The following is a 179,380-nucleotide window of genomic DNA, read 5'->3' as shown; positions in this document are numbered from 1 at the left end:
ATCATTGGCGCTTCCTTTCGGAAGCTGTGAATCACGACATCGCGCCCAAGCCAACAACTTTATGGGTCCGAGCCCTAGCTCACGAATGCGCACATGTAGAGGCGCTCAAGGCAATCGACACAGCATTTCCAAACAGGGTTCTACAACATGTAATCGCCGACTACATCGAGGTGATACATAAGCAACTCAATGAGTTTTGCTGGGACGAGTATGCAGCCTCTCGCCTCAGTGCGCATTTTGGTAGCAAGCAAGCCGCTATATACGAGGGGACGTTCGTCTCGGCTCTCAAAGAGACCCGCGAACGAGCGAACGACCATATCCGGCGCTACCGCCTCCACAACGACCACGAGGCAGTCCTGACGGACGTGGCGCGTGAATATTTTGAACTCCTCAGATTTGCATCGTATCTGCTTGGCCATTTGCACGGTTTGGGCCTTGGCGTAACGGAAGACGACGCGCCAGTCGCTCATGCAGCGCTTCAGGACCATTGGTTCGCGCCGCATTTCATCCGGCTCGAACAGATTTTTGTGACTCTCTGGGAAAATTTCGGGAAGTGGGGAAGTCCGGACGACTTCGACGTTATCGCGGATTTAGGGATGGAAATTTTAGCTGAAGGGGGCGTGCATTTGACGCCACTTCCCGAGGGGGGTGTCTATGTGCATGTCCCTTTCAGCCCCAACACATTACCCATGACTTAGCTTTTGCTACATTGCTGGCAGCTTGTTTTACTGTATCGTCCCACGCATGCGTCTTTCCAGTTCCCCATTTCCCTTTGATGCAAAGCACCTTCGGCTCGGGATCAACGATAAATTTTAGCATGTTGGCGCAGCTCCGGGCTCCGCTGGTGCGGGCGCTGGTTAACTCGCGCTCGAACTCCGGAAGGCCGCCCAACACTGTCAGCATAAGCCGCCCGTGCGGCATGGTGGCATCTGCCCATGCATCGGCGAGCGAGCGGAACCGGCTCCTGCTTTCTTGATACGGCGCGTCGAGCGCCTTGCCGTTCCTTGCAGCAATCCAAAACCAAATGTCCAAAAGGTCTTCGCAACCTCACGCGAGCGGCGCCAGCACCAGCGCCAGATTCTCCACCGCCACCACTCGCGCCCTGGCGCCGGGCGCGAGGCTCTCGACCGGCGAATCCTCGGCGAGCCGCGCCTGCCATTCGACGCCGGACCAGAACACGACGCCGCGGGTTTTCGTCACCTCATGCGTCGTCGTCACTTCGCGGCCGATCAGATCGCTGCTCTTATCTTCTTCGATGTCGGCGTTTTGAAACCGCTGCAGCGGCTTCCTGCCGACGATGGCGATCAAGAGGCTCACGCCGGCGACGATCGCCGCGGTCTCGACGAGCGACGGCCGCCAGCCGGTCGCATAGAGAACCGCGCTGGTCAGTAGCGCCCCCACCGCCACGAACATCACCGGCGACAGGCCGATCACGACGATGTCGAGTCCGAGCAGGATCAGGCCGGCGATCAGGCTCGCATTGGCGGGATCGTAGAGAAAGGCGGTCTCCATCTTTATTCCGCTTCCCGCCAGGGCTGCGCGCGGCGCTGCTGCGCCTCGTTTGACGCCGGGCTGGCGTTGACGGCCTTGAGCACCGCCATCGCCTTGGCGATCCAGCCGGCGGGGTCGGCGCCGTCGCCCATCAGCACTAAGGAATTGCCGGCCTTGGCGAGGCGGCCATATTGCTCGATGGCGCTTTTGGCGACTTCGAGCTGCACCGCCTGATCGCCGCCGACCTGGGTGATTTGCGTGCGCACCAGTTCGATCGCCTTCGCCTGGCCTTCGGCGCGCAAAATCGCCGCCTGTTTCTCGCCGTCGGCGCGGTTGATCTCGGACTGTTTCACGCCTTCCGATTCGAGCACCGTCGCCCGCTTGTCGCGCTCGGCCTTCATCTGCCGCTCCATCGACTGGCGCAGCGATTCGGGCATGGCGATGTCCTTGATCTCATAGCGCGTGACATGCGCGCCCCAGAGCTGGGCGGCGTCGGAGACGGCGCGCACCACCCGCTCATTGATCTCGCTTCGGTTTTCGAAGGTCTTGTCGAGCTCCATCGAGCCGATGGCCGAACGCATCGAGGTCTGCGCCAGATTAACGATGGCGCGGCGGATGTCCTGCGCGCCATAGGCGGCGTCCTTGGCGTTGACGATCTTGTAATAGAGAACGCCGTCGATGGTGACGGTGGCGTTGTCCTTGGTGATCGCGTCCTGCTCCGGCACGTCGATCACCTGTTCGCGCAGATCGAAGGTGTAGGCCACCCGCTCGACGATCGGCCAGACGAAATTGACGCCCGCGGTCAGCGATCGGTTGTAGCGGCCCAGACGCTCGATGACGAGCACGGTCTGCTGGCGCACGAAGCGCACCATCGTCGACAGCGCCAGCAGCGCGACATAGGCGAACCAGAACAGCGGATTTTGGAAGAGGCCAATCGGCAGGCCGAGGTTGAAGGATCGGTCGATGATTAAAAGGCCGATTGCGGCGGCGCCGACGACAAAAAGTGCGAAACCCATGGAATGAACCCTCCGCGACAGGCGCGTTGAGAGAATGTTATCGAGCGACTGGGACACGGGCGCTCCTATTCATGGCGCATGGGGCGGAGGCCTTTCCGTGAAGGCGAGCCCTGGGCGCCAATCGACGTCTAGCGCGCCAGACACGCCGAAGGCGTGCGCCGGCGCATGTCTCGCGCGATGCTCAGCGCTGTCTCCACCAGCTTTCGAGCGTCGGACCGAACATCGGCGACGCATAGCGCGGCAATCGCGCCGGGCGCGCAATGTCGGTCGAATGCGCGAGCCATTGGTCGGACGCGTGAAACAGCGGCACGACGTAGAAGCCGGACAGCAGCACGCGGTCGTAAGCGCGAACGGCGGTGACGAAATCGTCGTGGCTTGTCGCGGCCAGCAGGGCGGCGATGAGCGCGTCGATCGCCGGCGCGGCGGCGCCGGCCAAATTGAAAGAGGCTTCCTGGTTTGCGCTTGAAGACCCCCAGCGCATGCGCTGCTCATTGCCCGGCGACGCCGAGGCGACCCACTGGCCGAGCATCATGTCGAAATCGAACTTCTGCCGTCGGCGCTGATATTGCACCTCGTCGACGAGACGCACGCGGGCGTCGACGCCGATGCGCTGCAGCGAGCCGGCATAGTTGAGCGCAAGCCGCTCCTGATTGCGGTCTTTGACCATGATCTCGAAGGCGACAGGCTCGCCGTCCTTGCGCAAAACGCCGTTTTCGATGCGGTAGCCGGCGCTCTCGAGCAGATCGAGCGCGCGCTTGGCCATCTCGCGGTCGCGGCCTGACCCGTCGTTGACGGGCGGTCGCCAGCGGCCTTCCAGAATGTCTTCGCGCACGGCGTCCGGAAACGGCGCCAGCAAGGCGCGCTCCCCGGGGGACGCCGGGCGGCCAGAGGAAGACAATTCGGATTCGTCGAAGAAGCTTTTCGTGCGGGTGTAGAGGCCGGCGTAGAGATTCGTGTTGACCCATTCGAAGTCTAACATCATGCCGAGCGCTTCGCGCAGGCGGATGTCCTTGAACAGGGGACGGCGCGTATTGAAGACGAACCCCTCCATGCCTTTCGGGTTTTCGTTTTTCAGCGTCTCCTTCACCACGCGTCCATCGGTGAGCGCCGGGAAGTCGTAGCCGCTCGCCCAGCGCGTCGTGCTGGTTTCGTCGCGATAGTCGAGCAGGCCCGCCTTGAAGGCCTCGAAGAGCGAATTGCCGTCGCGGAAATATTGAATGTCGATCTCGTCGAAATTGTAGAATCCGCGCTGGCTTGGCAGGTCGGCGCCCCAATAGTCCTTGTTGCGGCGCAGCAGAAGGCGCGCGCCGACTTGCGCGTCTGCGATCACATAGGGACCGGAGCCGACGGGCTTGGCGAGCGTCGCTTCGGAGAAGCGCTCGACGTCGGTCGCGTGTTTGGGCAGCACCGGCATGATCGCGAGAATGAGCGGCAGCTCCCGGTCGCCGACGCCTGAGAGGTCGTAATGGATGGTATGCGCGTCCGGCGCGTCGATCGATTTGACCAGGCCGTAGGCGATGCGCTGCTGCGGCCGGCCCTTCGTCTTTAAGAGATCGAACGAGAACAGCACGTCTTCCGCGGTGATCGGCTTGCCGTCGGAAAAGCGCGCGCGCGGGTCGAGATGGAAGGTCACCTGCGAACGCGCCCGATCGACGTCGATCGACTGCGCGATCAGGCCGTAGAGCGTGAAGGGTTCGTCCTGCGAACGAGCCATCAGGCCCTGAAAAACATTGCCGACAAGCCCCTGCGCCGCGGTTCCCGACTTAAGATTGAACGGGTTGAGGCTGTCGAAGGTGCCGGCGAGGCCGACGCGAAGTTTGCCGCCCTTCTTCGCGCCCGGCTCGGCGTAAGGGAAGTGATGGAAATCGCTCGGCAAAGCCGGCGCGCCATGCATGGCGATCCCGTGCGTCGGGCAGGGCGCTTCGGCCGCCCGCAAGGCTGGGGCGGCGCCCGAAGCGGGCGCGGCGATAAGGAGCGACAGGGCGAAGCTGAGCGCGCGGCGCCCCCGCATTCGCTGTTCGCCGCCGCCGCTGGCGGGGCGTCTGGCAGGAATCGGGTGAATCTTCATCGGCGGACCATAATCCAACGTCCTGTCGCAAGAAGCGAGTCGCGCTTAAGTTTTCGGCCATTTTTTTGCGATAGTTGTGGGCAAAAAGCGCCTTCTCCAAGCATTGAGCACTCCGTCCGGCTGGAATTTACTGCCGCGACCATGTAAGAGCGATGCCGTCGCCTCGTCGGCGTCTCGCGATCGCGCTGGAACACGGGCTGGTCAAGTTCCATGGCGCTGTGGCGCGAAGGCGGCTCCCGTTATGACGCGATCTCGAAACTATCCGGAGCCGGAGAGCGCCGGCCAGCAGGACAATCGAAAGGAACTTCCGATGTCGACCCATATCTCGCGTTCTTGCGCGATCGCCCTTGCGGGAGCGTTGCTGTTCGGCGGCGGCGGCGCATTGGCGCAGCAGGCGCCCGCGGCCGGCGCAGCGCAGCAGCAACAGCAACAGCAGCCTCAGGGGCCGATCGCCGCCGAACTCGTCGCTGTCCAGCCGGACTGGACCAAGGTGTGCGGCGCTGATCCGCAGACCAAAAAGGAAATGTGCTACACGACGCGCGACTTCGGCGTGTCGGCGAAGGAGGGCGAGGCGCCCCAGCCGCTGCTCGCGCTCGCGATTTACGATCCCAAGGGCGACGATCAGAAGATCATCCGCCTGCTGTTGCCGCCAGGCCTCATGCTGAAACCCGGTTTCCGCTTTTCGATCGATAAGGGAGCGCCGGAAAGCGGCGCGTTCGAAATCTGCTTCCCGAATGGCTGCTTCGCTGAGGCGAAAGTCAAGAAGGCGGTCGTCGACGGCATGAAGAAGGCCGAAAAGATGACGGTGGTCGTTAAGAATCAGGCGAACGGCGAGGTCACCTTCTATCTGCCGCTCGCCAATTTCGGCAAAGCCTTCGACGGCCCCGCCGTCGACCCCAAGGTCCTCGAAGAGCAGCAAAAGAAGCTGCAGGAGGAACTGCAGAAAAAGGCCGAGGAGGAGCGCAAGAAGCTCGAGGCCCAGAAGGGCGCCGCCACGTCGCCCGCGCCGAAGCCCGCGCCGGCCGCCACGAAGAAATAAGTTTGTAACGAGCCCGAAGACGAACGCCCGCGCGGGACGCTCCCGCGCGGGTTTTTTTGCGGCCGTGGCCCCGGGCGCGAATAACGCGTGGCGCGGGCGTCGCCCTTCCGTCCCCTCGTTTTCAGGAGATTCGCCCGAGCCCCCAGTGAGTCGCCGCACAACTGCAGCGACACTTTGACGCGCGGCGATTAGCCGGTCTATATAGGCCGTCGGGCCATATCGATCGCAACCACCGGCGAGGTCAAAGCACGCATGTCTATCGCCATCGCTATGGTCTTGGTCGTCGCGGGTTCGATCCTGTTTCACGTGTTGAGTCCCTGGCGGGCGACGCCGATCGCGTCGAACTGGGGCTTCATCGACGATACGATGGGGCTGACCTTCCTGGTGACGGGGGCAGGATTCGTCGCCGTCATCTTGTTTATGGCCTATTGCCTCTATCGCTTTCGCCATGTGCCGGGCCGGCGCGCCGCCTATGAGCCGGAGAATCAGAAGCTCGAAGCCTGGCTTGGAATCGTCACGACGATCGCCGTCATCATTCTCCTCGCGCCCGGCCTGTTCGTCTGGGGTCAGTTCATCACCGTGCCTAAGGACGCGATGGTGATCGAAGCGGTGGGAGTCCAGTGGAACTGGAGCTTCCGCCTGCCGGGCGCTGACGCCCAGCTCGGCTCGAGCGACGTGCGCTACATCGACTCAACCAATTCCATGGGTCTGAGCCCGGCCGATCCGAAGGGACAGGATGATCTGCTGATCACGAGCGGGGATCTGCACCTGCCGCTCGGCAAGCCGGTCAAGGTCCTGCTGCGATCGGTCGACGTCCTACATGACTTCTATGTCCCCGAGATCAGGGCGAAGATGGACCTCGTGCCGGGCATCGTCACATATTTTTGGTTCACGCCGACCAAGATCGGCGAATATGAGATCCTCTGCGCCGCCTATTGCGGCACGGGGCATCCGCAGATGCGCGGCAAGATGGTCATTGAGTCGGAGGCCGACTTCGAGACTTGGCGCACGGCGCAGCAGACGTTCGAGCAGTCGCGCAAGAGCGACGCAGGCCGAGACAAGCGGGCCTCTGCTCAATGACGCTCACCGATGCGAGTTGCGCCGCTTTGACATTCATCGCCGCTGACCGAGCGCCGCTGCGACGGGGCTCGATCGTTCGCCGGAAGCGCGATAGTGGCGAAGGGAGGATCGTTCCATGACCGACGCCAGCGTACCCCAGAACGTCGCGCCGCCGCCGGCGGAGGTGGCCGACGTCGAACTCTATCACGCTCACAGCTGGATCACGAAATATGTGTTCAGCCAGGACGCCAAGGTCATCGCCATTCAATACGCCGGCACGGCCATCACCGTCGGCATTTTGGCTCTGGTGCTGTCATGGGTGATTCGCCTGCAGCTCGCCTTTCCAGGGGCGATCCCGTTCATTGACGCCAGTGTCTATTACCAGTCCGTGACCATGCATGGCATGATCATGGTCGTCTATATGCTCACCGCCATCTTTCTCGGCGGCTTCGGCAACTATCTCATTCCACTGATGGTGGGCGCGAGGGACATGGTGTTCCCTTACGTCAACATGCTCAGCTTCTGGGTCTATCTGATCGCGACCCTGGTTCTCGTCTCGAGCTATTTCTTCCCTGGCGGGCCGACCGGCGCCGGCTGGACCCTGTATCCGCCGCAATCGATCCTGACGGGCACGCCGGGCCACGAATACGGCATCATCCTGATGCTCGTTTCGTTGATCCTCTTCATCGTCGGCTTCACGATGGGCGGACTGAATTACGTGGTGACGGTGCTGCAGGCGCGCACCCGAGGCATGACGCTGATGCGCATGCCGCTGACGGTTTGGGGGATCTTCGCCGCCGCCGTGATGGCGCTTCTCGCCTTCCCCGGCCTCTTCGTCGCCTGCCTCATGCTGCTCCTCGACCGCACGCTCGGCACGAGCTTCTTCATGCCGTCGCTCGTCGAACTCGGCGAGCGCAAGGACTATGTCGGCGGCAGCCCGATCCTGTTCCAGCACCTGTTCTGGTTCTTTGGTCATCCGGAAGTCTATATCGTCGCGCTGCCGGCCTTCGGCGTCGTTTCCGATCTGATCAGCGTGCATGCACGCAAGAACATCTTCGGATACAGGATGATGGTCTGGGCCATCATCGCCATTGGCGTGCTCGGCATGGTGGTCTGGGGCCACCATATGTATATCAGCGGCATGGACCCGTGGTTCGGGTTCTTCTTCGCGGTGACGACGCTCGCGATCGCGGTGCCGACGGCGCTGAAGGTCTATAATTGGGTGCTGACCCTCTGGCACGCCGACATCCATTTCACGACGCCGATGCTGTTCGCGCTGGGGTTCCTCGTCACCTTCGTCAACGGCGGCATTACCGGCCTCTATCTCGGCAATGTCATCGTCGACGTGCCACTGTCCGCGACGCTGTTCGTCGTCGCCCATTTCCACATGGTGATGGGCATCGCGCCGGTGCTCGTCATTTTCGGCGCGATCTATCACTGGTATCCGAAGATCACCGGCCGCATGATGGACGAGCGGCTCGGCAAGATTCACTTCTGGATCACCTTCCTTGGCGCCTATGCGATCTTCTTTCCGATGCACTATCTCGGCGTGCTCGGGATGCCGCGGCGCTTCTACGAGATGGGCGAAACCGCCTTCGTTCCCGCGTCAGCCGCCACGCTCAACATTGTGATCACGGTCATCGCCTTGGCGGTCGGTTTCGCGCAATCGATCTTCTTCTACAATCTGTTCAAGAGCCTGAAGCATGGCGCGCCGGCCGGCGGCAATCCGTGGCGCGCCGCTTCGCTCGAATGGCAGACGCCCGAAACGCCGCCGGGACACGGCAATTGGGGTAAGCAGCTCCCGGTGGTTTATCGCTGGCCATACGCCTACAGCGTGCCCGGCGCGCCGGAGGATTATCTGCCGCAGAACGCGCCGCCGGTGAGAGGAGAGCGTTCGCCATGAGCGTCATGGGGCTCTTCTTCGTCTTTATCGCCACTGTTGCGGTCATGTGGTTGGTGCGCCAGGGGGTGCTGGAGTCGCCCTGGCTCGAGGAAGGCGAGGTTGCGCATTATCGTCGCGCCGGCGGCGCCGAGCCGCCGACAGCCGGGAGAGTGGGGCTCGCGGTCTTTCTCGCCGTCGCCGGCTGTCTATTCTCTCTGCTCGCCGCCGCCTTTTTCATGCGCGGCGACGCGCCCGACTGGCAGATGCCGCCGATCCCCGGCGTGCTCTGGGTCAACACGTTTCTGCTCGCCGCCAGCAGCGTCGCCCTGCAAGTCGCGGTCTTCGCCGCCCGGCGCGCCAACGCCGAGCGGGTCAAGACGGCGCTGCTTGTCGGAGCCGTAACCGCTGCTCTTTTCCTGATCGGCCAGATCTGGGCGTGGCGCGAACTTCTCGAGCTGCGGTTCTTCGCCTCGAGCAACGCCGCGAACGCCTTCTTCTATCTGCTGACGGGCGTGCATGCGCTGCATCTCATTGGCGGTCTGGTGGCGCTTGCGCGAACCACCGACAAGGTGCGCGGCGCCGAGCGAATCACCAAGGCGCTGACCACGAGCGTCGAACTCTGCGCCATCTATTGGCATTTTCTGCAGTTCGTCTGGTTGCTGATGTTCGCCATGCTGATCGGTTGGGCCGATGGTTTCGGCGCCATCTGCCGGCGTCTGCTTTCGTAAAGGGAATGCGCTATGACGGCGGAGCCTGTCACGACTGAACATGTAACGACTGAGCCCACGCTGCGGAGCAGCCTGCACGGCATGGTCGCTGACTGGTCCTCGGATCAGCGCTCTTTCAAGGGCGCGTCCTGGGGCAAGGCGATGATGTGGATCTTCCTCGTCAGCGACACCTTCGTCTTCAGCTGCTTTCTGATTTCCTACATGACGGTGCGCATGTCCACGACGGTGGAATGGCCGCACCCGAGCGAAATCTTCGCTCTCGAGATCGGCGGCAAGAAAATCCCGCTCATCCTCATCGCCATCATGACCTTCGATCTCATCACGAGTTCGGGCACCATGGCGATGGCCGTCAACTTCGCCTATGCGCGCGAGCGCAGGAAGGCCGCGATTTTAATGCTGGTGACGGCGTTCTTTGGCGCAGCCTTCGTCGGCATGCAGGCCTTCGAATGGACCAAGCTCATTCACGAAGGCGTGCGGCCATGGGGCAATCCCTTCGGCGCGGCGCAGTTCGGCTCGAGCTTCTTCATGATTACCGGCTTTCACGGCTTCCACGTGTCGATCGGCGTGATTTTCCTGCTCATCGTGGCGCGCGCCGTCTGGCGCGGCGATTATGACGTCGGACGGCGCGGCTTTTTCACGAGTCGCAAGGGCAGATACGAGATCGTCGAGATCATGGGCCTATATTGGCACTTCGTGGATCTCGTATGGGTCTTCATCTTCGCATTCTTCTATCTGTGGTGACGTCTCCGACGGGGGAACTGATGACGGCGACGACGGAAAATACGACGCACAGCCATGCGCCTGTCGCGCAAGCGGCGCAGCCCGCGGCGCAGGCGCATGGCCAGCAGCATCCAATCAAGCTCTATCTTCTGGTGTGGGGGCTGCTCTTCTTTCTGAGCGCCTGCTCCTATCTCGTCGATTATTTCGACTTTCAGGGCTATTTGCGATGGTTCCTGATCGTCCTGTTTATGCTGCTGAAGGCGGGGCTCATCGTCGCCGTCTTCATGCACATGGCGTGGGAGCGGCTGGCGCTGGTCGTCGCCATTCTGGCGCCGCCGATGGCGGTGCTGGTTCTGATGGCGATGATGGCGTGGGAAGGCGACTATACCAATTATCTGCGCGTGATCTTTTTCGGCGCGTGACGCGGGCTCGCCCGCTCCGCCTGAATGAATCGTGCTGATCTCGGGCCGTCGGAGAATCGCGAATGCGAAGGGACGATCAGCGCGCCGCCAATAAGGCGATCCTCATCGTCCTCTCGGCGCTCTGCCTCGTCATGATCATTTTTCTCGGCGCCTGGACGCTGGTCGCTCATCTGCAGTAGCGCCGCCTCGGCTATTCCTCGAGCGCCCCCTCCTCATTGACCGCATGCGCCAGGCCGGCCGTCGTCACCAGCCCCGCGACGCTGACGGCGACCATGAGGGCGACGACGCCCGTGAGTCCCCAGCCGGCCTGCAGTTGCGGCACCACGAATGTGCCGAAAGTCGCGCCGACCTTGGCGCTCGCCGCCGCGAAGCCGCTGGCTGAGGCGCGAATCGCCGTCGGGAACAGCGTCGGCGCGAGGGTGAACGTCGTGGCGTTGGGTCCGGCGTTCATCGCGAAATTGAACAGCATGAAGCCGCCGATGACGAAGGCGAGATGCGCATTCGCGCCATTGTCCGACATCGCGGCGAAGAGCAACAGCAGCATGCCGAGCCCCATGCCGCTAAATCCCGCGACCTGCATGGTGATCCGCCCAAAGCGCGGAACCGCCCAGAGGCTCGCCACAAAGCCGATGATCAGAAAAGCGTCGACGATGGCGCTGCCTTCCGCGTCGGCGAAGTCGGCCGCGAGCGAGCCCGCGTCGGCCGCGCCGAGATGCATGGCGCCGAGAATGACGGGCGTGAACAGACCGACGCCATAGGTCGCGACGTCCATCAGCATCCACGGCAAGGAGACGAGCATCGTGCGGGCGCGATAGGCTTCGCGGAACAGCGCCGAATAGCCGACGTCCTGCGCCTTGGGCGCGGAAGCCCGCTTCGACGCCGCCACGGCGACCGCTTCCGCGCGAAGGCTCACAGGCGTCTCGCCGAACTCGACCAATAATGTCCTGAGCAGCGCCGTCGCTTCGCTGATCCGCCCCTTCGCCACCAGCCAGCGCACGCTTTCCGGCGCCCATAGGCGCGCGGATAAGAAAAGCAACGCAATCATGCCGCTGGCGCCGAACAGCAGCCGCCAGTCTTCTGTTGACGGCCGTAGCTTCAATAAAGCGAGGCCGGCGAGAGCCGCCGCCGCCATGCCGACCGACTGCAGGGCGATCGTCGCAACTGTCATTCTGTTGCGCGTCGCGCGCGGCATGAGCTCCGACACATAGGCGCCGCTCGTCGGAAAATCGATGCCGACGCCAACGCCAAGCAGGAACTGCGACAGCAGGATGACGTGGGCGTTCGGCGCCGCCGCGCCGATAAAGCACGCGAACGCGATGATCGCCATGTCGGCGATGAAGACGCGCTTGCGGCCGAATCTGTCCGCGCCGATGCCGCCGAGCGCCGATCCAGCGACCGCGCCGAGCACCAGCGCCGATCCAATCAGGCCGACGAAAAGCGGACTGATCGGAAAGTCCCGCTTGAGCAGCGGCAGCGCGACGCCGAGGGCGGACACCGAGAAGCCGTCCAAAAACGCGCCGCCGCTCGCTGCGAGCCAATAGGCGTAATGACGCCATGTCATCGGCGCTTCGTCGAGCGCGGAAAAGACCGAGGCGGCGTTCAATGGCGAGGCCGTCACCCGGCCTTGCTCCTTTCCTCTTCGTTCTTTGCTTGTTGATAAAGCTTGCGGATTTCGTCGATCTCGACGGAGGGCTTCGGCAGCTTCAGATTAAGATCGTCGAGCGTATCGGCGATGATGCTGGAAACCGCGAGATTGCGAAACCATTTGTGATTTGCCGGGATGACGAACCAGGGCGCATGTTCGGTCGAGCAGCGCGACAAGGCCGCCTCGAAGGCCTTGATGTAGTCGTCCCATTTTTTGCGCTCGGAATAGTCGCTGGCGCTGATCTTCCATTGATTCGCCGGATCGTCGAGCCGCGCCTTGAAACGCTTGAGCTGTTCGTCCTTCGAGATATAGAGGAAGAATTTCAGAATCGTCGTCTTGTTTTCTACCGTGAGCAGCTTTTCCCATTCATTGATGAAATCATAGCGCGGCTTCCAGACCTCCTTGGGCGCGAGCTTATGCACGCGCACGACAAGCACGTCTTCGTAATGCGAGCGATTGAAGATCGAAACGTAGCCGCGCCGCGGCGCATGCGGATGGACGCGCCACAGGAAGTCGTGCTCCTGTTCTTCGGGAGTCGGCTGCTTGAATCCCGTCACCAGCACGCCCTGCGGGTCCATGGCGCTGATGACATGCCAGCAGGTGCCGTCCTTGCCGGCGCTGTCGATGCCCTGCAAGACGATCAGCAGAGAATGCGTGCGGTCGGCGTAGAGTTTGCGCTGCAGCTCGGTTATGCGCGTGAGATTGCGCTGCAATTCCTGCGCCGTTTGGGCGTCATTCGCATAGTCGCCATGAAAACCCGGATCGATTGATCCGAGATCGACGTCCGAGCCGGGCTCGACGCGGAACTTCTTGACGAATTTCATGTGCTCCGCCTCCTTCGTCTCGTCGCTCTCGTTCAACCGGTGAGAGCGACGTGGCTCGCCGTCAGGTTCTTGTCGCGCCGTCCGGCCAGACGCCAGTAGATCATCTTCACAATCTCAGTCACGACGACCCAGAGCAGGCAGTAAAGCCACACGCCGACGATCGCCGCGCCGGGAACGGCGTCGACGCCGACTCCGTAAAGGCAGAGCAACACGGCGACGACCTGCGTCGCCGCGATCGCCCAGAAGAGTCTGGCGCTGGGATAAGGCGGCGCACAAATCGTTTTTTTGGTGCGCACGCTGAACAGCAGCAGATGGCCGCCGACGGCGAGCTGCAGAAACAGCAGGGTCTGGAGCTGGCCGGGATCGATCGGGATCATCGCCTGCAGCGAATCGTCGAGCGTCCAGCGCATGCCGATCAGCAAAAACCCGAAAGTCTCGGCGACCGCGATCAGTCCCATCAGCGAAGCGAAAATGAAGATGCGGTGCATGTCCCATCGCACCGGCTGCGGCGCGACGGGGACATTGTCGTAGGCGATCGTCATGATCGGGATGTCGTCGAGGAGCGCGAGCGCGACGATCATGATGGCTGTAAGCGGCTGAAAATCGAAAAACACGATCGACGCGACGACGACGATCATGATGTCGAGCGTCATGGCGATCCGATAGTAAATGTAGCTTTCGATGCGCTGGAAAATCTGACGCGACACGCGGATCGCATTGACGATGGTCGAAAGTCCGGGCGCCGTGAGGATCAATGCGGCGGCGCTTCGCGCCGCATCGGTCGCGCCGCTGACGGCGATGCCGCAATCCGCTTGTTTAAGGGCCGGCGCGTCGTTTACGCCGTCGCCGGTCATCGCGACGATATGGCCGACCGACTGAAGCGCCTTGACGATCTCATATTTGTGTTCCGGGAACACTCTGCCGAATCCGTCGGCCCGCTCCACCGCGTCGACGACGCTGCGCGGCAGAGCGCCGGCCTTGACGTCGCCTTTGAAGACATCGCTCGCGACGAGAAGATGCGAACCCATGCCGAGCTGGGCGGCGATCTCATCGCCGATGGCGACGTCATCGCCGGTCACCATCTTGACTTCCAGGCCGAGCTCGCGCGCCTCCGCGATTGTCGCCTTGGCGTCGGCGCGCGGCGGGTCCATCAGCGAGATCAATCCGACCAGTTGCCACCGCGCGCCATCTTCCGACATGGCGACGCCCAGCGCGCGCTGGCCTTTGACGGCGAGCGCGGCCACCTCGTTCTGATAGCGCTGCAGAGTCTGCGAATCGGGCCGCACGAGCGCGGATATCGCCTGCGGCGCCCCCTTGGCGTAATGGCGAACGCCGCCAGAGGCGTCGGCGACCGTCGAGATGGTGCGTTTGCTGACGGGATCGAACGGCGTGAACGCCTTCTGCTTGAAGGCGTCGAGCGCATCATGCGCCGGCAGCGCCGCCATCACGGCGAGATCGATCGCGTCTTCGCTGCTTTTTTGGGTCGCCAGCGCAGCGTAGAGCAACACGTCGTCACTCTTGAAAGCGCCATAGGAAATGGCGCTTTGCACCGTGAGCTTGTTCATCGTCAGCGTGCCGGTTTTGTCGCTGCACAGCACGTCGACTCCGGCAAGCTCCTCGATCGCATTCAGGCGCGAAACAATGGCCTTCTGCAAAGAGAGCGCATAGGCGCCGATCGCCATCGTCACGGACATGACCGCCGGCAGCGCGACCGGAATCGATGCGATCAGCAGCACCAGCACATATTGGGCGATGGAGCCGACGCGATCCCAGCTCCAGTCGTCCGGCGCGATGACTTCCCGATAGAGCTGCGCGCCGACGAGGATCAGCGCCAGAAAAAATGCGAGCACGAGAAGAAAATCGCCGACCTCCGTCACCGCGCGCTGCGAATGCGAAACGGCGCCGGCGGCGCCGACGAGCTTCGCGGTGCGGCCGAAGAAAGTGCGCTCGCCCGTCGCCGTGACCAGGCCAGTCATGGCGCCTTGTTTAGCAATTGCGCCCGCATAGGCGTCGTCGCCGATTTTCTTGGAGACGGGCAGCGATTCGCCGGTGAGCGCCGCCTGATCGCAGCTCAAATAATCGCCTTCAATGAGCAGGAGATCCGCCGGGATGATCTGGCCCGCGGCGACGCTGACGATATCGCCCGGAGTCAGTTCGACGGCGGGGATCGTCGTCCAGGCGCCATCGCGCATCACGCGCGCGCGGGGCGCGAGGTTTTTCTTTAGCGCCGCGAGCGCGTTCGCCGCCTTATTGTCCTGCCAGAAGCCGACCACGGCGTTATAGAGAAGAAGACCTGCGACGACGCCGAAATCCGGCCAATCCCGCCGCACGGCGGAGATGACGGCGGCGGCTTCAATCAGGAACGGCAGCGGCCCCCAGAAATAGTTGAGCAGACGGCGCCACTTGCTTTCCGTCTTGTCCTCTAGCGCGTTTGGGCCGTATTCCGCGAGCCGCCGCGCCGCTTCGGCGGCGGTGAGGCCGCTCTCTGTCGTCTTCAGCGTCTCAAGGCGCTGCGAGATTCTGACCTGCGCCGGATCGAGGGAAAGCGCTGGCGAAGATTGGCCCGCCGGCGTTTTCGCGCTGACGTCCGGCATGCTCGCTCTCCCCATCAGATCATCAAAATATCCGAACCGAATCTTACGGCGTGATCCGAGTCTCGCCAAGAGACTCGCTCAAAAAGGCGAGCGCGAGTCGAAATTAACCGTGCACAGTCTATTCGGCGGCTGTGCAGGCGGCGCCGTCGTTCGACGCGCCTATGGCGTTGTCCTTCACGATCTTGTCGGCGCGCGCCTTCGCATCTGCGAGATCCTTGTCATAGACGTCGGTCAGATATTCATTCGTCGTCGTCTTGACGATCGAGTGATTCGGCGATTGCAGCGGGCCGGACACATTAATCGAGGCGACCGTCGACAGGCCGGGGCGCAAGGGCTGTTTCTCGAGTTCGTCCGCCCGCAGGGCGATCCGCACCGGAATGCGCTGAACGATTCGAATGAAGTTGCCGGTCGCGTTATCGGGGGGAAGAGCCGCAAAGACGGCGCCGGAGCCCGGAACGAGCCCCGCCACTTCTCCGTGGTAGATGTGTTCCGATCCGTAGAGATCGACCTTGATCGTCGCCGGCTGCCCGGGACGAACCCTGGCCATCCTGTTTTCCCAGAGATTCGCTTCGACCCAGAGATGGTCGAGCGGCACGATATTGAGGATGGCGTCCCCGGGGCGCACCCGCTTGCCGACCTGAACGCTGCGCTTGGCGACATAGCCGGTCGCCGGCGCCCGGATGTTCTGGCGCACGAACTCGACGTAAGCGTCGTTGTATCGCGCCTTGGCGGCCTCGATGTCGGGATGATTCAGCCGCGTCACGCCGACGACGCGCGCCTCGACCGACTGATATTCCGCCTGCGCTTCTCGCAGATCGGCTTCCAGCGCGGCGAGCTGGTCCTCGGTATTCTGCAGCACCTGTCGCGACGCGGCGCCGCTCAGCGTCGCCTCGCGGTATCTTGCGAGATCGTGGCGCGTCCTGTCGCGAAGCGCGGCGCGGGAAATGACCTTCTGGCAGACCTGGCGGCGCTGCGCGTAAAGCGCGCCGACGGCGCGAACCGCGCGGCCGAGTTCGGCTTCCGCCTGTGCGAGCGCCGCTCTTGCGCGTTGGCCGTCGAGGCGAACGAGCACGTCGCCTTTCTTGACGAGCTGCGTTTCTTCCGCGAGCACGGCGGCCACGACTCCCGTCGCGTCCGCCTGAACCGGGATGATGTTGCCGGTGATGAAGGCGTTGTCCGTCGTCACCCAGTCGCGGTCGTAAAAATACCATCGCGAGAAAGCGATCAGCGCGCCGGCAAGAACTGCGGCAACGACGATTTTGAGCAGAAACTCTCTGCGGGAGCGGATGCTTTTTCGGGATAGCGCCATCGATGGGGTTCGCGTTCTTCTGATAGAGGCGTGGCGCGTTCAGCCGCCGCCAAGCGACTGGATCGTCTCGACGGCCGGCGTCAAGGGGTCGGTTTCGGGCGCCGGCTTCGGCGCGGCCAGCGGCGGACCATCTGCATAGCCGCCGCCCAGCGCCTGATACAAGTCGACGGCGGCGATCAGCCTGTCGCCTTCAAGCGCGCGCTGCGCGAAGCCAGACTCGAGAAGATCAACACGCTCGGCGACGGTTTCGCGGCGATCCTTCATGCCGTCGCGCAGCCGCGATTGCGCGAGGTCATATTGCACGCGCGCCACGCGCAGGTACCGGCTTTGCGCCTCATATTCGGCGCGCGCGCGCTTGAGATTGGCGATGGCGTCGGCGACCTGCTGCGCCGCCTGCAGCAGCGTCTCATTATATGAGTCGACCGCCTGATCATAATCGGCGCGCTGAAACTCCAGATTTCCGCTCAGGCGGCCGCCCTGAAAAATGGGCAGGCGAACTCCGGGCGAGACCGCGTAGCCGATCGCCGATGGCGTGAAGAGATAGCCCGCGAGCTTGCTGATCTTCGTCGAGGTCACCGAGCCTTCGAAGCCGCCGGTGATCGCAAGATCGATCGAGGGAAGAAACATTGTTTTGGCGACGTGAACCCGGGCCGCCGCCGCCTCGGCGCGGCGCAGCGCGGCGGCCAGATCGGGGCGGTGCGCGAGCAGTTCAAGGGGCAGGCTTCGTGGCAGCGGCGGCGACGCCGGCGCTGGCGCGCTTCGGCCGGCGTAAAGGTCGCGCGCGGCGTCGGGTCCTTCGCCCATGAGCCGAGCGAGCGCATCCTTCTGCAGCGTCACCAGCGCCTGCGCGGCCGCTTCGCGCCGGACGGCGTTTTCGAATTCGGCGCGAGCGATCTGCACCCCGTCTAAGGAGTCGAGTCCGGTGCGATAGCGGGTTTCAGCAAGCGCAACCAAATCGCGGCGCAGACGCGTCAAAGCTCTGGCGACCTCGAGCTGGCGCGCCGCGGCGTAGCCGCGCAGATAGGCGCGCGCGACCGAGGCGGTCAGCAGCAGGCGCGCCTGCTGCAATTCGGCCTCCTGCGCCGCCGACTCGCCGATCGCCGAGTCGAGCAGAGCCCGGTTTTTCTGCCAGAAATCCAGCTCCCAGGTCAGCGCAAGCGGATTGATGAAGGCCATGGTCTTCTGCAATCCGCCCTGCGCCGGATTATAGGAGGCCACGACGCCATGCAGCGGGTTGCGCGACTGCCGCATGCCGAAGGTCGCCTGGACCTCCGGCAGGAGCCTCGCGCCGGCGACCTGCACGATGGCGTCCGCGCCGCGCAGAGTATCTTCCGCTTTCTTGAGGCTTTGATTGTCGCGCAAGGCCTTGTCGATGACGCCGTCAAGCTCCGCGCTGCGGAAAGCGCGCCACCATTCCTCGCGGGGCCAAGCCGTTTCGCCAGCGGCGGCTTTCAAGCCGGATCTGGCCAGCGTGCGCTCCATGGCCGGCGCGCCCAGAAATTGGGCGCGCTCCACCGGCATCGTGGGCGCGCAGCCGGCGAGAAAAAGCGCGATAGGGGTTCCGCAGAATAGCCATCGACGTGGCGTCCCGCGCCGAATCGCTCCGATGCGCCAAGCGACGATCCCGCGGCCAGGGCGCAGGCGGCAAGGCGCACGACGGGGTGCGGGCTCTCTAAGCAACAGACACTCCTACCCTGCGCCGACGATCTTATGAACGCGGCGGCGAGTTCGCAGGAGTCATCAGCCTTTCGGCGGTTATCGGGGGAACCCCATCCCCATCCGTTAAAACTTAGTTTACGACAGAGCTACCGGTCAATAAGTCCAGAGGGCGACCTCGCGCGCTATCCCCAGACCTCCGGCGCCGGCGGCAGGAGAGTCGATCCCTCGTAGCACAGCCCGGGGACGCGGTCGCGGGCCAGAAGCAGAGGCCCGTCGAGGTCGACGAAGGAGGCGATCTGCCCCACGAGGACGGCTGGCGCCATGGCGAGAGACGTCCCCACCATGCAGCCCGCCATGATGGAAAAGCCCATCTCCTGCGCCGCGCGCGCCAGCGCCAGCGCTTCGGTCAGGCCGCCAGTCTTGTCGAGCTTGATGTTGATCGCGTCGTAGCGCCCCTTGAGCGGCGCGAGCGAGGCGCGGTCATGCACGCTCTCGTCGGCGCAGATCGGCACGGGGCGCGGCATGGTCGCGAGAATGTCGTCCCGACCCGCCGGCAGAGGCTGCTCAACGAGCGAGACGCCGTAATCGGCGCAGGCGGCGAGCTGGCGGGGAAGGGTTTCCGCCGTCCATGATTCGTTGGCGTCGACGATAAGGGTTGAGTTGGGGGCGCCCGCGCGCACCGCGGCGAGGCGCGCTTCGTCGCCTTCGCCGGCGAGTTTAATTTTCAAGAGCGGGCGGTCGGCCGCCCTTTCCGCCGCAGCGCGCATCTGATCGGGCGCGCCGAGCGAGATCGTGAAGGCCGTCACGAGCGGCGAGAGCGCCTCGAAACCTGCCGCGACATGGGCTGGAACGCCCGAAAGCTTGGCCTCGAGGTCCCAGAGCGCGCAATCGAGCGCATTGCGCGCCGCCCCCGCCGGCAGCAGGCGCTGCAAGTCGGCGCGATTGGCGCCGGCTTCGAGGGCGTCGCGCGCGCTTCCAATTGTGGAGACGACGCTTTCGGCGTTTTCGCCATAGCGGGCATAGGGCACGCATTCGCCTCGGCCGACGGCGCCGCCCTGAACCAAGGTCGCGGTCACGACTACGGCTTCGGTCTTGGCGCCGCGCGAAATCACGAAGCTGCCGGCGATCGGGTAACTCTGTATGGCGACAGATAGTTTTCGCTTCAAATCTCTCTCCGTCGCCCGCGTCGCGCGGGCGCGACGGCGCGGCGATGTGCGCCGATGCGCTTGCTGACGTCAATTCACGAAGTTATGACGTTTTTGCAAGAGGCGGCTTTGCAAGTGGCGGCGCGCCGGCCCGCGTCAGCGGCGCGCCACAATTGTCGGATAGGATGACGCGATCAATGAGCCGATTACTGACTCCAGCGCGAAGCGAAGCCCGATGACCGTCGCGGCGATGCAGCGTCCGCCCAAAGTTGCGCGCCAGTCCTCTGCGGCGGGCGTGCGCCTGGCGCTTTCGGGCGACTGGACGCTCTTCGCCTCTCATCGCTTGGAGGAGGAGGGGCGTCGAATTGTCGAGGAGGCGCGCCTCGATCGCATGGTCACGATCGATCTTTCACAAGTCTCGCAACTCGACACGGCCGGCGCCTGGCTGATCAATCGCGCGCGGCATGATCTCGCGGGCCGCGACGTCGCTGTCACGCTCAAAGATGTGCGCCCTGAATATGCGACCCTGCTCGAAGAAGCGCATTACCGCGCCTTCGTTGCGCCCTCGCGGCCGCGGTTCAACGTCATCTTTGTTCTGCTTGCGGACTTCGGCGAATCGATCGTGGATGCGCTTCGCGAATTTTACCGCGGCGTCGGCTTTCTCGGCGAATTCGTCTCCTCGATGATCTATGTGGCCGCCAATCCGCGGCGGTTCAGGCTCACTTCGCTCGTCGCGCAAATCGAATTGGTCGGCTTTCGCAGCGTCCCGATCATCGTGCTGATCAACGTGCTGGTCGGCGGCATCGTCGCGCAACAGGGCATCTTTCAGTTGCTCAAGTTCGGCGCGTCCAGCTACACGGTCAGCCTGATCGGCATTCTTGTTTTGCGCGAACTCGGCGTGCTGCTCACCTCAATCATGATCGCCGGCCGCTCGGGCTCGGCGATCACCGCCGAACTCGGCTCGATGAAAATGCGGGAGGAGATCGACGCGCTGCTGGTGATGGGTCTTTCGCCCATCGAGGTGCTGATCGCGCCGCGCGTGCTTGGTCTGGTGATCTCCCTGCCGATCCTGGCCTTCCTCGCCGACATAGCGGCGCTCTTTGGCGGCATGGTCGTGTCCTGGTGGTATGGAGGGATCAGCCCCGCGGCGTTCGCGTCATTGCTCAAAGAGGCGATTGCGCTGCATACGTTTCTTGTCGGCATCATCAAGGCGCCCTTCATGGCGCTGGTGATCGGCCTCATCGCGTCGATGGACGGGCTCGCGACGCAGGGCTCCGCCGAATCGCTCGGCCGGCAGGTCACCTCCTCGGTGGTGAAATCGATCTTTATGGTCATTGTGATGGATGGGTTGTTCGCCGTGTTTTTTGCGGCGATCGACTATTGAGCGCGCGATGACCAGTTCCTTGACCCATGCCAACGACGTCGCTCGACAGCGCCTCAACCGCGATGTCATCATCAGCGTGCGCGACCTCGTCGTCGGCTTTGGCGACAAAACCATCATGAAAGGGCTCAGCCTCGACGTTTACCGCGGCGAGGTGCTCGGCTTCGTCGGAGGATCTGGGCAGGGAAAATCGGTGCTGACCCGCGCAATTCTCGGACTCGTGCCGACGCGAGGCGGCGCCATTCGGGTTTTTGGGCAGGATCGCGACGCGCTCGCGCCGCTTGAGCGGCGTGCGCTGGAACAGCGTTGGGGCGTGCTGTTTCAGAACGGCGCGCTGTTTTCGGGCCTCACGGTGAAGCAGAACATTCAGATGCCGATGCGCGAAATGCGCGACATCTCTCAGCGACTGATGGACGAGCTGGCGATGCTGAAGCTCGAGCTTGTTGGCCTTAGTCCCGACGCCGCGGACAAATTTCCGTCAGAATTGTCGGGCGGCATGGTGAAGCGCGCGGCCCTGGCGCGCGCCTTGGCGCTTGATCCCGAGCTTGTGTTCCTGGACGAGCCGACATCGGGACTTGATCCGATCAGCGCCGCCGAATTTGACGCGCTGATCGGCACGCTGCAGCAGACCCTCGGGCTGACCGTGTTCATGGTGACGCACGATCTCGACAGCCTGTATTCTATCTGCGACAGGGTGGCCGCGCTCGCTGAAGGTCGGGTCATCGCCGCAGGGCCGCTGGAAACCTTGCTCGCATCCGACCACCCGTGGCTGAAAGCCTATTTCCACGGCGTGCGCGGCGGCAGACTGACTGCGGCGCGCGTTGAGCAGAAGGACGAACAATGGAAACCCGCGCCAACTACGCCCTAATCGGCGCTTTCACGCTGGCGGTCGCCTTCGCCGCCTTTCTCTTCGTCTACTGGTTTTCCGGACCGAGCCAGCTTGGCCGGCAGGATACATTCCAGATTGTCTTCACCGCGGTTTCGGGACTGACCCGTGGCTCCTCGGTGCTGTTCAACGGCGTGAAAGTCGGCGAGGTCACGCATCTTGGCATTTCCGAACAAGATCCGAGCAAGGTCGACGTGCTCGTCAGGATCGACAGCAGAACGCCGGTCAAGACGGACACGCGCGCGCGTCTCGAGACTCGGGGCTTTACGGGCGTTTCCGACGTCCTGCTCGTCGGCGGCACGCCCGGCGCTCCGGCTCTGACGGCGCAAGTCGGCCAGAAGTATCCCCAAATTCAGGCTGAGCGCTCCGAAATCCAAAATTTGCTGGTCAACGTTCAGAGCCTATCGACGAAGGCCGCCGAACTCCTCACGAAACTCGACAAGCTGATTGACGATAACGGGCCGGCCATCACCGCGACGCTCAAAAACGCTGAAATCGTCAGCAAGACTCTCGCCGACAACTCCGCTTCGATCACAAGCTTCATCCGCGACGCATCCGATGTCGCGCAGTCGCTAAAGCCGGCTGCAGCGCGGCTCGACAAGGTCCTCGCGGCCGGCGAAAAGACGATCAAGGCGATTGATCCCAAGCAGATCAAGGCGATCGCCGGCAATATCGCCGGGGCTTCGGAACGCATCAACCGTTTCGCCGCGACGGGGCTGCGCGAATATGAACAGCTTGCGGTGGATGGGCGCAAGGCCGTCGACTCGTTCGATCGCACGCTGCGTTCGGTCGAGAAAAACCCGTCACAATTCATCTTCGGGCCGTCCCAGTCCGTGCCGGAGTATCAAGGCCGCTAATTCAATCCAAGGCGTGGCTTTAAGCCAATGCGCGTATCGGTTAGAAGAACGACGAGCCCGGTTGGGCGTGCGGCGAAATGGGGCGACGGGTCGGCATGAAACGGAAGGCGTCCGCTGCGACGCAACGGAAGGGCGCGCAGGCGATGGCGATCGCATCGCTTTCGTTTCTCGTGACCGCCTGCGCCCAAGCGCCCCGCGAGACGTTCGATCTGACGACCGAGACGGGCGTTTTGCGAAGCGTCGCCTTGCGCGGCGGCCCCGCGGTCTTCGTGCCTGAACCCGTGGCGGTCGCTCCGACCTCCTCAGATCGCATCGTGGTTCGCGCCGGCGATGACAGCGTGGCCGTTCTTCCCGGCGTGCAGTGGTCGGATCCGATGCCGCGTCTTTTTCAGCGCCGCTTGATCGAAGCGCTGCAGCAGTGCGGTCTTTCAGCCTCTTCCAACTTTGGCGGGCAAACACAACTGCAAACGGACGTGCGACGCTTCGAGATCGACATCGCCCGCAATCTCGCCGTCATTGAAGTTTCCGTCCAGCTCGTCGACTCGGGCAGCGGCCGGGCGAAGGCGGCGCGAATCTTTGTCGAAGAGACGCCAGCCTCGGAACACATCGGCTCGCCAGCCGCGCGGACCCTCAGCGACGCTGCGGCGCGTATCGCGCTGCGCATCGGCCAATGGACGCGCGCTCGGCTATAGCGACGCCGGCAGGGCGCAATCGTTCAGTCCGGGATCGAGCCTTCCCACAACATGATGTTCAGGCACGCGAGAAACGCGCCGCTTTGCGACGCAGCTCTAGACGCGCTCGACCAGTCTTCCGCCTCGCCTCGCGTCAAGACGCCAGCGGACACGCAGTTCTCCGTCACGCGCGCGAGGTCGAAAATGATTTCCGCCGCGTCGAGGCTTCTGAGGACGAGAGCATGCGCCCGGCAGCCGATGTTTTCGACGCCGCACTTTTGCAGCAGAACGCCGATCTCTCGGCCGATGTAGGGATTGGCGAAAGACTTCTCCCATAGTCCCGCCATCTTCGCCCCGGTTTTGAGCTTCCCGTTGTAGACGAAATATGTTCCCCAATCGGGCTCGGCGACGACGATTCTGCCGCCCTTGCGCGTCACCCGGACCATCTCGCGCAGCGCCTCGAGGGGGGCGCTGATGTGCTGCAAGGAGCGATCGATTCGAACGCCGTCGAACTGGCGATCGCCGAAGGGCAGGCGGCGGGAGTCGCCGCCGACGAAAAGCGCGTTGGGAAGCCCCCGCGCCCGCTCGCGCGCCAGGCCGAGAAAGCCATGCGCCGAATCGATTCCAATGACGTCGGCGCGCGGGAAGCGCCGCGCGAGTCCGATAACGTCGAAGCCGACGCCGCAGGCCACGTCCAATATCTTGCTGTTTCCAGATACTTGCAGCGCATCCCAGGTCTCTCGTTTGTAGCGCTTGAAAAAAGGCGTTTCGTTCATGAAATCGAGACAGCCGGTCAGCTCGGACCGCAGCGCGCCATCGGCGTTCCGGAAGCTTAAAGCGATGTCTGTCATATGCGCGCCTCTTTCGGCCTTTGTCGGTGAATCCATCGAATGTGGCCTACGGTCGCGCGCGCTGGGAGGGGCTAGCGCCGCAAACGGACGGGTGCTAACTGAACGGCGACAATTTGGGCAGCGCTGGCGGCGCAACCGCACGACGCGCGGAAGAACAATGGCTCGCGGCTTCCCGCTTCAAGCACAGTCGGGAGCGCCGCGAAAGTCGAGCATGCATGAGGAAGAGACAGGCGTCATGGCGAAGATGAGCTTTGAGGATGCTGCGACCCGCTATGGCGCGGAACCGGGGGGCGGCGCGCCGACAAAGGTCAAGATCACCTTCGTCGATTCCCAGGGTCAAGCCAGATCCGTCGAGGGCGAGGTCGGCTCGACTGTGATGGAAACAGCCCGACGCAACGATATTCCCGAGATCACCGCGGAATGCGGAGGCGCCTGCGCCTGCGCCACCTGTCACGTCTATGTCGATGAAAAATGGGCCGAAAAGACCGGCAAGGCGTCGCAGATGGAGGAGGATATGCTCGACTTCGCCTTTGACGTGAAGCCGAATTCGCGGCTGTGCTGCCAGATCACGGTAAGGCCGGAACTGGACGGGCTGGTCTTAACGACCCCCGCCCAGCAGGGCTGACGCGCAATTTTTCCAGACTACGCCCGAGCGGGTTTGAATCTTTCGACAAATGCGATAGACGACCGGCAGGGCGAAATTTGGAGCCGGCCGCCGCAAGACGCGCGCGCAGCGCCGGCCGGCGCCGCACACGCGGCGCGAACGGCGTCTTCGACCTTCCGCGTTTGAGGATTTAGTCGGGAATTGACGATGAACCAGCTTAAAGAAGCCGCGATCGAAACCGATGTGGTCATTGTCGGCGCCGGCCCGGCGGGTCTTTTTTCGGTGTTCGAACTTGGCCTGTTGGACATCAAGGCTCATGTCATCGACATTCTTCCGCGCGCCGGCGGCCAGTGCTCGGAACTCTATCCCGAAAAGCCGATCTATGACATTCCCGGCCTGCCGGTCTGCACCGGCCAGGAGTTGACAGACAATCTCCTGAAGCAGATCGAGCCGTTTCATCCGACCTTTCACTTCAACGAAATGGTCGAGACGCTCGTGTCGCTGGGAACGGCCGAAAAGCCGGAATTTCGCCTCAGCACCGACGCCGGAAAAATTTTCCACGCCAAGGTCGTCTTCATCGCCGCCGGCGGGGGATCGTTCCAACCCAAGAAGCCGCCGATCCCGAAGATCGAGTCCTATGAGGGGAAGTCGGTGTTTTACGCCGTGCGCCGCATGGAGGACTTCCGCGACAAGAACGTCGTCATCGTCGGCGGCGGCGACTCGGCGCTCGATTGGACGCTCAATCTGCAGCCGGTGGCGAAAAGCATCACGCTCGTTCATCGTCGCGACCAGTTCCGCGCCGCGCCGCATTCCGTCTCGGCGATGCAGGAGCTCGTCGCGGCGGGCAAGATCGACTTCAGGCTCGGCCAGATCACCGCGGTCGAAGGCGAGGATGGCGAACTGGCGAGTGCGGTCCTCAAGGGCAATGACGGCGTCGAAGAGAAGCTCGCCTGCGAGCGCCTGATGCCGTTCTTCGGCCTCACAATGAAGCTTGGCCCCGTCGCCGATTGGGGGCTTCAGCTCAATGAAAACCTCATTCCCGTCGACACCGAGAAATTCGAAACGAGCCATCCCGGCATTTTTGCCGTCGGCGACATCAACTCTTATCCCGGCAAATTGAAGCTCATCCTTTCGGGCTTCCACGAGGTCGCGCTCGCCGCGCAGAAGGCCCATCGTTACGTCTATCCCGAAAAGAAGCTTCTGTTCCAATACACGACGTCCTCGACCAATCTGCAAAAGAAGCTCGGGGTCTCCTGACGTCGGCTGACGCCGAGACGTCCGCCGCCTTCGTCGACGTGTCCATCATCGACGTCGCGAGGATCGCCGACGACGAATGGCCGAAGCTCGCTGCGCTTCTCGACGAAGCCGAAACAGCGCGGGTGGCGCGTTTCGCTTTCGAATCCGATCGCCGCGCCTATGTCGCCGCGCATGCGCTGTTGCGCGCAAGACTTTCCGAGCGCGCGAAATGGGTTGCGCCCGCCGCATGGCGATTTGGCGTGACGCCGCACGGCAAGCCCTTCCTGCTGTCGCCGCGCAGCGGCCTTGACGTCAGCCTGTCGCATACCCGGGGCATGGCCGCCGTGGCGATCGCGTCGGGACGCGACGTCGGCGTCGACGTCGAATCATTTCTCAAGCCGCGAGACGCGTTGAAGGTGGCCGAGCGCTTCTTTGCGCCCGAAGAGGCGGCGATCGTGCGCGCCCAATCCGATCCGGCTTCGCAGAGCGAAGTTTTCTTTGCGATCTGGACTCTCAAGGAAGCTGTCTTGAAAGCGGACGGGCGCGGCCTGGCGGGCGGGCTCGACAGCTTTGTCGTGAGCCTGTCGCCGCTCGCCGTTAGCAGCGGTCCCGACGAGAGCTACGGCGTTGCGCAATGGCGGCGCGCGGGTTTCTTCGTCGCTGCGGCGGCGCGCGGCGGCGATGTCACTTTCCGAATCGAGGAAGCGCGCGCGAGCGCGCTGATGCGGACGGGTCAAATCGTTTGAAGCCTGAGCCCGGCGCGCTAGTTCTGTCGCGGGCGCTTGTCGCGCAGGCATTGGAGGAGAGTCATGACCACCTTGCTCTTTATCGTCATTTGCTATGGCGCCGCTTTGCTTGCGTTGGCCATTTATCTTCAGCCGGATCGTTTCGTGGTGCGGCGCGAGGCGGTCATCAATGCGCCGCCGCGCAAGGTCTTCGCGGCGATCAACAATCTGCGCAATTGGGAATCTTGGTCGCCCTGGGCGAAACTCGATCCAAGCGCTGAAACGCGTTACGAGGGACCCCCCGCCGGCCCCGGCGCCGCCTTCGAATGGGCCGGCGACAAGAATGTCGGCGCAGGGCGCATGACCATCGTCGACAGTCGGCCGAGCGAGCGCGTGGATCTCAGACTCGATATGCGTAAGCCCTTTGCCGCGGCCAATGACGTGACCTTTTTTCTCGCTCCTGACGGCGAACTGACGAAAGGTCGCTGGCTCGCGCGCACGCTGGGTTTGGGCGGCGATTCCGCGGCGCATAAGACTCATGTCGTTTGGAGCATGTCCGGCAAAGCCAGTCTGGCGAGCAAGGCGATGAACATCTTCGTCAGCCGCGACAAGATGATCGGCGATCAGTTCGAGAAAGGCCTCGAAAATCTCGACGCGCATCTCAGCACATAGCGACAGACCTCTGACCCCGCGCGGCTCTTGCGTCGCGCGCTGCGAAACGCCATCTGGATGGCGGCCGCAACGCGCTCGCCGATTCTGCGGCGCGACTCGCCGTGATGGATGCAGGTGATTGACTCGCATGACCGAAATGTTCGAGGCCGCCTTGGCGGCGCTGCGCCAGATCGTGACGCCGCCGTTCCGCGCGGTCCTCGTCAAGAGTCTGGGCATGACGTTCCTGTTGCTGGCGCTCGCCTGGGTGGGGCTCGATAAGCTCGCCATGTCCTTCGTGATGGTCGAGCATCCTTGGCTGCAGACCGCGCTGACCTATGCGACGGGCGCCGGATTGTTCTTCCTGATGGCGTTTCTCATCGCCCCGGTCTCCGTGCTGGTGTCGGGATTATTCCTCGACGATCTCGCCGATCACGTCGAAGCGGATCTCTATCCGCCGGGACAACATGGTCGCGCCATTCCGGCGACCCAGGCGATTTTCATGGGCCTGCGCTTCGCTGGGATTTCGGCGATCGTCAATTTTTTCGCGCTGCTGCTGCTGTTCGTGCCGGGAATAAACGCCGCGGCCTTTCTGCTCGCCAACGCCTATCTTTTCGGGCGCGAATATTTTCTCTTCGCCGCGACGCGCTTTCGTTCGCTGCAAGAGTCGGAAGAGTTGCGCCGTCGCCATGCGCTATGGCTTTTCGTCGCCGGACTGTTCATCGCCGTCTTCGTGGCGACGCCGGGGCTGAACGTGCTGACGCCGCTCTTTGCCGTCGCCTTCATGACCCGCATCCATCGGATGCTGACGCCACGCCCGCGCGGGGAAACGACGCAGTCTGCCCGTCGGCGCTAGCTCAGAAAGCGACGTCGTCAGTGCGAGGCGGATTCGCCCAGCCGCTGCGTCTGATACTGCCCGACTTTGCGGAAGCGATAGAGATAGGTCGGCACGATCGACTCGATCGATTGCGGATCGGCGATCCCGAGCCCTTGCAGCGTGCGCGCTTCCGCCTTCGCCGCGTCGCTGACGACATTGTCGTGCTTGAGCAATTCGACCTGATCTCGGGTCATGCGCAAAAGCTTCGGGAAAAGGCCCAGCGACAGCTTGGTCAGCATCTGCGTCACGCTGGCCATAAGCTTGCCGGTTCCGAAGGAGAGTTTCAGGATTCGGCGTTGGCGCTGCGTCACCTTCAGAACATAATCGACGATCTCCGCGAAGCTTTTGACCTCCGGACCGCCGAGTTCATAAGCGACGCCGGGCTTGGCGCGGCCGGCGAGCGCGATCGCCACCGCGTCGGCGACATCGCCGACATAGACCGGTTGGAATTTCGTCTGTGCGCCGACGATCGGCACCACGGGAAAGTAGCGCGCCATGGTGGCGAAGCGGTTGAAGAAATCATCTTCCGGCCCGAAAATCACTGAAGGGCGCAGGATGACCGTGGAAGGAACTTCCGTAAGCATGGTGGCTTCGCCTTCCGCCTTGCTTCGGCCATAGGCCGAACGCGACTGCAGATCGGCGCCAATCGCGGAAATATGCACGACATTGTCGATGCCGGCGGCTTTCGCCGCCTCGGCGATCACGCGCGCCCCGCCCGCCTGAACGGTCGAGAATTTCTGCGCCCCGGTTTCAGCAAGGATGCCGACAAGATTAACCACCGCCGAGGCGCCGCGCAGGGCCGCCGCAATCGACTCCGGACTGCGCACATTGGCCTGTACCGCCATCACCTGGCCGACGCGGCCGAGCGGCTGAAGAAAGAAGGCAAGGTCGGGCCGCCGGCAGGCGACGCGCACGCGCCAGCCGTCGCGCGCCAGCGCCCGGACGACGTAACGGCCGACAAAGCCGGAACCGCCGAACACCGTCACCACCCGTCCTTCGCCAATGGTCTGGTTATTGTCGCCGATCATCGCGATTTGCTCCGCTTGCGCCGCGCCGGCTCCCGCCGGAAAAATGGTCGCTAAGGCTCTAGCGAAATTTGACGACGAAGGAAATGCGCGAGGCGGGCGCCGCCGCAACCTGGGCGGCCATGCGGTTTTGCGTGAAGCGCGCATTGACACGAGGCGTCCGCTGCCCCTATGAGACGCGCTCTAAGCCCAGGTGGCGGAATTGGTAGACGCGCTGGTTTCAGGTACCAGTGGTGAAAGCCGTGGAGGTTCGAGTCCTCTCCTGGGCACCAGTAGCACTTTTCATGGCGCCGCATAGAAGCTCATAAGTAACTTTAAATCAGACGTTTAGAATAGATTTTTGGCGTATGGCGTGTCATCGCGGAACATTGTTTCTCACTGGTTTGGGGGTATTTTAGGGTATTCGCGGCTCTTTTCGGTGCGAGCGATACCCCCATGCCCCTGACGCATTTTCAGCTCACGAACGCCAAGCCTGCGGCAAAGCCCTACAAACTTTCGGACGGCGGCGGGCTGCACATCATCGTCAAGCCGAGCGGGTCGAAGCTTTGGCGACTCAAATATCGGTTCTTGGGAAAAGAGCGACTGCTCTCTTTCGGAGAGTTTCCGCTCTTCTCTCTCGCCGAGGCTCGGACGAAGCGGGACGAGGCGAAGAAGCTCTTGGCCTCGGGCGTCGATCCGAACGTTAAAAAGAAGCTCGATCAATTGGCCGCCGAGACGGCCGCACGAAACACCTTCGGGCTCGTGGCGGAGGAGTTTATCAATACCTACGACGCGCGGGGAGCGGCGGAAACTACAAAGTCCAAGCAGCGTTGGCTTCTACTCGACATCGCCGCCCCTCTCGCCCACCGGCCAATCGCGGAAATCACGCCGGCCGAAATCCTCGACCTGCTGAAGCGCATCGAACGAAGCGGTCGCCGCGAAACCGCCCGCCGTCTCCGGTCGCGTTTGAGCGCCGTTTTTCGATATGCCATCGTGACGCTTCGCGCTTCCGCCGATCCTACCGTCGCACTGACTGGCGCAATCACGCCGCCCAAGGTCACGCATCGCGCCGCGATAACCGACGAAAGGCAGCTCGGCGGACTATTGCGCGCAATTGACGAATTCGAAGGTTGGCCAACCGTCAAGGCCGCGCTACTTTTTACGGCGCTCACTTGTGCGCGCCCTGGCGAAGTTCGCGGCGCGCGGCGATCCGAGATCGACTTTGCGAAAGCGCTCTGGCGAATTCCCGCCGAGCGCACCAAAATGCGACGGCCGCACGATGTCCCCCTTTCGCGTCAGGCAATCGACGTGCTTCGGGACATTTGGACCTTCTCGGATCATGGAGAGTTGGTTTTCCCCTCGATCATCTCAAGCAAGAAGCTCCTTTCGGAAAACGCTTTGAACGGCGCTTTGCGGCGTCTCGGCTTTGGCCCGGACGAGATGACCGCCCACGGCTTCCGCGCAACGGCGAGCACGATCTTGAACGAGCGCGGCGCGCGGCCCGATGTGATCGAAGCGATGCTCGGGCACCAGAACGAGAACGCCGTGCGTCGCGCCTACAACCGCGCGAGCTATTGGCCTGAGCGGGTCGAACTGATGCAGCGCTGGGCGGACATGCTCGACGAGTTTCGGGCGTTGCCGACGGCGTGACGATCACGCCGCCTCCTTGAATTGTTCCCAAGCTTCTGGGAGCCAGCCGACCTTGGGAGCGGGGTCTGTGACACCGGTTTGCGTCGCTATCTCAAATGACGTTGGCCAAAGATCGTCGCTGGACGCGAGCCGCATCTTGGCGGCCGCGATCGCGTGCTCCGACTGATCGATTCCGACCCAGTTGCGTTTGAGAGCCTGCGCGGCGACGAGCGTGGTGCCGGAGCCGGCGAAACAATCGAGGACGAGATCGCCTTCATTCGACGAGGCTTCGACGATCATTTTCAGCATGTCGAGATTCTTCTCGGTCGGGTAGCTCGGGTATTGCGGGTCCTTGAACTCCCAAACGTCCTGCACCTTTCGCCCTCGGCCGCCGTCGGCATAAAGGCGCTTGCGCGGCACGCCATTCTTCGACCATTCGACGAGGCCTTGCCTATCCAACTCTTCGAGCACTTCCGGCGCGCTGCGCCAGTGGCGGCCGGCCGGCGGCAATATTCCCCGCCAGGGTTCGCCGGTCTTGCCCTTGGTTTCGCCCGGCGCGTGAAGCGGGATCGTCGTGTAGCGGCGACCCTGAGCGTCGACCTTGTTGAAGCGGGTTTCGATGTCGGCGGCCTCTAACGGCGCGCGCGGATCGTTCCAGATCGGCCGATCGGTTCTTGAGTAGAAATAGATCACGTCCTTGATATTGCCGAAGGCCTTACGGTCGAAGTTTTTTGGATTGCATTTGATGCGTGTGATGTCGTTGCGGAAATTCTCGCGGCCGAACACGTCATCCATGACAACCTTCACATAGTGGCCGATCTTGCCATCGATATGGAGGTAGATCGAGGCGTCGTCGGCCATCAGGTCGCGGAGTAAGACGAGGCGCTCGTAAAGGAAGTTGAGAAAGTCGGCGTCGATCAATGTGTCGCTATAGGCGACGGCGTCGCTCTTGCTGGCGCTGATCGTCGAGACCCGAGCCGCTCCGATGCGGAAATGGGTATTAGTCGCAAAGGGCGGATCGATATAGACGAGCTTCACTTTGCCGGCGACGGCGGGATCATCGCGGAGCGCCCGGAGCACGTTGAGATTGTCGCCGGCGATGAGCTTGTTGGGGCCACTCTCTCCGCCGGCGTGGGTGAGCTTCGCTTTCGGCCCACTGCGAATGTCGTCGACTGACTTTAGGCTACGATAATAGTCCAGCAACATAAGCGATTAGAGCTGATACAAAAACTCGCGCAGCACGAGGCTACTCAAAATGTTTTCATCAGCGAGCGGCCCATTGAGCGACTCATACATGCCACTGCGTCCCCGGATGTAGAGCACGCCATCGAGGATTGCGACCTTCACGGCGTCGACGCCTTCCGCATGGAGCGTCGAGAGCGCGTCTTGGAACTGCGCATTTTGGTGGCCGCCGAAGTCCGTCAGAAACTTCGCCTCGCCGATCACATAGCGGCCATTGAAACGTGCGACGAAATCCAGTCCCTTATGGTGGCGGTAGTTAAGATGTTCGCGGGCGAAGCGCAGCATCTCGGCATCACCGGCGTCGAGAATGGCGTTATCGGATGTGGCGACAAACTCCTCCATGCGCACCGGCGCGACGCCCAGCGCCTTCGAGCGTAGCCAGCGCCGGAACAGAGGGCCAATCTGGCGGTTGGTTTCCTTCGGCTCCGAGCAGCGCTCATAGATTTTGCCGAGGCCCATTTCATAGAGGCGGCCAGCAAGCCTTGCGACCGTCGCCGGGTTGCGGGCGATCGCTCCCCGATCGCGCTTCAAATAGGCGACATAGGAATCCTTGATCGGAAAGAGATCGAAGGCGAAGAGCGTTTCGAGCAGCCCCACATTGTCGCGCGCGTCGAAAGCGGCTTCCACTCGTTGCCAGCTGTCGGCGTCGACGTTGCGAATGCCGTCGGGGATCGTCGGGTAAACGTGAAAGAGATCGTCGAGGTAACTTCGCTGATTAGCGTATTCGATGCTCAGTCCGAGCCAATGGTTCATATAGCTTCAGGATACCATCCCCAGCCGGCATACTCCGCCCCGCTCCCCCGCATGGGGACAACGGCGAGAGGTGCGGCGAGCCGTTGCTATACTGGCGGCAATGCCCGACGAAGGCCGACAACAGCAGCCCGACACAGCGCGCCCGAGTGCGACACGCTATTCTCTGACGCTGGACGAGACCGCCCGGCTTTTCGCCGAAGCGGGGCTTCCCCGCAACATTCGCTCGTTGCAGCGCTATTGCGTCGCTGGCCGGCTAGATTGCATCAAGGAAGAGACCGTCACCGGCCTCACCTTCTTTGTCGATCCGGATTCCGTCGGCCGCGCGATCACCCAGCTTGCCCAGCTGCATGGCATCACCGACGAAGTGCGACATAGCGCGGTCGAGCCCGACATGTCGCACAGGGTCGCTCCCGTCATTGAGCCAAGCCCGCACATCGACCAGCCGCGCGCGAGCGCGGCCGAGCGCGACACTGGCGCGCCGGAAAATCTGGAACTACAGACGCCGCCGCAGTCCGACATGTCGCGCTATGTCGCACAGGTCGAGAGCGAGAACGCGATGCTGAAGGAGCATGTCGCGTTTTTGAGAGATCAGGCGCAGGTGAAGGACACGCAGATCGCCGCGCTGTTGGAGCGCGACAAGGAGACAAACTATCTTGTGCGCGGCTTGCAGCAGATGCTCGCGCCGCTTCTAGGGAGGGGATCAGAGCAGGCACCGCCCATGCCGGTTACGCATCATGAAGCGAGCGATGCGCGAATGGGGGAGGAGGGGAGAGGCATTGGCCAAGGGTAGCGGCAACGACTGCCGATCGAGCGCGTTCTATCCCCACAAGCGCCGCATGACGCCGCTTCTGCGCGCCAGCGAGGTATAATGCGTATGTATGGAGCATGTCGCCGGCCGGCTGAATGAGATCGCCCGCAATATCGAAATCGTTGGGGCTGATCCCGTCACACGTCACGGCTTCACCCAAGTCCCCAACTTCATCCTCACCAAGAAGGAGTTGACCGTCGGCGCAAAGCTCGCCTACGCGATGCTGCTCAAATACGCCTGGGCCGACGATGCCTGCTTTCCGGGGCAATTGAAGCTCGCCGACGACATGGGCGCGGGCGAGAGGAGCGTGCGCACCTATTTGAAGGAGCTGGAGACGGCCGGCCTTTTGGAGATTACGCAGAGGGGACTTGGAAAGACCAATCTCTACCGCCTGTTTCTGACCGTGGAAAAGTCAGCCCGCCGCCGAGCCTGACCGGCAAAATTTGCCGGTCTAGAACGGCAATGATTGCCGCTCAGGAGCGGCGGAATCTGCCGGTCTCTCTATATAAGAATACGCATTTGAGAATACTCATATTCAAAAATACTCAGACGGGAATGCGTCTTTGAAAAAGGGGAAAACGGAATCCAAAATCACGACGATGAAAATCACCGATCGCAATAAAGGACATCGACAGGGGACGGCTTGACAGAGCCCAATTTTCATTGTCGCACAATATTCTTTTTCCGTCGTGTTTTACGACTCAACCCCGCCATAGACCCCGCCTTTAGGGTAAGGCGGGGCAACGAGTCGAAAAGACAAGAAAGCACGGGCCGCGCGCGTCGGGCTACCCGCCCGACCCCGTGTCTTTTTCGGGCGTCGCGTGGGCGCGCGCCCGACTTCGGCAATGAGCGAAAAGCGTGGGGCGCTTTTCGCTCCGCCTTTGCCCTTGTCTCTTATGGGGAAGAGCCTGCGGGAAAAGACCCGGGGTCGGGCGGGTATCCCGGACAGGATCGACATCGAGCATCATGCGGTAACATGGCGTGACGGAAAGCAGCGCCGACGCGCGCGGCCCTGCATCGAGATCGACTCAAGGCGCGAGGGGAAAGACGCGCATCGTCCTCTCGCTTCCCCACCGAGCCAGCATCCGGACCGACCCACCGATCATGGCGCTTGGCCGGCGCTTCCCTCAAGGCGACCCCTTGCGGGGCGGCCTCCGGCCGGCCTTGACCGAACCGCCGCCAAGCGCCCACGCTGAAAGCGTGTCGGCTCCAGGGGGAATGTCGCCTTCGATGTCTCTCCAGGGGGAACTCAAAGTTTTGTGACTCGCGGCAGCGACGCCTTTGAAACTCCATTGGCGTTGTCGCTTTTCCAATTCGTAGAGACAGACTTACCATCTTCAAACCAACAAAGTCCCTCCGAGCGTCGCCAAGCCGCATTGTCGTTGTCTCCGTCCGGCCAAGCGTTTCGCTCTCCTACAAAGAGCCAAAGACATTCCAAGTCATTGGCTGTTAGGAAGTCTCCAAGCAAATTGGCGTCAATAAATGCAAATGATCCGCCTTTTGGTAGCTTACCTCCGAAAAAGGCAACCTGCCCATTTGAACCCTTGTAGATTGAAGCGTCACTCTTGTCGGCAGTCAGCCCCAGCACTCTGGTCAGCCACGGTGACGGAATCAGTGCACAGGCCCCTTCTGGTAATGATGCGTCGAGATGAGACTCCCAACGATATTCGCACACCGGAAAAGATATTGGCATCCCTTTAGGGGTCTTCCAAGAATCTCGGCACCATTGGTTTTGGGGCCAAGTATCCCTCCAAGGGGATTCGCGTAAGAATGGACCATCGGTTAGCTCGAGCGGGTCCCATTCCATGACGTCCAGCCTTTTCTTCGCGCCTAGGAAATCGACCAGCGCCTGGCGGTCAGATTTTGCGACAATAACGCACATGAGAAACCGAAACTCCTGTTGACGTAGCCCGTGCAAACCCCGCTTTTCCGCGTATTCGTCCGTAACCGCGCGATGCTCATACAGGGTGAGCCACGAACTTCCGCTCTCGTCACGCATATTGGTGAGATTTGGAATTGCTGTTCCCGGATCAGACAGAAATGGCCAAGCAGCTAGCCTCTCTTCGTCCACGAAATCTAAGACAAGGTCCGATGCGAGTACCCACGCAGGCGGCTTTCCTTGGGAGCTGTTTACCGTTTCCGAAACAGGAATGACTGTCGGATCGATGTCCCTTTCGAAGCCCAAATCTAGCGGTGTCTCGTACCTCTTCGAGTTATCCCCGTACCGCCCACCAATCCAATAATTATCAGCGAGGCGGCATAACAGTTCATCAAGAGCGATCCATTGATATTTCTTTCCGATTCGCTCCACCAAGGGGCGTTCTCGTGAATGGTGGCGATATCGAGATGAGTCGTTGGGGAAGAGCTGGCTAGTCCAACCCAGTTCGTACGCTCTTTTTGCGACCCACCGTCGGGCCCGAGTGACATCGATGCTTGCAGGGTCATCCGAGCTTTTTTTCTTTGCGCCAGTGCCCAGTTGAGGCGCGGCTTCGCGTCGGAAACGCCGCTTCTCTGCTGTAGAAAGTAATTTCAATAGGTCTTCTTCTGCTAACTCAATGCCTTCAGCCCATTTTTTGATATCAACCTTACTTCCCTCGTTTTCGCTGCCTAGCAGCTCAAGACCGAAGCCTGCGAAGCTTGATTTGCGAAGGCGAAGGAACGCATCAACTCTCGCAGAGTCAATGTCGATAACTTCGGCTTCAAAACGCGCGAATATTTCTTGGCTCGAAAAGGGTTGCGGCCGACTGAGTCGGACTGCTGCGAAATGGTTCACTCTAGGCGCGATCTCATAACTGGCGAAATCGCCCATGAAACTATCGCACGACCTCAAAATTTCATCGCCACCAGCTTTTTCCGCAATCCTTTTCACAGCCGCTTCTGAGACAGTTAGCCGTGGCACTGGAGATCGATATGGTGGACGACAACGTGCGATAGCGATTCCCGCAGGTAGGACGGCTTTGGCGGCACATAGTTCCACTATGCCACGTGCATAGTCACGAAGTAGGATCGAAGGTGGTGGGTTCCCTTCGGCAAAAACCGCATCAAACGTATCCTTCGCATAGTCCACCAATCGATGGTGCGACGAGTCGATACAGCAGGCTCCATATGCCGCAGCGAAAAGCCGCTCGACGACATATGGATCATCGACATTCTTGAAAAGTCCAACGAGCTCGGGGAATAAGTCGCTGCGAGCGAGAAAGAGTGAGACCAGCGCCTTTGTGGCTTTATCTCGTACATATCTGTTCGACGATGTGAAGAACCAGCACAGCGCGATCCCGCAGAGATGTTGAATCGTCCTCTCCACATTCGGCGCTTGCCCAAATAGGCACCAATCGATCAATCGGCCAACAGGTCCATCCCCCTCAGTTGAGGCGTCATTCAGTCTTGTCGTCCACATGCGATCACGCTGTGGTAACGCGCGCATGGATAGGTTCTTGTGTAGGAAGTCCGCATTCCACGGGTGACTGACCGAAGCTGTAAGCTCAATGAGCAGCGAAAATTGATCGGCGTGTGTGTTAGAAAGCAAGTTGAAAAGTTCGAGTGTGCGAGCAGTAAATGCGGTCTTTTCGCGCCACTGTACGCTTTCGGCGAAGGCGTCGACAATTTGCCAATTGCGCCACCATTGACTGACACCACCGGGCAACACGTCGACCAACTCGACCTTATAGCGTTCTGGTATTTGAATAGACAAAGCTTCGACAAGACCCTGCCACTCCCATTCCAGGGTTTTGCCGTTGTGAATGAAAGCTAGCGTCCCATTTTTCTGCAAAGCGTCGTCGATTTTAGAGATGCTAACTAGTAATGCCTCTGCCATGAGATGGTCTTGGAACCGCTGAAAACTGAACCGGACGACATCCTCGGCAATAACCAACGGGTCGTGTATTGGAGCGTTTGAATCTGGGTCCTTGCGAAGTAGGCCATTCCGATGCAGGACATCGAACCAGGTATGATCATCCGGAGGCGGGGAAAACTTCGAAAAGTGGCGAGTGGCAATGTCAATCGCTTTGGCAAGGGCAATCGAATCTTTCCGGTCAGTCGCCATCTGCGTCGCGATTTCTCGCAAGGCACCGATCGTTGCCGGTACAAGGTCGTCACTACCGTCCCGCCCTACGCCAAGGTTGCGGGCGACGCTCTTGATGTAGAATGCCATAATCGCCTTCGTGCCGCTTAAGCCGCGCGGGAACTCAGATTTTCTGTCACGCTGCAAGGCCAGGCATGTGCTACGAAGAAATAGCGGGTTTACAAACTCTGGAGCGAGCCAGGGGGTGGCGGGTCGCGGAATGCCGCGCCTATCCATATAAACGCTCGCCGCTCGACTCTGCTCCGCCGCACCTTCGAAGCCGCGCACCTCGAATCGTAGTAGACTTCCAAGAAGCCCCGGAGGTACGACGTATGGAACATATTCTGACCGGCATGTTATGATGCAGACCAAATTTGGAAATTTTTTAATTCGCTGCAAAAATTCTGCGATCTCCGATTTCCAGAGCCGGGCACCAGCTCCCTCGTTGATCGCATCGACGAGGATCAAACCACGTTTGTGAATGGCCTCGGCTGCTGTGTCCATTGCTTGAAGAAATATGTCCGGATCAATATCGCCGATCCCTAGGCGTTTCATTATTTGGTCCCAGAGAGGCTGGTTGCCAAGCTGTTGGCCAAGCAACATTACGACCGGACGCCCTTCTTGCGCCGCCTGTTCAGCCATTCGCCCGAGCAGATGACTTTTTCCAGTTCCCGCTCGCCCTTCGACCAACGCCAAACGACATTGCTCCGCTAACAAGTAACGACTATTGAGGAGACTCTCGAATGCTCTTACAGCTTCGTTTAGTTTATGCAGATCGCGCGAAATAAATTCGATATTGTGCTTGGCTTGCTCACTGTCTTTTCCAGATAGCTTCGATCGGGCGTCCCAAATCCAACTCTGTAGGTCACCGATCATGATCGAAACATCTGCCGCGAATCTTTTCCACCGTGCGAGATCCCATTCTTGCCAACAAGGGAAATCGAACTCGGGTGCGATCGATAGCAAGGCCGCAGTTGAAGCCCGAAGTTTGTCGATTGCAGATTCGGGAATTTTCAGTTCGTCTCCCCCGAAGCGGCGATCTATGCGTGGAGCTTGCTTCACCGCCAATAAATGGTCTTGTAATTTCCGAATTGCGACATCATTGCGAGTGGCGAACTGAAATAGGCTCTCGATTCCAACGTCTACGTGATCCTCGGAATGGTATCGCTCATCAAGGGACGCAATCGCGAGGCGTACATGATTACTGAACCAGCTCGCGGAGAACTCAACTGCCGCGAACCAATATCGACGCAATCCGTCCGCAGAATTTGCCGTTAGCTTGTCTCGTAGATCGAATGCTGTCCAAGGGATAAACTCAACATTGCGACCCGTCGCGGTGAGCCATTTTCCTACCCATGCCTTATTATGATTGCTCCAGTGCTCCCAGCCCGTTTGACCTTTCCCTTTCAAACCGCGACGATCTGTTAAGTCACAGGGAATCGCGATGATGTATTTTGTAATTGTTGGATGGGTTGCGAGCGCTTGCTCCACTGAATTGTCAACTTGGCTCCAATCGATGTCGCCGGCCCTTGTAAAGAATTTGGCCTGATACCCATATTTCGTTCCATCAGGTAACATCCAGTACGCTTCTACACCGCCGTCTCCGCCCGATCCTTCTACTCTTCGAAAAACGGACCCAGCAGGAGTAGGCTCGCGCCGGGCAAGCTGGCATACTAGCTCTTCGAATGCCTGCCTTTGACCGCCTGATTGGCTCCGGATTTGGGTAAAATCGATCATAATTACGATTAATCAGCCTTCCTCGAATCAATTACTGATCCAGAGCGTTTGGGCATTATACGTTGCTCATCTCGTCGAGTGTAGTCGCAACGGATTGCATTGTGCAGCTACTGTTGTTTGAACAGTTCGAGGCATTGAACGTCCGCTTTTCGTCGCGAGACAACACAGCAGTTAATTCGGGCGCTATAATCTTCTCAGGCCACCATCCTATTGGATCGTGGCCGGAAACGAGCCGACAGTGAGCGGGGGGCTCGGCAGTCGCGTCATAACGCACAATTGACTTGCGACGCCACGTAGCCCCGGCGCGCCTTCCGGGAAGAAGGCGATGCCCGCATCACTTCCCTACTGCGATGCGCACGGCACGCCGGCTCTCTTCCGGCTATGGATAGGCATACATATTCACTCATATTGGGCGCTCGCGCATCTGGCGAGCTTGTCGCGCTCGACGAAGACGAGCGCCGCCGACATCTCTATCTCGTCGGCCAGACCGGCACCGGCAAGAGCACGCTGTTGCTCAATTTATTGCGCCAAGATTTTCAGCGCGGCGCAGGCGTCGCTTTGCTCGACCCGCACGGCGATCTGGCGCTGGCAGCGCTCGACCATATCCCGCGCTGGCGCACAAATGATCTCGTCTATATCGACCCCGCCGACAGTGAGCGGCCGATCGGCTTCAATCCCCTGTCGCGGGTGCCGCTCGACCTTGCGCCGATCGTCGCCGACGGGATCGTCTCCGCCTTCCGGCATGTATGGCCGGAGAGCTGGGGGCCGCGTCTCGATTACATTCTCACCAACGCCGTGCGCGCCTTGCTCGACGTTCCCGGCGCGACGCTGCTGATGCTTCCCCGCATGTTGATCGATACGCCCTATCGCGTGCAGCTGGTGCATCGTCATGTCTCCGATCCAGTCGTGCGGCACTATTGGCAGAATGAATACGCCGGCTACACGGAGAGTTTTCGCCGCGAGGCGATTGCGCCCATCCAAAACAAGATCGGCAAAGCGCTGATGACGCCCTCATTGCGCAACATGTTGGCGCAGCCCAGAAGCACGATCACCCCGCGCCGGCTGATGGACGAGGGGGCAATCGTCATCTGCAATCTATCGAAAGGCGCGCTCGGGGAGAGCACCGCGCATCTTCTTGGCGCATTGTTGGTCACGGCGCTCGCGCAGGCCGCGCTCTCTCGCGCCGTCACGCCGGCAAGCGAGCGGCGCGTGTTCCATCTTTATGCTGACGAGTTTCAATCCTTCGCCACCGAAAGCTTTTCGCTCATTTTGAGCGAGGCGAGAAAATATGCGCTGACCCTCATCTTGGCGCATCAATATCTCGACCAGCTTCCCCTTCCTCTACGCGCAGCGATCTTCGGCAACACCGGCTCGATCATCGCTTGCCGCACAGGCGTGTCCGACGCGCCGATTCTCGCCGAGCAGATCGGGCTCGGCGGCGACGATGCGCTCCTCGACCTTCGCAACTTTTCCGCCTGGGCACGGCTCTTGCGGGAGGGACAGCCGTCGTCCCCTATCCCATTCCGTCTCTTTCCTGCACCCCGGCCGCTGCGGCCGTCCGTGCATCGGCTCATTTTGACGAGCCGAGCCCGCTTCGGGCGGGACCGGCAAGAGGTGGAGGAAAAGATAAGAGAGTTTCTCGCTACATGACGAACTGTTGCTCAAAATCGGCCGGCGCGAAGAAGCATGGTTTCTTCCGATAGCTGCGGTAACAGCTCCTGACCGTTAAGCATCTGGTCGAGAATTTCCTCCAGTCGCTGGTCGTAAGAGGCTTGACCGATCGGTGCGCCTCCAGCGGCGATTATGAAATTATAGGGAGTGACGTAACGACAGCGTAGCTTTGCGCGTCCTCTAGTGTCTTGTAAGCGCCCTTCAATGACGGCTCCGCCATCGTCATATTGAGCGCGTGTAATAAGATGCTTGCCATCAACGATGGCGTATTCCTCCGAATAAAAACTGAAGACGTCATTACCGGCTTTGACCTCAGCTATTCGTTCCGCGGTGTGTTCGTACAAGCCTATTGGCGATAGCGCATCGACCTCGACGTATACGAAACAATGTTTGTACGGGCCGGGGTTTACAGCTGCGACCCTGACTATTTTTAGTTCGTCGCCATCCATAAGATAGTGGTCACCGTCAACCGCGAACTTAGTGATTTGCAGATTCCTACCTCCTCGCCACCACCATATCGGTGTGCTGCTCCCATACACGAGAGGGGGAGCGAGCAATATTCCCAAACGTTCCCGAATGGCACCGGGTTCGTCGAACCACTCGATACCGCGAACGCCAGGAAACGCTTGCGCGAATCGTTCCCAGAAGCATACAGTACTGTGAACGATGTTTGGGGACGATTGTTCGCTTTCCCTTTTCCTCTGTTCCGCGACAAGATGCGCCGCGCCTGCATCAAAAATCATCTCCGCCAAGAAAAGCTGATCTTTCGACGACAAAGGCCTCACCTCTCCGCGAGCCCCACGACGTATTGAAAGATTCCGGTACAGTGTCACAAATTCATCGCCATCACGACGCTTTTGATAAAGCTGATGGAATAGGAAATCTAATCCAACCTGGACATCGTATTCAGCGCCTGGATCAGCTTCGGCGTTCTCATCGAGTTGCTGCGCCATTGCGCCGTGCCGCATAATGTCTTTCGGGGCAGGCTCATTGCTATCATAACTCGATAAACTTTCTTTGCCGCTCGCACTCACTCCAAGATAAGCGTTCCGCTTCTTCTGAGCGAAGCGGAGGCATTCCACGACTAGCCTTTCCCCGATGCGTCTCGTACCTGCATCCGGCAAGCCGCGCCGTTCTGTGCCCGCAATCAGATCGCGAAACTGATTGTTAGCATAAAAGCCTTGGGCACCGTCTTTGTGGATGTCTGCGGTCACTTCTAGGATAGTGGGCGTGTTCACGCTACAGATCGAACTGTCGAAATCCGTGCGTTGGAGCTTCGCCACTAATCGCGCCTCTAATTCCTTTTTCGATTGAACAAGCCTGTCTAGCCATGCGACGCGTTCACGCGCGCTGGAGAGTCCGGGAGGCACCACCACGATGACATCTATATCGCTACTTGAGTTGAACTGAGCCCCGTTGCGATAGATGAGGCTACCGAAGACATAGATGCCAGACGCTCCTAATTCCTTGTTTACTTTCTTAGCCCAACTCGCAAGCTGCGTCAGAAGGTCGGCGGTCAGTGTCGTTGGCATTTGATTGTTGACTCGTTGATATTTGCCGCGAGCTTGGAGCGGCATTTCCTGACGTATGAGCGATTCTTCGAATGTATCTGCTCTTCTTACTTTTGTCTCGGCGGGTCGCTGGCTCGCACGGCTACTTGCAACGGCACCGTGCAAAAAATGTAGCCTGCCGATGCGCGGTCTACCCGGCCATAGCCCGACATGGCGCGGTTGACCCCGACAGACAGAGCCCGACGTCGTTGCGCCGCGTGAGCCGGCGTAGGCCCGTAGCAGTTGCTATGATGAAACCATGGGCAGTGGCGAAACAGCGACGAATACAACCCGCCGCCCGCGATATCGCCGAGCGGAAGATTCGCCGGCCTTTCGAGTGACTGAAGGCGACATCGCCATCATCCGCAACATCGCGCGACATAGGTTCCTGCGCTCGACGCACATCGCGGCGCTTGCGGGGCGGTCGCTCGATCGCACGAACGATAGGCTGTGTCACCTCTATCATGCGGGATACGTCGACCGGCCTCGCGCCCAGCTCGACTTCTATCCGACCAAAGGCTCCGCGCCAATGGTCTATGCGCTCGCCGATCGGGGAGCGAGGCTCCTGCGCGAGCGTGGAATAATCAACCTGTCACGCATCGACTGGGGCCGAAAGAACCTGCAAGCCGGGAGGCCGTTCATCGAGCACCAATTGGAGATCGCCGACTTCGAAGTCGCTGTGCAACTTTCGGCCGAGCGCTCCGGCTGTCACTACGTTAGCGCCGAGGAAATAGCGTCTCGCGTGCCGGGAACGTTTGCAGCAGATCTTGGCGGTAATCTGCTCGCGCTTCGGGTCACGGTTTCGCACCAGGGGGGGCGCCAGGAGATCGGACTTATCCCCGACATCGCCTTCGCCATCGACTTGAGGAAGGGCGCGCCGCGAAACTTCCTCACCGAGATTGACCGAGGCACAATGCCGATCACGCGAGTAGATTTTTCCCAGACCAGCATCGAGCGCAAACTTCGCTCTTATCTTTCGGCCTATGTCTCCCGCATCTTCGAGCGGAAGTTCGGCTGGAAGCATTTCCGCGTGCTGTTCGTCGCCAGCGACGACAATCGCGTCCGCTCGATGATCGAGGCGCTGCGATCCATCCAGCCGCCGGGGGCGGCGGGTTCTTCTCTCTTCCTCTTCGCCTCGCGCGAAGCGCTTCACAGCGCCGATCCGCTGACCGCAGCATGGCGCGGCGTCGATGGTTCGCTGCGGCGGCTGCTGCTCTAACAAGAGCTAAAAAGGCTATTGGGTCGGGCGCAGGTGCGCTGCCAACCTCTCAAGAAATCAGATTGTTGTCATCGCCAAGTGAGGGAAACGGTTTCCCCCACAATTTCCCCCTCTCTTTCCCCAAGCCATCCCAAGAGTGCCTCGCCGGCCGCCGGCTCGAATGGAGGAAAACACCTATCGGGTCTGGCTGAATTGTCCGACGACGGACTTCCATAAGAATCTGAAATCACGAAGAAAGCTTTTTCGAAGACATTAATCGGGTCATTGATTCGGAATATATGAGCTGATTAATGAGCCGATATAGGTCGGCCGACCTTCTCCTGGCTTTCTTCTCTCACCAAAGCGCGGGGGCGAGACCATGCGAAATGCATGGGTGCTCGTGGCGCGAATTCGAGGCGATGCGCCGTCAGCAAGCGACGCAATGCGCTGACGTTGCGCCTATTTCGTCGCATCCAAAAATCGTTTCGCCGGTCGCTTCAGAAACGGTCGCCGAAGCGACAAAATTCGCGCACCCTTGACGGCTCTTTCTTGCGGCGTACCCTGAAAGTCAGTCTCCGGAAACTTCCTCAATTTTGCGATCCGCGCGGGCGGGCGGCGGGGCTGTGCGTCCCTCGCCGCCTGCCTACGCAGGACATCGCAACCTTGCCGGAAGGAGTTTCCAATGGCGGAGAAAGAAGCACCCAAGCAGCCGACGCATCGCGCCTATTCAGTCATTCGCCGCGAAGGCCAGGACGACTTTTGGCTAAACGTCGGACTCGTCTTTCCGCACAAAGACGGCGGCGGCTTCAACATCATGTTGCAAGCCTTCCCGCTCGACGGAAAGATTGTGTGCCGCGAGATCACCGACGACGACAAGGACGACGCGCCGGCGCAGCGACGACAATCGAACGGCGGACGCTCGTCGCATGACGCGCGTCGGCGATAAGAGTCACGTCGACACGATGCAATGAAAGAGCCGCTTGCAAGCGGCTCTTTTTCATTCAAAGTGATCTAGCGAGAGCGAAAAACCGCGCGGGCGGTTCGCGTTTCGGACTCGAACCTGGGTAGTCTCCGAGTCCCGGGGGATCGGTGGGGGTATCGCCTGGGTTTGGACAAATTGTCACATGCATTTTTATAAATATTTTCAGATGGTTAAAAAATAACATCGAGTCCTCTCCTGGCACCAAGCACTCATCTCAAACACGTCTGAAGACGTCTCGTTAGCCGTTTTCAGTCTTCGAAGGCGTCGCCGTGGTCCCCTCGCGCCGGGACTCGGAAGCCCGGCGGCGGTTATAGGGCCCATCCGATATTTCATCGGGCGAGGGCGCTGCGGAAGCCGCACGCACTCGTCGCGTCCAGCAAGCTCATCTTAGCTTCGAATGGTCGAGCGGCTCGAGCGAATTCGGTTTCAAGCTCGGCGAGCTGACGATCTCCGTAATGTAAAAATCGTCGACGTCGTGGCCCGATGATAGACCGTTCCTCCCACGGCGCTGCATCATACAGCCGGTCAAGAAAATCCGGGCGGCTGTCGCTGTTGGCGGCAGAATGCGAATTTTTTCGGCGTTCGCTGCCGCCTCTCAAGCAAAGCGCGCCACGCGAATGGTTCCTCGGGGCCGTTTTGCTTGCCAGCGTGTGTAACCGCAAACGCTCGCAAAAGCCTGTCGTTCAGCGCGACTAGGCGACTCGCGCCATACAGCTTGGCTGTAGGTGGCGCCTTCATTGCATCCGTTTGGCGCGAGGGCGTCGCTTGCGACGTCACCCGGTCCACAGAAGGGCCCCCCAGCATCGCCGCTGTCCTGAACGTCTGCTTCGCAGGCGTTCAGGCAGCGGCTTTTTTCGTTTCTGGGGCGCGCGCAGGCGAGATGCAGATGAGGTTCGCGATGAAGAGAGCACAGTCCCAGCGATCGATGCGCCGACAGCCGCCATGGCGCGGCGCGAGATTGATAGTCGTGGCGGCCGCGCTCGTCGCGACCGACGCGAACGCCGCGCCCCGCAAGAACGCGTCGTCCGAGGCGACTGCGATACAACTTCAAGCGCCGCCGCCGTCCCTCGCGCCGGTCGCGCCGCCTCCGCCGCCGCCGGCGCCCATGGGGGTCTTCGGCGCCGATATGCCGGCTGCCGGAAAACTCGTTTTCTCCATTACGCCGGTGTTCGCCAATCTGTCGGGCATCAAGATGGGAACGCGCACGGTCTCCAACGAATATATCGTCACGACGGTGCCGTTCTTTCTCAATCCCAAGCAGACATTGCGCATCATTCCGCAAAATATTGCGGTTGCGACCCAGATTGTCGGGCTCAGCTACGGCGTCACAAAAGATTTCGCGGTGGTTCTCACGGCCGGCATGATCGAGAAAAATCTCAACGCCCTTACCTGGAAAGGGACGGCCGGAATCCTGCCGCTTGGCAGAAGTTTGCCGGGAACGACGAGCCTTGCCGACGTCACGTTGTCGGGCGTCTATCGCATCTATCAGGACGACGTCCACCGCATCCAGCTCTCTCTCGGCATCTCCTTGCCAGCCGGCAGCTACACCGCCACGTTCAAGGACTTTCTTCTGCCCGACGGTTCCCGCCGCAACATCCGCGCGTTCTATGGGATGCAGCCCGGCACGGGCACATTCGATTTGCTACCTGGCATTGTCTATGCGGGCTATCTGGGACCGTGGTCGTGGGGGCTCGGCTATCGCGGGCGCTTCCCTCTGGCCGCAAATTCACTGGGCTATTCCTGGGACTACCTGCTCGAATATCGCCTGCGCTTCCCGCTCGGTCCCAATCCTTCCGGGGGCTACCGATGGGGCGATCTGCATGAATTCAACGCCTGGGGCGGCTACACTTGGACGCCCGGACTCACCACTACCTTCCGCGTGAGCGGTTCGACGCAGGGCCCGATTCGCGGCTTCGATCCGGAAATCCGCGGCCCGGCCGTGCCGGCAAATCCGGCCTTTTACGGCGGGCAGCGGGTCGAACTCTTCGGCGGCGCGACGATCAGCGGCAAATTTATCGGCTATGACAATGTGACGGTCGCGGTCGAGGCAGGTTTGCCCGTCTATCAGAATCTCAACGGTCCGCAGATCATGAAGAACTGGCAGGCGGGCATGTCGTTGCGCTTCAAGATATAACGTGCGTTGGTCTCGGCCCGGCGGGCGGATCGCGGAGCTTTACAGCGATGCGCCGCCGCTGGCGCGACCCATACATGCGCTCACTGGACGCCGTGAATTGAAGATCGTCATTGTCGACGAAAGCCCCATTCGCTCGTTGATCCTCGAGGAGGGACTGCGTGACGCCGGCTTCACACAGGTCGAGCGCATCAGCGAAATGCACAATCTGCTGAAGCACATCTACGCCAGCGACCCTGACGTGATCCTGATCGATCTCGAGAATCCTTCGCGCGATACGCTTGAACAAATGTTTCAGGTCAGTCGCGCCGTGCGTCGGCCGATCGCCATGTTTGTCGATCAGAGCGATACGGCGTCGATTCAAGCCTCGGTCGACGCTGGCGTCTCGGCCTATATCGTCGACGGGTTGAAAAAGGAGCGCATCAAATCGATCCTCGATCTGTGCGTGTCGCGGTTCAACGCCTTCTCGAAGCTTCAGGATGATCTCGATCAGGCCAAATCCGATCTCGAGGAGCGCAAGACGATCGAACGCGCCAAAGGCATATTGATGAAGGCGAAGAAGCTGTCCGAAGAAGACGCCTACAAATTGATGCGCGGCGCCGCCATGCGCGAAAACAAAAAGATTATCGAAATTGCACGCTCGGTCATCACTGCGGCGGAGATGTTTAAATGAGCGGCGAAGCGCATGTGAAAATCGGCTTCATTCCGCTCGTCGACGCCGCCGCGCTGTTGATTGCCGCGCATAAGGGCTTCGCCAAGGCGGAAGGTCTCGACATCGAACTGATCCGCGAAGTGTCCTGGGCGAACATTAGAGACAAGCTCGCCATCGGCCGTTTCGATGCGGCGCATCTTCTGGCGCCAATGGCGGTCGCTTCCACGCTCGGACTGGGCCATGTGCGAGTCCCGCTTGTCGCGCCGATGAATCTCGCGATGAACGGCAATGCGATCGCGGTGTCCACGGCGCTTTATGCCGAACTCGCCGCGGAAGGCGAGGTCGCGCATCCGGCGCAAACCGCGCGCGCGCTCGTCAAGCTCGTCGCGCGGCGACGGGCCGAGGGACGTGAGCCTCTGACCTTCGGCATGACCTTTCCTTTTTCCATGCACAATTATCAGCTGCGCTACTGGATGGCGGAAGGCGGCGTCGATCCGGATGAAGACCTGCGGTTGATCGTTCTCCCGCCCCCTTACATGGTCGAAAATCTGGCGCGCGGTCAGCTCGACGGCTTTTGTGTCGGCGCGCCCTGGAGTTCTGTCGCGGTCGACGCCGGCGTTGGCGTCATTCTGCATTTCGGCTGCGAGATTTTCGCGAGCGCGCCCGAGAAAGTCCTCGCTCTGCGCGAAAGCTTCGCCGACGATGACCAGAATCTCGTCGCTGCGCTGATCCGCGCGCTCGATAGGGGGGCCTCCTTCGTCGACGAGCCGCAAAACCTAGGCGAGGTTTCGCAAATTCTCTCGCGACCGGAATATGTCGGCGTCGACGCCGAGATCATCCGCCGCGTTCTCACGGGCCATTTGCGCGTCAAGGCGCGCGACGAACGAAGCGACGCCAATTACCTTATCATCGGAAGAGACGGCGCCATGCGGCCGGATCCACGGCAAGCTGAATGGATCTATGCGCAGATGCTCCGCTGGGGGCAGACGCGCCATTCGCCAGAGATGGCCGATCGCGCGAAGAGCGTCCTGCGTCCGGATCTTTTTGACGCCGCGATCGAATGCGCGCACATTCAGCGCGAAATCGGGGCCTTTGCGGGACCCTCTTTCGGCGGCCGAAGCTACGCGGACTATCTCGCCGGCTTCGATATCGGACAGCGCCTGTGAGCGCTGAATCGCTGCTCAAAAGCGCCAGCCGTTAGGCGCCTCGCGCCTAAGCATTCGGCGCCATACAACGCAGCCTGCTGCCGTTGGTCAGCGCCAAACGCCCGCATTCCTCGGGAAAAACCACGCCGGCGCCTCTGGCCCGAAATGTGCAATCACCTCATCGGTCAACGACGACCGCCGGTCCGCCGGAACGAGCCCAAAGCTGGGCTCCGTCACAGAAGCGATTTCGCAATTTGCGTCGCGCTTCGGTCGTCTTGCCCGTTCTCATCACCCGTAAGGCAAAGCGACCTGTGACCGGACCGTTCGGCCGTTCAGCAGAGTCGACACATGACTGGATTGCAGGATTGCAGAAGTCGCGAGAAGCTTGTCGTCGTCGGCGCCGGCATGGCCGCCACGCGTTTCGTCGAGGAGCTGACGAACCGGGCGCTGGGTCGATACGACATTCTCGTGATCGGAGACGAACCGCGGCTTGCCTATAATCGCGTGCTGCTGTCTTCAGTGCTGGCCGGGGAATTGTCGGTCGACGACATCGAACTCAAGCCCCGGCAATGGTGGCGCGCCGCCGGCGTTGAGGTTCTGAGCGGCTGCAAGGTCATAAAGATCAACGCCGCGTCGCGGCGACTCCTTCTCGATAATGGAGAGAGTGTCGACTATTCGAAAGTCGCGCTCGCCACGGGTTCGCGCGCGGCAAGGCTGCCGATCGAGGGCGCCGATCTTCCGGGCGTTCACGTGTTTCGCGACGTAAGGGATGTCGAGGCGCTGTCCCGGCTGGGAAAGGAGATGCGCGCGCTTGTGATTGGCGGCGGCCTTCTCGGACTGGAGGCGGCCTATGGCCTAGCGCGACGCGGCGTCGACGTGACACTCGCCCATGTCATGGATCGGCTGATGGAGCGCCAACTCGATGCGGCCGGCGCCGACATCCTGCGTCTACTCGTTGAAGAAAAAGGCGTGCGCGTGCTTCTGAACGCCAATGCGACGCGCATCAGCGGTTCGGGCCGAGTCGAGAATGTAGAGTTCGCCGACGGACAAACGATTCCAGCCGACGCCGTGATTTTCGCCGTCGGCATTCAGCCCAACGCCGAACTCGCGCGACAGGCCGGTCTTGACGTCGGGCGAGGCGTGAAGGTCGACGATGGCCTCAAGACGAGCGAACCCGGCGTTTTCGCCATCGGCGAATGCGCCGAACATCGCGGCGTCTGTTATGGCCTCGTCGAGCCTGCCTATGAGCAGGGCCGCGTTCTCGCCATGCGACTCGCCGGACAAGACGCGTCCTATGGCGGCAGCGTCGTCTCCACCAATCTGAAAGTCTCCGGCGTGCGTGTTTTTTCGGCCGGCGATTATCTCGGCGAAGGCGATGCGCGCCGCATCGTCTGCAAGGACCCGCGCATGGGCCTCTATCGCAAGCTTGTCGAGCGCGACGACAGGCTGGTGGGCGCGATCCTGGTGGGAGATACGAACGGAGCCGCGAATGTTCTCGATCTCATCCGCTCCGGCGCGGACATTTCATCTATGCGCGACGAATTGATGTTCGGCGCGCCGATGCAAGAGGCGGCCTGAAATGTCCGTCGATTTCACGCTCGATCAGAAGCGCTATCTCGAAGGTTTTGCAGCCGGCTTCTCCGCGCGCGGCGGACAAAAGGCGATGCCCGCGCAAGCGCAGCCGATGGGACCGGACGCCGCGCATATCTCGGCGCAGGATCGCGTCATCGCCGCAGGCGGCAAGCTTAACGATCAGGAAAAATGGAAGCGCGAAGAGCATCCATTCGACGCCTGGCCGCGGCTTGCCGCTCAGGCGAAGGAGAATGCGCCGCCAAAGCCCGCCGACAATTTTCGCTGGCGCTACTATGGACTCTTCTATGTCGCGCCGGCGCAGGATTCCTATATGTGCCGGCTGCGCATTCCTAATGGCGCGCTCACGCATTGGCAGTTCGCCGGGCTTGCGGATCTCGCGGAAAATTATGGCGGCGGCTATCTGCATGTGACGACGCGCGCCAATATCCAGATCCGCGAGATCGCGCCGAAAAACGCAACCAATATTTTGGAGGCGATTCAGGATCTCGGACTGTGGAGCAAGGGCTCCGGCGCCGACAATATCCGCAACATCACCGGCACGCCGACCGCCGGCGTCGATCCGCAGGAACTCATCGATACGCGTCCCTATGCGCGCGCGATGCACCATCACATCCTCAACGACCGCTCGCTGTATGGTCTGCCGCGCAAATTCAACATCGCCTTTGACGGCGCGGGATTGATCGGTGCGCTGGAAGACACCAATGACATCGGCTTTCAGGCCGTTGTCGTGAACGACGAGCATGGAGTCGCGCCGGGCGTCTATTTCCGTCTCGCGCTTGGCGGCATTACCGGTCACAAGGATTTTGCCCGCGATACGGGCGTGATCGTTTCGCCGGACGAGGCGGTGGAGGTCGCCGACAAGGTTCTGCGGGTCTTCATTGAACAAGGCGATCGCACCAACCGAGCGAAGGCGCGGCTCAAATATGTGCTCGACGCGTGGGGCTTCGACAAATTCCTCGCCGCCGTCGAAGAAAAGCTGGGCCGCAAGCTGCTTCGCGTAGACGCCGCTGCGATCGACTCCCGCCCGCGTCAGGATCGCGCCGCGCATATCGGCGTGCATCTGCAAAAGCAGCCGGGCTTCAATTGGATCGGCGTAATGCTGCCGGTCGGTCGTTTCACCCCCGAGCAGGCGCGCGGTCTCGCCGAGATCGCGCGCCAATTCGGCGACGGCGGGCTGCGTCTCACGGTCTGGCAGAATGTGCTGATCACCGGCGTCGCCGACGAGCACGTCGCGGAATCTGTCGCGATGATCGAGGCGCTGGGTCTTTCGACGCAAGCCTCGCCGATTCGCGCCGGACTCGTCGCCTGCACAGGCAATTTCGGCTGCCGCTTCGCCGCCGCCGACACCAAGCGGCATGCCGAAGAAATCGCCGCCTATTGCGAGACGGCGGCGCCCATCGACACGCCGATCAACATTCACTTGACCGGCTGCCATCATTCATGCGCGCAGCATTACATCGGAGACATCGGACTGATCGGCGCGCGCGTGCCGGTGAATGACGAGGGCGACACGGTCGAGGGCTATCACATTTTCGTCGGCGGCGGCTTTGCGGAAGACGCACGCATTGCCTCCGAATTTTATCAAAATGTGAAAGCGGAAGAAGCGCCGGCAATGGTGGCGAGAATTCTGCGCGCCTATCGAAAGAACCGGGCGAACGCGGACGAAACCTTCGTCGGCTTCGCGCACCGTCACAACATCGAGACGCTTCGCCGTCTCGCCAATGAGGAGAGCGTGGCGTGACCCATATGTCCTCTCCGCCTTTTCTCATTCCGCCGAACGCGCCTTTCACGCCCGAGCAGCGCGCCTGGCTCAGCGGCTTCTTTGCCGGCTTTGCCGCGCCCGATGACAGCTCGATCACGCCGCTCTCGCCAGAGGCCAACGCCGCCGTCATGGCTGGCGCCGATAGCGACGATGGCGAGGCGCCGTGGCATGACCAGACGCTGGCGCTCGAATCGCGCATGCAGCTTGCGCAAGGCCGTCCGTTGCGTCGTCGCCTGATGGCGGCCATGGCGCAACAAGACTGCGGCCAGTGCGGCTATAATTGCGAGACCTATGCGGACGCGCTCGCGGCGCGCAAGGAGGCTCGCCTCAATCTCTGCGCACCCGGCGGCAAGGACACGGCGCGCATGCTGAAGGCGCTTGCGGCGGAGCTGGATCAGCCTTCGCCGGCGCCCACCATTGTTGCGCAAGTTGGACCCACTGTCGCTTCGGCGCCCGGCTGCTCGCGCGACAATCCGGCGCTTGCGACGTTTACTTCGCGCCGTCGGCTGAACATGGAAGGCTCGGAGAAGGAGACCTGGCACGTCGATTTCGATCTCGGCGCCAGCGAACTCAGCTACAAGGTCGGCGACAGTTTCGGCGTGTTTCCGAAAAATGATCTTGGCCTCGTCGATCAGATCATCGCCATGCTCGGCGCCTCGCATGTGACGCCCGTGCGTAACTCAACTCTGCGCGAAGCATTGCTAAGCGAGGTTTCGCTATCTCCGGCGCCTGATGCGCTTTTCGAGTTGATCTCCTTCATTACCGGCGGCGGACAGCGTGAAAAAGCGCGTTTGCTGGCGCAGGGCAAAGATCCTGACGGCGACGCGGCAACGCTCGACGTGCTCTCCGTGCTTCAGAAATTTCCAGGCGCCCGGCCACATCCGGAAGCCTTTGTCGAAGCGCTGGATCCGCTGCAGCCGCGCCTTTACTCCATCTCCTCGTCCCCCAAGGCGACGCCGGGACGCCTCTCGCTGACGGTCGACGCGGTTCGATATGTCGTCGGCAAGCGCAAGCGTCTTGGCGTCGCCTCGACCTTTCTGGCCGAGCGCATCGCGCCAGGCGACAGCCTTCCGGTCTATGTGCAGTCGGCGCATGGCTTCGCCCTGCCGGATGATCCCGCGACGCCGATCATCATGATCGGGCCTGGCACCGGCGTCGCGCCATTTCGCGCCTTTCTGCAGGAGCGCGCGGCGACCCGCGCGCCCGGCAGGAACTGGCTCTTCTTTGGACACCAGCGTTCGGCCTGCGATTTCTTCTACGCCGACGAATTCGAAACGATGAAGGCGACAAATCTGCTCACGCGTCTGTCGCTCGCCTGGTCACGTGATGGCGCGGAAAAATTCTATGTGCAGGACCGCATGCGCCAGTCCGGCCGTGAATTATGGGCGTGGCTTGCGGAAGGCGCGCATTTTTACGTCTGCGGCGATGCGCAGCGCATGGCCAAGGATGTCGAACGCGCGCTTGTCGACGTCGTCGCCGAATTCGGCGCCCGCAACGCCGATGAAGCGGTCGCCTTCGTCGCGCAGCTCAAGAAGAGCGGGCGCTATCAACAGGACGTCTATTGAGGCCGCTCATGCTCGATGAAGTCCTGGCGCCTGCGCCGCAAGAAAATCTGCAAGAGCGCGCGCCATCGATTCAGGCGGCCGCGACGCGTTCTACATGTCCTTACTGCGGCGTCGGCTGCGGCGTGCTCGCGTCCGCAAATGGCGCCGACGTGATTGGCGATCCGACCCATCCTGCAAATTTCGGCCGGCTCTGTTCTAAGGGCTCAGCTCTCGGCGAAACGCTTGGGTTGGAGGGGCGCCTTCTCTATCCGATGCGCCGTCAGTCTGACGGCGCCTTCGCGCGCGCGAGTTGGGATACGGCGCTGGACCAAGCCGCGGACGGATTTCGCCGCATCGTCGACCAGCACGGTCCCGACGCCGTCGCGGTCTATCTCTCCGGTCAGCTGCTGACCGAGGACTATTACGTCGCCAACAAGCTGATGAAGGGCTTTATCGGCTCGGCCAACGTCGACACGAATTCGCGCCTGTGCATGGCCTCCACGGTCGCGGGCCACAAGCGCGCCTTCGGCGCCGACGCCGTGCCGGGCTGTTACGAGGATCTGGACGAAGCCGATCTCATCGTGCTCGTCGGCTCCAACGCCGCCTGGTGTCATCCCATTCTGTTCCAGCGCATCATGCGCAACAAGGAGGAGCGCGGCGCCAAGCTCGTCGTCATCGACACGCGCCGCACGCCGACGGCTGAAAGCGCCGACCTGTTTCTGCAGATCAGGCCAGGCGCGGATCAGGCGCTGTTTTGCGGCCTGCTTGTCTATCTCGCGAAGCTCGGCGCCTTCGACACGGATTACATCGGCCGTCATACGGCTGGCCTGGAGCGCTCACTGAAGGCCGCGCGGAGTCTCGCGCCGTCGATCGAAGCGACTGCCGCGTCGACCGGACTGCGCGAGGTCGACATTGCGTCCTTCTTCGGATGGTTCGCGCAAACGCCCCGCACGGTCACGGCATTCTCGCAGGGCGTCAATCAATCGGCGCAGGGAACGGACAAAGTCAACGCGATCATCAATTGCCATCTCGCGACGGGCCGCGTCGGCAAGTCCGGCGCGTCGCCCTTTTCGCTCACGGGTCAGCCCAACGCCATGGGTGGGCGCGAAGTCGGCGGGCTCGCCAACAGCCTCGCCGCCCATATGGGCTTCGAGCCCGCATACATCGACCGCGTTCGCCGCTTCTGGAATGCGCCGCGCATGGCGACGCGCGAGGGGCTGAAGGCGGTGCAGATGTTCGACGCCATCGCGCGCGGCGACATCAAGGCGCTGTGGGTCGTCGGCACCAATCCGGCGGCGTCGCTTCCAAACGCCAATGCCGCGCGCGCCGCTCTTAGCAAGCTCGAACTCTTCATCGTCTCCGATAATGTGACGTCGAACGATACGATCAATAGCGGCGCGCATTTGCTCCTGCCGGCGCAGGCGTGGGGCGAAAAGAGCGGCGCGGTGACGAATTCGGAGCGCCGAATCTCTCGTCAGCGCGCCTTTATGCCTGCCCCGGGAGAAACGCGCGCCGACTGGGCGATCTTCGCGGATGTCGCGCGACGCATGGGCTTTGCAGGCTTTGATTATCGCTCATCTGCAGATGTTTTCCGCGAACACGCCGCGCTTTCGGCATTCGAGAATGACGGAGCGCGGGCTTTCGATATTGGCGGTCTCGCGCGGCTGAGCGACGCTGAATATGACGCGCTCGAGCCGACGCAGTGGCCAATCCGCGATGGCGACGGCAAGGGCCGCGCGCGCCTCTTCGCCGACGGCGCGTTCTTCTCGCAAGGCGGTCGAGCCACATTCATCGCGCCGGCGACGCCGACGTTGGCGACCACATTGACGAAGGACTTTCCGCTCCGGCTCAACACCGGCCGCATCCGCGATCAATGGCACACGATGACGCGCACGGGCGCGAGCCCTCGCCTTGCGCGGCATCTTCCTGAACCCTTCGTGGAGATCAATCCGTCGGACGCTGAGCGCTGTGCCGTAGAAGACGGCGGCTTCGCTCGCATCGCGACGCCCTATGGAAGCTGCGTCTTGCGTGCGGTGGCGACGGATCGCCAGCCTGCGGGGCATGTTTTCGCGCCGATCCACTGGACCGATGAAACCGCCGAGGATGCGCGCATCGGCGCGCTCGTCGCGCCCTTCGTTGACCCCTTCTCGGGTCAGCCGGAATCCAAGGCGACGCCCGCCATCGTCACGCCTTTGCGCTTTGCGCGTCAGGGCTTCCTCCTCTCGCGCGGCTCGATCACGCTGCCCGACGGCGTATGGTGGGCGCGGGTCGCCGTCGGCAATGGCTACGGCTACCGCGTCGCCGGCGACCTGTCAGATGACGGCTGGACAGACGTCATCCGCGCCGCGGCGACGAGTGAAGACGTCATTCAATTGATCGATGAAACGAAGAGCCTTCTCTCGGGCGCAGCCTTCGTCGGGGAGCGCGCAGCGCTCATCTGGGCGCTGGCGCCTGTTTCGCCATCTTGGGATTTGGCGCTCGAACTCTTCGCCCGCGATCGTCTCGATCAGTCAGCGCGGCTTTCGCTGTTGTCCGGTCGCTCGGGCCGACAGCTGACGGATGACGGTCCGCTCGTCTGTTCATGCTTTAGCGTCGGCCAAAAGAAAATCGAAGCCGCGATCCAGCAAGGCTGCCGCTCAGCGCTCGACGTCGGCAAGGCCACCCGCGCAGGCACCAATTGCGGCTCCTGCCGACCGGAAATTCAACGTCTCATCAAGGTTTCTCTCGCCGCCGAGTCTGCGATGGATTCGGCGCGAGAGGACCAAACAAGCATGAAAGAAGGAGCATCTGATGAAACTGTCGGATTTTAAAAAGGCCGGTCATTGGCCGACGCTGCTTGCGGCCTTCCTCTACTTTGATATCAGCTTCATGGCTTGGGTCTCACTCGGCCCGCTGATGATCTACATCGCCAAAGACATGCCGATTTCCGTCGAGGACAAACTCTCGCTTGTCGCGATTCCGGTTCTCGGCGGCGCATTCTTCCGCGTTCCGCTCGGCCTCCTCGCCGACGCGATCGGCCCGAAGATGACGGGCATCCTCGCGCAGGCGATCGTGATGTTCGCCGTATCTCTGGTGTGCGTCTTTGGCCTGAACAGTTCGATCGCCATCGCGCTTTTCGGCTTGTCCCTCGGCGTCGCCGGCGCGTCCTTCGCCGTCGCCTTGCCGCAGGCCGGCCGCTGGTATCCGCCGCAATATCAGGGTCTGGTGATGGGCATCGCCGGCGCCGGCAATATGGGGGTCGTGCTCGACACGCTTTTTGCGCCCTCGATCGCCGAGGCCTACGGTTGGCAGGCCGTTTATGGCGTATTGCTCGCGCTGATGGTTTTGGTGCTGCTCATTTATTCGCTGGCCGCTAAGGACGCGCCCGGCGGCAAAACGACGATTGCGCTTGGCGACTACGGCAGAATGCTCGCGGACTCCGACAGCCGCTGGTTCATGTTTTTCTACTTCATCACCTTCGGCGGCTTCGTTGGCCTTGCTTCGGCGCTTCCGCTCTATTTCACGACGCAGTATCACGCCACGGGAGTCGCCGCGGGCCTCATGGTGGCGCTGATCGTCGCCTTCGGTTCTGGTTTCAGGCCCGTCGGCGGCTATATCGCGGACCGCATCGGCGGGGTGAAGACGTTGTGCTTCCTCTTCGTTCTCGTTTCCGCCTGCTATTTCGCCGTCGCCTTTCTGCCGGCGGGACCGGCCCCGGCGAAAGGCGTTGCGGGATGGGGTCTGATGCAGCTGCCGCCCGTCGCCTTTGCAGCGGTGGCGCTGTTCTCTGTCGGCGTGCTATCGCTCGGCATGGGCAATGGCGCGGTGTTTCAATTGCTGCCGCAGCGGTTCCGCCGGGAGATCGGCGCGATGACGGGCCTCGTCGGCGCCGCGGGTGGGTTTGGCGGATTTTTCCTCGCCAAGACGCTCGCTTACTCCAAAGGAGCGACGGGCGGCTTCACCGCCGGGTTCGTCTTCTTCGGTTTCCTTGCGCTGCTCGGTCTCGTCGGTTTGATCTTCGTTAAGACGCGCTGGCGGACGACCTGGGGCGCCGTTTCCGGCGCGCGAATCTGAGCTGAGGAACAGCCGTGTCGGTCCGCGTCGTTCATGATCTTCGAATCGAAGCGGGCTTTGCGACGCAAAAAGGCCGACGGCCCGACAATCAGGACTATGTCGCATTTTGCCTGGGTTCAGGCGGCGCCGGCGCCTTACAAGGCGTCGTCGCCGCCGTCGCCGATGGCGTTGGCGGCCACAAGGGCGGACGCGCGGCGGCTGAAACCGCCGTGCGCGCCTTCATCGACGGCTACTATGCGCAGCCGGAGACTTTGGGCGTCAGTCGCGCCGCCGCCCGCTCGCTCGAAGCGGCCAACAGTTGGATCGCCGCGCAGTCGAGAGTCGACCCCGCTTTGCAAGGCATGGCGACGACGTTCAGCGCGCTGATCCTGTCGCGCCGAACGGCCTTTATTCTCCATGTTGGCGATACGCGCGTCTACCGACTCGCTGGCGCCGGCCTCGAAAGACTGACGAAAGATCACACCTTAGGTCGCGGTGATTTCGCGCATGCGCTGCTTCGCGCGGTCGGCTTCGACGATGCGCTTTTATTCGACCAAGGAATGCATAGTCTCAATGTGCATGATCGATTTCTGCTGTGTTCGGACGGCGTTCATGGCGTGTTGCCAGACGCGAAGCTTCGTGCGCTGCTCGCCGAAAGGGGCGGGCCGCAGGAAACGTCGGAAAGGATTGTTCAGACGGCGCTCGAGGCGGGCAGCCATGACAATGTCACTGCGCTTGTCGTTGACGTCGTCGATGTTCCGCCCGCCGACGAGCGCGCCCTGTCGCGCGCCTTCGCAGCCTTGCGGATTGGCGAGCTGCCGGCGATCGGGGATCTTGTCGACGATTTTCGAATTGACGACCTTCTTTCCGAAGGGCGCTACAGTCGGCTGATGCGGGCGACGGATACGCAGAACGGAAAAGCGGTCGTTTTGAAATTTCCGCATCCGCGCGTCGCCAATGACGCAGCCTACCGGCTCGCCTTCGTCAATGAAGCCTGGGTTGCGGCGCGGGTGAGAAGTCCGTTCATCGGCGAAGTCGTCGAACTGTACCCGGGCAGACAAAGCCGGCTGTATTCGGTGATGCCATATTACGATGGCGAGACGTTGGAGCGGCGGCTGCGGCGCGAACCGCGCATCGACCTTGCTGAGGGCGCCTCGATCGCCACGCGCCTGTCGCGCGCCATCGCGACCCTGCACCGCTGCGGCGTCATCCATCGCGACATCAAACCGGATAACATTATATTGCTCAAGGATGGCGGGCTGCGTCTCGTCGATCTCGGCGTCTGTCGCGCGCCGAATCTTGAGAATTTGCCGGAAGCGCATGCGCCGGGCACGCCGAGCTATATGGCTCCGGAGCTTTTCGACGGCGCCGCCGGCGATGAAGCGTCCGATCTTTATGCGCTCGGAGCGACGGTCTATCGCATGTTCAGCCGTTGCTATCCTTACGGCGAAATCGAGCCCTTCAGCCGACCTCGCTTCACCAAGCCGCCGCCGCTTGCCCACAAGAGACCCGACCTTCCGGCCTGGCTCGACGCCGCCATCGTCAAAGCGATCGCCGTCGAGCGCGCCGATCGTTTCGGCGACGTGTTGGAGTTTGCCTTCGAGCTTGAAAACGGCTCGGCGCGCGCGCAGCCGTTGACGCTGCGCAAAAAATCCCTCTACGAACGCAACCCTGTCATATTCTGGCAAACGCTCTGTTTGCTGCTGGCGCTCTTGTTGGCGATCTCGCTTTTTTATCGCTAGATCACGCTGCATTTGGGCGGAATCGCCCAAATGCAGCGTGATTGATTCCCAAAGTTTAGAGCGCGCTCTACGCGAAAAACCGGTTCCCACTTTTTCGCGAGCCGCGCTCTAGACGAGCGGGTAGCTCAGTCCAACGCTACCGCGAATTCGCTTGAGCCGGGCGATTTCCGGCGTTCACGGCTTGTGCGTCGGCGCACAGCGCCAGCGCGCGTCTCTCCTTAACTTCTGATTAACGCAGAAGGGAGAACGTCATGGGACCGATCATCACGACAGGAATTTTCGGAGTCGTCGCCATCACATTGGCCGCCGAAGCGCTCAACATCGCCATGGCCCTTGGCGAATTCAGTCACGTCGCCATCTATAATGCGGGGCTCTTCTGACGCTTCGCGGTCGCGCGCAGTCGGCTCTGGCCGACGCGCAGAACACAATCGTCATCGATCGCGGCCGAGCGTCGGGAAGAAACCTTTACCAACATGCCTCGCGGCGACGTCGCCCAGAAGATCGCGCCACATGCGATAGGGATCATTGAAAACGCCTTCTCCGAGATCCCTATCGGCGAGAGCCGCAGCCAAACACGCCATGGCCTGAGGCAGATCATGCGCATTCTCGAGATAGAGAAGCCGCGTTCCGACCGACTCTTCGCCCATCAACGACATGGCGGCTGCGATTTCGACATTGTCGCGGCGCCCAAAGGCCACGCCGCAAACGCAGACGAGACAGCTCTCCCAAACTGCAGGGTCGGTCTCGTCGATGAAGCCGTGCAAGCCTCTGACGATGGATGCGTAGACCGCCTCTCCCACCGCGGTGATAATCTTTTCAAGTTCGACCTGAACCTTTTCGAGAGCTTCCGGGAGCTCCGCAGGCGTCGCCATCTGACCTGCGGCCCAGTTGACTGAGAGCTGAAGCAGCTGACCGAGAACGATTTGCGCGGGAGACACAAGTTCGGCGGGCAGCTCACGCGACAAACGCGAGACAGCCTCCTCCAGCGCCCTATTCAGGCGGACAGCCGCGAGCCGTGCGGACTCGAGGTCCTTCCCACGCACCAGGCGTGCCCAGGTTCCCTGGACGCCGATGACCGCATGCATCAGCGACTTGACGTGAGTTAGCCACGGCGTTGGCGGATAGGATTTTACGACTGCGCCATGCTCGATACGCCAGATTTCGCCGGTCCCGATCAATGTGATCGCCGAGACCGGCGTCGATGCGAACACCTCGTCGCGATTTGCGCCGTAAAGCATTCGGAAGGTGGCGTTGATCTCGCTGAACGGATCGCTCTGCATAGATTTCAGTCTCCCAATATCCGACATCCATCAACAAGTCAGCGCGCATCGTATCGCGCGCCGCAATCTCAACGTCCAACCATTTACCTGGTAACATAGCGCCAAGGGCGATCAAAGATTACCAAGGAAACGCCCATTAGCGCGCCGATTGCGACGTCGTCATTTCCAGAACGGGCGGGTATGCTCGAGATCTCTCCAAAGCGCCTTGGCGCCGATCCAGCCCAACTCGGCGCGCGCCTGACTCGCCCCGATCATCCAGCCGATGGCGCGCTGTACCGATGGAGCGTCGGCGCCGGGGACATCCGTTCCCGTGAACATGGCTTTCATTGTCGCGGCGTCGTTGAGGTCGCCAAACACGGTCTGCAGCTTCTTAAGATGCTTCAAGAAAGGATCGATTCGTTTCGCCGGATATAAGGAGCAAAAGAACTCGACCGCATAGCGCAGCTTTTTGAGCTCTTTGCGCAGCTCGTGGCGCTGTTCAACGGTCAGCGTCGCAAGTCCCTGAGCATGCTTAGCGGTCTTCTTCCAACGCTTGTTGAGAGACTGGCGCGCTAAGGCCGCAATCGGCGCCGCCAGCCGCTCGGTCTGGCCGAAATCCTGCGCGACAAGCCAGCCACGCGTCTCCACGAACCGCGCAAGATCAATGAGGAACGCCTGCACGCGCGCGCCGGCAAGAAGCTTGCGCAGCTGCTCGCGCCGTTCTCGCGCCTGCCGCAAGACCACATCGGCGAGGGCCGAAAGTCCAGGCTCGTCGGGATGAGTTTCGGCTTCTCGCCGCGCCATGTCGTTCGCCACCACATCGAGATCCCTCAGACTCCCGACCTCCCGGCCAAGCCAACGCGCCTCGCCGTCGAGCCGTTTCATCACCGCGTTTCCCAACACTGAAGCATAGACCGAGAATGCGCTGCGCAACCGCCGCAGGCCGATCCTCAGCTGATGCGGTCCTTCGTCGTCGTCCAGCTGGCGTACGACGAGCACATTCGTGGCGATCTGATCGAGGCATTCGCGCAAGACGTCACGCGCCGCTTGCTCGGCGGTTTGCGCCGGATCGAGCAAAATATCTTGAGCATTGCGCGGTGCGAGCGGCTGATCGATCCGCCCCTCTTCGGCTAACAAATAGCCGCGGGCGGCCTTGGATAGTCGGGAGAACCGCAACCCGCCATCAGGAACCAGAATTTGTGCAATGTCGAACAGTCCGCTTGCGTTGCCTGCGAGGAGTTCGATTTCCAATTCGGAGAGTTCAGCGGAGCGTTCGCCGGCCCGAACTTCGCCAATGTCGAGCGCGAGCTCCGCGCGCGTCCCGTCCGAAAGCGTCAGCTCGCTCGTCCTGCGCGTGATCACCGTCTCGCAAACGGGCTGAAGCGGGGCGCCGTTGACGCGGTCAACGATCTCCTCCCGAATCGATGAGTCAGAAATTGCATCGAGACACAGGCGTCCGCCAGGCGCCGGGTTCTCTACCTCGCCGACCTGCGAAAGGCCGCCATGCAATGTCGCCCTGGTTTTTACGCCCTGAATCCACCGCCGCCCATCGCGCCTGAGCCTCAGCGCAATTCCCGCTTTGTTCAGTGCGTGCTCGGGCGTATCGAGATAAATGCTTCTGAGCGTTCTCGTCACAGGAGCGCCGTGGGTCAGCTTCGACGCCTTCACACGCGCCCAAATCTCACTCGACATCTTCTTGTCCAGCAAGAGTTTTAGCTCGATCTCGCTCATGTGACGAATTTATATCACTTTTGTAGCGGCGCGTAGCGCTCCACAGGCGCTACCGCGGCGGGTCGGTCCGGAGCGACTATGGCTGTGTTTGGTCGGACCCTTTTTTCTGCTTCTTTTTCTTCAGCACGATCGTCAGCTTATCGCCTCTTTTTGACACCTCTACAGATTTCAACAGGCTCTCTCCAAGAGAGATGCCGCCGCCGACAGCCTCAATCCACTGCTGCAAAATTTCCACTTCGGTTTTGTGGCTATCTGTCATGTCGTCCTCTTGAACCCGTGACTTTGCATGGAATTGATGGTCTGAGCCAAGTGTGCATCGGCCACGATCGATTACAGACCCAAGTTATTCGCCTGACGAAGCAGAATGGCAACGTCATAAATGGCGAGAACCGCAGCTTGGTCCTCTTGTCTTCGGGTGACCGCTATAAAAGCGCCTACCGTCAAATCTCGTATTGTCGCCTTCGGGGCGATCGCCATGTACGTGGGCGAGCAGCTTCTCGCCACAAAATCCTTCGGAGGCGCGGCGAATAAACCGCGCCGCGATTGAACGGCGTTCAGTGCTAGATGAGCAGGAACCGCCCTCCAAGGCCGAGAGGACCTTGTCCGTGATCGCGCGCCTATTCGTCACGCTCTCCTCAGCATGCCAAAGAGCCCCGCCGACTCGGCGCCGGCGGGGTGAAATTTTCCGGGTTTTGAAAGCCGCATCGCTATCGCCTGTCGGTTACGCTCTCGTGACGGGCGAGTTCTACCGCTCGTCAGTGGGTGCGCCGCGGCGGCCGGGTCGCTGCTGTGCGAGTCGCGTGCCGCCTCAGCGGCGCGTGCGAGTTCGTCCACCCCTGTTGGGCTAGTTTGGCGCCTGCCAATTCGCGATCCGATCGCGACCTGCGGCTTTGGCGGCGTGCAACGCCTGGTCGGCGCGCTCAATCGATTGCTCGACCGGAACGGATGGGTCGAGGAGCGCAAGCCCGAAGGAAGCCGTTACCGTGAGCGGCAAATAGCCTTCGACGAAGAATTCCCTGTCCGATAAGCCTTTTCGTAACTGCTCTGCGACTGCGCGACCCTGTTCCAGGTCCGCATCCGCGGCGCAGTAGAGGAACTTCTCGCCTCCAAAGCGAAAAAACTCATCATGGGGCCGCAAGTGGGACATCACGAATTCTGCGTATTGCACGAGAAATTCATCGCCGAGCGTGTGGCCGTATGTGTCGTTCACCTCCCTGAAGTGATCCAGATCCATCATCGCGAGACATGTGGGTCTCGGCGCGAGGGCCTGCCGCTCGCTCAACGCCGTCAACATCGCGATATGGTTCCCCGCGCCCGTCAACGGATCGCGATTACGAAGCTCATCCTCGAGTTCGTGCTTGATGGTCACCAATTGGGCGCGAACCTGCTTGAGGGCCGACAGGAATAATTCATAGTCGTCGAGAGGAATGGACCGGTGCTCCGACGCGGTTCGCAGCATGATTGCGGCGTGCCGGTGCATAAGCTCATGCGCGACCAAAATCTGGGAAAAACTTGGGTGCGAACCCAGACGATTGGCGCCGGCGCCATGCAGCCATTGTCCGAGCGGCCACCTGTGGTTCGCATCTTCCTGGAGGTCCCGCTCGTCGGGAGCCTGATCGCAAATGATCGTTCTGTTGAAATTCTCGTACCAGAGTTCGTGCTGAAAAAGCGACTGCCGGAGCTCATTCAGAGTCGTCCGCTTTTGCTCGCGGCTCAATTTGGAAAAGGGCATGAGGCACCGAAGTTTTCAGCGTTGCTTGCGCCACGCGTTCCGCGGCAGAATATTCCAATTCAGTGTCACATTCTTGAGAAGGGACCTCGTTGTCGCTTTCGCAGCTTTGCAAGCGAGCGGGGAATCCGCGCGGGCCTTGGCCATCAGCGTCCAAACAAGCCGCGCATCGCAGCCAATAATCCCTTCGACCGCTCCTGAGCCGGCGGCGCCTGCGCGAGGCTTTCGGCTTCGAGCCGCGCGGCGTCGAGTTCGACGCCGGCGCGCGCGACGAGCGCGGCGAGAGTCGGCGCTTCGTGCGGCGGCGTCCAGCCGCCGGCGCGCCGTACGTCAAGATAGGCGTTGAGCATGTCGGCGGCGTCCCTCGCGCCAGCTTCCGCAAAATGCGCGCACGCCCGCTCGATCGCGGCGGCGTCGACGATAAGTCGTGCCGCCTTCGCCGCTTCGCGCCGGACGCCGTCGTCGATTGCCAGAGCGACGCGCGCCTCGCACAACGCGGCGACGTCCGGTTCCTTCAAGAGCGCGCGCATGAGCCGCGCTTCTTGCGTGGCGTCAACGCCAGCCGGCGCCATGCCTTGGGCGCCGCACGCGTCGAGATAGCGAGCAAGCAGAGAAGGCGCGCCGCGCGCTGGCGCGGTTTCGGCGGAAAGGCGCGCGGACTGCGCAAATTCGCCGCCCTCCGCAATCACTGCGGCAAGCGCGGGATCGGCGCAGAAGGCGCCATAGCCGCCGAGTTGCTGCAGACGCGCGCGGGCCGGCCCCGTCTCGCCGATGACGAGCGCGGCGAAGCTCGCTTGCGCCAAGGGCTCGAGCGCATCCCACAGGCCCGGCGGCTCGAAACGCGCAGCGACTTCCGCGCGCGCCAGAGCGCCGTTCAGCGAAGCGACAAACTTGTCGCGCCGGCCTTTCAGACCGGCGGCGCGTTCGGCCACGGCGCGGGCGGCTGCGCCGGTCGCGGCGCGCGCGGCGTCGCCGGCGCGGCGCATGAGCTCATCGAGAAGGCCGTCGTCATCCGTCGCGCGGCGCGGCGCGAGTCCGTCGCCTTCAACGCGAAAAAGCCGCGCGAAGGCGGGCCCGCCGGGATCAATCGGGGCGATGCCGAGATCGCCGGGCCCCGCGGCCGGGCAAACGATGCCGACGTCGTCGCCGAGGGCCGCGCCGTAAAATTCGATTTCCGCGGTTTCGCCCATGCCGGGGGCGGCTTTCTCGCGGCTGCGACGCAAGGCGATTCCATCGACCTCCGCCTCTTCGGGATCGACAAGCAGCGCCAGAAGATTGCCGACGACGACCGACTCCGCCGTTTCCGCCGCGTCCGGATGTTCATGCGGATCGCCCGTCGCCTGCCGCAGGTCGTCGAAGGTGAGCGGATCCACGGCGGGTTCTCCCGCCGACCGCTGCTCGAGCGTCCAGCCTTTCAGCCGCCGGCGCTGGTTCATCGCCAGCGCGACGCTGCATCGGCCGAGCAGTGTGGCGCTCTCTTCGATCGAATCGGGAATTCGCAGGCGAAGGATAATGCGCGGCGCGCCGGATTCGCGCAGCCAATGCTCCATGATGGCGAAGGGCGCCTCGCGCGCGTCGGCGGCCGCCGACGATTCGAACGGCGCCGCCTCCAGGACGAGTCGGCTTTGATAGGCCGGGAAGATGCGGCGCGTCGGCGCGAGGCGGATGACGACGGCGTTGTCGGCGCGTTCGACGACGCGGCGCTGGCCGATCGCCCATACCAATCGCGCGCCGGCCGCCGCGGTCTGCTCGCGCGACAGCCGTTCGACGTCGCCCCGCGCCGGAAACGCCGCCAGCCGAAAGGCGACGGGGTCGGCGCCGCCGGCGTCCGGCAGCAAGGTCAGGAGCAGACGCCAGTCGCCGCCCTGCGGCAGCTCGCGCTCCGCGGAGAGGGCCAGGATGAGTTCGGCCCCGTCGGCGGCGGTCAGTCGGACGAATCGATGCTCAGGCGGCACATCAACGATAATGATGCGGGCGCGCCAGCGCGCGGCGCCGATGACGTCGACGAGCGTGGGCGCGCTCGTAAAGCGCTCGTCGCGCGCCGAGACGACCGTGAGTTCCGGCCGGACCGCCGCGCGTTCGGCGCCTTCGAACCAGCCGATGGCCAGCCGGCGCCGCCCATCCCAGTAATAGTCGAACTGCTCTCTCCACATTGACGGCCGCGCCCGAGCGTGAGGCATGGCGCCGTGGCCATGCGAAGCTGAAGTCTGGGGAAGCATATCCGCGCGCGCAGCAATCGCGCAATTCAGCGCCATCGCGCGTGCGCCCGCGCGGACATTCTTGTGCAGCGCCACGACGTTGTTCCGCCACAGAGTCCGCGTAACGGCTTGAGCGACAACCGTTGCCTTCGCAATAGGGCTCGCCCTGGCGGGCGTGAGGGCGCGAAGCGGATTTGCGAAGTGCGCAGGGCGGATCTGACGCCTCCATTATCAAAATCAAATGCAAATGATCAAATTAAGTGCCTGATAAAGCCTATGAATGTGATGAAGCTGGAGTCTTGCGTTTAAACGCAGCGTGACCGGTCACAGGACAAGTCCCTCTCACTCGGACTCGATACATCGGTAGCCGACGCCGGGTTCGGTCACGATGATTTTGGGCGTCGCGGCGTTTTCCTCTATCTTCGCTCGTAGCTGGCCGACGAAGACGCGTAAATATTGACTGTCGTTCTGATGCGCAGGCCCCCAAACGGTCTTGAGGATTTCCCGGTGCGTCAACGGTCGGCCCGAATGTCGCGCGAGAAAAGCCAGAAGATCGAATTCCTTCGGCGTCAGTTTCACCGGCGCGCCGTTTTTCGTCACCATGCGCTTATGCAAATTCACGACAAGCCCGTCGAGCGCAACGCGTTCCGACTCCAAAGCCGTATCCTGTGAATGACGTAAGGCCGTGCGGATGCGCGCCAGCAGCTCTCCCATTGCGAATGGCTTCTCGACATAATCATCCGCGCCGAGGTCGAGCGCGGCGATTTTTTCGGATTCCCGGTCGCGCGCCGAGAGAACGATCACCGGCGTTCGCGTAAGGATTCGCAGCTTTCGCAGCACTTCCTTGCCGTCCATGTCGGGAAGGCCAAGATCGAGAATGATGAGGTCGGGCGAATGTTCGCCTACAGCCGCCAGCGCCTCGCGGCCTGTCGCCGCTTCACGCACCTCGTAGCCGCTCGCCGTCAGCGAAGGCCGCAAGACGCGCTGTATTTGAGGTTCATCGTCGACGACGAGGACGCGCGCGCCGCTCATGCCGCCACGCCCCGCTTCGATTCGCCCGCGGCCGGAAAACGCATGATGAGTCTCGTGCCTCGACGGCGGGCAGCAGGGCTTTGCGCGACGATGGTTCCGCCCATGGCCCTGACCAGACCGCGGCAGATCGAGAGGCCCAGCCCAGTTCCGGCCTTGCGGCCGTCAACACGCCCGCTACGAAAAAATTTCTCGAAAATGCGCTCGAGGTCGGCTGCTTTCACGCCAGGCCCTTCGTCGGTCACGGTGATGACGACGTCGCCGCCTTCGCGCCGGGCGTGAATGATCGCGCCGGCAGGTCCGCCGTATTTATGCGCATTGTCGATCAGATTGAAGAGAACCTGTCCGAGCAGATTGGCGTCGCCGCGAATAGGCGGAAGGTCGGGCGCGATGCTGATCGAAGTATCCTTGCCTGGAAAAGCTTTCTTGGCTCTATCGAGGACGCCGCGGATCACCTCCGCCACATCGACGAGATCGCTGCGCGGCGCCAGCGCGCCCGACTCGATGCGCGACATGTCGAGCATATTGGCGATGAAGCGCGACAGGCGCCCGGCCTCTTCTTCAATCGACAGCAGAAGGTCTTTGCGATCCTCCAGCGGAAGCTTCTCGCCAAGTTCGCGCAGGCTCGTCACCGCGCCGGTGATCGAGGTCAGCGGCGTGCGCAGATCATGCGACAGGGCGGAGAGCAGAATCGTCCGCAATTTTTCATTTTCCTCGAGAGCCGCCGCCTTGACAGATTCGCCGACGAGCATCGAACGGTCGATCGCGATCGCCGTCTGTTCTATCAGTGAAGAAATCGTGCTTTCCGCGGCGGCGGAAAGCGGCTCCTCGGGCGTCTTGGGCTCGATCCCGCAAACGGCGACGACGCCGCGCGCCGTCGCGAGAGGCCGGAATTGAAAACGCACATTCGGCAGCGTATCCGTCCGCCATCCGGCGGGCTCGGCTTTTTCCAGCGCCCAACGGGCGGCGGCAAGTTCGCCGGCGTCCATCCGATCGACCGGCGGCCAGGCCGCCGACACTTTCAAACCGCCCTCTTCGGGGATCAGCATGATGACGCTGGACGCTTCGCCGGCTTTCTGAATCTGCAGAGTGGAGGCCCAGAGAATGTCGTCGGGCGTCGCTATCGTGGAGAGTTTGCGAGAGAATTCGAACAGCGACTGCACGGCTTGAGACCGCTGCCGCATGTTTTGCGCGTAAGTGTGCATCTTGCTCGCGAGCATTCCCGTTATGACGGCGACCACCAACGCGACGACGAGCGTTAGAAATTCCTGCGGTTGCGAAATGGTGAGTTCATAGCGCGGACTGAAAAAGAAAAAGTCGCAGGCGAAAAAGGACAGAACCGCGGCAATGATCGCGGACCACATCCCGAGCCACACGGCGCAAAGCACGACGGGAAGCAGGAAGATGACCGACGGATTGACGAGGCCGAGCCAGCGCTCGAGGCCGTAACCGACGAGGACCGTCATCATGACGGAGACCGCAGCGCCGCCGAAGCCGAGCCATGTCTGCGACAAGGTCGGCAATTTCCGAGCCTGTCGTTTTTGCGGCGGGCTGTCCTCCTGCACGACGACGTGAACCGCGATATCGGTCGACCGCCGAAGAATTTCGTCGGTCAGCGAGCGCCGCAGCAGTCGAGAAAAAGGCCGTGCGCGCGATCGGCCCAAGACGATCTGCGTGATATTCTCGCGTCGCGCGAAACGCAGCGCTTCGCCTGCAAGATCGTCGCCTGGCGTGCGGGCGATTTCCGCCCCGAGCCGTTCCGCGAGCCTGAGCGCCTGGTCGACGCTTCGCACGACCTCAGCAGATTCTTCTTCCTGGCCGGCGCGCTCGACGTAAAGCGCAATCCATGTGGCGTTGAGGGCCGTGGCGAGGCGTGCGCCGGCGCGAACCACCGCCTCGGAGTTTGCATCACGGCCGACGCAGACGAGCAAGCGTTCCGCCGTCGCCCAGGGTCCCTCAATCGCGCCTTGCCGAAGGAAGTCGACCATCTGATCGTCGACGCGTTCCGCGGTTCGACGCAGGGCGAGTTCGCGCAGCGCCGTGAGGTTGCGCGGCGTGAAGAAATTCTGCGTCGCGCGTCTCGCGGTCTCGGGAACATAGACCTTGCCATCCTTTAGTCGCTGCAGCAGTTCTTCCGGCGTGATGTCGACAAGGATGACGTCGGCGGCGTTCTGCAGGACGCGATCCGGCACGGTCTCGCGCACCGCGACGCCGGTGACGCGCGATACGACGTCGGCGAGGCTTTCAAGATGCTGGACATTGAGCGTCGTCCAGACGTCGATGCCGGCGTCAAGCAGCTCCTCGACATCCTGCCAGCGTTTGGGATGGCGGCTGTCGGGCGCGTTGGTGTGCGCGAGTTCGTCGACGACGACGAGCTGAGGCTTTCGCGCCAGCGCCGCGTCGATGTCGAATTCCTCGATGATCCGACCGCGGTATTCGCATTTGCGGCGTGGAAGCGTCTCAAGACCGTTGAGGAGCGCTTGCGTCTCAGAGCGTCCGTGAGTTTCCGCGACGCCTACGACAACATCGACGCCCTCGGCCTTGACCGTCTGCGCGCGCGCCAGCATCGCGTAGGTCTTGCCGACGCCGGGCGCAGCGCCGAGGAACACGCGAAGTTTCCCTTTGCTCTCCTTGTCGCTCAGGGCAAGGAGAGCATCGGGGTCGGGTCGGCGGTCGAAGTCTCCGTCATCGCGGGCCAAAGACGTCTACCTTCTGGGGCATCACCTCTATTGTAAGCGATCAAGAGCCAAATTCAGCAAGAGCACATTTACGCGCGGCTCGCCGATCGCGCCAAGAATGCGCCCTTCGACATTCGCTTCGACAACGGCGCGCACCTGCGACTCGCTGAGACTGCGGGCCTTGGCGACGGCTCCCGCCTGCGCCAGCGCGAACTGCGGCGAAATATGCGGATCAAGGCCGGAGGCGGATGTCGTCGCGGCATCAGCGGCGACGACGTCAATCCGGCCGGCGGCGAACTCCGCCTCGATCGTCGCATTGACGCGGTCGACAAGCTTCTTCGACGTCGGCCCGAGATTGGAGCCCATCGAGTTCGCTGCGTTGTAGGGCGCGTCGACCGTCTTGGAAGGATCAGCTGGGTCGGAGCCTGTCGTTGCCGAAGGCCGGCCGTGAAAATAGCGATCGGAGGCAAAGTTCTGTCCGATCAGCGCCGAGCCGATCACTGTTCCGTCGCGTTCGATCACGCTTCCATTCGCCTGCGTCGGCAGGGCGAGTTGTGCGACCCCGGTGATCGCGAGCGGATAGACGATTCCGGTCAGCGCGGTGAAAAGAACGATCATGACGATCGCCGCACGAATTTGGGAGAGCATCTGAGAGCTCCTTACGCGAGATGAATGGCCGAGACGGCGAGGTCGATGAGCTTGATGCCGATGAACGGCGCGACGAGCCCGCCGAGCCCGTAGATCAGCAGATTTCGCCGCAACAAGGCGGCGGCGCCCACGGGCCGGTACGGGACGCCCTTCAGCGCGAGCGGGATGAGCGCGATAATGATGAGCGCGTTGAAGATCACCGCCGAGAGAATGGCCGACTGCGGCGAGGCGAGCTTCATGATGTTGATCGCCTCCAGTTCGGGATAGGCGACGACAAACAGCGCGGGGATGATCGCGAAATATTTGGCGACGTCATTGGCGATCGAGAAGGTGGTCAGCGAACCGCGCGTCATCAGCAGCTGTTTGCCGATCGCGACGATCTCGATGAGCTTTGTCGGATCGCTGTCGAGGTCGACCATATTGCCGGCTTCGCGCGCCGCCTGCGTGCCCGTCTGCATGGCGACGCCAACGTCCGCCTGAGCCAGCGCCGGCGCGTCATTGGTGCCGTCGCCGCACATAGCGATCAGGCGGCCGCCCTGCTGCTCCTTACGAATATAGGCGAGTTTGTCCTCGGGCTTGGCTTGCGCGATGAAGTCGTCGACTCCCGCTTCTCCGGCGATCGCCGCGGCGGTAATGGGATTGTCGCCGGTGACCATCACGGTTTTGACGCCCATCGCGCGCAAGGCGGCGAAGCGCGATTTTATGTCGGGCTTGATGATGTCTTTGAGATGAATGACGCCCAGCAGCATGCCGTTTTCCGACACGGCGAGGGGCGTGCCGCCCGAACGCGAGATGCGCTCGACCGCGCCTTCGAAATCAACGGGAACGGACTTAGCATGCGCCGCGACCGCGTCGACGGCGCCCTTGCGCAGCGTCCGGCCGGGAAGATCAACGCCGGAAATGCGCGTGTGCGCCGAAAAGGGGACGATCTGCGCGTCCGGGCCGAGGTCGGGCGTCGAAGAACCAAGCGCGCTTTTCGCCAGAGCGACGATCGACCTCCCCTCCGGCGTTTCATCGGCGAGCGAGGCCAGCAAAGCGGCTTCGACAAAGGCGTGCTCCGAAACGCCTTCGATCGAAACGAACTCGTCCGCCATGCGATTGCCGAAGGTGATGGTGCCGGTCTTGTCGAGGAGCAGCGTGTCCACGTCGCCCGCCGCCTCCACAGCGCGACCCGAGGTGGCGATGACATTGAAGCGGATCAGCCGATCCATGCCGGCGATGCCAATCGCCGATAAGAGTCCGCCGATCGTCGTCGGGATCAGACAGACGAGCAGCGCGATCAGCACGGTGACCGAAATCGCCGCGCCGGAGTAGATCGCGAGCGGCCAAAGCGTCACGCAGACGATGAGAAAAATGATGGTCAGTCCGGACAGGAGAATCGACAGCGCCAGCTCATTCGGCGTTTTCTGCCGCTGCGCGCCCTCGACGAGCGCGATCATCCGATCGATAAAGGTCGAACCGGGCGCCGCGGTGATCTTGACCTTGATCCAGTCGGAGAGAACCGTCGTGCCGCCGGTCACGGCGGAACGATCGCCGCCCGCCTCGCGGATGACCGGCGCGGACTCGCCTGTGATCGCCGACTCGTTGACCGAGGCGACGCCTTCGATCACTTCGCCGTCGCCGGGGATGAGTTCGCCCGCCTCGACCAGCACCAGGTCGCCGAGTTTGAGATCGAGCGCCGAAACGCCTTCATAGACGTCCTTCATGCCGCTCTTGTTCTGCGGATCAATCAACCGCTTAGCGTTTGAGTCGCTGCGCGTCCTGCGCAAGGCGTCCGCCTGCGCCTTTCCGCGTCCCTCCGCCACCGCTTCGGCGAAATTGGCGAAGAGCACGGTGAACCACAGCCAGGCGGCGATCTGCCCCGAGAAAAAGGCGGCGCCGTTCTGCGCAAGGAGATCGCGCACATAGAACGCCGTGACCACCGCCGACACGATTTCCGTGACGAAGATCACCGGATTGCGGGCGAGGCGTCTCGGATCGAGCTTCCTGAAGGCGTCGACGGCGGCGCGCTTCGTGATCGCGGCGTCGAATAAGCCGGGCGCGGCGACTTTATGCGACATCTGACATGCTCCTTAGAAGGTTTTTCCGGCAAGCAGCGCGAAGTGTTCGACGATCGGGCCGAGCGCGAGCGCGGGAAAATATTGCAGCAGATACAGGACGACGATGACGCCGAGCAGTAGGCCGATGAAGAGTGGTCCATGCGTTGGGAAGGTTCCCACCGAAGAGGCGCCCTTCTTTTTCGCCGCGAACGCGCCGGCGATCGCCAACACGGGAATGACGAAGGCGAAGCGTCCCAGCAGCATCGCGACGCCGAGCGTCGTGTTGTACCAAGGCGTATTGCCCGTCAGGCCTGCGAAAGCCGATCCGTTGTTATCCGTCGCTGAAGCGAATGCGTAAAGGATTTCGGAAAGCCCGTGCGGGCCGGCATTGTTCAGACTGGCGAGGCCAGTCTGAAGCATGACTGAAACGCCGGTGAAGACAAGCACGCTGAGCGGATAGATCAGCACCGCCAGCATCGCGAGCTTCATCTCGCGCGTCTCAATCTTCTTGCCGAGGTATTCCGGCGTGCGGCCGACCATAAGCCCGGCGATGAAAACGGCGATGATCGCCAGCACCAGAAAGCCGTAGAGCCCGGCGCCGACGCCGCCCGGCGCGATGCTGCCCATCAGCATGTTGAACAAGGGCACGAGACCGCCGAGCGGCATGAAGGAGTCATGCATCGAGTTGACTGCGCCGCAGCTCGTGCCCGTGGTCGACGTTGCAAATAGCGCGCTCATCGCAGGGCCGAAGCGGACCTCCTTGCCTTCCATATTTCCAGGCGATGGATCGACGCCGATCTCGGTCAGCAAGGGATTGCCGCCTGCCTCGGCCCAGTACGCGACTGATACGCCCGCGACGAGCACGATCATCATGGTGATGGCGATCGCGCGACCTTGTCTATAGTCAAAGACCGCACGCCCAAAGGCGAAGGCCGTCGCGAAGGGGATGACGAGCAGAGCCCAGATTTCCAGCATGTTGGAAAGGGCGCTCGGGCTCTCGAAAGGATGCGCGGAATTGGCGTTGAAGAAGCCCCCGCCATTGGTGCCGAGTTCCTTGATCGCCTCTTGGCTCGCGACCGGGCCTATGGCCAGCGTCTGCTTCGCGCCCTCGAGCGTCGTCGCTTCGATCGAGCCTTGAAGCGTTTGCGGCACGCCGAGAGCGACCAGGGCGAGCGCGACGACGATCGACATCGGCAGGAGCACGTATAGCGTCGAACGGGTGAGGTCGACCCAGAAATTGCCGATGGTCGGCGATTCGGCGCGCGAGAAACCGCGCACCAGCGCAAACGCCATCGCAAGGCCGGTGGCGGCGGATAAAAAATTGTGCACCGTTAGGCCGAGCATCTGCGTCAGGTGACTCATCGTCGACTCGCCGCCGTAGTTCTGCCAATTGGTGTTGGTGACGAAGCTCATCGAGGTGTTGAAGGCGAGTTCGGCGGGAACCCCGCTAAAGCCCTGAGGATTGAGCGGCAGATAAGCCTGCAACCGTTGCAGCGCGTAAAGCGAAACAAAGCCGATCACGCTGAAGGCCAGCATGGCCATCGTGTATGCGAGCCAGTTTTGCTCCCGCGCAGGATCAACGCCGGCGAGTCTGTAGAAGACGCGCTCAATGGGCGAGAGCGCGGGAGAGAGCAGGCCGCGCTCTCCCGCTAAGACGGCGGCTATGTAATTGCCGAGCGGTATAGCCGCGACAATAACGGCAAGCAGGACGATGGCGATTTGCGCCAGCCCAATGGACGTCATGGCGAACGCCCGGCATGCGCCGAGCCTCCCTTTAGAATTTTTCCGGATGGAGCAGCGTATAGGCGAGATAGGCGCCGAGAAGAACGGCGACGATCAGTCCAATGACAGGTTCAAACATTGCGGCACTCCTAAAGGCGCCCGCAGGCCCGCGCATAGGCGCCAACGATCGCAAACAGGAAAAGACCGAGGCCAACGTACAGAATATCGAGCATGTGTCCTCTCCGCGCTCACCGGCGCCGTGAATCAATGCGCGCACGCCGCGCGCGCATCTCGTGAACCAGATTGTTCGCGATCACAAAGATAAAGGCCGCGACGCCGAGGCCAATGACAGATAGAGGCATGAGCGCATCTCGCTTTAATGTCGCGTTCTCGCTTCGGTCTTCGCCGAACGAGAATTACGAACCGCAAGTTGCGCGGGAATGATGTAAAGGCGCTATTAGGATTTCGGTCGGTCGAGGCCGCTCACATAGCTCGCTCGCGGGTCGTCTAAGGTGGTGAGCAAAATGGATAGATGAGGTGGCGATCAAACGATATTCGCATCGTAAAATTAGTTTGAAGTGGTCCTGTTGCGACATCTCGTTGCAATGCGCGAAGTTCCCTCTCGCCTGTATGCTCTCAGAAAAGCATCAATTCCGGCGTCGACCTTCGCGTTAACGGAGGCTTCGGCTCCCGGTTCGAGACCGAGCGCCGTGTGAAGCGGTAGGTCCCCGCGGACAAGACTCAAAAAATGGCTAGCGGCTTCATTCGCGTCTGAGAACGTCAGGAGGCCGCGGTCTTTGGCCTCTTCGAGCAACGCCGCGACGCGCATGAGCTCGTTTTTCGGCCCACTTTCAAAGAAGAGCCTGCAAAGTTGCGGAAAGCGCATGCGCACACTGGAAATCGCCTGAAAAAACGCCATCGACTCCGGCGTCAAATACACCTCGACAAATTGACGCGCGAAGCTTCGAAGCGCCTCGACAAGGCCGATGTCGAGATCTGGCATCTGCAGCCTGCTCGCTTTCAGGCGGCATTCCCCTTCGATCAAATGGGCGAACAAAGCCTCCTTGCTCGGAAAGTAAGCGTAGAGCGTCGCCTTCGACACGCAAGCGGACCGCGCGATCGCGTCCATGCTCGTCTCGGCGAATCCCTGTTCGAGGAATAATTTTCGCGCGGCCGCGATCACGGAACATTCCTTCCGTCCCGCAACATGCGCCTCCGTCGATCCTGCCGCCGCATGATCCATCGACGGGCTCTTCATGGCGGGTTCCTCGATTTCAGTCTTCATACCGGCAACGCCGCCGACTCTTGCTTCAAGGCTCTGCCCCCGCGCCATACGCTCATTCACCACGCCTCCACCGAGGCTGAACCGGCAAAGCCGGTGGCGTGACGTCATCTATCGGCCCACTTTCGAAAAGTTTCAAACTAAACGACCCAGTTCAATTTTAGCGTTGACAGGCGCCAAAGGGCAAGCATAAAACTGAACAGTTCAGTTCAACCTGACCCAATATGATTATGGAGGGCGCCTCAAATATTCCGGCCTTTGCTCAACCCGCTTGTGGGGAATCGCCTCGCTGTTCCGCAGGAAAGGCCGAAGGCGCGAAACCTCGATCGGCCCCAAAGGACATTGCTTAGCTCAAAGGGTAGGGCGGCGGCGTTGGGGTTTTTGCTTGCCGTGCTGCTTTCCGGCTGCGCGGTGGGTCCTGACTTTGCCGCGCCCGATGCGCCCTTGGGCGCGGGCTATGCGGTGGGCAAGCCTGCCAACATCACCCAATCGGCGGCCATCGCGGGCGGCGGCGCACAAAGGCTCGTTCCTGGCCGCGACATTCCGGGACAATGGTGGCGACTGTTCCACTCGAAGCAGATTTCGGCGCTGGTGGCCGAGGCGGTGAACAATCATCCAACCATCGCGGCCGCGGAAGCGGCGCTTCGCCAGGCGCGGGAAAACACGGAAGCCGATGTGGGTTCTTTCTTTCCGTCGGCCACGCTGACCCAGAGCGTGGCGCGCACGCAATCGACGACGGCGCAATTCGGCAGCCTCATGCAAAGCTCCTCGTCGAGCGGATCGCAAAGCTCCTCGTCGAGCGGACCGACGGCGTTCATCTATACGCTCCATAATTCGAATGCCGCTGTGTCGTTCACGCCCGACGTCTTCGGCAAGACGGTGCTTACGGTCGAGAGCGATGTCGCCGCGGCCGAATATCAGCGATACCAGCTCGAGGCGACCTATCTCGCGCTCACCGCCAATGTCGTGACGGCGGCGATCACCGATTCCTTGTATGCGTCTCAGATCAAGGTCACGCGCGATCTCATCGCCGCCTATCAGAAGCAGCTCGACATATTGCAGAAGCGCTTCGAACTCGGCGCCGTGAGCGCGGCCGACGTCGTCTCGGAAAAGGCGCTTGTCGCTCAGGCGCAAGCGACGCTGCCGCCGCTCGAAAAGGCGCGAGCGCAGACGCGCAATCAGCTCATGGCCTATCTCGGCCGCTTTCCTAATGACGACAAGGGCGAGGCGATCGACATCGAGCATCTGCATCTGCCGCGTGATCTGCCGCTTAGCCTACCGTCCAATCTGGTGCGCCAGCGTCCTGACGTTCTTTCGGCGGAGGCGCAGTTGCATCAGGCAAGCGCCAATGTGGGCGTCGCCACGGCAAATATGCTGCCGCAGCTCACGCTGACGGGCAATGGCGGCAGTCAGGCTTCGAATTTCTCGCAATTATTCTTGCCGCAGACCTCGGTCTACAATCTTGCGACGCAGCTCTCCGGCCAGGCGTTCGACGCCGGCAGATTGTTCCATCAGCGCGAGGCGAAGCTCGCCGCGCTCGAACAGGCGGAAGCGCAATATCGCGCGACCGTGATCAGCGCCTTCCAGAATGTCGCCAACGCATTGCAGGCGATCAAGCATGACGCGGAGACGCTGCGTGCGCAGGTTGCGGCGGAAAAGGCCGCCGCCGAAAGCCTGGATATCTCGCAAGCCCAATATTCGGCCGGCTCGACCACCTATCCGACGGTGCTCAACGCCGCGCAGACTCTGCTCAACGCCCGTCTCAATCGTGTCCAGGCGCAGGCCGCGCGCTTCTCCGACACGGCGGCGCTGATGCAGGCGCTCGGCGGCGGTTGGTGGAATCGCATCGACGAGACGCCGGCGTCGCTTCCCAAACCCACCGACCTCATTTCAACCCTGCCGATCGCGGCGGCCATACGCGCCGAGGCTGAGGAACGCTCCCGTGCCCGTTAACACGCTTTTGCAAGACCGTCTCGGATCGATGTTCAAGCCCATGATGATCATGCTGGCGAGCGTCGCCCTCGTGTTCGCAGCCCTTTACGGCTTCGTCAGTTTCCGCTCGATGATGATCGGGCGGTTCCTCGCCTCCATGGCCAATCCGCCGCAGACCGTGTCGGTGACGACGGCCGCTTATCGGGAATGGCGCCCGAAGTTTTCAGCGATCGGCACGTTCCGCGCCGTCAATGGCGCGGACCTCGCGCTCGAAACCTCCGGCATCGTTGAGAAAATCCACTTCCAGTCGGGCCAGGACGTCGAGGCGGGGAAGATTCTCGTCGAGCTGCGCAAGGATACGGACAACGCCCGGCTCGAAGCGTTGAAAGCCACGGCGGAGCTCAACGCCATCAACCTGCGCCGCGACCAGTCGCAACTCAAAATCAAGGCCGTGAGCCAGGCGACGGTGGATTCGGACGTCGCCAATCTGAGAAGCGCCAACGCCCAAGTCGTGCAGCAGGAGGCGGTGATCGCGCAAAAGACTCTGCTCGCGCCCTTTGCCGGAAGGCTCGGCATCCGCCAGATCGATCTTGGCCAATATATCGGCGCCGGAACGGTGATCGTGACCTTGCAGGCGCTCGATCCGATTTTTCTCGACTTTGTCCTCCCCCAGCAGGACTTGAATGGCGTCTCGGTCGGACAAACCATCGCCGCGACGGTCGACGCCTTTCCCGGCCAGAGCTTTACGGGCAAGATCGACGCCATCAGCTCCAAGGTGGATCTCGCGAGCCGCAACGTGCAGATACGCGCGAGCCTCGCCAATGGCGAACGCAAGCTGCGGCCCGGCATGTTCGCTTCGGTGGAAATCGCGACCGGCAAGCCCCAACGCCTCATCACGCTGCCGCAAACGGCGATCGTCTATGCGCCTTTCGGCAATTCGGTGTTCCTTGCGCAAAAAAGCGAGGAGAGCGCCGATAAGAAGACTCCACAAGGCTCCGGGCTCGTCGCGCATCAAGCCTTCGTTCGGCTCGGCGAGGCGCGCGGCGACGAAGTCTCGGTGCTCGAAGGGGTGCCCGAAGGCGCCACGGTCGTCACGGCCGGTCAGGTCAAGCTGCGCAACGGCGCGCCGCTCGCCATTTCGCAAGAGCCGTCACCGCCTGTCGATGCCTATCCCAAGCCCGTGGATCAGTGAACGGAGATTTCGCAAGATGCGTTTCACTGACATTTTCGTACGCCGCCCGGTGCTCGCCAGTGTGGTGAGCCTGCTGATCCTGGTGCTTGGCCTGAGATCGCTGGCGACTTTGCCCGTGCTGCAATATCCGCGCACGCAAAACGCCGTTGTCACGGTGATGACGTCCTATTTTGGCGCCGATCCGGCGACCGTCGCCGGTTTCGTTACGACGCCGCTCGAAAACGCCATCGCGCAGGCGAATGGCATCGACTATCTCACCTCGACGAGTCAGATCGGGGTGAGCACGATCACCGCCAATCTGCGGCTGAACTATGATTCCGGCAAGGCGCTCACCGAGATCAGCACCAAGATCGATTCGGTGCTCAACCAATTGCCGCAGGCCGTGCAGCGTCCCGTCATCACCGTCAAGATCGGCCAAACGACTGACGCCATGTACCTTGGCTTCAACAGCGACATCCTCACGCCGAGCCAGGTGACGGATTACCTCATTCGCGTCGTGCAGCCGCGTCTGCAATCGGTGCCGGGCGTGCAGACGGCGGAGCTTATCGGCGGCAAGACCTTTGCGCTTAGAGCCTGGCTCGATCCGGTGAAGCTCGCCGCCTATGGACTCACCGCCAGCGAAGTGGCGGCGTCCCTCCAGAGCAATGATTATATCGCCGGCCTCGGCTCGACCAAAGGCCAATGGGTTCAGGTCAATCTCTCGGCGGCGACGTCGCTCCATTCACTCGAGGAGTTTCGCAACCTCGTCGTCAAACAGGTGAACGGCGCCAATGTGAAGCTGCGCGACGTCGCCAACGTCACGCTCGGCGCGGACGACTATGAATCCTCGGTGTCCTTCGACGGCAAGCAGGCGGTGTATATCGGCATTCTCGTGGCGCCGAACGCGAATCTGCTCGATGTCGTCAAAGGCGTCAAAGACGCCTATCCCGACATTGTCAAAGCGCTGCCGCAAGGCTTGAATAGCGAGATCGTCTACGACACGACGAATTTCGTGAACAGCTCCATCGACGAGGTGATTCACACGCTCATCGAAGCGGTCCTCATCGTCACCGCCGTCGTCTTCGTGTTTTTGGGATCATGGCGCTCGGTGCTGATCCCGATCATGGCGATCCCTCTTTCGCTCATCGGCTCGCTGACGTTTCTCCTCGCTTTCGGCTTCTCGATCAATCTGCTGACGCTTCTGGCGCTCGTGCTGGCGATCGGCCTCGTGGTCGACGACGCCATCATTGTCGTCGAAAACGTCAACCGGCATCTCGGCGAAGGCCTGACGCCTGTCGACGCCGCGCTGCTGGCGGCGCGCGAACTCGCGGGGCCGATCATCGCCATGACGATCGTGCTGATCGCCGTCTATGTGCCGATCGGCTTTCAGGGCGGCCTCACCGGCGCGCTCTTCGTCGAATTCGCTTTCACTCTGGCGGCGGCGGTCACCGTGTCGGGCATTGTCGCGCTCACCCTCTCGCCGGTGAGCTGCGCGTTGGCGCTCAAGCCCCCGAAGCGAGGCGAGGAGACGCTTGAGTCCCGCATCGTCGGCTTCATCGACGCTCGGATGGACGCCGTGCGGGATCGCTATCACCGGCTGCTGGACTCCTCCCTCAATTACGTCCCGGTGACGCTCGTCTTCGGCGGGCTGGTGCTTTCGAGCATTTATTGGCTCTACGCCAGCGCCAAGAGCGAACTCGCGCCAAACGAGGATCAGGGCATCATTCTGGCGCAGGCGACTCCGGCGCCCAACGCCACTCTTCAACAAAAGCTGTACTACGCCGATCAGGCATATAAAATCATCGCCAAGCATCCAGAGACCGACAGCGTGTTCCAGATCAATTCGCCGTCGGCGAATCTGACCGGCGTCGTGCTCAAGCCTTCGGATGAGCGCAAGGTCGGGGCGGAGGACTTGCAGCATATGCTCCAACAGGAGCTGAGCGCCGTTGCGGGTGTGCGCTTCGTCGCCTTCCAGCCGCCGCCGCTTCCCGGCTCGATGGGCTTGCCGATTCAATTTGTCTTCCAGAGCACCGACCCTTTCGAGAAGATGGACGGTATCTCCCGCGAATTCCTGTCGAAAGCTCTGGCGACGGGAAAGTTCATGTTCCTCGACACCGATCTCAAGATCGATCAGCCGCAGTTGTCGCTTGTCATCGACCGCGAAAAGACCGCGCAACTCGGCCTGAGAATGGTCGACGTCGGCGGCGCGCTCACCACCGCGCTGAGCGGCGGCTATACACAATATTTCGGGCTCGCCGGCCGTTCGTACAAAGTCATTCCGCAGGTCGCCCAACGGTTTCGACTGAATCCGGATCAGATCTTGAATTATTACATCAAGACGGCGGACGGCTCCTTGGCGCCGCTTTCGACCGTCGCCAAGCTCGAAACCACCATCGTTCCCGAGTCGCTCAATCATTTCCAGCAGATTAATTCGGTGACGATTTCTGGCGTGGCCGCGCCTGGCGTCATCGCCGGCGAGGCGCTCGACACGCTGAAAGAGATCGCGCGCCAAACATTGCCCTCGACCTATACGATCGACTATGCCGGACCCTCGCGCCAGTTCATTCAGGAGTCGAGCGGCTTCGCGGTGACGTTTGGCTTCGCCCTCATCATCATCTTTCTGGCGCTGGCCGCGCAATTCGAGAGCTTCCGCGATCCGCTGATCATTCTCGTATCCGTCCCGATGTCGATCGCCGGCGCGCTGGTGTTCATCATGCTCGGCTTTGGCGGCGCGAGCATCAATATTTACACCCAGGTTGGCCTCGTGACGTTGATGGGCCTGATCAGCAAACACGGCATTCTGATCGTGGAGTTCGCCAATGAATTGCAACATGGCGGCATGTCGAAACGGGAAGCGATCCTGGAGGCCACGTCCATTCGCCTGCGTCCGATCCTTATGACCACCGCGGCGATGGTGCTCGGCGTATTGCCGCTCGTCATGGCGGCGGGCGCGGGCGCGGCGTCGCGCTTCAACATGGGTCTGGTGATCGCCTCGGGCCTTTCCATCGGCACCTTGTTCACGCTGTTTGTCCTGCCCGCGGTCTATCTCGTCCTCGCGGCGGACCATTCGGGGTCACGCAAGAAGGCCGCGCTGGATCTTGTGTCGCCAGCGCATTCATAAGTGCGGTCGGAGATCGTTCTGAAGGCCGATTCATGAACGCGTTGTTCGCGCGGCTTCGGAGCCTGATCTTGTGACCGATCGGGCGCAATGTTCTGGCTCAAGATCGAACGCCCCGGGTTAAGCGCTCACTATCGAAGCCGCCGCTGACGCCGACGGCTCCACAGTCGCGTCGCCGATCGACGGGACGGCGGGCAGGGTTAAACTGTATAATTCCGTAACGAGCGGGAAAAAATCCCGATTTACTTATCTGAAAGCGGCTTGACGGCGTAAGCGAAGCGGTTAGTCTGCTTAAAGATTATTGGCGTTGCCTGCCCCCGTATAGCGGCGAATGACGGGAAGATTTGTCTTGAGGCTTTTTCAACGCATATTTGCGCAAGTCCTCGTTTGCTGCGCCCCGGCTGGGGCGGTTCTTTTTTCCGGGGTGTTTGTCAGCGGCGCCGCGCCGGCCGGAGCGGCGGAAAACTATAGAGGGGATGAGCCAGACTCCTGCGAGCGTGGTCCGGATCGCCAGAATCTCACCGATTTTCCGCGCCGCATGTCAGTGTCATATGAGTGACCTTAAAGCCTATAATTTTTTCTTGAAAGGTGCGTACATTGCGCTAAGCGCTATGACGCTAAAACTATTCATTAGTGAATCCACGTATTACGTTTCAGATGAGTCCTTAATGTTATATTCGGTTGTTGAGATCCTTGTTAATTTTTTAATAGTAGGCTTAATTGTGTACTTCTTTGGCTTGACTGTCTTAGCGGTATCAAACTTAGTGTTCAGGCGCGAGACTGGTTGTCTATCGATGATCGGTATTTGCGCGTCCGCGTCCGGGATCTTGTATGTCGTGCTGAATTTGGCGCCTGCCAGAATTCACTGGGTGATTCATCAACGTGAATTCAGAGAGGCTATTTCGAAAATACCGCAAAACAATGACGGTCTAAAACTCGATATTCTTGCAACCAAGCGAAATGTTGACGCTCCGTTCCTGCCTGGCGCTCTCGACAACTACGTGAGCAGATCAGTGCTGATTTTCGACGATAGCGACCAGATTGCCCACACGGTTCGGTCAGCGGAGTGGATGAGCGCTATGAGACGCAAGAGCAGCCTGATCACAAACCCGCAGTGTCACAGCATAGTTAAGAAGATTGATCTACATGTTTACGCGGTCGACGTGTTTTGCTGACCATTCTCGGGAGATTAAGTAATGGACTGCTTTCGTTCGCGCACTGGGATCAATGTTCCATACGGCGTCGTTACCGTGGGGTGCCTCTCCAGGAGCCAAATCGCGGGCGCGGGTAGCCCGGGCAGTCGGTCTATCGCCTTATTTTCAGGGGAAGGACGGCGCATGATGCTGGCGGCGGCCGAAATTGCAGCGGAGAGTCGGCGCATGCGCGGACGAAATCCGAAGGCCACCTTTTCGTCGAGTATGCGCACGCGGGGAATCGGTGCGAAAGCCATACTTTTGATCCCGTCTGCGAACGCCGATGTGTTCATTTGAGGGGAATATAGAGTGAACCAGAGCCTATGGCGTCGCGGGGGGCTCGTTGATTTTGCGAGCCTGGAATTCCATTCGAAGGCCGTGCTGATCTTCGTTTTTCTTCTATTCCAGTTTGTGGCGCTGCCTCCTATTGGCATGATTATCGTCTTCGTTGTGGTGTCTTGTCTTGTATTTCCATTTTTTGGACTGATACCCCCGTCGTTCATGGAAGAAGCACCACCAGTCGCGGGGTGGACTGTGATTGCTCTCGTGGCGCTTACCGCATTTATAGTTTCTTCTCTTCCTATCGCGCTATATTTTAAAATTCCTGGGCGTTTAATTTTATTATTAGCAATTATCGGAATATCAGGAGTATTGTTAATTTTCTATGGGGATTATACCCTTGAGGCAAGTACGTAGTCTGCAATAATACTTATGATGTAAGTTATTGATTTTGGCGCCAGTTTTATCCCCATTCCCACCGCTTGCGCCTTGACCGCTCCCGCCACTTCGCATAAATCAGAGTCGTTACCCGGCGATGGCGAGGATGGATTTGGTGGAACTGGACGCGGCCGAATGGATCAAGTCCCAAATTGAAGCGGCGCGAAAGGCTGCTTACGAAGAGGGTTACGCCGCCGCCATCAGGGACATGCAACAGGCGCTCGGGCTCCCGACAAAAAGGGAGAAAAAGTCCGTTGAGGTCGCTGCGAAAGGCCGCGTGAGCGAAGATACGAAGCTCACAACTCCGAGGGGACTAACTCGCCAACTCGTAGAAGAGGCGTTTTTGAAAACATCCGGGAAACCAGTGGCCCCCATTGAAATTCAGAAACTGGTTTTTGATCAGACCGGGACCAATTTGGCTAGCACTTCGGTACGCCGCGCTATTGAACATCTGGTGGAAAAGGGGCGCGTGATCAGGGTCGCTGGCGCTGATGCCTTGTGGAGGATGAACCTCGACGGCGTGAAAGAATAAGGCCCCGGCTTTCGCCTGGGGCCTCACTAATCCCTCGGACCGGGGGATAACACCAGCTATCTCGCTGGTTTAGAAAGGAGGCGGCGGTGGTGAACCGCAAAGGGGCTGGAAACCCCGGGAACCGAGGGCTAGGCCCCCTCGTTTTCCCGCTCCTCTTAATACGGGCATGGGGCTAAGGCCCCATTCCCACCTACCCCTTCCAAAAGGGTAAGGAACAGCGGCGCGATCCGGGTCCAAACCGGGTGCGCCGCTGCGCATTTTTCTGTAACATGCGCTTTCGAATACGTCAAGGAATCCAGCATGTTAACGCTTGCAGAGGCCGTAAAATCCGGGCGATTACAGGACTTTATCGCCCAAGAAGAGGCGCGCGGCGGCGCCCCGGTGGACCGCGCGGCCTTCGATGCTTTGGCTGAGAAGCTGATCAAAGCGCCGCAACTAGAAGATCAAACATCGCGTTCCGCATCTGGCGATGGTTCGAGCGGAAAGAAAACTCGCCGAGGTAACGGTCCATGTGCTTCGCGCTGATGTGAATGTGCGTTGAAGCGACCGACTTCTTAAACAGTTTCCAAAAGCTCTCGACATTGTTCGTGTGATGCGTCGCGTCGTGGCGATAGTCGTAATACGCCCATTCCTTCGCGCCGTGTTTCACGGAACCGTGCTTGTAGCCGTCGTCCTCCAGTAAACCATAGGAAATAAGTTCGTCCGTCGATACGGTTGCGCCTTTCTCGACGTTTTCGAGTACGACCCTGCGCAGCGTGTCAGTTTTGACGTTCTCAATCACCTGCGTCGCGATTTTGCCGCCACGTTCTTTGAGGCCCATGACAATCGTCTTGCCTTCCGCGCCGCGACCGCGCTTGCCGGAACGCTTGCCACCCACATAGGCTTCGTCGAGTTCGACGTGGCCCTTGAGCATTTCGAAGCCATCGGCCTTCGTCATCAGGTCGCGGATTTGCTGGCCGATGCGCCACGCCGTCTTATAGGTGACGCCGAGCGTCCGTTGCAGTTCCTTGCCGCTCACGCCGTGGCGCGTCGCGATAAAGAGGTAGATCGCGTAAAACCACGTTTGCAGCGGCGTCCGGCTGTCCTGAAAGATCGTCCCGGCGCACGGGTAGACATGATCGCCGCAGGCCGCACAGGCGAAGGCGCGGCGACCCGTGATCTTGTGAAAGGTGCTTTCGACGCCGCACTTGCCGCAGACGTGGCGAAGGCCGTAGCGGACTTCCATAACCCGAATAAGGCAGGCGTCGTCATTCGGAAAGGTCGCGAAAAAATCGCGGACGGAAAACGCTTGGACGCTGCTTTCGCGTTGTCCGGCTTTTGATGGGCGGGTGCGCTTACGAGACGTCATCTGCATAGCTCCAATGACGGAAACTATGCCATAGCCTCATACTTGCGTCAAGGGGATAATCCCCTTTTCTATTTCCAGCCATCATCTATTTACCGATGAAATAGTTCAGTTTGCATTCGGTTGATCAATAAGAGAGGCGGATAAGGATGGAAAACCAATTCAAGGTGTATGCACCCGCGAACGCTCGCTTCTTAGTTCCTACTCGCGCCGACGTTAAAGCAGTGCTTGGGGAATACCACTTTAGCGACTGGGTTTGTGTCTCCGGCAGCGTCCCATCTAAGCTTCTCACAGATGGGCGGGGCAATGTTGTATATCAGCCAAATGGTCTACCCTACATCGCTCCTGACGACGGCGCCCGGCTCACGCCCTGGCCAATCTTTGCAGCGCACATAGTTGCATTTTTAAGGTCCGCATCCACCGCATGAGACGCCGTTGAGGTTCTATGCAAGACGCAGTAAATCACATTTTCAACTCCTTTGCCGTCGAGCATTATGAGTTGATTTCCTAATTTTTGAGGAAGAATGCCTCTCACGCCCCATCTGCGCCGGCTCGAAGCCGAAGCGGTTTTCATTTTGCGAGAAGCCGTGGCCGAGTTCCGGCGTCCGGTGATGCTCTATTCTATCGGCAAGGATTCGAGCGTGATGTTGCATCTCGCGCTCAAAGCCTTTTTTCCAGCCAAGCCGCCCTTCCCGCTGTTGCATGTCGACACCACGTGGAAGTTTCGCGAAATGATTGCGTTCCGCGACCAAACCGCGGCGCGCGTCGAAATGGATTTGATCGTTCACACAAATGAAGACGGGCGAAAGCGCGGCGTCTCGCCTTTCACATGCTCCTCATCCGCATACACGCAAGCAATGAAAACCGAGGCGCTTAGACAGGCGCTGAACGAAGGCGGATTCGACGCGGCCTTCGGCGGCGCGCGTCGCGACGAGGAGAAAAGTCGGGCGAAGGAGCGCATCTTCTCGCATCGAACTGCCTCCCACGGTTGGGATCCTAAGAGTCAGCGCCCCGAGCTTTGGCGGATATTCAACACTCGCCTCGGCGCTGGCGAGACCATGCGAATCTTCCCGCTGTCGAATTGGACCGAGACCGACGTCTGGGATTACATCGCCGCGGAAAACATCCCGGTCGTGCCTCTTTATCTCGCAAAGGAACGGCCGATCGTCCGCCGCAACGGCGCTTACATCATGGTCGATGATGAACGGTTTCCGCTGGCGCCAGAAGAGGTCGTCGAGACGCGGCGCGTACGCTTTCGAACGCTGGGCTGCTATCCGCTGACTGGAGCGATTGAGTCGGAGGCGGCTACGCTGGAGGCGATCATCGCGGAAATGCGACATGCCTCGACCTCTGAACGTCAGGGCAGGCTGATCGATTTCGATGAGTCTGCGTCGATGGAGCGAAAGAAGCGCGAGGGCTATTTCTGATGACCGCCCCGTTTATCGCAGATGCGGCAATCCTCTCGAAAGCGCAGCCGAACCCGCCGCGACCCACTTTGCGGGTCTTGACCTGCGGATCGGTCGACGACGGCAAGTCAACGCTCGTTGGGCGTCTTCTCTATGAACGTCAGCTGATCTTCGACGATCAACTTGCCGCTCTGCGCAGCGACTCGCTGCGGCATGGCGCTTTGGGCGAGGAGATCGATTTCGCCTTGCAGGTCGACGGACTTGAGGCCGAACGCGAGCAAGGCATCACGATCGATGTCGCTTACCGCTATTTCTCCACGCCCGCGCGTTCGTTCATCATGGCCGACGCGCCCGGCCATGAGCAGTATACGCGCAACATGGCGACGGCAGCGTCTAACGCCGAGTTGGCCATACTGCTCGTCGACGCCCGCAAGGGTCTGCTGACTCAGACGCGGCGACATGCGACGATCGCCTCTCTCCTTGGCGTTCGGCACATCGTGCTGGCCGTCAACAAAATGGATCTTGTTGATTACGACCAAGCCGCGTTTGAAAGAATTGTCGGCGAATTTGAAAGCGTCGCCGCATCGCTCGCCTTTCGCTCCGTCCAAGCAATTCCCATCTCCGCCCGCTACGGCGACAATGTCGTCGCCGGCTCGGCGGATATGCCGTGGCGTGACGGCCCCAGTCTCCTGGCCTATCTCGAAAACGTCGACGTTGAGACGGATGGCGCCGATGCGCCGCTGCGGCTGCCGGTGCAATGGGTCAATCGCCGAAGCGACGCCTTCCGAGGCTTCGCCGGCGCCATCGCTTCCGGCCGCATCCAGGTCGGCGATGAAATCGTGGCGGCGGCCTCCGGACGGAAAACCAAGATCGCGCGTATCGTCGCCATGGGCGGAGACCTGTTCAGCGCCGCTGCGCCGGACTCAGTTATGGTGACCTTCGCCGACGAAATCGACGCGTCTCGCGGCGACGTTCTCTGCCATCCGACAACGCGCCCGAACGTCGCCGACCAATTCGCCGCGCATCTTATTTGGATGAGCGACGACAGCCTTCTGCCTGGCCGTTCCTACCTGATCAAGATCAACGGCCGATCTCTTGCCGCGAGCGTGACAGACATCAAGCACAAGCTCGATGTCGACACTGGCGCAAAGAGCGCCGCCAAGACGCTGAGCCTCAATGAGATCGGCTTTTGCAACGTCGCCACCGCCGCGCCCGTCGCTTTTGATTCTTACGATGAAAACCGCACGACGGGCGCTTTTATCCTCATCGACCGCTTCACCAATGCGACCGCCGCCGCAGGGATCATCGCCTTTCCTCTGCGCCGCGCCACGAATATCCATCTTCAGGAGCAATCCGTCTCCAAGGCGACGCGCGCGCGTCTCAAACATCAGACGCCCGCGGTCCTATGGTTTACCGGGCTTTCCGGCGCGGGAAAATCGACGATCGCCAATCTCGTCGAATCCAAGCTTGTCGAACGTCACGCCCATACGCTGATGCTCGACGGCGACAATGTGCGGCACGGCCTCAATAAGGACCTCGGCTTTACCGAAGCCGACCGCGTCGAAAACATCCGTCGGGTGGGAGAAGTCGCGAAACTGATGGTCGAGGCGGGCTTGATCGTGCTTTGCGCCTTCATTTCCCCCTTCCGCGCTGAACGGAGGATGGTGCGCTCGCTCGTCGGAGAACAGGAGTTCATCGAGATTTTCATCGACACGCCGCTCGATGTCTGCAAGGAGCGTGATCCCAAGGGCTTGTATAGGCGCGCGCTCGCCGGCGAGATCAAGAATTTTACCGGCGTTGATCAGCCCTACGAAGCGCCGGAATCCCCGGAATTAAGGCTCAGTTCCGCCGAACACTCGGCCGAAGCCATTGCTGACCAGATTATCGCTTATCTCGAGGCGAACAAATTGCTGAGCGTATAGCGAATTGCTGAGCGTATAGCGGCGCAAGACGTCGTTCAGGTCAGCGCCATGACGTTGTTCCGCCACAGAGTCCGCGTAAACGGCTTGAGCGACAACCGCCGCCTTCGCAATAAGGCTCGCCCTGGCGGGCGTGAGGGCGCGAATTTCAGGGCGGAGTCGATCGCGAGAAGCGGGCCTTTGATGAAGATATTGATCACCGGGGGCGCGGGGTTCATCGGCTCGGCCGTTGCGCGCGCCGTGATCGGCAAGAGCGTCGACCAGATTCTCGTTCTCGACAAGCTCACCTATGCGGGAAATCTCACATCGCTGCGGACGATCGCCGACAGTCCGCGTTTTTCCTTTGTTCAAGCCGATATCTGCGACGTGGCGGCGGTCGCGCGCGCCTTCGAGGATTTTCAGCCCGACGTCGTGATGCATCTTGCGGCCGAAAGCCATGTCGATCGCTCGATCGACGGGCCGGCCGCCTTCGTCGAAACCAATGTCGTCGGCACATTCGTCATGCTGCGGGCGGCGCTCGACTATTGGCGGCGGCTCGATCGCGCCCACGCGCGCGCCTTCCGCTTCATACATATCTCCACCGATGAGGTGTTCGGCGCGCTCGGCGCGGAAGGCCTGTTCCGCGAAGACACGCCCTATGCGCCGACGTCGCCCTATTCGGCGTCCAAGGCGGGGTCGGATCATCTCGTGCGGGCCTGGCGCCACACATATGGTCTTCCGACGATCGTCACCAATTGCTCCAACAATTATGGCCCCTATCATTTTCCCGAGAAGCTCATTCCGCTCACCATCATCAACGCGATCGAGGAGAAGCCGCTGCCGGTCTATGGGCGCGGCGAGAATGTGCGCGACTGGCTTTATGTCGAGGACCACGCCTTCGCGCTGATGCGCGTTGCGCGCGAAGGGGAAGTCGGCGAATCCTATAACGTCGGCGGACGCAATGAATGGCGCAATATCGACGTGGTCGAAGCGATCTGCGACCTCATGGACGAATTCCGTCCGCGGCGCGCCGGACCGCACCGCGATCTCATCGCCTTCGTCGCCGATCGGCCGGGACATGATCCGCGCTACGCCATCGACGCCTCCAAGATCGAGCGCGAACTCGGATGGCGGCCGGCCGAGCGGTTCGAAACTGGTCTTCGCAAAACCGTGCGCTGGTATCTCGACAATTCGGATTGGTGGCAAGCGATCCGTTCGGGCGCCTATCGGGGCGAGCGCGTCGGCGTGCTTGCCGAGCAAGATGAAGACGCCGTCGCCTGACGCGCGACAGGGGGCTGTCTGTCGGATTCGCGCATGGTTTCGTCACGCTCGAGCCCGATACGGAAGTCATCGACAAAGTGACGAACTTCGATTCGCCGCGGTATGATTGCGGCGTCGCCTGGGACGACCCTGACATCGGGATCGCGTGGCCCGCCGCCGCCGGAAACGCCGTGCTGTCGGACAGGATCGCAAATGGCCGCGGCTGCGTGATCTGGCGGAGGTTTTTGGGTAAAGTGGGCAGGATGAAGCGCATCGCCGTCACCGGCCTTACCGGCCAGGTCGTCAGCTCCCTCATCGAGCGCGCGCCGAGAGGCGTCGAAATGCTCGCGCTCGGCCGTCCGCGCTTCGACCTCTCCTCGCGCGACATGGTTCTCGCGTCGCTGCGCAGCGTGCGCTGCGACGCCATCGTCAACGCCGCCGCCTACACTCAGGTCGACAAGGCCGAGAGCGAACCCGACGTCGCGATGCGCGTCAATGGCGCGGGCGCGGGCTTCGTCGCCGAAACCGCCGCCGAACTGAAGGTGCCGCTGCTGCATCTTTCGACCGACTACGTCTTCGATGGAACGCTCGATCGCCCCTATCGCGAAGACGACGAACCCGGCCCGACCGGGGCCTATGGACGTTCGAAGCTCGAAGGCGAAAGGCAGATTGCCGCGCGCTGCGAGAATTGCGCCGTTTTGCGCACCGCCTGGGTTTACAGTCCGTTTGGAACGAATTTCGTCAAGACGATGCTGCGTCTTGGCGAAACGCGCGATGAAATCGGCGTCGTCGCCGATCAGATCGGCAATCCGACGAACGCGCTCGACATCGCCGACGCGTTGCTCGCCATCGCCGAAAGGCTGGTCGACGATTCCGATCCGCGTCTGCGCGGCGTTTTCCACATGACCGGGCGGGGCGAGGCAAGCTGGGCGGACATGGCGGACGCGATCTTTTCCGCGGCGGAGAGGCAGGGCCGCAAGCCCGTGCGCGTCAAGCGCATCGCCACCGCAGACTATCCGACGCCCGCCCGCCGTCCGGCGAATTCACGGCTCGACAACGCCAAGCTTCAAGCCGTTTACGGCGTCGCGCTGCCGCAATGGCGCGATTCCGTCAACGCCTGTGTCGCCCGATTACTTCCCCCCTGAACAGCGTTTCCATGCGTGGCGTCAGCGGCGCCAGGCTGCATCCAATGACGCTCCGGCACGGTTTAAGCTACAAGGATGAGGGTAAGGAAAACAATCCTTCACCCCATTCCCCTGCGATGGGTCTCAAGATTTCTTGATTTTTGGGCCTTCTCCTGCCATATAGGGCCGAACTTCATCTCATAACGATCATTCTCGGATGGTCGCCGATTGAGAGTGGGGCCCTCCGGGGACCCGCTCTTTTTGCTTTGATCGTTCGAGAGCTTCAAGGACAAGGCTTGACGCAAAACGCCGCCGCCAGCACGACCTTTGACGAACCGCGTCTCGTCAGTGAGACCGGCGTCGCCGCGCGCGTAGCGCATCTTGTAGAGCCGGTGCTGGCGCAGTTGGGCTACCGACTGGTGCGCGTGCGGCTCTTGCAGCAGAACGGACCGATTCTGCAGATCATGGCGGAGCGTCCGGACGGAACGATGACCGTTAATGATTGCGAGGCGGCGAGCCAGGCGTTGTCGCCCGAACTCGATGTCGCCGATCTCATCGCCAGCGAATATCGTCTGGAGATTTCTTCACCGGGCGTCGATCGTCCGCTGGTGCGTCTGTCGGATTTTCACCGCGCCATCGGTCACGAAGTCAAGATCGAACTGACCCATCCCGTGGCGAGCGGACGCAAGCGCTTTCGCGGCGTCATTCGCGGCGTCGAAGGCGAGGGGCAAGGCGCGACGCTCGCGCTGGAGCGCACCGACGCGCGCTCGGACGAAGAAAAAGCCGTGTCGCTGCCGCTCGCCGACCTCGACGAAGGCCGGCTGGTGCTGACCGAGGCGCTCATCCGCGAATCGCTGCGGGCTGGAAAGCTCCAACAGACTGAAGAGAAGCAGGAGGAGGCGGACGCGGAGGAACGTCCGCGCCGCGGGCCGGGGCGCTTTCGCGGCCCCGCGCAACAGAAGCAAAAACCGCTGGCTCCGGCCGGCGTTCAAACCCAGTTCAAGAAGGCCGGCGGCAAACCAAAGCCCTCCGGCCGTTCGAGGGGAGACTAACAATGGCCGTCAGCGCCAACCGACTTGAGATTTTGCAGATCGCCGAAGCCGTCGCGCGCGAAAAGTCGATCGACCGTTCGATCGTCATCGCGTCGATGGAGGACGCGCTGCAGAAGGCGGCGCGCTCGCGCTACGGCCAGGAAACCGAAGTGCGCGCCGAGATCAATTCCAAGACGGGCGAAGTTCGCTTCTCGCGGCTGCTGCTTGTCGTCGACGAGGTGGAAAACGACTCGACGCAGATTTCGCTCGCCGAAGCGCGCAAGCGCAATCCGGCGGCGCAGTCCGGCGACTGGATCTCCGAAACGCTGCCGCCTTTCGACTTCGGCCGCATCGCCGCGCAGTCTGCAAAGCAGATCATCGTGCAGAAAGTGCGCGAGGCCGAGCGTGACCGCCAGTATGAGGAATACAAGGATCGCATCGGCGAAATCGTCAACGGCGTGGTCAAGCGCGTCGAATACGGCAATGTCGTCATCGACCTTGGCCGCGGCGAAGCCATTATCCGCCGCGACGAGATGATTCCGCGCGAAATGTTCCGCCCGGGCGATCGAGCCCGCGCCTATGTCTACGATGTGCGCCGCGAGCAGCGGGGCCCGCAGATCTTCCTCTCGCGCACCCATCCGCAATTCATGGCGAAGCTGTTCAAGCAGGAAGTGCCGGAGATCTATGACGGCGTCATCGAGGTGAAGTCGGTCGCCCGCGATCCCGGTTCGCGCGCCAAGATCGCTGTGGTGTCGCGCGATTCCTCGATTGATCCGGTCGGCGCCTGCGTCGGCATGCGCGGCTCCCGCGTTCAGGCGGTCGTCGGCGAGCTGCAGGGCGAGCGCATCGACATCATTCCCTGGTCCGCGGACGCCGCGACCTTCATCGTCAATGCGTTGCAGCCGGCGGAAGTGGTCAAGGTCGTCCTCGACGAGGACAGTTCACGCATCGAGGTCGTGGTGCCTGACGATCAGCTTTCGCTGGCGATCGGGCGGCGCGGCCAGAATGTGCGTCTCGCCTCACAGCTGACGGGCTGGGACATCGACATTCTCACTGAGGCCGAAGAGTCGGAGCGCCGGCAGAGGGAATTCGTCGAACGCACGAAGTCGTTCATGAACGCCATCGACGTCGACGAGGTCGTCGGGCGGCTGCTGGCGTCCGAGGGCTTCCGCTCGGTCGAGGAGCTCGCCTATGTCGAACTTCCTGAACTCGCGACGATCGAGGGCTTCGACGAGGATACCGCCGCGGAAATTCAGAACCGCGCCAAGAACTATCTGGAGCGCATCGAGGCGGAGAACGAAGAGCGCCGAAAGGCGCTTGGCGTCGCCGACGACCTGCGCGAGATCGAGGGCCTGACGAGCGCGATGATGGTCAAGCTCGGCGAGAACGACGTGAAGACGATGGAGGATTTCGCCGGCTGCGTGCCGGACGACCTCGTCGGCTGGAGCGAGAAGAAGGATGGCGAGACGACCAAGCACGAGGGCTTTTTCGAAGGCATTGATCTGTCGCGTGAAGAGGCTGAAGCGATGATCATGTTCGCGCGGGTGCGCGTGGGCTGGATCGAGGAGCCGGTGGCGACAACCGAAGTCGAGGCTGAAGCTCCGGCGGAAGGCGAATAGCGGATTGATCGAGGGCATGACGCGCGAGCCGCATGTTTCGGAGAGGACCTGCATCGTGACGCGCCAGAGCGGCGCGCCCGAGGCGATGATCCGCTTTGTGCGCGGGCCGGACGGCGCGCTCGCGCCCGACATCAAGGCGCGGCTCCCTGGCCGCGGCGTCTGGGTGACGGCGCGCGCCGACGTCGTGGCGCAGGCGGCGCAAAAGCGTCTGTTCGCGCGCGCGCTGAAGACGCAGATCGACGCCGCGCCGCAACTGGCCGAGGACGTCGACCGATTGCTCGAGGCCGATTGTCTGCAGATGCTGTCGCTGGCCAATAAGGCGGGCGCCGTTGCGGCCGGCTTCGGCAAGGTCGCCGACGCCCTCGCGCAAGGATCTGTCCGCGCGCTTATCGAAGCGCGCGACGGCGGCGAAGACGGCAAGCGCAAGCTTGCCCAAGCGGCCCGGCGCGCTGGATCGACGACCCCCGTCATCGGCCTATTTTCGTCGCTGCAATTGGATTTGGCGTTGGGCCGCACAAATGTGATACATGCTGCCCTCGCCGGGAGCGGTCCGACGACGGCTTTCATCGGGCGATGCCGTCGACTCGCAGCCTATCGGGGCGTATGCATCGACGGCGCGACGGCGATGGGCGACGAAATCGAAGCGAAGCCGAACGGCTGCGCAGAGTGAAATTAACGGGTCGTAGCGACCCAGGATTGGGAACTGGATGAGCGAAGGCGAGAACAGCGGCGACAAAACTCTGACCGTCGCGCCGTCGAAGACGCTGCACCTAAAGCAGCGACCGGTCGAGCACGGCATGGTCCGTCAGAGCTTCTCCCATGGCCGCTCAAAAGTGGTCGTGGTCGAGAAGGTGAAGCGTCGCGCGCCCGGACAGGCCGAACCGGCGAAGCCGGCCGGCGCGACGGCCCCGATTGCGGAGTCGCCGACGCCGCCGCCGAAGGCCGCGCCGAAATCCGCGACCCAACGTCCCGCGCCCGCGCCGCGCTCCGGCTCCGGCGTCGTGCTGCGCGCCTTGACCGATGAGGAGCGCGAAGCGCGCGCCCGCGCGCTGGTCGACGCGAAATCGCGCGAAGAGGAAGATCGCCGCCGCGCGGAAATCGACGCCAAGGCGCGCAATGAACGCGAGGAGCGCGAACACGCAGAGCGCGCCGCCGCCGACGCGCGCAAGCGCGAGGAAGAAGAGCGTCTCGCGCGCGAAGCCGAATCGAAACGCAAGTCCGAGGAAGAGGCGCGTCGCCGGCTGCCGGCTGACGCCGCCGGCGTTGGGGCGCCGCGCAGTCCTCCCGTCGGGGCTGCTGCCGCGCCTGGTCCGGCCGCGACGCGCGCCCCCGTTCGCACCGAGGGCGAAGCCGCGGTGCGTCGTCCGCCGGTGCGCACCATCGGCGGCTTTACGCCGCCCCAGCCGCCACGCCCGACTCCCTCTCGCGGCGGCGCGATGAAGGATCGAGGCCGTCTGACGGTCTCCACCGCCACCGCCGGCACCGACGAAGAGCGCACCCGCTCCGTCGCCTCATTCAAGCGCCGGCAGCAGCGGCTGTTCCGCGGTCAGGTGGAGCAGAAGGAAAAGGTTCTGCGCGAGGTGATCCTTCCCGAGACGATCACCATTCAGGAACTCGCGAACCGCATGTCGGAGCGCGCCGTCGACGTCATCCGCCTGCTGATGAAGCAGGGCGAGATGCACAAAATCAACGACGTCATCGACGCCGATACGGCGCAGCTCGTCGCCGAAGAGATGGGCCATACGGTCAAGCGCGTCGCCGAATCCGACGTCGAGGAAGGCCTGTTCGACACGCCCGACGTCGACGCCGATCTGACGGCGCGTCCGCCGGTCGTCACCATCATGGGCCACGTCGACCACGGCAAGACGTCGTTGCTTGACGCCATTCGACAGGCCAATGTCGTCTCCGGCGAGGCCGGCGGCATTACCCAGCATATCGGCGCCTATCAGGTGACGGCCCCGAACGGTCACGCCATCACCTTCATCGACACGCCCGGCCACGCCGCCTTTACGGCGATGCGCGCCCGAGGCGCCAAGGTGACGGACATCGTGGTGCTGGTCGTTGCGGCCGACGACGGCGTCATGCCGCAGACGATCGAGGCGATCAATCACGCCCGCGCCGCTCATGTGCCGCTGATCGTCGCTATCAACAAGATCGACAAGCCGGACGCGAAGCCCGAGAGGGTGCGCACCGAACTGCTGCAGCATGAAGTGCAGGTCGAGACCATGGGCGGCGAGACGCTCGAAGTCGAAGTCTCGGCGAAGCAGAAGACCAATCTCGACAAGCTGCTCGAACTGATCGCGCTGCAGGCTGAGGTGCTTGACCTGAAGGCCAACGCCGAACGCGCCGCCGAGGGCACCGTCATCGAGGCGCGGCTCGACAGAGGCCGAGGGCCTGTCGCGACCATGCTGATTCAACGCGGCACGCTTCGTGTCGGCGACATTGTCGTGGCGGGGACCCAATGGGGCCGCGTGCGCGCGCTGCTCGATGATCAGGGCGCCGCGCGACCCGAGGCCGGACCGAGCTTCCCCGTTGAGATTCTGGGCTTCAGCGGCACGCCGGAAGCGGGCGACCGCGTTGCTGTCGTCGAGTCGGAAGCCCGCGCCCGCGAGATCGCCGAATATCGCGAGCGTATGAAGCGCGACAAGATCGCCGCGCGCGGCGGTTCGGCGCGCGGTTCGCTTTCCGACATGATGAGCCAGCTCAAGACGGCGGGCCGCAAGGAATTCCCGCTCGTCATCAAGGGCGACGTGCAGGGCTCGGTCGAAGCCATCGCCGCGGCGCTCGAAAAGCTCGGCACCGACGAGGTCGGGGCGCGCATCGTGCATGCCGGCGTCGGCGGCATCTCGGAATCCGATATTTCGCTCGCCGAAGCCTCCAACGCCGCGGTCATCGGCTTCAACGTGCGGGCTCACAAAGAGGCGCGCGACGCGGCCGAACGCGCCGGCATCGAGATCCGCTACTACAACATCATCTACAATCTCGTGGACGATGTGAAAGCGGCGATGTCGGGTCTGCTTGCGCCGACGCTGCGCGAGACCATGCTCGGCAACGCCACGATCCTTGAAGTCTTCGATATTTCGAAGGTCGGCAAGGTCGCGGGCTGCCGCGTCACCGACGGCAATGTCGAGCGCGGCGCCAATGTGCGGCTTATCCGCGACAATGTCGTCGTGCATGAGGGCAAGCTCTCGACGCTCAAGCGCTTCAAGGACGAGGTCAAGGAAGTCACGGCCGGACAGGAATGCGGCATGGCTTTCGAGAACTACCAGGACATGCGCGCCGGCGACGTCATCGAGTGCTATCGCGTCGAGGAAATCAAGCGAACGCTGTAGGCGGCGCTGCGCCGCCGCAAAAACATCATGGCCGGGCGCGTCCCGGCCATCCTCGTTGCGCTGAGCCGCGCTACCTTCATTCGTTACGCTTCATGCGCGGGATGTCTGCCACAGGCGCGGGCGTGAGACGACTGCAATCATCGGGTCCAAAATGTCCAGAGTTCATCACTCACAGGCGGGCGCGCCGTCGCAGCGCATGTTGCGTGTCGGCGAACTCGTGCGCCACGCCGCCGCCCGGCTGCTCACGCGGGGCGAAATCAGCGATCCGGTGCTCGAACAGCATGTCGTGACTGTTTCGCGGGTGAAGATGAGTCCCGATCTCAAGCTCGCGACGATTTACGTCGTTCCGCTTGGCGGCAAGGATGAGCCGGAGGTGCTCGCCGCGCTGGATCGCCACAAGCGATTTTTGCGCGGAGAGATTGTGCAAGAGGTGAATTTGAAGTTCGCGCCCGAAATCCGCTTTCGCATCGACGACACATTCGACAATGTGTCGCGCATCGACGCGCTGCTCAGTTCCGACCGTGTGAAGCGCGATCTCGCCGATGGCGACGACGCCAAAGAGGATGGCGTTGAGGAATGAGCAAAAAAAGATCGGACCGCGTTGTCGTCGACGGCTGGGTGGCGCTGGATAAGCCTGTCGGGCTCACGTCCACACAGGCGGTGTCGCGCCTCAAGCGCATCTACAACGCCCAAAAGGCAGGCCATGCGGGCACCCTCGATCCGCTCGCGTCCGGCATTCTTCCCGTCGCCTTCGGGGAAGCGACAAAGACCGTGCCTTTCGTTCAGGACGGCGAGAAGGCCTATCGCTTCACCGTGCTTTGGGGCGTCGAGACCGATACCGACGATTCTGATGGGCGCGCGATGCGGGAGAGCGCCATGCGGCCGGAGCGCGCCGCAATCGAAGCTCTGCTGCCGCAGTTCGTCGGCGAAATCATGCAGACGCCCCCGCAGTTTTCGGCGATCAAAATCGCCGGCGAGCGCGCCTATGACATCGCCCGCGAGGGGGAGCTGGTCGATTTGAAGCCGCGAGCGGTCAGGATCCGCTCGCTGACGCTGATCGACGCGTCTCGCGACGACGCGACATTCGTCATGGAATGCGGCAAGGGCGCTTATGTGCGCGCGGTGGCGCGGGATCTCGGCCGGATATTGGGCTGCTTCGGCCATGTCACGGCGCTGAGACGCACCCGCGTCGGACCTTTCCTCGAGGAAGACGCCTATACGCTCGACGAGATCGAAACTCAGAACATGGCCGCTGAGGCGCTGCTGTCGGTCGAGGCTGGACTGGCCGAACTGCCTTGCGTCGTCGTCGATCGCGACACGGCGGCGCGGTTGCGGCGCGGCGGCTCGGTGATTTTGCGCGGCCGCGACGCGCCGCATGAGGGCATTGTCTACGCCGCTTGCGGTGGCGTGCCGGTCGCCTTCGGCGAAATCGTCCAGGGCGCGCTGGCGCCGGCGCGGGTGTTTAATCTGCCGTTCTGACCAAGCGTGTCTCGCCGACTGCTGACGGCCATCGCGAGGACAGGTGCGCCACGCGCCTGACGCCGCAATTTCGACGATGTTGATCTTGTTCCTCGAAGCTTGTCCTATGGGCTCCGAGATTCGCCGCGCATGACCCGTCCGCCCAAACTCCTCATCTTCGACTCAGGCCTTGGCGGCCTCACGGTCTTCGCCGAGACCGTCAAGCTGCGCCCGCACGCGGATTATGTGTATTGCGCGGATGACGCCGGCTTTCCTTATGGGTCCTGGAAGGAGCCGGAGCTCGTCGAACGCGTGGTGGAGCTGATGGAGACGCTGATCGCCGAGCACGCGCCGGACATCGTGGTCATCGCCTGCAACACCGCTTCGACGATCGTTCTGCCCTATTTGCGCGTGCATTGGCCCGCCTTGCCTTTCGTCGGCACGGTGCCGGCGATCAAGCCGGCGGCCGAGCGCACCACGTCAAAGATGATCTCGGTGCTCGGAACGCAGGGCACGGTGGCGCGCGACTATACGCAAAACCTCATCGCGCAATTCGCCGCACATTGCTCGGTGACCCTCGTGGGCTCGAAACGCTTGGCGAGTCTCGCTGAGAGCCACATGCATGGGGAAAGCGTGAGAGACGCCGACATCGGCGCCGAGATTGCTCCCTGTTTCCAGGAAGAAGGCGGCAGGCGCACGGACGCCATCGTTCTCGCCTGCACGCATTACCCGCTGCTGGTCGACGAGTTCAAACGGCTTGCGCCCTGGCCGGTCGAGTGGATTGACCCCGCGCCAGCGATCGCGCGGCGCGCGGATCAATTGCTTGGCGAGCGCTTCGGCGCAGATGCGCCGGGAGGCCAGCCGGTCTCCCGTAGCATCATCTTCACCAGCGGCGTCCGTCCCCCGGCGCCGCTCGACGCAACGCTCGCGCGCTACGGCCTTGCGTTGACCGCTGTCGCCCCTACCGCCTAGTGCGGGGCGTGGTCGAGTTTCGCCAGCGCCTCTTTCGCGTGCTTGACGCCGCCCTTGGCGTTGCCCTTTTCGCCAAACTTGATCGCCTGCTTCAGATGGACGATGCCGGCGCGCACGAAGCGGTTCGACTTTTCCTTCTGGGCGGCCTGAGCGTGCTTCAAAGCTTCCTTGGCGTGTTCCACGACCCCGTCGGCCTTGCCATCAAGACCGGCGTCCACCGCCTGGCGCGTATGGGTGATCGCTTCGGCGACATGGTTTTCCTGTGCGAGCGCAATTGGCGAGAACAACGCCGCGACAGATAGTGAGATGAGGGCGATGAACGTTCTGCGGATCATAGTTCCCCTCCCAATAACCTTGATTAAACGCGGGCTTGACCGTTGCCGTCAGCTCCGCTCTTGTAGATTAATGCGCCCACGGTTCCGCGCAAGAGCCGCGATGTCTGCGCGTCTTGCTGACGCGCCTTAGGGTTTTGGGCGATCGGTCAAGGTTTCGAGAAAAGCGACGATGGCGTCGATGTCTTTTTCGGACAGCCGCGGTTTTTCCCCCGGCTTGCGATCGTAGGGAACCTCTTCGACGTTGACGTTGTCATGCGCGGAGGGCGGCAGGTCGTCATATTTTTCCGGCTTGCCGCGCCGGTCTTTGGGATACCAGCGGCCGGGATCGGTGTCGCGCGTCGCATAAAAGGCGACGACGTCGCGCAGCTTGTCGAAGACGCCATTGTGCAGATAGGGGCCGGTGACGGCGATGTTGCGCAAGGTCGGCACTTTGAACGCGCCGCAGACGCTCTCGACCTTGAAGTCCGCAGGGGCGATTTCAGCGAGTCCTGGTCGCGCGCACAGGCCAAGATCGGGAGCCGACTCAGGCTTCGCCGCGCTCGGAATCGCTTTGTTTCTTGGGCCGCCGAGCGCGTCATAGGTGAAATCGGTGAAGAGCCAGTCCTGCGGATTGCGCGAATCTTCCTTTCCGGCGTGGCAGGCGAGGCAATTGCCCTTCTTCGTGTCCTTGAAGAGTTCGAAGCCTTTCTTCTCCAGCGCCGTCAACTGCGCTTGCCCGCGCAAATAATCGTCGAATTTGGAAGCGAAGGGATGAAAGCGCGCGCTCGCCTCGAAGGCGACGACCGCTTGCGCGAGCTTCACGAAGGCGGCGTCCGGATCGGCGAAAACTTTGTCGCCATAGACCTGGCGGGCGAGGTCGGCGTAGGCGCCATCGCGCACCGTCTCGACGATGAAGCGTTTCGACGGGGCGTTCATTTCGAGCGGATCGAGCATCGGACCTTCGACCTGGGCGAGGAGATCGCTCGCGCGGCCGTCATAGAACTGTCCGCCAGCCGGGATTTTTTCGATCTTGCCGGACTCTTCATCCTTATCGTCGATGAATTCGAAGCGCGGCGCGAAGGACGCATACATGATCGACGGCGTGTTGCGCTTGCCCAGAGACGTCGGCAGCGAGCCCCGCGCCACGGCAGGGACGCTCGAACCATTATTGCCTTGAAAGGCCGTCGCAGCGTCATGGCAGGAGGCGCAGGAGACGCCCGCCGGACGCGACAGGCTCGCGTCTTCGAACACGCGCTTGCCGAGGAGTTCGAGCGCCGTCAGGCCGCGTTCGTTCTCCGCGCCGGCGCCCGTTGGCGCGGGCTGTGCGTAGAGCGGGGAGCCGAGCACTGTGAAGACGGCGCAAAGCGCAGCTCGGCGCGCCTTGCGTAGATAGGAAAGGGTCACTTGAGCAGCCCGTTGGAGAAGAAAGCGCGTTTCTTCGCGCCCTGCGAAACTTTAGGAATCGCGCGGCGCAAAGGTCAATTTCGTTAATTTGGATATCTTCCAGCAAGGCTGCGAATTTACGCCGCATGCCGCGCGCGCAGCAGCAAGCTGCGCCGTAAACGCACATCCAAGAGACTGAAATTAAGCAGGTTTAATGTCTTGAAAGCAACCCGGCGCAGTACAGCCACATTTTAACGATTGTCTGAGCGCGGATGGTGCGACCGCGCGCGACTCATCGCCGAGTCCCTGGCGCGCGGCCAATGAAAGGGTTCAGGCATGATGGATGTCGGCGACGATAAGGAGCTGATGGCTGAATTTGCCCAGTTTAAAGAGTTACTGCGCCGCGACCTCGGCCACGCCCCCGAGCCAACGGCTCAGGACTTCGAACGCCCGCCGACGAATGCAGCGATCAATCGGGGTCCTTCTCCTCAGGCGCCGCGCGCAGAGGAAGCTTGGAGCGCGGTCCATGCGACCGACGAAGAATTCTACGACGAGCCGGAGGACGAACGCGAAGGCGGCAGACGCGCCTTGTTCTTTGCGGCGGCCGCGGTGGTGATCGCCGGACTCGCGGCCTTGACCTGGGTCTTGGGGCCGTGGAGCACGGTCGAGCCGAGCGAGGATCCGGCGTTGGCCACGGCGCCGCCTTTGGCCGCTCCGGAAGCCGCTGAACCCGTTCTCGGCAGCGCCGCGCCGCAACCGCAAGAGACAGCGCCGACGGACGAAGCGGCCGCCAAAGCGCCCGCGCTTGAGGAAAGCGCCAGGGCGCCGGCCGAGCCTGCGCCGCCAGCGGCCGCCGAAGCCGCGTCTGGCGCGGACGTCCAATCGGAGCCGGCGCCGGCCGCAGGCGCCGCGATGACGCCGCCGAGCCCGGCGGCTGCGCCGCTTGGCGCGAGCATTCCTGTTCCCCCGGGCGCCGCGGCTGCGCCGCAACTCGCGCCGCTTCCAATGACGGCGCCGCAGCCCATGACGACGCCGACGCCGATGACGGCGACGACGCCCATGACGGCGACGACGCCCATGACGGCGACGACGCCGTCGGCCCCGGCGCCGACGTCGCCGCCGGCGGCCGTTCCGCCGAGAGCGGCGGCGTTGGAGCCGCCGCAAACGGCTGCGCCCGCCGCGCCAGTTTCGCGGCCGCCGAGCGCGGCCGAGCAGACGATCGAAACGCCAAAACCCGCGCCGCGCGCAAAGGTCGTGAAGCAGAAGAAGCCGACGAAGCCGGTCGCCAGCCGACCCAAGCCGGTCGCCGAAGCGCCGGTGGCCGTCGCGGCGCCGGAGCCTGCCCTGGCGGCGCCGCCCCCGCCGCCTCCCGCGAGCGACGGACCTTTCGGCTTCGTCAAGCGCTCGGTGAACTCGGTCGGATCGGCCATCGGCGGCCTCGTACGCTGACCTGAGAACGGCTCCATTCGACACGCCGGCGCCCGCGCGCCGGCGTTTTCTTTTGGCGAATGGGGGTGGCAGTGGCCTTTGCCAAACGCTCTAGCCTGTGACTTTATCCAGCGATGGGCGGCGCGATCCGTCCCCACGATCCTGGAGAGCTGAAGGCATGGCCAAACCTACTCAAGCTGACGCAGAAGCGGCCGTGCGGGTTCTCATCGAATGGGCGGGAGACGATCCTCGTCGCGAGGGGCTGATCGACACGCCGGAGCGCGTGGCGCGTTCCTACCGCGAGCTTTTCGCCGGCTATGAGGTCGATCCGCGCGACTACCTCAAGCGCACCTTCGACGAGGTCGGCGGCTATGACGAGCTCGTGGTTCTTAAGGACATCCGAGTCGTCAGCTTCTGCGAGCATCATATGCTGCCGGTGACAGGCCGCGCGCATGTCGGCTATCTGCCGAACAACCGCGTGGTCGGCATCTCAAAGCTCGCCCGCGTCGTGCATGGCTTCGCGCGCCGGCTTCAAATCCAGGAAAAGCTCACTGCCGAGATCGCCGAAGCGATCCAGGATATTCTGGAGCCGCAGGGCGTCGGCGTCGTCATCGAGGCGGAGCACAGCTGCATGACGCTGCGCGGGGTCAACACCACCGGCTCGCTGCTGACGACGAGCCGCCTGCTCGGCGTCATCCGCGATGACCCACGCACCCGCGAGGAATTCCTCGGCATGGTGCACGGGAAGTAAATCGCGCGGAGCTAAGACAGAGTCGTCTTCAGCTCCGCGACGATCGCGTCGCCCATCTCCTTGGTTGAGACGGTCGACGGCGCGTCGCCCTTGATGTCCGCCGTGCGCAGACCCTTCGCCAGCACATTGGCGATCGCCGCGTCGATGGCGTCGGCGGCTTTCGGCAGATCGAAGCTGTAGCGCAGGGCCATGCCGAGCGAACCGATCATGGCGATCGGATTGGCGATGCCCTTGCCGGCGATGTCGGGCGCCGAGCCATGGCAGGGCTCATACATCGCATGGCGCTTGCCCTTTTCGTCCGCTGCGCCGAGCGAAGCCGACGGCAACATGCCGAGCGAACCGGTGAGCATCGCGGCTTCATCGGACAGCATGTCGCCGAAGAGATTGTCGGTGACGATCACGTCGAACTGCTTGGGCCAGCGGACGAGCTGCATGCCGAGCGCGTCGGCAAGCATATGTTCGAGCGTCACGTCGGAATATTCGCGCTTATGCAGCGCGGTGATGACCTCGCGCCACAGATAGCCCGACTTCATCACATTCGACTTCTCGGAAGAGGTCACCTTGTTCCCGCGCTTGCGCGCCAGTTCGAAGGCGACCCGGCCGATGCGCTCGATCTCATAGGTCTCGTAGACCTGCGTGTCGACGGCGCGTTTCTGGCCATTGCCGAGATCGGTGATCTCCTTGGGTTCGCCGAAATAAACGCCGCCCGTCAATTCGCGCACGATCATGATGTCGAGACCGTCGACGATGTCGCGCTTCAAAGAAGAAGCGTCGGCCAGCGCGGCGTAGCAGATCGCGGGGCGCAGATTTGCGAAAAGACCCAGATCCTTGCGCAGGCGCAGCAGGCCGGATTCGGGACGCAGGTCATAAGGCACGCCGTCCCATTTCGGCCCGCCGACGGCGGCGAGCAGCACGGCGTCGGCCTCAAGCGCGCGCGTCATGTCGGCTTCGCTGATGGCTTGCTTATGCGCGTCATAGGCTGCGCCGCCGACGAGTCCCCGCTCGACCTCGAAGCTCGCGACGCCCGCTTCGTTCAGAAGGGCGAGGACCTTCTCGGCCTCGGCGGAAATTTCCGGACCGATGCCGTCGCCCGGCAGGAGCAGAAGCTTGTAAGCGGCCATGAATACCTCGTCGTCGGCTTTGAAACTCGCGCCGTCAATAGAGCGCGCGACAAGGCGACGCAACCGCGCGAAATCTCTTTTGGTCGTGCGACAATTCGCCCGGCACGCCGCCCTTGCCGCAGCGCGTTAAGCCGTGCAGCTTGAAAAATGTCAAACGCAAGGGGGCTTCGCGCGAGACGCGTCAATCAACGAGCGACGTCCGCGGGAAGCGATGCGCAGGCTGTGCGCAGTTGGGAGACGCAAAGATGAAGAGCTATAAAACGATCGTGCATATTATGGCGCTTAGCCTGTTCGGCGCCCTCGCCGGCGTCGCGCCCGCCAAGGCCTTCTGCCTCGTCAATTGCGAGCCCAAGCCCGACGACGCGAAGAAGGTCTTCGAAAATCTCATCAAAAAGAAGTTCGACAAGGACGTGGTGATCGAGGACTTCAAAGTCACTCGCTTCTGGCCGCTCGACGTCGAAGGGGCCGGTCACGCCGGCTATGAGTTCTACTACACTGCGAAAGTGCGCTTCCCGAACGGCGCCAATCTCGAATGCAAGCCGGAGGGCGGCGCGGTGAAGCCCGGCTGTTCGGACAATACGAGCTATTATTCGACGACGATCCAGAACCAGATGATCAAGGACAAGCAATATATCGAGCCGGGCAAGGTCGTCGAGTTCAAGGACGAGACCCGATTCGACGAAGAAGGCTCGAAGTGGAAGGGCCAGGACGGCAATTTTTATTGAGCGGCGTCCACGACGCCGGCGATCGCGAGCCGCAAGGCTCGCGATTCTTCGTTTAGACGGCTGATCGCACGGTCCTATCCCCTTCCTTGCGCGTGGCGCTTGGTGTAAAAGGCCGCCCAACGGATTGCGCGTCGAGCGCGGCTCAGGCGCGGCTGGAAGGGTGCACATGCAGCAGGTCATTATCGCGATCCACCTGATGGTGGTCACGGCGCTCGTCATTCTGGTGCTTTATCAAAAGTCGGAGGGCGGCGCGCTCGGCATGGGCGGCGGCAGCGGCGTTTTCACCGGCCGCGGCCAGGCCAATGCGCTCACCCGCGCCACGGGCATTCTCGCGACGATCTTCTTTATCACCAGCATCGCGCTGACCGTGCTGCCGGCCTGGGAGCGGCGCAGCGAGGGCGGCGACGACTGGACCAAGGCGCTCGACCCAGGATCGATCCAGCTCAAGGAGCTTCCCAAGACCGAAGGCAAGGGCGAGCAGGGCGCGCCTGAAAAGGCGCCCGAACCCGGCAAGGACAGCATTTTCGAGCAGCTCCAGCGCGCCCAGCAGAAGCGCCAGCAGAGCGCGCCGGTAGAGGCGCCGCCGGCTGCAGCGACGCCGCCGGCCGCAACCCCGCCAGCGACGACTCCGTCCGCCGCCGAGGCGCCGGCGCTGCGCCCGTCGCAGGAGCCCGCTCCGCAGGCTCCGGCCGCTGAAGCGCCGAAGCCCGTCGCGCCGCCTGCCGAAGCTCCCAAGCCTGAAGCGGTTGCTCCCGCAACGCCCCCGGCCGCCGAAGCGCCAAAGCCCGACGCGTCGAAGACCGACGGCTTGAAGTGGGAAGCGCCGAAGACGGAGGCCCCGGCGACGACGGCTCCGCAGGCCCCGGCCGCGGAAGCCCCGAAGCCCGTCGCGCCGCCCGCCGAAGCCCCCAAGGCGGAAGCCCCCAAGGCGGAAGCTCCCAAGCCTGAGGCGGTTGCGCCCACCGCCGAAGCGCCGAAGCCCGACGCCTCGAAGACTGACGGCTTGAAGTGGGAAGCGCCGAAGACGGAGGCCCCGGCGACGACGGCTCCGCAGGCCGCGGAAGCCCCGAAGCCCGCCGCGCCGCCCGCCGAAGCTCCCAAGGCGGAAGCCCCCAAGGTGGAAGCCCCCAAGGTGGAAGCCCCCAAGGTGGAAGCTCCCAAGGTGGAAGCTCCCAAGCCTGAGGCGGTTGCGCCCGCCGCCGAAGCGCCGAAGCCCGACGCCTCGAAGGCTGACGGCTTGAAGTGGGAAGCGCCGAAGACGGAGGCCCCAGCCGCGCCGGCTCCGGCCGCGGAAGCCCCGAAGCCCGTCGCGCCGGAAACCAAGCCCGCGCCGTCGACGATCTGGAAAGCGCCGACCCAGTAGCGGGCCTCAAATCCGCCATCCGATGTTCTTGGCTGGGGGCAACCGCCCCCGGCCCGATAGAATCCGCTATCAGAATCGCTGGAAAGGCGTTAGGCGTTAGGTCCCATGGCGCGGTACATCTTCATCACCGGCGGCGTGGTCTCCTCACTTGGCAAGGGTTTGGCGTCGGCGGTGCTTGGCGCGCTGTTGCAGGCGCGCGGCTATACGGTCCGGTTGCGCAAGCTCGATCCCTATCTCAATGTCGATCCGGGGACGATGTCGCCCTATCAGCACGGCGAGGTCTTCGTCACCGACGACGGCGCGGAGACCGATCTCGACCTTGGACATTATGAGCGCTTCACCGGCCGCCCGGCCTCGAAGCAGGATAACGTCACCACCGGCCGCATCTACCAGGACATCATCAGCAAGGAGCGGCGCGGCGATTATCTCGGCGCGACGATCCAGGTCATTCCGCATGTGACCAACGCCATCAAGGAGTTCGTCGTCGATGGCAATGAGAACGTCGATTTCGCGCTGATCGAGATCGGCGGCACGGTCGGCGACATCGAAGGCCTGCCGTTCTTCGAGGCGATCCGCCAGCTCAAGAACGATCTGCCGCCGCATCACTGCATCTATATCCATTTGACGCTGCTGCCTTACATCCCGAGCGCCGGCGAGTTGAAGACCAAGCCGACGCAGCATTCGGTGAAGGAGCTGCGTTCGATCGGCATTCAGCCCGACATTCTGCTCTGCCGCACCGACCGCGAGATCCCGCGCGAGGAGCGCCGCAAGCTCGGACTCTTCTGCAATGTGCGCGAACAGGCGGTGATCGAGGCGCGCGACGCCGCCAACATCTATGACGTGCCGCGCGCCTATCACTCGGCGGGGCTGGACGCGCAGGTGCTCGCCGCCTTCGGCATCGAGCCCGCGCCAAAGCCCGACATGAGCCGCTGGAACGCGGTGACGCAGCGCATCAATAACCCGGAAGGCGAAGTCACCATCGCGGTCGTCGGCAAATATACCGAGATGAAGGACGCCTATAAGAGCCTCATCGAGGCGCTGGCGCATGGCGGGCTGGCGAATCGCGTCAAGGTCAATCTCGACTGGATCGAATCGGAGATTTTCGAGAGCGCCGATCCCGCCGCGCATCTTGAACATGTGCACGGCATTCTCGTTCCCGGCGGCTTTGGCCAGCGGGGCGCCGAGGGCAAGATTCTGGCGGCGCGTTTCGCGCGCGAGCGCGGCGTGCCCTATTTCGGCATCTGCTTTGGCATGCAGATGGCGGTGATCGAGGCCGCGCGCGCGCTCGCTGGAATCGACAAGGCGAATTCGACCGAGTTCGGCCCCTGCGCCGAGCCGGTCGTCGGCCTGATGACCGAATGGCTCAAGGGCAACGAACTCGAAAAGCGCGGCGTCGGCGAGGGGCTGGGCGGCACCATGCGGCTTGGCGCTTTTCCGGCGCTGTTGAAGCCGGGTTCGCGCATCGCGGGGATTTACGGCGAGACGGAAATCTCCGAGCGCCACCGCCATCGCTATGAGGTGAACTTCGCCTACCGCGAGCGCCTGGAGGATTGCGGGCTGTTGTTCGCCGGCTCTTCGCCCGACGGCCTGTTGCCCGAGACGGTCGAAATCCCGGGCCACCCCTGGTTCATCGGCGTGCAATATCACCCCGAATTAAAGTCGCGCCCCTTCGAGCCGCACCCGCTCTTTGCGAGTTTTATCGCGGCGGCGAAGGCGCAGAGCCGGTTGGTGTGATCCATCTCTTCGCATAGTTAAGTTGCTCTAGTTTTCGGGCTCAATAGTTTTAGGATTTCACAGCGATGAGCGCTGATTCGGATATAGCCAAGCAATTTGACGAGCATCTGCGATCTCCCCGCCAAGTTTGGCTGTTGGGAGCCGGCGTAAGCGTTAACGCCGGTATTCCTTTGATGTATCCGCTCACCAATCGCGTCAGTACGCTCATTGAGGAGACCGATAGGCCAAACAAGGCTCAAACTATTGAGATAACGAATTTTATTCGAACTGAACTGCCGACTAACAGCCATATCGAGCATATTTTAAGTCACCTTGGGGACATGATCGCATTGGCCGAACGTGCGAAGGATGCGTGTTTTCCGGTTGGCGGAAAGCGCATCAAAAAAATTGAGCTTCAAGCTGTTCATCATCAGATTCTCGGCCATATCCGCGACGTGCTCCGGAGTGGTTACAAGCCCAAGAGTGACAATGCTGAAGAGCAAATCGGCAAGCCAGACAATCCAATTGTCAGCGTCGACGATCATCGACGGTTTGTGCGAGCCCTCTACCGGGTTGGACGGGCGGGTGTCGAAGTATTCCGCGAGCCAGTTCACTTCGTCACCACAAACTACGATACTCTTATTGAAGATGCGCTTTCGCTTGAGCGCCTTCCTTATGCAGATGGCTTTACGGGTGGGGCCGTGGCATTTTGGAGCGAGGACGCATTCCGCGCAGCGCAAACAGATGACAAGCCCAAAGCCATCGTCGCGAAGCTGCATGGGTCAATTGACTGGTACCGGGCCGCGAGCGAGCGTGGCCACATTTTCAGAGTTCGACACGACGAACTTTATCCAGACAGGTCTGGCGAAAAGGGCAATGTGGTAATCTACCCGCAATCGACCAAGTATGTAGCTTCGCGGCTTGATCCTTTCGGCTGTATGTTTCAGCACTTTCGAACATTACTTGGCGCTGGACGTCGGCAAGTGTTGTTCATCTGTGGATATTCCTTTGGTGACGAGCACATTAATAGCGATATGGAAAGTCTCCTTCTCAATGAGCAATCGGGAACGACGGTTGTAGCGTTCTCAAGAGAGACATCTAGTGGTGTGAATCCGGTTCTGAAGCGTTGGTGCCAAAGTAGTGCTGGTCCAAGAATTTTTGTTGCAACCGAGAAAGGCCTTTATCGCGGCAAGTCAGACGCCAATTTTCTAGCTCCAACGGGGGAACGCGATTGGTGGACGTTCTCTGGCGTCACTCAGCTCCTCGAAGAGGGGCTGCCTCCTGACATTGCGGAGAGCATTTAATGAGGGATTTCGAATTCAACCCTGATCTTCAAATTGGCACGGTTTTCGAGACAAATGGAACCAGCATCAAGATTTCCTTGCGCCGTAACCTCAATGAATTGACACAGAGTCATGAAGGCACGGTCTATTCGATTGGCCAGATTGGAAGTCTTATCAAGCTATACCTTGGACGCACTATTCTCTTCGCAATGGTCAGAATGTTGCGCCTGCAAACGGATGAAGAGATAGCTGCTGTTGAGTCTCGAGACGCTTGGGATCGGCGGGTTCTTGAAGCGGACTTGTTTGGCGAGGCGCGCTGGATCGCGAGCACAACACGGCTGAGTTTTGATCGTGGCGTGCGAACATACCCACTTCCATTACAGCCGGTTTTCTTAGTCACATCGTCGGAATCGCGTGAACTTTACTCGGCGATTGAAAGGAGTCGGCCTGACGGGACCAATAAGTTTATCTCGTTCGCCAGTTATGTTGGAGTTGATGGCGTCGGTTGCCATGCAGACATGGACAAGCTTTTTGGACAGCACTGTGCGGTTCTCGGATCGACGGGTTCAGGAAAATCGACGGCGGTTGCCGCCGTTATTCATGCGGTTCTGGATCATAGGCCCGAGCCCGAGAGAGCATGTTCGCCGCGCATCGTTATCATCGACCCACATGGTGAGTATGGCAGCGCGTTTGGGAATAAAGCGATTGTTTTTCGAGCCTATGAAGACGCGAGTGATACGAAGCAAAGCTTCAAGCCCGTAAAACTGCCCTACTGGCTGATGTCGAATGACGAATTCAGGCAGCTGATCGTAGGAAAGACAAAATTTGAGGCCACGTCTCAGGCTAACACGGTTTCAAAAGCCCTTGCGCATGCTCGAATGTATGCTGCCGGACTTGTGAAATCTGCTGTCGACAGCTTTACTGCTGCAAGCTCCGACAATCCGCCCGACGTACCCAAGCCGATTGACAATAAATACGAGCCAGCAATCGGGAATTTTAACCGCGATCGACCACTCCCTTTCAGCCTCGACGAGTTCGAAGCCCATATTAGAAAATGCCAAGCGAAAAAACTAAAGGGCTCAGACTGGATTGACGTCTCGCCTAGCGAGTTTAACGAAGAGTATGCCTCTATTTTGGATAAGCTTAGGGTCCTACGAAACGATAGCCGGATTGCATTCTTGATGAAAAGCTATGCTGCCGGCGATCCTGGCCTTGAGGATATTATCGCTCAGTTCCTTGGAAGCTTCGCAGATAATGCGGCCTCTGTAAGAATTCTGGATATTTCAGGCCTACCCAATGAAGTGGCCGGGCCGTTAACTGCGGCGCTTGCCCGGCTGCTCTTTTCTTACAAACTCCACCAAACCCGCGACGAGAGGGAGAAGGATCCGATCTTACTCGTTTGCGAGGAAGCGCATCGCTATGTGCCCGATCGGGGAGAGGCACAGTATGCGGCTGCTCAGGACGCAATCCGTCGCATCGCGCGAGAAGGCCGAAAGTACGGAATTGGATTGATGCTGGTGTCGCAACGGCCCGCCGACGTTGAAAGCACCGTGTTGTCGCAGTGCAATTCGTGGCTGGTGCTTCGGCTCACAAATGGGGCCGATCAGGAACACGTTGGCCGGTTTCTACCAGATACGCTTGCTGGCTTGATAAAGTTGTTGCCATCCTTGGCGAGGCGCGAAGCTCTGTTTGTCGGGGAGGCTGCGGCATTGCCTGCTCGCGTCCGGCTGAACAATGTCCCGGAAGACATGCGCCCAAGGTCCGCAGATATTTCGTTTGCCGAAGGGTGGGGCAATGTTGCGGCCGCTCTTCCAGAGATCAAGAAGGTCGCAGATCGCATGGCGGGGTGATAGGTTAGAAATTAGACTACGCAGCAAGCCTTTCATGGCCGGGCTTGTCCCGGCCATCCACGCCGAGAAGCTGCGAGAACCCCGCGAGGCTTGCCGCCGGGAACGCATGAGTTATATTCATATATAACTTCTCGCGAGACTCATCATGCACACCACCTCTCTGCGCAAAGTCGGCGGCTCGGTCATGCTGGCGGTGCCGCCGGCGATTCTCGACCTGCTGAATCTTCGGGCCGGCGCGACGGTGGGCGTTTCGGTCGACAATGGCCGGCTCATCATCGAGCCGGCGGCCAAGCCCCGCTACACGCTGGACGAGCTTCTGGCGCAGTGCGACGCCTCGGCCGAGCCGTCTGAAGAAGACCGCGCCTGGCTCGCCGACAGGCCGCAAGGGGCAGAGCTGATTTAGCGCAAATCCTTTTTTAAAAAACCGCTTCACGCTTTTTCGGGATGTGCGCATGGAGCGCGGCGACATTTATCTCGTTTCGCTCGATCCGACCTCGGGTCATGAGCAGCAGGGCGCGCGGCCGGTGCTCATCGTCTCGCCCGGCGCCTTCAACCGGCTGACGAAAACGCCGATCGTGCTGCCGATCACCAGCGGCGGCAATTTAGCGCGCACCGCAGGTTTCGCCGTTTCGCTGATCGGCGCCGGGACGCAGACGACCGGCGTCATCCGTTGCGACCAGCCCCGCGCGCTCGACCTCGGCGCGCGCCGCGCCCGCCGGCTCGAAGCCGCGCCGGAGGCGATCGTCGAAGAGGCGTTGGCGAAACTCGCGGCGATACTGGAATAGGCGGCGCGCAGACAAGCGCGGGCATGACGCGTAGAGGATGCTGTCAAGCGGGCGAGCAAAGCCGTTTCAACTGCGCAACCTGAGCCCCTCATCCTGAGGAGCGTGCGGAGCACGCGTCTCGAAGGACGAGGGGCGTCTCCAGTGACGAGAATTTCTGGTCCCGCAGTCCTCGTCCTTCGAGACGGCTCCTGCGGAGCCTCTTCAGAATGAGGACTGCTTACTGGCGTCGCCCTCAGCGCGCCTAGTCCATTGGAGCGCGCGCACTCCCCTCCTGCGCGCTCACCGCACCTCATAAACCTCATCAATCGGCAGGCCGAGCGCGGTCACAAGCCGGTTCGTCTCCGACGCCATGCCGACGATCGCCAGCAGTTCGCGATATTCCTCTTCGCTCATGCCCTTCGCGCGGGCGTTCGCCGTGTGCGAATGGATGCAATAGGGACAGGCATGGGCGATGGAGACGGCGATGTAGATCATCTCCTTGACCTTCGGCTCTAATACGCCCGGACCCATCACCTGCTTGACGCTCTCCCAGGTGCGCTTCAGCGTCACCGGATCATGCGCCAGCGCGCGCCAGAAATTATTGACGAAGTCGCTTTTGCGCGTCGCGCGAATGTCGGCGAAGACGGCGCGCGCTTCGGGCGATAGGTCTTCGTCGGCGAGCAGTCGAACCGTGGTCATGATTTTTTCCATTTTAAGCGAAGACAGCGGGACGTCATTTGTTGGGAGGGTTGGCGGCGGCGGGCCATGTGCGTGGGCCCGGATTGAAATGATAATTCACGCCGCAGCTCGAGAGCGCAAAGGCGATCGCTACAAGCGATATCAATTTGGCAAGCATTGTTCGCATCTTTCCTCTCCAGCGGCGTTGACGTTCCCTTTTGTCAGAAAAACCCCACACGGGCCCCCTGAATTGCTGCGTTTTCGGCTTGTGAGGGTGGCGCGCGTTTTGCTTCGCGCGGCCCGCGACACGCGCGCATGACAATGGAGAGAACGCAGGACGTCAGCGAGTCCCCTCGCCGAGTTTTCTGCCTCATTTCAAGGCGGTGCGCCAATTTGACCGGGCCGCGCCCAATTGACGCGCGATATGCTGCAGCGCACAATGTTCGCCATATGGCTGCGCTACACGATTCGACGCGGGGCGTGCGCCCGTCGAATTGTCCGCGCGGCGAGGAGGTCACAATGGAATCGGTCAAACAGTGGTTTCAGGACTGGTCGGACGCGTGCGAATACGCGAAGGAATGCGCCCCCGACTTTTCCTTCCTGTCGTCTTTCGCCTTTGGCGAACCCTATACGGCGCTCATCAGCATCGCCGGCCTCTGCTGGCTGATCTGGGCGCTCAATGAGCGCGCGATCAAGCGGAAGGCCGCTGTCCTGCAGACGAGAGCCGTAAAGGCTGAAAGCCGCTCGGGATCGCTCGACGCCGCGCTGCGGGAGATGACCCGGGCGCCCGGCAAGGCGGATCAGGAAGAAAAGCTCGCGGCGTGACGCGGCGAAGCGCGGATTGAACGCGCCCGGCGGCGCGCTATTCTTGCGTTAGAGCGCTCTTCGCAAAGGGGCGCCTAACGGCTGTCGGGCTTGTGACCCAACTCCCGCGAGGATACGACGCCCGCATGATGCGGCTGCGCGCGGCGCAGCCGAGCGGCCTCGCCTGACGTCCAGATTGATAAGTACGACGTTGGAAGGCGAGGGAGCATCATGAGCGAATTTTCCGTCGGCAATGGCGCCTGGGTCCTGGTCGGAGACGGCCGCCGGGCGCTTTTTTTTCAAAATCACGGCGACGCCGAACTCCTCGACCTTCGCGTCGTCGAAACGCGCGTCGACGATAATCCGCCGACGCATGAACAGGGAACGGATCGTCCCGGCCGAAGCTTCACGTCCTTCTCGCCCGGCCGCAGCGCCGTGCAAAATGTCGACTGGCATGAGCTGGAGGAGGAGCGCTTCGCCCGCGCCATGGCGGATCGCATCAATCAGGCGGCGGAATCAGGAGAATTGGACGCCATCGCCATCGTCGCGCCGCCAAAGGCGCTCGGCGAAATCCGCAAGGAGCTGTCCGCCAAGGCGCAAAGCAAGGTCGTCGGCGAGCTCGCCAAGGATCTGACCCGCCATCCGCTCAAGGATATCGAAAAGGCGTTGACCCGCGGTTGAAAGGCAGGGGAAAGTTTTTGAGGCTTTCCCCTGCGCAGTCGGAGGCGATTCGTCCCAGCCCCGCCTCCAACGCTCGCCTCTCGAGCGAGCGTGGCCATAATGGCGCATTTCTCTCAAGAAATCAGTGCGACTGCACACAGCGCGCGAAAACCGTCGCATTTGAGCCGCAAAGATGATGGACGGAGCGTGTTTGGCTTCGCCTGAGCGGCGACGCCGCGCATGAAAACTTGAGTACGGGCGGCGTATGGGGCGCGGGCGGATCATCTTGGCGGCGCTTCTGGCGCTGGCGTTCAGCGCTTGTGCGAGCCGGCCGCATGGCACCCTTGTCGCCACCCATCAGGTCGCGCCTGGCGCCAGCGTCGTCGATCTTCTGGTCGTCACCACGCGGCAGCCGGATGACTCCGAACCCGGCGTCATGTTTTCGGGCGAACGCGGACATGGCGTTCATTTCGCCGATATCGCCGTCTCAATCCCGCCCGACGCCTCCCGCGTGATCGGCGAAGTGCAGTGGCCGGATGGGCCAACGCCCAACCCGGCCATCCAATTCGCCACCGTTCGCGCCGAGGTGTTGAGCCGGGAGGCGGCGCTCGCGGACTTCAACGCCCGCATCCGCAAGACGCCCAAGCGGCAGGTGCTTCTGTTCGTCCACGGCTTCAACACGCGTTTCGAGGAGGCGGTCTACCGCTTCGCGCAGATCGTTCATGACTCGCGCGCCGACGTCACGCCGGTGCTGTTCACCTGGCCGTCGCGCGGCCGGCTGCTGCAATATGGCTATGATCATGAGAGCGCCAGCTATTCGCGCGACGCCCTGGAACTTGTGCTGCAGGCGCTGCAGCGTGACCGGGACGTCGGCGAGATTTCGATCCTCGCGCATTCGATGGGCAATTGGGTGACGCTGGAAGCGCTGCGCCAGATGGCGATCCGCAACGGCCAGATCGGATCGAAAATCCAGAACGTCATGCTCGCCTCGCCGGACGTCGATTTCGACGTCTTCCGGCGTCAGATCGCCGAGATCGGCGGCGTTCGACCTTCGATCTTTACGCTGTTCGCCTCGCGCGATGACGACGCGCTCGCGGCATCCCGCCGCTTCTGGGGCAATACGCGTCTGGGCGCCGTCGATCCGAAGGCGTCCCCCTATCAGGAGGTCCTCGACCGGGATCGGGTGAAGGTCGTCGATCTGACGGGCATCGCCACCAGCGATCCTTTGGAGCATAGCAAGTTCGCGTCCTCTCCCCAGGTCGTGCGCTCCATCGGCGCCAGGCTGGCGCAGGGTCAGCCGCTGAGGGACGGCCAGCCGGGCCTGGGGGATCACCTTGGACTCGCGACTGCGGGGGCGGTCTCGGCGGTCGGCGGCGTGGCCGCAGCGGCGGTCGCCGCGCCCTTCGCCATTGTCGATCCGGCGACGCGCGAGAATTTGAGCGAACATCTGGGCGCCGCCGCTCAAAAGCTTGATACACAACACTAATTTAACGCAGCTGTGAATTCGATGCGTCTGATGATTCTATTTTGGAGGGCTGTTGCCGCAATGTCACAGCCAGCGAGGCTGAAGCCCTTTAGGGTTGACCGCTCGCGACGATCACCGCACGGGACTTCAATCGCAATGTCATACAAGCGTCAGCTTCTCGCCGTTCTGGCGGTCGCCCTCGCTGCGTCTTCAGCGCGCGCCGAGAATCCGACCTGGTGGAAGGCTCCGCTCTCGGAAAACCCCGGACCCAAGCGCGCCGTTGACGGCGTGAACGGCAAGCTCGAGGGTTTTGGCGGCGGCTCTGACTGGGTGGGCTTCGCGCGTTTGAACAACGCCTCGGCCGGCGGGATGGGGGCGATCACGGCCCCCGTCGGCGACCGTTTCGGCCTTCAGGTCGACGCGATCGCGGCGGCGCATCGCGGCTTCTTCGTGAGCGGCGGCGCCGGACACGCCTTCTGGCGCGATCCGAGCGTGGGTCTCCTCGGCGGCTATGGAGCGATCGCTCACGACAAGCGTCTCGACGACACGCGTTTCCGCATCGGCGCTGAAAGCGCCTATTACTATGGACCGTTCTCGCTCTCCAGCATCGCCGGCTATGAGGAGAGCGCGGGCCATTTCTTCACGCCGCTGGGCTATGGACCGGGATATCTCGCCTATCAGTGGCAGCCGCGGCGCGGGCGCTTCTTCGACATGTTCGATATCAGCGTCTATCCGACCTACAACGTCAAAATCTCGGTCGGCCATCGTTACGTCGGTGGGCGGCATGCGGCCGCGGTCAGCGGCGAGGCGCTCATCTGGAATCTCGGCCATTCCGCGATCACCGGCTTCATCGAAAGCCGCGTTGGCGAGAATGATTACAAGGCTGTCTGGGGCGGCATTCGCATCTATCTCGGCGAGAGCGACAAGACTCTCATCAGCCGCCACCGCGAAGACGACCTGCCCAATTGGCTGAAGGACGACATGTTCGCGTCGCAGAACAGCGTCCGCGTCGGCGCGACGCCGGTCTTTTTCCCGACCCTGCAGCAGCCTTGAAGCCGCCGCGCTGCGCCCGATATGCGGGACGCAGCGTGAGCAGGCGCGAGAAGGCGCAATGAGCCGCTCGACGTCTCTTTGGGATCCACCGTCGCGGCTCGTCGCCGGAACCGCCGCCGCGGCGCCTGTGCTCGCCGCCGCGCTGCTCGGCAGTTTTGCGACGACGCCGAACATCCCATGGTACGAAACGCTCGCCAAGCCGCCGTTGACGCCGCCGAATTGGGTGTTCGGCCCGGCTTGGACGGCTCTCTACATATTGATGGCCTACGCCTTCTATCGCGTTCTTCGGCTCGAGCCGGCGACGCCAGGCCGGCGCGCCGCGATCATCGTGTTTTTCGCGCAGCTCGTTCTGAACGCGGCTTGGTCCTTCGCCTTTTTCTATGCGCGAAGCCCACAGCTCGGACTCCTCGTTATTTTGCCGATGGCGGCGCTCCTCGTCGCCACGATCGTATTGTTCTGGCGGCTTGATCGCGTCGCGGGATACTCGCTGGCCCCCACCGCCTTCTGGGTGGCCTTCGCCACCTATCTCAACGCCGGGATTTTCGTCCTCAATCGTTAGAAGGGGGCCGAACGCGCCGCGGCGACATAGGCGTCGGCGTCCTGCTGCAGCAGCAGCCGCTCCTTGACGAGCTTGTCGGCGATGACGCGCATGGTCGCGACGAAATAGGCGCGCGATCCATAGCGCTCGACGAGCGCGGGACGCGGATCGGGGTTCTTTTCACGATCCGACTTCGTCGCCGCGAAGGGAATCGCGGCGCCCGCGGCGCAAGGCGGGTCCTTCTTGTCCTTTTGCGCGTTGAAGCCTGTGAAGGTCGCGACAGGGAGCGCGAGGTCGGGCAGGCGCAGGCCGGCGATTTCATTGCCGTCGGCGTCGATCCTGGGAACGCGGCGCGCGCCCTCGGGCGGCGCGGGCAGGGCGGGAATTTTCGGCCATTTTAAATCCTGCGAGGGCGCTAAATCGCCATCGAGAGGCGCGCGCGAGGCGGGCGGCGCGACGCCCTTGGCCGTCCAGTGGTCGAGCGCGGCGAACAGCGCGCGCAGCGCGGGGGCGGAGGGGCGTGCGTTAACGGGCGCGACGCAATTCGCCGTCGCGGTCGACGCGGCGATTCCGGCAAGGTAAAAGCGCCGACCGTTCGGCGGCGCGGCGTTGGTGAATTCGACGCGCGGCTTCTCGCGCCAATAGGCGTCGGCGCCCCAACTCGCGATAAAGCGCGTCGGGACGGCGGGCTCGCGGTTCGCGTCATGGAGCAACAGGCCGTCGAATGCGGACGAGGCGCCAGACATCGCGTCGGCGTCCGAGCCCTGCGCGCGTCCGAGCACGCGCTTCATCTTGAGCGCGCCGCGAAGATGGCCGAGGACATCGCGCAAGGCCGGCTCTCTGGCTCTGTCGGGGAGCTTGCCAAGATCGAGCGTCAGCACGGCAAGGCCGCGTTCGATCGCCAGCGGTTTTATGTCCTCGCTTGACTGCGTCTCGATCAAGATTGACGTCGCGCCGCCGCTTGGCGGCTTCGCGAGCGTTCCGGCGATGTCGTAAGACGTTCCGTCGAGCTTCACTGTCGCGGACATCGCCTCGTTCGCGCCGTCGGGCCGCGTTTCGAATTTCAGCAGTTCGGCGCGGGCGCCGCAGGCAAAGGCCAGCAATCCTACGAGCGCAGCGCCTCTAACTGGCGCGCGCGTCCTTTTCGATCCAGCGGGCGATCTTGCGAAGATCGGCGAGGAAGCTTCGCCACGCCTCGCGCTTATCCGATTCATCCTTCAAGCGTAGCAGAGAGGAGGGGTGAACGGTGGCCAAGAATTGCGCGCCGTCATCGAGGTCAATGATGTCGCCGCGCAGACGCGACACCGCCTCCGAGCGGCCGAGCGCGCCGCGAATCGCGGTCGCGCCGAGCGCCACGATCAGTCCGGGACGAAGCAGGGCGCGTTCGCGATCGAGCCACCAGCGGCAGGCGTCGATCTCGCCGGCGTCGGGCTTCTTATGCAGACGGCGCTTGCCGCGCGGCTCGAATTTAAAATGCTTCACTGCATTGGTGACGAAACATTTGTCGCGGGCGACGCCGGCGCGCTCCAGCGCGATGTCGAGGAGCTTGCCGGAAGGCCCGACGAAGGGACGCCCCGACACATCTTCCACATCGCCCGGCTGTTCGCCGATCAGCAGCACGCGGGCGCGCGGCGGTCCTTCTCCGGGAACCACCTGCGTGGCGTGTTTATAAAGCGGGCAGCGCGTGCAGCCGGCTTCTTGCTCGGCCAACGCCGAAAGCGAAGGGGCTTCGGCGAACAGGTCGACCGCAGGCGGAGGCTTCGCCCGGAGAACGAATTCGGATTTCTCCAACTGTCCCTTCCTCGCGTCGAGCGACGCCAAGAAGGTCGATATAGGCGACACCGTCGCGAGGAAAAGCAGATTTAGGAAAAAGGCGCGACGTCGCCAGGAAGCGGCTCGGGGCGCAATGTCCCGAGCCGCCCCGATCACAGCGTCTTCAGATATTCGAGCAGGGCGCGCTTGTCCGCCGCGCTCAACGCCGTTCCGAAGTCGTGGCCGCAATGGCTGACGCCGGAGCCTCTGTTGCAGTCCGTCTTCATCAGGAAGGTTGACTTCGGCTGCTCCGCGGCCAGGCCGACAGCGGAAATGTCATAGGCCGGGCCGACCTTGAAATCGGCGGCGCGATCCTGTGGCGGCTTCAACAGCTCGGCGAGCGACGGAACCGAGGCGTTGTGCAGATAGGGCGCCGCCGCCCACACGCCTTCGAGGACGCGCGCTTCAAATTTGAGTTTGCCCGGCGTCTCGGGCGCGCGGCGGCAAGCCCATCGTCCTGCGCCCGGCGTGCCCGGAATCTTGTAGACGCCCTTCAGCTCTTCGATCAAAGGCTGCAGAATCGCCAGCGCCACGTCGGCTTTCTTTCGCTCAATCCCGTTTACCGTTACAGGAATGAAGTGCTGCAGGATTGCGCCGCGCGCCGCGGTCGCCAGCACCGAGACGGGCGCGTCGGTTCTGCCAAGGGGCTCGGACACGAAGGGGATGAAGGCGCCCGTCAGCGCGCCGGTGTCGACCTTCCAGTCCGGCGCGAAATATTGATATTCGCGCGCGTCGGTGCCGACGTCCTGAACGGGCGTGCACCAGGTGTCCGGATTGAGCAGACGCGGCTGTCCTCGATCGATCCCGTGGCAATCGGCGCATCCGCCCTCTTCATAGGGACGTTCGTAGATGAGCTTGCCTTGCGCCGCGAGCGTCCTGTCGGTCGGCCAGGGCCATTTCGGCGGGCCGATCCGCTCGACGAGACGCTCCAACTCGATCAGCCCTTTGAAGTCGACCGAATTGGCCTTGACGTAATTGAAGCCCAGAAGATGGCTGGCGTCCTTCTCCGGGAAGAATTCGCCGAAGACGCCGTAGACCTGTCCGACGTTTCGGGCCATGGCCAGAATGCGGTCGCCATTGTCGGCGAAGCCCGGCCACTGCGTATGATCCTGCCGCGGCGCGTTCCAAAGGAACGGCGGGCGCACCGGCGCGTCCGCCTTCCGCATATTTCCCAAAATGATATGCGTCGGGCCGGGGCCGATATCGAGGCCGGTGACGCGGTTGAGGATCATGCCGACGGCGTCGATGCGTCCGGCGCCCCAGGGCCTGTCTTTGGGCAGGCCCGCCTCGGTGATGGCGTGGTGGCGCGCATACCAGAGATCGACTTCGGCGCGCAGCTTGGTCTCTTTTTGCGGATCGTAGCCGCTTCCCAGAACGGCCTTGGCGAACTCAGAGAAGGACGCCGCATCCGCGAGAACCTTCCCGACCGCCGTATCGAGATCGGCCCAAAGCGCGCCCATGTCGCCGAGCGCCGGGCCGCCGTCGATGCGATAGGCCTTGCCCTCGACCTCGATCTGCCGCGTATGGCACGCGGCGCAGCTGGGTCCCAAGACGCCATCGGCGACGACGAAGCCGACCGGTAGCCCCGGCGTCGGGCTCGCGGGGTTGGCCAGATAGCCGTAGCGGGCCAGTCCATCCGCAAGAAAGGGTTGGCCGTCAGCCTTTTTGAGCGCTTTGATCCAGTCCCAGGGGATGAGGCGGGAGCCTTGGCTCGTACGGTAAAAATCGTTCCAGGCCTTTTCGTCCCAAGGGCCGGCGCCCGGAATGGAAGAGGGCTGTTCGACGCGTTCCAACGCCATCGAAGCCGGCGCGCTTGCGGCGAAAAAGACCAGTGTAAGCGCGGCGGCGAAGCGGAAGGATTTCGTGATGCTCATCTCAATTCTTCTCAATGAAAACGGCCGTTACAAACGCGTGGACGCATGCAAAAACTCACGCGAAGCGCATCGCGTTAGGGTCGATGATCGCCAATAGAGTGTCAATACTCCGAATTGATGACGAGTGTTAGAGCTTCGCCATGAAGTTCGCGAAGGCGAGCGAACCTTCCGGCCATGGCCCGTGGCCGCTGTCGACATTGATATGTCCGGCGGCGCCGGCGTCGATGAAGCGCGCGCCGATATCCTGCGCGAGATGCCGCGCGAAGAGCAGGTCGGCATAAGGATCGTCGCTGCTGCCGACCAGCGCCGCGGGGAAGGGAAGCCGCGCGCGGGGCGCCGGCGCAAATTCGGGATCGATCGGCAGCTCCAGCATCACGCTGTCAGAGGGCGGCGCAACGAGAAAGGCGCCGGCGACTTTTTCCGCGATGCGCGGCGCCGCATGCAGCGTCGTGATCACGCCGAGCGAATGGGCGATGACGACGACGGGACGCTCGGAGGCGGCGATGTCGCGCGTCAGTGTGTCCACCCAGTCTGCGCGCGACAATGCGCTCCAGTCACGCTGCGTCACGCGCCGCGCGGTGGAGAGCTTCTTCTTCCAGCGGCTGTACCAATGATCCTCCGTGCCGCCGGTAAGGCCGGGATGGATCACAATGTCGGCGTCGGCCGCGCGCATCAGGCGGTTTCGCGCGCCACAAAGGCGCCGTTGAGCGCGTCCGCTATCAGCTTGCGCGTCTCGGCGACGCCATAGAGCGCGATGAAGGAGCCAAAGCGCGGGCCCTTCTTCTCGCCGAGCAGCACTTCATAGAGCATGTTGAAGAAGTCGTTGGAGACGCCGGGACGCTCGGGCGTCGCGCCCTTGGCGTTAAAATCCTGGTAGCGCGGCGCGGCGCGGGCGACGTCGTAAAGCGCCGACTGAATCTCTTCGGCGCTGGCGTTGTCCATACCGCTCAGCGTCTCGTCGATTTTTTGCAGCACCTGGCGTTCGATCTCGTCGGCGGCCCGATAGGTTTTCGCCGGCTTCACGAAATCGCGAAAATAAGCGACGGCGTAGCCGACGAGCTTGTCGAGCCGCGGATGATTTTCGGGCGTCGCGGATCGCGCATAGCGGCGCAGAAATCCCCAAAGCACGGCCGGATCTTCGGCGTTGGCGACGGCGGCGAGATTGAGCAGCATCGAGAAGGAGACGCTCACGCCCTTGGCGTCGCCCTCATGCGCCAGCGTCTCGGCCTGCGGCGGGTCTCCGGCGTGGATGTGCCAGACCGGGTTGCCGAGGCGGTTCTTCCAGTCCTGGCGCGGATAGGCGTCGAGGAAATTCAGATAGTCGTCGACCGCGCGCGGGATCACGTCGAAATAGAGCCGCTTCGCCGCCGTGGGCTTTTGAAACATGAATTGCGCCAGGCTCTCGGGGCTGGCGTAGGTCAGCCATTCCTCGATCGTCAGCCCATTTCCCTTCGACTTCGAGATTTTCTGGCCCTTTTCGTCGAGGAAGAGTTCGTAGTTGAAGCCTTCCGGCGGACGCCCGCCAAGCGCCCGCACGATCGCGCCGGACAGCTTCACCGAATCGATGAGGTCCTTGCCGGCCATCTCGTAATCGACGTCGAGCGCATACCAGCGCATCGCCCAGTCGGGCTTCCACTGCAGCTTGCAATGGCCGCCGGTGACAGGGGTGGTGAAGGCCTCGCCCGTCTCGGGATCGGTCCAGGAGATTGTGCCGGCTACTGCGTCATAACCGGTCAGCGCGACCTGCATGACGATGCCGGTCTTCGGATGGATCGGCAGGAAGGGCGAATAGGTCGCCGCGCGCTCCTCGCGAAAGCTCGGCAGCATGATCTTCATCACCGCGTCGTAGCGCTCGAGCATATGCTTCAGAGCGGCGTCGAAGCGGCCGCTCTTATAATATTCGGTCGACGAGGCGAATTCATATTCGAAGCCGAAGGCGTCGAGGAAGGCGCGCAGCCGCGCATTATTATGCGCCCCGAAACTGTCATGTGTGCCGAAAGGGTCCGGCACCTGCGTCAAGGGCTTGCCGAGACTGGCGGAGACCAGTTCCTTGTTGGGGATGTTGTCCGGGACCTTGCGCAGCCCGTCCATGTCGTCGGAGAAGGCGATGAGGCGCGTCGCGATACTGCCCTCGGTCATCACTTCGAAGGCGCGGCGCACCATGCTGGTGCGGGCGACCTCGCCGAAAGTGCCGATATGCGGCAGGCCGGACGGGCCATAGCCTGTCTCGAACAGCACGCTTTTTTGACCGCTGGCTTCCACGCGTTTGACGAGCTTTCGCGCCTCTTCGAACGGCCAGGCGGGCGAGACGCGCGCGGCTTCGACGAGTTCGGGCGACAATAGGAGCGGTGCGGACATGGGATGCGAACTGGCCAATCTGTAGCGGGAAGGCGCGCACAGTAGGGAGAGGGGCTCGGGGCGTCAACGAAGAAGCGGCCGCGCCCCGGGGGCAGGCGCCGGACGTCCGCTGCGAATCGAAAGCTCGCGGCTGTTGCGCGCCGTCAATAGACAAGCGCGGGGATGCCGTTAAGCTCGACAGCGCATGTGATTCACCAATCTGGCTTGCGGGAAGGCCGAAGCGATGTGGCGGAGGAGGGAGTGGAGCGGGCCGACCTCCTCCAAAAGGCGACTCGCGCGGGCGCGCAGCCTAATCGCCGCGGCCGGCGCCAGCCTCGCAGCCCTTGTCGCGACGATGGGCGCGCCGGTCCTCGCCGAAGACAGTCTCGTCTCGCTCGCCAAGCAGAAATCGCTGACCGATACGCCGGGCGGCCCCAAGGATCAGCTGCGTAAATTCGGCGTCAACGTCGACGTTTGGGTCACGCAGTTCTACCAGGGCATTCCCGCGGGCGCGATCGACCGGACGGCGCGCTACGGCGGCAAGATGGACATGTTTCTGCGCGTCGACGGCGAAAAGCTCGGCTTCTGGAAAGGGCTCAAGTTCAACGCGCAATATGAGCATTACTTCGGCCGCAACGTGAACCGGCAGGATCTCGCGCTGCTGCCGGTCAATGTCGCCCAGGCGTTCATCGAGCGCGACGGCTATCACTCGGCGCTGTCGATGACGCTGACGCAGGAGCTGAGCGAAGAACTTTCGGTGACGATCGGCAAGTTCAACATGCTGACGCTCGCCGCGCAGACGCCGCTGGTCGGCGGCGGCGGCATCGACACGTTCATGAACCGCGCCTTCGCGCTGCCGTCGACCGGCATTGGCGTCAGCTCGCCGGAAAGCGTCGCCGACCGTCTGATTATCGCGCCGCCCTATCTCCTGGGCGGCGTCGCCGCGCTCAAGACCAAATATTTCGACCTCAAGGTGATGGTCGCCGACCCACGCAACGCCCAGCAGCCGCGCGTCATCACGCGCCCATTCGAGCGCGGCGTCGGCGCCGGTCTGATGGCGACCGTGCCCGTCGAGATCGGCGGACTGCGCGGCTTCCATACGCTGCGCTTCGCCTACAGCAACGCCAGAGGCTTCGACCTCGACGACATCGGCGAAACTCGGCAGGCGATCGCCCGGCTCCGCGGCTTGACCAAAAAGGGCTTCTGGTTCGTCTCCTACGCCGTCCAGCAGTATCTGATGCAGAGCGAAACGAACCCCAAACTCGGCTGGGGCCTGTTCACGCTCGCGACGCTGTCGGACGGCAATCCCAATCCGGTCAGATGGAGCATGCTCGTCGGTCTCGCCGGCTACAATCTGATGACGGGCCGCGAGGACGATCGCTGGGGCGTCGGCTATTACCATTACGGGCTGACCCAGCCGCTCCTCTCCGGACTGGCGGCGCGGCGAATCAATCGTCGCAGCGAAGGCGGCGTCGAGGCCTTCTATAATTTCGCCGTGACCCGATGGCTGCGGCTCTCGGGCGACGTCCAGATCATCGATCCGTGGAATCCGCTGCGGGCGCGGGCGAGCTATCTCGGCCTGCGTCTGCAGACGATATTCTAGTGGATAAAATCTGACGATTTCTTCGAAATCGCTCCGTGTCAGCTCCAGTGCTATGGAGTCCACGAGCGCCGTCTCGGTTGGTTAGCATTGGCCGCCGCCTCTGGCATGTGGGGTTTACTGCGGGACCGGCGTGGCCTCGATTGTCGGCTATGTGCTCGCCCCGATCATTCTTACCGGCGCAAGGGGAGATACGGGTGACAGCAGATATCAGCCCTTCTGCCTTCTTCAAGGCCACGTCGCATGCCTTCAGCGAAACGATAGGCTCCTGCCGGGCGCGCCCAGAACTCGTCGCGCTGCTCTGCGGGCAAGCTTTTGACAGCTTCACGCAAAACGTCGCCCTTCAGGCTGCAGGCGCGCCAGCGCTCGCCTGTCAGGGAGAATGCGCGGCCTGTTGCCGCCTTCGCGTCGTCGCGACGGCTCCAGAAATCTTCCTGCTCGCGCGCTTCATTTCCGTTAACGCCGCCGCCTTTCGGGAGCGCGGCATAATGCTCGGTAAGCGCATCGCCGACGCCGATCAGGCCGTTGGCGGCCTGTCCGAAGAACAGCGACTGACCGCCCAGCATGCCTGCCCGCTGATCGAAGGCGAATTATGCCTCGCCTATAAAATTCGTCCGCTTGCTTGTCGCGGCCATGCGGCCTTCGACAAGGCGTTATGCCTTGCGGCGGTGAGAGGCGAAGCCGTTGAAGCGCCGATCTCCACGCCGCATCTCGTTGTCCGTAGCCTCGTTCAGAACGCCCTGATGGCGGCGCTGCGGCGCGCCGGACTGGCCTGGGGACTCTATGAGGTCAACAGAGCGCTCAACTGCGCGCTCTCCGCGCCACATACGCTCGAACAATGGATATCCGGCGAAGATCCTTTGATGAACGCGCGAATTCCCGACTTCGACCTTATCGAAGCGGCGGCGATTTTGGACGCTGCCGCCACCGCGTAGAGGGCGATTGCGCTGGGTCAGAGGAAGAGACTTCAGTGCGGCGGCATCCAGATCCAGACCGGAGGCGGTCCGGGAAACCGGACATCTTTTGCGATCGTAGCGTCGTCAACATTGTCCGGTTTCAGATAGACATAATAATTATCGACCCGCTGAAATAACTCATTCGTGGGTGTGCTCTCGGGACTGACAAGCATGTTGTTGCTGAAGCGCACATGCATATAGTGCGGCAATAATTCGGTGAATTTCGTGAGGCGGGCCTCAAAAATGAAGCGGTAGAGCTGCCGGCCTGTGACTTTCAGCACCGCGGCGGTCGCGTCGTCGACCGGTGTGAGCGGCGCTTCCTGCCAGCCGACTCCAACCTGCACGAAACCCTGCACGCTCGGCGACATGACGTAAATGGGGTGTTCGGCTTTTGTGTTCTCGAGATAAATCGTCACCTCATAACGGCCGTCGCCAAGCTGCGAAATTGACGCGATGTCGCTCTGCAGAGTGGACGTCGCAAGTTCTTCGAGCGCGGCGAGTCGCTGCCGACCGGCGTCAAGTTCATACTGTTGATAGCGCGCCACGCCGTAATTTGCCGCAGACGCTAAGACGAACATCAGCGCCGCGGCGGCGAAGACGCGTCCCGCTGTCGCCCACAGCGTCTTGCCGAGTTTTTCGAAATCGCGAGCGCCGTCTGCAGCGGCGCCGATCGGGGCGGGCGCTTTTAGCGCGGTCGGTTCGGCGTAGCGGATCGGCGCAGCGACGAAGCCGCGCGGCGCGTCGCTCGGAAGGAGAATGCCTCGCCGCATCTCGAACATGCGATCAGCGCGTTGCGCAAGCGCATGGTTATGCGTGACGAGCGCCATGGCGAAATTTTCTTCTCGTCGCAAATTGTCGAGCAGCGCGAAGATCTCTTCTTCCGTCTCCTCGTCGAGGTCGCTTGTCGGTTCGTCCCCAAGAAGCAATTGCGGCTCATTGATCAAAGCCCGAGCGATGACGACGCGACGCTGTTCGCCGCCGGACATCTGTCCTGGGAAGGTTGTCATCCGCTCAACCAGGCCGACGCGGGCAAGAAGGCCTTGCGCGCGCGCATAGGCGTATTCCGGCGTCACGTCGTTACCCAGCAGGGCCGGCAAAGCGACGTTATCGATGGCGCGAAGATTGGGGAGGAGGCTGGGGAATTGAAAGACGAAACCGATGCGCGCCCGCCTGACATCGGCAAGCTGCGCCTCGGGAAGATCCCAGATCTCGTCCCCCGCCAGTTGAACCCTGCCCGCGGTCGGCGCCGTCAGCCCGCCGACCATGGCGAGCAGCGTCGATTTACCGGAGCCAGATCGTCCGACGATCGAAACGAACTCGCCTGCGCCAACGATCAGATCGGCGCAGATCACCGCTTCCACGCCAGCATCGCCGCCGTAACGCTTGCGCAAACCCTTGGCGGAAAGAATCATCGCGCACTTTCCATCTGGATCATCGCGTAGGGTTCGAGACGCCGTGTCCGCCAAGCGGCGACAAAAGCGCCTCCGACGCCGATCGCGACGCCGCAGAGCGCGGCGGCGCCCGCGGCAATCCATATGATTCCGGCAGGCGGGGCGTCGAAGGGCACGCCGAGCGACGAAAAATAAAAGCCGAGAGAACGGGCAAAAATAAAGATCAGCGAGAAACCCGCGCCGATGCCTAACAAGCCGCCAAAGCCTGTGATGAGCCCCGCCTCGATCAGGGTGATCGATATGATCTGCGCCGGCCGCGCGCCCATGGCCCGCAGCACGCCGATTTCGCGATAGCGCTCTTGAAGGATGGCGGAAAACAACAACGAGACGAGAAAGAATATCGCCAGCATCAGCAAGCCCGCGAAGATCGCCACGCCCCAGAAGAGACTTCCGAGCGATTGGCGCGCCGCGGTGAAGATCGGATTGCCCGTGACGATTTTGATTGCCGGAATCTGTCCAATGGCGAAACGCGCTTGCTCCGCCGAGGCGCCGGGCGACAGTTGCAGGAGGAATGCAGAGACACGATCCTGCGCGATTGACGGAAGGCATTCGGGCCGTCCCGCGGCGTGATCATGATGCGTCGCGTCGACCCCTTCGGAGGGCGAAGACGCGGGCGGATGAACAGGGATATGCGCAGGGCGCGCCCGGATCGCGGCGACAAGTTCGTCGAGCGCGGAAAAACTGATGAAATAAGATTCGTCAAAGGGGCCCACGCCCGTTCGACCCAATCGGCCCGTCACGACCAGCGACCGACCGCAAATCGTCAGGGCTTCGCCAGTCTTCAGCGCGACCCGCTCCCCAACAAGCAAGCCCCCGGTCGCGGCCACGGGTTTCTCCCCCGCGGGCAGCCAAGATTCGACGGTGAAATCGGTCGCCTGATCATAGGCGATCAGATTGATCGCGCGTCCTTCGACGCTCGCGCGGATGAGATGCTGCGCGGCGACCTTCGCCACGCCGGGAACGGCTCTGAGCTTGTCGCCCAGCGCGGCATCCAGATCGAGATCCGTCGGCTGTATCGTGAGCAGCGTGCTGGTGATGTTCACCAAGGCGCCATGCGGCACGACAACGAGATCGGCGCCCATCCGCGAAAAGGTCGTCAAGATTCCTTCCCGCAGCGACCAGCCGGTGACAAAGCCGGAGAAGACAACCCCGACGGCGATCATCACCGCCATGCCGAGCAAAAGACTCCGCAGCAGCCGACGTCCGACGTTCTGAGCGCCGAGCCGCACCAGCAGGAAGCGCGAGCGATGGCGTTTCGTCATAGGTGGAACCGTTATCTGCAGGTCGACGCGGCCTGGCTTAAGGGGCGGGGCCGCTTCGTTGTGTAGCCGCGATCGCTTGAGACGCGCGTCGCTAGGCGCAAGCGAGACGAGAATCGTCTTGCGGGTTCGCCGATCCCGTCAGACTGTGGTGCAGCGGCTGTGGATCAGTTCCTCATTGTTCCGCGGAACAATGACGCAGTCGTGGTGACCGCCAAAGTTCGGAATATAACCAACGGGCTCCAGCGTATCCTGCGTGAAGATGAAAGTTCCTCCTTCGAGCCGCTGGAATCCGCTGAAGATCGCGAGCACATATTTGCCGTCATAGGTGACATGCATCGTCTGCAGGTCAACGCCGACATTCTCGAAGCGCTTGATTGTCGTCCACGTATTGGTGTCGACGACGACGATGGCGCTTTTCGCCGGCTTGCGATGCAGCTCGGAGACAAACATCTTCGAGCCGTCCATCGAATAGGTGATGTGGAACGGGCTTGGCGTTGAGCCGACCCAGTGCGAATCCTTGAACTCGGCGACTCGCTTCCAGTTGCGCGGATCGCGGTCCGAACAATCGAACACGCCCATGCTGTTTTGTCGGGTGTTGTTCGTCATGGTGAACCATTTGCCGTGCGGTCCAAAGCCGCATTCGTGTCCCGAGGACACGACATTGTCCAGCTTGATGTCCCAAATGCCGTCGGCGATCTTTTTAACCGGAATGCTTTCCTTGGTCGTGCCGTCCGGGGAAGAGATGCACGCCACCGGCTCCATCTTCGTCCGGTCGATGACGACGCCGACGGCGAACATGCGAAGCGTCACCAGCGAGAGCGGATGGATCGGATGGTGGACGCAATTATCGGCGCCGGTCAGCGTCTTCACCGAGTCGCCCGGAAGCTGTCCCGAATAGGCGAGATACTCGCCCATGGGCACCATCTCCCAATCGAGCTTGTTTCCCTTGACGCCGCGATAATCGTAGAGCCCGGTGTCAGGCGCCTTTAAGAGACGGGAAACGCGAACGGTTCCTCCTTTGAACCAATTGTCCTCGAGCACGCCGTCCGGCTCGTTTCCACGCCAGTCGAAACGGAATGCGTCGATCACCGTTGTCTTCTGGTTTCCGGTGGCGCGATTGAAGAAGGCGACCACATCCTTTTGCCCGTCCGCGACCGTGAAGCCCGACGCATCCGGGAAAATAACGGTGTGCACGCCAAGTCCGATTCCCGTGGTCTCGGCGACATTCTCGAGCAAATTCATCTGCTGCCCGTCGAAGCCGACGCGATAGATCTGATTGCCCTGACCCCACAAAGGATCGAGCATTCCATGTTCCCGAATCTGAGTGGGGATGCCATAAATCAGGACGTTCTGCCCACCCTGGGTCGAGTTTACGAACTCGAAGCCTTTGCGGGGGTCGGCCGAAGGAAAGGCCGCGAGATGATGGGCGATGGGGCAGCTGTCGCCGTAATTCCAATATTCGATCCAGGCCATCGTCTTGCCGGTCGCAAGATCCTGCACCTGAGCGCCCCCGCCGAGCTTCGTCGGGGTGAGCCAGACGTAGTCGCCGAGCGTCGCAAGACGCGGCGCGTTCGCCTCCGCCGCCGACGCTGAGTCTCCCATCAGGCGTGAGAACAGCCCTGTCGCGTTGGCCGATCTGACGCCGAGAATGGTCCCGATGATTCCGGCCGTCGCGGCGCGCAGCACCTCTCTACGTTCAACCCGGCCACGCTGATTGAGAGGCGGCACAACCTGCGGCGCGGCGAGCTCCGACACCACTTTTTCCGACGGGAAGTTTTGATCGGTAGACATCGGTCTCTCCCTAAGAGCGCAGCGGCTGAACCCAATCCAATGAATCGAGAAGTGAGAAATTGTCTGCGATATAGTTCTTCGCCCGGCAAGCACTTTTGTGAATGCTCAAGATTCGCTTGAGCGAGGTGGTCGCGCTTCTGACTCGGCCCACGAGCTACGCGCCTGGGCGATAATCCGATCTTTCGCCGGCGACCCAGACGGCGGAGACCGAAATATCCGTCGGGTCGAACGCCACCATGTCGGCGCGATATCCCGGCGCGAGGCGGCCGAGCGAGCGTCCGAGACCTAGAAACTCGGCAGGGTGGCAAGAGGCGCAGCGCAGCGCCCGCTCCAGAGGAAGTCCCAGAAGCCGCACACAGTTGCGAACCGCGCTCGCCATCTCGATCGACGATCCTGCAAGCGCACCCTCCTGCGTGCGGCAACTGCCGTCGCGGACCGTAATCCGGCTACCAAGAAGATCGAACTCTACCCTTTTGCCGCCGACCGGCGGCATGGCGTCGCTCACCAGCATGGGGCGTCCGACGCCGCGCATCGCCAATCCCAGCATGGCCGGGGCGACATGCTCGCCGTCGACGATGAGCCCGTAGTAGGCGTCGGGCGATTCGAGCGCCGCCGCGACAGGTCCGGGCTCGCGGGCGGAAAGCGGACGCATTGCGTTGAACAAATGCGTGAAGCCCGTCAGGCCTTGCGCCATTGCGGCGCGGGTTTGCTCATAAGTCGCCATCGAATGACCGAGCGAGACCTTCGCTCCCGCAGCGACAAGTTCGGCGATGAAGCCGTCGGGCGCCTCCTCTGGCGCGAGCGTCACGAGCAATACGCCCGCGCGAAATGAGTGAAGCATTTGGCGATGCTGGGGTTCTGGGCGGCGGATAAACTCTCGCCGATGAACGCCCGGCTTTTGCGGAGACAAAAAAGGGCCCTCGAGGTGAACCCCGAGAATGCCTGGCTCGCGCGGCATGATTGCGCTTACGGCGCCAAGCGCCGCAGCCATCGCTTCATCGCTATCCGTGATGAGCGTCGGCAAAAGCGACGTCACGCCGAACTTGCGATGCGCCCGCGCAATCTTCGCCAAAGCGTCGGGCGTCGGATCGGCGTTGAAAAGGACGTCGCCTCCGCCGTTGACCTGAATGTCGATAAAGCCCGGCGCGAGCCATGCGCCTTGAGGGACGTTGTAAACTTCCATCGAAGATGGGAGTTCCGATCGCCGCGTCAGCGCCGCGATTTGCTGACCTTCAATCACGACGGCGCAGTCGTCATGTTTTTTTTCGCCGTCGAAGACGACGTCCGCGGCCACCGCGTATCGAGAGAAGCCATTCATCGCGTGCGCGTGATCTTTCGCAGGTGGCGCGGCTGGTCGGCGTTCTTTCCGCGCATCGCGGCCAAGCGGACGACCATGGCGTAGAAGCTCTGGATCAGACAGATCGCGTCGGTTTCGGGATGTTCAGGGAGCAATGCTGGAAGCCGGTCGGGCGTCCGCGCCTCCGAGGAGGTGATAAAGACCGCCGCGCCCTTTGCCCTGAGATCCGCGGCGAGCTGCGTCATGCCCGCGGCGGCGGCGTCGGTCGGCGCAAACATGAGCACGGGATAGTGAGGCGCCACCAGAGCAACCGGGCCGTGGAGGAATTCGGCCGAAGAAAAGCACTCCGCGTGGAGGTCCGAGGTTTCCTTCAGTTTCAGGGCGGCCTCGCGCGCGATGGCGAGCGTCGGACCCCGTCCAATCGTGACTAGGCTTTCCGCGCCTGCGATCTTCTCAAGGACGCAGCCCCAGTCGAGGTCGCCGGCGGCGGCGAGGCGATCAGGCAATGCCGTCAGCGCGCGCGCGAGCGCCGCGTCCTCGGACCAAACGGCGACCAGTCGGGCAAGCGCCGCCACCGATGCGATGAACGTCTTGGTCGCGGGAATGCTCAGTTCCGGGCCCGCCGCCATCGGCAACACGAATTCGCAGGCCCGAGCGAGCCCGCTCGCCGGGTCATTTGTGATGCAGGCGGTCACGGCCCCGCAGGAGCGCGCCGCAGCGGCCTGTTCGATGATGTCGCTGCTTTCGCCCGACTGTGAAATCGCGAGAAAGAGCTGGTCAGCCAGGCGCAGAGGCTGATGATAGATCGTCGTGATGCTGGGCGCGGCGGGCGCCACCACGACGCCGAGGTATCGCTCGATCAGATGCTTGCCGAAGGTCGCGGCGTGCGCCGAACTGCCGCGCGCGCAGGTGACCACGACTTGAGGCGGCTTGCGCCGTAACCGATCCGCGAGAACTGGGAGAACCTCGGCGAGCCCGTCACCCTGCCGTCGCACGGCCGCCGGAGCCTCTCGCATATCGGAAATCATCTGCGCGTCGAGGAGGGTCATTGATTTAGGCATCCGGTCAAAACCCATCAGCACAGAGATTGAGCCGGACGCGCGGGAAAGCAAGTTCCAGCGCAGCTCCCGCGCCGGAGCCGGCGTCATGAGCTGGCTGATAGGAAGCTTAGCTTGAACTCTCTCCGTCATTGGCCATATGCGGCTTATCAGCTGGAATTGCGCCGATGTGCCCGACGGAGACCGAACGCCAAAGTCCGCGCTATGCCAAGATCGACGTCTGGGAACCGGCCGAGATCCTGGATTCAATGATCGAAGGGCAATTTTCCGCCGTCGCGGCCGTTCGAGCCGCGCGCCCCGCGATTGAGCGGGCGGCGCTTGCGATTGAGCGCCGGCTGCGCGGGCCTGGACGGCTCGTTTACGTCGGCGCCGGCACATCCGGTCGTTTGGCTGCTCAGGATGGGGCGGAGCTCATGCCGACCTTCGGCTGGCCGCAAGATCGGCTTCTGCTCCTCATGGCGGGCGGACAAACCGCTTTGCTACACGCTGTTGAAGGCGCCGAAGACCAGGACCACCAAGCGGTCGAACTCGTTCGGCGCCATGAGATTGGGGCGTCCGATGTGACCATCGCGGTGGCCGCAAGCGGCACCACGCCTTTTACGCTCGCCTGTTTGCGCGAGGCGAAAAACAGAGGCTCCTTGACAATCGGCGTCGCGAACAATCGCGGGACGCCGCTTCTCCAGGAGGCCGATCATGCGATTTTCCTCGAAACCGGCGCCGAACCGATCGCCGGCTCGACGCGGATGAAAGCGGGGACCGCCCAGCGAATCACGCTTATTCTGCTCTCGTCGCTCGTCATGATTCTGCTCGGGCGTGTCTACGACGGCCTCATGGTGGATGTGCAGGCTTCGAACAAGAAACTGGTCCGACGGAGCGAAAAAATCCTGTCGCGGCTGACCGGCCGCGGCGACGAGGAGATCCATGAGGCCTTGCAGCGCGCCGGCGGGAGCGTGAAGCTCGCCTTTCTCTTGCTGCAGGGCTACGGGCTCGCCAAGGCGGCGGCGGCGCTGGATGAGGCAGAGGGCCATTTGCGTCGCGCCATGAGCTTGATGGTCGAGCGGCCAAAGGCGGCGGACCTTCGAGAAACCCGGCCGTACATTCGGGAAGATGCGACGCACGAGTAGGGCGCCAGCTTGAGGTTCGCACTCCGGCAATTGCGATTTGGCCTCCTCGCAGGCTGACCCGCACCTCGAGCGCTCCGCGCTTCAGCCAAATTTCAGCTTCCTTACGCGTTTGATGGACGCCTCGGCGTGCGCCCGCATCGACGCATCCTGCGCGCAGGCCGAGAGCAGCCGACGGGCGAATTGCGCCGCCTGGTCCTGCTCGTCTTTCATATTGTTGCCGATGAGGATCAAATCCGCGCCGGCGTGAACCGCCTTCGCGCAGGCCTCGCCCGTCGACATCAGCTTTTGCACGCCCTGCATCTGCAAATCGTCGGTCAGGATGCAGGCGTCCGGCGCCCAGGCGCGCATTTTATTCACCGCGACGGCGGAGAGGCAGACGGGCGTGTCTCTCTCCCATTGATTGACGATGCCATGGCTGAACAGAACCATCGGCACGCGTGCGATCAGATCCTTGAACACATTCACTTGCGCGTCAGTCAGGCAATCGGAAAGATCCATGACGTGGTCGTGGGGGTTCACCTTCGCGCCGCCGGTTCCGGGGAAGTGCTTCAAACAGAGTTTCAAATTCACCGAACCGGCGACTTCCGCCAGCGTCTCCACGCATTCTTTGACAACCTCCGGATCGCTCGAGTAGCTGCGCTGGACCGACCCCACGTCCGGGCTGTCGGGGTTGATGTCGAGATCGACGACCGGCGACAGGTTCACATCGATTCCGATCTGTCGCATCTGCGCATAGGACGGGCGTAAAACGTCCCGCCGTTCCGAGGCGGTCAATCGCCCGAACTGGCGGGCGCTGGGCAGTGGAATAAAGCCGCGCTCTTCCTTCAATCGGCGGACCTTGCCGCCTTCCTGATCGATGAAATTGAGCGGACGCGAGGGGAGAGCGTGAAGGCCCTCGCAAAGCTCCTCGAGCTGAGCGGGGCTATAGACGTTCCGCTCGTATTTCTGATCTTTACAGTCATAGTCGAAAAGAATGACCCCGCCCAAGCCGAAGCTACGCGCAAAATCCTGCAGCCAGCGAGGTATGAGCGGGTCGCGAAAACCCAAGATGAACAGTTCGCCGATCGGCAGATCCATGAGCGTAAAATGGTAATGGTGAGAGGACTGTCAAAGCAGTCGCTCGCTGCCATCCACTCGATGTTCACTCTCATGGTCGGAGGCTCGTTAAGGCGGCGCATCGTCCTGGCCTGCGCGGTCCGTTAAGAACTCTGAAGCCGCGATATTAGAGTTTGCGCATAGCGCCGTCGGCTGTCTCGACCCTGATGTCGGCGAAACGGCACGCGCCGCGGCGGCGCTGGAACGGCGTAATCGCCAACAGCCAGACATGGCTGATCGCTTTGGCCGACCCGGCGATATGGGCGGCGTAGTCGGAAGCGACGTCCCGCTCCAGCTCCCGCCACGTTCCGAGGCCCTTCGTGCCGGAAGCGACGATCATATGGGTCTCGATGGCATTCCAGCCGGCCAGCGGACAGCGGAAAACCTTGCCCTCCGGCAGCGCCGCGCTCCAGAGATAGGTGAGGTCCTGCCCGTCGTCGAATTTCACGCCGATGGACAGATAATCGTGAACGGACGCCAGATCTTCCGCCGCCGCAGACGGCAGCTCGTCGATCTTCCAACGCCAGCCGAGTTTCGGACCGGAGGCGAGTGGAAGAGTCAGTGGCCGCTCGATAATGGAAGCGGCTCCCGCGCTCTCGCAGACGATCTCGCCGTTCGCGTCCCAGACGAAGCTCTCCTCTCCGCCGCCGAGCAAAAAGAGATTGGACCAGCCTTCCGGCAGCCTGCGGTTACGGCGCAGGCGCGCGAGTTCCGTCGCCACGAGAGCGCCGACGTCGCCACTCTTCGCGGCAAGGCTCGCGAGAAGGCTCGCGAGGCCTGTGGCGGCGTCGCCGCGCCACAGAAGCGCAAGGCCGGTCATTCTCACGTCATCCTTGCGATAAACGTCCTCCGGAATCGTAAGCCGGCCGTCCTCGTCGGCGTACAGCGTCGCCAAGCGGGCCACCTCGACGGGACCGTCATGCGACGCGGTCATGGTGCTCGTGTCCGTGCCCGGACTAAAGATCGGCCGTCGATGCTGCGTGCGAGCGTGGAAGGCGAGACCGGGACGAAACCATAGGTCATGTTGACGAGACAGCCACCATCGTCCGGCGACGAGAAAGGTGATCTGCTGACCTTTCACGACCTCAAGGCCGAGATCGATCCACGGCAGATCGGAGCCGTTTATCTCGAAGACGCGATAGTCCGCGAGTTCGGGCGAATGCGCCCCGGCGAGGAGAGCCTCGACGCCCTTCCTAAAATCCGCCGGCGCCGGAACGCCCTGCTCGGCGGCGAAGGCGGCCTTCGACGCATCGGCCGCGAAGGGCGCAGCGACGCCGAGAGCCATCGCGCGCCGCAATATGTCGCGCCGCGAAACGCACGCCGTTCCATTCGCAGCGAGAGAAAGGTTGAGACAATAAACGCACATTGGCTTTCTTTCTGATCTCTCGTTTTGATCTGTTGCCGAAACGGCGTAACTGGCGCGGGTTCGCGACCGGAAAGCAAAATGTTATGCTTCACGCCGAAGATCTGCATGCCAGGACATGCCGAAATCCGACGTTTAGTGGCGCGCGAGGGCAATGGATGCGACGAACGGGATATACGCGCGCGAGCACGCTCGGGCCCATCGCGGACGTCGTCACCGCGAACGGCGGCTCGATCGAGCGGGTCTTTCGCCGCGCCGAGCTTCCCATTCGTTTGCTGGAATCGCCCGATACGCTTCTGCCTCTGCGCGACCATTTCCGGCTGCTCTCGATCGCCTCGCGCGAATTGCGGGACGAGGCTTTCGCGGCCCGACTCGGCCGCCAAACGTCGATCGCGGGCTTAGGAGTCTATGGCAAGTGGGTCATACAAGCGCCCACCTTACTGGAAGCGATCCATCGCGCGGGAACAAGCCTGCCGCACATGATGCAGAGCGCGACGCGGCTCACCGTCCGACGAGACGGCGACGAGGTGCACTGGTCATATGAGTTAGCCGACCCTGCCACGGATGGACGTCCGCAGAACGAGATTCTCGCACTCTGGTACATGATCGTCATGATCCGCCAATTCGTCGGCGCGGGCTGGCTACCAGATCGAATCATGGTTGGGGGTCTGCCCGCCAACGCCCGGCGTCGCATCGACGAGCAGATGGGCGTCGATACGGTAATCTGCGATAGACCCGGCGCGATCGTTTTCGATCAACGTCTGCTGATGGCGGTCAATCCGCATCTCAATGCGAATCGAGGTCTCAGCGCCGACGAACTCGATCGCATCTTCGACATTCCGGATCCGGATGACATGCCGGGCAATGTCGGCGCCCTGATCGATCTTGAGCTTCTCGACGGTCGTCCTGACCTTTCCCGCATTGTTCGTCGGGCGGGTGTATCGCAGCGAACGCTGCAGCGCCGGCTTGCCGAGTCCGGACTGAGCTTCTCAGATCTCTTGAAGAATAAACTGCAGCGACGGGCGATGAGTCTGTTATGCCAATCCTGGTCGATCACCGAGATCGCCTTGATGCTCGGCTATCGGGACCCCGCGCATTTCAGCCGCGCCTTCGAGAGCTGGAGCGGAGTAGCTCCCAGTCGATGGCGAGAATTGGCGAAGCCTGGCGGATGAGCCTTCGAACTCGGCTCGCCATAAACAGCGCTTACGACGAATATTCCGGCCGGAGCCGTTGTTGATGATGGGGATCGGCTTGCGCCACATGTCAGATGCCCGCTGCTTGCTCGATCGCCTCGCGCTTGCATCGCTCATGCGCTGCGTCAAGCCGTCGCCACATCGCCGCGGCCGCCATCCCGCTCCGTCGCGCCTCCCAGCGTCCCCGCCGGGTGCGGGAGCCTTTCCTTTGCCCGCGCGCCGTGCGACAAGCCGGCGGAGCCCCCGCGGTCGGCCGGCCCGCCGCAGGCCGTCCAGTTCGCCTTGCTCGTAGGGTCCGGGTCGCGCGCCCATGTCGGTCAGACATCCGATCATCTCCATCACCGGCTCGTCCGGCGCCGGCACCAGTTCGGTCAAGGCGACGTTCGAACAGATTTTCCGCCGCGAGCGCATCGAGGTCGCCTATGTCGAGGGCGACAGCTTCCATCGTTACGATCGCGTGGAGATGAAGGCCAAGCTCACCGAGGCGCATGCGGTGGGAAACCAAAATTTCAGCCATTTTGGCCCTCATGCCAATCTGCTGCCAGAACTCGAGACGCTCTTTCGCGAATACGGCGAGACGGGCTCCGGCCGCTACCGCCATTACGCCCATGACGAAAACGAGGCGGCGCGGCTTGGCGTGCCGCCCGGGACGTTTACCGATTGGGAGGAACTGCCGGCCGATACCGACGTGCTGTTCTATGAAGGGCTGCACGGCGCGGTCGTCACCGATGACGTCAATGTCGCGCGCTACGCGGATCTCAAGATCGGCGTCGTTCCGGTGATCAATCTGGAGTGGACGCAGAAGCTGCATCGCGACCGGCATTCGCGCGGCTATACGACCGAGGCGGTCACCGAGACGATCCTGCGGCGCATGCATGATTATGTGCATTATATCTGTCCCCAGTTCTCGGAAACGGACATAAATTTCCAGCGCGCGCCGACGGTCGACACCTCGAATCCCTTCGTCGCCCGTTCGATTCCGACGCCCGACGAATCGATCGTCGTCATTCGCTTTCGCGATCCGCGAGGGGTGGACTTCCCCTATCTTGTGGCGATGATCGCGGGAAGCTGGATGTCACGCGCCAATTCCATCGTCATTCCAGGCAATAAGCTTGATCTCGCAATGCAGCTGATCCTTACTCCAAGGATCCTCGAACTGGTCAGACGCAGGAAAGGCGTGACGTGAACGACACTATATTGACGGCGGCCAAGGAGACCTCCGCGGCGGCGGCTGGCGCAAAATCCGATCCGACGCGCTACGCCAACGCCATTCGCGCTTTGGCGATGGACGCGGTCGAAAAGGCGAAATCCGGCCATCCCGGCATGCCGATGGGCATGGCGGACGTCGCGACCGTGCTCTTCCAGCGCTTCATGAAGTTTGACGCGAGCCGGCCGGACTGGCCGGACCGCGACCGTTTCGTGCTGTCCGCCGGCCACGGGTCGATGCTGCTCTACGCGCTGCTCTATCTGCTCGGCTATCCGGGCATGGGCCGCAAAGAGCTCGAAAACTTCCGCCAGCTCGGTTCTCCGACCGCGGGCCATCCCGAATATGGCCACGCCGCCGGCATCGAGACGACCACCGGTCCCCTCGGCCAGGGGCTCGCGACCGCGGTCGGCATGGCGATCGCCGAGCGCCTCTCGGCGGCGCGCTTCGGCGACGATCTCGTCGATCATTTCACCTATGTGATCGCCGGCGACGGCTGCCTGATGGAAGGCGTCAGCCATGAGGCGATCGACCTCGCCGGACATCTAAAGCTCTCAAAGCTCATCCTCTTCTGGGACGATAACTCGATCTCGATCGACGGACCCACGAGCCTCGCGACCTCGACGGACCAGATCGCGCGTTTCGCCGCCGCCGGCTGGCACGTGGCCCATGTCGACGGCCATGATCCAGAGGCGGTGGCGCAGGCGATCGCCGCGGCGCAGGCCGACCCGCGGCCTTCGCTCATCGGCTGCCGCACGCTCATCGGCTATGGCGCGCCGACCAAGCAGGGCAAGGAAAGCTGCCACGGCGCGCCGCTCGGCGCGGCGGAGATCGACGCCGCGCGTGAAGCGCTCGTCTGGCCGCACGCGCCCTTCGAGCTGCCCGACGACGTGCTGGAGGCCTGGCGCGCGGCGGGGCGCCGCGGCGCCAAAGCGCGCGAAGCCTGGGAGGCGCGACGCGCCGCGTCGCCCAAAGGCGCCGCCTTCGACGCTTTCATGAAAGCCGACGTCGCGGCGGAGGTCGCCAGTCCGCTCGCAGAGTTTCGCGCGACGCTCGCCGCCGAAAAGCCGAAAATCGCCACGCGCAAATCCTCGGAAATGGCGCTCGGCGTCATCAACGCCGCGACGCAGGCGACGATCGGCGGCTCGGCGGATCTGACCCATTCGAACTTCACCATCACCAAGGGCATGGGCGAGGTCGCCCCGGACGATTTTTCCGGCCGCTACATCCATTACGGCGTGCGCGAATTCGGCATGGCGGCGGCGATGAATGGAATCGCGCTGCATGGCGGATTCGCGCCCTACGGCGGCACCTTCCTGGTGTTCTCCGATTACGCGCGCGGCGCGATCCGCCTCTCGGCGCTCATGGGCCTGCGCGTCATCTATGTGCTCACCCATGATTCGATCGGCCTTGGCGAAGACGGGCCGACGCATCAGCCGGTCGAACATCTGGCGGCGCTGCGCGCCATGCCGAATCTCCATGTCTTCCGCCCCGCCGACGCGATCGAGACCGCCGAATGCTGGGAGCTGGCGCTGGCCAGCCGCCACACGCCCTCAGTCTTGAGCCTGTCGCGACAGAACCTGCCGACGCTCGAGCGGCCCATTGGCGAAAACCTTTCCGCCAAGGGCGCCTATGTGCTGCGCGACGCGGCGGGAAAGCGCGACGTCACGCTGCTCGCCACGGGATCCGAGGTTGAAATCGCCCTCGCCGCCGCCGACATTCTGGCCACGCAAGGACTGAAGGCCGCCGTGGTCTCCATGCCTTGCTGGGAACTCCTCGAGGCTCAGTCCGAGGCCTATCGCGCCGAAGTGCTGGGCGGCGCCCCGCGCGTTGCGGTCGAGGCGGCGGTTCGGCTCGGCTGGGACCGCTGGATCGGCGAGCGCGGCGCCTTCATCGGCATGAGCGGCTTTGGCGCGAGCGGGCCCGCCGGCGAGCTGTATAAGCATTTCGGCGTCACGGCGGAGGCTGTGGCTGACGCGGCCCGTACGCTAGTTAAGACGTAAGAGATAGCGGAGGCGACAATGGCTCTCATCACCCTGCGGCAACTGCTCGATCACGCCGCCGAGCATGATTACGGCGTTCCGGCGTTCAATATCAACAATATGGAGCAGGGCCTCGCCGTGATGGAGGCGGCGGCGGCGGTCGATGCGCCGGTCATCATCCAGGCCTCGCGCGGCGCGCGCGCCTACGCCAATGACGTCATGCTCGCCAAGATGATCGAGGCGCTTGCGGCGATCTGGCCGGACATTCCGCTCGTCATGCATCTTGACCACGGCAACGCCGAAGCGACCTGCGCCAGCGCCATCCGCTTCGGCTTCACCTCGGTGATGATGGACGGCTCGCTCAAGGCCGACGGCAAGACCCCTGCCGACTATGACTACAATGTGCGCGTCACCCGCAATGTCGTCGACATGGCGCATTGGGTCGGCGCCTCGGTCGAAGGCGAACTCGGCGTGCTCGGTTCGCTCGAGAGCGGCATGGGCGAAAAGGAAGACGGCCACGGCGCCGAGGGCAAGCTCTCGCACGACCAGCTCCTGACCGATCCGGCGCAGGCCGAGGATTTCGTCGCCCGCACCAAGGTCGACGCGCTGGCGATCGCCATGGGCACGTCGCACGGCGCCTATAAATTCTCGCGCAAGCCCGACGGCGCCATTCTGGCGATGAAGGTCGTCGAGGAAATCCATCGTCGTCTGCCCAGCACGCATCTCGTGATGCATGGGTCTTCGTCGGTGCCGCAGGACTTGCAGGACGCCTTCAACGCCGCCGGCGGCGAGATGCCGCAGACCTGGGGCGTGCCGGTCGCCGAGATTCAGCGCGGCATCAAATATGGCGTGCGCAAGATCAACATCGACACCGATAACCGCATCGCCATGACCGCGGCGATCCGCGGCGTTCTCGGCAAGAACAAGGGCGAATTCGATCCGCGCAAATATTTGAAGCCGGCGATGGAGGCGATGCGCGCCGTCTGCAAGCAGCGCTACGAGGAATTCGGCACGGCCGGCCAGGCCTCGAAGATCAAGCCGATCCCGCTCTCCGAAATGGCCAAGCGCTACGCCAGCGGCGCGCTCGATCCGCAGTTCGCCGGCAAGAAGGCGGCGGAGTAGGCTTGCGCCGCCGCTCTCGGCGAGGGCCAAGGCCGTGAAGACCAAGGGCGCATCGCAGATGCATCCTTGGCCAACATGTCAAAGCCAGGCGCGAGGATTCAACATTCCCCAATTGAGGGGTTTGGAGGAACAGCCTTCTCAGGCGCACGCAGAAGCGCCGACCGTCAGGCGTCCAGCAGACGTTCAGGCGCGCTCCGCGACAAGCAGCAGCGAGGCGGGCGTCCGCGCCGACGGCGCTTTGGGCTCCAGGATTCGTTTCAACGCCCACTTCCGCGAAATTGCCTCGACCCAAGAGCCGAGCGTTCGAGCAAAGTAAGGCATGGGAGTCCATCCGGCGTCGCCAAATCCGTCAAAGCGCTCGACGCGCCATCCGTCCTCATAGGGCGGCGCCAGTGCGACCGGATGAAGCGTTTGGATGAGCAGCCGGGCCTCGGAATTTGAGATTGACGCGAGTGCGTCGAGCAGCGCGTCGACCTTATCGTCAAGCAAGGAAAAATTGCAGATGATCGTATCGAAATCATATCCGGTCATCCCGGGCGTTTCGGCAAGCTCCGCGTAGCTCAGAACGTGGTAGCTCGCCCCTCCAGCTTCGCGGGCGCACGAGATGAGTTCCCTTGAAGCGTCGACGCCGACGATCTCAACGGCTTCTCGGCTTAGTTCCCGGCAAAGCCACCCCTCGCCGCAACCAACGTCAAGCGCCTTTCCGAGCCGACCGGCGCGCGCCGCGGAAAGGATCGCCGCGTCGGTCGCCTCGCGACGGCTGGCGATCGTTTGACCGCGCACGGCCGTCGTCCACCTCTCGGCGTTCTTAGACCAACTGGCGATCTGCGACTTATTCGGATCGGTCATCGGCGCGCCCGATTGCATCTCGCATGTGACTTAGTTCTCGAATCATTGAGTCTCCATGCTCCGTTGCAAGCTCTACTTTTGCTTTGGGGGCCGCCGCCCGCCCGCATCTGACCGCCCTTTCCGGCCGGAAGCCCATCGAACCTTGAATAGGACCCTTGAGGGGCTAATATGTTAGCGAAAAAGTCAGGAGGCGCCGCATGTCAGCCGATGACATCGTCCAGGCCAGGATAGACCCGGAGACCAAGCGGCGCGCCGCCGCCGTGCTGGAGCCCATGGGCCTTTCGATCTTCGACGCCATCCGTCTGCCGACGCTGCGCATCGTCGATCAGCAACGACCGCCTTTCGAAACCGGCGCGCCGAACGCCGAAAGCGTCGAAGCGATGAACGAATTGGCCAAGGGGAAAGGCGAGCGCTTCGATAACGCCAAAGCGTTTTTCGAAGACCTTGGCCTCTGATGCTGACCCCCGTCAGGTCGGGGCGTTTCAAGAAGGACGTGAAACTCGCCGAAAAACGCGGCAAGGACATGGGCAAGCTCAAGGCGATCCTGCTGCTGTTGATGGAGGACCGGCCGCCGCCGCCCGGACCATCCGTTGAAGGGCGAATGGAAAGGATTTCGCGATCTCCACATTGAGCCGAACCGGCTCTTGCTCTATCGCATCGAAGGCGATGAATTGCAGCTTGCCCGCACAGGACCGCACGCGGATCTCTTCGACGAGTAGGACCAAACGACTTGCCGTCTGACATTCTCATCGCGCCCTCGATTCTCTCGGCCGATTTCGCGCGGCTGGGAGAGGAGACGCGGGCGATGGCCGAGGCCGGCGCCGACTGGATTCATCTCGACGTGATGGACGGGCATTTCGTGCCCAATATCACCTTCGGGCCGGGAGTCGTCGCGGCGCTGCGGCCGGTGACGACCCTGACGCTCGACGTGCATCTGATGATATCGCCGGCCGACCCCTATATCGCCGCTTTCGCCGACGCGGGCGCCGACGTCATCACCGTCCACGCCGAGAACGGTCCGCATCTCCACCGCTCGCTGCAGGCGATCCGCGCGCTGGGCAAGAAGGCCGGCGTGTCGCTCAATCCGGCGACGCATGAGAGCGCGCTGCAATATGTGTTGGACGATATCGATCTCATCCTGGTGATGAGCGTCAATCCGGGCTTTGGCGGCCAGAGCTTCATTCCTTCGCAGCTCGATAAAATCCGCGCCATACGCGAGATGATCGGACGACGCGCAATTCATCTCGAGGTCGATGGCGGCGTGACGCCGCTGACGGCGCCGCAAGTCGTCGAAGCCGGCGCCGATGTTCTCGTCGCGGGCTCGGCCGCTTTCCACGGCGGGCAGCTCTGCTATGCCGACAATATCGCGGCGCTGAGGCGGGCCGCGGCGAGCGCCGGCGCGATCGCCGTGTGAGCGGCTTCGCCGCGCCGCCCGGCAGTTGATTGTCGCGGCGGGGCGCGCTATCGCCTCACCTGCGCATTGGGGCGTCGCCAAGTGGTAAGGCAGCGGATTTTGATTCCGCCATACGGAGGTTCGAATCCTCCCGCCCCAGCCATGTATCAACGTATCATCATATATTTCAATGTGTTATGATTTCAAATGGAAAGGGATTGCCCTGAATTTATCGAATTTCTTGCCCTAAATCCTGCCCCGAAAAGCCTCTTTGCCCCCTTGCAAGCTCGGTGCTGCGCATTCGAAAAAATTGAGGGCCGCCATGACAGCAGCCCCCAACGTCTTCGATACTGCCTGTGGTTAAGAGCCTACCCCCACGCCTTGGCGATCCCGCCCGCCACAGCGTTACCGATATTCAATCCAAGTGAAGCGCCTGAGGGTGGCGACTGCATCGACATAGAGTTGATCCGATTTCCAGCCTTCAACTGAATGTCTCTCGTCCTCGAGGTCATCAACCTTCAACGCATAATTTTCTTGGCCCTCAGCAACCCGCCGGGCCGATGGCACTTAAAGAGGGTCCGCACATATCACCACCCCTTCTCTGCTTTCATCGACTCCCACACTTCCTGAGGGTCTACCGCCCCGCATTCAATGTTGGCTCTCGTTATACCGCCTAGCCCGTTGATCCACACCTTTAGCTCGTCTTTCGTCCAGCCCTTGGTGTCAAACGCCATTGAATCGGGACCCCAGTATTTCATCCAAAAGGGACCCCTTTCCCAATGCGCATTTTCTGCCGTTGTTGGCGTGACGGAGGGAGGGCGTAGCCCGAGCGGAGTTACGCCATGCCGATTCCGACGAAGCCGCCCGGGTATAACGGGATAATGCCGCCCGGGATTCCTGGCTGATGCCGCCCACCGTAACGGAATGATGCCGCCCGGGTGGCGAGGCTCGCTGGCCGATGATTTTTGTCTCACCGGCGAGGCAGTTTGGTCAAGACGGCTTCGCTTGTTTATCGCGGGCGCGGCGCAGGCTTTCGCCGGTAAGTTCGATACGGTGGGCGTTGTGGACGAGGCAAAAGAGAATCCAGCCGCTCGCGCCAGGGACCGATCTTCGGAAGCGGCTGCGTCTCGCGTTCGTAACGGAACTCCGTCGCATCCGAACGGATGACCTTGCGCACGACCTTCCGCGACACATGCGGGTCCCGGCAAATCTCTTTGATCGGCTTCTTCTGGACAAAATAGGCGCGGCGCATCTTCGCAATCGTTTCCACAACAAGCATTCCAATCTCGGCCTCCCTTGCATCAGGAGGCCAGTGTGGACCCTTAGCTCCGGGGGCCCGATTGGATGCAAATCATCCCCAAAGCGGGGTTCTTATTCCACGTAACTTCACAAGGATTGGCGCCAAGAGCACACTCTAGCGGCGGCAAGGAGCGGCTCGGATCTATCCCGAAACGCGGCAACCGGCAGCTCAGAACGCTTCTGGTTGTCGGAGGAACGTCCATAATCAAACTGGGCAAGCGTGGCGTGAAGCTGCCCCAGTGGCTAACAAGCCTCATCTTGCGCAAGCCTTACAAACTTGTTGCGGTCGCATTGGCCAACAAGATGGCGAGGATCATCTGGGCGCTGCTAACGAAAGGCGGCGTCTACAAAAAGTCGCCAGTCGCCATCGCGGCCTGACCAAACATAGGTTTCCGACAGGAAGCTGTCGGTCAAGCGCAAAGGTGCCGAGATAGAGATGAACCACAAGGGACGCCATCCCGGTGTCGGCCAGACCGTCTGACTCACTGCGCCTCGAGCGCGTAAAATTGATTAGAGTCGCCGATATCGCGGAACTCATCGTGGCCAGCGGTCAAATGCCCGCACATAAAGGCCGGACATATGACTGCACCGTCCCGCGGAGTTCACTTCTCACAAAGCGCCTTGCCAATCGGGCCGTTCCACATATGAGGCAGACCCAAATAGTGGATTCTTGGAATATGAAAAAATCACGTCTCCTGATCGTCACCGACGACGCCAATGTTGGTGGCACCTACCGTGTGTCGGAGCAGCTTGTAGCGGGACTGACCAGATTTTTCGATGTGCAGTTCGCTTGCGCATTCAACTCGAAGAACGCGGCATCGCGCATCGCTATCGCTGGCGTTCGGATGCATGATTACCAAGTCTCTGAAGGAAATTTGGAGAGGTCGGCATTTGCATTTTCTGAAGCGGAAGAGCTTCTCGAAAATGCCGATCCGGAAATGTTGCTTTTGGTCGAAGCTGCGGAGATCTGGTCGCTCCTGGCTCTTAAAGAGGCGGCCAAGCGCCGGGCGATCCCTTACGTGACCGCAATCAATCTCTTGTCCGCCGATTGTTTGGAGCGCTTTACGCAGTTGCGCGAGCAGGCGATCGAAGCGATGCAACGGGCTCATGCGATCATCTTCGTTTCGAATGCGTGCAAGCTCAGGTTTGAAGCGTTGCTTCCTCAGATAGGCAGCCACCGATATGCGATTGCCAATAGTTGCCCAGACCAGTTTTTTCTCGCGGCTGGAGACGAAGTTAGACGGGCGGTGCGGAAAGGGCTGGCGATCGGAGACCACGAACTCGTCTTTTTGATGGCCGCACGGGTCGAACCGCGCAAGGGGCAAATTCTATGCCTTGAGGCTCTCGAGCGAATTCGAAAGAGTGGCGGCATTTCCGGGATCCGTCTTCTTCTGGCCGGAGGCGGTGCGACAGGTCATGTTTGCGATCTTCGAAAGGCTATCGAGACAAAGGCGTTGTCCGACCATGTTATTTTTCTGGGACCTCGCGACGATATCCCAAAATTGCTAGAAGCCAGCGACGTCTTTGTTTTGACCTCCCACGCCGAGGGCATGCCGTTGTCAATCATTGAGGCCATGGCGAAAGGCTGTCCGGTGATCGCGACGAATGTCGATGGCATCCCCGAGCAGATCGACCAGTCGTCGGGAATTTTGGTTCCATCGCCTTGTTGGTCAGAAGCAGCTTGCGTCGCCGCTATCGCGGACGCGATGACGTTCATGCAGCGAAATTTGGAAGCCCGTTTCGGCATGGGAAAATGCGCCAGGGAGCGTGCTATGCGCTTGTTTGGCGAGGATCGTATGATACGCGAATATGCGGACGTTCTTTTTACAGCGGCGCCGTCCGGACAAGACTTGGAACGCGAGCGCAATGGCTCTTGGTTCAGTCGCTTCTCAGGACCGGAAAAGACCTCCGCAATCTCGTCGATCTCCGATCTGCTGAGTGATTTTAGACAAACCCTGACCTCGATGGTGAATGGGAAGCCCGGTCGTCTCGCGGGCGCGGAACAATATGCGCGGTGGGAGTTGAAGAAGGGATCCGTCATCGACTTTTCCGACCCAGTTCAATGTTGGAGCCATGCCCGGAGCGGATGGCATCAAACCGAGCCGGACGGAGTCTGGAGCGACGGCACGGTTTCCGTGATCCAATTAAAAATGCGACGAAGAACGAAAAATTTGAGGATAATGTTTGATTTGACGCCGTTTGTTCCGCCAGGACACCGTCAAAAGACGGATGTCGTAATCAACGGCCGAGAAGTCGCCTCCTGGGATTTCGATGTCCACGCCCGCGAGCTCCGCACGGTAGATGTTTCGATGAGGGGTGAGGGGAGGCTAGCCGAGATCCAGCTAATTCACCGAGCGCCGACGGCGCCGCAAGCAGTCGGCTTGGGAGATGACTCTAGAGAAATAGCTGTCTTTCTTCATGAGATCAGACTCGAATTGGACACGCACTGGATTAGCCGTCTTCTGGGCAGATTCCTACGCTGAGCAAGAGTGAAATGTCGTCCTCGACAACCTCGGTAGCCACAAGGGCAAACCCGTACGCGACGCCATTCGGGCCGCCGGAGCCAAGCTCTTCTTCCTGCCGCCCTACAGCCCGGACTTAAATCCCATCGAGCCGGTTTTTGCAAAATTCAAACACTTGATGCGAAAAGCCGCTGAACGCTCCGTCGACGCCACATGGAGACGCGCCGGCGTCCGGATGGACAACCTATAGAAACCTCACAGCTAGAGCGTTTTGCAATTATGTTGACTCGGAAGAGAAAGGCGAAGCTCGCTTGGGCGGAACAAGGTCGCGCGGCTCGCATCATCATTGGCGGCGCCCGCTGGTCAGCAGGTTGATATTGCACTAACATTTCAACTTGGCCGTCATGGGAAAGACCGATCGATGATAACTATCAAAAGATTACGACGGACAAGGCTGCAATGACGCAGCTGGGGCGGAAAGCGAATTTCGGACTTAAGGCCGCCCATGAGGAACGGGCGCGACGCAATGAACTTGCGCTGCGCCTAGCGCTGCGCGCGGTTCCCATGATCAGCTTTGAGTGGGACATCGTGCGGGATATCGTGCGGCGGTTTGATCCGTTTGACTCCGACATGTCCTCGAGCACAGGCATGTTCAGCCGGTTTGCCGCAGTCCGGGATGCTGTCCATCCAGAAGATCGAGCGCGATTTTGCGCAGATATCGAAGCAGCGCTGCTCGGCGAGACTGAACGGTTTGAGACCGAAATCCGAATTCTTGGTCCGGATGGAATAGTAACATGGTTCCGCGAACGCGGGGTCGTCGAGCGAGACCAGCGAGGGCGTCCGCTTCGCATGATCGGGGTCGCCCACGATGTCACCGCGCAGCGCGGTAAGCCCTCATTGGAAGCGGCGTCCGCCGGCACGGCCGCGAACGCAGCCCCGTCGCTCAGGGCTCTGGTGATTGATGAAAATCGTGACGCGGCTGACGCGCTTGCGCTGCTGCTTGGAACAGTCGGGGCCCGTGTCCGGCTTGCTTACAGCGGAGCGGGCGGCCTCGCCGCGCTGAATGAATTTAAGCCGCCGCTGGTGTTTCTCGATATAGGCATGCCCTATTTGGATGTCGTTGATCTGACCCGTCGCATTCATGTCCCCCAAGGCGACAGAATCTCTCTCGTCGCCCTCAGCGCTTCGCGCGCCGAGCGCACGGTTCAGCTCGTTAAGGATGTCGGCTTCGACGGTCTACTTATTAAGCCGGTCCGATTTGAAGCGCTTCTCGATCTGCTGGAGGAGTTGTCTTGCCATGAGGCGAAGCGAGCCTAAGGCGCGACGGCAATATAGAGATCAGCGGCATTGCTGGCGTTCCTCCCTAAGCCTTGACCCGACCAGACGTCTTCAGAGAGATCGGTCCCGCTCAGCTCGCGGAGCCGAGCCACGCCGGGCAAATTGGTTAACGGCGCGGATTTAGCTATATTGATGGAAGCAGCCGAGGACGGTGATCGCCTATGCCCTCCAAAATCCGTCATATCCTGATCATATTCGCCTCAGCAGTGGCCGGGGCGGGTCTTGCCGGATGCGTCAGCACGCAGAGGCCCCCGACACTGAGCGCCTCCGCGATCGCGCCGACGCCTCGCAGCGATCCTGCCGGGTCGGCGGGACGCATCGACGCAGTCGCGGTCCAGGGCGGCAACCTCTACGGCGAGATCAAAGACGCCGGCTTCATCGTTCCAGCGGTCAGACCGGGCCTCGTCGATTCAGCATTCCACCGCGCCAACGTCGCCTACGCGACCAGAGAAGCTCCAGGGACGATCGTGGTCGATCCCGCCGGACACTTTCTCTATTACGTCGAGGCGGGCGGCCGGGCGACCCGCTATGGCATCGGCGTCGGACGCGACGGGTTCGCCTGGTCAGGGGAAGCGACGATCAAGAGTAAGCAGGAATGGCCTGACTGGTATCCGCCGAAAGAAATGATCGAACGCAGGCCCGACCTTAAGAGGCAGTTGGTTGAGCTGCAAAGCGGTCTTGGCATGCATGGCGGTCCCGGCAATCCGTTAGGGGCCCGCGCGATGTATCTCTGGCAAGGGGACCGAGACACGCTCTTTCGCATCCACGGCACGAATGAGCCATGGACCATCGGGAAGAGCCAATCGTCTGGCTGCATCCGGATGATCAATCAGGACGCGATGGATCTCTACCAAAAAACCGCCGCTGGAACCCGCGTCGTCGTTCTTCCCGCCAAAGTGGCGCGCCGGTGAGCCTCTCCGGCTAAGGCCATGCCAGCCAGCCGAATGCGGATGGGATTTCGAGGGTGCCGCCTGGTGATAGCGGGCGTTAGCCCGCTATCCGTCTGGCGCTCACGCTCGCAACGGAATTTCCTTGGGCGGGCGAACCCCGCTTATCCCGTTAAGGCCGGATAGTCCGTGTACCCCACCGGACCCTTCGTATAGAAGGTCGCCGGTTGAGGTTCATTCAACGCCGCATGCCTGCGAAGACGCTCGGGCAGGTCCGGGTTGGCGATGTAGAGCTTGCCGAACGCCGCCGCGTCGGCGTCGCCCGCGGCGATCGCGGCTTCAGCTGTCTCTGCGGTATAGCCCTCATTGACGATATAGGCGCCGCCGAATTGCTCCTTGAGAACGCGCCCGAGCGCGTCGGGCCCCGCATGTTCGCGGGCGCAGATGAAGGCGACGCCACGCTTGCCGAGTTCGCGCGCGACATATCCGAAGGTCGCCTTTGGGTCGGAATCGCCCATTGAGTGGGAATCGCCGCGCGGCGCCAGATGCATGCCAACGCGGCCTGCTCCCCAGACGGCGATAGCGGCGTCCGTCGCTTCAAGCATGAGGCGCGCGCGGTTTTCGACCGAGCCGCCGTAGCGATCTGTTCGCGTGTTCGCGCTGTCTTGAAGAAACTGGTCGAGCAGATAGCCATTGGCGCCGTGCAACTCCACGCCGTCGAAACCGGCCGCCTTGGCGTTTTCCGCGGCGCGGCGATAAGCCTCAACGATTTCTGCGATCTCGGAAAGCGGCAGGGCGCGGGGGATCGGATAGGGCTGGTAGGGGCGCAACAGGCTCACATGTCCGGTGGGCGCGATCGCGCTCGGCCCGACAGGAGGCGCGCCGTTGAGATAGATCGGATGCGACACCCGGCCGACATGCCAGAGCTGCAGCATGATCCGTCCGCCAGAATCGTGAACCGCCTCCGTGATCCGTCTCCATCCGTCGGTCTGCGCCTCCGACCAAATCCCCGGCGTGTCGGGATAGCCGACGCCCATCGGCATGATGGATGTCGCTTCAGTGAGGATGAGGCCCGCGGAAGCGCGCTGCACATAATAGTCCCTCATGAGCGCGTTGGGGACGCGCCCTTCGCTGGCGCGGCAGCGGGTGAGAGGCGCCATGATGAGGCGGTTTGGCAATTCCATCTCGCCGAGACGCACGGGCTGAAACAAGTTCGACATTCGGATGCTCTGCCTACGGGAGGACGTAATTTGATCGGAAAGGGTTCACTTGCTCGGCGCCGCGCGCCGATCTTTACAAATGTCTAACATCGTCCCAGCCTTATGTTTTGAACCGTTGAGACAAGCCTGAAAGTTTCTACGGGATTTTCCGATACTGACAATGCCACGCGAGGTGTTTGGTCTGGCGAACACCGAGAGACTGGAGTGAAAGATGAGCAAGACCCTTCTCAGCGACTGGACTCTCGCCGCATTCGAACAAAGGGAGGAAGAGCGTCGTAGAGAAGAAAATCGTCGTGGAAGAGAGCAGGTTGATACTGTTCCGTTCGCGCCAGCCGAGGCGGCGCCGCGTGAGAACGAGACGCTGCGCAGCGAGTGGACGATCGCTGCTTTGCAAAAAAGATTTGCCGCTTTGGAGGAAAGACTCGCCGCTGTGGAACTAAGAGAAGAAGAACGCCGGCGATCTGAACGCGTCGAGGCCGCGGCGCGCGCCCGGCGAGAGGAAGAGCAGGAACAGGTCGTTTTGGGCGCCTCCAACAATGTAGCTCCGGATCAGAGTCATGCGCACCGGCATGAGATCGAACAAGCGCAATTTGCCCAGGCAGAGTTTGAACCGCCAGAGGCAGGAACGATCTTGCACGCCCACGAGCAAGTATTTGAGCAAAATGCTCCCGAGATTGTGAGAGATGCTCAAGGATACGAAAGCCGTTCGGAAGTCCGTCCTGCTCGCAGTCGCGGGACGATCGTGTACAGATTCGTTTCTGTCGTCATCACGGCTTTGATCGCCGCAGCGATAGGTTTCGGGGTCGCCATCTTCACTGTGCCCATCGAGAAAGCGACGCAATTCCATACCTACGTAAACCGCGCGCTTGACGGTTTGCACTCATTACAGAAAAAACCCTGAGCTACAGGCGGATGCCTCTTCGACTTTGCCCGCGCGCTCGTCGCTCGGGCTCAAATGTTCGATGATCGCGCATCGATTTCCGGCAGCGCCGCTTCGAGTTTTTCACGAACCGGCGTAAAGGGTCCGCTGTATTCGTCTGAAAGGATGCGTGCGGCATTCGCCCTGCCAAACTCGGAGATGAGCCAATGCCTAAGACCTACGACGCCATCGTCATCGGCGCAGGACAACGGCCTCACCTGCGCCGGCTATCTCGCCAGAGCAGGGCTTTCGGCGCCGCAGTCCCGACTGGGCTTGTCGGGAGCGGTTAGTTCGCGCAGCGTTCGGACAGAAACTTCGCGTCGATCGTGAAGCCTGAGCGACGGGAACTCGCCGTCGTTTTCGACTGCGCGCGGTACCAGCTCTGGAAATCGCCGGTGAACAGCAGACTCGTGACGTCACGCGCGTCCTTCGGGCCGCATTCGATGGTGACGATGATCTGATCATTCGCGCGCGTAACAGAAGGCTTCGCGCAACTTTCATCCTGGGCGCCGATGATGCTATCGCCGACTTCGATACAGACGTCATTGGTCTGCAGCCCGATCTCCGGCGAGATCGTCGAAATACGCCATAGGCCCGGCCGGCGCTTTGGCGGTTCAGCGTCGCTCGCGAATGCAGGCGAATGCGCGCCCGCAAACAGCGAAAGAGCGACGACGAGTCCGGAGGGAAAAAGTTGCGCGCGTTGCATCTTCATTCCTTATCGCGAAAGCGCATGGCGATCTACGTCCTACCGCGCCGTGGCTGATGCCTGCCACTGCTTCCCTGCACCCACGGGAGATTGTCCTGTTGCATCTCTTAGCCTGACGAACATAGGCTTTGAGAGCCTATATGCGACGGGGTTCGACTGATGAGATTACCCAATCAAAGACGGATCGGTCGCTGCCTTGCGTGTGTCGCCGGAGCAATGCTTTTCGTCTTTCCGCCAGTGACCCCAGTCTTCGCAGCTGAATTGTCGCGCGCGCAGGTCGAGCAAAAGGTCGCCGCAGCGCATAATGAGCCGATCGATCTTTCAAATCTCGATCTCTCAGGCGTCGATCTGTCCGGCCTCAACATGCATGGCGCAGACTTCTTCTCCACCAAGCTCGCGGGTGCAAAGCTTGCAAAAGCCGATCTGTCGGGCGCGAATTTCACGCGCGCTGATTTGCAAAACGCGGACTTCTCGGGCGCTCAAATGAACGCCGCGACGCTCTATGCCGCGCTTCTCGACGGCGCGACATTTGCCGATGCCGACCTCTCGAATGCGCGCATCATTGGCGGCGGCAAGGGCGTGAACTTCCACAATGCGAAGCTGATCGGCGCGGATCTCGGCGCCGATCCCGCCAATCAGGGTATAGTTCCCGTGCGCGCCGAACTCCCCGACGCCAATTTCGACGGGGCGGACCTTACGCGCGCCAATCTCACGCATGCGGTTCTTACTGGCGCCAATTTCACCGCGGCGATCGTCACCGGCGCACGTTTCGACTATGCCGTCCTCGATGGCTCGAATCTTTCTCTCGGGCGCTGACACCTGCGGCGTCGTGCCGAACGTTCCTGCTTCGTCCGGGAATAGTTCCTCGAGACGCAAAGAGAAGGTTGCATTAAGTGCACCGTATCCGACAACACCGCGCCTGCATCATGAGCGCCAAAGGTCCGCCATCGTGTCTGGCGACGCCAATCGCTCTGCTCACATTCTGCCTGATCAGTCCTATAGCCGATGCAGGCGAAATCGAACGCGGCCGCTATCTCGTCGAAGCGTTGGCCGCCTGCGATAACTGCCATACGCCGCGGGGCGTCGCGGGCTACGATCTCTCCAATCGCTTTAGCGGCGGCGCGCAGACATTCTCCGACAAATCTTATGTCGTGCGCGGCTCCAACATCTCGCCGGATAGAGACACCGGCGTCGGGGCATGGACCGATGAAGAATTGCGCGCCGCGATCGTCGACGGCATTGGCCGCAATGGTCGCCTTGCGCCCGTCATGCCGTCGGAATCGTATAAGCCGCTGACGGCGCGCGATCTCGACGCGATCATCGCTTTTCTGCGCTCGGCGACGCCGATCCGCGCGCCGCTTCTGGCGCCGCAGCAGCGCAGCGGCGAATGGACGCCCCACCCGATGCCTGGAGCGTCGGCGGCCTTTGATGAAGCGTCTCTTGCCGACAAAAACACGCGGGGCCTCTATGTCGCGTCGCTCGCCCGCTGCATGTCTTGCCACAGCGAGGAAATCGACGGCGCGCCTGATTATCAAAATTGTCTCGGGGCGGGCGGAAAGACCTTCCGCAACGCCGCCGGCGTCGTCGTCGCCTCCAACATCACGTCGCATCCGGTAAAGGGAGTCGGCGCGTGGTCGGACGATGAGTTGAAGCGCGCGATCACACAAGGCGTGGCGCGTGATGGCGCGCCGCTGAGGCCGCCGATGTCGACGCTCTCCAAGACGCATTTTTCGAAAATGTCGCCCGATGATCTCGACGCGCTCGTCGCCTGGATACGGACGATTCCACCAAAGGAATGAGCTAACGCGGCTTCGACGCGGCCTCACGGATCGCCTCGGCGAGTTCGCCTTCGAAAAGCATCGCCGAACCGTAATGCGTCTCGATATCGAAAGGCCGCTTCTGATTCATGTCGAGCGACGCGCTATGCAAGGCGATCAGACGGCCGTCTTCGGTGAACAGGCCGGAACCCGAGCCGCCATAGCCGTCGTTGCAGTCGTGACGCACGCGACGAGTGTGACCTTCGGTGGGTTCGTCGACGCGATAAACATCGCATGACTCAGTGGTGGCCGCGAGGCGGGTATTGGCATGTCCGGCCGGCGAGACCATCACGACCTTGAACCGCGCGCCGGTGGCGATATCGCTCGCATCCGGCGCGGGCTGCGGTTTCACGGTTTGGGGCGTTGGCTGAAGCAGGCGCAGCAAGGCCCAGTCGTCTGTGATGTGCAGGGCTTTCGATTCGACCGACGCGCCGATGCGCAGGCTGTCCTCATCGAAATAGTAATCGCCGCCGGCGATCCTGAAGAAGCAGTTCGTCACCGGATGCGTTGGGGCGAGACGCCGGTCGACGAAATTATGCGCGTTCATCACGACGAGGTCATGCGAACCGATGAGCCAGGCGGCTGCCGCACGCTCCAGCGTTCCGAAATCGGAGTAGCACATGAGCACGCCGGCGCCGGCAAAGCGACTGGCGTCAGCCTCGGTCATCGCTTGCCGCCTGTCGTCGGGGTAAAGCGCGGCGTGGGCTGTTTGCGCGCCGATGCGCGCAAGCGTCGCGCCGAGCAGCATGAGCATGATCAGGGCCGCCGGACGGGCGGACGAGCGCAGATTCGCCGGAGTGATCAGGCGATGGCGGCGCGCAGGCGAATACATTGGCTCAAGAGTTTTTGGCATTCGATGCTTCTGATGAGGAGGGGATGATCGCCCTTCAACAAAATCTGTGCGCGATTTTGCGTCAAGCGCCACGACGGCGGGAAGCATGGGTAAGCGACATGCCAATCATTCCCGAGGAACATTACCGATAAATCGTGAAGACTCGGCCTTGCGCTTAAACTTATATGCCGGCGGATCGTCTCTCGAATTTGCGCGCGAACGCGCAGCGAGAATAAGCGACCGTCAATGAACCATGGCGGCTTGCATTTTGCCGTCTATTTGCGGGGCGACGTCGCCGTCGAAGACGCCGTGAAGGCGTTCGGGCGAGGTTGCAGGAGGACTCGTCGATGAGGAAATTGCTGAATTCCGTGTCCCTGTTGTCCGTGCTGATCGCGGCGCCGATCGTGACGATGTCCGCTGCGACTGCCGAGGATAAGCTCGAGGCTCTGACGAAGAGCGAAGACAACTGGGCCATGCAGGGCAAGAACTACAGCTCCAACCACTACAGCACGCTGACCAAGGTCAACGCCGATAACGTCAAGAACCTAAAGGTCGCCTGGTCGTTCTCGACCGGTCTGCTCAGCGGTCACGAAGGTTCGCCGATCGTCATCGACGGCAAAATGTATGTTCACACGTCTTTCCCCAATAATACGTTCGCGCTCAACCTCGACGATCCGACCCGCATTCTCTGGCAGCATAAGCCCAAGCAGAACGCCGCGGCGCGCGCCGTCGCCTGTTGCGACATCGTCAATCGTGGTCTCGCCTACTGGCCCGGCGACGGCAAGGCGCCCGCGCTGATCGTGAAGACGCTGCTCGACGGCCATGTCGTCGCGCTGAACGCCAACACCGGCGAAGAATACTGGAAAATCGAAAATTCCGATTTCAAGGTCGGCTCGACGCTGACTGTTGCGCCGCACATCTATAAGGACATTGTGCTCATCGGCAGCTCGGGCGCGGAACTGGGCGTGCGCGGCTACATGACCGCCTATGACGTGCGCACCGGCGAGCAGAAGTGGCGCGCCTACGCGACCGGTCCGGATTCGGATGTGCTGATCGGCGACGACTTCAACAAGGCCAATCCGCATTACGGCCAGAAGGGCCTCGGCACAGCAACCTGGGAAGGCGACGCCTGGAAGATCGGCGGCGGCACCAATTGGGGCTGGTTCGCTTACGATTCGGGCACCAACCTCGTCTACTACGGCAGCGGCAATCCGGCGCCGTGGAACGAGACCATGCGTCCTGGCGACAACAAGTGGACGATGACCATTTGGGGCCGCGATCTCAACACGGGCGAGGCGAAGTTCGGCTATCAGAAGACGCCGCACGATGAATGGGACTACGCCGGCATCAACTTCATGATGCTCAGCGAGCAGAAGGACAAGGACGGCAAGCTGCGCAAGCTGCTGACCCATCCCGACCGCAACGGCATCGTCTACACGCTGGACCGTACCGACGGCACGCTGGTCTCCGCCGACAAGATCGATGACACGGTCAATGTGTTCAAGAAGGTCGATCTGAAGAGCGGCCTGCCGGTGCGCGATCCGGAATATGGCACGCGGATGGACCATCTCGCTAAGGACATCTGTCCCTCGGCGATGGGCTATCACAACCAGGGCCTCGACTCCTACGATCCCAACAAGGAGCTGTTCTTCCTCGGCGTGAACCACATCTGCATGGACTGGGAGCCCTTCATGCTTCCTTATCGGGCGGGTCAGTTCTTCGTCGGCGCGACGCTCAATATGTTTCCGGGTCCGAAGGGCGATCGTCAGAAGGCTGAAGGCCTCGGCCAGATCAAGGCCTACAACGCCATCACCGGCAAGTTCAAATGGGAGAAGATGGAGCGCTTCGCTGTTTGGGGCGGCACCGCCGCCACCGCCGGCAATGTCGTCTTCTACGGAACGCTCGACGGCTTCATCAAGGCCCGTCATAGCGACACCGGCGAACTGCTGTGGAAGTTCAAGCTGCCTTCCGGCGTCATCGGACATCCAATCGTCTACCAGCACAAGGGCGTCGAATATCTCGCCATCATGTATGGAGTCGGCGGTTGGCCTGGAGTTGGCCTCGTGTTCGATCTTCAGGATCCGACAGCCGGTCTCGGCGCGGTCGGCGCCTTCAAGCAGCTCGCCAATTACACGCAGATGGGCGGCGGCGTGATGGTGTTCTCGCTCGACGGCAAAGGCCCCTACGACGATCTGAGCGTGGGCGAATACAAGGCGAACTAATCGCCGTTCGTTCCATCGATCGCATCCGCCTGAGGCGGTTACGAGACGCCTGCTCGGACGCGCCCCCCGTGCGTCCGAGCAGGGCGATCGAAATGATCACGGAAAGAAAGCCATGTCGCGATTCACTCGCTTGCCCGTCGGCGCATGCTGCGCACTCTTCGCCGCTCTTGCGGTCATGAGCGCAGAAGGCGCTTCGCTCGGCGTTACTGGCGACGCCGTTTCGAACGCCGCGACCGCTTCGACGGCAGAGCCGTCCGATCCCAATACGCTTCGCATCTGCGCGGCGAAGAACCAGCCGCCGCTCTCGCTGGAAGACGGCTCGGGACTTGAGAACAAGATCGGCGTTGCGCTCGCCGACGCCATGAAACGTAAGGCCCAATTCGTCTGGTCGCAGCAGCCGGCGATCTATCTCGTGCGCGATTCTCTCGACAAGAAGCTCTGCGACGTCGTCATCGGCCTTGATACCGGCGATCCGCGCGTCGCGACGTCGAAGCCGTACTATCGTACCGGCTATGTCTTCGTCAGCCGCGCCGATCGCGACCTCGACATCAAATCCTGGTCCGACGCACGTCTGAAGAAGCTCGGTCACATCGCCGTCGCCTTCGGCTCTCCGGGCGAAACGCTGCTCAAGGATATGGGCAAGTACGAAGACAACATGGCCTATCTCTATTCGCTGGTGAATTTCAAATCGGCGCGCAATCAATACACGCAGATTGATTCCGCCCGCATGGTCGGGGAGGTGGTCAGCGGCGCCGCCGATGTGGCGGTCGGCTTTGCCCCGGACGTCGCGCGTTACGTCAAAGCGTCATCGGCGCCGCTGCGGCTGACGCTGATCGAAGACGATGCGGTGAAGAGCAATGGCGAAAAAGTGCCACAGCGCTTCGATCAATCGGTCGCGGTGCGGCGCGACGATAAAGCCTTGCTGGCTGAAATCGATCAGGCGCTTGTCGCCGCTCGGCCAAAGATCGATGAGATCCTCAAAGCGGAAGGCGTTCCTCTTCTTCCCGTCACCCAATGATGCGCCGCGCGCAAACGAAAAGCAGGACGAAATACGTGTCGAATAGCAAAAGAAGCGTTTCCCTGTCCCTCATCGGCGCCGCGGCCTGTTTGGTTGCGCTCGGCGCCATCGCGCAGACCGCAGGGATCACATTCCGCAACACGATCACGGGCGAGGTGCTGAACTTCAATGACGCGCTGCCTGAGGGAAAGGACACCGCGGGCGTCAAGGAATTCATGGCGTCGGGCAAGAATCCGTATAACGAAGATGCGAGCTGCCTGAAACTGGGCGAACAGCTCTTTCTTTCCGCCTGCTCTGGCTGTCACGGCCACCTCGGCGAAGGAAAGATCGGCCCTGGCCTCAACGACTCCTATTACACCTATCCACAGAACGAAACCGACGAAGGATTTTTTTCGACGATCTACGGCGGCGCGCAAGCGTCTATGGGGCCGCAGTATGAGAATCTGACGCTCGACGAAATGCTGAAAGTGATGGCTTGGGTTCGTCATCTTTTCAAGGAAGCGCCGGAAAAGGCGAGTTGGCTGACCGCCGAGCAGCGCAAGCAGTTCAAGCCCTACGCCGGTCACGAGACGCTGCCGGATAATCCGCCCGGTCAATGCCAGCCAAAAGCGAAGTAGTTTTCACGTCTCCGTCGCCCGGGGGCGCAAACAAGGAGGCGCGAGCCTCCTAAAGGGAGGAAACTGATGCGTAAGATGCATTTCGCCGCGGCGCTTGCCGTCGGCATTTTGTTCGGCGCCGGGAGCGCGCTCGCCTATGACGGCACCAAGTGCAAGGCGCCCGGAAATTGCTGGGAACCCAAGCCAGGCTTTCCGGACAAGGTCGAGGGGTCGAAATACGATCCCAAACACGACCCGAAGGAAATAGCCAAACAGCAAGCGTCAGTTCAGGCTATGGAAGAGCGCAACAAGAAGCGGGTCGAGAACTTCAAGAAGACCGGCAAGTGGGAATATGACGTGAGCAAGATTGCTCAATAAGTTTCATCGCGACAAAAAAGCGCGATGATCTAGCGGCCACGATCTGGAGCCGGCGTATTCGACAACAACGCATCGGTTCCATTCCCGAGATCGTGGCCGCCTTTTTATGTTTGGCGCGCTAAGGTCAGGCCTTGAACGAAACTCTACACCTCGTCCAGAAGCTCGCCGATTGGCGCGCGCGCGCCCTTGAGTTTGAACAGGAAATTCAAAAGGCGGTCATCGGGCAAGCGCGCGTCGTCAGGCTCGTGACGATCTGCATTTTTGCGCGCGGCCATGTGCTGATCGAGGGCGATGTCGGGGTCGGCAAGACGACGCTGCTGCGTTCGGTGTCGCGCGCGCTTGGAGGCGACTTCGCTCGCGTCGAGGGCACCGTCGACATGATGCCGAGCGACATTCTCTATCATACCTATCTGGGCGAAGACGGTCGCCCCCGCGTCGATCCATCCGAGCTTCTCCGCCAGGCGGAGACGCTGCCGGTCTTCTTCTTCAATGAGATCAACCGCGCGCGTCCGCAGGTTCATTCGCTGTTGCTGCGGCTGATGGCCGAGCGCAGCGTGTCGGCGTTCAACCGCGTGCATCACTTCCCCTATCTCAATGTGTTCGCTGATCGGAACATGGTGGAGCGGGAAGAAACCTTCGAACTGCCGGCGGCCGCGCGCGACAGATTTCTCATGGAAATTCTTATGGCCGCGCCGGACGATGAGGACGCGCGCCGCAGGCTGGTTTTCGATCCAGCGTTCCATGATACCGAAACCCTGCTCGAGAGGGTGAGCCCCGGAACGCTGGACTATCGCGAGACGCCTGCCATCGCGCGCGCGATCCAGACACATGTGAGATCGAGCGACGCGCTTGAACGCTACGTGCTGAACCTCTGGCAGGCGCTTGTCGACCCAAGTTCGGCCGGCGTGTCGCTGCCGGACGTCGACCTCGACAGCCTCGTCAAGGGCGGCGCGAGTCCGCGCGGACTGGCGGCGCTTGTGCGCGCCGCGCGGGTGCGGGCCTGGCTCGAGGGGCGCGATTATCTTGTTCCGGAAGATGTGCGCGATGTCTTCATTGAAGTCATGGCGCACCGCATCTTTGTCGATCCGATCCACGCTCTGCGCGGCGACGATATCGTCAAGCGGCTGTGCCGCGCGGCTTTCGACGCGACGCCCGTTCCATGAATAGGATCGTCGATATCCTATATCGACTGCGCGGTCGCTTTGCCGCCAACCACGTCGGCGCCCACACGTCGAGCGAGGTCGGCGGCTTTGGAGTTTTTCGCGACCAGGCGCCTTTCATGCGCTATCCGGACGCCCGCCGCATCGACCTTCGCGCGACGCTGCGCGATCCGTTCGGCGCAACCTATGTGCGCAGCTTCGAGCAAAGGGCGGCGATCGACGTTTACGCGCTCGTGGACCTTTCCGCGTCGATGGGGTTCGCCGGAGCCGTCAACCGATTTCAGGTCGCCGTCGATCTTTGCGGCGCGCTGGCGTATTCGGCGACGCGTAACGGCGATCGCTTTGGCGCGTTCGCTTTCAAGGAGGCGCTGATCGGTCGCGCGACGCTGCCGGCGACCCGATCGAGTAGGGCGGCGCTCGTCGGCGTCGAAAGGATCGGCGTCGAAACGCCCAGCGGATCGAGCGTCAAAGGCGTGCTCGACGCCGCGGAGGCTCTCGGCGCCACGCGCAAGCTCGTGTTTCTCATTTCCGATTTTCGCTGGCCCGCGCATTTGATCGAGCAGGCGTTCGAGGCGCTTTCACTACATGATGTCGCGCCGCTCGTTCTGATCGACTCTCTCGAAGCCGCGCCGCCAAAATGGGGCGTGCTGGAGCTTTGCGACAGCGAGAGCGGACGCCGTCAGCTCCTGTTGATGAGGCCCGCGCTTCAGCGGCGCTGGGTCGAAGTGGAGCAGTTCCGTCGGCGAAGTCTCGCCCGCACGTCTTCAAGACGCAGCCGCGCGCCGATTTTTATCCAAGACAGTTTCGACGCCAGCGATCTCAGCATGCGGCTGACGGCGGCGTGAGGCCTGCGATGCGCATTGCATGTATCGCCCTCATGCTCGCCGCGGCGCTTCCTGCATGTGCGCAGGAAACGACGGTGCGCATCCACTCGGCGCGCCCGTTCGGCTATTTCGTGGGCGATCTCATCCATGCGCGTATCGACGTCTCCGCGCCCGCGGACTCAGTGCTTTCGCGCGCTTCCTTGCCCAATCCCGGTCCGCTCACCGGTTCGCTCGATCTCCGGGACGTCAAACTTAGCGAGACGTCAGAAAACGGCGCGCGCCTATGGCGTCTCGATCTCACATACCAGAATTTCTATGTCGCGCTCGATGCGCGCGACATCGAGATTCCTGGGTTCGAACTCTCCATTTCGACGGCGACAGGCGCGCAGACTGTCGCCGTTCCCGCATGGAGGATTGGCGTTTCTCCTTTGCGGGAGATTGCGCCACAGAAGCGAGAGCAGGCGTCGGATTATCTGCGTCCCGACGGTTCGTCGGCATTCGTTGACGAAGCCACGCCGCTCAATCTGGCGTTCGGCGCCGGCGTCGCCGCCCTGCTGGCGCTCGCTCTTGTGGCGCGCGATCGCGCCTGGCCGCCATTCCAGCAACGGCAGGCGCGAGTCTTCTCAGCGCTCGCGCGTGAAATCTCGACGCGGCGCGGCGCTGGTGACGCCCATTTAGCCGCGACGATTCAATCGGTGCATCGGGCGCTCGATCGGGCCAATGGCGCAATTCTGCTGTCAGCCGACCTTCCGCAGTTTCTCCGCAGACGTCCGGAATTCAAGCCGCTGCGGGTCGACTTCGAGCGATTCTTCGAAACCTCGCAGCGGCTTTTTTTTGGCGGCGAAAGATCTAAGGACGACTATGCCGCCGAGCAGCTCGCGCAATTTGTCAGCAGGCTCGCCAGGCAGGAGCGCGCAGGATGAGCGGCTTCGGCTTTGAGCACATCGAGCCGCTGTTCCTAGCGCCTCTGGCGCTGCTTCCACTGCTGCGGTCCGTCTTGCGCGGCGCGAAGATACCCTCACTCCTCGCGGCGCCCGCCGACAGTCCTTCCGCCGTCGCCGGCAGTGTCATCAAGCTTGGCGGCGTCGTCGCGATTGGCGCAAGCCTACTCGGCGCGGCCGGCCCTCACGTCGCAGGCGCGGAAATCGAGCGCTTTTCCGAGGGCGCGCAGATTGTCATGCTGATCGACCGCAGCGGCAGCATGAACGAAACCTTCGCGGGGCGAACGCCCTCTGGAGGGGAAGAGTCGAAGGCCGCGGCGGCGAGGCGGATTCTCAAGCGCTTTGTCGAAGCGCGCCGTCACGATCTCGTGGGCGTCGCGGCGTTTTCGACGGCGCCGATGCTGGTGACGCCGATTTCGGATCATATCGGCGCCACCGAAGCCGCAATCGACGCGATCGACCGTCCGGGCCTCGACTATACGAATATTGCGCGTGGGCTCGCCATGGCGCTCTCGATGTTCAAGACGAGCCAGGCTGATCTGTCGCGCGCGGTCCTGCTGATATCTGACGGCGCCGGCGTCATCGATCCAAAGCTGCGCGACGATTTAAAGGCGGAATTCCGCAAGACGAACGTCAGCCTCTACTGGCTGTTCTTGCGCACCCAAGGCAGCGGAGGAATCTCCGATCAGCCGGCCGGCGACGATGAGTCGCCACAGGCCGCGCCGGAACGCCATCTCGATCTCTTCTTCAAATCGCTCGGCGTTCCTTACCAGGCCTTCGAGGCTGAAGGCGTCGAGGCGACGGAGGAGGCCTTAAAACAGATCGACAGGCTCGAACGCCATCCCGTCCGATATGTTGAAAAATTGCCGCGCACGGATCTGAGTGCGTGGGGCTTCGGGCTGGCGCTCGCCGCGACGTTGCTTCTCCTCGCCGCGAAGCTCGCAGAGGTCAGGCTGAGCGTCGGGGACAACGCGCGATGACGATCTTCGAGACGAGGATCACGAACGTGCGCAACCAGGCGCGCGCGCTTTGGCGAGAAGCAAAATCGTCGATTCTGGTCGCGATCTTTCTCGCGCTGATCCTCACGACGGCTGCATTGCTCGCCGAATGGCGCGGGGCCGTCGACGCCAATGACGCGATCGAGGCGTTGCGCGAGGGCCGTGACGTCGCCGTCGACGCGAACGGCAGGCCGGAAACGATTCTCGCGCGCGTCGCCTTTCTTGCGGCGCGAAGCGACGTCGATCGCGCCCGAGCCTTGGTGGAGGCGCTCGACCGTAGCGGGAGCATCGAAGCGCGCGCGCGGGGTCATTATCTCTTGGCGAACGCGCTGCTGCGCAAGGCGTTCGATCATATCGAACGCTCGCAACTCGAAGCGGCCAACCCGTTCGTCAACCTCGCCAAGCGCGAATATCGACGTGCGCTGCAGCTCGCGCCCGACTATTGGGACGCGAAGTTCAATCTCGACGTCGCGTCGCGGCTCGTCCGGGATTTTCCAGATTTCGAGAGAAAGAGCGGCGACGAACTGAGCGCCGATCCCAAAAAGCTCTGGACTGATATTCCCGGCAAACCGAAAGGATTGCCGTGATGCGCCCGGATGTGCGCGATCCCCGCGTCGCTCTACTCGCGCTGGCGACGCTGTCGCTCGCAGCCACTTTTTTCGCGCCAAAGATTATCATCCGGCGTCCGTCATTCGATTTTCTCGCCATCGTCGACATCACCGGCAGCATGAACGTTCGCGATTACGCCGTCTCCGGCCGGCCGGTTAGCCGTCTCGACGCCGTGAAAACCGCGCTTCGCGCCATGCTCGCGGAATTGCCTTGTCCATCGCATGTCGCTCTCGGCGTTTTTACCGAGCGCAGGCCATTCCTGCTGTTCGAACCGATCGACGTCTGCGCGGATTTCACGCCTCTGCAAGCTTCGATTGAGGCGCTCGACTGGCGCATGGCCTGGGAAGGCGACAGCCGAATTTCGGCCGGCTTTTTTCGCGCGATCGATATGGCGAGGGAATTGAACAGCGACCTGCTGTTTTTCAGCGATGGCCAGGAGGCCCCGCCGCTTCCCGCGCGTGGCGCGCCGACGTTCGAAGGGCGTGCGGGCGAGGTGCGCGGCCTCGTCGTTGGCGTCGGCGGCTACGAGCTTTCGCCCATCCCGAAATTTGACGACAAGGGCCGCGAGGTCGGATTCCTCGGCGCCGACGACGTTCCCCATGAGAGCCGCTTCGGCTTGCCGTCTGAAGGCGCGGAGCGGCGCGAGGGCTACAACGCCCGCAACGCGCCATTCGGCGCGAGTGCGGCGGTCGGCGTCGAACATCTGTCTTCCGTAAAGGAGGACTATCTTCGTTCGCTCGCCGAAAAGACCGGGCTTTCCTACGCCCATCTCGAAGACGGCAAGCGGCTGTGGAAGGACTATGCCGCGGTTGCGTCCGTCCGACCGCGTCAAGCAGCGCTCGACCTGCGTCCGTTCTTTGGGGCCGCGGCTGCGGTTCTCACGTTCATGGCCGCCGCCGCAACTTTTTTCGCGCAGGCTTTCATTCGGATGCGCCGCGTGGCGCCGTTCTACCGCTTTCCACAACCAAGGAGATCCAAATGAGGAAGCTGCTGGGGCTCTTCGCCCTTCTGACTTGCGCGCCTGCGCTCGCGCACGGACCGACGCCGATTAAGGTCGACGAGTCGATCGTCATCGCCGCCGATCCCAAGGCCGTATGGGCTGTGGCCGGTAAGTTCGACGGGCTCGCGAACTGGCATCCTGACGTTCAGAGCGTCGCCGCCAAGGGCGGAGACGCCGCCGGCGCGGAGCGCGAAATCACCCTCAAGAAGGGCGGCGTTCTGAAGGAAGGGCTCGATGAATATGACGCCTCGGCGTTCAAACTGGCCTGGCGCATGTCTGATCCAAATCTCGATGCGCTGCCCGTGAGTTCCTACACCGTCACCTTCACGATCGAACCTGCGTCGGCTGGAGGGAGTTTGGTGAAATGGTATGGCCGTCTCTATCGCGGCGACACGAGCAATGAGCCCCCGGAAAACCTCAACGACGACGCCGCGCGCACGGCGATGGCGAGTTACTTGCGCGACGGTCTTCAGGGCCTGAAGAAGAAAGTAGAAGGGAAGTAGCTTCGCGATGCGCTTTCGCGAAGCGGTCATTCTTGCAGGCGTCTGCGCGCTCTTCGCCTCATGCGGCGAAGAGCGGCGCGCCGCCGAGCAGGATGATCTGATCGAGTCCGACGACCGTAAGGGCGCTGACGTCTGGCTGCGCGCCACCGATCGCACCGAGCCTGCGCTCTGGCTCGCCCAACGCGAAGCCGGCGGGGCCGTCGGCGTGCGCGAACCTGCGGTAGAGCGCATACGCGCGGCTCTGCTCTCGGCGCAGCCGCATTTCCTAGAGTCCGATCGGATGCTCGCCAACCGCACCGCTCAGGTCGGGCAGATGCTCGCTGCGGACGGCCATGCGGAGGATTTCGCGCAATTGATCAGCTCGCTTGTCGCGATCGCCGCGACCGCCGGCCAAAAGCAGACCTATGGCGAGGTCTGCCAGCACTATTACAATCTACGCCACAGCGGGGTTGAACGGGAGGAGGCGCTGCGGATGCTCGCCGCCCGTTATCGCACGCAGAAGCAATTCAGATAGCGGCGCCTAGACAAGTTTCATGGCGACCTTGTTTTCAACCGCGATACGCAGAAGATCCGCCTTCGAACGCGCGCCGAGCTTGCGCTTCAGGAGAATGCAATTATTCGCGACGGTCTTGTAGGAGACCTTCAGAATATGCGCGATCTCGGTCATATCCTTGCCGTCCGCGAGATTGCGCAGGATCTCGATTTCCCGGCCGTTCAGCGCGTCGAGGGGGTTGCTCGCGCGGCTCTGGTCGGCGAACGCGAGCTTGAGCGCGAGAGTGTTCGACAGATAGCGCTCGCCCGCCGCGACGGCGCGGATCGCCTTGATAAAGACGCGTGGGTCCTCATTCTTCGCGACATAGCCGCGCGCGCCGCCCTCGATCGCTCGCGCCGCGAATACCGGATCGTCGTTCATGGTGAAAATGATGATTTGAGCGTTCGCGTCCCGCTTCAAGATGCGGCGCAGCAGTTCGAAGCCGGAGACGCCGGGTAGATTAATGTCGAGCACCACGACGTCGGGCGCTGCGGACGCGTAGGAGTCAAGCGCCTCGTTGGCGTCATGCGCCTCGAGCACTTCGATGTCTTTTTGTCCCGAAAGCATGCCGCGGCAGCCCTCGATCACCATGGGGTGGTCGTCGACGATGAGAATGCGCATCCTTATTCGCTTGTTTGAGAGCCTGAACCTATGTTGTGAAAACCGCTAGTCTTGTCAATCGACTGTAAATGGACGTCAACGGTTAAGCATGGAGACGAGGGCGTTCATCATGCGCGGGGTTTCGCTTAAAGCCAGACTGGGCGGATTAATCGGCGTCGTGCTCATCGCGACGTTGCTGATCAATCTTGCAATCCAGCTTCTTCACGCCGGCCCGCGCGTGCGCGCGGAAGCGGGAAGCAATCTCAGATTGATGCGGGAAGTTATCCTAACAACGATAGCAAATCTTCCTGAAAACGAAGATCCGCTCCCCGCGTTGCGGCGTCTCTACGCGTCGCTGGGGAACCTTCGCCATGCCGATGTTGAGATCCTCGCCGCCAACGAGACCGCTCCGCGCGATTGGTTGGAGAAGATCCGCCATTCCGGTCAGGACGTGCCGGAATGGTTTGTGAAGCTCGTTGGCGCCTCGCCGCGCGTCTTGACGATTCCCGTGACGGTCGGCGGGCGCGCCTACAGCAATATTGTGGTGATCTCGAACCCCTTCGACGAACTCGAAGAAATCTGGTCCGACATGCTATGGCTTGCGGCGATCAGCCTCGCCGTCACGATCATCTTCCTGACGCTCGTGCTGCTGTTCCTGCGTTACTCGCTTGCGCCTTTCGATGCGCTGAAGTCCGGCCTGGCGCAATTGGAGGCAGGCAAGAGCGGCGTGCGCCTGTCGGCCAGCGGCGCGACGGAATTCCGATCGATCGCCGCCGCCCTGAATTCGCTCGGCGCGACGCTTGATCGCGTCAAGCAGGAGAATCGCGAACTCGTCGATAGGCTTTTTCAGGTGCAGGAAGGCGAGCGCAAGGATATCGCGCGCGATCTGCATGATGAAGCCGGTCCTTGTCTGTTTTCGATACGCGCAACGTCTGCCGCGCTACAGGAGCTTCTCTCGCATCCCGCTCCCGATGTGGGCCGACTGAGACAGATGAGCGTAACGATCGACAAGGCGAGCGAGTCGCTTCAATCGCTGTTTAGAGGCTTGCTTGGACGGCTGCGGCCAAAAGGCCTCGCGGAACTTGGTCTAGAACCGGCGCTGAAGGCGCTTTTCGCCTCATGGGCGCTTACCCATCCCGAGGTCGATCTGCGGCTCGTCGCTCGCCACGATCTCTCATCCCTCGACGAGGAGACGGCGCTGGCGGCCTACCGTGTGGTGCAGGAGGGCGTAACCAATATCTTCCGCCACGCGGGCGCGGATCAGGGCGAGGTCACTCTGGAATTCGGCTTGGACGCGTCAACGGACTCCTCCGGGCTCGACGCGGAAGCGCCGCCCCAACTGAAAATCATGATCGAGGACAATGGCGTCGGCATTGCGGAGCGCTTTGCTCCAGGCATGGGTCTGCTTGGCATGAACGAGCGCGTGCGCGCGCTGGGCGGCGCGCAGCGAATCGAAAGGCGGGAGTCCGGCGGCACGCGGATTACGGTGTCGCTTCCGCTGCGGGACGACGGCGAGTGATTTGAGGCAAGGAGCATATGCGCCCGACGCCCGTCTGGAGCGGGAAATTTTGGAAGCGTGGATGACGAAATTTTGAAGGTGTAACGATACCCGCCCTTCATTATTCTCTACCGGAGCCGTCGTGTCGGGCGGACTACGTAAATTGGAGGAGCAACGCCATGGCCTGGTCACAACCGATCATCGTCGAAATCTGCGTCGGTATGGAAATCACCAGCTACGAATCGGCTGAGATCTGATCAGCCTGTCGCGCCGGTTCGGTATCGGGCTCGCCTAACCTGATGTAGCAGGCCGCGCCTGGTTGACCGAGTAGACTGAGCTGGCGCCGTCGCTTGCGACGGCGCCGCTGTTTTCTGCCTGCGTTCTGAACGCAGAGTTTCTCTGAGCTGCGCCGGCATTGAGCCCTGCATTTTTGGCACTCACGCACGTCTGCTGATAGCATATTGTTTTTTCAGGCCTTTGCGTCTCGCGGCGCTTGCGCTCCGAGGATTTGCTCCTAATCTGAAAGGAATCAGATCGTCGAGGAGCAGGCCATGGCGTCCAGCGGCTTCCGTTTGCAGCTTCAAGGCTACGGCCTGACGACGGCGAATATTCTCTATCGTCTGCCGGACTATCCGAAGATCATCCAATCCTACATCTGGCAGGAATATGATCTTCATCCCGAGTTTCCAAAGCTGCGCAAATTTCTCGATTTCTGGATGCGCAGCCTCGATGGCCCGCTGCATTCCGTCACCGTCGCGCATTCGAACCTCATCAAACCGGCTGAGTTGAAGCTCCTCGACAAGGAATTCAAGGTGCACTGAAAAACTAATATGGCCGCCGTCTTGCGCAACGAGCTGGGTCGAGACAAAATCGACGCGGGTTGGAGCGAGGGCGCCGTGAGGGACGAGAGCGATACGAAATCATGGATGGGAGTCTGGGAAGCGGCCGCGCTGATTATTATCGTGGCGACGGCATTCCTTCTCGCGAGGCAATATCGGGAAAGCCTTAATGTCGATGAGCCGCTGGAGCCTCTTTCGCTGGCTTTGGAGCGCGAAGCCGCAGAGGTGAACGCGACGCTTCCAGAAATGGTCAGCGAGGGCGTTCGTCTCGATAAAGCGACTGCGGGTCCGGGCAACGCCTTCAATTACAGCTATACGATCGTTGACGATGAAGCGGCGAGAACTCTAATCGGCAATGCCAAGAAGCTCGCCGATTTGAAGACCCAGCTGCAGGAGCGCGTGTGTCTGACGATGCCCAATCACCGCTCAAGCGGCGCCATCATCCGATATTCGCTGAAGGACAATAAGGGCGAGATGATCGCCGACGTTTCAATTGATGCAGGCGACTGCTGAAAGGGCGAGGCGCGCCGGCTTTGGCGCGCGACCGCGCCGGTCTTGCCTGCCATCGAAGCCTGATCGGGGGATCCTGCGTCGTCTCGAGCGCATGCGTGTAGCATTCGCGGCCCCCGCGTTCGGCTTCGAGCGCGACTAAGGCCGGCTCGCGCGTCCAATGAACGGGTCGGCGGCGCCACGATTGTCGCCTTTCAGGCAAATTGCCGAGGTCCTGGCAGCGCTGAAGCGCTCAGAACTTCTTTACTTCGACGCCATGTTTTTGCAGCGCGTAACCGATCTGACGAGGGGTTAGTCCAAGCAGCCGGGCCGCCTTCGCCTTGACCCATCCCGCGCGCTCCATGGCATCGACCAATCGTTCGCGATCGGAAGGCCCGTCACGCTCCACGGCGGTGCAATTTTCGGCGCCGGGACAGGTCTCGGGCGAAGAGTCGGCGTGGGGGCGCTCACTCGTGGTCATCGGCGGTGGCGGCGGCGGCGCAGGCTGACGGTCGCGCGGCGGCGCCAGGGTCGGCAAGATTGCGACGGGCGCATGAGGCGCCGAACGCTCCAGCGAGCCGCTCCAAAGCACCGAAGAGAGACATCCGTCGTTGCGACAGGAGAAGTCCTTGTCGGTGATGACATTCCCTTGCGCCAAAGTCGCCGTCCGAAACACGCAGTTTTCCAGCTCTCGGATGTTGCCCGGAAAGGCGCAGGCGGTGAGCACATGCAGGGCCGACTCGGAAAAGCTCAGCCGTCCGCCTTGCTCCGCGTTGAAGCGACGCAGAAATTCGTTGGCGAGAGGTTCGAGATCGCCCTTGCGGTCGCGCAGCGGCGGCACGAAAATGGGCACGACGCTGATGCGATAGTACAAATCGGCGCGAAATTCATTGCGCTTGACCGCCTCTTCGAGATTTTTGTTCGTCGCGCACACGAGTCGAACGTCGACCTTCTGCGTACGCGTGCCGCCCACCCGTTCGAATTCGCCTTCCTGTAAAACGCGCAGCAGCTTAGCCTGAAACGCCGGCGTGATTTCGCCGATTTCGTCCAGAAACAATGTGCCGCCGTCAGCCAGTTCGAAGCGGCCCTTGCGCATGTTCACTGCGCCGGTGAAAGCGCCGCGCTCATGGCCGAAGAGCTCCGACTCCAGCACGCTCTCGGGGAGAGCCGCGCAATTCAGCTTGATGAAGGGTTTTGAACGGCGCGGCGAGAGATTGTGTATCGCCGCGGCGAACAGCTCCTTGCCGGTGCCCGATTCGCCGCGCAGAAGGACGGTGGACTTGGCCTTGGCGACGACGCGAATCTTATCGATCACCGCGCGCAGCGCCGGGCTGTTGCCGACAACGCCGTTGATTCCGCTGATCTTGGCTTCAATCTGCGGAAGGCGGTCGCCTTTTTCGAGCCAGGCTTTTTCCTGCATCAAACGTTCACGGTCGCGTGCGATGAGCTTGTGCAGTCGAAGGGTCTGGCCGACGAGATTGGCGATCATCGTCAGGAAGCGCACGTCATGGTCGAACAGCGTCACCGAACGATCGTCGTAGACGCGATCCACGGTCAGCGTGCCGACAACGGCGTCGCCCTCCTTGATAGGGACGCCGATCAGTGAGAAAGGCCGGCCGTCGGTCGGTCCCCATTCGGAAAAGTCGGAGCCTTGGAAGAGCGGTGAGGCTGCGACGTTCTCGACGACGAGCGGCATTTTCGTCGCGACGATCTGCCCCACGGCGCGTTCGGGCAGCCGGTCGAAGAAACGCTTAGCGGAATCTTCGCTCCAGCCCGACCCAACCACGACCTCGGGCCCGCCCGCCGCGTCAAGCAGCGCGACCAAGCCATGGCGCATATCAAGAAAGCTCGAAAGCAGCGCCAGCACGCCCGCAAGCGTGGTTTCCAGACGGTTTGGCGACGCCAGGAGCTTCGATATTTCGTAGATGCCGACGAGAGCAGTGTCTCTCACATCGAATTCGCGCGCCTTCGGCGCGCACGCGCCGCCTGCCAGCTGCAAACCCATACTTTTTAGCCTCACGACATGCGTGGGTGTTTTCAAAGGTTTCGACGCAAACATCGTGCCATGCCGCCCTTGTGCCCTTAGCATCATGAAAACAACGGCCTGCAATTGCGTGGAAATCGGCTTGGGCGCGCATGCTTGATCAACTCTTGCGCCTTCTGCCGTCTCCTCTGGCGCCGCCGCCCGATTGATCGGCGACCGGCCCCATCCAAACCGCACTCTCGCCGCAACCGACATTGATGTCGCCTTGCCGACGCCGGCGCGAAGATTTGCGATGCGCTGAGCGTCACGCGCATCGTAACAAGCCGTTAGCGGAATTGCAGGCGCTTCCGTGCCTTATGCGGCATTTCGCCGCCACGGCGCCGTTAACGCGTTCGATGCTTTCATTACTCCCGATCCACCGCGGAGCGGCGCAACCTATTGAGCGCAATCTTCGATGATTTGGCCAAGGAAGGCCGGGAACGCCGAGCGATCTGTACGAGTTGCGACACGGGGGCGGCAAGCCGCCGTGTTTCAATGCAGTCGAAGCTGGCGCCGCGAACGCCGGATCCGACGCGAAGGACATGATCGCGCTGCTGCCTAGATTTCTAAAAGATTGAATAGTTATTGGTCGCTCATGCAGAAAGCGTGTGATATGCGGCGCGCGTCGCCGATGATATAGACGCGATCGTGCAGTCCCCTTTCATCGAAGGAAACCCGGCTAGAGCGGCTGATTATTATGCCGCAGCCGTAACGACGTCGGGCGCCGTCGAGGGGAAGCCATAGCGATAACCACTTTTCTTAGGAGCCGACGGTATGAAGATTTCCGCGCGTAACTGCCTTCCCGGGACGGTCAAGCACATCCAGAAGGGCGCAACCACGGCGCATGTGACGATCGACGTCAACGGTTTGACGGTCACAGCTTCAATCACCAACGAATCCGTCGAGGAACTTGGACTCCGCGAAGGGTCCAAGGTCAAAGCGGTCATCAAGTCGTCGGATGTGATGATCGCGGTCGACTAACGCTCGTGGACGGCCGATGGACGCTATTGCGCCGGAACGCGCGACGGCTTTCCATCGGCGTCGACGAAGGGAAACAGCCCCGACTGGAAACATTGCGTCATGTGGGCGGCTTTGGCGATCGCCTGCTCGGCCTGCGTCTTCGGCAGCGCTTCATTGGCGCTTTCGCTAAAGAGTTCGAGCCAGCGCGTAAAATGCTGAGGCTCGATCGGCAAATTGATATGCGCGGCGAAAGGCTGGCCCTGATAGCGCTCCGTGCCGAGCAAGGTCCTGGACCAGAAATTCGCGACGATCCCCATATGCTGGTCGAGACCGTCGATCGTCGCAAAGATCGGAGCCAACAGCGGATCTTCGGCGCCCTTCGCGTAGAACCGACGCACGCAATCGTCGATCGCGATCTCTAACTTGTCACGTTCGGCGCCGTCCTCTATCGGCGGAATGGCGGGCTCCATGGCGACCTCCCTGCAATAAACCTCGAATGCGGGCTGTTTCGGCGCTAACGCATGTTCAGAACGGCCCGCGGCATTGTGACGGCCTTTTTCCTGGCGTTCAGCAGCGCGTCGACCTTATCGCGCAGCAGCTCAACCCGCAGCGGCTTCGCCAGAAAGCCGTGCGCGCCCTCAGCGACGCACTCCTGGCCGAATCCGCTGGAAATCTGATCGACGATGACGATGATTTTGGTTTCGGGAACGCGCGCCAGAAACTCCTGAATGAGATCCAAGCCGTTGACGCGGATGACGCCCTCGGCAAGCATCAGCAAGTCCGGCCTTATTTGCTCCGCCTTTGCGAGCGTTTCGGTCGCGCTCGCGAGTTCATGCGCCTCATATTCGTCGTGGAGCATGAACTCGATCGCCGCGCGAAAGGTTTCATTGTCGTCCACGACAAAAACGCGCCTGCGTTCGATGGCTTTCGCCACCTTTACGCCGATCTGCATGGCAGCCTCGCGCGGTGATTGACTCACGATGCTGAAAGCAAGTTGCGTGCCGCATGCGGAGCGCTGCGAAGCGGCGCGATCGCCATGGCTTCCCAACGGGATGGCGGCCGTCGCACAGCTGTCTGCGGCATGGGCCGCTCAAATTTGGCGGGCTCACGCCAACGGCCAGATCAGCCAAACCGACGAACCCTACCGCCGCACTTCACAGCGCGACCCTCTGCGCCTTTCGGCGCAACGAACATAATATTCTCTGTCAAAGTAGCGCCACCTAGTTTGGAATTAAAGCGGTTCCAAACTAGACGTGTGGCGGAATGACAACAATCGCCAAAAAAATTGTTGTATGTGTCTGAAACTATACAGATTACAATACTTCCATTCAAACGTTTCGACTGTTGACCGCGATCACCGCCAAATTTAGCTTCGATCAACTTCTTCGCACCACGCGAAAGTAGACAACGCATAACCCCCCTTGGCGGTTCCCCGATGAGCGACGTGAAATCTCCACTTTCTCTACGAATGCTGACTCAGTCGCTTCCGCGGACTCGTGCTGGAGATCTGACGTCGGTGAAGGCGCTCAGCGTTGCTGCGGCGCTTGCGTCGAGCGTCAGCGCATCGGCTTTAGCGCAGTCCGCTTCGACGACGCTGCCGCCCGTTAAAGTCGATGCGCCGCAGGAGAAGCCGCGCGCGGCGGCGCCGGCGAAACCCAAGCCCATCGCCGCCGCTCAGCCGCAACTGGCGCGTCATGCGGCCGCCAATCAGGCCTCGGGGCAGCGGCGCGGCGCGCCGGGCGCTTCAAGCGCCGGCGGCCAAGGCGCGGGGGGCGGAGGCCTTCCGGTCTTCGCTACGGCGCCCAACGCCAATCCTTACGCCGATCCGGTCGCGCCCTATAAGGTCGATCGCCTGTCTTCGCCGAAATTCACCGAGCCGGTGCTCAACACGCCGCGCACGATCACGGTGCTCACCAAGGAAGTGCTCGACGACAAGAACGCCTTCACGCTGCGTGAAATCGGTCGCAGCACGGCGGGCGTGACGCTGGGGACGGGCGAAGGCGGCAACGCCTTCGGCGATCGCTTCTTCATTCGCGGCTTCGACGTTCGCAACGACATCTTCGTCGACGGCGTGCGCGATCCTGGCGTCAGCATTCGTGAGAACTTCTATACCGAGCAGGTCGAAATTCTGCGCGGACCGGGATCGACATTCGCCGGTCGTGGCACTGCGGGCGGTGCGATCAACATCGTAACGAAACAAGCGACCGACCGCGATTTCGTCGAACTGAAAGCGATTGGCGGCTTTTCCGACCACATGAAGCGGGTGACAGCTGACGTCAACAAAGTGATCAGCCCGATCCTCGCGGTGCGCGTCAACGCGCTTTATCACGACTCGAATGTCGCCGGCCGCAGCTTTGTCACCGACTATCGCGACGGCGTCGCCGGCTCGGTGGTGTTCAAGCCGCTCGAGGACCTGACGCTGACCGCTCAATACACGCATGTCTATCAGAATGGCTTGCCGGACTTCGGCGTGCCATACAACCGGGTCTGGAACCGGCCGTTCCCCGAAGGCGTTACGCCGCGCTCCAACTGGTATGGCTTCCTTGATCGCGATTTCCAAGTTGCGATGCAGAATTTCGGCACATTCACCGCCCACTATCACTACAACGACAATCTCGTATTCGACAATCGGTTCCGGCAGAGCCGCTCGCTTCTGGACTATATCGGATCGCTGACGGGGAGTGCGGATCTTTTCGCTTCGACGGTGAGAATCGGCGCGCAAAGCCGCTACCAGGTGGTGAACACGCTCGACAACCAGACGGAGGCGACGCTTAAAGTCGAAACCGGCCCCGTCAAGCATGCGCTCGTCGCCGGCGTGGAATTCGCCCGCGAAGGCGTAACGCGCACCAATTATCAGGGACTCGCCTCCGAGTTGAACGGGCTTCCCACCGGCAATAACGTGACCTGTAACCTCTATCTCCCATGCACCTATCTGCCGTTCCTGAATACGCCCTACCGCAATACCAATCCGACACGGATCGCGGTCGATACGAAGTCGGGCTATCTGATCGAAACCGCGAACTATCAGGACGTCGTGATCGTGAATGGCGGCGCGCGCTTTGACGATTACAACATCACGAGCCGCACGGAGACCCTTTCGACATTCGCTCAGAACCATTCAGGTCTGTTCAATTGGAACGCCGGCGTCGTCTTCAAGCCGCTGCCGAACGTCAGCGCCTACGCCGCCTACGCCACCTCGGCGACGCCCGTCGGAGCCGAGCTTGACGGCGGCGCGGCGAATTACGGCGGCTTGAACACGGCGTCGCAAATCTTTGCTCCGCAACTCAACAAGGCGGCGGAGGTCGGTCTGAAATGGGAGCTGTTCGACAGGCATCTGCTCGCGACAGCCGCCTTCTTCAAGACGGATGTGAGTGGTGCGAGAGAAGTGAACTCCGGCGTCACCACCGGCAACGCGTCCTATTACGTCCAGGGCGTCGACCTAGAGGTTGCGGGCAATATCACGGATAAGTGGATGGTCCTTGGCGGCATCGTGGTGATGGACTCGCGGGTGACCAGCTCCTACGCGCGAACGAATATCGGTCTTCAACTCGCCAATATCGCGCATGAGTCCTTCAGCCTGCTGTCGAAGTACAAATTCGGCGAACTAATCGGCCTCGCTCCGAACACGCTCGAATTCGGCGGCCAGGCCATTTATCGTTCCAGGATCTATGGCGGCAACAATATTGTCGCCAATGGCGGCACAGCGTTCAACAGATATGGACTGCCGGCGCCGACCGCCGCCAATCCTTTTTTGAACGTTCCGACGATCCTGCCTTCTTACTGGCGCTTCGATATTTTTGCGGAGGCGAAGATCGGCCCTAACATCACGATGAAGTTCTCGGTCAACAATCTCTTCGACCGCACGATCTATGACGCCTTCTATCAGACGGCGACGCCCTTCGCGCAGATGTCGCCCGGCCGGTCCGTCTATCTCGAAACGCGCGTCTTGTTCTAGGAGCCGTATCGATGCTTGCTCACATACAAGGCGCGCTCGACAGACAGGGTGTCAACGTCCTTCGTGAGGCGATGGCGCAGGCGACGTGGGAGGACGGCGCCTCCACCGCCGGGGCGAACGCTGGCGAAGCGAAGCGCAACGAGCAACTTCCGCCCGACTCTGAAATCTCGCGCGCGCTCGGCAAGCGGCTGCTCTCGTCGCTCCTCGCCAATCCCGCTTTTGTTTCAACGGCGGTGCCGCTGCGCATCTATCCGCCATTGTTCAACCGCTACGGCGTCGGCGACCATTTCGATCCGCATGTCGACAATGCCATACGCGGCGACGCCATGACCGGCGCGCGTATCCGCGTCGACCTCGCCGCGACTGTGCTTCTTTCTGATCCCGACGAATATGAGGGCGGCGAACTGATCGTTGAAGACATCTATGGTTCAAGGCGCTTCAAGCCGCCGGCGGGCGATCTCATTCTATATTCGGCCGGCAGTCTGCATATGGTGACGCCTGTCGCCAGCGGCCTACGTCTCGCCTCATTTTTGTGGCTGCAAAGCATGATCCGCGCCGACGAGGCGCGCAGCCTCGTTTGCGATCTCGACGAATCGATACAGGAACTCGCGCCGCGTGTGGGCGCAGACGATCCGGATCTGCGCAAGCTGGTGACCGTCTACCACAATCTCATCCGCTACTGGGGGGAAGCATAGCGCTGATGCTTATTTGCATACCCGAAGTTCTTTCCAAGCAGCAGGTGGCCCTTTTTCGCACGGCCATGGACCGGGCGGCGTGGGAGGATGGCCGCGCGACCGCCGGTTCGCAGTCCTCTCTGGTGAAGAATAATCTTCAACTGCCGCAAGCCGGCGACGTCGCGCGCGAACTTGGCGAATATGTGCTCGAGGCGCTTGCGCAGTCGTCGATGTTCGTCTCAGCGGCGCTGCCGCACAAGATTTTTCCGCCGCTCTTCAATCGCTATGGCGTTGGGCACAATTTTGGATTGCACGTCGACAATGCGATCCGCGGCATTCCCGGGACGCCGATACGCATTCGCACGGATCTTTCTTGCACGCTGTTTCTCTCGGAGGCGGACGAGTATGACGGCGGCGAGCTTGTGATCGAGGATCGGGTCGGGCAGCAGGAAATGAAACTTCCGGCAGGCGATCTCGTGCTTTATCCTTCGACGAGTCTTCATCTCGTCAATGGAGTCACACGCGGCGAGCGCATCGCCTCGTTTTTTTGGATGCAGAGCATGATTCGAGACAATGTGGCGCGCGCTTTGCTTTTCGATCTTGACCAGGCCATCCAATCCCTGACGACTCGGCTCGGCGCCGGCGATCCCGCCTGCGTCAAATTGTCGGGCGTTTATCACAATCTGATCCGAACATGGGCTGAAGCATGAAACGTCCTTTGCAGTATCTCGTGATCTCAATCATCGCGCTTCTGGCTGCGCAGAGCGTCGCAGCGGCGCCGGGGTCGCAAGCGCTCGACGCAGCGATTGCGGCCACCAAGCCTCATGATCTTTCGGTGTGGACGATGTTCGTCAACGCCGACATCGTCGTGAAGTTCGTAATGGTCGGCTTGTTGCTGGCGTCCGTCGCGACATGGACGATTCTCATCGCCAAAACGATCGAACTGAAACGGTCGCGCGAGCGCGTGATGACAGCGATCAGCCGCCTCTCCGAAGCGCGCGGCCTCTCCGAGGCGCGGTTGGCGCTTGGCGGCGGCGACCGTTTGACGCAGGCGCTGCTTGGCGAGGCGACGCGGGAAATGAAGCTTTCGTCCGATATTCTTGCCGCGCCGGGCGTGAAGGAGCGCATTGCAGCTTCCTTCGCGGAAATCGAACGCGCCGAAGCGCTTTCGATCAAGCGGGGCACCGGACTGCTCGCCTCCGTCGGATCGACGGGCCCCTTCATCGGACTGTTCGGCACCGTCTGGGGCATCATGAACAGCTTCATCGGCATTTCCAAAGCGCAGACGACCAATCTGGCCGTCGTCGCGCCCGGCATCGCCGAAGCGCTGCTGGCGACGGCGATCGGGCTCTTCGCCGCCATCCCGGCGGTGCTCATCTACAATCATCTTGCGCGCCAGGCGTCGGCCTATCTCGAGCTCGTTTCTAATC

At 61.9% G+C, this 179,380-nt stretch carries 154 protein-coding genes, 2 tRNA genes, 4 pseudogenes and 1 riboswitch (1 of these 161 cut by a window edge); of the genes and pseudogenes, 105 read left to right on the top strand and 55 right to left on the bottom strand.

Annotation, left to right across the window (positions count from 1 at the left end):
- Positions 1 to 698, top strand: a pseudogene (locus tag HUN39_RS09660) (hypothetical protein); the annotation flags it as partial.
- Here the strand turns inward: HUN39_RS09660 and HUN39_RS18990 are convergent.
- The 4 genes from HUN39_RS18990 to HUN39_RS09640 all read right to left on the bottom strand — a co-directional run bounded on the left by HUN39_RS18990 (position 670) and on the right by HUN39_RS09640 (position 4,518).
- Positions 670 to 1,032 (bottom strand): recombinase family protein, encoded by a 363-nt coding sequence (locus tag HUN39_RS18990; RefSeq protein ID WP_210266915.1) that lies wholly within the window; start codon positions 1,030 to 1,032, stop codon positions 670 to 672. The pseudogene HUN39_RS09660 and the gene HUN39_RS18990 sit on opposite strands and share 29 nt — an antisense overlap.
- A gap of 15 nt (positions 1,033 to 1,047) precedes the next feature.
- Positions 1,048 to 1,512: an NfeD family protein gene (locus HUN39_RS09650; protein ID WP_175094287.1), complete on the bottom strand. Its 465-nt coding sequence runs from the start codon at positions 1,510 to 1,512 to the stop codon at positions 1,048 to 1,050.
- A gap of 2 nt (positions 1,513 to 1,514) precedes the next feature.
- Complete coding sequence (locus tag HUN39_RS09645; RefSeq protein ID WP_175094286.1) at positions 1,515 to 2,507, bottom strand: SPFH domain-containing protein; 993 nt, start codon at positions 2,505 to 2,507, stop codon at positions 1,515 to 1,517.
- A 181-nt stretch (positions 2,508 to 2,688) separates the two neighbouring features.
- Entirely contained in the window at positions 2,689 to 4,518 is a 1,830-nt protein-coding gene (locus tag HUN39_RS09640) for an extracellular solute-binding protein (RefSeq protein WP_175094311.1), read from the bottom strand.
- Positions 4,519 to 4,885: 367 nt separating this feature from the next.
- On the opposite strand from HUN39_RS09640, the gene HUN39_RS09635 reads away from it, so the two are divergent.
- The 6 genes from HUN39_RS09635 to HUN39_RS09610 all read left to right on the top strand — a co-directional run bounded on the left by HUN39_RS09635 (position 4,886) and on the right by HUN39_RS09610 (position 10,425).
- Entirely contained in the window at positions 4,886 to 5,614 is a 729-nt protein-coding gene (locus HUN39_RS09635; RefSeq protein WP_175094310.1) for an invasion associated locus B family protein, read from the top strand.
- 252 nt (positions 5,615 to 5,866) lie between these two features.
- On the top strand, positions 5,867 to 6,694 hold the full coding sequence (locus HUN39_RS09630) for a cytochrome c oxidase subunit II (RefSeq protein WP_175094284.1): 828 nt from the start codon (positions 5,867 to 5,869) through the stop codon (positions 6,692 to 6,694).
- A gap of 115 nt (positions 6,695 to 6,809) precedes the next feature.
- Positions 6,810 to 8,576, top strand: a complete 1,767-nt coding sequence (locus HUN39_RS09625) for a cytochrome c oxidase subunit I (RefSeq protein WP_175094283.1) — start codon at positions 6,810 to 6,812, stop codon at positions 8,574 to 8,576.
- Positions 8,573 to 9,283 carry a cytochrome c oxidase subunit 3 gene (locus tag HUN39_RS09620; protein ID WP_175094281.1) on the top strand — a complete coding sequence of 237 codons (711 nt, stop codon included), beginning with the start codon at positions 8,573 to 8,575 and terminating at the stop codon, positions 9,281 to 9,283. The genes HUN39_RS09625 and HUN39_RS09620 overlap by 4 nt, the downstream gene beginning before the upstream one ends.
- 81 nt (positions 9,284 to 9,364) lie before the next feature.
- Complete coding sequence (locus tag HUN39_RS09615; RefSeq protein WP_408631399.1) at positions 9,365 to 10,024, top strand: heme-copper oxidase subunit III family protein; 660 nt, start codon at positions 9,365 to 9,367, stop codon at positions 10,022 to 10,024.
- A gap of 20 nt (positions 10,025 to 10,044) precedes the next feature.
- A complete protein-coding gene (locus HUN39_RS09610; RefSeq protein ID WP_175094278.1) occupies positions 10,045 to 10,425 on the top strand; it encodes a cytochrome C oxidase subunit IV family protein in 381 nt (126 codons plus the stop codon).
- A 190-nt stretch (positions 10,426 to 10,615) separates the two neighbouring features.
- Here the strand turns inward: HUN39_RS09610 and HUN39_RS09605 are convergent, their stop codons facing one another.
- The 6 genes from HUN39_RS09605 to dgcA all read right to left on the bottom strand — a co-directional run bounded on the left by HUN39_RS09605 (position 10,616) and on the right by dgcA (position 19,622).
- Positions 10,616 to 12,043 (bottom strand): MFS transporter, encoded by a 1,428-nt coding sequence (locus HUN39_RS09605; protein ID WP_175094276.1) that lies wholly within the window; start codon positions 12,041 to 12,043, stop codon positions 10,616 to 10,618.
- On the bottom strand, positions 12,040 to 12,894 hold the full coding sequence (locus HUN39_RS09600; protein ID WP_175094275.1) for a polyphosphate kinase 2 family protein: 855 nt from the start codon (positions 12,892 to 12,894) through the stop codon (positions 12,040 to 12,042). The genes HUN39_RS09605 and HUN39_RS09600 overlap by 4 nt, the downstream gene beginning before the upstream one ends.
- Before the next feature lie 32 nt (positions 12,895 to 12,926).
- Positions 12,927 to 15,488, bottom strand: coding sequence for a plasma-membrane proton-efflux P-type ATPase (locus HUN39_RS09595; protein ID WP_175094274.1), 2,562 nt, complete (start codon positions 15,486 to 15,488; stop codon positions 12,927 to 12,929).
- A gap of 118 nt (positions 15,489 to 15,606) precedes the next feature.
- A complete protein-coding gene (locus HUN39_RS09590) occupies positions 15,607 to 16,797 on the bottom strand; it encodes an HlyD family efflux transporter periplasmic adaptor subunit (protein ID WP_175094273.1) in 1,191 nt (396 codons plus the stop codon).
- Between the two features lie 39 nt (positions 16,798 to 16,836).
- Entirely contained in the window at positions 16,837 to 18,351 is a 1,515-nt protein-coding gene (locus HUN39_RS09585; protein WP_332310744.1) for an efflux transporter outer membrane subunit, read from the bottom strand.
- A 170-nt stretch (positions 18,352 to 18,521) separates the two neighbouring features.
- A riboswitch (Fluoride riboswitch) is annotated at positions 18,522 to 18,583 on the bottom strand.
- A 55-nt stretch (positions 18,584 to 18,638) separates the two neighbouring features.
- A complete protein-coding gene (gene dgcA / locus HUN39_RS09580; RefSeq protein WP_175094271.1) occupies positions 18,639 to 19,622 on the bottom strand; it encodes an N-acetyl-D-Glu racemase DgcA in 984 nt (327 codons plus the stop codon).
- Positions 19,623 to 19,836: 214 nt separating this feature from the next.
- Between dgcA and HUN39_RS09575 the strand changes: the two genes are divergently transcribed.
- The 4 genes from HUN39_RS09575 to HUN39_RS09560 all read left to right on the top strand — a co-directional run bounded on the left by HUN39_RS09575 (position 19,837) and on the right by HUN39_RS09560 (position 23,417).
- Complete coding sequence (locus tag HUN39_RS09575; RefSeq protein ID WP_232366012.1) at positions 19,837 to 20,985, top strand: ABC transporter permease; 1,149 nt, start codon at positions 19,837 to 19,839, stop codon at positions 20,983 to 20,985.
- A 7-nt stretch (positions 20,986 to 20,992) separates the two neighbouring features.
- The gene (locus HUN39_RS09570; protein WP_175094270.1) at positions 20,993 to 21,850 is read left to right on the top strand and encodes an ABC transporter ATP-binding protein; all 858 of its coding nucleotides are present in this window, start codon (positions 20,993 to 20,995) and stop codon (positions 21,848 to 21,850) included.
- Positions 21,823 to 22,725, top strand: a complete 903-nt coding sequence (locus tag HUN39_RS09565; RefSeq protein WP_175094268.1) for an MlaD family protein — start codon at positions 21,823 to 21,825, stop codon at positions 22,723 to 22,725. Before HUN39_RS09570 ends, HUN39_RS09565 begins: the two co-directional genes overlap by 28 nt.
- A gap of 95 nt (positions 22,726 to 22,820) precedes the next feature.
- Positions 22,821 to 23,417 (top strand): ABC-type transport auxiliary lipoprotein family protein, encoded by a 597-nt coding sequence (locus HUN39_RS09560; RefSeq protein ID WP_175094267.1) that lies wholly within the window; start codon positions 22,821 to 22,823, stop codon positions 23,415 to 23,417.
- A 23-nt stretch (positions 23,418 to 23,440) separates the two neighbouring features.
- Here the strand turns inward: HUN39_RS09560 and HUN39_RS09555 are convergent, their stop codons facing one another.
- A complete protein-coding gene (locus HUN39_RS09555; protein ID WP_175094265.1) occupies positions 23,441 to 24,247 on the bottom strand; it encodes a methyltransferase domain-containing protein in 807 nt (268 codons plus the stop codon).
- A 235-nt stretch (positions 24,248 to 24,482) separates the two neighbouring features.
- Between HUN39_RS09555 and HUN39_RS09550 the strand changes: the two genes are divergently transcribed.
- The 5 genes from HUN39_RS09550 (at position 24,483) to HUN39_RS09530 (ending at position 28,316) form a co-directional block, all read left to right on the top strand.
- Positions 24,483 to 24,872, top strand: a complete 390-nt coding sequence (locus tag HUN39_RS09550; RefSeq protein WP_210266921.1) for a 2Fe-2S iron-sulfur cluster-binding protein — start codon at positions 24,483 to 24,485, stop codon at positions 24,870 to 24,872.
- Positions 24,873 to 25,058: 186 nt separating this feature from the next.
- Positions 25,059 to 26,108: an NAD(P)/FAD-dependent oxidoreductase gene (locus HUN39_RS09545; protein WP_175094264.1), complete on the top strand. Its 1,050-nt coding sequence runs from the start codon at positions 25,059 to 25,061 to the stop codon at positions 26,106 to 26,108.
- 38 nt (positions 26,109 to 26,146) lie between these two features.
- A complete protein-coding gene (locus HUN39_RS19585; RefSeq protein ID WP_175094263.1) occupies positions 26,147 to 26,833 on the top strand; it encodes a 4'-phosphopantetheinyl transferase family protein in 687 nt (228 codons plus the stop codon).
- A 63-nt stretch (positions 26,834 to 26,896) separates the two neighbouring features.
- Positions 26,897 to 27,484, top strand: coding sequence for an SRPBCC family protein (locus tag HUN39_RS09535; protein ID WP_175094261.1), 588 nt, complete (start codon positions 26,897 to 26,899; stop codon positions 27,482 to 27,484).
- Positions 27,485 to 27,611: 127 nt separating this feature from the next.
- A complete protein-coding gene (locus HUN39_RS09530) occupies positions 27,612 to 28,316 on the top strand; it encodes a sulfate transporter family protein (protein ID WP_175094260.1) in 705 nt (234 codons plus the stop codon).
- Positions 28,317 to 28,333: 17 nt separating this feature from the next.
- On the opposite strand, the gene HUN39_RS09525 is transcribed toward HUN39_RS09530, so the two are convergent.
- A complete protein-coding gene (locus HUN39_RS09525) occupies positions 28,334 to 29,365 on the bottom strand; it encodes a complex I NDUFA9 subunit family protein (RefSeq protein ID WP_175094258.1) in 1,032 nt (343 codons plus the stop codon).
- Positions 29,366 to 29,549: 184 nt separating this feature from the next.
- Between HUN39_RS09525 and HUN39_RS09520 the strand changes: the two genes are divergently transcribed.
- Together HUN39_RS09520 and HUN39_RS09515 are read left to right on the top strand one after the other, a co-directional pair.
- Positions 29,550 to 29,634: transfer RNA gene (locus tag HUN39_RS09520), tRNA-Leu, on the top strand.
- Positions 29,635 to 29,797: 163 nt separating this feature from the next.
- Complete coding sequence (locus HUN39_RS09515; protein WP_175094257.1) at positions 29,798 to 30,991, top strand: tyrosine-type recombinase/integrase; 1,194 nt, start codon at positions 29,798 to 29,800, stop codon at positions 30,989 to 30,991.
- Between the two features lie 3 nt (positions 30,992 to 30,994).
- Here the strand turns inward: HUN39_RS09515 and HUN39_RS09510 are convergent, their stop codons facing one another.
- Together HUN39_RS09510 and HUN39_RS09505 are read right to left on the bottom strand one after the other, a co-directional pair.
- Positions 30,995 to 32,176 carry a site-specific DNA-methyltransferase gene (locus HUN39_RS09510; RefSeq protein ID WP_175094256.1) on the bottom strand — a complete coding sequence of 394 codons (1,182 nt, stop codon included), beginning with the start codon at positions 32,174 to 32,176 and terminating at the stop codon, positions 30,995 to 30,997.
- A 6-nt stretch (positions 32,177 to 32,182) separates the two neighbouring features.
- Positions 32,183 to 32,965 (bottom strand): restriction endonuclease, encoded by a 783-nt coding sequence (locus HUN39_RS09505; RefSeq protein WP_175094254.1) that lies wholly within the window; start codon positions 32,963 to 32,965, stop codon positions 32,183 to 32,185.
- Between the two features lie 100 nt (positions 32,966 to 33,065).
- Between HUN39_RS09505 and HUN39_RS09500 the strand changes: the two genes are divergently transcribed.
- Both HUN39_RS09500 and HUN39_RS09495 read left to right on the top strand, forming a co-directional pair.
- Entirely contained in the window at positions 33,066 to 33,755 is a 690-nt protein-coding gene (locus tag HUN39_RS09500) for a hypothetical protein (protein ID WP_175094252.1), read from the top strand.
- Positions 33,756 to 33,843: 88 nt separating this feature from the next.
- Positions 33,844 to 34,206 (top strand): helix-turn-helix domain-containing protein, encoded by a 363-nt coding sequence (locus tag HUN39_RS09495; protein WP_175094251.1) that lies wholly within the window; start codon positions 33,844 to 33,846, stop codon positions 34,204 to 34,206.
- An 816-nt stretch (positions 34,207 to 35,022) separates the two neighbouring features.
- Here HUN39_RS09495 and HUN39_RS09490 read toward each other — a convergent pair.
- A complete protein-coding gene (locus HUN39_RS09490) occupies positions 35,023 to 39,570 on the bottom strand; it encodes an NACHT domain-containing protein (RefSeq protein WP_175094249.1) in 4,548 nt (1,515 codons plus the stop codon).
- A gap of 381 nt (positions 39,571 to 39,951) precedes the next feature.
- Between HUN39_RS09490 and HUN39_RS09485 the strand changes: the two genes are divergently transcribed.
- Positions 39,952 to 41,220 carry a type IV secretory system conjugative DNA transfer family protein gene (locus HUN39_RS09485; RefSeq protein ID WP_175094247.1) on the top strand — a complete coding sequence of 423 codons (1,269 nt, stop codon included), beginning with the start codon at positions 39,952 to 39,954 and terminating at the stop codon, positions 41,218 to 41,220.
- A gap of 11 nt (positions 41,221 to 41,231) precedes the next feature.
- Here HUN39_RS09485 and HUN39_RS09480 read toward each other — a convergent pair whose 3' ends face one another.
- Positions 41,232 to 42,773, bottom strand: coding sequence for a nucleotidyltransferase family protein (locus tag HUN39_RS09480; RefSeq protein WP_175094245.1), 1,542 nt, complete (start codon positions 42,771 to 42,773; stop codon positions 41,232 to 41,234).
- Between the two features lie 355 nt (positions 42,774 to 43,128).
- Here HUN39_RS09480 and HUN39_RS09475 point away from each other — a divergent pair, with 355 nt between their 5' ends.
- The 12 genes from HUN39_RS09475 to HUN39_RS19485 all read left to right on the top strand — a co-directional run bounded on the left by HUN39_RS09475 (position 43,129) and on the right by HUN39_RS19485 (position 59,952).
- Positions 43,129 to 44,010, top strand: coding sequence for a replication-relaxation family protein (locus HUN39_RS09475; protein ID WP_175094244.1), 882 nt, complete (start codon positions 43,129 to 43,131; stop codon positions 44,008 to 44,010).
- Positions 44,011 to 44,671: 661 nt separating this feature from the next.
- Positions 44,672 to 44,935: a hypothetical protein gene (locus HUN39_RS09470; protein WP_175094243.1), complete on the top strand. Its 264-nt coding sequence runs from the start codon at positions 44,672 to 44,674 to the stop codon at positions 44,933 to 44,935.
- A gap of 1,003 nt (positions 44,936 to 45,938) precedes the next feature.
- The gene (locus HUN39_RS09465; RefSeq protein ID WP_332310743.1) at positions 45,939 to 47,105 is read left to right on the top strand and encodes an alpha-amylase; all 1,167 of its coding nucleotides are present in this window, start codon (positions 45,939 to 45,941) and stop codon (positions 47,103 to 47,105) included.
- A 97-nt stretch (positions 47,106 to 47,202) separates the two neighbouring features.
- Entirely contained in the window at positions 47,203 to 47,775 is a 573-nt protein-coding gene (locus tag HUN39_RS09460) for an ANTAR domain-containing response regulator (RefSeq protein WP_175094304.1), read from the top strand.
- Positions 47,772 to 48,920, top strand: coding sequence for a CmpA/NrtA family ABC transporter substrate-binding protein (locus HUN39_RS09455; RefSeq protein WP_175094240.1), 1,149 nt, complete (start codon positions 47,772 to 47,774; stop codon positions 48,918 to 48,920). Before HUN39_RS09460 ends, HUN39_RS09455 begins: the two co-directional genes overlap by 4 nt.
- A 327-nt stretch (positions 48,921 to 49,247) precedes the next feature.
- Positions 49,248 to 50,477, top strand: coding sequence for an NAD(P)/FAD-dependent oxidoreductase (locus tag HUN39_RS09450; protein WP_175094239.1), 1,230 nt, complete (start codon positions 49,248 to 49,250; stop codon positions 50,475 to 50,477).
- A gap of 1 nt (position 50,478) precedes the next feature.
- Positions 50,479 to 52,233, top strand: a complete 1,755-nt coding sequence (locus HUN39_RS09445; RefSeq protein WP_175094237.1) for a NirA family protein — start codon at positions 50,479 to 50,481, stop codon at positions 52,231 to 52,233.
- Between the two features lie 5 nt (positions 52,234 to 52,238).
- The gene (locus HUN39_RS09440) at positions 52,239 to 53,819 is read left to right on the top strand and encodes a sulfite reductase subunit alpha (RefSeq protein WP_210266919.1); all 1,581 of its coding nucleotides are present in this window, start codon (positions 52,239 to 52,241) and stop codon (positions 53,817 to 53,819) included.
- A gap of 8 nt (positions 53,820 to 53,827) precedes the next feature.
- A complete protein-coding gene (locus tag HUN39_RS09435; protein WP_175094234.1) occupies positions 53,828 to 56,608 on the top strand; it encodes a nitrate reductase in 2,781 nt (926 codons plus the stop codon).
- Positions 56,589 to 57,851 (top strand): MFS transporter, encoded by a 1,263-nt coding sequence (locus HUN39_RS09430; protein ID WP_175094233.1) that lies wholly within the window; start codon positions 56,589 to 56,591, stop codon positions 57,849 to 57,851. The genes HUN39_RS09435 and HUN39_RS09430 overlap by 20 nt, the downstream gene beginning before the upstream one ends.
- Positions 57,852 to 57,865: 14 nt before the next feature.
- Complete coding sequence (locus tag HUN39_RS19580; RefSeq protein ID WP_175094232.1) at positions 57,866 to 59,572, top strand: bifunctional protein-serine/threonine kinase/phosphatase; 1,707 nt, start codon at positions 57,866 to 57,868, stop codon at positions 59,570 to 59,572.
- 251 nt (positions 59,573 to 59,823) lie between these two features.
- The gene (locus tag HUN39_RS19485) at positions 59,824 to 59,952 is read left to right on the top strand and encodes a hypothetical protein (RefSeq protein WP_269750320.1); all 129 of its coding nucleotides are present in this window, start codon (positions 59,824 to 59,826) and stop codon (positions 59,950 to 59,952) included.
- Between the two features lie 51 nt (positions 59,953 to 60,003).
- Here HUN39_RS19485 and HUN39_RS09420 read toward each other — a convergent pair whose 3' ends face one another.
- From HUN39_RS09420 to HUN39_RS09405, 4 genes are all read right to left on the bottom strand, one after another.
- Positions 60,004 to 60,852 (bottom strand): hypothetical protein, encoded by an 849-nt coding sequence (locus tag HUN39_RS09420; RefSeq protein WP_232366010.1) that lies wholly within the window; start codon positions 60,850 to 60,852, stop codon positions 60,004 to 60,006.
- 159 nt (positions 60,853 to 61,011) lie between these two features.
- Complete coding sequence (locus HUN39_RS09415; protein WP_175094229.1) at positions 61,012 to 62,562, bottom strand: CYTH and CHAD domain-containing protein; 1,551 nt, start codon at positions 62,560 to 62,562, stop codon at positions 61,012 to 61,014.
- A gap of 76 nt (positions 62,563 to 62,638) precedes the next feature.
- On the bottom strand, positions 62,639 to 62,821 hold the full coding sequence (locus HUN39_RS09410) for a hypothetical protein (RefSeq protein WP_175094228.1): 183 nt from the start codon (positions 62,819 to 62,821) through the stop codon (positions 62,639 to 62,641).
- Positions 62,822 to 63,406: 585 nt separating this feature from the next.
- A complete protein-coding gene (locus HUN39_RS09405) occupies positions 63,407 to 64,021 on the bottom strand; it encodes a diguanylate cyclase (RefSeq protein ID WP_232366021.1) in 615 nt (204 codons plus the stop codon).
- A gap of 9 nt (positions 64,022 to 64,030) precedes the next feature.
- Here HUN39_RS09405 and HUN39_RS19635 point away from each other — a divergent pair, with 9 nt between their 5' ends.
- Positions 64,031 to 64,492: a hypothetical protein gene (locus HUN39_RS19635; protein ID WP_408631397.1), complete on the top strand. Its 462-nt coding sequence runs from the start codon at positions 64,031 to 64,033 to the stop codon at positions 64,490 to 64,492.
- Here HUN39_RS19635 and HUN39_RS09400 read toward each other — a convergent pair.
- The 8 genes from HUN39_RS09400 to HUN39_RS09365 form a co-directional block, all read right to left on the bottom strand.
- Complete coding sequence (locus tag HUN39_RS09400; protein ID WP_175094222.1) at positions 64,438 to 66,444, bottom strand: hypothetical protein; 2,007 nt, start codon at positions 66,442 to 66,444, stop codon at positions 64,438 to 64,440. The two genes, HUN39_RS19635 and HUN39_RS09400, sit on opposite strands and share 55 nt — an antisense overlap.
- A gap of 387 nt (positions 66,445 to 66,831) precedes the next feature.
- The gene (locus HUN39_RS09395; protein ID WP_175094220.1) at positions 66,832 to 67,521 is read right to left on the bottom strand and encodes a response regulator transcription factor; all 690 of its coding nucleotides are present in this window, start codon (positions 67,519 to 67,521) and stop codon (positions 66,832 to 66,834) included.
- Positions 67,518 to 70,217, bottom strand: coding sequence for a sensor histidine kinase (locus HUN39_RS09390; RefSeq protein ID WP_175094219.1), 2,700 nt, complete (start codon positions 70,215 to 70,217; stop codon positions 67,518 to 67,520). The genes HUN39_RS09395 and HUN39_RS09390 overlap by 4 nt, the downstream gene beginning before the upstream one ends.
- Positions 70,218 to 70,244: 27 nt before the next feature.
- Positions 70,245 to 70,844, bottom strand: coding sequence for a potassium-transporting ATPase subunit KdpC (kdpC, locus tag HUN39_RS09385; RefSeq protein WP_175094217.1), 600 nt, complete (start codon positions 70,842 to 70,844; stop codon positions 70,245 to 70,247).
- 11 nt (positions 70,845 to 70,855) lie between these two features.
- Positions 70,856 to 72,904, bottom strand: a complete 2,049-nt coding sequence (gene kdpB / locus HUN39_RS09380; RefSeq protein WP_175094215.1) for a potassium-transporting ATPase subunit KdpB — start codon at positions 72,902 to 72,904, stop codon at positions 70,856 to 70,858.
- A gap of 12 nt (positions 72,905 to 72,916) precedes the next feature.
- Positions 72,917 to 74,626 (bottom strand): potassium-transporting ATPase subunit KdpA, encoded by a 1,710-nt coding sequence (gene kdpA / locus HUN39_RS09375; protein ID WP_175094214.1) that lies wholly within the window; start codon positions 74,624 to 74,626, stop codon positions 72,917 to 72,919.
- A 31-nt stretch (positions 74,627 to 74,657) separates the two neighbouring features.
- Positions 74,658 to 74,780, bottom strand: a complete 123-nt coding sequence (gene kdpF / locus HUN39_RS09370; RefSeq protein WP_232366009.1) for a K(+)-transporting ATPase subunit F — start codon at positions 74,778 to 74,780, stop codon at positions 74,658 to 74,660.
- Between the two features lie 393 nt (positions 74,781 to 75,173).
- Complete coding sequence (locus HUN39_RS09365) at positions 75,174 to 75,890, bottom strand: TetR/AcrR family transcriptional regulator (RefSeq protein ID WP_232366008.1); 717 nt, start codon at positions 75,888 to 75,890, stop codon at positions 75,174 to 75,176.
- Positions 75,891 to 76,160: 270 nt separating this feature from the next.
- On the opposite strand from HUN39_RS09365, the gene HUN39_RS09360 reads away from it, so the two are divergent.
- The 6 genes from HUN39_RS09360 (at position 76,161) to HUN39_RS09335 (ending at position 84,550) form a co-directional block, all read left to right on the top strand.
- Positions 76,161 to 77,840, top strand: coding sequence for an efflux transporter outer membrane subunit (locus HUN39_RS09360; protein ID WP_175094213.1), 1,680 nt, complete (start codon positions 76,161 to 76,163; stop codon positions 77,838 to 77,840).
- Positions 77,841 to 77,868: 28 nt separating this feature from the next.
- Positions 77,869 to 79,011, top strand: a complete 1,143-nt coding sequence (locus HUN39_RS09355; RefSeq protein ID WP_210266918.1) for an efflux RND transporter periplasmic adaptor subunit — start codon at positions 77,869 to 77,871, stop codon at positions 79,009 to 79,011.
- Between the two features lie 16 nt (positions 79,012 to 79,027).
- The gene (locus HUN39_RS09350; protein WP_175094210.1) at positions 79,028 to 82,111 is read left to right on the top strand and encodes an efflux RND transporter permease subunit; all 3,084 of its coding nucleotides are present in this window, start codon (positions 79,028 to 79,030) and stop codon (positions 82,109 to 82,111) included.
- Between the two features lie 473 nt (positions 82,112 to 82,584).
- Positions 82,585 to 83,283, top strand: coding sequence for a hypothetical protein (locus HUN39_RS09345; protein ID WP_175094206.1), 699 nt, complete (start codon positions 82,585 to 82,587; stop codon positions 83,281 to 83,283).
- Between the two features lie 327 nt (positions 83,284 to 83,610).
- Positions 83,611 to 83,997 carry a hypothetical protein gene (locus HUN39_RS09340; protein WP_175094204.1) on the top strand — a complete coding sequence of 129 codons (387 nt, stop codon included), beginning with the start codon at positions 83,611 to 83,613 and terminating at the stop codon, positions 83,995 to 83,997.
- 127 nt (positions 83,998 to 84,124) lie between these two features.
- Complete coding sequence (locus HUN39_RS09335; RefSeq protein WP_175094202.1) at positions 84,125 to 84,550, top strand: hypothetical protein; 426 nt, start codon at positions 84,125 to 84,127, stop codon at positions 84,548 to 84,550.
- A gap of 421 nt (positions 84,551 to 84,971) precedes the next feature.
- On the opposite strand, the gene HUN39_RS09330 is transcribed toward HUN39_RS09335, so the two are convergent.
- A complete protein-coding gene (locus HUN39_RS09330) occupies positions 84,972 to 85,898 on the bottom strand; it encodes an IS1595 family transposase (protein WP_175094197.1) in 927 nt (308 codons plus the stop codon).
- Between the two features lie 521 nt (positions 85,899 to 86,419).
- On the opposite strand from HUN39_RS09330, the gene cysD reads away from it, so the two are divergent.
- The 11 genes from cysD (at position 86,420) to murI (ending at position 99,995) form a co-directional block, all read left to right on the top strand.
- Complete coding sequence (gene cysD / locus HUN39_RS09325; protein ID WP_175094196.1) at positions 86,420 to 87,322, top strand: sulfate adenylyltransferase subunit CysD; 903 nt, start codon at positions 86,420 to 86,422, stop codon at positions 87,320 to 87,322.
- Entirely contained in the window at positions 87,322 to 89,223 is a 1,902-nt protein-coding gene (gene cysC, locus HUN39_RS09320; protein ID WP_175094195.1) for an adenylyl-sulfate kinase, read from the top strand. The genes cysD and cysC overlap by 1 nt, the downstream gene beginning before the upstream one ends.
- 180 nt (positions 89,224 to 89,403) lie before the next feature.
- Positions 89,404 to 90,480 (top strand): dTDP-glucose 4,6-dehydratase, encoded by a 1,077-nt coding sequence (rfbB, locus tag HUN39_RS09315; protein ID WP_210266913.1) that lies wholly within the window; start codon positions 89,404 to 89,406, stop codon positions 90,478 to 90,480.
- Positions 90,477 to 91,604, top strand: coding sequence for a dTDP-4-dehydrorhamnose reductase (gene rfbD, locus HUN39_RS09305; RefSeq protein WP_332310742.1), 1,128 nt, complete (start codon positions 90,477 to 90,479; stop codon positions 91,602 to 91,604). Before rfbB ends, rfbD begins: the two co-directional genes overlap by 4 nt.
- A 275-nt stretch (positions 91,605 to 91,879) precedes the next feature.
- The gene (gene rimP / locus HUN39_RS09300; protein ID WP_175094193.1) at positions 91,880 to 92,635 is read left to right on the top strand and encodes a ribosome maturation factor RimP; all 756 of its coding nucleotides are present in this window, start codon (positions 91,880 to 91,882) and stop codon (positions 92,633 to 92,635) included.
- A gap of 2 nt (positions 92,636 to 92,637) precedes the next feature.
- The gene (gene nusA, locus HUN39_RS09295; protein ID WP_175094192.1) at positions 92,638 to 94,233 is read left to right on the top strand and encodes a transcription termination factor NusA; all 1,596 of its coding nucleotides are present in this window, start codon (positions 92,638 to 92,640) and stop codon (positions 94,231 to 94,233) included.
- A 16-nt stretch (positions 94,234 to 94,249) separates the two neighbouring features.
- On the top strand, positions 94,250 to 94,903 hold the full coding sequence (locus HUN39_RS09290) for an RNA-binding protein (protein WP_232366006.1): 654 nt from the start codon (positions 94,250 to 94,252) through the stop codon (positions 94,901 to 94,903).
- A 37-nt stretch (positions 94,904 to 94,940) separates the two neighbouring features.
- On the top strand, positions 94,941 to 97,565 hold the full coding sequence (infB, locus tag HUN39_RS09285; RefSeq protein ID WP_175094189.1) for a translation initiation factor IF-2: 2,625 nt from the start codon (positions 94,941 to 94,943) through the stop codon (positions 97,563 to 97,565).
- A 196-nt stretch (positions 97,566 to 97,761) separates the two neighbouring features.
- Positions 97,762 to 98,145, top strand: a complete 384-nt coding sequence (gene rbfA, locus HUN39_RS09280) for a 30S ribosome-binding factor RbfA (RefSeq protein ID WP_018406168.1) — start codon at positions 97,762 to 97,764, stop codon at positions 98,143 to 98,145.
- On the top strand, positions 98,142 to 99,044 hold the full coding sequence (gene truB, locus HUN39_RS09275) for a tRNA pseudouridine(55) synthase TruB (protein WP_175094187.1): 903 nt from the start codon (positions 98,142 to 98,144) through the stop codon (positions 99,042 to 99,044). Before rbfA ends, truB begins: the two co-directional genes overlap by 4 nt.
- A 129-nt stretch (positions 99,045 to 99,173) precedes the next feature.
- Positions 99,174 to 99,995, top strand: coding sequence for a glutamate racemase (gene murI / locus HUN39_RS09270; RefSeq protein WP_175094186.1), 822 nt, complete (start codon positions 99,174 to 99,176; stop codon positions 99,993 to 99,995).
- Here murI and smbP read toward each other — a convergent pair.
- The 3 genes from smbP to HUN39_RS19480 form a co-directional block, all read right to left on the bottom strand.
- Positions 99,992 to 100,330, bottom strand: coding sequence for a small metal-binding protein SmbP (gene smbP, locus HUN39_RS09265; RefSeq protein ID WP_175094185.1), 339 nt, complete (start codon positions 100,328 to 100,330; stop codon positions 99,992 to 99,994). The two genes, murI and smbP, sit on opposite strands and share 4 nt — an antisense overlap.
- A gap of 126 nt (positions 100,331 to 100,456) precedes the next feature.
- Entirely contained in the window at positions 100,457 to 101,713 is a 1,257-nt protein-coding gene (locus HUN39_RS09260) for a cytochrome-c peroxidase (protein ID WP_175094183.1), read from the bottom strand.
- Between the two features lie 524 nt (positions 101,714 to 102,237).
- Positions 102,238 to 103,122, bottom strand: coding sequence for a hypothetical protein (locus HUN39_RS19480; protein ID WP_175094182.1), 885 nt, complete (start codon positions 103,120 to 103,122; stop codon positions 102,238 to 102,240).
- 176 nt (positions 103,123 to 103,298) lie between these two features.
- Between HUN39_RS19480 and folE the strand changes: the two genes are divergently transcribed.
- Entirely contained in the window at positions 103,299 to 103,871 is a 573-nt protein-coding gene (folE, locus tag HUN39_RS09250) for a GTP cyclohydrolase I FolE (RefSeq protein ID WP_109024660.1), read from the top strand.
- Positions 103,872 to 103,882: 11 nt separating this feature from the next.
- Here folE and leuB read toward each other — a convergent pair whose 3' ends face one another.
- The gene (leuB, locus tag HUN39_RS09245) at positions 103,883 to 104,992 is read right to left on the bottom strand and encodes a 3-isopropylmalate dehydrogenase (RefSeq protein WP_175094180.1); all 1,110 of its coding nucleotides are present in this window, start codon (positions 104,990 to 104,992) and stop codon (positions 103,883 to 103,885) included.
- Between the two features lie 245 nt (positions 104,993 to 105,237).
- On the opposite strand from leuB, the gene HUN39_RS09240 reads away from it, so the two are divergent.
- The 7 genes from HUN39_RS09240 to HUN39_RS09210 all read left to right on the top strand — a co-directional run bounded on the left by HUN39_RS09240 (position 105,238) and on the right by HUN39_RS09210 (position 112,711).
- Entirely contained in the window at positions 105,238 to 105,717 is a 480-nt protein-coding gene (locus HUN39_RS09240) for a hypothetical protein (RefSeq protein ID WP_175094179.1), read from the top strand.
- 166 nt (positions 105,718 to 105,883) lie between these two features.
- On the top strand, positions 105,884 to 107,080 hold the full coding sequence (secG, locus tag HUN39_RS19475) for a preprotein translocase subunit SecG (protein ID WP_269750319.1): 1,197 nt from the start codon (positions 105,884 to 105,886) through the stop codon (positions 107,078 to 107,080).
- Between the two features lie 105 nt (positions 107,081 to 107,185).
- Positions 107,186 to 108,814, top strand: coding sequence for a CTP synthase (locus HUN39_RS09230; RefSeq protein WP_175094177.1), 1,629 nt, complete (start codon positions 107,186 to 107,188; stop codon positions 108,812 to 108,814).
- Positions 108,815 to 108,879: 65 nt separating this feature from the next.
- Complete coding sequence (locus tag HUN39_RS09225; RefSeq protein WP_175094176.1) at positions 108,880 to 110,097, top strand: SIR2 family protein; 1,218 nt, start codon at positions 108,880 to 108,882, stop codon at positions 110,095 to 110,097.
- Positions 110,097 to 111,926, top strand: coding sequence for an ATP-binding protein (locus HUN39_RS09220; protein WP_175094175.1), 1,830 nt, complete (start codon positions 110,097 to 110,099; stop codon positions 111,924 to 111,926). Before HUN39_RS09225 ends, HUN39_RS09220 begins: the two co-directional genes overlap by 1 nt.
- Positions 111,927 to 112,071: 145 nt before the next feature.
- On the top strand, positions 112,072 to 112,329 hold the full coding sequence (locus HUN39_RS09215) for an AbrB/MazE/SpoVT family DNA-binding domain-containing protein (RefSeq protein ID WP_175094174.1): 258 nt from the start codon (positions 112,072 to 112,074) through the stop codon (positions 112,327 to 112,329).
- Positions 112,330 to 112,378: 49 nt separating this feature from the next.
- Positions 112,379 to 112,711, top strand: a complete 333-nt coding sequence (locus HUN39_RS09210) for a type II toxin-antitoxin system PemK/MazF family toxin (protein ID WP_175094173.1) — start codon at positions 112,379 to 112,381, stop codon at positions 112,709 to 112,711.
- A gap of 279 nt (positions 112,712 to 112,990) precedes the next feature.
- Here the strand turns inward: HUN39_RS09210 and HUN39_RS09205 are convergent, their stop codons facing one another.
- The gene (locus tag HUN39_RS09205; protein ID WP_175094171.1) at positions 112,991 to 113,389 is read right to left on the bottom strand and encodes a carboxymuconolactone decarboxylase family protein; all 399 of its coding nucleotides are present in this window, start codon (positions 113,387 to 113,389) and stop codon (positions 112,991 to 112,993) included.
- A gap of 498 nt (positions 113,390 to 113,887) precedes the next feature.
- Between HUN39_RS09205 and HUN39_RS09200 the strand changes: the two genes are divergently transcribed.
- From HUN39_RS09200 to HUN39_RS09180, 5 genes are all read left to right on the top strand, one after another.
- Positions 113,888 to 114,193 carry a hypothetical protein gene (locus HUN39_RS09200; protein WP_175094170.1) on the top strand — a complete coding sequence of 102 codons (306 nt, stop codon included), beginning with the start codon at positions 113,888 to 113,890 and terminating at the stop codon, positions 114,191 to 114,193.
- Between the two features lie 210 nt (positions 114,194 to 114,403).
- Positions 114,404 to 114,853: a baeRF12 domain-containing protein gene (locus HUN39_RS09195; RefSeq protein ID WP_175094168.1), complete on the top strand. Its 450-nt coding sequence runs from the start codon at positions 114,404 to 114,406 to the stop codon at positions 114,851 to 114,853.
- A gap of 244 nt (positions 114,854 to 115,097) precedes the next feature.
- The gene (locus HUN39_RS09190; protein ID WP_175094167.1) at positions 115,098 to 116,318 is read left to right on the top strand and encodes an alpha/beta hydrolase; all 1,221 of its coding nucleotides are present in this window, start codon (positions 115,098 to 115,100) and stop codon (positions 116,316 to 116,318) included.
- 135 nt (positions 116,319 to 116,453) lie between these two features.
- On the top strand, positions 116,454 to 117,350 hold the full coding sequence (locus HUN39_RS09185) for a hypothetical protein (protein WP_175094166.1): 897 nt from the start codon (positions 116,454 to 116,456) through the stop codon (positions 117,348 to 117,350).
- A 58-nt stretch (positions 117,351 to 117,408) separates the two neighbouring features.
- Complete coding sequence (locus HUN39_RS09180) at positions 117,409 to 117,909, top strand: TspO/MBR family protein (protein WP_175094165.1); 501 nt, start codon at positions 117,409 to 117,411, stop codon at positions 117,907 to 117,909.
- Here the strand turns inward: HUN39_RS09180 and HUN39_RS09175 are convergent.
- The 5 genes from HUN39_RS09175 to HUN39_RS09155 all read right to left on the bottom strand — a co-directional run bounded on the left by HUN39_RS09175 (position 117,906) and on the right by HUN39_RS09155 (position 123,932).
- Entirely contained in the window at positions 117,906 to 118,991 is a 1,086-nt protein-coding gene (locus HUN39_RS09175; RefSeq protein WP_232366005.1) for an alpha/beta hydrolase domain-containing protein, read from the bottom strand. The two genes, HUN39_RS09180 and HUN39_RS09175, sit on opposite strands and share 4 nt — an antisense overlap.
- Positions 118,992 to 119,010: 19 nt before the next feature.
- A complete protein-coding gene (locus tag HUN39_RS09170) occupies positions 119,011 to 119,679 on the bottom strand; it encodes a UdgX family uracil-DNA binding protein (protein ID WP_175094163.1) in 669 nt (222 codons plus the stop codon).
- Positions 119,680 to 119,813: 134 nt separating this feature from the next.
- Positions 119,814 to 121,574 (bottom strand): di-heme-cytochrome C peroxidase, encoded by a 1,761-nt coding sequence (locus HUN39_RS09165; RefSeq protein WP_175094162.1) that lies wholly within the window; start codon positions 121,572 to 121,574, stop codon positions 119,814 to 119,816.
- 127 nt (positions 121,575 to 121,701) lie between these two features.
- Complete coding sequence (locus HUN39_RS09160; protein ID WP_175094161.1) at positions 121,702 to 122,247, bottom strand: RBBP9/YdeN family alpha/beta hydrolase; 546 nt, start codon at positions 122,245 to 122,247, stop codon at positions 121,702 to 121,704.
- Complete coding sequence (locus HUN39_RS09155; RefSeq protein WP_175094159.1) at positions 122,247 to 123,932, bottom strand: lysine--tRNA ligase; 1,686 nt, start codon at positions 123,930 to 123,932, stop codon at positions 122,247 to 122,249. The genes HUN39_RS09160 and HUN39_RS09155 overlap by 1 nt, the downstream gene beginning before the upstream one ends.
- Positions 123,933 to 124,155: 223 nt before the next feature.
- Here HUN39_RS09155 and HUN39_RS09150 point away from each other — a divergent pair, with 223 nt between their 5' ends.
- Both HUN39_RS09150 and HUN39_RS09145 read left to right on the top strand, forming a co-directional pair.
- Positions 124,156 to 125,514 (top strand): carbohydrate porin, encoded by a 1,359-nt coding sequence (locus HUN39_RS09150; RefSeq protein WP_232366004.1) that lies wholly within the window; start codon positions 124,156 to 124,158, stop codon positions 125,512 to 125,514.
- Between the two features lie 194 nt (positions 125,515 to 125,708).
- Positions 125,709 to 126,446, top strand: coding sequence for a YkgJ family cysteine cluster protein (locus HUN39_RS09145; protein ID WP_175094158.1), 738 nt, complete (start codon positions 125,709 to 125,711; stop codon positions 126,444 to 126,446).
- 32 nt (positions 126,447 to 126,478) lie between these two features.
- On the opposite strand, the gene HUN39_RS09140 is transcribed toward HUN39_RS09145, so the two are convergent.
- The 5 genes from HUN39_RS09140 to HUN39_RS09120 form a co-directional block, all read right to left on the bottom strand.
- Positions 126,479 to 127,879 carry an ABC transporter ATP-binding protein gene (locus HUN39_RS09140; RefSeq protein ID WP_175094157.1) on the bottom strand — a complete coding sequence of 467 codons (1,401 nt, stop codon included), beginning with the start codon at positions 127,877 to 127,879 and terminating at the stop codon, positions 126,479 to 126,481.
- Positions 127,876 to 129,180: an ABC transporter permease gene (locus HUN39_RS09135; RefSeq protein WP_175094156.1), complete on the bottom strand. Its 1,305-nt coding sequence runs from the start codon at positions 129,178 to 129,180 to the stop codon at positions 127,876 to 127,878. The genes HUN39_RS09140 and HUN39_RS09135 overlap by 4 nt, the downstream gene beginning before the upstream one ends.
- A gap of 138 nt (positions 129,181 to 129,318) precedes the next feature.
- Positions 129,319 to 130,971 carry a hypothetical protein gene (locus HUN39_RS09130; RefSeq protein ID WP_210266911.1) on the bottom strand — a complete coding sequence of 551 codons (1,653 nt, stop codon included), beginning with the start codon at positions 130,969 to 130,971 and terminating at the stop codon, positions 129,319 to 129,321.
- A gap of 154 nt (positions 130,972 to 131,125) precedes the next feature.
- Positions 131,126 to 132,289 (bottom strand): N-acetylglucosamine-6-phosphate deacetylase, encoded by a 1,164-nt coding sequence (gene nagA, locus HUN39_RS09125; RefSeq protein WP_175094155.1) that lies wholly within the window; start codon positions 132,287 to 132,289, stop codon positions 131,126 to 131,128.
- Positions 132,286 to 133,317: an SIS domain-containing protein gene (locus HUN39_RS09120; protein WP_175094154.1), complete on the bottom strand. Its 1,032-nt coding sequence runs from the start codon at positions 133,315 to 133,317 to the stop codon at positions 132,286 to 132,288. Before HUN39_RS09120 ends, nagA begins: the two co-directional genes overlap by 4 nt.
- A gap of 176 nt (positions 133,318 to 133,493) precedes the next feature.
- Between HUN39_RS09120 and HUN39_RS09115 the strand changes: the two genes are divergently transcribed.
- Positions 133,494 to 134,450, top strand: a complete 957-nt coding sequence (locus HUN39_RS09115; RefSeq protein ID WP_175094152.1) for an N-acetylmuramic acid 6-phosphate etherase — start codon at positions 133,494 to 133,496, stop codon at positions 134,448 to 134,450.
- 81 nt (positions 134,451 to 134,531) lie between these two features.
- Here the strand turns inward: HUN39_RS09115 and HUN39_RS09110 are convergent, their stop codons facing one another.
- Complete coding sequence (locus HUN39_RS09110; protein WP_175094151.1) at positions 134,532 to 135,527, bottom strand: glycoside hydrolase family 3 protein; 996 nt, start codon at positions 135,525 to 135,527, stop codon at positions 134,532 to 134,534.
- Positions 135,528 to 135,672: 145 nt separating this feature from the next.
- A complete protein-coding gene (locus HUN39_RS09105; RefSeq protein WP_232366003.1) occupies positions 135,673 to 136,830 on the bottom strand; it encodes a DUF3047 domain-containing protein in 1,158 nt (385 codons plus the stop codon).
- Positions 136,831 to 137,066: 236 nt separating this feature from the next.
- Here HUN39_RS09105 and HUN39_RS09100 point away from each other — a divergent pair, with 236 nt between their 5' ends.
- From HUN39_RS09100 to fba, 4 genes are all read left to right on the top strand, one after another.
- Positions 137,067 to 138,080 carry an AraC family transcriptional regulator gene (locus HUN39_RS09100; protein WP_175094147.1) on the top strand — a complete coding sequence of 338 codons (1,014 nt, stop codon included), beginning with the start codon at positions 137,067 to 137,069 and terminating at the stop codon, positions 138,078 to 138,080.
- Positions 138,081 to 138,411: 331 nt separating this feature from the next.
- Positions 138,412 to 139,287, top strand: a complete 876-nt coding sequence (locus HUN39_RS09095) for a phosphoribulokinase (RefSeq protein WP_175094146.1) — start codon at positions 138,412 to 138,414, stop codon at positions 139,285 to 139,287.
- A 98-nt stretch (positions 139,288 to 139,385) separates the two neighbouring features.
- Positions 139,386 to 141,308, top strand: coding sequence for a transketolase (gene tkt, locus HUN39_RS09090; protein ID WP_232366019.1), 1,923 nt, complete (start codon positions 139,386 to 139,388; stop codon positions 141,306 to 141,308).
- 18 nt (positions 141,309 to 141,326) lie between these two features.
- On the top strand, positions 141,327 to 142,409 hold the full coding sequence (fba, locus tag HUN39_RS09085) for a class II fructose-bisphosphate aldolase (RefSeq protein ID WP_175094143.1): 1,083 nt from the start codon (positions 141,327 to 141,329) through the stop codon (positions 142,407 to 142,409).
- A gap of 183 nt (positions 142,410 to 142,592) precedes the next feature.
- Here the strand turns inward: fba and HUN39_RS09080 are convergent, their stop codons facing one another.
- Positions 142,593 to 143,258, bottom strand: coding sequence for a class I SAM-dependent methyltransferase (locus HUN39_RS09080; protein WP_175094141.1), 666 nt, complete (start codon positions 143,256 to 143,258; stop codon positions 142,593 to 142,595).
- A 197-nt stretch (positions 143,259 to 143,455) separates the two neighbouring features.
- On the opposite strand from HUN39_RS09080, the gene HUN39_RS09075 reads away from it, so the two are divergent.
- The 5 genes from HUN39_RS09075 to HUN39_RS09060 all read left to right on the top strand — a co-directional run bounded on the left by HUN39_RS09075 (position 143,456) and on the right by HUN39_RS09060 (position 144,814).
- Complete coding sequence (locus tag HUN39_RS09075) at positions 143,456 to 143,713, top strand: type II toxin-antitoxin system RelB/DinJ family antitoxin (protein ID WP_175094140.1); 258 nt, start codon at positions 143,456 to 143,458, stop codon at positions 143,711 to 143,713.
- A complete protein-coding gene (locus HUN39_RS09070) occupies positions 143,713 to 143,889 on the top strand; it encodes a type II toxin-antitoxin system mRNA interferase toxin, RelE/StbE family (protein WP_332310745.1) in 177 nt (58 codons plus the stop codon). Before HUN39_RS09075 ends, HUN39_RS09070 begins: the two co-directional genes overlap by 1 nt.
- Positions 143,849 to 143,977: a type II toxin-antitoxin system mRNA interferase toxin, RelE/StbE family gene (locus HUN39_RS19575; protein WP_332310740.1), complete on the top strand. Its 129-nt coding sequence runs from the start codon at positions 143,849 to 143,851 to the stop codon at positions 143,975 to 143,977. The genes HUN39_RS09070 and HUN39_RS19575 overlap by 41 nt, the downstream gene beginning before the upstream one ends.
- Before the next feature lie 11 nt (positions 143,978 to 143,988).
- The gene (rpe, locus tag HUN39_RS09065) at positions 143,989 to 144,672 is read left to right on the top strand and encodes a ribulose-phosphate 3-epimerase (protein WP_175094138.1); all 684 of its coding nucleotides are present in this window, start codon (positions 143,989 to 143,991) and stop codon (positions 144,670 to 144,672) included.
- 67 nt (positions 144,673 to 144,739) lie between these two features.
- Positions 144,740 to 144,814: transfer RNA gene (locus HUN39_RS09060), tRNA-Gln, on the top strand.
- 882 nt (positions 144,815 to 145,696) lie between these two features.
- Here the strand turns inward: HUN39_RS09060 and HUN39_RS09055 are convergent.
- A pseudogene (locus tag HUN39_RS09055) lies at positions 145,697 to 145,930 on the bottom strand (IS21 family transposase); the annotation flags it as partial.
- A 113-nt stretch (positions 145,931 to 146,043) separates the two neighbouring features.
- Here HUN39_RS09055 and HUN39_RS09050 point away from each other — a divergent pair.
- From HUN39_RS09050 to HUN39_RS09030, 5 genes and pseudogenes are all read left to right on the top strand, one after another.
- A pseudogene (locus HUN39_RS09050) lies at positions 146,044 to 146,328 on the top strand (transposase); the annotation flags it as partial.
- Positions 146,329 to 146,627: 299 nt separating this feature from the next.
- Complete coding sequence (locus HUN39_RS09045; protein WP_175094136.1) at positions 146,628 to 148,433, top strand: glycosyltransferase family 4 protein; 1,806 nt, start codon at positions 146,628 to 146,630, stop codon at positions 148,431 to 148,433.
- A gap of 13 nt (positions 148,434 to 148,446) precedes the next feature.
- Positions 148,447 to 148,662, top strand: a pseudogene (locus HUN39_RS09040) (transposase); the annotation flags it as partial.
- A 209-nt stretch (positions 148,663 to 148,871) separates the two neighbouring features.
- On the top strand, positions 148,872 to 149,729 hold the full coding sequence (locus HUN39_RS09035; protein ID WP_175094135.1) for a PAS domain-containing protein: 858 nt from the start codon (positions 148,872 to 148,874) through the stop codon (positions 149,727 to 149,729).
- A 182-nt stretch (positions 149,730 to 149,911) separates the two neighbouring features.
- Positions 149,912 to 150,661 (top strand): L,D-transpeptidase, encoded by a 750-nt coding sequence (locus tag HUN39_RS09030; RefSeq protein ID WP_175094134.1) that lies wholly within the window; start codon positions 149,912 to 149,914, stop codon positions 150,659 to 150,661.
- Positions 150,662 to 150,801: 140 nt separating this feature from the next.
- On the opposite strand, the gene HUN39_RS09025 is transcribed toward HUN39_RS09030, so the two are convergent.
- The gene (locus HUN39_RS09025; protein WP_175094132.1) at positions 150,802 to 151,857 is read right to left on the bottom strand and encodes an alkene reductase; all 1,056 of its coding nucleotides are present in this window, start codon (positions 151,855 to 151,857) and stop codon (positions 150,802 to 150,804) included.
- Between the two features lie 211 nt (positions 151,858 to 152,068).
- Here HUN39_RS09025 and HUN39_RS09020 point away from each other — a divergent pair, with 211 nt between their 5' ends.
- Positions 152,069 to 152,758: a hypothetical protein gene (locus tag HUN39_RS09020; protein ID WP_175094131.1), complete on the top strand. Its 690-nt coding sequence runs from the start codon at positions 152,069 to 152,071 to the stop codon at positions 152,756 to 152,758.
- A gap of 304 nt (positions 152,759 to 153,062) precedes the next feature.
- Here the strand turns inward: HUN39_RS09020 and HUN39_RS09015 are convergent, their stop codons facing one another.
- Entirely contained in the window at positions 153,063 to 153,482 is a 420-nt protein-coding gene (locus tag HUN39_RS09015) for a DUF3617 domain-containing protein (RefSeq protein WP_175094129.1), read from the bottom strand.
- Positions 153,483 to 153,698: 216 nt separating this feature from the next.
- Here HUN39_RS09015 and HUN39_RS09010 point away from each other — a divergent pair, with 216 nt between their 5' ends.
- On the top strand, positions 153,699 to 154,298 hold the full coding sequence (locus HUN39_RS09010; RefSeq protein ID WP_232366002.1) for a pentapeptide repeat-containing protein: 600 nt from the start codon (positions 153,699 to 153,701) through the stop codon (positions 154,296 to 154,298).
- Positions 154,299 to 154,408: 110 nt separating this feature from the next.
- Positions 154,409 to 155,281: a cytochrome c gene (locus HUN39_RS09005; RefSeq protein WP_175094126.1), complete on the top strand. Its 873-nt coding sequence runs from the start codon at positions 154,409 to 154,411 to the stop codon at positions 155,279 to 155,281.
- Between the two features lies 1 nt (position 155,282).
- Here the strand turns inward: HUN39_RS09005 and HUN39_RS09000 are convergent, their stop codons facing one another.
- Positions 155,283 to 156,152: a trypsin-like serine peptidase gene (locus tag HUN39_RS09000; RefSeq protein WP_175094124.1), complete on the bottom strand. Its 870-nt coding sequence runs from the start codon at positions 156,150 to 156,152 to the stop codon at positions 155,283 to 155,285.
- Positions 156,153 to 156,478: 326 nt separating this feature from the next.
- Here HUN39_RS09000 and HUN39_RS08995 point away from each other — a divergent pair, with 326 nt between their 5' ends.
- From HUN39_RS08995 to HUN39_RS08940, 12 genes are all read left to right on the top strand, one after another.
- The gene (locus HUN39_RS08995) at positions 156,479 to 158,353 is read left to right on the top strand and encodes a methanol/ethanol family PQQ-dependent dehydrogenase (RefSeq protein WP_175094122.1); all 1,875 of its coding nucleotides are present in this window, start codon (positions 156,479 to 156,481) and stop codon (positions 158,351 to 158,353) included.
- Positions 158,354 to 158,465: 112 nt separating this feature from the next.
- On the top strand, positions 158,466 to 159,371 hold the full coding sequence (moxJ, locus tag HUN39_RS08990; RefSeq protein ID WP_175094121.1) for a methanol oxidation system protein MoxJ: 906 nt from the start codon (positions 158,466 to 158,468) through the stop codon (positions 159,369 to 159,371).
- Between the two features lie 35 nt (positions 159,372 to 159,406).
- Entirely contained in the window at positions 159,407 to 159,988 is a 582-nt protein-coding gene (moxG, locus tag HUN39_RS08985; RefSeq protein ID WP_175094120.1) for a cytochrome c(L), periplasmic, read from the top strand.
- A gap of 66 nt (positions 159,989 to 160,054) precedes the next feature.
- The gene (locus tag HUN39_RS08980) at positions 160,055 to 160,345 is read left to right on the top strand and encodes a methanol dehydrogenase [cytochrome c] subunit (RefSeq protein WP_175094119.1); all 291 of its coding nucleotides are present in this window, start codon (positions 160,055 to 160,057) and stop codon (positions 160,343 to 160,345) included.
- Positions 160,346 to 160,476: 131 nt separating this feature from the next.
- Entirely contained in the window at positions 160,477 to 161,508 is a 1,032-nt protein-coding gene (locus HUN39_RS08975; RefSeq protein ID WP_175094118.1) for an AAA family ATPase, read from the top strand.
- Positions 161,505 to 162,350, top strand: a complete 846-nt coding sequence (locus tag HUN39_RS08970) for a DUF58 domain-containing protein (RefSeq protein ID WP_175094117.1) — start codon at positions 161,505 to 161,507, stop codon at positions 162,348 to 162,350. Before HUN39_RS08975 ends, HUN39_RS08970 begins: the two co-directional genes overlap by 4 nt.
- 8 nt (positions 162,351 to 162,358) lie before the next feature.
- Positions 162,359 to 163,252, top strand: coding sequence for a nonribosomal peptide synthetase MxaA (locus HUN39_RS08965; RefSeq protein ID WP_175094116.1), 894 nt, complete (start codon positions 162,359 to 162,361; stop codon positions 163,250 to 163,252).
- Positions 163,249 to 164,250, top strand: coding sequence for a vWA domain-containing protein (locus HUN39_RS08960; protein ID WP_175094115.1), 1,002 nt, complete (start codon positions 163,249 to 163,251; stop codon positions 164,248 to 164,250). The genes HUN39_RS08965 and HUN39_RS08960 overlap by 4 nt, the downstream gene beginning before the upstream one ends.
- Positions 164,247 to 164,855, top strand: coding sequence for an MxaK protein (locus tag HUN39_RS08955; protein ID WP_175094113.1), 609 nt, complete (start codon positions 164,247 to 164,249; stop codon positions 164,853 to 164,855). Before HUN39_RS08960 ends, HUN39_RS08955 begins: the two co-directional genes overlap by 4 nt.
- The gene (locus HUN39_RS08950) at positions 164,855 to 165,859 is read left to right on the top strand and encodes a VWA domain-containing protein (RefSeq protein ID WP_175094111.1); all 1,005 of its coding nucleotides are present in this window, start codon (positions 164,855 to 164,857) and stop codon (positions 165,857 to 165,859) included. Before HUN39_RS08955 ends, HUN39_RS08950 begins: the two co-directional genes overlap by 1 nt.
- Positions 165,856 to 166,380, top strand: a complete 525-nt coding sequence (locus tag HUN39_RS08945; RefSeq protein WP_175094110.1) for an SRPBCC family protein — start codon at positions 165,856 to 165,858, stop codon at positions 166,378 to 166,380. The genes HUN39_RS08950 and HUN39_RS08945 overlap by 4 nt, the downstream gene beginning before the upstream one ends.
- Positions 166,381 to 166,387: 7 nt before the next feature.
- Positions 166,388 to 166,894 carry a hypothetical protein gene (locus tag HUN39_RS08940; RefSeq protein ID WP_175094109.1) on the top strand — a complete coding sequence of 169 codons (507 nt, stop codon included), beginning with the start codon at positions 166,388 to 166,390 and terminating at the stop codon, positions 166,892 to 166,894.
- 6 nt (positions 166,895 to 166,900) lie between these two features.
- Here HUN39_RS08940 and HUN39_RS08935 read toward each other — a convergent pair whose 3' ends face one another.
- The gene (locus HUN39_RS08935; protein ID WP_175094107.1) at positions 166,901 to 167,533 is read right to left on the bottom strand and encodes a response regulator transcription factor; all 633 of its coding nucleotides are present in this window, start codon (positions 167,531 to 167,533) and stop codon (positions 166,901 to 166,903) included.
- Positions 167,534 to 167,642: 109 nt separating this feature from the next.
- Between HUN39_RS08935 and HUN39_RS08930 the strand changes: the two genes are divergently transcribed.
- The 4 genes from HUN39_RS08930 to HUN39_RS08915 all read left to right on the top strand — a co-directional run bounded on the left by HUN39_RS08930 (position 167,643) and on the right by HUN39_RS08915 (position 170,362).
- Entirely contained in the window at positions 167,643 to 169,031 is a 1,389-nt protein-coding gene (locus HUN39_RS08930; protein WP_175094106.1) for a histidine kinase, read from the top strand.
- 158 nt (positions 169,032 to 169,189) lie between these two features.
- The gene (gene pqqA, locus HUN39_RS19630) at positions 169,190 to 169,267 is read left to right on the top strand and encodes a pyrroloquinoline quinone precursor peptide PqqA (protein ID WP_083858813.1); all 78 of its coding nucleotides are present in this window, start codon (positions 169,190 to 169,192) and stop codon (positions 169,265 to 169,267) included.
- A 294-nt stretch (positions 169,268 to 169,561) separates the two neighbouring features.
- Positions 169,562 to 169,831, top strand: a complete 270-nt coding sequence (locus HUN39_RS08920; RefSeq protein WP_175094104.1) for an usg protein — start codon at positions 169,562 to 169,564, stop codon at positions 169,829 to 169,831.
- A 9-nt stretch (positions 169,832 to 169,840) separates the two neighbouring features.
- Positions 169,841 to 170,362 (top strand): hypothetical protein, encoded by a 522-nt coding sequence (locus tag HUN39_RS08915; RefSeq protein WP_232366001.1) that lies wholly within the window; start codon positions 169,841 to 169,843, stop codon positions 170,360 to 170,362.
- Between the two features lie 229 nt (positions 170,363 to 170,591).
- On the opposite strand, the gene nifA is transcribed toward HUN39_RS08915, so the two are convergent.
- Positions 170,592 to 172,343 carry a nif-specific transcriptional activator NifA gene (nifA, locus tag HUN39_RS08910; RefSeq protein ID WP_175094103.1) on the bottom strand — a complete coding sequence of 584 codons (1,752 nt, stop codon included), beginning with the start codon at positions 172,341 to 172,343 and terminating at the stop codon, positions 170,592 to 170,594.
- Between the two features lie 792 nt (positions 172,344 to 173,135).
- On the opposite strand from nifA, the gene HUN39_RS08905 reads away from it, so the two are divergent.
- Complete coding sequence (locus tag HUN39_RS08905) at positions 173,136 to 173,342, top strand: TOBE domain-containing protein (protein ID WP_014892067.1); 207 nt, start codon at positions 173,136 to 173,138, stop codon at positions 173,340 to 173,342.
- 23 nt (positions 173,343 to 173,365) lie between these two features.
- Here the strand turns inward: HUN39_RS08905 and HUN39_RS08900 are convergent, their stop codons facing one another.
- Entirely contained in the window at positions 173,366 to 173,791 is a 426-nt protein-coding gene (locus HUN39_RS08900; protein ID WP_175094102.1) for a group III truncated hemoglobin, read from the bottom strand.
- A gap of 44 nt (positions 173,792 to 173,835) precedes the next feature.
- The gene (locus HUN39_RS08895) at positions 173,836 to 174,273 is read right to left on the bottom strand and encodes a response regulator (protein WP_175094100.1); all 438 of its coding nucleotides are present in this window, start codon (positions 174,271 to 174,273) and stop codon (positions 173,836 to 173,838) included.
- Positions 174,274 to 174,756: 483 nt separating this feature from the next.
- Here HUN39_RS08895 and HUN39_RS08890 point away from each other — a divergent pair, with 483 nt between their 5' ends.
- The 4 genes in view from HUN39_RS08890 to exbB are tightly spaced (at most 11 nt apart) and all read left to right on the top strand, a layout consistent with a single transcriptional unit that may run on beyond the window.
- Positions 174,757 to 177,276, top strand: a complete 2,520-nt coding sequence (locus HUN39_RS08890) for a TonB-dependent receptor (RefSeq protein WP_456299338.1) — start codon at positions 174,757 to 174,759, stop codon at positions 177,274 to 177,276.
- 11 nt (positions 177,277 to 177,287) lie between these two features.
- Positions 177,288 to 177,971 (top strand): Fe2+-dependent dioxygenase, encoded by a 684-nt coding sequence (locus HUN39_RS08885; RefSeq protein ID WP_175094098.1) that lies wholly within the window; start codon positions 177,288 to 177,290, stop codon positions 177,969 to 177,971.
- Between the two features lie 5 nt (positions 177,972 to 177,976).
- Positions 177,977 to 178,660, top strand: coding sequence for a Fe2+-dependent dioxygenase (locus tag HUN39_RS08880; protein ID WP_175094097.1), 684 nt, complete (start codon positions 177,977 to 177,979; stop codon positions 178,658 to 178,660).
- Positions 178,657 to 179,380: the 5' portion of a tonB-system energizer ExbB gene (gene exbB / locus HUN39_RS08875; protein ID WP_175094096.1), read on the top strand. 86 nt of this gene lie beyond the right edge of the window; only the first 724 of its 810 coding nucleotides appear in the window; it begins with the start codon at positions 178,657 to 178,659; its stop codon lies off the right edge, out of view. The genes HUN39_RS08880 and exbB overlap by 4 nt, the downstream gene beginning before the upstream one ends.

Source organism: Methylocystis silviterrae (assembly GCF_013350005.1).
Classification (GTDB): Bacteria; Pseudomonadota; Alphaproteobacteria; order Rhizobiales; family Beijerinckiaceae; genus Methylocystis; species Methylocystis silviterrae.
The sequence above is the reverse complement of the archived record's forward strand: the minus strand, read 5'-3'. Positions and strand labels throughout refer to the sequence as shown.

Excerpts from the sequence above, each read along its gene's own strand:
- HUN39_RS09650 (WP_175094287.1), bottom strand. The coding sequence starts at position 1,512 with ATGGAGACCGCCTTTCTCTACGATCCCGCCAATGCGAGCCTGATCGCC.
- HUN39_RS09645 (WP_175094286.1), bottom strand. The coding sequence starts at position 2,507 with ATGGGTTTCGCACTTTTTGTCGTCGGCGCCGCCGCAATCGGCCTTTTA.
- HUN39_RS09640 (WP_175094311.1), bottom strand. The coding sequence starts at position 4,518 with ATGCGGGGGCGCCGCGCGCTCAGCTTCGCCCTGTCGCTCCTTATCGCC.
- HUN39_RS09635 (WP_175094310.1), top strand. The coding sequence starts at position 4,886 with ATGTCGACCCATATCTCGCGTTCTTGCGCGATCGCCCTTGCGGGAGCG.
- HUN39_RS09630 (WP_175094284.1), top strand. The coding sequence starts at position 5,867 with ATGTCTATCGCCATCGCTATGGTCTTGGTCGTCGCGGGTTCGATCCTG.
- HUN39_RS09625 (WP_175094283.1), top strand. The coding sequence starts at position 6,810 with ATGACCGACGCCAGCGTACCCCAGAACGTCGCGCCGCCGCCGGCGGAG.
- HUN39_RS09620 (WP_175094281.1), top strand. The coding sequence starts at position 8,573 with ATGAGCGTCATGGGGCTCTTCTTCGTCTTTATCGCCACTGTTGCGGTC.
- HUN39_RS09615 (WP_408631399.1), top strand. The coding sequence starts at position 9,365 with ATGGTCGCTGACTGGTCCTCGGATCAGCGCTCTTTCAAGGGCGCGTCC.
- HUN39_RS09610 (WP_175094278.1), top strand. The coding sequence starts at position 10,045 with ATGACGGCGACGACGGAAAATACGACGCACAGCCATGCGCCTGTCGCG.
- HUN39_RS09600 (WP_175094275.1), bottom strand. The coding sequence starts at position 12,894 with ATGAAATTCGTCAAGAAGTTCCGCGTCGAGCCCGGCTCGGACGTCGAT.
- HUN39_RS09595 (WP_175094274.1), bottom strand. The coding sequence starts at position 15,488 with ATGCCGGACGTCAGCGCGAAAACGCCGGCGGGCCAATCTTCGCCAGCG.
- HUN39_RS09590 (WP_175094273.1), bottom strand. The coding sequence starts at position 16,797 with ATGGCGCTATCCCGAAAAAGCATCCGCTCCCGCAGAGAGTTTCTGCTC.
- HUN39_RS09575 (WP_232366012.1), top strand. The coding sequence starts at position 19,837 with ATGACCGTCGCGGCGATGCAGCGTCCGCCCAAAGTTGCGCGCCAGTCC.
- HUN39_RS09570 (WP_175094270.1), top strand. The coding sequence starts at position 20,993 with ATGACCAGTTCCTTGACCCATGCCAACGACGTCGCTCGACAGCGCCTC.
- HUN39_RS09565 (WP_175094268.1), top strand. The coding sequence starts at position 21,823 with ATGGAAACCCGCGCCAACTACGCCCTAATCGGCGCTTTCACGCTGGCG.
- HUN39_RS09560 (WP_175094267.1), top strand. The coding sequence starts at position 22,821 with ATGAAACGGAAGGCGTCCGCTGCGACGCAACGGAAGGGCGCGCAGGCG.
- HUN39_RS09555 (WP_175094265.1), bottom strand. The coding sequence starts at position 24,247 with ATGACAGACATCGCTTTAAGCTTCCGGAACGCCGATGGCGCGCTGCGG.
- HUN39_RS09550 (WP_210266921.1), top strand. The coding sequence starts at position 24,483 with ATGGCGAAGATGAGCTTTGAGGATGCTGCGACCCGCTATGGCGCGGAA.
- HUN39_RS09545 (WP_175094264.1), top strand. The coding sequence starts at position 25,059 with ATGAACCAGCTTAAAGAAGCCGCGATCGAAACCGATGTGGTCATTGTC.
- HUN39_RS09535 (WP_175094261.1), top strand. The coding sequence starts at position 26,897 with ATGACCACCTTGCTCTTTATCGTCATTTGCTATGGCGCCGCTTTGCTT.
- HUN39_RS09530 (WP_175094260.1), top strand. The coding sequence starts at position 27,612 with ATGACCGAAATGTTCGAGGCCGCCTTGGCGGCGCTGCGCCAGATCGTG.
- HUN39_RS09525 (WP_175094258.1), bottom strand. The coding sequence starts at position 29,365 with ATGATCGGCGACAATAACCAGACCATTGGCGAAGGACGGGTGGTGACG.
- HUN39_RS09515 (WP_175094257.1), top strand. The coding sequence starts at position 29,798 with ATGCCCCTGACGCATTTTCAGCTCACGAACGCCAAGCCTGCGGCAAAG.
- HUN39_RS09510 (WP_175094256.1), bottom strand. The coding sequence starts at position 32,176 with ATGTTGCTGGACTATTATCGTAGCCTAAAGTCAGTCGACGACATTCGC.
- HUN39_RS09505 (WP_175094254.1), bottom strand. The coding sequence starts at position 32,965 with ATGAACCATTGGCTCGGACTGAGCATCGAATACGCTAATCAGCGAAGT.
- HUN39_RS09500 (WP_175094252.1), top strand. The coding sequence starts at position 33,066 with ATGCCCGACGAAGGCCGACAACAGCAGCCCGACACAGCGCGCCCGAGT.
- HUN39_RS09495 (WP_175094251.1), top strand. The coding sequence starts at position 33,844 with ATGGAGCATGTCGCCGGCCGGCTGAATGAGATCGCCCGCAATATCGAA.
- HUN39_RS09490 (WP_175094249.1), bottom strand. The coding sequence starts at position 39,570 with ATGATCGATTTTACCCAAATCCGGAGCCAATCAGGCGGTCAAAGGCAG.
- HUN39_RS09485 (WP_175094247.1), top strand. The coding sequence starts at position 39,952 with ATGGATAGGCATACATATTCACTCATATTGGGCGCTCGCGCATCTGGC.
- HUN39_RS09480 (WP_175094245.1), bottom strand. The coding sequence starts at position 42,773 with ATGCCAACGACACTGACCGCCGACCTTCTGACGCAGCTTGCGAGTTGG.
- HUN39_RS09470 (WP_175094243.1), top strand. The coding sequence starts at position 44,672 with ATGGCGGAGAAAGAAGCACCCAAGCAGCCGACGCATCGCGCCTATTCA.
- HUN39_RS09455 (WP_175094240.1), top strand. The coding sequence starts at position 47,772 with ATGAGCGGCGAAGCGCATGTGAAAATCGGCTTCATTCCGCTCGTCGAC.
- HUN39_RS09450 (WP_175094239.1), top strand. The coding sequence starts at position 49,248 with ATGACTGGATTGCAGGATTGCAGAAGTCGCGAGAAGCTTGTCGTCGTC.
- HUN39_RS09445 (WP_175094237.1), top strand. The coding sequence starts at position 50,479 with ATGTCCGTCGATTTCACGCTCGATCAGAAGCGCTATCTCGAAGGTTTT.
- HUN39_RS09440 (WP_210266919.1), top strand. The coding sequence starts at position 52,239 with ATGTCCTCTCCGCCTTTTCTCATTCCGCCGAACGCGCCTTTCACGCCC.
- HUN39_RS09435 (WP_175094234.1), top strand. The coding sequence starts at position 53,828 with ATGCTCGATGAAGTCCTGGCGCCTGCGCCGCAAGAAAATCTGCAAGAG.
- HUN39_RS09430 (WP_175094233.1), top strand. The coding sequence starts at position 56,589 with ATGAAACTGTCGGATTTTAAAAAGGCCGGTCATTGGCCGACGCTGCTT.
- HUN39_RS19485 (WP_269750320.1), top strand. The coding sequence starts at position 59,824 with ATGGGACCGATCATCACGACAGGAATTTTCGGAGTCGTCGCCATCACA.
- HUN39_RS09420 (WP_232366010.1), bottom strand. The coding sequence starts at position 60,852 with ATGCAGAGCGATCCGTTCAGCGAGATCAACGCCACCTTCCGAATGCTT.
- HUN39_RS09415 (WP_175094229.1), bottom strand. The coding sequence starts at position 62,562 with ATGAGCGAGATCGAGCTAAAACTCTTGCTGGACAAGAAGATGTCGAGT.
- HUN39_RS09410 (WP_175094228.1), bottom strand. The coding sequence starts at position 62,821 with ATGACAGATAGCCACAAAACCGAAGTGGAAATTTTGCAGCAGTGGATT.
- HUN39_RS09405 (WP_232366021.1), bottom strand. The coding sequence starts at position 64,021 with ATGCTGCGAACCGCGTCGGAGCACCGGTCCATTCCTCTCGACGACTAT.
- HUN39_RS09400 (WP_175094222.1), bottom strand. The coding sequence starts at position 66,444 with ATGTGGAGAGAGCAGTTCGACTATTACTGGGATGGGCGGCGCCGGCTG.
- HUN39_RS09395 (WP_175094220.1), bottom strand. The coding sequence starts at position 67,521 with ATGAGCGGCGCGCGCGTCCTCGTCGTCGACGATGAACCTCAAATACAG.
- kdpC (WP_175094217.1), bottom strand. The coding sequence starts at position 70,844 with ATGCTCTCCCAAATTCGTGCGGCGATCGTCATGATCGTTCTTTTCACC.
- kdpB (WP_175094215.1), bottom strand. The coding sequence starts at position 72,904 with ATGTCGCATAAAGTCGCCGCGCCCGGCTTATTCGACGCCGCGATCACG.
- kdpA (WP_175094214.1), bottom strand. The coding sequence starts at position 74,626 with ATGACGTCCATTGGGCTGGCGCAAATCGCCATCGTCCTGCTTGCCGTT.
- kdpF (WP_232366009.1), bottom strand. The coding sequence starts at position 74,780 with ATGCGCGGGCCTGCGGGCGCCTTTAGGAGTGCCGCAATGTTTGAACCT.
- HUN39_RS09365 (WP_232366008.1), bottom strand. The coding sequence starts at position 75,890 with ATGAAGACTGAAATCGAGGAACCCGCCATGAAGAGCCCGTCGATGGAT.
- HUN39_RS09355 (WP_210266918.1), top strand. The coding sequence starts at position 77,869 with ATGTTCAAGCCCATGATGATCATGCTGGCGAGCGTCGCCCTCGTGTTC.
- HUN39_RS09350 (WP_175094210.1), top strand. The coding sequence starts at position 79,028 with ATGCGTTTCACTGACATTTTCGTACGCCGCCCGGTGCTCGCCAGTGTG.
- HUN39_RS09345 (WP_175094206.1), top strand. The coding sequence starts at position 82,585 with ATGAGCCAGACTCCTGCGAGCGTGGTCCGGATCGCCAGAATCTCACCG.
- HUN39_RS09335 (WP_175094202.1), top strand. The coding sequence starts at position 84,125 with ATGGATTTGGTGGAACTGGACGCGGCCGAATGGATCAAGTCCCAAATT.
- HUN39_RS09330 (WP_175094197.1), bottom strand. The coding sequence starts at position 85,898 with ATGACGTCTCGTAAGCGCACCCGCCCATCAAAAGCCGGACAACGCGAA.
- cysD (WP_175094196.1), top strand. The coding sequence starts at position 86,420 with ATGCCTCTCACGCCCCATCTGCGCCGGCTCGAAGCCGAAGCGGTTTTC.
- cysC (WP_175094195.1), top strand. The coding sequence starts at position 87,322 with ATGACCGCCCCGTTTATCGCAGATGCGGCAATCCTCTCGAAAGCGCAG.
- rfbB (WP_210266913.1), top strand. The coding sequence starts at position 89,404 with ATGAAGATATTGATCACCGGGGGCGCGGGGTTCATCGGCTCGGCCGTT.
- nusA (WP_175094192.1), top strand. The coding sequence starts at position 92,638 with ATGGCCGTCAGCGCCAACCGACTTGAGATTTTGCAGATCGCCGAAGCC.
- HUN39_RS09290 (WP_232366006.1), top strand. The coding sequence starts at position 94,250 with ATGACGCGCGAGCCGCATGTTTCGGAGAGGACCTGCATCGTGACGCGC.
- infB (WP_175094189.1), top strand. The coding sequence starts at position 94,941 with ATGAGCGAAGGCGAGAACAGCGGCGACAAAACTCTGACCGTCGCGCCG.
- rbfA (WP_018406168.1), top strand. The coding sequence starts at position 97,762 with ATGTTGCGTGTCGGCGAACTCGTGCGCCACGCCGCCGCCCGGCTGCTC.
- truB (WP_175094187.1), top strand. The coding sequence starts at position 98,142 with ATGAGCAAAAAAAGATCGGACCGCGTTGTCGTCGACGGCTGGGTGGCG.
- murI (WP_175094186.1), top strand. The coding sequence starts at position 99,174 with ATGACCCGTCCGCCCAAACTCCTCATCTTCGACTCAGGCCTTGGCGGC.
- smbP (WP_175094185.1), bottom strand. The coding sequence starts at position 100,330 with ATGATCCGCAGAACGTTCATCGCCCTCATCTCACTATCTGTCGCGGCG.
- HUN39_RS19480 (WP_175094182.1), bottom strand. The coding sequence starts at position 103,122 with ATGGCCGATCCGACCGAGTTCACCGAGCGCTTGACGAAGCCGAAAGGT.
- folE (WP_109024660.1), top strand. The coding sequence starts at position 103,299 with ATGGCCAAACCTACTCAAGCTGACGCAGAAGCGGCCGTGCGGGTTCTC.
- leuB (WP_175094180.1), bottom strand. The coding sequence starts at position 104,992 with ATGGCCGCTTACAAGCTTCTGCTCCTGCCGGGCGACGGCATCGGTCCG.
- HUN39_RS09240 (WP_175094179.1), top strand. The coding sequence starts at position 105,238 with ATGAAGAGCTATAAAACGATCGTGCATATTATGGCGCTTAGCCTGTTC.
- secG (WP_269750319.1), top strand. The coding sequence starts at position 105,884 with ATGCAGCAGGTCATTATCGCGATCCACCTGATGGTGGTCACGGCGCTC.
- HUN39_RS09230 (WP_175094177.1), top strand. The coding sequence starts at position 107,186 with ATGGCGCGGTACATCTTCATCACCGGCGGCGTGGTCTCCTCACTTGGC.
- HUN39_RS09225 (WP_175094176.1), top strand. The coding sequence starts at position 108,880 with ATGAGCGCTGATTCGGATATAGCCAAGCAATTTGACGAGCATCTGCGA.
- HUN39_RS09220 (WP_175094175.1), top strand. The coding sequence starts at position 110,097 with ATGAGGGATTTCGAATTCAACCCTGATCTTCAAATTGGCACGGTTTTC.
- HUN39_RS09215 (WP_175094174.1), top strand. The coding sequence starts at position 112,072 with ATGCACACCACCTCTCTGCGCAAAGTCGGCGGCTCGGTCATGCTGGCG.
- HUN39_RS09210 (WP_175094173.1), top strand. The coding sequence starts at position 112,379 with ATGGAGCGCGGCGACATTTATCTCGTTTCGCTCGATCCGACCTCGGGT.
- HUN39_RS09205 (WP_175094171.1), bottom strand. The coding sequence starts at position 113,389 with ATGACCACGGTTCGACTGCTCGCCGACGAAGACCTATCGCCCGAAGCG.
- HUN39_RS09200 (WP_175094170.1), top strand. The coding sequence starts at position 113,888 with ATGGAATCGGTCAAACAGTGGTTTCAGGACTGGTCGGACGCGTGCGAA.
- HUN39_RS09195 (WP_175094168.1), top strand. The coding sequence starts at position 114,404 with ATGAGCGAATTTTCCGTCGGCAATGGCGCCTGGGTCCTGGTCGGAGAC.
- HUN39_RS09190 (WP_175094167.1), top strand. The coding sequence starts at position 115,098 with ATGGGGCGCGGGCGGATCATCTTGGCGGCGCTTCTGGCGCTGGCGTTC.
- HUN39_RS09185 (WP_175094166.1), top strand. The coding sequence starts at position 116,454 with ATGTCATACAAGCGTCAGCTTCTCGCCGTTCTGGCGGTCGCCCTCGCT.
- HUN39_RS09180 (WP_175094165.1), top strand. The coding sequence starts at position 117,409 with ATGAGCCGCTCGACGTCTCTTTGGGATCCACCGTCGCGGCTCGTCGCC.
- HUN39_RS09165 (WP_175094162.1), bottom strand. The coding sequence starts at position 121,574 with ATGAGCATCACGAAATCCTTCCGCTTCGCCGCCGCGCTTACACTGGTC.
- HUN39_RS09160 (WP_175094161.1), bottom strand. The coding sequence starts at position 122,247 with ATGCGCGCGGCCGACGCCGACATTGTGATCCATCCCGGCCTTACCGGC.
- HUN39_RS09155 (WP_175094159.1), bottom strand. The coding sequence starts at position 123,932 with ATGTCCGCACCGCTCCTATTGTCGCCCGAACTCGTCGAAGCCGCGCGC.
- HUN39_RS09150 (WP_232366004.1), top strand. The coding sequence starts at position 124,156 with ATGTGGCGGAGGAGGGAGTGGAGCGGGCCGACCTCCTCCAAAAGGCGA.
- HUN39_RS09140 (WP_175094157.1), bottom strand. The coding sequence starts at position 127,879 with ATGATTCTTTCCGCCAAGGGTTTGCGCAAGCGTTACGGCGGCGATGCT.
- HUN39_RS09135 (WP_175094156.1), bottom strand. The coding sequence starts at position 129,180 with ATGACGAAACGCCATCGCTCGCGCTTCCTGCTGGTGCGGCTCGGCGCT.
- HUN39_RS09130 (WP_210266911.1), bottom strand. The coding sequence starts at position 130,971 with ATGTCTACCGATCAAAACTTCCCGTCGGAAAAAGTGGTGTCGGAGCTC.
- nagA (WP_175094155.1), bottom strand. The coding sequence starts at position 132,289 with ATGAATGGCTTCTCTCGATACGCGGTGGCCGCGGACGTCGTCTTCGAC.
- HUN39_RS09120 (WP_175094154.1), bottom strand. The coding sequence starts at position 133,317 with ATGACCCTCCTCGACGCGCAGATGATTTCCGATATGCGAGAGGCTCCG.
- HUN39_RS09115 (WP_175094152.1), top strand. The coding sequence starts at position 133,494 with ATGTGCCCGACGGAGACCGAACGCCAAAGTCCGCGCTATGCCAAGATC.
- HUN39_RS09110 (WP_175094151.1), bottom strand. The coding sequence starts at position 135,527 with ATGGATCTGCCGATCGGCGAACTGTTCATCTTGGGTTTTCGCGACCCG.
- HUN39_RS09105 (WP_232366003.1), bottom strand. The coding sequence starts at position 136,830 with ATGGCTCTCGGCGTCGCTGCGCCCTTCGCGGCCGATGCGTCGAAGGCC.
- HUN39_RS09100 (WP_175094147.1), top strand. The coding sequence starts at position 137,067 with ATGCGACGAACGGGATATACGCGCGCGAGCACGCTCGGGCCCATCGCG.
- HUN39_RS09095 (WP_175094146.1), top strand. The coding sequence starts at position 138,412 with ATGTCGGTCAGACATCCGATCATCTCCATCACCGGCTCGTCCGGCGCC.
- tkt (WP_232366019.1), top strand. The coding sequence starts at position 139,386 with ATGGACGCGGTCGAAAAGGCGAAATCCGGCCATCCCGGCATGCCGATG.
- fba (WP_175094143.1), top strand. The coding sequence starts at position 141,327 with ATGGCTCTCATCACCCTGCGGCAACTGCTCGATCACGCCGCCGAGCAT.
- HUN39_RS09080 (WP_175094141.1), bottom strand. The coding sequence starts at position 143,258 with ATGACCGATCCGAATAAGTCGCAGATCGCCAGTTGGTCTAAGAACGCC.
- HUN39_RS09075 (WP_175094140.1), top strand. The coding sequence starts at position 143,456 with ATGTCAGCCGATGACATCGTCCAGGCCAGGATAGACCCGGAGACCAAG.
- HUN39_RS09070 (WP_332310745.1), top strand. The coding sequence starts at position 143,713 with ATGCTGACCCCCGTCAGGTCGGGGCGTTTCAAGAAGGACGTGAAACTC.
- HUN39_RS09045 (WP_175094136.1), top strand. The coding sequence starts at position 146,628 with ATGAAAAAATCACGTCTCCTGATCGTCACCGACGACGCCAATGTTGGT.
- HUN39_RS09035 (WP_175094135.1), top strand. The coding sequence starts at position 148,872 with ATGACGCAGCTGGGGCGGAAAGCGAATTTCGGACTTAAGGCCGCCCAT.
- HUN39_RS09030 (WP_175094134.1), top strand. The coding sequence starts at position 149,912 with ATGCCCTCCAAAATCCGTCATATCCTGATCATATTCGCCTCAGCAGTG.
- HUN39_RS09025 (WP_175094132.1), bottom strand. The coding sequence starts at position 151,857 with ATGTCGAACTTGTTTCAGCCCGTGCGTCTCGGCGAGATGGAATTGCCA.
- HUN39_RS09020 (WP_175094131.1), top strand. The coding sequence starts at position 152,069 with ATGAGCAAGACCCTTCTCAGCGACTGGACTCTCGCCGCATTCGAACAA.
- HUN39_RS09015 (WP_175094129.1), bottom strand. The coding sequence starts at position 153,482 with ATGCAACGCGCGCAACTTTTTCCCTCCGGACTCGTCGTCGCTCTTTCG.
- HUN39_RS09010 (WP_232366002.1), top strand. The coding sequence starts at position 153,699 with ATGCTTTTCGTCTTTCCGCCAGTGACCCCAGTCTTCGCAGCTGAATTG.
- HUN39_RS09005 (WP_175094126.1), top strand. The coding sequence starts at position 154,409 with ATGAGCGCCAAAGGTCCGCCATCGTGTCTGGCGACGCCAATCGCTCTG.
- HUN39_RS09000 (WP_175094124.1), bottom strand. The coding sequence starts at position 156,152 with ATGCCAAAAACTCTTGAGCCAATGTATTCGCCTGCGCGCCGCCATCGC.
- HUN39_RS08995 (WP_175094122.1), top strand. The coding sequence starts at position 156,479 with ATGAGGAAATTGCTGAATTCCGTGTCCCTGTTGTCCGTGCTGATCGCG.
- moxJ (WP_175094121.1), top strand. The coding sequence starts at position 158,466 with ATGTCGCGATTCACTCGCTTGCCCGTCGGCGCATGCTGCGCACTCTTC.
- HUN39_RS08980 (WP_175094119.1), top strand. The coding sequence starts at position 160,055 with ATGCGTAAGATGCATTTCGCCGCGGCGCTTGCCGTCGGCATTTTGTTC.
- HUN39_RS08970 (WP_175094117.1), top strand. The coding sequence starts at position 161,505 with ATGAATAGGATCGTCGATATCCTATATCGACTGCGCGGTCGCTTTGCC.
- HUN39_RS08965 (WP_175094116.1), top strand. The coding sequence starts at position 162,359 with ATGCGCATTGCATGTATCGCCCTCATGCTCGCCGCGGCGCTTCCTGCA.
- HUN39_RS08960 (WP_175094115.1), top strand. The coding sequence starts at position 163,249 with ATGAGCGGCTTCGGCTTTGAGCACATCGAGCCGCTGTTCCTAGCGCCT.
- HUN39_RS08955 (WP_175094113.1), top strand. The coding sequence starts at position 164,247 with ATGACGATCTTCGAGACGAGGATCACGAACGTGCGCAACCAGGCGCGC.
- HUN39_RS08950 (WP_175094111.1), top strand. The coding sequence starts at position 164,855 with ATGCGCCCGGATGTGCGCGATCCCCGCGTCGCTCTACTCGCGCTGGCG.
- HUN39_RS08945 (WP_175094110.1), top strand. The coding sequence starts at position 165,856 with ATGAGGAAGCTGCTGGGGCTCTTCGCCCTTCTGACTTGCGCGCCTGCG.
- HUN39_RS08940 (WP_175094109.1), top strand. The coding sequence starts at position 166,388 with ATGCGCTTTCGCGAAGCGGTCATTCTTGCAGGCGTCTGCGCGCTCTTC.
- HUN39_RS08935 (WP_175094107.1), bottom strand. The coding sequence starts at position 167,533 with ATGCGCATTCTCATCGTCGACGACCACCCCATGGTGATCGAGGGCTGC.
- HUN39_RS08930 (WP_175094106.1), top strand. The coding sequence starts at position 167,643 with ATGCGCGGGGTTTCGCTTAAAGCCAGACTGGGCGGATTAATCGGCGTC.
- pqqA (WP_083858813.1), top strand. The coding sequence starts at position 169,190 with ATGGCCTGGTCACAACCGATCATCGTCGAAATCTGCGTCGGTATGGAA.
- HUN39_RS08920 (WP_175094104.1), top strand. The coding sequence starts at position 169,562 with ATGGCGTCCAGCGGCTTCCGTTTGCAGCTTCAAGGCTACGGCCTGACG.
- HUN39_RS08915 (WP_232366001.1), top strand. The coding sequence starts at position 169,841 with ATGGCCGCCGTCTTGCGCAACGAGCTGGGTCGAGACAAAATCGACGCG.
- nifA (WP_175094103.1), bottom strand. The coding sequence starts at position 172,343 with ATGGGTTTGCAGCTGGCAGGCGGCGCGTGCGCGCCGAAGGCGCGCGAA.
- HUN39_RS08905 (WP_014892067.1), top strand. The coding sequence starts at position 173,136 with ATGAAGATTTCCGCGCGTAACTGCCTTCCCGGGACGGTCAAGCACATC.
- HUN39_RS08900 (WP_175094102.1), bottom strand. The coding sequence starts at position 173,791 with ATGGAGCCCGCCATTCCGCCGATAGAGGACGGCGCCGAACGTGACAAG.
- HUN39_RS08895 (WP_175094100.1), bottom strand. The coding sequence starts at position 174,273 with ATGCAGATCGGCGTAAAGGTGGCGAAAGCCATCGAACGCAGGCGCGTT.
- HUN39_RS08890 (WP_456299338.1), top strand. The coding sequence starts at position 174,757 with ATGAGCGACGTGAAATCTCCACTTTCTCTACGAATGCTGACTCAGTCG.
- HUN39_RS08885 (WP_175094098.1), top strand. The coding sequence starts at position 177,288 with ATGCTTGCTCACATACAAGGCGCGCTCGACAGACAGGGTGTCAACGTC.
- HUN39_RS08880 (WP_175094097.1), top strand. The coding sequence starts at position 177,977 with ATGCTTATTTGCATACCCGAAGTTCTTTCCAAGCAGCAGGTGGCCCTT.